This window comes from Mesorhizobium sp. U510, from assembly GCF_059180695.1.
This window is the reverse complement of the sequence record NZ_CP180531.1, coordinates 56,921-282,491: the sequence shown is the minus strand read 5'-3', so window position 1 is coordinate 282,491 and position 225,571 is coordinate 56,921. Positions and strand designations below refer to the sequence as shown.

At 60.5% G+C, this 225,571-nt stretch carries 211 protein-coding genes and 16 pseudogenes (1 of these 227 only partly in view); 130 read left to right on the top strand and 97 right to left on the bottom strand.

Features of this window, described 5'->3' with window-relative positions; translation table 11 throughout:
* On the bottom strand, positions 1-273 hold the 5' portion of the coding sequence (locus tag ACLGL5_RS01405; RefSeq protein ID WP_236952510.1) for a GFA family protein. The gene continues 78 nt to the left of window position 1, outside the view; 273 of the gene's 351 nt are visible here — the first part of the coding sequence; the start codon lies at positions 271-273; its stop codon lies off the left edge, out of view.
* A 257-nt stretch (positions 274-530) separates the two neighbouring features.
* Here ACLGL5_RS01405 and ACLGL5_RS01400 point away from each other — a divergent pair, with 257 nt between their 5' ends.
* A complete protein-coding gene (locus ACLGL5_RS01400; RefSeq protein ID WP_027047924.1) occupies positions 531-1,139 on the top strand; it encodes a cysteine hydrolase family protein in 609 nt (202 codons plus the stop codon).
* 137 nt (positions 1,140-1,276) lie between these two features.
* Entirely contained in the window at positions 1,277-1,591 is a 315-nt protein-coding gene (locus tag ACLGL5_RS01395) for a plasmid stabilization protein (RefSeq protein WP_080644031.1), read from the top strand.
* Between the two features lie 253 nt (positions 1,592-1,844).
* Here ACLGL5_RS01395 and ACLGL5_RS01390 read toward each other — a convergent pair whose 3' ends face one another.
* The gene (locus tag ACLGL5_RS01390) at positions 1,845-2,246 is read right to left on the bottom strand and encodes a response regulator (RefSeq protein WP_032921644.1); all 402 of its coding nucleotides are present in this window, start codon (positions 2,244-2,246) and stop codon (positions 1,845-1,847) included.
* A gap of 849 nt (positions 2,247-3,095) precedes the next feature.
* Here ACLGL5_RS01390 and ACLGL5_RS01385 point away from each other — a divergent pair.
* The 3 genes and pseudogenes from ACLGL5_RS01385 to ACLGL5_RS01375 all read left to right on the top strand — a co-directional run bounded on the left by ACLGL5_RS01385 (position 3,096) and on the right by ACLGL5_RS01375 (position 11,259).
* Complete coding sequence (locus tag ACLGL5_RS01385) at positions 3,096-3,332, top strand: hypothetical protein (RefSeq protein ID WP_019864003.1); 237 nt, start codon at positions 3,096-3,098, stop codon at positions 3,330-3,332.
* Between the two features lie 136 nt (positions 3,333-3,468).
* Positions 3,469-9,181: pseudogene (locus tag ACLGL5_RS01380) on the top strand (HAMP domain-containing protein).
* A gap of 5 nt (positions 9,182-9,186) precedes the next feature.
* On the top strand, positions 9,187-11,259 hold the full coding sequence (locus tag ACLGL5_RS01375) for a response regulator (protein WP_019864005.1): 2,073 nt from the start codon (positions 9,187-9,189) through the stop codon (positions 11,257-11,259).
* A gap of 255 nt (positions 11,260-11,514) precedes the next feature.
* Here ACLGL5_RS01375 and ACLGL5_RS01370 read toward each other — a convergent pair whose 3' ends face one another.
* On the bottom strand, positions 11,515-11,778 hold the full coding sequence (locus tag ACLGL5_RS01370) for a YMGG-like glycine zipper-containing protein (RefSeq protein ID WP_027047926.1): 264 nt from the start codon (positions 11,776-11,778) through the stop codon (positions 11,515-11,517).
* Between the two features lie 738 nt (positions 11,779-12,516).
* Positions 12,517-12,892, bottom strand: a pseudogene (locus ACLGL5_RS01365) (outer membrane lipoprotein carrier protein LolA).
* 22 nt (positions 12,893-12,914) lie between these two features.
* On the opposite strand from ACLGL5_RS01365, the gene ACLGL5_RS01360 reads away from it, so the two are divergent.
* The 3 genes from ACLGL5_RS01360 (at position 12,915) to ACLGL5_RS01350 (ending at position 14,619) form a co-directional block, all read left to right on the top strand.
* On the top strand, positions 12,915-13,175 hold the full coding sequence (locus ACLGL5_RS01360) for a hypothetical protein (RefSeq protein ID WP_223217970.1): 261 nt from the start codon (positions 12,915-12,917) through the stop codon (positions 13,173-13,175).
* 90 nt (positions 13,176-13,265) lie between these two features.
* Complete coding sequence (locus tag ACLGL5_RS01355) at positions 13,266-13,544, top strand: hypothetical protein (protein WP_027047927.1); 279 nt, start codon at positions 13,266-13,268, stop codon at positions 13,542-13,544.
* 859 nt (positions 13,545-14,403) lie between these two features.
* Positions 14,404-14,619: a hypothetical protein gene (locus tag ACLGL5_RS01350; RefSeq protein WP_494372660.1), complete on the top strand. Its 216-nt coding sequence runs from the start codon at positions 14,404-14,406 to the stop codon at positions 14,617-14,619.
* A gap of 787 nt (positions 14,620-15,406) precedes the next feature.
* On the opposite strand, the pseudogene ACLGL5_RS01345 reads toward ACLGL5_RS01350, so the two are convergent.
* Positions 15,407-15,587 (bottom strand): annotated as a pseudogene (locus ACLGL5_RS01345) (ribonuclease); the annotation flags it as partial.
* A 60-nt stretch (positions 15,588-15,647) separates the two neighbouring features.
* Between ACLGL5_RS01345 and ACLGL5_RS01340 the strand changes: the two are divergent.
* The 6 genes and pseudogenes from ACLGL5_RS01340 to ACLGL5_RS01315 form a co-directional block, all read left to right on the top strand.
* Positions 15,648-15,770, top strand: a pseudogene (locus ACLGL5_RS01340) (transposase); the annotation flags it as partial.
* A complete protein-coding gene (locus ACLGL5_RS01335) occupies positions 15,754-16,047 on the top strand; it encodes a YhjD/YihY/BrkB family envelope integrity protein (protein ID WP_019864008.1) in 294 nt (97 codons plus the stop codon). The pseudogene ACLGL5_RS01340 and the gene ACLGL5_RS01335, both read left to right, overlap by 17 nt.
* A 213-nt stretch (positions 16,048-16,260) precedes the next feature.
* Entirely contained in the window at positions 16,261-16,650 is a 390-nt protein-coding gene (locus ACLGL5_RS01330) for a hypothetical protein (protein ID WP_019864010.1), read from the top strand.
* 193 nt (positions 16,651-16,843) lie between these two features.
* Complete coding sequence (locus ACLGL5_RS01325) at positions 16,844-17,398, top strand: hypothetical protein (protein WP_147377504.1); 555 nt, start codon at positions 16,844-16,846, stop codon at positions 17,396-17,398.
* A 303-nt stretch (positions 17,399-17,701) separates the two neighbouring features.
* Positions 17,702-17,902 (top strand): hypothetical protein, encoded by a 201-nt coding sequence (locus ACLGL5_RS01320; RefSeq protein ID WP_494372659.1) that lies wholly within the window; start codon positions 17,702-17,704, stop codon positions 17,900-17,902.
* Entirely contained in the window at positions 17,890-18,075 is a 186-nt protein-coding gene (locus ACLGL5_RS01315) for a hypothetical protein (protein WP_494372658.1), read from the top strand. Before ACLGL5_RS01320 ends, ACLGL5_RS01315 begins: the two co-directional genes overlap by 13 nt.
* 185 nt (positions 18,076-18,260) lie before the next feature.
* Here ACLGL5_RS01315 and ACLGL5_RS01310 read toward each other — a convergent pair whose 3' ends face one another.
* Entirely contained in the window at positions 18,261-19,253 is a 993-nt protein-coding gene (locus ACLGL5_RS01310; RefSeq protein WP_019864014.1) for a glycosyltransferase family 2 protein, read from the bottom strand.
* Positions 19,250-20,551 carry a cytochrome P450 gene (locus tag ACLGL5_RS01305; protein WP_019864015.1) on the bottom strand — a complete coding sequence of 434 codons (1,302 nt, stop codon included), beginning with the start codon at positions 20,549-20,551 and terminating at the stop codon, positions 19,250-19,252. The genes ACLGL5_RS01310 and ACLGL5_RS01305 overlap by 4 nt, the downstream gene beginning before the upstream one ends.
* A 574-nt stretch (positions 20,552-21,125) precedes the next feature.
* Here ACLGL5_RS01305 and ACLGL5_RS01300 point away from each other — a divergent pair.
* The 8 genes and pseudogenes from ACLGL5_RS01300 (at position 21,126) to ACLGL5_RS01265 (ending at position 27,285) form a co-directional block, all read left to right on the top strand.
* Complete coding sequence (locus tag ACLGL5_RS01300) at positions 21,126-21,794, top strand: hypothetical protein (protein WP_494372657.1); 669 nt, start codon at positions 21,126-21,128, stop codon at positions 21,792-21,794.
* Between the two features lie 1,570 nt (positions 21,795-23,364).
* Positions 23,365-24,009 (top strand): annotated as a pseudogene (locus tag ACLGL5_RS01295) (sensor histidine kinase); the annotation flags it as partial.
* 96 nt (positions 24,010-24,105) lie between these two features.
* Entirely contained in the window at positions 24,106-24,627 is a 522-nt protein-coding gene (locus ACLGL5_RS01290) for a hypothetical protein (protein WP_494372656.1), read from the top strand.
* 14 nt (positions 24,628-24,641) lie between these two features.
* Positions 24,642-25,055: a phage holin family protein gene (locus ACLGL5_RS01285; protein ID WP_199201964.1), complete on the top strand. Its 414-nt coding sequence runs from the start codon at positions 24,642-24,644 to the stop codon at positions 25,053-25,055.
* A 64-nt stretch (positions 25,056-25,119) separates the two neighbouring features.
* On the top strand, positions 25,120-25,701 hold the full coding sequence (locus ACLGL5_RS01280; protein WP_494372655.1) for a hypothetical protein: 582 nt from the start codon (positions 25,120-25,122) through the stop codon (positions 25,699-25,701).
* Between the two features lie 420 nt (positions 25,702-26,121).
* A pseudogene (locus ACLGL5_RS01275) lies at positions 26,122-26,652 on the top strand (NADPH-dependent FMN reductase); the annotation flags it as partial.
* Positions 26,653-26,855: 203 nt separating this feature from the next.
* A pseudogene (locus ACLGL5_RS01270) lies at positions 26,856-27,077 on the top strand (nuclear transport factor 2 family protein); the annotation flags it as partial.
* A 76-nt stretch (positions 27,078-27,153) separates the two neighbouring features.
* Entirely contained in the window at positions 27,154-27,285 is a 132-nt protein-coding gene (locus tag ACLGL5_RS01265) for a hypothetical protein (RefSeq protein WP_019864030.1), read from the top strand.
* Positions 27,286-27,792: 507 nt separating this feature from the next.
* Here ACLGL5_RS01265 and ACLGL5_RS01260 read toward each other — a convergent pair.
* Positions 27,793-28,362, bottom strand: coding sequence for a helix-turn-helix domain-containing protein (locus ACLGL5_RS01260; protein WP_494372654.1), 570 nt, complete (start codon positions 28,360-28,362; stop codon positions 27,793-27,795).
* Positions 28,363-28,715: 353 nt separating this feature from the next.
* Here ACLGL5_RS01260 and ACLGL5_RS01255 point away from each other — a divergent pair.
* From ACLGL5_RS01255 to ACLGL5_RS01235, 5 genes and pseudogenes are all read left to right on the top strand, one after another.
* A pseudogene (locus ACLGL5_RS01255) lies at positions 28,716-28,923 on the top strand (aldehyde dehydrogenase family protein); the annotation flags it as partial.
* A gap of 241 nt (positions 28,924-29,164) precedes the next feature.
* A complete protein-coding gene (locus ACLGL5_RS01250; RefSeq protein ID WP_020629218.1) occupies positions 29,165-30,454 on the top strand; it encodes an Nramp family divalent metal transporter in 1,290 nt (429 codons plus the stop codon).
* 6 nt (positions 30,455-30,460) lie between these two features.
* Entirely contained in the window at positions 30,461-31,357 is an 897-nt protein-coding gene (locus ACLGL5_RS01245) for a DUF6328 family protein (RefSeq protein WP_494372653.1), read from the top strand.
* Positions 31,354-32,505, top strand: coding sequence for a DUF2252 family protein (locus tag ACLGL5_RS01240; protein WP_494372652.1), 1,152 nt, complete (start codon positions 31,354-31,356; stop codon positions 32,503-32,505). The genes ACLGL5_RS01245 and ACLGL5_RS01240 overlap by 4 nt, the downstream gene beginning before the upstream one ends.
* Before the next feature lie 292 nt (positions 32,506-32,797).
* Positions 32,798-33,298, top strand: a complete 501-nt coding sequence (locus ACLGL5_RS01235) for a DUF6894 family protein (protein WP_019864037.1) — start codon at positions 32,798-32,800, stop codon at positions 33,296-33,298.
* 110 nt (positions 33,299-33,408) lie between these two features.
* Here ACLGL5_RS01235 and ACLGL5_RS01230 read toward each other — a convergent pair whose 3' ends face one another.
* Together ACLGL5_RS01230 and ACLGL5_RS01225 are read right to left on the bottom strand one after the other, a co-directional pair.
* Positions 33,409-33,606 (bottom strand): hypothetical protein, encoded by a 198-nt coding sequence (locus ACLGL5_RS01230; protein WP_027047930.1) that lies wholly within the window; start codon positions 33,604-33,606, stop codon positions 33,409-33,411.
* A gap of 1,111 nt (positions 33,607-34,717) precedes the next feature.
* A complete protein-coding gene (locus ACLGL5_RS01225) occupies positions 34,718-35,017 on the bottom strand; it encodes a DUF1236 domain-containing protein (RefSeq protein ID WP_064982366.1) in 300 nt (99 codons plus the stop codon).
* A gap of 531 nt (positions 35,018-35,548) precedes the next feature.
* On the opposite strand from ACLGL5_RS01225, the gene ACLGL5_RS01220 reads away from it, so the two are divergent.
* Both ACLGL5_RS01220 and ACLGL5_RS01215 read left to right on the top strand, forming a co-directional pair.
* Positions 35,549-36,646 (top strand): glycosyltransferase family 4 protein, encoded by a 1,098-nt coding sequence (locus tag ACLGL5_RS01220; protein WP_019864041.1) that lies wholly within the window; start codon positions 35,549-35,551, stop codon positions 36,644-36,646.
* Positions 36,647-36,839: 193 nt separating this feature from the next.
* Complete coding sequence (locus ACLGL5_RS01215) at positions 36,840-39,008, top strand: amylo-alpha-1,6-glucosidase (RefSeq protein ID WP_019864043.1); 2,169 nt, start codon at positions 36,840-36,842, stop codon at positions 39,006-39,008.
* A gap of 189 nt (positions 39,009-39,197) precedes the next feature.
* Here ACLGL5_RS01215 and ACLGL5_RS01210 read toward each other — a convergent pair whose 3' ends face one another.
* A complete protein-coding gene (locus ACLGL5_RS01210; protein ID WP_032920954.1) occupies positions 39,198-40,589 on the bottom strand; it encodes a Do family serine endopeptidase in 1,392 nt (463 codons plus the stop codon).
* 378 nt (positions 40,590-40,967) lie between these two features.
* On the opposite strand from ACLGL5_RS01210, the gene ACLGL5_RS01205 reads away from it, so the two are divergent.
* Positions 40,968-41,399: a hypothetical protein gene (locus ACLGL5_RS01205; protein WP_019864045.1), complete on the top strand. Its 432-nt coding sequence runs from the start codon at positions 40,968-40,970 to the stop codon at positions 41,397-41,399.
* Positions 41,400-43,235: 1,836 nt separating this feature from the next.
* Here ACLGL5_RS01205 and ACLGL5_RS01200 read toward each other — a convergent pair.
* Positions 43,236-43,481, bottom strand: coding sequence for a DUF6894 family protein (locus ACLGL5_RS01200; protein WP_019864047.1), 246 nt, complete (start codon positions 43,479-43,481; stop codon positions 43,236-43,238).
* A gap of 121 nt (positions 43,482-43,602) precedes the next feature.
* On the opposite strand from ACLGL5_RS01200, the gene ACLGL5_RS01195 reads away from it, so the two are divergent.
* Positions 43,603-44,322, top strand: coding sequence for a Crp/Fnr family transcriptional regulator (locus tag ACLGL5_RS01195; RefSeq protein ID WP_027047934.1), 720 nt, complete (start codon positions 43,603-43,605; stop codon positions 44,320-44,322).
* Between the two features lie 152 nt (positions 44,323-44,474).
* Entirely contained in the window at positions 44,475-44,837 is a 363-nt protein-coding gene (locus tag ACLGL5_RS01190) for a hypothetical protein (protein WP_223217967.1), read from the top strand.
* Between the two features lie 163 nt (positions 44,838-45,000).
* Here ACLGL5_RS01190 and ACLGL5_RS01185 read toward each other — a convergent pair whose 3' ends face one another.
* The 3 genes from ACLGL5_RS01185 to ACLGL5_RS01175 form a co-directional block, all read right to left on the bottom strand.
* On the bottom strand, positions 45,001-45,231 hold the full coding sequence (locus tag ACLGL5_RS01185; RefSeq protein WP_019864052.1) for a hypothetical protein: 231 nt from the start codon (positions 45,229-45,231) through the stop codon (positions 45,001-45,003).
* Positions 45,232-45,612: 381 nt separating this feature from the next.
* Entirely contained in the window at positions 45,613-47,184 is a 1,572-nt protein-coding gene (locus ACLGL5_RS01180) for an alpha,alpha-trehalose-phosphate synthase (UDP-forming) (protein WP_494372651.1), read from the bottom strand.
* Between the two features lie 149 nt (positions 47,185-47,333).
* A complete protein-coding gene (locus ACLGL5_RS01175) occupies positions 47,334-48,227 on the bottom strand; it encodes a LysR family transcriptional regulator (RefSeq protein ID WP_019864055.1) in 894 nt (297 codons plus the stop codon).
* Positions 48,228-48,329: 102 nt separating this feature from the next.
* Between ACLGL5_RS01175 and ACLGL5_RS01170 the strand changes: the two genes are divergently transcribed.
* The 4 genes from ACLGL5_RS01170 (at position 48,330) to ACLGL5_RS01155 (ending at position 52,175) form a co-directional block, all read left to right on the top strand.
* The gene (locus tag ACLGL5_RS01170) at positions 48,330-49,199 is read left to right on the top strand and encodes an SDR family oxidoreductase (RefSeq protein ID WP_494372734.1); all 870 of its coding nucleotides are present in this window, start codon (positions 48,330-48,332) and stop codon (positions 49,197-49,199) included.
* Between the two features lie 277 nt (positions 49,200-49,476).
* Entirely contained in the window at positions 49,477-49,809 is a 333-nt protein-coding gene (locus ACLGL5_RS01165; RefSeq protein WP_494372650.1) for a low affinity iron permease family protein, read from the top strand.
* Positions 49,810-50,921: 1,112 nt separating this feature from the next.
* The gene (locus tag ACLGL5_RS01160) at positions 50,922-51,521 is read left to right on the top strand and encodes a cupin domain-containing protein (RefSeq protein WP_019864058.1); all 600 of its coding nucleotides are present in this window, start codon (positions 50,922-50,924) and stop codon (positions 51,519-51,521) included.
* 414 nt (positions 51,522-51,935) lie between these two features.
* A complete protein-coding gene (locus tag ACLGL5_RS01155; RefSeq protein ID WP_063827361.1) occupies positions 51,936-52,175 on the top strand; it encodes a hypothetical protein in 240 nt (79 codons plus the stop codon).
* 1,389 nt (positions 52,176-53,564) lie between these two features.
* Here ACLGL5_RS01155 and ACLGL5_RS01150 read toward each other — a convergent pair.
* Positions 53,565-53,753, bottom strand: coding sequence for a DUF3606 domain-containing protein (locus tag ACLGL5_RS01150; protein ID WP_019864062.1), 189 nt, complete (start codon positions 53,751-53,753; stop codon positions 53,565-53,567).
* Between the two features lie 126 nt (positions 53,754-53,879).
* On the opposite strand from ACLGL5_RS01150, the pseudogene ACLGL5_RS01145 reads away from it, so the two are divergent.
* Positions 53,880-54,765 (top strand): annotated as a pseudogene (locus ACLGL5_RS01145) (ATP-dependent DNA ligase).
* A 1,482-nt stretch (positions 54,766-56,247) separates the two neighbouring features.
* Here the strand turns inward: ACLGL5_RS01145 and ACLGL5_RS01140 are convergent.
* Positions 56,248-56,430, bottom strand: a pseudogene (locus tag ACLGL5_RS01140) (SOS response-associated peptidase family protein); the annotation flags it as partial.
* A gap of 606 nt (positions 56,431-57,036) precedes the next feature.
* Here ACLGL5_RS01140 and ACLGL5_RS01135 point away from each other — a divergent pair.
* Complete coding sequence (locus tag ACLGL5_RS01135) at positions 57,037-57,222, top strand: hypothetical protein (RefSeq protein WP_080643911.1); 186 nt, start codon at positions 57,037-57,039, stop codon at positions 57,220-57,222.
* A 417-nt stretch (positions 57,223-57,639) separates the two neighbouring features.
* Here the strand turns inward: ACLGL5_RS01135 and ACLGL5_RS01130 are convergent, their stop codons facing one another.
* The gene (locus tag ACLGL5_RS01130; protein WP_019864067.1) at positions 57,640-57,933 is read right to left on the bottom strand and encodes a hypothetical protein; all 294 of its coding nucleotides are present in this window, start codon (positions 57,931-57,933) and stop codon (positions 57,640-57,642) included.
* A 48-nt stretch (positions 57,934-57,981) separates the two neighbouring features.
* Between ACLGL5_RS01130 and ACLGL5_RS01125 the strand changes: the two genes are divergently transcribed.
* Positions 57,982-58,371: a hypothetical protein gene (locus ACLGL5_RS01125; RefSeq protein WP_019864068.1), complete on the top strand. Its 390-nt coding sequence runs from the start codon at positions 57,982-57,984 to the stop codon at positions 58,369-58,371.
* A 523-nt stretch (positions 58,372-58,894) separates the two neighbouring features.
* On the opposite strand, the gene ACLGL5_RS01120 is transcribed toward ACLGL5_RS01125, so the two are convergent.
* Both ACLGL5_RS01120 and ACLGL5_RS01115 read right to left on the bottom strand, forming a co-directional pair.
* Positions 58,895-59,119: a hypothetical protein gene (locus ACLGL5_RS01120; protein ID WP_019864069.1), complete on the bottom strand. Its 225-nt coding sequence runs from the start codon at positions 59,117-59,119 to the stop codon at positions 58,895-58,897.
* A gap of 239 nt (positions 59,120-59,358) precedes the next feature.
* Positions 59,359-59,559, bottom strand: a complete 201-nt coding sequence (locus tag ACLGL5_RS01115; RefSeq protein ID WP_019864070.1) for a hypothetical protein — start codon at positions 59,557-59,559, stop codon at positions 59,359-59,361.
* A 130-nt stretch (positions 59,560-59,689) separates the two neighbouring features.
* On the opposite strand from ACLGL5_RS01115, the gene ACLGL5_RS01110 reads away from it, so the two are divergent.
* The 7 genes from ACLGL5_RS01110 to ACLGL5_RS01080 all read left to right on the top strand — a co-directional run bounded on the left by ACLGL5_RS01110 (position 59,690) and on the right by ACLGL5_RS01080 (position 71,704).
* The gene (locus ACLGL5_RS01110) at positions 59,690-60,199 is read left to right on the top strand and encodes a pyridoxamine 5'-phosphate oxidase family protein (protein ID WP_019864071.1); all 510 of its coding nucleotides are present in this window, start codon (positions 59,690-59,692) and stop codon (positions 60,197-60,199) included.
* A 764-nt stretch (positions 60,200-60,963) separates the two neighbouring features.
* Positions 60,964-61,926: an ArdC family protein gene (locus ACLGL5_RS01105; protein WP_199202376.1), complete on the top strand. Its 963-nt coding sequence runs from the start codon at positions 60,964-60,966 to the stop codon at positions 61,924-61,926.
* Between the two features lie 308 nt (positions 61,927-62,234).
* On the top strand, positions 62,235-64,358 hold the full coding sequence (locus ACLGL5_RS01100; RefSeq protein ID WP_494372733.1) for a ParB/RepB/Spo0J family partition protein: 2,124 nt from the start codon (positions 62,235-62,237) through the stop codon (positions 64,356-64,358).
* Between the two features lie 159 nt (positions 64,359-64,517).
* Positions 64,518-68,837, top strand: a complete 4,320-nt coding sequence (locus ACLGL5_RS01095; RefSeq protein ID WP_494372649.1) for a strawberry notch-like NTP hydrolase domain-containing protein — start codon at positions 64,518-64,520, stop codon at positions 68,835-68,837.
* On the top strand, positions 68,837-69,895 hold the full coding sequence (locus ACLGL5_RS01090; protein ID WP_019863575.1) for a DUF7146 domain-containing protein: 1,059 nt from the start codon (positions 68,837-68,839) through the stop codon (positions 69,893-69,895). Before ACLGL5_RS01095 ends, ACLGL5_RS01090 begins: the two co-directional genes overlap by 1 nt.
* Before the next feature lie 355 nt (positions 69,896-70,250).
* Entirely contained in the window at positions 70,251-71,180 is a 930-nt protein-coding gene (locus tag ACLGL5_RS01085; RefSeq protein ID WP_019863577.1) for a DUF2493 domain-containing protein, read from the top strand.
* Positions 71,181-71,536: 356 nt separating this feature from the next.
* Complete coding sequence (locus ACLGL5_RS01080; RefSeq protein ID WP_019863578.1) at positions 71,537-71,704, top strand: hypothetical protein; 168 nt, start codon at positions 71,537-71,539, stop codon at positions 71,702-71,704.
* Positions 71,705-71,755: 51 nt separating this feature from the next.
* On the opposite strand, the gene dinB is transcribed toward ACLGL5_RS01080, so the two are convergent.
* A complete protein-coding gene (gene dinB, locus ACLGL5_RS01075; RefSeq protein WP_019863579.1) occupies positions 71,756-72,841 on the bottom strand; it encodes a DNA polymerase IV in 1,086 nt (361 codons plus the stop codon).
* Positions 72,842-72,899: 58 nt separating this feature from the next.
* Positions 72,900-73,325, bottom strand: a complete 426-nt coding sequence (locus tag ACLGL5_RS01070; protein ID WP_027047835.1) for an SOS response-associated peptidase family protein — start codon at positions 73,323-73,325, stop codon at positions 72,900-72,902.
* A 460-nt stretch (positions 73,326-73,785) separates the two neighbouring features.
* Between ACLGL5_RS01070 and ACLGL5_RS01065 the strand changes: the two genes are divergently transcribed.
* Positions 73,786-74,325: a DUF2285 domain-containing protein gene (locus ACLGL5_RS01065; RefSeq protein WP_236952506.1), complete on the top strand. Its 540-nt coding sequence runs from the start codon at positions 73,786-73,788 to the stop codon at positions 74,323-74,325.
* On the opposite strand, the gene ACLGL5_RS01060 is transcribed toward ACLGL5_RS01065, so the two are convergent.
* Positions 74,286-74,867, bottom strand: a complete 582-nt coding sequence (locus ACLGL5_RS01060; RefSeq protein ID WP_019863584.1) for an amino acid synthesis family protein — start codon at positions 74,865-74,867, stop codon at positions 74,286-74,288. The two genes, ACLGL5_RS01065 and ACLGL5_RS01060, sit on opposite strands and share 40 nt — an antisense overlap.
* A 162-nt stretch (positions 74,868-75,029) precedes the next feature.
* Between ACLGL5_RS01060 and ACLGL5_RS01055 the strand changes: the two genes are divergently transcribed.
* The 10 genes from ACLGL5_RS01055 (at position 75,030) to ACLGL5_RS01010 (ending at position 85,646) form a co-directional block, all read left to right on the top strand.
* Positions 75,030-76,826, top strand: a complete 1,797-nt coding sequence (locus ACLGL5_RS01055) for a helix-turn-helix domain-containing protein (protein ID WP_494372648.1) — start codon at positions 75,030-75,032, stop codon at positions 76,824-76,826.
* Positions 76,827-77,000: 174 nt separating this feature from the next.
* Positions 77,001-77,978 carry a flavin reductase family protein gene (locus ACLGL5_RS01050; protein ID WP_019863586.1) on the top strand — a complete coding sequence of 326 codons (978 nt, stop codon included), beginning with the start codon at positions 77,001-77,003 and terminating at the stop codon, positions 77,976-77,978.
* Between the two features lie 22 nt (positions 77,979-78,000).
* Positions 78,001-79,512 (top strand): aldehyde dehydrogenase, encoded by a 1,512-nt coding sequence (locus ACLGL5_RS01045; RefSeq protein WP_064982327.1) that lies wholly within the window; start codon positions 78,001-78,003, stop codon positions 79,510-79,512.
* 27 nt (positions 79,513-79,539) lie between these two features.
* Positions 79,540-80,616: an LLM class flavin-dependent oxidoreductase gene (locus tag ACLGL5_RS01040; protein ID WP_019863588.1), complete on the top strand. Its 1,077-nt coding sequence runs from the start codon at positions 79,540-79,542 to the stop codon at positions 80,614-80,616.
* 2 nt (positions 80,617-80,618) lie between these two features.
* Positions 80,619-81,446: an alpha/beta fold hydrolase gene (locus ACLGL5_RS01035; protein ID WP_019863589.1), complete on the top strand. Its 828-nt coding sequence runs from the start codon at positions 80,619-80,621 to the stop codon at positions 81,444-81,446.
* Positions 81,447-81,686: 240 nt separating this feature from the next.
* Positions 81,687-82,520 carry a transporter substrate-binding domain-containing protein gene (locus ACLGL5_RS01030; RefSeq protein WP_494372647.1) on the top strand — a complete coding sequence of 278 codons (834 nt, stop codon included), beginning with the start codon at positions 81,687-81,689 and terminating at the stop codon, positions 82,518-82,520.
* A gap of 56 nt (positions 82,521-82,576) precedes the next feature.
* Positions 82,577-83,551: an amino acid ABC transporter permease gene (locus ACLGL5_RS01025; RefSeq protein WP_019863592.1), complete on the top strand. Its 975-nt coding sequence runs from the start codon at positions 82,577-82,579 to the stop codon at positions 83,549-83,551.
* Positions 83,548-84,291 (top strand): amino acid ABC transporter ATP-binding protein, encoded by a 744-nt coding sequence (locus tag ACLGL5_RS01020; RefSeq protein WP_019863593.1) that lies wholly within the window; start codon positions 83,548-83,550, stop codon positions 84,289-84,291. Before ACLGL5_RS01025 ends, ACLGL5_RS01020 begins: the two co-directional genes overlap by 4 nt.
* A 101-nt stretch (positions 84,292-84,392) precedes the next feature.
* Positions 84,393-84,797, top strand: a complete 405-nt coding sequence (locus ACLGL5_RS01015) for an MAPEG family protein (protein WP_199201973.1) — start codon at positions 84,393-84,395, stop codon at positions 84,795-84,797.
* Positions 84,798-85,088: 291 nt separating this feature from the next.
* Entirely contained in the window at positions 85,089-85,646 is a 558-nt protein-coding gene (locus ACLGL5_RS01010; protein WP_032921571.1) for a DUF2062 domain-containing protein, read from the top strand.
* 965 nt (positions 85,647-86,611) lie between these two features.
* Here the strand turns inward: ACLGL5_RS01010 and ACLGL5_RS01005 are convergent.
* Positions 86,612-87,412, bottom strand: coding sequence for a class I SAM-dependent methyltransferase (locus ACLGL5_RS01005; protein WP_019863596.1), 801 nt, complete (start codon positions 87,410-87,412; stop codon positions 86,612-86,614).
* A 115-nt stretch (positions 87,413-87,527) separates the two neighbouring features.
* Here ACLGL5_RS01005 and ACLGL5_RS01000 point away from each other — a divergent pair, with 115 nt between their 5' ends.
* From ACLGL5_RS01000 to ACLGL5_RS00980, 5 genes are all read left to right on the top strand, one after another.
* Positions 87,528-89,033, top strand: coding sequence for a sensor histidine kinase (locus tag ACLGL5_RS01000; protein WP_027047840.1), 1,506 nt, complete (start codon positions 87,528-87,530; stop codon positions 89,031-89,033).
* A complete protein-coding gene (locus tag ACLGL5_RS00995) occupies positions 89,030-89,476 on the top strand; it encodes a response regulator (RefSeq protein WP_494372646.1) in 447 nt (148 codons plus the stop codon). The genes ACLGL5_RS01000 and ACLGL5_RS00995 overlap by 4 nt, the downstream gene beginning before the upstream one ends.
* 6 nt (positions 89,477-89,482) lie before the next feature.
* Positions 89,483-90,514 (top strand): histidine kinase dimerization/phosphoacceptor domain -containing protein, encoded by a 1,032-nt coding sequence (locus tag ACLGL5_RS00990; RefSeq protein WP_019863599.1) that lies wholly within the window; start codon positions 89,483-89,485, stop codon positions 90,512-90,514.
* Positions 90,515-90,597: 83 nt separating this feature from the next.
* The gene (locus tag ACLGL5_RS00985) at positions 90,598-91,740 is read left to right on the top strand and encodes a sugar ABC transporter substrate-binding protein (protein ID WP_020629175.1); all 1,143 of its coding nucleotides are present in this window, start codon (positions 90,598-90,600) and stop codon (positions 91,738-91,740) included.
* Positions 91,741-91,882: 142 nt separating this feature from the next.
* Positions 91,883-92,062, top strand: a complete 180-nt coding sequence (locus ACLGL5_RS00980; protein WP_019863601.1) for a hypothetical protein — start codon at positions 91,883-91,885, stop codon at positions 92,060-92,062.
* 72 nt (positions 92,063-92,134) lie between these two features.
* Here the strand turns inward: ACLGL5_RS00980 and ACLGL5_RS00975 are convergent, their stop codons facing one another.
* The 4 genes and pseudogenes from ACLGL5_RS00975 to ACLGL5_RS00960 all read right to left on the bottom strand — a co-directional run.
* The gene (locus ACLGL5_RS00975; RefSeq protein ID WP_019863602.1) at positions 92,135-92,977 is read right to left on the bottom strand and encodes a PRC-barrel domain-containing protein; all 843 of its coding nucleotides are present in this window, start codon (positions 92,975-92,977) and stop codon (positions 92,135-92,137) included.
* 476 nt (positions 92,978-93,453) lie between these two features.
* Entirely contained in the window at positions 93,454-93,699 is a 246-nt protein-coding gene (locus ACLGL5_RS00970; protein ID WP_019863603.1) for a hypothetical protein, read from the bottom strand.
* Positions 93,700-93,889: 190 nt separating this feature from the next.
* Complete coding sequence (locus tag ACLGL5_RS00965; RefSeq protein WP_274609380.1) at positions 93,890-94,255, bottom strand: SOS response-associated peptidase family protein; 366 nt, start codon at positions 94,253-94,255, stop codon at positions 93,890-93,892.
* Between the two features lie 43 nt (positions 94,256-94,298).
* A pseudogene (locus ACLGL5_RS00960) lies at positions 94,299-94,571 on the bottom strand (SOS response-associated peptidase family protein); the annotation flags it as partial.
* Positions 94,572-94,718: 147 nt separating this feature from the next.
* On the opposite strand from ACLGL5_RS00960, the gene ACLGL5_RS00955 reads away from it, so the two are divergent.
* The 3 genes from ACLGL5_RS00955 (at position 94,719) to ACLGL5_RS00945 (ending at position 96,397) form a co-directional block, all read left to right on the top strand.
* Positions 94,719-94,928 (top strand): hypothetical protein, encoded by a 210-nt coding sequence (locus ACLGL5_RS00955; RefSeq protein WP_010915372.1) that lies wholly within the window; start codon positions 94,719-94,721, stop codon positions 94,926-94,928.
* Positions 94,929-95,390 (top strand): hypothetical protein, encoded by a 462-nt coding sequence (locus ACLGL5_RS00950; RefSeq protein WP_010915373.1) that lies wholly within the window; start codon positions 94,929-94,931, stop codon positions 95,388-95,390. It begins immediately after the preceding gene.
* 680 nt (positions 95,391-96,070) lie between these two features.
* Positions 96,071-96,397, top strand: a complete 327-nt coding sequence (locus tag ACLGL5_RS00945; RefSeq protein ID WP_027047842.1) for a DUF736 domain-containing protein — start codon at positions 96,071-96,073, stop codon at positions 96,395-96,397.
* Between the two features lie 43 nt (positions 96,398-96,440).
* Here the strand turns inward: ACLGL5_RS00945 and ACLGL5_RS00940 are convergent, their stop codons facing one another.
* Positions 96,441-96,716 carry a helix-turn-helix transcriptional regulator gene (locus tag ACLGL5_RS00940; RefSeq protein ID WP_280739588.1) on the bottom strand — a complete coding sequence of 92 codons (276 nt, stop codon included), beginning with the start codon at positions 96,714-96,716 and terminating at the stop codon, positions 96,441-96,443.
* Between the two features lie 343 nt (positions 96,717-97,059).
* Between ACLGL5_RS00940 and ACLGL5_RS00935 the strand changes: the two genes are divergently transcribed.
* The 3 genes from ACLGL5_RS00935 to ACLGL5_RS00925 all read left to right on the top strand — a co-directional run bounded on the left by ACLGL5_RS00935 (position 97,060) and on the right by ACLGL5_RS00925 (position 98,385).
* On the top strand, positions 97,060-97,527 hold the full coding sequence (locus tag ACLGL5_RS00935) for a Y4oE-related protein (RefSeq protein ID WP_236952496.1): 468 nt from the start codon (positions 97,060-97,062) through the stop codon (positions 97,525-97,527).
* Between the two features lie 101 nt (positions 97,528-97,628).
* Complete coding sequence (locus ACLGL5_RS00930) at positions 97,629-97,829, top strand: transcriptional regulator domain-containing protein (RefSeq protein WP_120145555.1); 201 nt, start codon at positions 97,629-97,631, stop codon at positions 97,827-97,829.
* A gap of 55 nt (positions 97,830-97,884) precedes the next feature.
* Positions 97,885-98,385: a DUF2285 domain-containing protein gene (locus ACLGL5_RS00925; RefSeq protein WP_019863607.1), complete on the top strand. Its 501-nt coding sequence runs from the start codon at positions 97,885-97,887 to the stop codon at positions 98,383-98,385.
* 227 nt (positions 98,386-98,612) lie between these two features.
* Here ACLGL5_RS00925 and ACLGL5_RS00920 read toward each other — a convergent pair whose 3' ends face one another.
* The 7 genes from ACLGL5_RS00920 to ACLGL5_RS00890 form a co-directional block, all read right to left on the bottom strand.
* Positions 98,613-99,779 carry a Gfo/Idh/MocA family protein gene (locus ACLGL5_RS00920; protein ID WP_199202378.1) on the bottom strand — a complete coding sequence of 389 codons (1,167 nt, stop codon included), beginning with the start codon at positions 99,777-99,779 and terminating at the stop codon, positions 98,613-98,615.
* A 68-nt stretch (positions 99,780-99,847) separates the two neighbouring features.
* Entirely contained in the window at positions 99,848-101,488 is a 1,641-nt protein-coding gene (locus ACLGL5_RS00915) for a GMC family oxidoreductase (protein ID WP_199202379.1), read from the bottom strand.
* Complete coding sequence (locus ACLGL5_RS00910) at positions 101,478-102,137, bottom strand: gluconate 2-dehydrogenase subunit 3 family protein (RefSeq protein ID WP_019863611.1); 660 nt, start codon at positions 102,135-102,137, stop codon at positions 101,478-101,480. The genes ACLGL5_RS00915 and ACLGL5_RS00910 overlap by 11 nt, the downstream gene beginning before the upstream one ends.
* Positions 102,138-102,241: 104 nt before the next feature.
* Complete coding sequence (locus tag ACLGL5_RS00905) at positions 102,242-103,204, bottom strand: ABC transporter permease (RefSeq protein ID WP_019863612.1); 963 nt, start codon at positions 103,202-103,204, stop codon at positions 102,242-102,244.
* Positions 103,201-104,733, bottom strand: coding sequence for a sugar ABC transporter ATP-binding protein (locus ACLGL5_RS00900; protein WP_494372731.1), 1,533 nt, complete (start codon positions 104,731-104,733; stop codon positions 103,201-103,203). The genes ACLGL5_RS00905 and ACLGL5_RS00900 overlap by 4 nt, the downstream gene beginning before the upstream one ends.
* A gap of 162 nt (positions 104,734-104,895) precedes the next feature.
* Complete coding sequence (locus ACLGL5_RS00895) at positions 104,896-106,020, bottom strand: substrate-binding domain-containing protein (RefSeq protein ID WP_019863615.1); 1,125 nt, start codon at positions 106,018-106,020, stop codon at positions 104,896-104,898.
* Positions 106,021-106,099: 79 nt separating this feature from the next.
* Entirely contained in the window at positions 106,100-106,933 is an 834-nt protein-coding gene (locus ACLGL5_RS00890; RefSeq protein ID WP_019863616.1) for a sugar phosphate isomerase/epimerase family protein, read from the bottom strand.
* Between the two features lie 359 nt (positions 106,934-107,292).
* Between ACLGL5_RS00890 and ACLGL5_RS00885 the strand changes: the two genes are divergently transcribed.
* Complete coding sequence (locus ACLGL5_RS00885) at positions 107,293-108,471, top strand: ROK family protein (RefSeq protein WP_019863617.1); 1,179 nt, start codon at positions 107,293-107,295, stop codon at positions 108,469-108,471.
* A 295-nt stretch (positions 108,472-108,766) separates the two neighbouring features.
* Positions 108,767-109,636, top strand: coding sequence for a substrate-binding domain-containing protein (locus ACLGL5_RS00880; protein WP_167626485.1), 870 nt, complete (start codon positions 108,767-108,769; stop codon positions 109,634-109,636).
* Between the two features lie 871 nt (positions 109,637-110,507).
* Here the strand turns inward: ACLGL5_RS00880 and ACLGL5_RS00875 are convergent.
* Positions 110,508-112,028 carry a winged helix-turn-helix domain-containing protein gene (locus tag ACLGL5_RS00875; protein WP_199201982.1) on the bottom strand — a complete coding sequence of 507 codons (1,521 nt, stop codon included), beginning with the start codon at positions 112,026-112,028 and terminating at the stop codon, positions 110,508-110,510.
* 239 nt (positions 112,029-112,267) lie between these two features.
* Positions 112,268-112,459, bottom strand: coding sequence for a hypothetical protein (locus ACLGL5_RS00870; RefSeq protein ID WP_199201983.1), 192 nt, complete (start codon positions 112,457-112,459; stop codon positions 112,268-112,270).
* A 56-nt stretch (positions 112,460-112,515) separates the two neighbouring features.
* Between ACLGL5_RS00870 and ACLGL5_RS00865 the strand changes: the two genes are divergently transcribed.
* The 3 genes from ACLGL5_RS00865 to ACLGL5_RS00855 all read left to right on the top strand — a co-directional run bounded on the left by ACLGL5_RS00865 (position 112,516) and on the right by ACLGL5_RS00855 (position 114,748).
* A complete protein-coding gene (locus ACLGL5_RS00865) occupies positions 112,516-113,433 on the top strand; it encodes a ketopantoate reductase family protein (RefSeq protein ID WP_019863621.1) in 918 nt (305 codons plus the stop codon).
* Positions 113,434-113,824: 391 nt separating this feature from the next.
* Entirely contained in the window at positions 113,825-114,205 is a 381-nt protein-coding gene (locus tag ACLGL5_RS00860; protein ID WP_019863622.1) for a class I SAM-dependent methyltransferase, read from the top strand.
* A gap of 195 nt (positions 114,206-114,400) precedes the next feature.
* A complete protein-coding gene (locus ACLGL5_RS00855) occupies positions 114,401-114,748 on the top strand; it encodes a GNAT family N-acetyltransferase (RefSeq protein ID WP_199202382.1) in 348 nt (115 codons plus the stop codon).
* Between the two features lie 182 nt (positions 114,749-114,930).
* Here ACLGL5_RS00855 and ACLGL5_RS00850 read toward each other — a convergent pair whose 3' ends face one another.
* The 3 genes and pseudogenes from ACLGL5_RS00850 to ACLGL5_RS00840 all read right to left on the bottom strand — a co-directional run bounded on the left by ACLGL5_RS00850 (position 114,931) and on the right by ACLGL5_RS00840 (position 118,258).
* Positions 114,931-116,370, bottom strand: coding sequence for an AMP-binding protein (locus ACLGL5_RS00850; RefSeq protein ID WP_494372730.1), 1,440 nt, complete (start codon positions 116,368-116,370; stop codon positions 114,931-114,933).
* 30 nt (positions 116,371-116,400) lie between these two features.
* Positions 116,401-117,144, bottom strand: a pseudogene (locus tag ACLGL5_RS00845) (SDR family NAD(P)-dependent oxidoreductase).
* Between the two features lie 277 nt (positions 117,145-117,421).
* Entirely contained in the window at positions 117,422-118,258 is an 837-nt protein-coding gene (locus ACLGL5_RS00840; protein WP_199202384.1) for a class I SAM-dependent methyltransferase, read from the bottom strand.
* 228 nt (positions 118,259-118,486) lie between these two features.
* On the opposite strand from ACLGL5_RS00840, the pseudogene ACLGL5_RS00835 reads away from it, so the two are divergent.
* From ACLGL5_RS00835 to ACLGL5_RS00760, 16 genes and pseudogenes are all read left to right on the top strand, one after another.
* Positions 118,487-119,124 (top strand): annotated as a pseudogene (locus ACLGL5_RS00835) (transposase); the annotation flags it as partial.
* A gap of 102 nt (positions 119,125-119,226) precedes the next feature.
* A complete protein-coding gene (locus ACLGL5_RS00830) occupies positions 119,227-119,703 on the top strand; it encodes a hypothetical protein (RefSeq protein WP_155249180.1) in 477 nt (158 codons plus the stop codon).
* Between the two features lie 448 nt (positions 119,704-120,151).
* Complete coding sequence (locus ACLGL5_RS00825; RefSeq protein WP_199201985.1) at positions 120,152-123,994, top strand: GAF domain-containing protein; 3,843 nt, start codon at positions 120,152-120,154, stop codon at positions 123,992-123,994.
* A gap of 16 nt (positions 123,995-124,010) precedes the next feature.
* Positions 124,011-124,406 carry an Hpt domain-containing protein gene (locus tag ACLGL5_RS00820; RefSeq protein WP_019863628.1) on the top strand — a complete coding sequence of 132 codons (396 nt, stop codon included), beginning with the start codon at positions 124,011-124,013 and terminating at the stop codon, positions 124,404-124,406.
* Positions 124,375-125,967, top strand: a complete 1,593-nt coding sequence (locus ACLGL5_RS00815) for a response regulator (protein WP_199201986.1) — start codon at positions 124,375-124,377, stop codon at positions 125,965-125,967. Before ACLGL5_RS00820 ends, ACLGL5_RS00815 begins: the two co-directional genes overlap by 32 nt.
* A gap of 121 nt (positions 125,968-126,088) precedes the next feature.
* On the top strand, positions 126,089-127,114 hold the full coding sequence (locus ACLGL5_RS00810) for a hydroxyacid dehydrogenase (protein ID WP_199201987.1): 1,026 nt from the start codon (positions 126,089-126,091) through the stop codon (positions 127,112-127,114).
* Between the two features lie 982 nt (positions 127,115-128,096).
* Complete coding sequence (locus ACLGL5_RS00805) at positions 128,097-128,423, top strand: DUF736 domain-containing protein (RefSeq protein ID WP_027047842.1); 327 nt, start codon at positions 128,097-128,099, stop codon at positions 128,421-128,423.
* Positions 128,424-128,724: 301 nt separating this feature from the next.
* Positions 128,725-129,006 (top strand): helix-turn-helix transcriptional regulator, encoded by a 282-nt coding sequence (locus tag ACLGL5_RS00800; RefSeq protein WP_019863632.1) that lies wholly within the window; start codon positions 128,725-128,727, stop codon positions 129,004-129,006.
* Between the two features lie 17 nt (positions 129,007-129,023).
* Positions 129,024-130,076, top strand: coding sequence for a replication initiator protein A (locus ACLGL5_RS00795; protein WP_027047849.1), 1,053 nt, complete (start codon positions 129,024-129,026; stop codon positions 130,074-130,076).
* Complete coding sequence (locus tag ACLGL5_RS00790; protein ID WP_027047850.1) at positions 130,073-130,564, top strand: DUF2840 domain-containing protein; 492 nt, start codon at positions 130,073-130,075, stop codon at positions 130,562-130,564. Before ACLGL5_RS00795 ends, ACLGL5_RS00790 begins: the two co-directional genes overlap by 4 nt.
* Entirely contained in the window at positions 130,561-131,106 is a 546-nt protein-coding gene (locus tag ACLGL5_RS00785) for a S26 family signal peptidase (protein ID WP_199201988.1), read from the top strand. Before ACLGL5_RS00790 ends, ACLGL5_RS00785 begins: the two co-directional genes overlap by 4 nt.
* Before the next feature lie 35 nt (positions 131,107-131,141).
* Positions 131,142-131,471 carry a DUF736 domain-containing protein gene (locus ACLGL5_RS00780; protein ID WP_019863635.1) on the top strand — a complete coding sequence of 110 codons (330 nt, stop codon included), beginning with the start codon at positions 131,142-131,144 and terminating at the stop codon, positions 131,469-131,471.
* On the top strand, positions 131,468-132,244 hold the full coding sequence (locus ACLGL5_RS00775) for a lytic transglycosylase domain-containing protein (RefSeq protein WP_027047851.1): 777 nt from the start codon (positions 131,468-131,470) through the stop codon (positions 132,242-132,244). Before ACLGL5_RS00780 ends, ACLGL5_RS00775 begins: the two co-directional genes overlap by 4 nt.
* Before the next feature lie 243 nt (positions 132,245-132,487).
* Complete coding sequence (locus ACLGL5_RS00770; RefSeq protein ID WP_199202388.1) at positions 132,488-134,227, top strand: relaxase/mobilization nuclease domain-containing protein; 1,740 nt, start codon at positions 132,488-132,490, stop codon at positions 134,225-134,227.
* A gap of 22 nt (positions 134,228-134,249) precedes the next feature.
* On the top strand, positions 134,250-136,238 hold the full coding sequence (locus ACLGL5_RS00765) for a conjugal transfer protein TraG (protein ID WP_199202389.1): 1,989 nt from the start codon (positions 134,250-134,252) through the stop codon (positions 136,236-136,238).
* A 5-nt stretch (positions 136,239-136,243) separates the two neighbouring features.
* Positions 136,244-136,687: a CopG family transcriptional regulator gene (locus tag ACLGL5_RS00760; protein ID WP_199201991.1), complete on the top strand. Its 444-nt coding sequence runs from the start codon at positions 136,244-136,246 to the stop codon at positions 136,685-136,687.
* A gap of 186 nt (positions 136,688-136,873) precedes the next feature.
* Here the strand turns inward: ACLGL5_RS00760 and ACLGL5_RS00755 are convergent, their stop codons facing one another.
* Together ACLGL5_RS00755 and ACLGL5_RS00750 are read right to left on the bottom strand one after the other, a co-directional pair.
* Positions 136,874-138,199 (bottom strand): type II toxin-antitoxin system HipA family toxin, encoded by a 1,326-nt coding sequence (locus ACLGL5_RS00755; RefSeq protein ID WP_494372729.1) that lies wholly within the window; start codon positions 138,197-138,199, stop codon positions 136,874-136,876.
* On the bottom strand, positions 138,199-138,453 hold the full coding sequence (locus ACLGL5_RS00750; RefSeq protein WP_019863645.1) for a helix-turn-helix domain-containing protein: 255 nt from the start codon (positions 138,451-138,453) through the stop codon (positions 138,199-138,201). The genes ACLGL5_RS00755 and ACLGL5_RS00750 overlap by 1 nt, the downstream gene beginning before the upstream one ends.
* Positions 138,454-138,638: 185 nt before the next feature.
* Between ACLGL5_RS00750 and ACLGL5_RS00745 the strand changes: the two are divergent.
* Positions 138,639-138,927: pseudogene (locus ACLGL5_RS00745) on the top strand (type IV secretory system conjugative DNA transfer family protein); the annotation flags it as partial.
* Between the two features lie 61 nt (positions 138,928-138,988).
* Here the strand turns inward: ACLGL5_RS00745 and ehuB are convergent.
* The gene (ehuB, locus tag ACLGL5_RS00740; protein WP_064982437.1) at positions 138,989-139,861 is read right to left on the bottom strand and encodes an ectoine/hydroxyectoine ABC transporter substrate-binding protein EhuB; all 873 of its coding nucleotides are present in this window, start codon (positions 139,859-139,861) and stop codon (positions 138,989-138,991) included.
* Between the two features lie 175 nt (positions 139,862-140,036).
* On the opposite strand from ehuB, the gene ACLGL5_RS00735 reads away from it, so the two are divergent.
* From ACLGL5_RS00735 to ACLGL5_RS00725, 3 genes and pseudogenes are all read left to right on the top strand, one after another.
* Positions 140,037-140,588, top strand: a complete 552-nt coding sequence (locus ACLGL5_RS00735) for a putative peptidoglycan-binding domain-containing protein (RefSeq protein ID WP_019863647.1) — start codon at positions 140,037-140,039, stop codon at positions 140,586-140,588.
* The gene (locus ACLGL5_RS00730; protein ID WP_019863648.1) at positions 140,585-140,878 is read left to right on the top strand and encodes a hypothetical protein; all 294 of its coding nucleotides are present in this window, start codon (positions 140,585-140,587) and stop codon (positions 140,876-140,878) included. The genes ACLGL5_RS00735 and ACLGL5_RS00730 overlap by 4 nt, the downstream gene beginning before the upstream one ends.
* A 165-nt stretch (positions 140,879-141,043) precedes the next feature.
* Positions 141,044-141,388: pseudogene (locus ACLGL5_RS00725) on the top strand (DUF1515 family protein); the annotation flags it as partial.
* 85 nt (positions 141,389-141,473) lie between these two features.
* Here the strand turns inward: ACLGL5_RS00725 and ACLGL5_RS00720 are convergent.
* From ACLGL5_RS00720 to ACLGL5_RS00705, 4 genes are all read right to left on the bottom strand, one after another.
* On the bottom strand, positions 141,474-142,298 hold the full coding sequence (locus ACLGL5_RS00720; protein ID WP_019863649.1) for a methyltransferase domain-containing protein: 825 nt from the start codon (positions 142,296-142,298) through the stop codon (positions 141,474-141,476).
* Positions 142,299-142,983: 685 nt separating this feature from the next.
* Complete coding sequence (locus ACLGL5_RS00715) at positions 142,984-143,388, bottom strand: sunset domain-containing protein (protein ID WP_019863650.1); 405 nt, start codon at positions 143,386-143,388, stop codon at positions 142,984-142,986.
* A 24-nt stretch (positions 143,389-143,412) separates the two neighbouring features.
* Entirely contained in the window at positions 143,413-143,814 is a 402-nt protein-coding gene (locus ACLGL5_RS00710; protein WP_020629179.1) for a hypothetical protein, read from the bottom strand.
* Complete coding sequence (locus ACLGL5_RS00705; RefSeq protein ID WP_147377495.1) at positions 143,814-144,314, bottom strand: hypothetical protein; 501 nt, start codon at positions 144,312-144,314, stop codon at positions 143,814-143,816. Before ACLGL5_RS00705 ends, ACLGL5_RS00710 begins: the two co-directional genes overlap by 1 nt.
* A gap of 197 nt (positions 144,315-144,511) precedes the next feature.
* On the opposite strand from ACLGL5_RS00705, the gene ACLGL5_RS00700 reads away from it, so the two are divergent.
* A complete protein-coding gene (locus ACLGL5_RS00700) occupies positions 144,512-144,667 on the top strand; it encodes a DUF1515 family protein (protein WP_223217979.1) in 156 nt (51 codons plus the stop codon).
* Between the two features lie 6 nt (positions 144,668-144,673).
* On the opposite strand, the gene ACLGL5_RS00695 is transcribed toward ACLGL5_RS00700, so the two are convergent.
* From ACLGL5_RS00695 to ACLGL5_RS00680, 4 genes are all read right to left on the bottom strand, one after another.
* Positions 144,674-144,910 (bottom strand): hypothetical protein, encoded by a 237-nt coding sequence (locus tag ACLGL5_RS00695; RefSeq protein ID WP_019863654.1) that lies wholly within the window; start codon positions 144,908-144,910, stop codon positions 144,674-144,676.
* A gap of 198 nt (positions 144,911-145,108) precedes the next feature.
* Complete coding sequence (locus ACLGL5_RS00690) at positions 145,109-145,354, bottom strand: hypothetical protein (RefSeq protein ID WP_019863655.1); 246 nt, start codon at positions 145,352-145,354, stop codon at positions 145,109-145,111.
* 52 nt (positions 145,355-145,406) lie between these two features.
* Positions 145,407-145,706, bottom strand: a complete 300-nt coding sequence (locus tag ACLGL5_RS00685) for a hypothetical protein (protein ID WP_019863656.1) — start codon at positions 145,704-145,706, stop codon at positions 145,407-145,409.
* A 52-nt stretch (positions 145,707-145,758) separates the two neighbouring features.
* Positions 145,759-145,959: a hypothetical protein gene (locus ACLGL5_RS00680; RefSeq protein WP_494372728.1), complete on the bottom strand. Its 201-nt coding sequence runs from the start codon at positions 145,957-145,959 to the stop codon at positions 145,759-145,761.
* 132 nt (positions 145,960-146,091) lie between these two features.
* Here ACLGL5_RS00680 and ACLGL5_RS00675 point away from each other — a divergent pair, with 132 nt between their 5' ends.
* Positions 146,092-146,949 carry an ATP-dependent DNA ligase gene (locus tag ACLGL5_RS00675; protein ID WP_494372727.1) on the top strand — a complete coding sequence of 286 codons (858 nt, stop codon included), beginning with the start codon at positions 146,092-146,094 and terminating at the stop codon, positions 146,947-146,949.
* The gene (locus ACLGL5_RS00670; RefSeq protein ID WP_010915370.1) at positions 146,946-147,146 is read left to right on the top strand and encodes a DUF768 domain-containing protein; all 201 of its coding nucleotides are present in this window, start codon (positions 146,946-146,948) and stop codon (positions 147,144-147,146) included. The genes ACLGL5_RS00675 and ACLGL5_RS00670 overlap by 4 nt, the downstream gene beginning before the upstream one ends.
* Before the next feature lie 151 nt (positions 147,147-147,297).
* On the opposite strand, the gene ACLGL5_RS00665 is transcribed toward ACLGL5_RS00670, so the two are convergent.
* The 3 genes from ACLGL5_RS00665 to ACLGL5_RS00655 all read right to left on the bottom strand — a co-directional run bounded on the left by ACLGL5_RS00665 (position 147,298) and on the right by ACLGL5_RS00655 (position 150,140).
* Entirely contained in the window at positions 147,298-147,684 is a 387-nt protein-coding gene (locus ACLGL5_RS00665; RefSeq protein ID WP_494372726.1) for a hypothetical protein, read from the bottom strand.
* Positions 147,685-149,700: 2,016 nt separating this feature from the next.
* A complete protein-coding gene (locus ACLGL5_RS00660; protein WP_199201996.1) occupies positions 149,701-149,946 on the bottom strand; it encodes a hypothetical protein in 246 nt (81 codons plus the stop codon).
* Positions 149,943-150,140, bottom strand: coding sequence for a hypothetical protein (locus ACLGL5_RS00655; protein ID WP_155249182.1), 198 nt, complete (start codon positions 150,138-150,140; stop codon positions 149,943-149,945). The genes ACLGL5_RS00660 and ACLGL5_RS00655 overlap by 4 nt, the downstream gene beginning before the upstream one ends.
* 107 nt (positions 150,141-150,247) lie before the next feature.
* Between ACLGL5_RS00655 and ACLGL5_RS00650 the strand changes: the two genes are divergently transcribed.
* Positions 150,248-150,493: a hypothetical protein gene (locus ACLGL5_RS00650; RefSeq protein WP_223217978.1), complete on the top strand. Its 246-nt coding sequence runs from the start codon at positions 150,248-150,250 to the stop codon at positions 150,491-150,493.
* Positions 150,486-150,869, top strand: coding sequence for a hypothetical protein (locus ACLGL5_RS00645; protein WP_019863664.1), 384 nt, complete (start codon positions 150,486-150,488; stop codon positions 150,867-150,869). The genes ACLGL5_RS00650 and ACLGL5_RS00645 overlap by 8 nt, the downstream gene beginning before the upstream one ends.
* Positions 150,870-151,227: 358 nt before the next feature.
* On the opposite strand, the gene ACLGL5_RS00640 is transcribed toward ACLGL5_RS00645, so the two are convergent.
* Positions 151,228-152,124, bottom strand: coding sequence for an ankyrin repeat domain-containing protein (locus ACLGL5_RS00640; protein WP_080643894.1), 897 nt, complete (start codon positions 152,122-152,124; stop codon positions 151,228-151,230).
* Between the two features lie 234 nt (positions 152,125-152,358).
* On the opposite strand from ACLGL5_RS00640, the gene ACLGL5_RS00635 reads away from it, so the two are divergent.
* Positions 152,359-152,820 carry a hypothetical protein gene (locus tag ACLGL5_RS00635; protein WP_494372725.1) on the top strand — a complete coding sequence of 154 codons (462 nt, stop codon included), beginning with the start codon at positions 152,359-152,361 and terminating at the stop codon, positions 152,818-152,820.
* A gap of 17 nt (positions 152,821-152,837) precedes the next feature.
* On the opposite strand, the gene ACLGL5_RS00630 is transcribed toward ACLGL5_RS00635, so the two are convergent.
* Positions 152,838-153,602 carry a plasmid partitioning protein RepB C-terminal domain-containing protein gene (locus tag ACLGL5_RS00630; RefSeq protein ID WP_494372724.1) on the bottom strand — a complete coding sequence of 255 codons (765 nt, stop codon included), beginning with the start codon at positions 153,600-153,602 and terminating at the stop codon, positions 152,838-152,840.
* 80 nt (positions 153,603-153,682) lie between these two features.
* Positions 153,683-155,254 carry a recombinase family protein gene (locus ACLGL5_RS00625; RefSeq protein ID WP_494372723.1) on the bottom strand — a complete coding sequence of 524 codons (1,572 nt, stop codon included), beginning with the start codon at positions 155,252-155,254 and terminating at the stop codon, positions 153,683-153,685.
* A 295-nt stretch (positions 155,255-155,549) separates the two neighbouring features.
* Between ACLGL5_RS00625 and ACLGL5_RS00620 the strand changes: the two genes are divergently transcribed.
* Positions 155,550-155,867 (top strand): YMGG-like glycine zipper-containing protein, encoded by a 318-nt coding sequence (locus ACLGL5_RS00620; RefSeq protein ID WP_019863671.1) that lies wholly within the window; start codon positions 155,550-155,552, stop codon positions 155,865-155,867.
* On the opposite strand, the gene ACLGL5_RS00615 is transcribed toward ACLGL5_RS00620, so the two are convergent.
* The 3 genes from ACLGL5_RS00615 to ACLGL5_RS00605 all read right to left on the bottom strand — a co-directional run bounded on the left by ACLGL5_RS00615 (position 155,861) and on the right by ACLGL5_RS00605 (position 159,157).
* Complete coding sequence (locus tag ACLGL5_RS00615; RefSeq protein WP_032921586.1) at positions 155,861-156,490, bottom strand: class I SAM-dependent methyltransferase; 630 nt, start codon at positions 156,488-156,490, stop codon at positions 155,861-155,863. The genes ACLGL5_RS00620 and ACLGL5_RS00615 overlap by 7 nt on opposite strands.
* A 132-nt stretch (positions 156,491-156,622) precedes the next feature.
* A complete protein-coding gene (locus tag ACLGL5_RS00610) occupies positions 156,623-157,330 on the bottom strand; it encodes a thermonuclease family protein (RefSeq protein ID WP_494372722.1) in 708 nt (235 codons plus the stop codon).
* An 831-nt stretch (positions 157,331-158,161) separates the two neighbouring features.
* Complete coding sequence (locus ACLGL5_RS00605) at positions 158,162-159,157, bottom strand: L,D-transpeptidase family protein (RefSeq protein WP_019863674.1); 996 nt, start codon at positions 159,155-159,157, stop codon at positions 158,162-158,164.
* A 298-nt stretch (positions 159,158-159,455) separates the two neighbouring features.
* Here ACLGL5_RS00605 and ACLGL5_RS00600 point away from each other — a divergent pair, with 298 nt between their 5' ends.
* Complete coding sequence (locus ACLGL5_RS00600) at positions 159,456-159,602, top strand: hypothetical protein (protein ID WP_020629183.1); 147 nt, start codon at positions 159,456-159,458, stop codon at positions 159,600-159,602.
* Between the two features lie 181 nt (positions 159,603-159,783).
* The gene (locus tag ACLGL5_RS00595; RefSeq protein WP_494372721.1) at positions 159,784-160,191 is read left to right on the top strand and encodes a DUF427 domain-containing protein; all 408 of its coding nucleotides are present in this window, start codon (positions 159,784-159,786) and stop codon (positions 160,189-160,191) included.
* Positions 160,192-161,065: 874 nt separating this feature from the next.
* On the opposite strand, the gene ACLGL5_RS00590 is transcribed toward ACLGL5_RS00595, so the two are convergent.
* Complete coding sequence (locus tag ACLGL5_RS00590) at positions 161,066-161,269, bottom strand: CsbD family protein (protein ID WP_027047858.1); 204 nt, start codon at positions 161,267-161,269, stop codon at positions 161,066-161,068.
* Between the two features lie 491 nt (positions 161,270-161,760).
* Here ACLGL5_RS00590 and ACLGL5_RS00585 point away from each other — a divergent pair, with 491 nt between their 5' ends.
* From ACLGL5_RS00585 to ACLGL5_RS00570, 4 genes are all read left to right on the top strand, one after another.
* On the top strand, positions 161,761-163,155 hold the full coding sequence (locus tag ACLGL5_RS00585; protein WP_494372720.1) for a calcium-binding protein: 1,395 nt from the start codon (positions 161,761-161,763) through the stop codon (positions 163,153-163,155).
* A 592-nt stretch (positions 163,156-163,747) separates the two neighbouring features.
* Complete coding sequence (locus tag ACLGL5_RS00580; RefSeq protein WP_064982017.1) at positions 163,748-164,137, top strand: hypothetical protein; 390 nt, start codon at positions 163,748-163,750, stop codon at positions 164,135-164,137.
* Positions 164,138-165,177: 1,040 nt separating this feature from the next.
* Entirely contained in the window at positions 165,178-165,921 is a 744-nt protein-coding gene (locus tag ACLGL5_RS00575; RefSeq protein WP_027047859.1) for a DUF4142 domain-containing protein, read from the top strand.
* A gap of 21 nt (positions 165,922-165,942) precedes the next feature.
* On the top strand, positions 165,943-166,542 hold the full coding sequence (locus tag ACLGL5_RS00570) for a hypothetical protein (RefSeq protein WP_494372719.1): 600 nt from the start codon (positions 165,943-165,945) through the stop codon (positions 166,540-166,542).
* Positions 166,543-166,599: 57 nt separating this feature from the next.
* On the opposite strand, the gene xth is transcribed toward ACLGL5_RS00570, so the two are convergent.
* Positions 166,600-167,391: an exodeoxyribonuclease III gene (gene xth / locus ACLGL5_RS00565; protein ID WP_199202392.1), complete on the bottom strand. Its 792-nt coding sequence runs from the start codon at positions 167,389-167,391 to the stop codon at positions 166,600-166,602.
* Between the two features lie 44 nt (positions 167,392-167,435).
* On the opposite strand from xth, the gene ACLGL5_RS00560 reads away from it, so the two are divergent.
* Positions 167,436-167,618 (top strand): hypothetical protein, encoded by a 183-nt coding sequence (locus ACLGL5_RS00560; protein ID WP_019863686.1) that lies wholly within the window; start codon positions 167,436-167,438, stop codon positions 167,616-167,618.
* Between the two features lie 23 nt (positions 167,619-167,641).
* Here the strand turns inward: ACLGL5_RS00560 and ACLGL5_RS00555 are convergent, their stop codons facing one another.
* The 14 genes from ACLGL5_RS00555 to trbB all read right to left on the bottom strand — a co-directional run bounded on the left by ACLGL5_RS00555 (position 167,642) and on the right by trbB (position 179,451).
* Positions 167,642-167,800, bottom strand: a complete 159-nt coding sequence (locus tag ACLGL5_RS00555) for a hypothetical protein (RefSeq protein ID WP_155249183.1) — start codon at positions 167,798-167,800, stop codon at positions 167,642-167,644.
* Between the two features lie 448 nt (positions 167,801-168,248).
* Positions 168,249-168,497, bottom strand: coding sequence for a DUF768 domain-containing protein (locus ACLGL5_RS00550; protein WP_494372718.1), 249 nt, complete (start codon positions 168,495-168,497; stop codon positions 168,249-168,251).
* A gap of 492 nt (positions 168,498-168,989) precedes the next feature.
* On the bottom strand, positions 168,990-169,271 hold the full coding sequence (locus ACLGL5_RS00545) for a hypothetical protein (RefSeq protein ID WP_494372717.1): 282 nt from the start codon (positions 169,269-169,271) through the stop codon (positions 168,990-168,992).
* Positions 169,272-169,828: 557 nt separating this feature from the next.
* Complete coding sequence (locus ACLGL5_RS00540) at positions 169,829-170,053, bottom strand: DUF2274 domain-containing protein (protein WP_494372716.1); 225 nt, start codon at positions 170,051-170,053, stop codon at positions 169,829-169,831.
* Position 170,054: 1 nt separating this feature from the next.
* Positions 170,055-171,212: a TraB/TrbI/VirB10 family type IV secretion system protein gene (locus ACLGL5_RS00535; RefSeq protein WP_019863692.1), complete on the bottom strand. Its 1,158-nt coding sequence runs from the start codon at positions 171,210-171,212 to the stop codon at positions 170,055-170,057.
* A complete protein-coding gene (gene trbG / locus ACLGL5_RS00530; RefSeq protein WP_199202394.1) occupies positions 171,209-172,261 on the bottom strand; it encodes a P-type conjugative transfer protein TrbG in 1,053 nt (350 codons plus the stop codon). The genes ACLGL5_RS00535 and trbG overlap by 4 nt, the downstream gene beginning before the upstream one ends.
* Entirely contained in the window at positions 172,258-172,947 is a 690-nt protein-coding gene (gene trbF, locus ACLGL5_RS00525) for a conjugal transfer protein TrbF (protein ID WP_019863695.1), read from the bottom strand. Before trbF ends, trbG begins: the two co-directional genes overlap by 4 nt.
* A 3-nt stretch (positions 172,948-172,950) precedes the next feature.
* On the bottom strand, positions 172,951-174,321 hold the full coding sequence (gene trbL / locus ACLGL5_RS00520) for a P-type conjugative transfer protein TrbL (RefSeq protein WP_199202395.1): 1,371 nt from the start codon (positions 174,319-174,321) through the stop codon (positions 172,951-172,953).
* A 2-nt stretch (positions 174,322-174,323) separates the two neighbouring features.
* Entirely contained in the window at positions 174,324-174,635 is a 312-nt protein-coding gene (gene trbK-alt, locus ACLGL5_RS00515) for a putative entry exclusion protein TrbK-alt (RefSeq protein WP_236952482.1), read from the bottom strand.
* A 6-nt stretch (positions 174,636-174,641) separates the two neighbouring features.
* On the bottom strand, positions 174,642-175,400 hold the full coding sequence (gene trbJ, locus ACLGL5_RS00510) for a P-type conjugative transfer protein TrbJ (protein WP_019863697.1): 759 nt from the start codon (positions 175,398-175,400) through the stop codon (positions 174,642-174,644).
* Positions 175,397-177,847, bottom strand: coding sequence for a conjugal transfer protein TrbE (gene trbE / locus ACLGL5_RS00505; RefSeq protein WP_019863698.1), 2,451 nt, complete (start codon positions 177,845-177,847; stop codon positions 175,397-175,399). Before trbE ends, trbJ begins: the two co-directional genes overlap by 4 nt.
* A gap of 10 nt (positions 177,848-177,857) precedes the next feature.
* The gene (locus ACLGL5_RS00500; protein ID WP_019863699.1) at positions 177,858-178,139 is read right to left on the bottom strand and encodes a VirB3 family type IV secretion system protein; all 282 of its coding nucleotides are present in this window, start codon (positions 178,137-178,139) and stop codon (positions 177,858-177,860) included.
* Entirely contained in the window at positions 178,139-178,471 is a 333-nt protein-coding gene (locus ACLGL5_RS00495; RefSeq protein WP_019863700.1) for a TrbC/VirB2 family type IV secretion system protein, read from the bottom strand. Before ACLGL5_RS00495 ends, ACLGL5_RS00500 begins: the two co-directional genes overlap by 1 nt.
* Complete coding sequence (trbB, locus tag ACLGL5_RS00490) at positions 178,468-179,451, bottom strand: P-type conjugative transfer ATPase TrbB (protein ID WP_019863701.1); 984 nt, start codon at positions 179,449-179,451, stop codon at positions 178,468-178,470. Before trbB ends, ACLGL5_RS00495 begins: the two co-directional genes overlap by 4 nt.
* Positions 179,452-179,842: 391 nt before the next feature.
* On the opposite strand from trbB, the gene ACLGL5_RS00485 reads away from it, so the two are divergent.
* Genes ACLGL5_RS00485 through ACLGL5_RS00475 form a run of 3 tightly spaced genes read left to right on the top strand, consistent with a single transcriptional unit; the run spans position 179,843 to position 181,927 of the window.
* Positions 179,843-180,502, top strand: coding sequence for an amino acid ABC transporter permease (locus ACLGL5_RS00485; protein ID WP_199202396.1), 660 nt, complete (start codon positions 179,843-179,845; stop codon positions 180,500-180,502).
* Entirely contained in the window at positions 180,492-181,151 is a 660-nt protein-coding gene (locus ACLGL5_RS00480; RefSeq protein WP_199202397.1) for an amino acid ABC transporter permease, read from the top strand. Before ACLGL5_RS00485 ends, ACLGL5_RS00480 begins: the two co-directional genes overlap by 11 nt.
* Entirely contained in the window at positions 181,151-181,927 is a 777-nt protein-coding gene (locus ACLGL5_RS00475) for an amino acid ABC transporter ATP-binding protein (RefSeq protein ID WP_494372715.1), read from the top strand. Before ACLGL5_RS00480 ends, ACLGL5_RS00475 begins: the two co-directional genes overlap by 1 nt.
* 62 nt (positions 181,928-181,989) lie before the next feature.
* Here the strand turns inward: ACLGL5_RS00475 and ACLGL5_RS00470 are convergent, their stop codons facing one another.
* A complete protein-coding gene (locus ACLGL5_RS00470) occupies positions 181,990-182,688 on the bottom strand; it encodes a response regulator transcription factor (protein WP_019863706.1) in 699 nt (232 codons plus the stop codon).
* A 399-nt stretch (positions 182,689-183,087) separates the two neighbouring features.
* Here ACLGL5_RS00470 and ACLGL5_RS00465 point away from each other — a divergent pair, with 399 nt between their 5' ends.
* Positions 183,088-183,300: a hypothetical protein gene (locus ACLGL5_RS00465; protein WP_155249184.1), complete on the top strand. Its 213-nt coding sequence runs from the start codon at positions 183,088-183,090 to the stop codon at positions 183,298-183,300.
* A 290-nt stretch (positions 183,301-183,590) separates the two neighbouring features.
* Here ACLGL5_RS00465 and ACLGL5_RS00460 read toward each other — a convergent pair whose 3' ends face one another.
* Both ACLGL5_RS00460 and ACLGL5_RS00455 read right to left on the bottom strand, forming a co-directional pair.
* Complete coding sequence (locus ACLGL5_RS00460) at positions 183,591-184,682, bottom strand: Zn-dependent alcohol dehydrogenase (RefSeq protein WP_019863708.1); 1,092 nt, start codon at positions 184,680-184,682, stop codon at positions 183,591-183,593.
* Between the two features lie 22 nt (positions 184,683-184,704).
* Positions 184,705-185,655 carry an alpha/beta fold hydrolase gene (locus ACLGL5_RS00455; protein WP_080644024.1) on the bottom strand — a complete coding sequence of 317 codons (951 nt, stop codon included), beginning with the start codon at positions 185,653-185,655 and terminating at the stop codon, positions 184,705-184,707.
* On the opposite strand from ACLGL5_RS00455, the gene ACLGL5_RS00450 reads away from it, so the two are divergent.
* The 6 genes from ACLGL5_RS00450 (at position 185,654) to ACLGL5_RS00425 (ending at position 193,056) form a co-directional block, all read left to right on the top strand.
* On the top strand, positions 185,654-186,907 hold the full coding sequence (locus ACLGL5_RS00450) for a cytochrome P450 (RefSeq protein WP_027047865.1): 1,254 nt from the start codon (positions 185,654-185,656) through the stop codon (positions 186,905-186,907). The genes ACLGL5_RS00455 and ACLGL5_RS00450 overlap by 2 nt on opposite strands.
* The gene (locus tag ACLGL5_RS00445) at positions 186,904-187,941 is read left to right on the top strand and encodes a 2Fe-2S iron-sulfur cluster-binding protein (protein WP_019863711.1); all 1,038 of its coding nucleotides are present in this window, start codon (positions 186,904-186,906) and stop codon (positions 187,939-187,941) included. The genes ACLGL5_RS00450 and ACLGL5_RS00445 overlap by 4 nt, the downstream gene beginning before the upstream one ends.
* Before the next feature lie 96 nt (positions 187,942-188,037).
* Positions 188,038-189,471, top strand: coding sequence for an APC family permease (locus ACLGL5_RS00440; protein WP_019863712.1), 1,434 nt, complete (start codon positions 188,038-188,040; stop codon positions 189,469-189,471).
* A gap of 88 nt (positions 189,472-189,559) precedes the next feature.
* Positions 189,560-190,876: a glutamine synthetase family protein gene (locus ACLGL5_RS00435; RefSeq protein WP_019863713.1), complete on the top strand. Its 1,317-nt coding sequence runs from the start codon at positions 189,560-189,562 to the stop codon at positions 190,874-190,876.
* A gap of 61 nt (positions 190,877-190,937) precedes the next feature.
* A complete protein-coding gene (locus ACLGL5_RS00430) occupies positions 190,938-192,269 on the top strand; it encodes a tetratricopeptide repeat protein (RefSeq protein ID WP_019863714.1) in 1,332 nt (443 codons plus the stop codon).
* A gap of 73 nt (positions 192,270-192,342) precedes the next feature.
* Positions 192,343-193,056, top strand: coding sequence for a gamma-glutamyl-gamma-aminobutyrate hydrolase family protein (locus tag ACLGL5_RS00425; protein ID WP_027047866.1), 714 nt, complete (start codon positions 192,343-192,345; stop codon positions 193,054-193,056).
* Between the two features lie 59 nt (positions 193,057-193,115).
* On the opposite strand, the gene ACLGL5_RS00420 is transcribed toward ACLGL5_RS00425, so the two are convergent.
* The 3 genes from ACLGL5_RS00420 to ACLGL5_RS00410 form a co-directional block, all read right to left on the bottom strand.
* Complete coding sequence (locus ACLGL5_RS00420) at positions 193,116-194,126, bottom strand: YeiH family protein (protein ID WP_019863717.1); 1,011 nt, start codon at positions 194,124-194,126, stop codon at positions 193,116-193,118.
* 96 nt (positions 194,127-194,222) lie between these two features.
* Positions 194,223-195,419: a 3-sulfinopropanoyl-CoA desulfinase gene (gene acdA, locus ACLGL5_RS00415; RefSeq protein WP_019863718.1), complete on the bottom strand. Its 1,197-nt coding sequence runs from the start codon at positions 195,417-195,419 to the stop codon at positions 194,223-194,225.
* Between the two features lie 20 nt (positions 195,420-195,439).
* A complete protein-coding gene (locus ACLGL5_RS00410) occupies positions 195,440-196,651 on the bottom strand; it encodes a CaiB/BaiF CoA transferase family protein (protein WP_019863719.1) in 1,212 nt (403 codons plus the stop codon).
* 98 nt (positions 196,652-196,749) lie between these two features.
* Between ACLGL5_RS00410 and ACLGL5_RS00405 the strand changes: the two genes are divergently transcribed.
* On the top strand, positions 196,750-197,679 hold the full coding sequence (locus ACLGL5_RS00405; RefSeq protein ID WP_494372732.1) for a LysR family transcriptional regulator: 930 nt from the start codon (positions 196,750-196,752) through the stop codon (positions 197,677-197,679).
* A gap of 43 nt (positions 197,680-197,722) precedes the next feature.
* Here ACLGL5_RS00405 and ACLGL5_RS00400 read toward each other — a convergent pair whose 3' ends face one another.
* Together ACLGL5_RS00400 and ACLGL5_RS00395 are read right to left on the bottom strand one after the other, a co-directional pair.
* Positions 197,723-198,412 (bottom strand): GntR family transcriptional regulator, encoded by a 690-nt coding sequence (locus ACLGL5_RS00400; RefSeq protein WP_019863721.1) that lies wholly within the window; start codon positions 198,410-198,412, stop codon positions 197,723-197,725.
* A 164-nt stretch (positions 198,413-198,576) separates the two neighbouring features.
* On the bottom strand, positions 198,577-199,989 hold the full coding sequence (locus tag ACLGL5_RS00395; protein ID WP_494372714.1) for a helix-turn-helix domain-containing protein: 1,413 nt from the start codon (positions 199,987-199,989) through the stop codon (positions 198,577-198,579).
* Positions 199,990-200,180: 191 nt separating this feature from the next.
* On the opposite strand from ACLGL5_RS00395, the gene ACLGL5_RS00390 reads away from it, so the two are divergent.
* From ACLGL5_RS00390 to ACLGL5_RS00350, 9 genes and pseudogenes are all read left to right on the top strand, one after another.
* On the top strand, positions 200,181-201,713 hold the full coding sequence (locus ACLGL5_RS00390) for an acyl-CoA carboxylase subunit beta (protein ID WP_494372713.1): 1,533 nt from the start codon (positions 200,181-200,183) through the stop codon (positions 201,711-201,713).
* A 231-nt stretch (positions 201,714-201,944) separates the two neighbouring features.
* Positions 201,945-203,948 (top strand): acetyl-CoA carboxylase biotin carboxylase subunit, encoded by a 2,004-nt coding sequence (locus ACLGL5_RS00385; RefSeq protein WP_019863724.1) that lies wholly within the window; start codon positions 201,945-201,947, stop codon positions 203,946-203,948.
* Entirely contained in the window at positions 203,945-206,098 is a 2,154-nt protein-coding gene (scpA, locus tag ACLGL5_RS00380) for a methylmalonyl-CoA mutase (protein ID WP_019863725.1), read from the top strand. Before ACLGL5_RS00385 ends, scpA begins: the two co-directional genes overlap by 4 nt.
* 48 nt (positions 206,099-206,146) lie before the next feature.
* A complete protein-coding gene (gene bioB / locus ACLGL5_RS00375) occupies positions 206,147-207,121 on the top strand; it encodes a biotin synthase BioB (RefSeq protein ID WP_051112943.1) in 975 nt (324 codons plus the stop codon).
* The gene (locus ACLGL5_RS00370; protein ID WP_494372712.1) at positions 207,118-208,257 is read left to right on the top strand and encodes an 8-amino-7-oxononanoate synthase; all 1,140 of its coding nucleotides are present in this window, start codon (positions 207,118-207,120) and stop codon (positions 208,255-208,257) included. The genes bioB and ACLGL5_RS00370 overlap by 4 nt, the downstream gene beginning before the upstream one ends.
* 11 nt (positions 208,258-208,268) lie before the next feature.
* Positions 208,269-208,904: a dethiobiotin synthase gene (bioD, locus tag ACLGL5_RS00365; RefSeq protein WP_027047871.1), complete on the top strand. Its 636-nt coding sequence runs from the start codon at positions 208,269-208,271 to the stop codon at positions 208,902-208,904.
* Positions 208,904-210,169 (top strand): adenosylmethionine--8-amino-7-oxononanoate transaminase, encoded by a 1,266-nt coding sequence (locus tag ACLGL5_RS00360; RefSeq protein ID WP_027047872.1) that lies wholly within the window; start codon positions 208,904-208,906, stop codon positions 210,167-210,169. Before bioD ends, ACLGL5_RS00360 begins: the two co-directional genes overlap by 1 nt.
* Complete coding sequence (gene bioZ / locus ACLGL5_RS00355; RefSeq protein WP_019863730.1) at positions 210,166-211,149, top strand: 3-oxopimeloyl-[acyl-carrier-protein] synthase BioZ; 984 nt, start codon at positions 210,166-210,168, stop codon at positions 211,147-211,149. Before ACLGL5_RS00360 ends, bioZ begins: the two co-directional genes overlap by 4 nt.
* Positions 211,150-211,217: 68 nt before the next feature.
* Positions 211,218-211,436 (top strand): annotated as a pseudogene (locus tag ACLGL5_RS00350) (aspartate 1-decarboxylase); the annotation flags it as partial.
* An 11-nt stretch (positions 211,437-211,447) separates the two neighbouring features.
* Here the strand turns inward: ACLGL5_RS00350 and ACLGL5_RS00345 are convergent.
* The 3 genes from ACLGL5_RS00345 to ACLGL5_RS00335 all read right to left on the bottom strand — a co-directional run bounded on the left by ACLGL5_RS00345 (position 211,448) and on the right by ACLGL5_RS00335 (position 212,917).
* On the bottom strand, positions 211,448-211,591 hold the full coding sequence (locus ACLGL5_RS00345; protein WP_494372711.1) for a ketopantoate reductase family protein: 144 nt from the start codon (positions 211,589-211,591) through the stop codon (positions 211,448-211,450).
* A 164-nt stretch (positions 211,592-211,755) separates the two neighbouring features.
* Complete coding sequence (locus ACLGL5_RS00340; protein WP_019863731.1) at positions 211,756-212,484, bottom strand: LuxR family transcriptional regulator; 729 nt, start codon at positions 212,482-212,484, stop codon at positions 211,756-211,758.
* A gap of 166 nt (positions 212,485-212,650) precedes the next feature.
* Complete coding sequence (locus tag ACLGL5_RS00335) at positions 212,651-212,917, bottom strand: helix-turn-helix domain-containing protein (protein ID WP_019863732.1); 267 nt, start codon at positions 212,915-212,917, stop codon at positions 212,651-212,653.
* Between the two features lie 202 nt (positions 212,918-213,119).
* Between ACLGL5_RS00335 and ACLGL5_RS00330 the strand changes: the two genes are divergently transcribed.
* Positions 213,120-214,382 (top strand): threonine synthase, encoded by a 1,263-nt coding sequence (locus ACLGL5_RS00330; protein ID WP_494372710.1) that lies wholly within the window; start codon positions 213,120-213,122, stop codon positions 214,380-214,382.
* On the opposite strand, the gene ACLGL5_RS00325 is transcribed toward ACLGL5_RS00330, so the two are convergent.
* The 3 genes from ACLGL5_RS00325 to ACLGL5_RS00315 all read right to left on the bottom strand — a co-directional run bounded on the left by ACLGL5_RS00325 (position 214,377) and on the right by ACLGL5_RS00315 (position 218,894).
* Entirely contained in the window at positions 214,377-215,450 is a 1,074-nt protein-coding gene (locus ACLGL5_RS00325) for a PLP-dependent cysteine synthase family protein (RefSeq protein WP_494372709.1), read from the bottom strand. The two genes, ACLGL5_RS00330 and ACLGL5_RS00325, sit on opposite strands and share 6 nt — an antisense overlap.
* A complete protein-coding gene (locus ACLGL5_RS00320) occupies positions 215,444-216,388 on the bottom strand; it encodes a GHMP family kinase ATP-binding protein (protein ID WP_494372708.1) in 945 nt (314 codons plus the stop codon). The genes ACLGL5_RS00325 and ACLGL5_RS00320 overlap by 7 nt, the downstream gene beginning before the upstream one ends.
* A gap of 124 nt (positions 216,389-216,512) precedes the next feature.
* Positions 216,513-218,894, bottom strand: a complete 2,382-nt coding sequence (locus ACLGL5_RS00315) for a thiamine pyrophosphate-binding protein (RefSeq protein ID WP_494372707.1) — start codon at positions 218,892-218,894, stop codon at positions 216,513-216,515.
* Positions 218,895-219,020: 126 nt separating this feature from the next.
* On the opposite strand from ACLGL5_RS00315, the gene ACLGL5_RS00310 reads away from it, so the two are divergent.
* Complete coding sequence (locus tag ACLGL5_RS00310) at positions 219,021-219,488, top strand: Lrp/AsnC family transcriptional regulator (protein ID WP_019863741.1); 468 nt, start codon at positions 219,021-219,023, stop codon at positions 219,486-219,488.
* Positions 219,489-220,289: 801 nt separating this feature from the next.
* On the opposite strand, the gene ACLGL5_RS00305 is transcribed toward ACLGL5_RS00310, so the two are convergent.
* Positions 220,290-220,505: a hypothetical protein gene (locus ACLGL5_RS00305; RefSeq protein WP_080643897.1), complete on the bottom strand. Its 216-nt coding sequence runs from the start codon at positions 220,503-220,505 to the stop codon at positions 220,290-220,292.
* A gap of 221 nt (positions 220,506-220,726) precedes the next feature.
* Between ACLGL5_RS00305 and ACLGL5_RS00300 the strand changes: the two genes are divergently transcribed.
* Positions 220,727-220,930: a hypothetical protein gene (locus tag ACLGL5_RS00300; RefSeq protein ID WP_155249186.1), complete on the top strand. Its 204-nt coding sequence runs from the start codon at positions 220,727-220,729 to the stop codon at positions 220,928-220,930.
* 49 nt (positions 220,931-220,979) lie between these two features.
* On the opposite strand, the gene ACLGL5_RS00295 is transcribed toward ACLGL5_RS00300, so the two are convergent.
* The 5 genes from ACLGL5_RS00295 to ACLGL5_RS00275 form a co-directional block, all read right to left on the bottom strand.
* Complete coding sequence (locus ACLGL5_RS00295; protein WP_019863744.1) at positions 220,980-221,243, bottom strand: hypothetical protein; 264 nt, start codon at positions 221,241-221,243, stop codon at positions 220,980-220,982.
* 328 nt (positions 221,244-221,571) lie between these two features.
* Positions 221,572-222,039, bottom strand: coding sequence for a glycoside hydrolase family 108 protein (locus ACLGL5_RS00290; protein WP_244840138.1), 468 nt, complete (start codon positions 222,037-222,039; stop codon positions 221,572-221,574).
* Positions 222,040-222,228: 189 nt separating this feature from the next.
* Positions 222,229-223,305 (bottom strand): acyltransferase family protein, encoded by a 1,077-nt coding sequence (locus ACLGL5_RS00285; RefSeq protein ID WP_019863748.1) that lies wholly within the window; start codon positions 223,303-223,305, stop codon positions 222,229-222,231.
* A 34-nt stretch (positions 223,306-223,339) separates the two neighbouring features.
* A complete protein-coding gene (locus ACLGL5_RS00280; RefSeq protein WP_120145560.1) occupies positions 223,340-224,551 on the bottom strand; it encodes an acyltransferase family protein in 1,212 nt (403 codons plus the stop codon).
* Positions 224,552-224,835: 284 nt separating this feature from the next.
* Positions 224,836-225,279, bottom strand: coding sequence for a hypothetical protein (locus ACLGL5_RS00275; protein WP_199202402.1), 444 nt, complete (start codon positions 225,277-225,279; stop codon positions 224,836-224,838).
* Positions 225,280-225,571 lie beyond the last annotated feature (292 nt).

Here is a 225,571-nt window from a genome sequence, read left to right as displayed (position 1 = left end):
GTTGTATTGCGGCTCGAGTTCCGCCGGATTGTCGAAGGTTCCGACATGCAGCGCGATTTCGTCAATTGCGGCATCATAGGCCAGAGTAAGCGGCGTGCCGCATGCCCGGCAGAAGCCGCGTTGCGCAAGGGGTGATGACCGGCGGTAGGTAGGTTCCTCGCTTTGCCAGGAAACTCCGGCAGAACGCAGCCATGCGAGCACCGCAAAGGCGCTGCCGGTCGCACGCCGGCACATGTCGCAATGGCAGTAATGCACGCGCGGATCGCCAGTCACCCGATAACGGATTTTCCGCAGAGGCACCCGCCTGTACGTTCGATAGCGAAGGTTTGGACGGAATTCTGTGCTGTATCCATCCAATCTGAACGCGCGGCGCGGTAACTGGTTTCCGAGGGAACGCGTAGCCGGGGAGGGACGTTTGTCCGACATTGCGAGGATCAACCATTGAATCTTAAGAAGCGCCGCTGCTCGCCGAAACAAATGTTGTCCTGCTTGACGTTAGTACAGTCGAGCCAAGCGCGCTTGGGATTGTGATGTCAACTCCGGGCTTGAGCTACGGACCGCTTGGCGATCGCTGCGCGCATCTTTGCGTCGATATGCAAAAGCTGTTCGCCGAGCCGTCCGAATGGGCGACGCCCTGGATCACCCGGGTCCTTCCGAGAATTGTCCGCCTTGTCGAAAGGAAAGCCGAGCAAACGATCTTCACCCGCTTTATCCCGGCTGCAAAGGTAGGGCAGGGCGCCGGGACCTGGAAGCGCTACTACGAGCGCTGGGCATCGATGACGATAGAGGCCGTCGGTCCGGAGATGGTGGACTTGCTGCCGCCGCTGCCTGCATTCAGTCCGCCGGCGAAGATAATCGACAAGCATGTCTATTCGCCTTGGCCGGAGGGAAGGTTGCAGACCGAGCTCGCTGAGCGTCGGATTGATACGTTGGTGATCACGGGCGGCGAAACCGATGTCTGCGTCCTCACGACCGTTCTTGGCGCGATCGATATCGGCTATCGCGTCGTTCTGGTCACCGATGCGCTTTGCAGTTCGTCCGACGCCACCCATGACGCGCTGATGACCGTCTATCACCAGCGTTTTGCCCAACAGGTCGAGACCGTCGAGATGGAGACGGTTCTCTCGGCGTGGAATTGACGAGCCCCACCGCTACGCTTCGAGGACGATCAACGCAACGCCGAGTTCGGAACGCTTCCTGCGGCGAAGGTGGCCAGCAATAGTGCCGCTCGAAAGAAAGGTGTGTCACCGCCTTTCCGTCGTTTTTCGGGGCGATGATGCCACGCGGCGACAAATCAAAATACGCGGACAAGCAGGAACGTAAGGCTGATCATATCGCCGAAGGCTATGAGAAGCGCGGCGTTTCCGAGAAGGAGGCGGAGCGACGCGCCTGGGCCACCGTCAAAAAGGATGATGGCGGCGGCAAGAAAGAGGGAGGGTCGGGTCGAGGCAAACATACCGGCCATCCCGCCGCACACAAAGGCGGCGAAAAGGGTGGGGCCGCTTCCGCAGACCGACCCGCCGCCGCGCGTTCTGCCTCCGCAAGGAAGGCCGCGAAAACACGGGCGAGGGATGAACATTCTTCCCACTGACAATCCAGGCTTTCCGGCAGTGTTTCCCAGGAGCGTGCGCAATGGGTGGAGGGGCTAACTCCCGAGGGCATTCAAGCCAACTGTGCCCAAAAAATACTATGTCGGCAGACAGAGCCGTCGATGAGGTCCACGCGAAGAAGCGCGTCCACGGCTCGCCAGCCGAGCATGAACCAAAGAGGCGGGCAAGAGTCGAGGCGCTCTCGCAACGCTAAGGCCGTAACGCCTCAGGAGAATCCGCCGCATTTCCAAGCGCCTAGTTTTGGGACGGGGGCGGGGACGCAGGAACATGTTGATTTAGAAGGGTCGACAAAGCGGTGATGACCTGAACGACGGCGAATGGCTTGGCGATCATTACGCTTCCCGGCACGCCTTCCGCACCCCAATGAATGTCACTGTCGCCGCTAATATAAATTACGGGGAGGGCTGAATTGGCTTGACGCAAATGCCTTGCAACTTCCCATCCGGTTTTACCCGATCCCAGGCGAATGTCCGAGATGAGCGCCTTGAAAGATGTCGGATCGGCGTCGAAAGCTTCAATGGCTAGAGCCGCGCTGTTAGCAGCGACGACAAGAAACCCTGCCTCTTCAAGCGCCGACTGTATGTCGAGCAAAATCAGCGCCTCGTCCTCGACGACTAGAACCGAACTGCCGTTCATTATCATTCCCCTCTAGCGCGGCCGTAAACGGCTACCAGAGGTTTAAGTTCCGAACCAATGAATCACTTTAGCGCGAGCGCCGAGTCCTCGGTCACGGAAAGGGCTGTGCCCATAACATCACAAGAGCGACGCTCCTCATGATTTTGCTCATTTGTGATGTTGGAGCAGCCATATTGTACAGCGACCAAAATTACGATCAAAGCGAAGAACATACGCGTGGCGAGACTCCGACTTCGTTACAGTGGAATATTTGACAATCGGGAGTGCCGATTTGGAACATGGTAAGTCAAGTCCACGAACTCGGATTGGTGGTTGCATCTCTCACACTTCGTCGCCAAATAGCATCGCCTCCAGAACGTCCGTGCGAACCGCTCGCATCTGCTTGCGTAATTTCCAATTACCTTGAAAAGCCGCCGACCGCCCAACCTAGCGATATGGCTAAAACAAGCCCGAGAATGACAGCTGTAAATAACCACATATTATTGTTCCTTGCTCGGTATACGAGCATGAATGACTTTTTGCCTGAAAGGTTGCGCGCCAACTTGTTCGACTGCGCGTCTCATCTTTCCTGAGGTGACATCAAGCGGCCGCAGAAGCCATCAAAGGGAGCGACGATTGGGGCAAAGAACCTAGAGCAGTGGCCGCCGGAATCGGAAAGCCAGATCGGCCGATCCACATTTACTAACCTTTAGACGCGAGTTCTGGCACACGGTTGCTGGCAACGCATTGACTGCGGAGGAAGTGGGCGCGCCCGCAAAACTCGCTGAAATCGGGACTTGGCGGGTTCGGCACGAGCCTCGATACCTTAGAACGAGCGCGATGACCGAGCTTCCCGGCTGAGCCCGCTACATGTCGATCGCCGGCGAGGCGCGCCGTTGCGGCGCCCGAATCCAAAAGAGTTTGAAAAGTGGCGCCATTGATCGCATCAAGCCGAACGGCAGGAAATTGCTCACGAGCCTCGCGGCGCCGACGGATCCGCTGAACGGCGTTATGACAAGAACAGACGTCGTCGCTACTGATAACCAGGTCGCCCACCCGGCGACTGCGATGCGCTTCGCCATCAGGGGAACCCAAATGTTTGTGTAATTTTCGACTTGGGAAAGCTAAATGCCGCCCGGAACCAAATTGAAATCGCGGCGTTTGGGGACTTGCGGGGGAATGTATCGTTCGCACGCGAGGGGCATTTATCCGACATGGATCGACCGGGAGGGGCGCTGTGACTGTGCAGGCATCCAAGACGCAATTGGACCGTCGTAGCATACTGAATTCTCTAAAGGCCTTCCGGCGCGGTGACTTCTCAGTCCGCATCGACAACGTCTACGAAGGCCTCGATTCCGAGATCGCAGAAACCTTCAACGAGATCGTCGATCTGAACGACCAGGTGTCCCGAGAATTCGAGCGTCTGAGCAGGGTCGTCGGCAAGGATGGGCGGATAGGCGAGCGTGGCCGCGTCCGAAACGCTACAGGCAGCTGGGAATCCAGCGTACGGTCGGTCAACGATCTCATAGAAGACATGGTCCAACCGACGGCCGAGGTCGCGCGCGTCATCGGCGCCGTCGCCAAGGGTGATCTGTCGCAGACGATGATGGTCGAGATCGACGGTCGACCGCTGCGCGGCGAATTTCTGCGCATAGGCAAGATCGTCAACACCATGGTTGGTCAGCTTGCTTCCTTTGCCTCCGAGGTAACGCGCGTGGCGCGCGAAGTCGGCACCGAAGGCAAACTCGGCGGCCAGGCGCGCGTGAAAGGAGTCGCCGGGACGTGGAAAGATTTGACCGACAACGTCAATGCCATGGCAACCAACCTGACCGGCCAGGTGCGCAACATCGCGGAGGTGACGACGGCGGTTGCATCCGGGGACCTGTCGAAAAAGATCACCGTCGACGTGAAGGGCGAGATTCTGGAGCTGAAGAACACCATCAACACCATGGTCGACCAGCTCAATTCCTTCGCCTCGGAAGTGACACGCGTGGCGCGCGAGGTCGGCACCGAAGGCAAGCTGGGCGGCCAGGCGCGCGTGGAAGGGGTCGGCGGGACGTGGAAGGATCTGACCGACAATGTGAATTCCATGGCCGAAAATCTGACCGGCCAGGTGCGCAATATCGCCGAGGTGACGACGGCCGTCGCCTTGGGCGACCTTTCCAAGAAGATCACGGTCGATGTGAAAGGCGAAATTCTTGAGCTGAAATCGACCATCAATACCATGGTTGATCAGCTCAATTCCTTCGCCGGCGAGGTAACCCGCGTCGCGCGTGAGGTTGGCACCGAAGGCAAGCTCGGCGGCCAGGCGCAAGTGCGCGGCGTTGCCGGCACGTGGAAGGACCTCACTGACAACGTCAACTCGATGGCTGAAAACCTCACTGGACAGGTGCGCAACATCGCAGAGGTCACGACGGCGGTTGCCTCTGGAGACCTTTCAAAGAAGATCACCGTCGCGGTTCAAGGCGAAATTCTGGAATTGAAAGACACCATCAACACGATGGTCGATCAGCTGAACTCGTTTGCCTCGGAAGTGACGCGCGTGGCGCGCGAGGTCGGAACCGAAGGCAAGCTGGGCGGTCAGGCCGAGGTGAGGGGCGTCGGCGGCACATGGAAGGATCTGACCGACAACGTCAATCTGATGGCTGCCAATCTGACCGGACAGGTGCGCAACATCGCAGAGGTCACGACGGCGGTGGCTCGCGGCGACCTGTCGAAGAAGATCACCGTCGACGTCAAGGGCGAAATCCTGGAGCTCAAGGATACCGTCAACACGATGGTCGATCAGTTGAATTCCTTCGCCTCGGAGGTCACCCGTGTGGCGCGCGAAGTCGGTTCGGAAGGCAAGCTTGGTGGGCAGGCTCATGTCGAAGGCGTCGGCGGCACCTGGAAGGACTTGACCGACAACGTCAACGCAATGGCCGGCAATCTTACCGTGCAATTGCGCGATGTCTCCAAGGTGGCGACGGCGATCGCCACCGGAGACCTGACGCAGAAGATCACGGTTGATGCACTGGGCGAGATCTTGCAGATCAAGGACGTCATCAACACGATGGTGGATCAGCTCAATTCCTTCGCCTCGGAGGTGACGCGCGTGGCACGCGAAGTCGGCTCGGATGGCAAGCTGGGCGGTCAGGCGCAGGTGCGTGGTGTCGCCGGCACCTGGAAGGATTTGACCGACAACGTCAATGCCATGGCCGCCAATCTAACCGGCCAGGTACGCAACATCGCCGAAGTGACCACGGCCGTGGCGCTTGGGGATCTGTCAAAGAAGATCACTGTCGATGTGCGTGGGGAAATCCTGGAGCTCAAGGACACGATCAACACGATGGTCGACCAGCTCAATTCCTTCGCCTCGGAGGTGACGCGGGTAGCGCGCGAGGTCGGCACCGAAGGCAAGCTCGGCGGCCAGGCGCAGGTGCGCGGCGTGGCTGGAACTTGGAAAGACCTGACCGACAATGTGAACTCCATGGCCGAGAACCTGACTGGCCAGGTGCGCAATATCGCGGAAGTAACGACCGCTGTTGCGCGCGGTGACCTGTCGAAAAAAATCACGGTCGACGTGAAGGGTGAAATCCTTGAGCTCAAGTCGACCATCAACACCATGGTGGACCAGCTCAACTCCTTTGCCGGCGAAGTGACCCGCGTGGCGCGTGAGGTTGGCACCGAAGGCAAGCTTGGCGGACAGGCGCGTGTCGAAGGCGTGGCCGGTACCTGGAAGGACCTGACCGACAACGTCAACCTCATGGCGACGAACCTGACCAATCAGGTGCGTGGAATCGCCGACGTCGTGACAGCGGTCGCGCAGGGTAATCTCAAGCGCAAACTGACGGTCGATGCCAAGGGTGAGATCGCTTCGCTCGCTGACACCATCAACGGCATGATCGAGACGCTGGCTACCTTCGCCGACCAGGTGACCAATGTCGCGCGTGAAGTGGGCATCGAGGGCAAGCTTGGCGGTCAGGCGCGCGTGCCAGGTGCTGCCGGCCTGTGGCGCGACCTCACCGACAACGTCAATCAGCTCGCCGCCAACTTGACCACGCAGGTGCGCGCAATTGCCGAGGTTTCGACAGCGGTGACCAAGGGCGATCTGACCCGCTCGATCAGCGTCGAAGCCTCCGGCGAGGTCGCCGCGCTCAAGGACAACATCAACGAAATGATCCGCAATCTGAAGGATCAAACCCTTAAGAATGCGGAGCAGGATTGGTTGAAGACCAATCTCGCGCGATTTTCGCGCATGCTGCAGGGCGAACGCGATCTTGCCACCGTCTCGCGGCTTATCATGTCCGAGCTCGCTCCGCTGGTGAACGCGCAATACGGAGTCTTCTACGTCACCAACCGCGACGAAGAGGAATCCTATCTTGAGCTTGCGGCGTCCTATGGCGCCGAAAGCAGGGCCGCCATCAAACAGCGTCTGGATCTGCGTGAAGGTCTGGTCGGGCAAAGTGCTGCTGACAAGCGGGCCATCATGCTGAACAATGTGCCGCCGGAATTTCTTCGCGTCACGTCAGGTCTCGGCAGTGCCTCGCCAGCCAACGTCATCATTCTTCCCGCCTTGTTCGAGGATGAGGTCAAAGCCGTTATCGAACTCGCCTCGTTCGGCGAATTTCGCGACACGCACCAGTCCTTTCTCAACCAGCTGATGGAGTCCGTCGGCATCGTTCTCAACACCATTGCCGCAACGATGCGCACCGAGGGGCTGCTCAAGCAGTCCCAGCTGCTGACCTCGGAATTGCAGGCGCGTCAGACCGAACTGACCAAGAAGCAGGAAGAGCTGCATGCGACGAACGAAGAGCTGCAGGAAAAGGCGCAGCTTCTCGAGAACGAAAAGAAGCAGGTGGAAAACAAGAATCTCGAAATCGAGATGGCGCGGCGCGCTTTGGAGGAGAAAGCCGAACAACTGGCGCTTACGTCGAAGTACAAGTCCGAGTTCTTGGCCAACATGAGTCACGAGCTGCGCACACCGCTCAACTCACTGCTTATTCTTTCCAACCTTCTTGCGACCAACCAGCAGGGCAATCTCAATGAAAAACAGGTCGAATTCGCGCGGACCATTAACTCTGCCGGAACCGATCTTCTCAGCCTCATCAATGACATCCTCGATCTGTCGAAGATTGAGTTCTGGTACCGTCTCCATAGACATCAACGATATGCCGGTGACCCATCTGCGCCAGCATATGGAACGCACATTCCGGCAGTTGGCCGCCGACAAGGGCCTCGGTTTCACCATCAAGGTCGATCCCGCACTTCCCGAGACGGTCCGCACCGACGAGAAGCGCCTGCAGCAAATTGTCCTCAACCTTCTTTCGAATGCATTCAAGTTCACCTCGCAGGGCGAAGTCAGCCTGAATTTCCGGGTCGAGACGGCCGGCCGCCGCAATGGATCCGGGCAAGCGATGAAGGCCTTGGCGATCGCCGTGACCGACACCGGCATCGGCATTCCGGAAGACAAGCAGAAACTGATCTTTGAAGCCTTCCAGCAGGCCGACGGCACCACCAGCCGCAAATATGGCGGCACCGGGCTTGGCCTGTCGATCAGCCGGGAAATCGCACGCCTGCTTGGCGGTGAGCTACGCGTTGAAAGCACGCCGGGCAAGGGCTCGACCTTTACGCTGGTCATACCGTTCGACGGCCCCCATGCGGCGGCCGCTCAGTCGGCCTTGCCTGCGCCAACCGAGGCAGTTGCCGCGCCGGCATCGCTCGGCACCTCGCCTTCGGCGGAGCTGATCGACGATCGCGATTCCATCACGCCGACGGATCGGGTCGTATTAATCGTCGAAGACGACCCGACCTTTGGCGGGTTGCTGCTTGGTCTCGCGCGTTCGGCCGGCCTCAAAGGTGTCTTGTCGACCGCCGGTTCCGGCACACTGGCCCTGGCCCGCAAACTCGTTCCTGATGCGATTACGCTCGATCTCGGTCTTTCGGATATCGACGGCTGGGTGCTTTTCGATCTGCTACGTCACGATCAGAAGACCAGTCACATCCCAGTTCATGTCATTTCGGGTGCCGAGGATATCGACGCTCTCGCCCGCAAGGGGGCGTCCAGCATCGCAACCAAGCCTGTCTCTTCCGAGGAACTGATGAGGGTGTTTCAGGATATTCATTCCAAGAAGCTGCGCATTCAGAGGCGCGTTCTGGTCGCGGACCCCGACCCGGAGCGCCGGCTATCGCTGGTCGAAGCGATCCGCGACGGGGTGACCTCGGTCACTGCGATCGGCCGTTTTGCGGCAAATGCCGACGATATCGGCACGGCTTCGTACGATGCCGTCGTGCTTGGCTTCGGGCGCTCGGCTAGGGACAATGCACAGGTGCTCGACGAGCTCACCGGCCAGTTTGGCGAAGCGTTGCCTCAGCTGTTGTTCTTTGCCCCTCATCCCGATGCGCTTGAACAGGTGTTGGCCCTGAACCCGGCGCTTGCGAACGCGCCGCGGGCCGAGAATTTTGCCCAACTGGCGCTGCAAATCTCGGCGACCCTGCCCGGAGAAGGACGCGAAGAGGGCGATCCAGGAGCCGAGCAGGCCGGCAAGTCCGATCTTGCCGGAGCGAAAGTGCTTATCATCGACGACGATATCAGGAACATCTACTCGCTCACCAGCGTCCTTGAGACCTACGACATTCAGGTTCTGCATGCCGAGCGCGGCCGCGACGGCATCGCACTGCTGGAGCAGACGCCCGATGTCGACGCCGCTTTGATCGATATCATGATGCCGGAGATGGATGGCTACGAGACGATGCGGCGCATTCGCGGGATGCCGGCGATCGCTCACATCCCGCTTATTTCCGTCACTGCCAAAGCGATGAAGGGCGATCGGCAGAAGTGTTTGGACGCCGGTGCTTCCGATTATATCGCCAAGCCCGTCGATCTCGATCTCCTGCTGGCATTGCTTCGTGTCTGGATAGGCCGTTCCAGGGCACGCACGGACACTCCGGAACAGATGCTCGTGGCAGTGAACTGACGGCCATGCAAAAACCTCAGAGGAATAAGGTCAGAAAGCTTGAGGCCGGGCAATTGGCCGAGAGACCGGCAAGGGCGCGGATCCTTGCCGTTGATGACGATGAACGTAATCTTCTGGCGATCAGCGAAGTCCTTGCTTCGACGGGCGATGTCATCTGCGCGCAATCGGGCGAAGAGGCCTTGCGGTTTCTGCTGAAGGAGGACTTCGCCATCATCCTCCTGGATGTCCTCATGCCGGGAATAGACGGCTATGAGACGGCTGCGCTTATACGCCAGCGCGAGCAATCCAGGCGCACTCCCATCATCTTTCTTACAGCCATCAACAAGGAGCAGGCCCACATGCTGCGCGGCTATGATGTCGGCGCGGTCGACTATGTGTTCAAGCCGTTCGATCCGGTCATGCTGCGTTCGAAAGTCGCTGTATTCGTCGACCTCCACGAAAAGACGGCGGAAATCAAGCGAAAGGCAGCGACCGAGAAGAGACTGCTGGCACAGGCACTCCAGGCGCAGAAGGACAAGCTTGAGGCGGAGCAGACGCTGCGCAACGTAGAGGAACGGCAGGACGCCATTTTGAGTTCGCTGCCGGTTTGTTTCCATGCGAGGGCAGCCGAGCCGCCCTTTGCAGCGCGCTTTGTCACCGATGGAGTGGAACGTCTGACCGGTTTTTCGGCCAAGACATTGACCTCGGATCCGCCCTTTGGCCTCAGCAGGGTTCATCCGGACGATCTCGCCAGGCTGGAGCAAGCGCTGCTGGCGGCAAAGACGACCGGCTCCTACACCTGTGAATTCCGCTGGCTGTGCGCCAATGGCGAGTATCGGATCTTTCTCGACCAAGGTGTGATGTCTAGTGGCTCTGATGGCCGCGCACCGGAAATCTTGGGGACGCTGCTTGACGTCACCGAGCGGCGGGCTCTCGAGGACCAGCTGCTTCAGTCGCAGCGACTTGACGCCATCGGCAAACTGACCGGTGGTTTGGCTCATGATTTCAACAATCTGCTCGCCGCAATCTTGAGTGGGCTGGGACTGCTCGAACGCGGTGCAAGCTTGGATGACCAGTCCCGGCAGGTTCTCGAGCTGATGCGACGCTCGGCCAGACAAGGGGCCGATCTCGTCACTCGAATGCTCGCCTTTTCGCGACGCCAGACGCTGAAACCGCAAGCGGTGCGTCTTGCAGGGTTTGGCGACACCATGAACGGGTTGGTAGCGCCAGTTTTAGGGGGCTTGATTCGCTTCGATTGGCAGATCGACGACACGGTATGGCCGGTACATGTCGATGCCGGGCAGCTTGAACTTGCGCTGATGAACCTTGTTTTCAACGCACGCGATGCCATGCCATCTGGTGGAACGATCGTTGTGCATGCAAAAAATCGTGCCCTCAACGCGACGTCGCAAGATTTGGCGGCCGGCGAATATGTGGTCGTAACGGTCAAGGACACGGGTTCGGGAATCGCTCCCGACATTCTGGAGAAGGTCATAGAGCCATTCTTCACGACAAAGCCGGTTGGAAAGGGAACTGGGCTCGGGCTCAGCACGGTTTATGGCTTCATGAAGCAGTCCGGTGGTTCTCTTCGCATCGACAGCGCCCCTGGACGAGGAACGGCAATGGAACTGTGGCTGCCACGCTCTTTTGATAATTCCTTCAACGATAACGCGGCGAGCAACGAGGAACCCGTAACTTACAGCGGCAAAGAAACCCCGTCTGTCCTTCTGATTGACGACAGCAGCGTGTTGCGGCAACTGACTGCCGAGTCGCTTCGGCGGCGCGGTTTTCCGGTAACCTGCGCGTCCGGCGGCGCTGAGGCGCTGGCTGCCATTGAACGGGCACCGCATGATTTTGACGTAATCGTCACTGACTTTGCCATGCCGCTAATCACCGGGATCGACGTCATTCGATTTGCGCGTAACCTTCGCGGCGACTGGCCCGCCGTGATAGTGACGGGCTATGCCGAAGCGGATACGATTTCGGATCGCCCGTCGGACGTCCCATTGTTAAGCAAGCCGTTCCGAGAGAAGGATCTCATCGAGGGGATCTTTCGGGCAATCGCACAGGCGGCCACGAAAATAACAAAGGCAGGATAGGGCGAGCCACTTGACCGCAGCGAAGCGTCCAGGAAACCATTTCGCTGCGCGCCAAACGGGTCAAGGCTGCGACGCTGTGAATGTCGAATGCACTCCTACCAATCTCTCAGCAGGGGCCTAGCGCCTGACCTTGAATCAGCCAGGGCGTAAGCGCGAAGACTGCATTGCCATTGCGCCTCGGCCTATCTGATCGGCGAAAGAGCCGAACCGCGGCAGCCGCACGTCCCATCGCAGGGTCGCGCTGGCCCGGCGCCCTCAATACCCCTCGGGACACCGCGCAACATAGACGCGCCCCTGGCGATCCCTGTAGCGGCACTGGCCGGCCTCGCTGGCGTGCCCGATCACCGCTCCGGCGATGGCACCCGCAGCTCCGCCGACGACCGCGCCTTGGACTGGGTTGCCAGCCACGGCGGCGCCGATTGCCGCCCCACCCAATCCGCCCACGGCAGCACCCTGTTCCGTGCGGGAACATGCAACAAGCGCACTGAGAAGGCTTAATACGAGCATTGTCCTTTTCATGAGTCGTCCTCCAGCAGCCCGAAAGTGAGCCGGATGTTAAATGCGCGATTCCCGCTTTGGATCCACATCAGCCTAATTTAGATCTGGCTAAACGATGATTTTTGACGAGCCACATGAGTATCTCGGCGGATCCCCGGAGTGCGGGCCTCGAGCGCTGTGCCGCCGCCTTTCGGCACACTTCGGATCTAATCCAAGCCAAGCGGAACATCCAAAGCCTCGACGCATTGCATTAGCAAAGATGGAGCTCGTTCGGTTTTAGGGACCAGCATGCTCCTTCTTTCAAGGCGATCTGGCCAGGCTGGTTCCCGCGCCGTTGCCTGCAGAGACAGCGAATCCTTTCACAGCGAGCAAATGACTCTCGGCGATAAAAAGAGAGCATGTCAGGCGGGGTTTTGGCGTCGCCATGGCCTGTGTGAGTGCGACGATAACCGCTATCGTACCGGGTCCACGCCGCCCTTAGCATTTGTTGATGAAAATGCATGTGGACGAAGCCGGTGGGCACGCGCGTTGGGGCGCTATGAGCATGAACAATTCTATGCTCCGTGAAAGGCATCCTTGGCTCGGAGGGTTCCGCTTGCTCCGGAACGCGCCGGCCTCAGCCTTGCTGCCAGACTTGCCGACAGTCCGCCGTCATTTCGAAGTGGTGTTGAATTCACGGTTTGCTGCATAATCGATGGTGAAAATGCCCGGAGGAGCGCGAACGCCCTCCTTCACATTGGAGATAGTGACCGTCGTGCTTTACCCTCTTTCGTCGGTTAGGCTCCATCTGCGCAAATCGAGCGATTTCCTGTCGAAGACCATCGTGATGTTCGAGTTTCCAAAGACCGACTTGTCGGCCAGCTTTATGGTAACAACCTGGGCGCCATCGTCTTTGACACTTTTCAGGCGACTGCCAGAGAATTCGACCTTGTCGTCCAGCAGGAGCTTGAGCGGCGTCTTCGAGAGAGAATCGAGGTGCGACGTCTTGAGCCTTTCGTTGTAGATTTCCATCTGCAATCAAGCTGATCCCGGATTTGCCTGCATAGTCGAACCGAAGCTTGCCCGGGCATTGGAGAAAAAATCTACCTCCGCTCTTTTCCTCCCTTGGGCCGGACTGAACGAAGTCCCCGGACATGGACTTTATCGCCGAGAAATGATTGGCAATCGTCGCTGCATCTGAGATGCGCGTCCGAAAAGGCAGGCGCAAGGTCAAGATTGATGGCGGTAGCGCTGACAACTACAAACCCGGAAGCCAGCAGTCTTTTGATCTTTTCCGCATTCCAGGTTCGAGCGACTACATGATTTCATTAACGGGCAATCCATCGCCTAAATTTTCTCTCGCCGATTGCGATAATGCCCCTCTCGTGCTCGATGACGGCGACGAAGCTTTTGGCCGATGTCCTACCGTTACGTTGTAATACATTTGTGCCCGGCTCTCGAATTGAGAGGCGGGCATAGGGCTGCCGTCAGTATCCTCCATTCTCGTCCTGCTGGATAACAACGTGGCGATGCCGATGGTGCGATCGATCCATCGGGCTTCGGATTACGACCGTGTCGGAGCGATGGTGCCGGCGACCGTGATCGAAGAAAGCGATATCGCCATGTCGGCGGTGATGGAGGCGATGTCCTTCGCGATAGATGACCACACGATCATTGTTCCAGTGAGTGTCGGTGATGTCGATGGTCTGAACTACGATCGCGTCGGCCGAGGCCACGGATGGTACGAGCAGGCACAGTGCCGAAGCACTAAGAATGGCGGTTTTAAGTTAAGATCCTCAACGATTTAAGATGGCCCTTCGCCTGCTTAACATCGTGTGATCGCTTTGGTTCCGGGCGATTTGAGGAAGGCTGGCGGGTGGTGATCTATGAGCAGGAGCATCCAGGACTCGTCCCGATCAAGAGGTGGACTTCGATCGCGGCAGCAATTGCCGCTAATAAGGTCGCCGGCCACTGAACGGTTGCGGCGTTTGGAAGAAGGGGACTAACGTTACCGAAGGACCCGCCGGGGCATCGAGGGGACTACGGGTCGGGCGATGGCGAAGGGCGTATCGTCGAGATCCATTGGTAGACGCAATTTCGGAGGTAAACGGATGTCCTGTTGCCATCAAAAAGATCTCGGTCGTTTATCGGACCGTTTCCAAGGCGCGCACCAACGCAAGGACCAAAGCAGCAAAACCCGCTAAAGCCGCCCAAGGACGACGTCGTAAAAATACGGCCTCCTATGGAACATTAGGCAGTCGGAAATGTTGATTTCGACGCAATGACCAGATCGGCAGGCAAACAGCGTGGACTGCCTATTATTTTGGAGGCCGACATATGCACAGCATTATCTACATCGTAGGGCTAGTCGTCGTTGTTCTTGCGGTGCTGAGCTTTTTTGGCCTGAGGAGATAGGCCGGCAATATCGTTGGTGCCGCTACTGATCGCGGAATGGGATTGCCTGGTAGCCGACCGAGCTGAGGGAGACCAGGTAGGCTCCTAAGGCCGCGGCCAATGCTGAAAAACGTCAATGCACTACCGCTTATGCGCCGGCAATCCTCGCAGTTCGGTTCGGCAGCTTCGCTGGGGCCAACGACCTACCTTAGGAATGTTCCATCTGGAACTAGCACTGGCGTGGGCGGGTTATCTTTGATCAGGAGTGTCAACATGCGTGACAACAAGAGCCATCGCGAAACCGGGGCGACAAAATATCCGGCAAAGACCGGCGCGGACCCTTCGGATGCGTTCTCTCAGGACGCGGCGGGAAACGAGAAGTCCAAGCATGGCGGTGGGCTGACGCGCCCCGTGAATGAGGTGGAAGACAAGACTCATCAATCAAACGGGCAGCAACCATCCGACCAAGTACCCAATTCAAGGTCATAACCCTCGCCATCTGGCGTGGCTGTCGCGCCGATCACTAATATCGCCCTGGGGAATTTCCCTGGCCAAAGTCACTGGCCTGGATAGGCTCCACGCAGATTGCGACGCCATCTGCTTCCCCGATCCGGAAGTTGAAGACACGCTCCTGCGGCCAAAGCGTCGCGCAGGCATGGAGGCTTCGCTGTTCAAAACCTTTCAACGACCGTCGAAAATCGTCCTCACCTTCTCCGCGAGATCTTCGTTCCAGAATCGAGAATACCGTCGTGAACGATAGCGTTGCGCGTGTAGCCCGTGGTGTAGAGAACCTTGAGTTCTGGATTGTCCGTGCGCAGGATATCAACCATTGCCGCCCCGACTTTCCGGCATGAAGGCATCGTTGTAGAGCCAGAAACATAGGTTGTGCAGAGCCTAGAATGAGATCGACGAGTGTCTTCAGCTCTGTGGGGCCATGAAGAGACCGGCCCGATAGATGTAGCGCCCCAACCAAACGAACCGATACGCTCAGCCATGTCTCCGGCGCTGCGAAACGCGGTGCTCGCCCTGTCCTTGCTGGATGGTCCCAAGATATCCCCCGAAATATCGAACCGGACAAAACGGCGGTTTTGGTTGCACGGCAAGGGGTAGGGCAGCGTGCGCCGCATGAAAGCAGACGCGGTATCGACATCGCTGTTCAACTTTTTCCTTGAACGCACGTTGTGTCCTGAGGCGGTGGCAACTCAGAAAAGTGGCCGTATCTAGCTTCGCGCGCTGGTAGGATCCACGACGCACGGCTGCTCTGTGCGCTTGCCAATCAGTCTGCGGTTTTGCCCAACGTATCCGCTACAACTGCACCACGCTTGCCCATGGGCAGGGGCGGGCCTGTCGTGGAGTCTAGGGCTGTCTGATGCTCCATCTCGGCATTGATCGCGGCACCGACGGATGATGACGGAAATCCACGTCCACATCATCAAACCGACTACGGCGCCGAGGGATCTATTGCGGTATGGCCTTCTGCCGGTTTCGTGGACACCGAGATAAGGTGTTTAACGGAACTGGAGAGTTGGAATCGAAGGAAATTCAGCCGCGAGTTAAAGCTTGAGGCTGTTAGATTGATCAAGGATCGGGGCGTTACGGTGGCCCAGGCTGCCCGCGACCTCGATGTCCACGATCGCCTATGAGGAACGCGAAAAACGCAGCCTCATCACGCTCAACCTGATGTCGATCCTATTCACCGTCGGAGCGTTGCTGATCGGCATCGTGCTGTTGCTCACGGTGGGCGTCGTTCCCGCATTCTTGCGCTATTTCTATCTCGATGCGTGGACGGAGACGCTAGTCGCAGCGGCCCGGTGGCCGGTCCTGGTCTGCGCGATGCTGACCGGAATTTCTCTGCTTTATCGCTTCGGCCCAAGCCGCGAACGCGCCAAATGGCGTTGGCTGAGTTGGGCTCTTTGATTGCGACCGTGGCGTGGATCGCGGCGTCGTGGTTGTTTTCATCCTATTTGCAGAATTCGCCAACTACAATGCCACCTACAACCGACGCAGTCCCCTGATTGCGTATGATCAAAAGGCAACGCATTTTTCCGCTACGGCACCCGGAGAGATTGTCCCTTTCTAGCGCCACAGAGTGAGCACCAGTGATCACCTTCACGCAGCTGGAGTTATCCTATGACTTCAACGCTTGAGCTCCAGGTTAGCGCCAAAAAGTTCACCGACCAGGTGCTCCAGACGCTGCTCGCGATACCGCGCCCGCTACCGGACCCCTACCTTGGCATGCAGCTACAGCGGGTGCGCTACCGCGGCGCGAGCCTCCGCCGCGACGTGATGGCGTCCTACCAACTATTGCATGTCAACGCCGGCCACGACCAAGGTCCCGGCTACAACGCAATCACCGCGCGACAGACGCAGCTGGCTGTCGACGTTACTGTCGATATAACGGCCGAAGCCAACATCGCAGCAAACCCGAACCGCGTCGCTACTCCGGATGTGACCATCGACGGCACGCTCATCTTCGACCTCGAGGTAAAGCAATCTTCGATTGGCGTGCTGGCGCTTTAGACGAGATTCCGCGACCTCCTGGTCGGCATCACGTTCCCGTCGATCGCGGGCGTCGTCGACCCAAAGCAATGTGCGATGGACAAGCTGAAAGCGCTTCTCAACCTGAAGCCTCTCAAGTTGGATCTCTCGGACACGCTCGCCAAGGGCCTGCAATTCTGGAACCAGGGGATCGCCCTCGACGCGACCGGGCCGAGTGGCCGACGACGGCAACGCCTATCGCTGGACCGACTTCTATAACGGCGTGATGACGGTGAGGCTCGGCGGCGCCGACTGGGCCGTTGTCGCACTTCCAAAGGACCTGAGCCTCACGATCCAGACGCAGATCTGGGGGCGGCTCACGCAGGCGCTCGGCCAGTATCGGGTGCGCACCGTCGATGTGCAGTATTCTGGCCACGGCGATCGCGCCTCCTTCACGATCAGGCCCTATCTTAATGTGCGGGAGGACGGCGTCGAGGTGCTTGGCAACGTCGTCTCGGCCTCGTTCGGTATCTCGGTGGGATACGAGGCCGGCGAGGTAATAGTCGAAATCGACGCCTCCGCGGCCGACGACCTTGCCGACGGGATTCGGGCCGTGATCGCCGGCCTCGTCGCAGCGTTCGTCCCGCTCGTCGGTTTGGCTGGCGGCGATAGTGCTCAACGAGCTGCTCGGCGTGCTGCTCGACGAGGTGTCCCACACCATCGCCGAGATCGCCTCCGGGATCGACGGTCTCCCGGAGGGTACGACGGTGGAGGAAATCGAACGCTTTAAGTACCGCGCCCGCATTCCGTTCACAGCACCGAGAGCCCTTCCTGGCGCGATCACGACGTTCTCAGCCGATGCCGAAGCGGTGACCGTCGGCGGCACATGGAGCGTTACGAACCTAAGCCCCGGCGAGTTGAGGGTGACAGCGTCGCGGTTTGCACAAAACGCTCCGTTCGTGTCGTGTGGCGTGCTGGGCTACTCCACCCTCAAGGCATTCGACGACGACCCAGCCCGCTCGATCAGTATGCATGCGAGGCTAAGCTCACGACGACCGGCACAGCGTCCGTATCGGTCGACAAGGTCATTCCCGTGCGCATGCCCCCCACCGACGGCAGCACTGGCTTCACCTTCGTCCCCGGCGATAGCGCGCTGCCCTCGAAGCTCGAGCTCGACGGGCCAAGCTCGCTGCAGCTCGCCGAACCGATTTTGGTCGAAGTCCGCACTAGCATCGGTGTGGTGCGGCCGAAGTTCGACCAGGTCGCCAGCACTGTGATCACGTGCATGAACTGAAGCGGCTGCGATCGCAGATCAACGCGAACCTGGCCCACTGCGACGCCGAGGAGCTACCGATCTGGTGGCTCAAGAAGCACGATCTGATTCCGGGAGGCCCAGACCTCACACCCGAGGAGATTAAGGCCAAGCTTCAGGAGGAGACCGTGACCACCATCCCCGCCTTCAACTAATCCCCTAGTTGCGAGGCGCTGGGTGCCTTCTCGCACCATAATTCCGTTGCGGCCGCGCTCCTTGGGCGCTGAGAGGACGGGCTCCTATGCGACATGGTGTAGACAGCGAGGCCCGGAAATGGCGGAAGCAAAAGGGCGCTTCGAGGCAAAGCAATGGGCGTCGTGTGCGGCCCGCTCGACAAGCGTCATTTGCCCATTGTCAGACTGTAATGCTTGCTTTTGATGCCTAAGAGACCCTGGGTGCGGCCAGCGGCCTCGCCTAGAGCCCTGAGCGCATTGAAGAATGTCGCCCCTCCCGTAAAGGGCGCAAGCAACAACAGCACCAACCCGGACAGAAGTTTGAAAATTGCAGACACAGGCGCACGGAGCCATTTCGATGCCGGCCGTCGATGAGATTTGTCATTCAAAGATACAAGGGCGTGGTCGCGCGCTCGTCTAATCTGGTACCATGGCGACAGCCGTTCGCGCACGATCTGCTCGCGAACGACAGCCTTGGGTGCCCACCCCGTCTTGGCACCAAGTTGCCATGCATCCCGCAAAAACCGCGTATCTTCTCCTCCAGTTAAATTATAGCGCTCATCGAACCTCAAGTTCGCCTTTCGAACGAAAGGCAGGCTCACAAGCCAGTTATTCGTTGAGAGGACAATCTCTGACTCTTTGCCGTTGGCTTTTCTTTCGCCGCATGTTTGCTCCACCTGCTGTACGCGCGATGAGAGACCCTTCCAGACGATTCGGTTCCAGAAGGTCAATGGACGCGGGTCAACAAATGCCCTGACCGGCCCTCCGACAATGTCATATTGGCCGCGTTGTTGTTCCGATAGCAGTTCGAGAATCCAGGTGGGCGTGACGACCTCATCGTCATCAACGAACGCCAAGCCATCGAACTTCGAGTTGATAGCAAACTCGAGAGCGGCGTTGCGCGCGAAAACAATACCCAGCCGCGGTTCGACAAGGTGATGAATCTTGATGCTAGCACGGGTTGCCGCAAAACGCTCAACTGCCTGCCGCAAGACTTCGCCATTGCCATTCTCAACGAGAATGATTGCCAGCTCAAGGTTCGCTCTGATGTCGAGGCGAGCAACCGAGTCAAGAAGTTCTGAAACCATTTTCGGCCGATCTCGCGAGGCAATGCCAATATAGACGCGCGTCATTACCTCAGCACGCGGTTCGCGGATCATCGCCTTGCCGTCAATGATATGTGAGAGTCGGGACCTGGCTCATAGTGGAAGTGACCTCGGCTGACGGTGCCATAATTGAAGAGTTTGACGGAAAAGTTTTCTGCGAGCTCCTCAACGAGCATGCCGCTCAACTGAACCGTCCAACCAGCGCCCAGACACCGGTGATGATCAAGTCCGAGCGGAGCATAAGAAGCGCCTGAGAATTTCTTGTCGACAAATCGGTCGGGCTTGAAGACATCCGGATCGAGAAACTGGCCGGGGTCTCTGTGCGCTTCCCAAATGCAGATCCTGACTCGACTTCGCCTTGGAATAAGGAAGCCTTCGAAGACGATCGGCATGATGGCAGTCCGAAGGATAAACTCGCTTTGCTGCATGCGGAGGGTTTCGGATACTGCTGATTTTGCCATCAACTCGCGTCGCCCAGCATCGGGTTCGGCTGCTATCAAATTCAGGTAACTCTCCTCGCCCGCCAGTTCGAGAAGTATCCAACGCCACAAGCCGTGAAAATCGTAACGAGCAAATTCGGTCATATGTATCAAATTGCCAATGACCGTGTCATCGAGCGTTTGGGACCGCACCATGTATTCGAGTAAGCTCGAAGGCGCAGGTTCCGATCGTTTCAGGTCGTCCGCCAATGCAAGCACTAAACGTTTGATGCGCTCGTATTTGGCGCGCTCGGTGGGCGTGATGACAATATGCATGCCGTTTGGGGCATAGTCATCGTACGCGTCCGTGAGTTCACCAGCGATCTCGGACCCGTCTTTGGCACCCAAGACGAGTTGCAGCATCAACGCCGTCGACGCTTGTTTAAGAATTCGAGCTGCTGCCTGGGAGCGCAGCCGGCCTTCGCCGGTGGTCAGTTCGGCCAGGCGGCTGCGAAGGATAGTCCTAAGTTCTGCGCTGCGACCTTCAAGCGAGACGGCTCGGAAAGCAGCTAGAAACATGCGGCGATAATGGACGTGGGTGCTTCCCTCCATTGCTCGTAGGAAGCCCTCTGGAAAGATCGGCGTCATATCGATCGTGGCGGCGCGCAGCTTGGCTTTGTTTTCCGTCAGAAACCTCAGGCCTAGTTCATGCCCCACGATGCAGGTTGTTAGCTTTCCACCCGACCATGTCTTGAAAATATTGCCGTATTGACGGTGCTGTTCAAGAAGATGAAATTGGTCAGCGGGCGCCCCGCTACTCTTTGAAATAAGTCCGGGAGCCAGTCGGCTTGATGTGAAAATACCGTGCAGCCATGCTTGGCCTATTTTGCTCGCAATTTTCAGGCGATCTAGATGTCTCTTCGTAGCGCCCATTCACCACATTCCCGGATGTCCGCGAGCGTCCCTCAATTGTCGCCGACGTTGACGTTTCAAGCTAGCGCTTCCAAGCTGCGATGCAGCCGTTCATCGGGGGGCGGCAGATAGGTGGTTACCTCTTTGGGAACCGCAAAATCGCGACAAAAAGAATTTCGCAACTCGTGCCGCCAGTTTTGATCGTTTTGAAAAAAACCTACGATGTCGACTGAGTATCAAGCTGCTCGCCCTCTTTTCAACCCTAAACGAACGGGATCGAGTTTAGTTCATGTCGATGAGCGAATAATCCAGAAAAATGCGTCAGGTTGGTGAGCCACTATTCTCGTCGCATCACACGTTAAGATGGACCGCGCAGTTCTGGGTTGGCCCTGCACCGACGCGCCTGAACAGCCCTGCAGGGTTCGCCTTTAACGACAGCCTGCCGCGTGGTAAGGGGTTGCTCATGCAAATCTTAGCGCCGTCTTTTGTGAGGTTGCTTTCCACACCCACCGCCAAAGAACGAAAGCGCATACTTGCATCGATGCCAGGTGGACCGTTCACGTCAAAAACGACACGGCCTAACCGGTTTCTTGACTTGGACACAGCCATCATCTCGGCCACCCGGGGGTTACCGATAGACAAGGAAGTCACCGTTCACGACATGGCTGCATCTGACGGTATTACGTCTTTGGAACTGTTCAACAGGCTAAGCCACGAGCGACCTGTCAGGCTTACGGCAAGCGATTACTACGATGAGATCTGCGCGGCCCGCAAAGGGATATTCTGGGTCTTCTTCGACAAAGACCAAGTTGTGCTCCAGGTAGCACTGGGCGCTGTCGCATTGAGAAGCCAGCGGGCAAATGAGTTTTTGGCTCGGCTGTTGTCTCCAAGCGTAACAAAGCTGACGCCCGTTTCACTTTTCCATCCCGACGTCATGGCAAGGACGAAAATGGACAACTGCTTCGTAGCAACTAGGGATAATTTCTTTTCGCCTTCACCTACGCAGTATAATGTCGTGCGCGTGATGAATGCCCTTGGGGAGAGAAACTTTCCGCGCGTTCAAATCGAACGCGCGCTCCGGGCCGTTGCAAAGACAGTCGTCGATGGCGGTTTGCTGGTTTTGGGACGCAGTGCCGACGAACTCGATGGTGGTGCTCAAGCCACGATATTCCAGCGGCGTGAAAATATGTTCAGAGCTGTTTCCGACATGAGAGGCGGTTACGAATTAAGGGATTTCGTGTTGGAGCTGCAGCCTGATGCTTAAATTGACAAGACTGTGTTTCTTACTTCGTCATTGGGGATTGCTTGCGACCCGCCGACGTGCCTGACACCTCATCCAACCCAAGCAAGTCCCCGAGCAGTTCGATTAAATTACCAAGCTGCAGGCCAATCTCTGGCTGCTCTAGGAAGGTCGACGCGTACGGCGTTTTCTGGCCATTGATTCCCGGATCCGGACCGTCTGCTGCCGTGAAGAGTTTCGGGGGCCGGCAGGCGTACGAAAGTCCCCGAGGAAGGAAGCTGCGGGCCACAGGCGATGGCTATGGGGATTTCGATTTTCGGCAGGCGTCGGCGATGGCGCGACCGCCGCCGGGAAGCGGCGGGTTTGATGCGGCCGGACCGCTTCGCCTTTCAGCCATGCGGTATTAGCCCTGGGATGCTTGTCAGCGCTGAGCTTGATGCAGCGGACCACTTGCGAGGCGAGTATCTGGCTTGCGCCCCCGCGATGCGATTCATTGAGGATACCGTCGTTCGAAAATGCCGGAGCTCGTGAACCAGCTCGCCACAGCGCAGTTGCGACTGAACGACGCCAGGGCCGCCATCGCCAAGTCTTGCGCTCTAAGAGCCCCGAAGCTAGCAGAGGAAGCGCTGCACAAGAGCATCATGAAGCCGCTGATATCGCCTACATGTGATCACTACCGGGCAACGCGTGTTCTGCATGAGACTCTGTTGAAGACGGTGTGAGAAGTGACCGGCAAGGAAGTCGAGTTCATTCACTGGTTTGGAGGCGGTTCGGCCTAAGGTATCACCGGCGACGATCCTCCGTTCATCCGATGGAATGGGAACAGGACCTGGCGCGGTCGCCTGCGGCGTAGGTCAACAGGCTTAATTGCGGGATGGCTTACGTAGGGGTAAGTCAATTACGCGGGGAGGAACCCGAGCCCCCACCGCAATGGCCGGTGCGGTGTCCGTCGTGCCCCAACGCCCCCACCGCACCGGCCATTCCCCAACGTTGGCTACAGCCGATCGGAGACAGGAAGCCCGAGGCGTCGTCGTTGGCCTTCGGCGTACGCCAGGGCGAACGAATCCAATTCGAATGATCGGGTTAGTTCTTCGTCGCCATCGACCACACGGACGAACCACTGCCGGAGGCTTCGATCAGCAGGAATCAACCAGAGAAACATCTCAACGAACCAGCGGTTTATCGTTTTCTCAGGTGGCGCTCAAAAATCGCCAGCTTGTCTTCGTAGCCAATCCTCACCTTCGTCTCGCAGCTTTCGCATTTGAAGCTGCCGACCGTTCTCAGCCAGGATCCCTTTCTCACCGTCGGATATGAACAGACCGGACAGTGAAACTCGATCGCTACATCGCGCAGTTCATCGGACAAGGGCATGGCACTTCGTCTCTTCCACTCGGGCAAAACCGGTGCTCAAAACGAATGGAGGAGCCGATGGGTTTCATCGGAATCAGAATTTTCGTACAAGCACTCGCACCAGCCAAGGAGATCGGCGACAGGTGCGGGCCGAGGAGATCAAGCCGACGCCGAAGAAGCGTTGACGGTGCACGATGGAACATTCGGCGCCGCGTATGGTTTCTGATGCGGCCGAGGCCACCCGCGTCGGGTCGCCTTGGTGGACGTATCCTCTCACGGCGAGGAGGCGCCCTCGGTAGAGGAGCGTGTCCGGGAAAAGGATACATTGCTGCGGGAACTGCAGCACAGGGTAAAAAACAATCTCCAGATGATCACCGCACTCATCCGGCTGGAGACCCGCAATGCGGCGGAGCCCGACCAGAAACGGTTCGAGAGGTTGGCCGGCCGCGTCGACGCTCTTGCGATACTCTACCAGGCGCTGTCGAACGACGAGCAGAAGGATGAGGTCGATCTTGGTATCTATCTCAGCCAGATAGCATCGGCGGTAATGGCTTCGCATGCGGTGGAAGGCATACGCCTGGACATGAAGGTGGATACCTATCGCGTGTCGATTAACGTTGCGATGCCAACGGGGCTGGTTGTGAACGAATTGCTGACCAATGCGCTCAAACACGGCTTCAAGGGACGAGAAGGCGGCACGATAACGCTTCACAGCGTGGTCGATGGCGACGGATGCCGCATCACCATCGCCGATGACGGGGTTGTGCCAAGCCAGCCTCAAGCGCTTCTACCAACCGGTCGTCGCCTGGCGTTCGTGGACGCGTTGCGATGTAAAGCCTACTGCACGGCGCGCGATGCGAAGGGCCCAAAGGGGGCGAGCGCCGGGTGATCGCGTCCAGCCGCAGCGGCAGATCCTTTATTCCTCGGGGGCAGGAACCGCTTGATGATAGCGAAGTTCAATTCCTAGGAACAGGAGTGAAACATCATGGACACGCCAACTACGGACGACTTTACGGGACCGGGTACCAACGAAAACGGCTGGCGGGGCAACGAGGGTGCTGAGCGTGCCGAGACGAGCAAAGAAGCTTTGGGCAAGCTCAAGACAAGTGCGGCGGAGACCGCGTCGCATCTGAAGAATGCCGCCGCCTCCGTGTCGAGCGATGCCAAGGATTATGCCGGGTCTGTTGCCGCTGATGCCGCGGGCGCCTTCAAGGAGGCAGTCGAGTCCAATAAGACGGCCGGCGCCGACGCTATCGCCAATATCGCCCACTCCGTCAAGGACGCGGCGGACGGCATCGAAAAGCAGGCGCCCCAGGTCGCAAGCATGGTGCGCAGTGCTGCCGAAGGTGTCGAGCGCATCTCAACCGATATCAGGGACCGCAACGTCGGCGAGTTGCTCGATTCCGTCACGAAATTCGCGCAGCGTCAGCCAGCCGCGTTTTTCGGCGTCGGTATCCTCGCCGGCGTCGTCCTGACGCGGATCATGCGAAGCGCCGATCGTTCCTGAGAAGGATCATTCGCATGGATGATGGAATGGATCACCGGCCCTTCGGGAGCGTGCTCGGCCAAGCGCTAAGCCAGTTTGGATCGTTGATTCGCCTCGATCTGCGTCTGCTCGAGGCGGAAATGCGAGCCAAGTCCACGGCACTCGTGTCATCGGGCGCGTGTGGAGTGGCCGCTGTCATGTTTTTTGCGCTGGCTGCGTTCGCCATTGTTCAGTGTCTCATCCTTGCAATGATTTTTTTAGGGATTGGCCCCATGCTCGCATGCCTGGTTGTGGCCCTTGTTTTGATCGGGGCAGGTTCGATGTCCCTTTATCTTGCCAAGCGGGCGCTGACCGGGTGGACCATCACGCCCGTCGAGACGGTCAATCAGGTGCGGACCGACCTGGCGGCCTTGAAGCAGGGAATACGCTATGGCTCAACCCAGCAATGAAATCAGGGATATCCTGGTGCAGAGCCGAGCCGAACGGCAAGCTCTGTTCGGCCCGGTGAGCGAAGTGAGCCGCCGGCTGCAGCCCAGACATTTGGCGGACGTTTCCACTCAATACGCCAGACAGAAAGTCGCCGCGGTGGTCGGGGGGATCTCGGATGCCGTCAAGGAGAATGGCGGAATAGCGGCCGCCGTGGCATTGGGAGCAGTCGCCGTTTTTGATGCGGGACGAAGGAGTGCTGACGGCAATGCCGCTACAGGGCGTGTCGACGCATCCCCGGCGACATTGACGAGCGGCCGAGATGCCCATGCAGAGCGAAACGGTTATCAGGCTGGAACGCCTCGCGCCGTTACAAATCTCGATCGCGCCAAGATGATCGCCGGCTCGGCGGCAGGAGTGTTGGTTGGCCATGCCATTGGCCAGGCCTTTCAGCCAACGGCCAAAGAGCGCGCACTGTTCGGCGAGGCTGCCGGCGAAGCTCGGGAGGCCGCGGCTAGATTTGTCCTCGAGCACAAGCGCGGTGCAAAGATTGCAGCTGCCGAGGCCTTCGGCTTCGCGCGATACGGCGCCGCCTTCCTGGCGGTCCTGGCAGCGGCCGGCGACTATTTCGTCCGCAACGAAGAAGTTCGCGCCCCCTCCGAGAGGTAATCATCAGACGGTCAGGCGCACTTGTTGCGTCGCAATCTCGACGCCGAGCCGGACGCTTGGCCATCGGCGTAGGAGCGGGCGTTACGTTCAGCCTCAAATGGGAAAGTCAGCGTATTGCCGAAGGCCGTCACGCGGACGGTCCGTGTGTTCTCGCGAATGATTTGACGACGGCGCCGAACAGACTGGCGCTTCCCCTGAGCTACGCGCCGCCGCCCGGCGCGCAACAGAGCCGGCGCGCCTTCGGCGCTCTACCCGCGATCGCGCTAAATCCACCGCGTCTTGTAGTCGCGAACGCCGTCGCGCACGGCAAGTTCATCGGCTTCGGTCGGTCGGCGGCACCTTCGAATAAAAAATGCCGGAACAATGCCAGCACCGCCCCCGTTTGTCGCTGGTCAGAAAAAGCCAGGGATTGGAGCCATCATGTCGATCAATGTCGCCGTCTTTGTAGGTAGTCTGGGCAAGGCTTCGTTCACCCGCATGGTAGCCAATTCGCTGATCGAACTCGCGCCGCCGGGCCTGGCTTGTCGGCTGGTCGAAATCGGCGGCGTCGCCATGTTCAATGACGATCTGGAAGGCCAGAAGCCAGCGGCATGGGAGCGACTACGGCGCGATGTTGCCGGCGCTGATGCCTTTCTATTCGTGACGCCCGAATACAACCGTTCAGTCCCTGCCTGCCTGAAGAATGCGCTGGATGTCGCCTCCCGCCCGGAAGGCAAGAACGCCTGGGCCGGCAAGCCGGCCGCCATTGTCAGTGTTTCGCCCTACAAGATGGGCGCCTTTGGTGCCAATCATGCGCTGCGCCAAGCACTGGTTTTTCTCGATGTTCCAGCCATGCAGCAGCCGGAAGCCTACATTGGTGATGTCGCCGCCTTGCTCGACAAGACCGGCAAGCTGAACAACGACAAGACCAAGGCCTTCCTCGGCAAATTTATGGCCGACTTCGAGAAGTGGGCTACGGCTGTTGGTAGAGCGGACACCGATGGCGGCTTCGAAGACTTCATGGCGCGGCGCGAAAAGATTGCCGCGGCCTATTCGACCGGAGATGCGAGCATGCTCGATACGATCGTCGCGCGCAAAGGCACGGCAACCTTCTTCCCCCTACCGGTGGTTCAGTTTCCGGCGCCGCAGAAGTCGCCGCGCGCTATGACGGCGACGCAAAGGCGTTCTCGCTCGGAAACGAAACAAAACTGAAAGTTTTGCAGGACCCTCAGGACGTTGCGTTTTGGACCGGTTTTCAGGACTTCGAAGGCATGATTGACGGACATCCCGCCAGCTTGAAGCTGCGCGTCACCGAAATCTTTAAGCGCGATGGCGGCGAATGGAAGCTGATCCACCGGCACGCGGATCCCGCGTTCGCCTCGTCCAAGCCGAAATAGCCGAAGGCTGTCGCTTCGATCAGGTCGGCCTGCAGCTTGGTCAGTTGCTTCTCGGCTCATTCGACAGCATACCGAGTTGTCGGACAAAGAGGCGTTGGAAATAGCGGAAACTACCGACATCTCGCCAAAGCAGGCTAAGGACCTGACCGCCGAACACGGCAAAGAGAAGGCCAAAACCGAAGCCGCGAAGTTCAAAGCCGAAAGCTAAGGATGATGTGCCGTAGGTCTGGAGCCGCTGATGCGGCGATTGCCTGCCTCCTTGCTTCACGCAGGGCCCCATCGACCTCTCGAACGGGCGGATTTGGCCGACGGAAGCTGAAGTCTCGCCCGCGTATGCCGCAAGGAGACACGCCGGGAACACCAACGCCGCGCCATTGCCGCCGCGCTACCTGAGCACTTGCGAAGGCGCGCATTTCCTCAGTCTTTCGACGCGCACGAGAGCACTTACATAATCGGCCTGCCTACCCAAACCCGGCGGTCGCGTCGTCTACGCCTTCGACGACCTTCAGGCCTGGGTGCAGTGCGGTGCAAAGACGTCGCCCGCAATGGTAAAACGGGAGCGGCTGATCGCTTCGTTTGTCTGCTCGGCGAAAAGGGCAAGGTGCTTTTGACCTTCTTCACCGCGCAGTGAGTATCTCCGGCATCGCCAGCTCCAACATTTTCTCGGGAACGCCGCTACGACTGCTACTCCCGTGACTACCTGAAGGATTGCGGCTCAAGCTTTGCCTTCCAGCGGCGCTTTATTCTGGTCTTTATAGGATTTCGCAGCTTCCTCGATCTTGCGCCAATCGTTTCCGTGACGGCGCACAAGTTCTCGCGCTTGGGCCGGCGAAATGTCATGCATCTCGACGATGTGTTTGACCTCGGCATCTTCACCCTTCAACGGTCGACTGCGTCTCTTTTGCAACGATCGCCTCGACAATCCTTCGTCCGCCATTGGTGCCTCGGCCGGGCGGCCTCCAGTTTCAGGTAATGGCAGGCCTGTGGCGGCCGCTGCCAGCAAAGGGCCGCCGACCATGAACGTGACGCCGGCGGACTCGAAGGCTTTGCGGACCGCTACAATTCTTTCCGCGCGCAGGATGCGCCGACCGCTCTCAAAGTCGCGTATCGTGGATTCGCATAGGTTGGACTTCGCAGCCAGGCGCGCCTGGGACCAGTCCAATAGTGCGCGAGCTGCCCGGCAATACGCCGGGGAAAACTCCTGCCGGCTGGCATCCACACCTGGCTCGGTTTCTTTTGACTCCGTCATGCATGATGAACATTCGATAGGGCTAAAACGTTCCATGACGCGATCCAGTGGGTGAGGTGCTATTCAGGTTCAAGGTTCCCACGGTAAATGGCGTTCGCATCGTCCATCATCCGCTCGATTCACTGGCAACATCTTCCTGACGTCAGATTGACCGCGGCGCAACGCCGGGGCCTTGGCCCTCGGCGACGCCTGACGATGCCTTCGCCAAATCCCGAACCGCCGCCGGTGACGATGGCGACCTAGCCAGCAAGTCTCATATCTGTTCCTTCGTCGCCGGCAACGTCCGGCGAAGTCGCGCTTGTTGCACAGTCCGATTATCCGAACGCCCTTTTAGCTTTCCTGGTTTGAGGTCGCCGGTGGCGGGAGCGATGGTCGCGGCGGAATTCGTGTGGACGCCGGCGCGGTCCGGCCAGGAGATGCAGGCGCTGAACCGCGCGACGGGCGAGGTGATGGCCACCGTGCCGCGCGGCGGGGCGGCCGATGTCGACGCGGCGGTGGCCGCCGCACGCGCCGCCTTCGAAGGACCGTGGTCGAAAATTCTCGCCCTATGAGCGGCAATGCGTGCTGTTGCGCATCGCCGATCTGTTCGAGACGCATTAGGAAGAGCTCAGCGTGTTCCTGGGTCTGGCTACCCACAGCGGGTAGAGAATCAGCATGGGTCATGAGTTGGTATGGCAACTCGAGACCGAAGTTGCGGTTCGGTGCAGATGGGTAGACTGGACCTGGCTCACCAAGGACACAGTGCGCCGGCATCTGCAACTTTTGCTAATGCAGCGAGATTTTATTTGGCCTACGGACCTTTGCTCAAGGTAGCTCGTTAAAGGCAAGGCGACAGCCCATGAACAACGTCAAGAACAGCCCGGTCGTCAGGCCGTCAAAACCACGCCTCCTTGGAGTGCTCGGGCCGGGCCTCGTCACCGGCGCGTCCGACGATGATCCGAGCGGAATCGCAACATACTCTCAAGCGGGAGCCCAATTCGGTTTTGGGCTGACTTGGACTATGCTGTTCAGCTACCCGCTTATGGCGGTCGTCCAGGAGATCAGTGCCAGGATCGGTCGCACGACCGGACGCGGCATCGCTGGTAACATGCGCAAATACTATCCGAACTGGCTGCTTCAGTCGGTAGTCCTCCTTCTGCTCGTAGCCAACACCATCAACATCGGCGCCGATCTCGGTGCCATGGGCGACGCGTTGAAGTTGATTGTCGGAGGACCGCCCCTGGCGTATTCGGTGGCCTTCGGTGCCATCTCGGTCATCCTTCAAATTTTCCTGAAATATACGCGGTACGTCTCCGTTCTGAAGTGGCTGACCCTATCCCTTTTCGCCTATTTCGCCACGGTCCTGGTGGTGTCCGTCCCTTGGGCCGACGTCGTGAAGGGGCTAATCCCCAAATTCACTGCCGACGCCAATTTCTGGACATCGGTGGTGGCGATACTCGGCACGACCATCAGCCCATACCTGTTCTTCTGGCAGGCGTCGCAGGAGGTCGAAGACGAGAAAGCCAAGCCAGAGCGCCAGCCACTGAAGGACGCCCCGGAGCAAACGGAAAACGCGGTCGAACGCATCCGCCTCGATACCTATGTCGGCATGGCCTTTTCGAACATCGTGGCGCTTGCCATCATGATTACCGCCGGCGCGACCTTACATGCTCATGGTGTGACGGACATCCAGTCCACGAGTCAGGCGGCGGAGGCCCTTAAACCCGTCGGGGGCAACTTTGCCTTCGCAATCTTCGCCGTTGGCGTCATCGGCACAGGGCTTCTGGCAATACCCGTGCTCGCGGGCTCGGCCGGCTACGCCTTGGGAGAGGCGCGAAAGTGGCCGGTTGGTCTCGACCGCAGGCCGCTCGAAGCCAAGGCCTTTTATGCCACGATCGCTGCCGCGACCGTCGTGGGGGTTGGCCTCAATTTCACGCCTATCAACCCAATCAAAGCCCTGTACTGGAGCGCCGTGGTCAACGGCGTGGTTGCCGTCCCCGTTATGGCCGTGATGATGGCGATGACCGCGAGGCCTGACATTATGGGAAAGGCCACCGTTCCTCTGGGGCTGCGCGTGGTGGGTTGGGTCGCAACAGTCGTGATGGCTGCAGCGGCCGTTGTTATGATTGGACAACTCATCCGAGGTTGAGAAGAGGTGACGCCCGACAAGAGAACCAAGCTGGCATTGGATAAATCGCGGACGCTGATGCTTGGCGCGCAGATTTTGCTCGGCTTCCAGCTTCAGGGACCCTTTCAGACAGCATTCTCGTCCCTGCCGTCCGATGCCAAAGTGATCTACGTCATCGCGTTGGGCCTGATGGTCCTCGTTGTCGGGCTTTTAATTACGCCGAGCGCCTACCATCGCATTGTCGAACACGGCGCGGCTGGACCGCGCGTTGATCGTTTTATTACCCGAGCCGCCGAAACCACACTCGCGCCGTTCGCTTTGGCGATGGCCCTGGACCTTGCTATCGCCGGGGAGGTTACCGGTGGAGTCTCTGTCGCCTTCGGTGCCGGGACTGCGGGGCTCGTTTTGGCGCTGACGTTCTGGTACGGCCCGATGGTTTTCAGAGCGGGGCGACAGGAGGGAGCATCAGCCATGCATCAAACGTCGACCGAGACCAAAATCGAGTATGCGATGACCGAAAGCCGCATTGTGCTGCCCGGGGCACAAGCCATGCTGGGCTTTCAATTGGCAATTGTGGTCACTCAAGGCTTCGCCGCCATGCCGCCGCTTGACAAAGCTTCTCATGGGATTGCCCTGGCGTGCGTTGCGTTGTCGACCGTCCTGCTCATGACGCCGGCGGCCTATCACAGGATCGTCTATGGCGGAGAGGCGGCGCCGGCGTTCTACACCGTGGCGAGCAGGCTGGTCCTCGCCGCAACTGTATTCCTGGCGGTCGGACTGTCCGTGGAGATGTACGTCGTGGTGAGCAAGATTACGGGGATAGCCGCAGTGGGCGTATTTGCCGCCGCCGTCTCAATAATTGTGCTGGTCGGCCTTTGGCATGTCTGGCCGCTGCTGCGCCGATGGCGGGAGACGCAGCCATGAACTTCTCGGATCGGCCAAGGTATCTGGAGCGGTTGCGCCTCCGCAAAATGGCAAAGTCGCAGCATGCATTCGTGCGCGGCAGCGCATGGCTGTTTTATGACTGGCTGAACAAGCATGATGAAGGATTGCCGCAAGGCCCCGCTGCCTGGATCTGCGGCGACTGCCATCTTGGCAACCTGGGAGCGCTCTCGGACCTGGAAGGCGGCGTAGCGATCCAGATCCGGGATTTTGACCAGACCGTCATCGGCAACCCGGCAGATGACCTCGTGCGGCTGGGCCTCTCGCTGGCTTCGGCCATCCGCAGTTCCGACCTCCCGGGCGTGACAACAGCGCACATGCTCGACAACCTCCTCGCCGGCTACATCAAGGCAGCGCCTTCGTCAGGCGCGCGGGGATCCGAGGACCTGCGAAAGCTGCTCAAACGCGCCGCGCATCGCCGCTGGCACAACCTCGCCCTTGAGCGATTTGAAGGACAACAGAAGCAGTTGCCGCGGAACCGTCGGTTTTGGCCCTTGCATCACCCCGAGCGCAGCCAGGTGCGCACCTTCTGCCAAGTTCTGGATATCTCAGGCCTAACTCCTGAGACGGAACAGCACGGCAAGAAAGGCTGGGAATTCATGGACGCGGCGTACTGGATCAAAGGATGCAGTTCGCTCGGGCATCTGCGCTTTGCGGCCCTCATGCGGGGCAAGCATCGCCGCATGGCGCTGCTCGACATCAAGGAAGCGACTGCTGCGGCCGCTCCCTCGGCACGGCGGGCACAGGTGCCGGGCAATCATGCTGAGCGTGTCCGGGCAGGCGCGCGCGCCATGTCTCCAAACCTTGGCGATCGCATGGTGTGCGGTGAGATTGAGGGGAAGCCGGTCTTTGTAAGGGCTATATCGCCACGCGATATGAAACTCGAAATCGACCGGCTGACAAGTCGACAGACGCAGGCGCTTGCCCGCCACCTCGGTTCGATTGTGGGCGAAGCACACGCACGCCAGATGGACGTCGCCGATTGGCGCTGTTGGACCCGCGAACTGTCGCACGCGACTGGCGCGAACACTAAGACACCGTCGTGGTTATGGACGAGCGTCATTGACCTGCTCGCAACGCATGAGCTTGCGTATCTTGATCATTGCCGACGGTTCGCTCTCGCAAACTAAGCGGTTCTCTGGAAACGCGACGACGGGGGAACCTCCAAGTCGATGGTTAGTTCATCCCTGACTCATGACATGGGAGAAAACCGACATGACAACTTCCGACAAGAACCCTCAGGCCCCTCAATCCAAGTCTCCATCACGGCCTGCAACGCCATCGCCGTCCACACAGAAGGTCTCCGGCGCCGGGCCCGCCCTTTCCGAGCATTCCAAGGACGCCAAGGCGCCAAAGAGCGGGCGACAGCCTGGGGCGTATGTCAAGGACTGATCCGAAAGACCGATAGCGGTGGAGTATCCCATGCAGATTCTTGAAACGGTCGTCGAGAACGGACCTTTCCCGACAGTCCGCTTCGTGGGCGAAGGTGGTGAGGCGATTTCCGTCTCCCTGGCCTATGACAGCGCCCTCGATGACGTGCAATTGATTGCAAAGGCAAAGGTGCTGCTATTGCACGCCGCCGCGTTCGATGAAGACAGCGGCGCCGCAGACGCCAGTATGCGAAGTCAGCTGGAATCAGGCCGCGCCGCGTCTTATACCCTCGAGTATCAAGACAAGGGTCAAGTGCGAGAGCTCGCAGGCCTCTCGTTTCCCACGCTGCAAGCGGTCTTGGACGAATGCCGACGTTCTGCGGCCGACCTGTGGCAGGACGCGCTCTCGCGTGGTGAAACGCCTGTCGGTTGGGCGGTGCGGGCTAAGGATGCAAGCGGGGCGGTCGTCGCGACAGTCGATTACGAGGATGTTCGCGCATCAGATGACGCGAACGTGACTGGCGTAGCTGAGCCGACCCCCTCGAACTTATAGCCATATCGTGCCGATGCCCGGCGTGATGGTGTGCGCCAGCCGATCAGGGTGACGGAGGCTATGAGCGTGTGGAACGTCCCAGCTCCCGGCAAGATAGCGGGCGTTAACCGCTACAGCCGATCGAAATCAGTAAGCCCGAGACGTATTCGCTGGCCCTCTGCGTAGGCCAGGGCGAACGGCTCCAATTGGAATGATCGGGTTAGTTCCTCGTCGCCGTCGACCACGCGGACGAACCATTCTCCGCAGACTTCGATCACTTCAACGCAAGGGCTGACCTGATCATTGAGGCTTACGGTCACGCTATCCATCGCAAGCTCCTTAGAAAGCAATGGGGAAAACATCGATTTTTATAAGGCTCGCCCGCGGCCGGTTTCAATATCCAATGTGTATCGGAGCGTAGGCAAGGATGATCGGCGACAAGGCCTGGATAGAGGGATAACCCTTCCACCGAACAAGCCTGGAGTGGTCGAATCTGCGGAAATGTGAATCCCCAACCCATGGGCGGAACATTAGCACCGCGTAGCGGTTCTAATTTGGTTGGAGGCCTTCGAATCCCGGGTGGCTATGATGTCCGTATTGGCGTTTGAATTGGTCCATTTTGCCGGTCTGACGAGCAACGACCTGCTGGGCGGTGTCGTATCCCTGCTGGCGTGCCTCGTACTCTTCAACGTCATGGCAAAGGATAGCCCAAATCAATAGAACTTGCGCTCGGTGGGACGTTGATGCCGCATATTGTGCACCACAATACGGGCTTGACGAAATGCATGCTCGTGGCAGAAGCGTCCGAAGTGATTTTCGAGGCGATCAGTCGTGGCAAGTGGCCCGGCCCGCCTTCGGGCTGACACAGGATGACTAGCCGGGCCGCGCCGGCCCTTTGAGCCAGCCGGGCGAAGCGACGAATCTCACTCTCCTTGAGTCGGCTCTCAATAATAAATCGATGTACGATTTTACGGAGTTGTGATTGTCGGCATGGGTCTGACGGCGTTGCCCGACCCCAGTAGATTACCCTGAAACGACTTGCCTGCGCGGATCACGGTTCGAGCAATGGCGAACTGTGTTTTCCGTCTTGGTGTTCTCTTCTGGTTTTTTCCGATCAGCCGCTTGTCTCAAAGCCAATGCTGCCGCTGCCTCCCCCGTCGCTTCACAGTGCGCACCAACGACCTCTCGAACGGATGGATCTGGCTAAAGGACGACAGCTTAATCTGTTCCACGCGCTGCCGGGTGTTGTCGCTAGGGCCGGGAAATGCGTAGCGGCAAATGAGCCAGCGTTGCTTGCGAGGATGGGGATGAGGCCCGAAATGCGCGTAGGCTCCAGTAGGACAGGTCGGGCCAGAGCGGCAGAGGGTGGCCGCAAAGACTACAAAGCCTGCTGCCACCCCTTCAACTTCCGCCGCCCGATCAACGTCTGCCGTCTGCCGTTTAATCGTACACCTTGACGATCTTGCGCGTACCCGGATCGACCAGGACGGTCCGGTTGTCGATCACGACGTACCGGTATTTGACGTTGGGAACCTCATGCAGCTCAACGGTATCAGGTAAAGCTGTGCCAACATTGAGTTCCACGCCAGGAAGCTTTACGGAAGCCAACGGTTGCTTTTTCACATATTCCCGGATGACCGTGTCCTGTTCAGGCTGGATGACCACATCCTCTGCCGCGGCCGCACCGATTCCGGCTATGAGCAAGAAAGCCGCAGCGGCGGCACCGAAATGCATCCTCATGATTTTCTCCTTCAATGCTAGTTGAAGAGCACCTCGTCGGCGCTCACAAATCTAACCCAGAGGGCGTCGAACCGTTCCAGAGTCGGACTTTGGTCCCAAAATCGGGTCTACACCTGACCTGTTTATCGAGGCTGAGGAACCTGACTGTTATGGGTGGCGCCGCAGCCATCGAGATGACCGTGACCAATCGCGGTTTGGCCTCACATTCGATGGAATCCATTCGGGCCGGCCCACTCCGGACCGCCGGACCGGCGGACCGGCCCCTCCGGATTCGAAGCGAACCAATGCAGGCTTGGCCGCATTTTGGTGAAAATATACTAAGGCGTGCCCGAACACCTGGTGGCTTGCCTGAAGTGGGACTTTGCAGCGATCGCACCCGCGGCCGAGCCCTTGTGTGCGGTTCCCCTGCGTCAGACCGTCAGCCGTTACGTCTTTCGGGAACATATTAGCAATTCGAAAGTTTGCGGGCGAAAGGAGCGGCGCTCGCATGCCGTCGGCCTTGGCAAGTCTTAAGTCGCGGACGCACCTACAATGAAGATCGCCCAGATTGCACCTCTAATGGAGTCCGTCCCACCCAAGTTCTATGGGGGTACCGAGCGCATCGTCTCGTATCTGACCGAGGAGCTGGTTCGACAAGGCCACGAGGTGACGCTGTTCGCCAGCGGCGACTCAAGGACGTCGGCCGAACTTGTGGCGTGTTGCGACGCTGCGTTACGCCTGAGCCCTAAGGGAAGGGACCCCGTGCCGTGTCACGTTTCGATGCTTGAGCAGGTACGCAGATGGGCGGAAGCCTTCGATGTGCTGCATTTCCACGTCGACGTTCTGCACTTTCCGATCATTAGAGAATTTAGCAGGCGAACCGTTACGACCCTTCATGGCCGGCTTGACCTCCCAGACCTCGCACGGCTTTATGCAATGTTCGATGACATTCCACTGGTTTCGATCTCCGATGATCAGCGCCGGCCGATGCCCCCGGTCAATTGGCTCGGAACGGTCTATCACGGCTTGCCGCCTGGTATCCTGCCCTTCCGTGAGAAGGCCTCGAGCTATCTGGCGTTCCTTGGCCGCATCTCACCGGAAAAGGGACCGCTGGCCGCGATAGAAATCGCCGCCCGCGCAAGAATGCCGCTGAAGATCGCGGCCAAGATCGATTCGGTTGACCGCTCGTTTTGGAGAGAAAGCGTCGAACCACAGGTGCTTCGAAATTCAAATGTTGAGTTCATCGGCGAGATTAATGAGAGGCAAAAGGCGGAGTTCTTGGGCAATGCGGCAGCGTTGCTATTCCCGATCGACTGGCCGGAACCGTTCGGCCTCGTGACCATTGAGGCGATGGCCTGCGGAACCCCCGTGGTGGCGTTCAATCGTGGCGCCGTTCCCGAAGTCATTGATGATGGGGTGTCGGGATTTATCGTGAAGAATATCGCAGAGGCCGTGAAGGCCGTTCATCGCGTAGGTGACCTCGATCGAGCTCGGGTGAGGAGGACTTTTGAAAAACGGTTCACCGCCGAGCGCATGTGCGCCGACTATATGGCGATCTATCGCTCGCTCACGGGCGACAAGCAACGTTCCTTCCGACGTAGTAGCTATGCTGGAAACATAGCTGGTCAGGCGACTGAACCGGCGGCGTAAGCGATCGGCTGGATATCAAGTTTGATTGCTCAAAATCCAAAATTCGCCAATCATACCACCTCCAGTCGAACGACGCTTTTGCGTTCGGACCATGCCGCGCCGAGGCGGGCGGTGGTGACGAATTCGATGTCGGCGACGATCGACAAGCATGTGCCCTCAATGGGCAAAGTCTCTTTCGAACGGGAGAGCTGACATGATCGCTGAAACCGAAGATCGCAAGCTTGACCCAGCTGTGGCGCTGCCGGCGATCGATGAATCGGCGCCACGCGAGCCTCACAGGCAATTTGCGCTCAAGCATGAGGACTGCTTCATCGTCTCGGACAGCTACGGCGACATACGTGGCACCGGCGACGGTCTTTTCCGCGACGACACGCGCGTACTGTCGCGCTTCCGTCTGTTCATCGGCGGGCGCATTCCTTCCCTGCTTGGCGCCTCGCTGTCGCAGGACAACATACTGTTCACCGCCAATCTCACGAACTTGGCCACGACGGGTCCAGACGGTCGTGAAACGCTGCCGGGTGTCGTCCACGTCGAACGGACACGGTTCATCTGGCAAAATCGCATGTTCGAGCGGGTCACCTTCACGAATTACTCTGGGCGCGAAGTGCTCCTGCCTGTGAGATTCGACTTCGACGCCGATTTTCGCGACATGTTCGAGGTCCGTGGCACTACGCGCAGCCGCCGAGGTCACGCCCATGACGCGCTGATCGGCGAAGCAAGCGTCACGTTTCGCTACGAAGGGCTCGACAATTTGGCGCGCCAGTCGAATATTTCGTTCTCGACGCGGCCTGACCAGATCCAGTCCAACCACGCCGTGTTCTTCATTGTAGTGGGCAGGCGTGACGCAATGGCGCTGTTTGTAGAGGTTGGTCACGACGAAGAAGCCCCCTCCAGCGACCGCTTTCGAGCCGCTGCGGCCCGAGCACGATTTGCGATGCGCTCGAAGCGGCGGCAGGGCGCCACCGTCTTCAGTTCCGGCCGCGTGTTCAATGACTGGCTTACGCGCACGCGCGCCGACATCGCACTGCTGACCACCGATCTTGAGACCGGCCCGTATCCTTACGCCGGCATTCCATGGTTCTCGACCGCTTTCGGCCGCGACGGCGTCATTTCGGCCCTTCAGATGCTTTGGCTCAACCCGGCACTTGCCCGCGGGGTCCTGGCATTCCTTGCGCGCCATCAGTCCACTGAGACTTCGACATTCGATGATTCCGAGCCCGGCAAGATCATGCATGAAACGCGCAAGGGGGAAATGGCGGTGCTGCGCGAACTGCCGTTCGGCCGCTACTATGGCGGCGTCGATACGACCCCGCTCTATGTCTACCTCGCCTGCTCCTACGCCGATCGCACTGCCGATGAGCTGTTTGTCAATCGCATGTGGGATTCGCTCTGTGCGGCGGTCGGATGGATAGAGGATGTCGGAACGCGCAACGGCGAGGGCTTCGTGACCTATAGCAGGGCGGCGGACACTGGGCTTTTCAACCAAGGCTGGAAGGATAGTGCCGACGCCATATTCCATGCCGACGGCACGATCCCGAGGGGACCCATCGCGCTGGTTGAGGTGCAAGGCTATGCCTTTGCAGCCTACCAGGGCATGGCAGCACTCGCAGCCAGACGCGGCGACCCGGTGAAGGCAGCGCGATGGAGCGCTCTGGCGGAAAGTATCCGCAACGCAGTGGAGAGGCATTTTTGGATGCCAGACCAAAATTTCTACGCCTTGGCCATAGACGGGGAAGGTAAGCAATGCGCGGTGCGCGCTTCTAACGCCGGTCACCTGCTTTATGTCGGGCTAGCGTCGGCGGAGCGGGCGTCGTCAATAGCCGAGCAGCTCTTTTCGGGTCACCTCAACAGCGGCTGGGGCGTCCGCACCTTGGCCGACGACGAGGTGCCATTCAATCCGATGTCCTATCATAACGGCTCGATCTGGCCGCATGACACTGCCATCTGTGCCGCCGGGCTCGCCCGCTACCAAGAGCGTGCCGGCGTCGTGAGACTCATGAGCAGCATGTTCGAGGCCGCGGTTCGTTTTAACATGCGGCTCCCCGAGCTATTCTGCGGGTTCACCCGCGCGATTGGCGATGCACCGGTTGCCTATCCTGTCGCGTGTCTGCCGCAGGCCTGGTCCGCCGGCTCGGCCTTCATGATGCTGCAGGCCTGTTTGGGAATTCGGATCGACGGGTGGAACCGTGCGATCGAGGTCGACCGGCCACGGTTGCCAATAGGCATCGACAATATCGTCATTCGTCACCTGGCGGTTGGGGAGGCGAAAGTCGATCTCACGTTCGAGCGCGTCGGCGACCACATTGTTTGTTATCTCGACGAGCGCCATGAAGGGCTCGTGCCGCTGCTAGTGCGCTCCTAGCTGGGCCGGTCGCCGGAATTCCTTTGTACCCTGACATTCGAACTTAGGTGAAAAAACGTGGAAGAAACACAGGGGCGACGACCGGCTTGTTGTTCTCTCGGTTACCGTGCTGGGCAAACTTCCCGAAAGAATAACTAAAATCATCCGCAACCCGGCGATATTTTCGGTTTTCATTCCTGATAGTAGGCCTCAGGGAGAAGCTATGGCGACGAAAAGCGATTGTCCGCGTCTATTTATGCGCAACAGAATAGGCCTGTTCTTCTGTTTGGATTTAACCCATTCCTCCTGAATATCTGACGGCTGCGCTACATCGCGATTGTTGGCCGAGACGATTACGTCCCCACGGCGAAGGTCATTTTCAGCGCCGAGGCTATTTGGGGCGACGTCTTGAATAAACACGCCTGTCGCGTCCGGCTGAAGGCCGAGTTGCTGGCGCGCCTCTTCTGGAATCGGGCTGAGAGAGAGCCCCAGGTGTTGCTCGGCTGCTCCCGAACTTGGTACGGTACCCGTCCGCAGCCCCTCATCCTTGCGTTTGCCGACTGTCAGGTTGAGTTCGTTTTCTCGGCCTTGTTGGGTTGTTGTTAGCGTCGCATTGGATCCTGGCTTCTGGTTGGCGACTGCGAGAGTGAGATCGTGGACGCTTTGAACGTCCTTGCCGTTGAACCTGGTAATGACGTCGCCGGGACGCACTCCTGCCTTGTCGGCCGGGCTACCGGGCTCTACCGAGGCGACTAGCGCACCCCTGGTGCCTGTAATGCCAAGTGCCTCGGCAAGAGAGGGCGTGACCTCCTGAAGATGCACTCCGATGAAGCCGCGTTCGATGTGACCGGCGCTGATCAACTGATCAACGACACTCTGCGCAGTTCGAGAGGGCACGGCAAAGCCGATCCCAACACTTCCACCGGATGGCGAGACGATCGCCGTATTGACCCCAATCACCTCGCCGCGCGCGTTAAACAGCGGCCCTCCGGAATTCCCCTTGTTTATGGATGCATCTGTCTGCAGGAAATCGTCATAGGGACCGGCCTGAATGTCTCGGGAACGGGCAGAAAGCACTCCGACGGTGACAGACCCGCCGAGTCCGAAGGGACTGCCTATCGCAATGGTCCAGGCGCCCGGTTTAACGGCGTCGGAGTCGCCCCACGCAGCCGTTGCCATATTGGGCCGCGGATCAACCTTCAGTACCGCGATATCCGTGCCCGGATCGCGGCCGACAAGGCGAGCAGGCTTGGTTTCCTTGTCGGAAAACACAACGTGAACTTCGGTGGCGTCGGCCACGACGTGATTGTTGGTGACGATGTAACCTTGTGGACTGATCACGAACCCCGAGCCCAACGCCTCTCGGACCTGCGGTTGGGCAGTGCCCGAGCCGCGACTGTCGAAAGGGTCGAGGAAATCGTTGAGCGACGCCTGATCGTCGATAAGCTGCTTCGTCGTGATGGCGACGACAGCGGGTAGCTTCTGCTGCACGATTGCGCTGAAATCGTTCGGGATCTCCTGAGCTGAGACGGGAGCAAAACCGGGCGGGATCATCAGAGTTCCCAGCACCACCCCAACGCAGAACTGTTTCTTCGCAAGCATGCTGAACCTCCTGTTGGCCACGCCGGCATCTTTGCGGCCATGCCAACGCCGAAACTGAGATTTGCGCGGTTTGTTTCACCGGTTGAAAAAATATGTTCCAAACATGGTCCGTTGAGCGAACGCGCCAAGTTCTATTCGATCTGCCGTTAGGGTCGTGCCGCCTCGATGCCGCCTGGCGCCGCTGGAAGTGCGCCTGACGTGGGCCGGCGCACGGATAATCAAGCACGAGCGTTCGCAGCGCCGGCAGTGACAGCGGCCGCATCAACGAGCGCGCTATGCCAATTTCGTCGCTGATACGCAGCGGGGCCGGGTCTTGTCAGGACGTCGGTGCGCGATAATTTTTGAAGGGTAGGGGACCTCAAGCCACAGGAGCCCACCATGAAACATCAAACCCTGGAACAACTGCACACAGTCGCGAAGATTCAGCCTTTGTCGACGTACCCGTTCATGACTCGCCAACAGCGCATAGAACGTTGGGCAGTACTGCTGGAAAAAGACCCAGATCGGTGCCTGGGCGCTCTTACAGGCACCGAGCACCTGAAGCGGGAGGCCCGTGATTCGGCACGCTGTGAGGGCTCGCCCATCACCGTGGCGTTCGAGGATCCGGTATTGCGGGAGCTGGGCCTGAGGGATGATTCTTATGGAGAAGCCAAGCGGTTCTTCGAACTGACCGACCGGCAATTGCACAGCATCGTATGCAGTTGCCACGTCGGCACGACATTTAAGGCTCAATGGGCGGCCGCACGGGTTCGCAGAACGATTGGCGGCAACAAGCTGCTTGAATGGCTGAGCGAGAAACTGTGGCACTAAAGCTTTTGATATTGAGGTGGCAGCTTGGGTCGGAGATAGGCGTCTTAGCGGCGGCGACCATTGGTAGCTGGAATCAATCGGATATCCGCCCGACGTCAATTTCCGGCGCGTGCTTTTCGCAACGCCTCAGACTGCTGTCCGCCGCGACAGCACCTTCCTATCCGATTTGCCCGCTCCCCCCAGGAGCGGGCTTTTTCTTCTGACAATGGCCCAGCAGTTGAAGCTTGACGCTGACGAAGCCGGTCAGGCCGAAAAATTGGCCACATCGAAGACGCCATTCAATGCGCGCTCGATAGGCTAGCAGGAGAAGACGGCAGACCTCCGGGACGCGAATTCGCTCGCCCCTATCCACCCTGCCTTGGAAACTGCTGAGGCTGACCGCGAAGATTCGCAGGACGCAGAGGGAACGCAGTCACAAGTGGTCCCCTCATAGCGACATGCCAATTTGTCAGGTCACCGAATGCCGGAATGCGAACGACGGCAACCAGAACCTTGTCGGTTAGGACGGCCTAAAACCGCATTCCTAAATTCGGAACGCCTAACGCCCACGCACGCCACGGCGCTTCCTGTCAGGCCGCTGGGCGGACCATTGCGCAGCCTTTGCCACCGCCTGCCGAAGGAGGTGAACTTCCGTCCCCGGCCGGTTCGGGAGCAGGCGACCTTAGGTTCGGCTGACGGAAGTCCCCCTATTTCGCATCGCACCGCCGTTTAGCGCTGTGGACGATATTTTCATGCTCCCGCTTCTCTGTTGAGGACCCCTGTTCATGCGATGTCTTTCAAAAATAGCGATCTTCTCTTCGTAGCCAATCCGCACCGTTGCTCCGCAGCCCTCGCATTTGAACCTCCCAATCGTTATCAGCCATGAGCCTTTTCTGGCAGTGGGATGGCAACAGATCGGACAACGAAACTCGATCGGAATATCGCGCAGTTCTTGAGATAGAGGCATGGGTTTTCTCTTCCGCTCAGCGGCCGGCCCTCAAAACCAACGGAGCGGGCGAAAGTTTCCCGACCTCGGACCTTTGCTCATCTGAATCGGACTTTGGTCTTGGCGGCAAAAGGAGACGTCCGTCAGAGCTCTTTGGCGCATCCGTCCGGGACAGTTGCCCGCCCAGCTCCGGCCGGGCTTGCTGGCGCGGAGATAACTGCGTTTTCAATTTCCAGAATCGGAGCCTGGAGCCGCTTCACAAGATGCCCCCGTAGCCGCATTATCGTGCGCTACGAAAATACAGAGGTCAGCCCCAAGGACCGGTATGCGCACCTTCAAGGTCGAGGTCATATCCGGGACGGTTGTCGTTTCATCCTCGACAGTGGAGGCGGCACTGCCGTTTAAAGCCGCCGAACGGCATGCTCAGAAGCCAGTTACGCTTCGTCGCCAGGAAAATGAGTGGATCAGGGTGACAGAGCTCAACGGCGAACACAGGATGTTTGCATACACCGTCCGGCGCTCGGCCCAGCCGTCGTCTTCATGAGTTAACAGATCCGCTCCCTGGGGCACGGGTTGGCTTTTCCAAGGACCTTCCTGGAACCAGAATCGCGTCCCTTTTCCTTGGAGCGCTGGATGAAGCCGTGAGCCTTGGTCGGCCGCGCCGTCGCCGGAGGTGGCGCGGACGTGATGGCAGACATAAAGCATGAAGGGCTGTACTGGATGGCTAGGAAATCAAGCTTGATCTGAAAAAGCGCGAACGCTTTGGCACGCGGCTCAGGTCCGGTTGTTCTTTGGCTCTGTGGCGCCGTTGACCTAACGTCGCTCCGAAACCTGGCGGGCTATTGGTCCCCGCCGAAGCGAGATCGAGACCGACCTGTTTTACCGAGGCAGCTACTTGTCGATTAACGCGCCTACGGCTGCTTGGCGGTCCAGCCAGAGGTCAAAATGAGGGATGCTTCAAACACCTTTGCTCCATTCTCGCTCCGCACTTTGACGGTCAGTTTGAAAAGATCGCGATCGGGCATCTCGTCGCGCGCGACATCCTGAAGGACACGCAAGGCCTCGTCCTTGGCACTTTCCTTAGAGGCAAACAACTGGCCCTCCTCGTCCAGTACCTGCCCCTCGCTGTTGTAGATGTCAAAGAAATACCGGTCCATTCAACGCTCGCTTGGGCTGAGCACCTAGATCAATACCCCTTCTTCGGTCTGGTTCCTCGTTATGCTGGCATTTTACGCGAAATGCAGGCAGATTCACAAAATCGGGCCCTGGGGATTGACCATGCTTGAACCGCTGTACCTGCAGCTTGCCCAGCACGATGTTCTTTCTGATGCCGAAAGGTCGATGCTGGCGCAGGTCGTATCGGGCGGAAAGGAATTTTCGGTCGGACAGGACCTGGTGTCTGAGGGCTCCCGGCCAATCTACAGCACGTTGCTCGTTGAGGGGCTAGCAGCGCGCTACAAAGTTCTGGAGAGCGGTGGCCGGCAATTCACGTCCCTGCAGGTGCCCGGAGACTTTGTGGACCTCCACGCGTTCCTGCTCAAAACCATGGACCATGGGATTGTGGCCTTATCATTGTGCCGCGTCATGTTCGCGGACCACACCAAGCTGCGCGTCATCACGGAGAAGGCGCCGCACCTGGGTCGGTTGCTGTGGCTTGACACCCTCGTTGACGCGGCCATCCACCGGGAGTGGATTGTCGCGATGGGACGCCGATCGAAAGTCTCCCACTTGGCACATCTGATCTGCGAATTGTTTATACGTCTGCAGGTCGTCGGGCACACGAATGGAACGAGTTTCAATCTACCCTTGTCACAGGCCGAATTGGCGGACGTGTTGGGACTGTCCGTGGTCCACATGAATCGAGTCATTGGCAGCTTGAGAAAGTCGGCGGCCGTCAACTGGGCCAACCACACGGTCACCATCGTGGACTGGCGACTGCTCGCCCAAATGGCTGAGTTTGACCCAACTTACCTGAGTATGACGAACGAGCCAAGATAGTCAGGGTCACCGCTTAGCCAACGAGGGCGAGCCGGCCGGATCGGGTCGCGCCGCAAGCTTGTTGGTATGCTTCGTTCGTGGCGACGTTCCGTGCCTGTCCGCTGGTTGGCAGGTCGCTTCGGACTCGACAGGAACGCCCAGCGCGCCGTGTGATGGCTCAGGACTTTCATCCTTTTATGTCGACCAACGCAGGCGCAAACGTGCCGTGGTGTAACGTCAAAATCGTGCCAAAATCGTTGGCGATCAAAATGCAATGCGCCCTTTTTTGGGCTGACATTGAATGGAGGTTAGCAATGATCCGCAAAGCCGCTATTGCCAGTGCACTTGTCGCCATTTTCACCATGCCTGCTGTTGCAGCCACGGAGTACTGGGTTGCTAAGGATGCGGCGACCAAGAAGTGCGAGGTTGTGAGCAAAAAGCCGGACGGCACAAAACTGACCGATGCCGGCAATAAGACATATACAAGCAAGGCCAATGCCGAAAAGGCGCTGAAGGAACTGGCTGCTTGCAAATGAACTGCCAGGTCGGTGGAGGCCGCCCTGGTCTATGAACGGGCGGCCTGCACTGCCCGCCGATCGCACCGCGGCTCAAGCGGGCGAGGCCTACCAAATCTGCGAGACAATCAAGAAGACCTTGAACGGCGCGACCGAACCCCTGATCATTCGTCGGCGTCCGGATTCAGCTGGGCCTGATATCGCCTTCATCATCGGGCTCGATCAGGTCGATCAAGCCTGCTACCCGTGTTCCTGGCAATGGGCGTCCCTGGCTCATCAACGCCTCATCCCCGAAGGTCCACGCCCATGCCTCTCTCAACTCCTCGAGCGAGGCACCGGACGCGATGATTTCGGCAATCGTTGCTTCGTCGACGGGTCCGAGGACCGAGACAACGTCCTGGCGTGTCATGGTCATACTTACCTCCACCTTAAATCCCAGCCGCACGCCACGGCCAGCCGAGCTCCCTCAGCTGTCTGCCGACTGAGGTCGGACCAGGCGGAGCACGGGGCGTGGGGTCCGTTCCTGGCCAACCTCAACAATCGGCAGCGCGACAAGGTCCGGCGGATTGGTCAACCGGTGCTGCAAGAAAATCGGATGCAACCCCTCTCCGCGTGGCGCTGCAAGTTCATGAAATTGCAACAGCGATAGCTTCATGGCGCTATTCCCGTATATCTTCACCTGCAGCGGCAACGTCGCAGAATGGCACTCGTTTCATGCCGCTGACGAAAATCTCGCCAGAGAGTCTGGAACCGGTGCGCGATGAGGATGTCCGGTCGGTTCCCCGCCAGGCCAGGGCTAGATCCTGTTCGCCAGCGCCTCGAGAAATGACTTCCGCCATTGTGCCGCGTCATTGCGCCGGATGCGTTCGATCAGAGCACCGTGTCTTGCAATTCTTTCCTCAAGCGGCATGGCCAGCGCTTTTGCTATCGCGTCAGCAACCTCGTCGACCGCATACGGGTTCACGATCAAGGATTGCGCGAGTTCTTCAGCCGCGCCGGCAAAACGCGACAACACGAGGACCCCGGGATCGGCTGGATCCTGGGCGGCAATGTATTCTTTTGCGACGAGGTTCATTCCATCACGCAGGGGCGTGACAAGCCCGACCTGACTGGCGCGCAACAGACCGGCCAGGCGCGAGCGCGGAACGGTGCGGTGGATGTAGCGGATCGGCGTCCAGGTCAAATCCGCGTATTTTCCGTTCACGGAGCCAGCCGTTGCCTCGAGTTGCGCGCGTATTTCGGCATACGCTGCGACCTCTTCTCGCGTGGGCGACGCTATCTGCAGATAGGTTACCGCCCGCTCGTGTTCGGGGTGCTTTTCGAGAAGGCGCGCAAAAGCCTGCATGCGGCCGGGCAGTCCTTTGGAGTAATCCAGCCGGTCGACGCCGATGATCTGCTTGAGACCAAGAATCTGGCGGCGCATGGAATCGATCTGAACATCCTCTGCCGCCTCATTTGCCATGCGTGCGAAGGCGTCGACATCGATGCCTATCGGAAAGCTTCTCGACAGGACGGTCCGGCCGCTGCTTTGGGCTACGCCGCCGGCGTCGAAGGTGGTCGAACCTGTCGCCCGAGCGGAGCGTCGAAAATTCGTTACGTCGGTCGCGGTCTGGAAACCCAGCACGTCGTATTGCAGCAAATCAGCGATAAGTTCTCCATGGTCAGGCGTGGCGACAAACAGGTCCGGCGGCGGGAACGGTATATGGAGGAAAAAACCGATCCGATTTCCCAATCCGAGCCGCCGCAACGCCGCAGCCAGGGGGATAAGGTGGTAGTCATGAACCCAGATCAGGTCATCATTGCCTGACAGCAAGCGCGCGAGTGCCTGGGCAAAGCGCGCATTGATCTGCCTGTACGCGTGCAGAAACTCGCTGCGGTGCTGTACGAGGTCGAGCCTATAGTGGAAGAGCGGCCAAAGCGTACTGTTGGCATAGCCGTTGTAGTAGAGCGAATACTCCTGCTGCGGCAGCGTCAGTGCGGCCGTCTCGATCTTGCCGACGCGTTCGAGGTGGATGAGCGGTTCGTCGCTCGCGGCTGAACCATGGTGCTCTTCGCTTGCTCCTAGCCACAGCCCTCCACGCTCGGCCAAGGCGTCGAGGATGCCCGCCGTAAGCCCGCCGGCTTGCGCCAGATCGCGTACGTTGCCGAGCCAATTCGAGACGACAACCAGACGTCGCGATCTGGCATCATTGCTGGTGTGTCGATCGCCCAACGCGGCCTCACGCTCTGCGAAATCGCAAACCGTCTGCGAAGCCTCGTCATGGGTTTCGTTCGGTGGCTGCAACACGAGAAAATCCTGAGCCTGAAGATCGCCTGAGAACGGTCCGCCGATGCGATTGTTCCATGCAATTCGTTCCGTCCCTTCCATGGATGCGCCGCACCAGTACCCGGCTCGATTCTGCGGGTCACTGTCCCTGACGCACCACCTCGGCCTGCCCTTCGCCAAGGCGAGGAGCGCTCACCGGCTTTCAGGGTTTTATTGGCTAAAATCGTCGGGCGGCGCGAAAAGACCCTAAGTTATCCCCTGCCAATATACGCGGCCAGTTCGTCCGGCGTGCCATTCGGGAAGGCCTGTTTCAAAAAGCCCAAGAACGCCGACACGCGCGCGCTGAGCAGCCGCCGCGATGGGTAGAGCGTCCATAGTGAGATTTCGGAGCCATCAATATCCCCCCAACTCACCAGCGTGCCGTCAGCGAGGTCGTGGGCAACCAAAGAAATGGGGAGCCGTCCTGCACCGACGCCGGCTCGCACGGCATCCCGAACCATGATGAGCGTTGACAAAACGAGAACCGGCTCGATTGTAATTGTTGACCGGCCACCTTGTGTCTTTACGTGCCATGTTTGCAGTTCGCCCGCCCCGCGCGCAACGCCAGGAGCGGCACGCTCACGGGTCGTGCGAGGAAGGTCGGGGCTCGCCACAACAACCAGACGGTCGCGGAGAAACGCCCGTCCGACCAGGCTTTCGTCGGGATCTGGATTGACCCGGATTACCAGATCGTAGCCTTCCTCGATCATGTCGACAGGCCGATCCTCAGTCGTGACTTCAAGCGTCACCTCCGGGTATTTGAGGGCAAACCCCGCGCCGATCTTCCCCATTGCGGTCTGCGAAAAATGTAAAGGTGCGCTGATCCGCAACCTGCCTTTGGGACTTTGACCGCCCGAGGCAATCGACGAAGCCGTCTCGTCCAGTTCGGTGAGCAACGCCCCCGTCCGCTCGAAGAGCGCCCGTCCTTCTTCGGTCAGCTTCAGGTTACGCGCACCCCGCTCAAACAGGCGTAGATCAAGGCTGCTTTCCAATTCTCCAACACGCCGGGACAGCGTTGCCTTGGGCCGTCCGGTGGCTCTTGCCGCTTTGCCGAAGCCTCCATGGCGGGCAACGAGATTGAAATCGGCGAGGGCAAGAAGATCCATGAGTGTTCCACGAGTGGGACAGTGCGTCTAAAATTTCCGTCTATTACGCTCTCAGTGAGCCACACATATTGGAGGTGTCAAGCAACCAACAGGAGAAATTTCATGACCATTCTCGTTACCGGCGCCACAGGCAATATTGGCCGCCAAGTCGTCGAACACCTCGTCAAGCGCAGCGCTGATGTCCGTGCTCTCGTGCGCGATCGATCGAAAGCCAGCTTCCCGGAAGGCGTATCCGTCGCGCAAGGCGACTTTCTCGATGTCAATTCGCTGCGCAAGGCCATGTCAGGCATTTCCACCCTGTTTCTCTTGAACGCCGTGGTGCCGGACGAATTCACCCAAGCGTTGATTGCGCTCAACGTCGCCCGATCGTCCGGCATCGAGCGCATCGTCTATCTGTCGGTGATCCACGCTGACGTCTATGTGAACGTGCCGCATTTCGCGGGCAAGTTCGGCGTCGAGCGAATGATCGAGCAGATGGACTTCAAGGCCACGATCCTGCGCCCCGCCTACTTCATCCAGAACGATCTGATGATCGAAGACGCCATCACTGGCTACGGCACCTACCCAATGCCGATCGGCGCCAAGGGTCTCGCCATGATTGATGTCCGTGATATAGCCGAGATCGCTGCCCTTGAGCTGCTGCGCCGCGAACAGTCCGTAGAGCCGCTTGCGCTCGACCGGATCAACCTCGTCGGTCCGCAGACACTGACTGGGACGGATATCGCCGCCATCTGGTCCGACGTGCTCGCCCGCCCGATCAATTATGGTGGCGACAATGCAGAAGGCTTTGAGCAAAATCTCAAGCAGTTCCTGCCCGCCTGGATGGCCTACGACATGCGCCTGATGGGCGAGCGCTTCTTCTCCGAAGGGATGCTGCCTGAGGCCGGCGACGTCGAGCGCGTGACTGCGCTTCTGGGCCGTCCACTTCGCCCATATCGCGACTTCGCGTCGGCCATCGCAGCAGCCGCCTGATAGCAGCAAGGGAGTCGAAAGGATCATCCCACGGATCTTTTCAACGGACTATGCGGCGACAAATAACCGAACCTCGCGTCGACGCGTTGCCGGATCGATCCAGCAACCCGCGCACGGTCAAACGCTCGTTGCGTTTGACCGCCCTGATTCGGCCAGACCAAGCCCTGGCAGGCAGTACGGACCCACTTCTATCTCAACGCATGGGGAAGTTCGCCGAGGACGACGACGGAACAAACTTTCCCCAAACTGGTTGAAAAAACAAGATTGGAATCGGGAAATGAATGCCTCCAGCATCATCACGCAAGCCGGTACACTGACCGCGAGGCCATGGGCATTTCTGATCCTGGTGGTCTACGCCGTGCTGTGGATTATTTTCGAACGCAGCAGCTTTGATTGGCACCGCGCCGCGACATTGGCCACTTGGGCGATGACCCTTTTCATACAAAGAGCAGAACATCGGGATACCCAGGCCATACAGTCAAAATTGGACGAACTGTTGCGCGCCAATAGCGCGGCCAGAGACGAACTGACACAGATCGACAAGAAGGAACCAGAGGAAATTGAGCGCCAGCGGGAGGCTGAGCGGCCCCAAGCGAAGATTGGCATGTAAAGGCGCCTTTGTAGTCACGATCACCGGGGGGGTAATAGCCGTCGACGGCCGGCACGGCCCCATTACGGCGTCATGGGCGACGCCTATTTTGGGTGGCAGCCGCTCGATGCCCTGGCGAGAAACCGCGCTATCCAAATCACGGGGCCGCGTTTGTCATGCCGAAATCTGGCGACCTCCGCCAACGAACTGGATCGCCCGCAAATGCCTCCTAAGTATGGCGGGAAATCTTCAGCCATCCGCGCTACCGATGGGCTGCCCTTCCAGCCTTTGTTGGCCCGCACCACTGGCAAGGCGATGCGGGCCCGGCCAAGGCTTCACGCCCATGGCCAGCAGCGCGAGGGGACGCTGCCGCCGTATGTAACTGGTTGTGAAAAATCGGGTTCCGTCACGCTCTTCAAAAAGGTCCGCCACCGATCGGCAGCGGGCAGGGTCTGGAGTGGCTAGGGATCAACCCAGCACGACGTCAACGAGCGACGGTGCGTTTCGTTGCCTCTATACTGGGCGGGGCAGGGGGGGGTGAACCTCGATGCAACCATCGCCGTGACGCTCTTCTACATCCAAGGCAAAGGTTTTCAGCGAGGCTTGTCGTCCAGCGCGTAAAGCACGGCCACCGCGGAGTTGCCGCCGCAGTCCGAAGACCGGCAGCTGAGATTGGACTGACGGTGAATTTAGCCCAATTGGCCCGAATGACCGACGCGGGGAGGGAAATGCCGGTGAAGCCTGCCAGTCCCACGTCGGCCACCACGGCTTCTTGAGGGGTTGCCGCCTGCCAAATCTACAACACCCCGAACGGCAGGCAACTCGTTGGTTAAAAACGTACACTGCGCGGAAGTCCGGTAGAGAGATTTGGCGGACCGAAGGCCAGCGACGAGATTATTGGTCAGGTCATCGGGCGTTAAGCGCTGCGGGACGTCTGAGCTGGACATGCCGGCCGCAAAAAAAGGTCTTCAACGTCATCATTCTTTGTCATTCTTTGTCGGGAAATCCACCAGATTCAGCCCTTCCATTGGATGGCAACCGGAGCTCGGCCTGCCAAAGCGGGAGGAACCGCCGGACCTGTAGGCATGTTAAAACCGAAACGTGTTTGCATCTATCCGGCGGAGACCGCATCGATGAGCATTCTACAAACCACCAGAAAAGCGATCGAGACCATCACCGGTTTCGCAACTCCGGGCGAGGAAGAAGTCGCCGCCTTCGTGAGGCAGCGAAAACCGAATGAGTTCCGGTTTGATGACGACGGGCTGGTGCCCAATCATCCATCATGGCCGCTTGTTTTTTATCGCGGTGCGGTGAAGCTGCCGGAGAGGCTTGATCCGGCGGCCGTCATGGAGGTGATTTTCAAAAGAAACGGTTGGGGCGATAGCTGGCGAAATGGCATCTATGACTACGTCCACTACCATTCGCGAATACACGAGGTCCTAGGGGTGGCGCGCGGGACGGCCAAGGTCCGGTTTGGCGGCAAGAAGGGGCGGACGTTGAAGGTGAAGGCCGGCGACGTGGCGATTCTCCCAGCCGGGACCGGGCACCAATGTCTGTCTTCATCCGATGATTTTTTGGTTGTAGGCGCATATCCTCGGTTCGGCACTTACGACGAATGCACCACCAAGGACGAACACGATGATGCGGTCGCGACCATCCCAACCGTTGTTCGTCCTCGTAACGACCCCTTATATGGAAGCAAGGGTTCCCTGATGACGAGTTGGAAGCGCTAAGGTCTCGGACCAGGAGGACACTGTCTTGAATGGCAGTGGGCGACCGCAGCCGGCAAGCACGTCTGCGCAAGCTGGCTTCTCGCGCGATGATGTTGGCGTTCACCCAGATTCGCGGGGGGCGCCATTGAATTCCTTCGTCGGACAATTTCCTCGTACTGGCTGGTGATGTGCTGAAAAAATCTTCGCGGCTGATATACACGGCCGATCACCCGAAATTGCGGGGTGGGCATCGGCGTCGACTCATTGGAAATATTGGCGTCCAGCATCCCATTCCGCATTGACGAATATCGGGCCGCGGCCGTGAGAGCTGATGCGCTTTCCAAAACTGATATCCTTTGGAGGAGGGGCCTGGATGGTCTTCTTCGTTCTGGACGGATGCCAACTTGTAGAGAGGTTACTGCCATGATTTGCTGCATGAAAGTGTTTCAAGCTTCATTCCGGGGAGTAGCTATTACGGCTGCGAAGTATTACGTTTTCAAAGAGGGGGACCGCTGGAAGATCCGTTACGACGGGAAGGAATACCCATACGATTCCAACAGCGATGCCGTATTGGCCGCCGTCAAGGCTGCGAAAGCCGCCGCCTCATGCGGCTACGACGCCGAAGTCGTGACCCAGGGCGTCGACCTGAAATGGCGAACGGAGTGGGCAAGCTAGCATTGGAGAACGGTCAGATTGCGGGTGGTTGACAGAGCTGCAACAAAGAGCGCTCGCCCCGCCATGCATCGCCTATCAATCGCGACCGCCATCTGACAAGCACGTTGCTGCCCACGGGCTTGTGTATGAGCAACCTCTGGTCATCCGATTGACCTGTTCCAGGCTCTCAGGCGCCGCTGCTAGGAAATCCCAAACCCCGAAAAACAAAGGCCAAGGATCCACCTGGCTAAACCGGCGCTGCTCTTTCATCGGTCGTGGACAAAGTCGACACTTTCGACCTGCCACGGCCAATCGTTTGCTGCGCGAAGCAGGAGCTTGCAATGATTCAATCCGACGCGTCAGTCAAACGCTGAGCCCCAGGTCGGGGATCAGTCGCGATACACAAGCGATTCGAACCGAACTCCCGTCCGTCGCGGCCGCGAGCGAGGCTGCGAAGAATGCCGCGTCAGTGGCCGTGAAGCCGAAATCCACGCGTAGGGGGCGACCGGGCACCAGCACGAACGGGTCGAAACAGTTCTTTAACCATCCCATCAGGGTAAACACTTTGTGGAGAACATATCAGGTTGCAGAAGGTTGTGGGCGGGTCTGCAACAAGGAGGACAAGCCCCGCCATGCATCGTCTGCCTATCGCGACCGCCCTTCTGATCTCCTTCGCGACAGCCTTCGGACTATGCGTTTGGGCATCCTCTGCCGTCGGCGTTGACCTTTTTCCGGCTCAAGCGTCACCGTTGCAAATACGCGGGTTTGATAGCCAGCAAGGCGGAACTGGTTGTCTACGGGCGCGTTCCTGTGCGGGCCTCAAAACAGAGAGCGACTATGGATGACGACCTGCGCCGGAAGCTCAAGGAACTGAGCACGAGCATGCAAAGCCGGGCGGACGAACTCGCGTTGCCCGGCGGGAACACTGATATTTCCGCACTGATGTCCGGTATCGCCGTCACGTTGGAGGCTTCTCGTTATAGCTGCGGGGCGCGACCATGTGCCGGTGGGTCGCTCGCTGCTTCGATAGTGCGTCGCCCAGCTAGCCTATCCGTTCGAATGATGCCAGCCCAGTGGGCTGGGCGCGTTTTGGCCCTAGCCGCCGGCAAGCATTATACCTCAACAAACCGCCGCCTATGCCCGGCTGCCGACCTAGTAGCCCAAATCTTCAACCGCCGGGCCACCAGCTTCGTTGCTATATACAGAGGCACCGCGGAACTGGTCGATCCGCCTCTTGGCCTTTGATGGCGCGGCGCCTTTTCAGGTCGCAGGAATCGAACGTGTGCGCACCAAAGCTTTGCAGGCATCGCATCCGAGGCTTCCGATCGCGCGAACCCAGCAACCCGACCCACCATACGACGGACGTGGAACTTCGTCGGCATGATGTTCCACCTGGGACGAGGTATCTTCTTACCGACCCTTGAGGGCCTCGGCTTCCCGTTCCAGCGTGTCGCGGTCGTTGCCGTGCTTTGCGATCAACTGCCGAACCTGCGGGATAGACAGGCCGAATTTGCTCGCGAAATAGCCGACCTCGTATTCCTCGTCGCCGCTCACGCGGCTTCGATCGTGATAGCCAAGCTTGTTCTTGTCGTCAGGCATGATGGTTCTCCCAAGCTGCGATTCGACCGCAACGCGCGTCAGGTCAATTTGTTTCGCTGGGCATTTCCAGGCGCGGAACTATTTTAGCTGTAGCTAATTGAATCTCGGCTGGTAAAAGTTCCATAGATGCGTTTGAAGTTCGTCTCGCCCTTGATGCCCACCCTTGTCGAGCAGCCTCCGCAAGGCGATGGTTGGATTCACGGAGTCAAGTTCGACGGCTACCGTTCGCAGCTCATCATCGACGAAGACGGGGCACGCATCTACACCCGCAACGGCCATAACTGCATCTCGCGACCTGGTGCAGGAGGCGAAGAGCCTCGGCGCGGAAAATGCCATGGTCGACGGCGAGATCATCGTTCCGAACGACGCTGGCCTTTCCGACTTCGGCGAACTGCGAAAGGCGATCATGCGTCGCCAGCATGACCTCTATTTCGTCGCCTTCGACCTGCTGCTCCTCAATGGCCATGATTTGCGCGACATGGCGCTCGAGGAGCGTCGGGAGATCCTTGCCGGCATGATCTAGCCCGGCGGTCGGATCCAGTTCAGCGAGCCACTGCCGGGCGAGGCCACGGCAATCTTTCATCTCCTCGACAAGGCTGGCCTCGAGGGAATGGTATCGAAGCGCCGTGACAGCAAATACCGCAGCGGCCCTTCGACGAATTGGCTAAAGGCGAAATGCTACTCCATAGACGAATACGAAGTGCTTGGCGTCGAGCGTGAAGCCGGCAAGCCTGCCTTCGCCCTGATGGCCGATCGGGCGACCGGCCGCTATATCGGTTCGGCTTTCATCACCTCGGGCCAGGGTATCCGCGAGCGGCTGTGGAAGCGGGTCCAGGAGCATGCCGGGCCGGCGCCCAAGGGCATGAAGCGGCCGGCGACGCAATGGGTCAAGCCCGGCATCATTGGCCGCGTGAAGCACTTGCGCGGCGAAGAGGATTTGCGGCACGCTTCCCTGCAGGACTTCCGGGAAGAGGATCAATCCGCAGACGGTCGGTGTCCGGAGCGGCGGTGAGCGAATCCGTCTTGATCCCTTCCCGCGACAAGCTATCTCTATTTCCATGATGCTGGCGCCCCTTGTGCTTGTGCTTGAAGACGAAGAGTTGATCAGTTGGGACCTGGAGGTCTTGCTGGCGGAAGCCGGATATCTCGTCGCAACAGCGAGGTCATGCGCCCAAGCCGCCGGTTTCCTCGATACTCGTCGGCCGATGTCGCAATTCTAGACATTCTCCTTAGCGACGGCCAATGCGTCGATGTGGCTAAGAAACTTCGTGCAGACGGCGTACCCTTCATTGTGCATTCGGCTCTGGCACCGACAGAGGTCGACGACGCTTTCCGATCAGGCACGTTCCTAGTGAAGCCGGCGGGTATCCTCGATATCGTTGGCGCGGTCACGAAATTGGCCGCCGGAGACCAACGAGGAACAATTTAAGCAAGTGATGATTTCATAGGTCAGTTAGCCAAGGGAGGGCTATCTTGACCCAACGACGGATCGACAAAGAGCGCATCGAGCGGGCCGATCGAGAGCGAGGCTGTTAGTCGAAGCGGAGACGAATGCGCGAAATGCAAAGACGGCGCGATTGCGGGCGCTACGTCTTTCGGCCCAGCCCGCGGAGAGTCCAGCTCCCGTCAAAAGGCGCCGGGCGCCCGCCAAAAAGCCGTCGCGGAAAATTATCGAAGTCGACTGAGGCCAACTGGCTTCGGATCACGCGAAGCTGCTGCGGGAAGGACGGAAGTACATGGCCGTTGCCAAGAAGGATCAAGAGCGCACCAGCTACGCCTGGATGTACGGCGTTCAGGCCGCAAAGACGGCAAGGAGCGAGCAGTGCCCTATTTCTGGCAGGAGTCTGCCCACGCGTGGCTAGAGGGATTTACATGGCCACAGCGAGCGGCCAGGCCAAGCCGGTCAACTCGGATTTGCCGAGCTTGTTGGGTATGAGCACGCGAGGATCAACTCCCTGGATCAATGGCTGGCCGACAACGTTCCTAACGGCGAAGGCCGATGTCATCTCCGTCGACGAGTTCACGCACAAGCCAAGGCGCTTGGCATCAAGCGCGGCGAAGTCGATGAAGAATCGATAGCCTCCATCGAACGATCGTCGACGCGATTGCATTACGATCCCGGCCTGCTTGAATAACCGTTGCAATCAAGATCGAGGCGAGGAATACAATCCTCCCGTTACGGCGAACCGCATAAGCGTCCTGGCGCTCTCTTTCTGGGTCATGTTGTCGGCCGCGATCAGCCGCTTTCGGCGCGCGACCAGCCGGCTTCCAGCATACAGTCGACGATGACTTGGAAGCCGGGCTCCACGCCTCCTGGCAGTCGATGACGCGGTCGGGATATTCGTCCTCTTCTCATGGTCGACCAATCATCTCGCCGCCGCCAAATGCCTGTCGCCGTGTTCAATGCTCGAAAAAGAGCCAACGTGATTTTCGATCCGTCTACTTTGCCGCGGCGCCGCCGTCATGCCTTCGGCAAGCTTGATCGGTTCGTCGCTCACAGCGGATCGATCGGCCCGACCAAGGCAGGGTGGTCATTCGGCTGCTTGTGTGATGACGGTCGAATTGAAGTATTCCCCCGGCGTCGCCGCCAGGCTTCATAACAGGCCCGGTCGAGGATGACCGGTTGTCGATCGTGCAGGTTCTTCATCGGCTCGCCGGCGGACGCGGTGAGGATGGTGCAGCCGGCGACGTCAAGATTGGAGTTCTACGCCCAGAGTCCGGCAAACGGAAAAAGGGCGCGTGCGCAGGCAAATAGATTTGCCAAGGATCCTTCTTGCCGTCGGCCGGCGAAATCGCCCATTCTTAGAAGTCATCGGGATCAGGCAGCACTTCGACTTGAAGGCGTCCCGAAAGGCCGGCGCCGTGTCGATCCTTCAATCCTGCCGTTGAACATAGCCGCCTTGGGCATTTCCTTCGCCCAAGAACGGAACCAGCCACCATCAACCTTGCGCTGCTCGTGATTGCCATCGTCCCCAACCTTGAAGAAAGGGCCTTCATCAGTAGATTCGATTTTGTAGCGCGGCGCATCATTGGGTCCGATCTCTGCAGGCGCCGTCAGCCGGTAGGACCGATGGACTTTTGACCATGTCAGCCTGTTGCGGGCGAGATGGACGCCGGATCCGAGGATCTGGCAATCAGTGAGTCAGCACCGAAACAGTCCTTCAGGGCTCAACGCTCGGCGCGGCAGCGCTCAATAACAAATGATGTAAGAAGCGGAAAATTTCGTCGGGAACAATTTAAAAAGTCAGCCTTTTTTGGCCCGTCTGGTCGAAGGAGGTTGCGGATGAAACGTCGGAAGGTTGATCGCGAAAGGATAGAGAGAGCAGATCGAGAAAGCAGGCTCGTACTTGATGCAGAGCGGCAAGCCAGGGAGGCAAAGACCGCCCGGTTAAGGGAACAGCGGCTCAAAAAAGCGACTGAGATTTTGCTGGCTGAACTCAACCGGCCGGGTGAGGTCGAGCCTCCATGAAGGCCGCACGCTATCGGGTTAGTTCTCCTGCCTCATCGACCATGCGGACGACCCTCTCTCCGCAGGCTTCTATCACTTTAACCGCCACATGACCGGGTGCTGTCGAAACTCAACGTTCGACAGCGCATCGAAGCGCCGCTCATGAGGCGCGACCGTGAAAGGAAACTGGTGTTTGTTGGCGCTTGAAGACCGGCACCAGGCCACGGAGAGGCCGACCATTCATCGGCGCGCGGCGACACTGGCGAGATCGGCATAAATTGCGGTGCGGTGTCCGTCATGCTTTTCGATCAGGGCCAACGTTTCCGCTCGCGTCATTTGGCCAAGCTTCATCAGAAATTCAAACTCGTGCTTTGGTATCGACGCCGCCAGGCGTTCGAGCTTCGTCTTTCTGCTTTCACGTCTAACAAGCATTGAACGTCAACGACCAGTGGGTCGAGGCTGGATAAGGCCTACGTCAAAATTAACTGGCAAGTCTAAGTATTTCTTCTGGAACGCGGCTGTTTTCAGCGGATCCACCGGCAAGATAATCACCATTCGCGCCATCGGTTGAGACCCGAATTGTTTTCCGGAAATTAAGAACGTTATTGCCAGAAGACCTATTAGAAGAATAGTGGCGAAGGCATTAGCGATAATCTCTCCAATTTGCACACCGCTCTCCGGCACTGATGACTCGACCGTTTGCCCCCCGGCGGAACTTTCAGACAGCGGCATGGTTCCTGGTCGCAGACTTCAGTCGCACACTGATTGGACCAAGGTCCCATGAGGGAACGTCAAGTGCCGCAAGATGCTTATTTGTCCATGGGCACAAGCGGAGCCGAACTCTTCGCCAAATCGGTCGCACGGGACCATCCATCCGATGATCGCGTGGCGGCAATCCATAGCGCAAGTAGAATTCTAGAGGCCGAGAAGGCGGAGGCGGCCGCGAAGTCAGAGCGGGCGGAGGCCACAACGCAAGATGGAATCCCAAAGGTTGTCGACGACCAACACGGCTTATTCGACAATGAAATTCCCAATCCTCTAACCCGCGTCATCGTTGCTGCCTATCGCAGCGACTTTTTCCCCCTCCTTCTGCTCCTGACAGGCTACATGCTGTTTGCGTTCGGAGCGGCTCTCATCCTGCTGCTATGGTTGATCGCGCACCCTGCATAGAACAAATCGCTTGTTCCTCAAGGGATTTTCCGGCGCATCATGCCCGAGCGATTGCTAGCTGAGCTTCCATCCTTGCAGTCTCTGTCCCGGTCATTGTCGGCGGCGATCAGCCGTTTCAGGGAACGCAGAGTTTCGCCGCGACTAGAGGGAGCGGGAAGATATGCTGGTGAAGGCGGAATGCAGTTGTGGAAACATCCGCTCCTGGCGCTGGCGGATCTGGAGCCCGATCCGCTGAAGCCAAGGTTCTCAGGCCACGACATTTCACGGCTCCAAAATACTTCATCGCTGTCACGGATAGGGGACGGTGAAAAACTAAGGAATTCGTGGTGAAGCTCACTATTGGCGATTGCTTGTTCCCATTGTCGAGCCTCACCTCAGCTCACTCCAAGCGCGCGCCTCAAGCCCCACAGGCGGACATGGAAACCGATACCCTGCGCGCTGTGTAGCAACCCTTGTCGCGGTTTGTGGGCACCGGCGCTGGTTGGCGAAGTCCAACAATTGAGGCGGGCCGGCCCGCAGTGGGTCACTTGCAATCTGGAAGCTTCTTCAAGGCATCCTTCGCTTCCGCCTCGGTCTTATACGTGGCCTTGCTAAGGGCTATGACCAAGGTTCCGTCTGGCTTCTTTGTGACGACCTCGCACTGCTTCGAAACGGCATCCTTAGCGACCCAATATTGAGCGGTGTCTCCAAATGCCGAACCTGAAAACTCAATGACCAGCGCTACCATAATTGCGATTTGGCGTACCATTTCTATGCTCCTTTACCGCATTAGAACGTTCGGATTTGAGCTTCTGTTCCCCTGCACTTGCCGCACGCCACGGGGACGCCGACCGCGCCCTGGGCTTGCACCACGCCCGACCCCTGGCGACGTGCAGACGCCGGAAAAGACGCCGCGAGATGAATGGTTGCGGCCGTTGCTGTGTCGATCGCCAGACGGCAGAGATTTTTGCGAAGACAGGTGGTCCTCCACCGATCTATCGCGCCGTCTTAACGATCCAGCTCAAACCAGGCTGCCGTGCTGTCATCAGGATGCGTTACTCTGATCCATTCGCCCATGTCAGGCTCATCGCCGGGCGGGATGGTCACTGGTCCCCATATCTTCGCAGCCTCAACAACGTTCTCAGCCAGTATTGCGACGCGTTTCACCGCTTTGCCGTCACGTACCAACTCGACGGTGAACCTCTGCATCGATCAGGCCTCCCGGCGCGATCCTATTCCTAATCAGTCCGAGGGAAAACTGACCGCCCTGAAAGCGAGCATGGAACGTCGCGGCGCTACGCAAGTTCTAAGGCCGCACATTCACCTTGGAGGACATGCTATGGTCACGCGTCGAGAGCAACAGGCAGAACTGACACCCGCCGAGGCGGTGGACCGCATCTGGAAACTCGCCGAGGAAATCGACATCTGTATGTTTGTCACCTGGGACGGCCAATACAATCGTGCCCGTCCGCTCTCCGCACGCGTCTCCCGAGAAGAAAACGCCATCTATTTCCTCGTCAATGATCACAGCGCGAAGAACAAGCAACTTTCGACCTATCCAAAAGTGACATTGGCCTGGAGTGACAGCAGGCACTACAAGTACGCCACCATCTCCGGTTCCGCTGCGGTGACCAATGACAGGAAGAAGATTGCCGACCTCTGGGAGAAAACCGACGCGGCTTGGTGGGACAACGCTGACGACCCCGAGATTCGACTGATTACAGTCAAACCCGACGAAGGCGAGTTGTGGGACAGCCCCGGATTGGTCGTTGCTACGGCAAAAATGATGTTCGCGGCCGTCACGGGCTCGAAGCCAGACGTCGGCGACAACGCCAAAGTCGACCTGTGATTGTTCTGCCGGTTGTCAGCTCTTGCTGGAGCCCCGGAACACAAACGCCGCGACGGCAATTTGGCGGCTTATTCAGGAGGTCCCGCCAGTTGAGTACTTCTCCAACATCTTAGCGGCGATCAAATGCGCGATTGGAAGTGTCCATTTCTAAAATCAGCAGCGCGGCAAGATCCGCCCCTGCGGACGGTCATTATTGGGGGACGCGCGCAGCCCCTCCACCTTTCCCGGGGGCCAGTCATGGCGCCATTCCTCCATCGCTAAAGCAGCCGATTGAAGCTGAGTTCTTCAGGGAAGGACATCCCGAAAGCCGGAAACTCATGCAGGGCGATCATTTACCGGGCGGAGGGCTCCGATGCATGAGTCGAGCACGCACGGGGCCATGCCAGGTACATATTGGCGGTGAGGGTGAGCTGGGCCTGGATCGACCATGCGTCATGCGGGGCGGATCGCTTCCTGCTCTGCATAGTCTCATATGGCGCCCTTCGCCGGGGGCGGTCGGTCCCGCATCCCGCCTCACGGCGGCGCTATGCTGATGCTCCTTCGGCCGCCCTGTCGAACCGGTCTCAGGGCCACGAACGTGCTCCAGCACCGAACTGACTTATTGCCGCTTACGGACATTTCGGTGCTTCCGCCTTGTACGCCCTTTTTCACGTTGGTCGGGAGAGCAGGGCTCTCCCGACGGAGAGTCCGAGGAGGGGCCGGGTTTTCCGCGACGGGTTGTAAGCGGGAGGAGAGGCCTTCGGCGCCCGTCGCGGAGAACCACGATGTCTGTCCGGACCAATCGAACCCATGCCGTCGCCGACCGGTCGAACCTCTACGACGAGATCACCGGCAAGGTAATTGCCGAGCTGGAAGCGGGTCGTTTTCCTTGGGTTCAGCCCTGGGGGACGTCCGCGGCAAAAGCCGCGCTTTCCCTGCCGCAGAATGCCAGCACGTATCGCGCGTACAGCGGGATCAACGTGCTCATCCTCTGGGGCGCCGTCGTCGAACGCGGTTTCTCAACACAGAGTTGGATAACCTATCGACAGGCTTTCGCGCTCGGCGGGAACGTCCGCAGAGGCGAGCACGGGACAACGGTCGTCTATGCCGATCGTTTTGTCCCGGATCACGAGAAGAAGCGCGCTCGCGAGACGGGCGAGGATGCTCTAGCCGTACCGTTCCTCAAGCGCTTCACCGTTTTCAACATCGAGCAATGTGAAGGGTTACCTGACGAAGTCGCAGCTTCGGCCCCGCTGTCGGTGGCAAGCCCGATCGAACCGCGGGTCGAGGCGCTGATCAAGGCCACCGGTATCGACTTCCGTATTGGCGGCGACAGGGCGTTCTATGTGCCTGCCCACGATTATATCCAGGTGCCTCCGCCCCAAGCTTACTTCGAGCCGATCAACTGGCATCGGACAGCCTTGCATGAGCTCGGTCATGCAACCGGTCACAGCTCACGCCTGGATCGCAGATTCTCCGCCTCTACCGCCTCCAGAAAATATGCTTTCGAGGAACTCGTGGCAGAGATCAACGCGGCCTTCTGCTGCGCGGCCTTGGGCATCGTGCCTACTGTTCGGCATGCGGATTATATCGGCTCATGGCTAGAGGTTCTGAAAGAGGACAATCGTGCCATCGTTCGTGCCGCCAGCCAGGCCAGCAAGGCGGCGGAGTGGCTTCTTGGCCACCTGCCGGATGAGGTCGGAGCATCCATTGAGTTGGGCGCAGGCAACGATAGAAGGGCTGCATAGCCATCGTTGACCGGACCAGCGCAAGCGCGGTCCGTCAATCACCGGGTTCACAGGGTTCCGCGTCGGGATTGCACGCAGCGGCCCCGCCGACCGTCCCGGGTATCAAGCGCCAGCCGCGCTTGATCGATCCCTCTCATTGTCGGCTCATGCAGAAACTGCGTTCACGGCTGTGCGCGCTGTGCAGGCTCGGCAGGCGATCAACGGCGTGCCGGATCGTGCTGGCAGGAGAGGGAGAGTGTTGGAGGGATTTCGTGACGGGTTCAAGGTCGAGAGAGAGGCTCTCGGCGCCCGTCGCGGAGAAAACCCCGATGGCCAACGCCGTTCAGAAGATAAGCCTGTCGCCTTCGCGCGACATTCCTTTCAACAAGCTGGTGCTTGCCCAGACCAATGTCAGACGTATCAAGGCCGGCGTCTCGATAGAGGAACTCGTGGCCTCGATCGCCCGCCGCGGTCTCATCCAAAGCATTCATGTTCGTCCCGTGCTCGATGCCGGCGGCAAGGAGACCGGAATGTTCGAAGTTCCCGCCGGGGGGCGCCGTTATCGCGCGCTTGAGATGCTTGTGAACCAGAAGCGCCTCGCGAAGACCGCGTCCATTCCCTGTGTCGTCGGCAATTCGTCCGGGCCGATCGCGGCCGAGGAGATCTCCCTTGCCGAGAACATTGAACACGCCCCGCTTCACCCTCTCGACCAATATCGCGCGTTCAAGGACATGCGCGACAAGGGCATGTCGGAGGAGGAGATCGCAGCCGCGTTCTTCATCTCGACAAGCGTGGTAAAACAGCGCCTCAAGCTCGCTGAAGTGTCGCCGGCGCTTCTTGAGATATACGCCGACGATGGCATGACGATCGCCCAACTTGAAGCATTCGCCGTCAGCAACGACCACGCCAGACAGGACCAGGTCTGGGAGGCGATCAAGAACAGCTGGTCGAAGGAGCCATACCAGATCCGTCGCATGCTGACCGAGAACACCGTGCGTGCCTCCGACAAGCGGGCCCTGTTCGTCGGTCTGGAGCGCTATGAGGCGGCGGGCGGCGAAGTGCTGCGCGATCTTTTCCAGTCGGACGATGGCGGGTGGTTGCAGGACGTCCCGCTGCTTGAACGGCTTGTCACGGAGAAGCTGCAGATGATGGCCGACGAAATCGCCAGCGAAGGCTGGAAGTGGATTGAAGTCGCGGTGAGCTTCCCCTACGGCGCGACAAGCGGCTTGCGCGAGCTCGAGGGCACGCCGATCGACCTCACAGGCGATGAGCAGGCCACGCTCGATGCGCTGCGTGACGAGTTTGACAAGCTTCAGGCGCAGTACGAGGAGGCCGACAAGCTGCCGGATGAGGTCGACCAGCGGTTTGGCGAGATCGAAACCGCGATCAAATCGCTCGAGGCGCGGCCCGTCCGCTTCGATCCGGTCGAGATCGCGCGCGCAGGTGTCTTCGTCAGCGTCGATACGGATGGAATGCTTCTCGTCGAGCGCGGCTTTGTGAAGCCGGAGGATGAGGCGCCCGTGACACCCGAGGGCGACAACGATCCCGGCATCGACGAATCCGGCAATTCGGCCACAGGCTCTAATCAGCGGGCCATCATCACCATCGGTGGCCGGCCGGTCGACCCGGATGATGAGGAGGAGGATGGCATCAAGCCATTGCCGGATCGGCTCATCATGGAACTGACCGCGGATCGCACGCTGGCTCTGCGAGACAAGCTCGCGAACGACCCGGCAACCGCTTTTCTGGCCGTGCTTCACAAATTCGTCCGTGACACCTTCTCTCGCTACAGCGCTCAAGGCGTGGCGATGGAAGTCTTTGTCCGCGGCACGGTCTTTCCGGTCCAGTCCGAAGGGCTTCGGGATACGATTTATGCGCGCTCGATCAAGGCCCGCCACGATGCCTGGGAAAAGCGTCTTCCAGCTGACGTCGCCGACCTTTGGAACGCGCTCTCTGCACTGACGGGCACCCAGCAAACTGAGCTGTTCGCGCATTGCGCATCCTTCGGCGTCAACGCGCTCTACGAAAGGGCTGATCGCTACGGTAATGGCGCCATCTCGACGCACGGCGTCCAGCGGCGGCTTGCCGACGCCGATCACCTTGCTCGGGCAGTTGGGCTCGACATGATTGACGCCGGATGGCGCCCCACCGTCGGCAACTATCTCGGCCGCATCACCAAAGCGCGTATTCTGGAAGCCGTTCGCGAGGGTGCTGGCGAGCGCGCATCCCAGCTCATCGATCACCTCAAGAAGGGCGACATGGCCAAGGAAGCCGAACGCCTGCTCGCCGATAGTGGCTGGCTGCCCGAGCCTCTGCGGCTTGTCGACGGCGATGTCGAAGCAGTCGACAACAACACTGGCGACGAAGATGAAGCTCTGCCTGAATTCCTGGCAGGTGACAATGACGTTGCTTTGGTCGACGGGGAAGAAAAACAGCTCGACGCCGCCGAATAGGCCCTTTCCCTTCCGCACCTTTCGCCCGGCTCTCGCAAGAGTGCCGGGCGTTTTTGCGTGCTGTGGTGAGAGTGAGTGTCCGGCCGGGACGGCTTGAGCCCGTGCGGTCAGAGAGAGCGCCGATGGGCTTTCCCGGTCTCGCTCTCCGGAGGATCTCCGATGAACTTCCTGGCTCCGACATTAACCGGCACTCCGGTCCCTTCCGCCGCTAACCCTGCCGATCCAGCCGCAGCAGTCTACGCGGCAGCCCTGCGTCTACTTCCCCACCTCGAATGCGGCCGCCGCGTCGATGCCGTCGTCCTGCGAGCTGCGATGGAAGCCTCATTCGGGGCGTCCGACACGAGCGGTGCCTGGGACTGGAAGACGGCCTATGACGCCTGCGAGGCCGCGACCGTCCTGTTCCTTCGCAAATACGGAAAATCGCTTCTGCGCAAGGCCGGCTCTGTGGCGTCCGCGTTACCGCTTTTCAGCCGGATTGCAGACCTTCTGCCCACGCATACCCGCCGCTCTGAGGAAACTCAGGCGCTGCAGCAATTCTCGACGCCTATCCCGCTGGGCCTCGCAGCCGTCTGCGCAGCCGCAATATCGGCGTCTGACCGGGTGCTTGAGCCTTCCGCGGGCACCGGGCTGCTTGCCATCCTCGCCGAGATCGCGGGTGGCTCGCTTGTCCTGAACGAGCTTGCAGAGATGCGTGCGGGTCTTCTGTCCAATCTCTTCCCAACCCTTTCGGTCACGCGGTTCGACGCGGCCCAGATCGACGATCATCTCGATCCCGCCAGCTTGCCCACGGTCGTGCTGATGAATCCGCCGTTCTCGGTCCTCGCCAATGTGCACGGGCGCGTCGCAGATGCGGCCTATCGCCATGTCGCCTCGGCACTCGGCCGGCTTGCCGACGGGGGTCGGCTGGTCACCATCACCGGCGCGGGTTTCGGGCTGGAGATGTCGGCATGGCGCGATGCATTCCTGCGCCTCCAGGAGCAGGGTCATGTCGTTTTTTCCGCCACGATCAGCGGCGCCGTCTATGCCAAGCATGGTACGACGATCGACACCCGGTTGACGGTCATCGACAAGACGAGGGTTGGTGATCCGTCCTTCATGCCGGCTTCGCCCGGCTTTGCGCCGGATGTCGCGACCTTGCTCAGCTGGATCGAGAAGCACGTCCCGGCACGGCTGCCGATCGCCGAAGCGGCCAGGGTTGTTCCCGCCATTCCCGCGCCTCGGTCGGTCCGCGGTTATCTCGCCCGTCCTGTCGCAGGCCCGATTCACCGGCAGCTGTCCGAGCCAGTCGGCGTTGAACTGTCCTACGAGACGGTCGATTGGGCACCCGGCGAGGGAGCACGGCTGACCGACGCGATCTACGAGGAATATGGATTGCAGACCATCCGTATTCCTGGTTCGCAGGCGCACCCGACCAGGCTGGTCCAGTCCGCGGCGATGGCATCGGTCGCGCCGCCAAAGCCCACTTATCGTCCAACCCTGCCCGGCGATATCCTGACGTCTCTCTCGGACGCCCAGCTTGAAACGGTGATCCTGGCCGGCGAGGCTCATCATGGGTTTCTCGCCGGATCGTGGTCGGTCGACCACACGCTCGATGTTGTCAAAGCAGCGGCCGAGAACGCGCCAACAGCCGTGCGCTTCCGGCGAGGCCTCTTCATCGGCGACGGGACCGGCGTCGGTAAGGGCCGGCAGTCTGCGAGCATTGTGCTCGACAACTGGCTGCAAGGCCGGCGCAAGGCCGTGTGGATCTCGAAATCAGACAAGCTGCTTGAGGACGCGCAGCGCGACTGGGCGGCGCTCGGCATGGAGCGTCTGCTGGTCACGCCGCTGTCGCGCTTCGCGCAAGGGCGCACCATCACGCTTCCAGAAGGCATCCTGTTTACAACCTATGCCACGCTGCGCTCCGACGACCGTGGCGAGAAGGTTTCGCGCGTCAGGCAGATCGTCGAATGGTTGGGCTCGGATTTCGACGGAGTGCTCATATTCGACGAGGCGCACGCCATGCAGAATGCCGGCGGCGGCAAGGGAGAACGTGGCGATGTCGCACCCTCACAGCAGGGTCGCGCCGGCTTGCGCCTGCAACATGCGTTGCCTGGCGCCCGTGTCGTCTATGTCTCCGCCACCGGCGCGACCACCGTCGCCAATCTGGCCTACGCCCAAAGGCTTGGCCTCTGGGGTAGCGAGGACTTCCCGTTCTCGACCCGAGCGGAGTTCGTCGAGGCGATAGAGGCGGGTGGCGTGGCGGCAATGGAGGTGCTCGCCCGGGACCTTCGTGCGCTGGGCCTCTACACGGCACGCTCGCTCTCCTTCGACGGCGTCGAGTACGAACTGGTCGAGCATGAACTGACGCCTGAGCAGCGGCGCATCTACGATGCCTATGCGGGCGCCTTCGCCGTCATTCACAACCATCTCGACGCGGCCATGCGGGCCGCGAACATCACCGGCGACGGCGGCACGTTGAACCGCCAGGCCAAGTCCGCCGCGCGTTCGGCCTTCGAGAGCGCCAAGCAGCGCTTCTTCGGTCACCTGCTGACGTCGATGAAGACGCCGACGCTGATCCGCTCGATCGAGCAGGATCTCCAGTCCGGGCATTCGACCGTGATTCAGATCGTCTCCACCGGCGAGGCGCTGATGGAACGCAGGCTGGCGGAGGTGCCGACGCAGGAATGGAACGATGTCCGTGTCGACATTACGCCGCGCGAATATGTGCTCGATTACCTCAAGCATGCCTTTCCGGTTCAACTCTACGAACCCTTCACGGATTCGGAAGGCAACCTGTCGTCGAGGCCGGTGTTTCGCGACGGCCAGCCCGTTGAAAGCCGCGAGGCGCTCGCGCGCCGCACGGCCCTGATTGAGAAGCTGGCGAGCTTGCCACCGGTCCCTGGCGCGCTCGACCAGATCGTCCAGCGCTTCGGCACCGAGATGGTCGCGGAGGTGACGGGCCGGTCGCGACGCATCGTCAGGAAGGGCGAACGCCTAATGGTCGAGGGCCGCGTGGCCTCGGCCAATCTCGCCGAGACGCAGGCCTTCATGGATGACGTCAAGCGCATCCTGGTGTTCAGCGATGCCGGCGGGACGGGCCGAAGCTACCATGCGGAGCTTTCGGCGCGGAACACGCGCCTGCGCATCCACTATCTTCTCGAGCCTGGCTGGAAAGCCGATACCGCCATCCAGGGCCTTGGCCGAACGCATCGGACCAACCAGGCGCAACCGCCGCTTTTTCGACCGATCGCCACCAACGTGAAGGCCGAGAAACGCTTCCTCTCCACGATTGCCCGGCGTCTCGATACGCTGGGCGCGATCACGCGAGGCCAGCGCCAGACCGGCGGGCAGGGCTTGTTTCGCCCGGAGGACAATCTGGAATCGCATTATGCGCGCGATGCACTGCGCCAGCTCTATCTGCTGATCGTCCGCGGCAAGGTGGAGGGCTGCTCACTCACGCTGTTCGAGCAGACCACGGGGCTGACGCTGACGGACGAGAACGGCATCAAGGACGAGTTGCCGCCGATCACAACTTTCCTCAACCGGCTGCTGGCGCTTACCATCGAACTACAGGACATCCTGTTCGCGGCCTTCGAGCAGTTGCTCACAGCCAAGGTGGAAGGCGCCATCGCGGCTGGGGTTTATGATGTTGGGCTCGAAACGCTGCGGGCGGAGAGCTTCGTCGTCACGGATCGGCGGGCGATCTACACCCATCCGGGCACCGGCGCCCAAACGCAGCTCCTCACCATCGATCAGCGCCAGCGCAATCGACCCGTGCCCGTCGAGGAAGCTGTCGCCCATCTCGTCGACCAGCGCGCCATCCTGTTGGTCAACGAACGCTCAGGGCGTGCTGCCGTCCAAGTCCCCGCGCCATCGTTCATGCTAGATGATGGCGAAATCGAGCGGCGGGTCAGGTTGATCCGGCCGATGGAACAACACCGTGCGTCGCTGCGTATGATGGAGGACAGTCATTGGCAGCAGGCTGATCGCGCGACCTTCGCTGCCGCCTGGAGTGCCGAGGTCGCGAGCGTCCCGACTTTCTCGGACTCGACCATCCACATCGTCGCGGGGTTGCTGCTGCCGATCTGGAAGCGACTTCCAAACGAATCGAGCCGGGTCTACCGGCTCCAGACCGACGAGGGGGAGCGCATCATCAGACGCAGGGTTTCGGCCGCATGGGCCGCCGATGCGCTCGCAACAGGCGTCAGCACGCTGACGGCACAAGATGCCTTCAACGCCCTTGCGGATGGGCGGACGATGCTCGACCTCGATGAGGGACTTCATCTGCGCCGCGTCCGCGTCATGGGCGCCAATCGCATCGAGCTGTCGGGCTTCACCGATACTATGCGCGAGCGGCTCACGGCCTACGGACTTTTCCATGAGATCATATCCTGGAAACTGCGCATGTTCGTGCCTGCGGACGCGAGTGGACCTGCGGTGCTTGCCAAGGTGATCGAGCGTCATCCGATACAGCGCATCAGCGAGAGGGAGGCCAGCTGATGCCGCCTCGCGATGCATCCGAACTCGCAAGCCGTCTCGCCCAGCGGGCGGAGGCGGTTTGCCGCCGCTACCTTTCCAATGGTCGCCGCCAGGGCCGCTACTGGCTGGTTGGCGACGCCCGCAATGCACCGGGGCGCTCGATGTTCGTCCGTCTCAAGGGATCGGATTCCGGCAAGGGTGCTGCCGGGAAATGGACCGACGCCGCCACCGGCGAGCACGGCGACCTTCTGGACGTCATTCGGGAATCGCTTGGCCTTGTCGATTTCAAGGAAGTTTTCGACGAGGCGCGGAGCTTTCTGTCCATGCCCCTAACGACGAACGAACCAAAGGACCGGCGGGAGCAAGCCGGTCCCGCTGCGGGCGGCTCTACCGAAGCGGCGCGGCGGCTGGTCTCCATGTCGCAGCCGATACCAGGAACGCTTGTGGAGAGGTATCTGCGCGGACGCGCGATTACAATCTTGCATGAGACCGGGAGCCTTCGGTTTCATCCGCGCTGCTATTACCGTCCAGAGAGCGGCCCGACCGAAACATGGCCGGCAATGATCGCGACGGTCACCGACCTCAAAGGCAAGCTCACCGGCGCCCACCGCACCTGGCTCGATCCGGGCGGATTCAGCGAGGCTCATCTCGGCCGCGCTCCGATCGACACGCCAAGACGGGCCATGGGCGAACTGCTCGGTCACGCCGTCCGCTTCGGCTGCTGCCGCGATGTCATGGCGGCCGGCGAAGGCATCGAAACCATGCTGTCGCAACGCATTGTCCTGCCCGCTATGCCGGCACTCGCGGCGCTGTCGGCGGCGCACCTGTCCGCAATCCTGTTCCCTGACACATTGCGTCGGCTCTACATTGCCCGCGACGATGATCCGGCAGGCGACGCAGCAGTGGCAACCCTCATCGAACGCACCAGCGCGGCCGGTATCGAGGCGATGGTTCTGACGCCGAAACTTGGCGACTTCAACGAGGATCTGCGTCTGCTCGGCGCCGATGCGCTGAGGGGGATCCTGCGGGTTCAGATCGCGCCACAGGATGTCGAACGCTTCATGACGCTGGCGGCCTGACCGGAAAGGGGAGAAGGGGCCGTGCCAGCGATGCGTGGCTCGCGTGCGCGGGTGGATCTTCGCTCGGCGAGGGCCGGCCCACGGCCTTCAAGAGGGCGATCGGGCGCCGGCCGGTCCGGACAGGCAATGGCTGCGCCCGGCTATTTTCCGGCGGCCCTTGCCACCCCACGCGGCGGGCCGCGCGGGGCCCCGTCTTCGGGCCTTTCCATCGCGAGGCAAAATAGCCGGGCTTCGCCATCCTCCACTCCCGTTCCGGCCCTGCGCTGACGCTGCGGGTGCAAGTCCGGATCGTCCATCGCCTTCGTCGCCATGAAGGCCGCGATGGGCGCGGCCGGTCCGACGAAGGCAAGCCGCCATGAGCACCGAGCACGATACCGAATATCAGTCACAGACCGCATCATCACCCATGGACCACGTCCTTCAGGAGCTTCAGCTCTACGGCTACCGTCCCTTCGACGACGAACCCGATCCGCGCCCGCTTCCCGAAGGCCGGGTCGTGGCAGCCAGCATCGCCGACATCTTCGACGCTCTCGTGGTGGCGATGGCCGACACACGCCTTGAGCCCGACCTCGAGGAGCTGCTGTGGGGCACGGTCAATCTGTTCCATCGCGCGACCAAGCGGATCGAACGCGAGCTCGATGAAAACGAAGTTGGCCAGCAACGGCTGCAGCGCGAACAGGATGGATCCGAGGTCAACTCGGTCGAACTCGAGCGCCTCATCGCCCAAGGTCAGACCCTGCTCGAACGCCGCAGCGGCTTCGAATTGATGCGCGACCAGGCCGCCGAGCACTACGAGCGTCACACCCACTCGATCTGGCGCCCGCGTTCGGGCTCTGTCGTCAACCACCGCAACCTGACCGCGGCACTGATCGACAGCCGGGACTTCGTTGCCGCGAGGAAGCACGCAGACGGCCAGGTGCTGTTGCCACCTGGACCGAAAGTCGCCTTCACCGGAGGACTCGATTTCAACGATCATCGGCTGATCTGGGCCAAGCTCGACCAGGTCCATGGCAAATATCCGGACATGGTCCTGCTCCACGGCGGATCACCAAAAGGTGCCGAGCTGATCGCGGCCAAATGGGCTCACAGCCGCAAGGTGCCGCAGATTGCCTTCAGGCCGGACTGGACCAGGCATGCCAAGGCCGCGCCCTTCAAGCGCAACGACGCCATGCTCGACACCTTGCCGATTGGCGTCATTCATTTCCCCGGCTCTGGCATTCAGGACAACCTCGCCGACAAGGCCCGCAGGCTCGGCATTCCGGTGATGAAGTTTGGTGCAACGTGAAGGGGCCACCAGTCGACCCGCCTCAAGTCATTCGCTCTGATTCCCGTCACTCTTGGCGCGTTGATCGGACGACCGCTCCTGCCGATGTGGCGTCGATGAAGGCGAGGCGGTGGACCACGAGGTTCACATCGCACCTGGTCTTGGAATGGAGGACAGGGAACCGATCGCCGCGTTTGTCGGCGCAATTCCTTGGTCCGGTCCAAGGGCCTGATGCCATCAACCCATGAAGGGTCGGACTACGCAAAGCGTGCCGCCGTTTCGGCCTTGCCTTCACGGTGATCGCGGCCCTCGGCCGGACACATCGGGCGCCTGTCACGCGGGGATCGCTCCCCGCTTCCAGAACAGGAGCCGGAAAAATGTCCCTCGTAGAAGCCAACGCCTTCGCCTTCAGCCTCGCCACCAGCCTGATGGTCAGCATCGTCATCTTCCGCGCCGGCGACGGAACACTCACGGTCGTGCGGGCCGACGAATATGAAGGAGAGGTCTCCCAGATCGTCCGCGAGATCGATCCGCACGAGCGATGATCCGGACAAGTTGCGGCCGGTGATTCTCTGCGTCCGGCCTGAGAGGCAGCGCTACACCTCGAACCGAAGTTGTCGTTGATCCGACGGCGACACATCGCCTAGCGACGACAGTGTTATGCCCAACAGGCGGATGCCTTTCCGCACGGGGAATACCGACCTCAGGAGATCGGCCGCGAGCTCCTCGAAATCACGAAGCTCGATCGGCATCGCCACCGTGCGGCTGCGCGTGATCTGCTGGAAGTCGGCGAATTTGACCTTCAGCGTGACGGTTCGGCCGCGGATGCCTTTGCCTTCGCAGTATCCCCAGACTTTGGCGATCAACGGCTTAAGTTCGGCGAGCGATGCATCGAGCTCGACGATATCGGCTGCGAAAGTGTCCTCCGCGCCGATTGATTTGCGCGGCCGATCCGGTTCGACGGCGCGTTTGTCGATGCCGCGCGCGATCTGATAGTACCAGAGCCCTGACTTTCCGAAATGCTGCTGCAGGAAGGGGAGCGACCTCTCCTTGAGATCGGCGCCGGTCTCGATACCGAGCGCTTCCATCTTCGCGGCTGTCGCGGGGCCGACACCGTGAAATTTCTTGACGGGCAAGGTCTCTACGAAGGCGGGACCGTGACGTGGCGTGATGACGAACTGGCCATTAGGCTTGTTCTGGTCGGAGGCCATCTTGGCGAGGAATTTATTGTAGGAGATGCCGGCGGAAGCAGTCAGCCCGGTTACCTCCAGGATCTTTGCCCGGATCAGCTCTGCGATCGTTGAGGCCGCAGGAATATTGAACCGGTTCTCCGTGACGTCGAGGTAGGCTTCGTCGAGCGAAAGCGGCTCGATGAGATCGGTGTGTTCGGCGAACACGTCGCGGATCTGGGCCGAAACCGCCCGGTATACCTCGAAGCGGGGCGGTACAAAGATCAGTTCGGGGCATTTGCGCTTTGCCGTGACCGAAGGCATGGCGGAGCGAACGCCGAACGCGCGGGCCTCATAGCTTGCGGCCGCGACCACGCCGCGGGCCGCGGCCCCACCGACGGCAAGCGGCTTGCCGCGCAGTTCCGGATTGTCGCGCTGTTCGACCGAAGCGTAAAACGCATCCATGTCGACATGGATGATCTTGCGCGGGCCAGCGCCGCGTTCAGGGGCCATTTGCCTGCAATGTCATTTCGCCAGGGTGTAAGGTTCGTGCTTCCGGATCCTACAATCTTCAGATCGCAAATTCAGCCTGTCTGCGACCCTGGCGGAGACGCGAAATCGCAAAGCTTGCACCTGGAAGGGGACGAAGGACCTCGTGTTCGGGCTGCGTCATGTCGAGCCAAGCCGCGCGTTCGTCCCGGCGCAGCACTACCATCTGGCGCTCATGGTAGGGCGCAATATCGTCGTTGGCCTGGATCGTCAGGATTGCGTAGGCTTCCGACCAATCGCGGGTCGCTGGCCGCCAGATGCCGGCGAAATAGAACCAATCACCGTTTGCGAGGCGAAAGCTGTAGTTCTTTCCCTGGCTGCGATGCCGGAATTCGGACGCCGGCACCAGGCAGCGATGGCTCGGGAACGATCGGTCCTCTGCGCGTACGACCGTGAAAGGTCGCCCGCCGGGTTCCCTGGGTTGGAGACCCCATGGCAATTCAAGCATCTCAACATCGCCGCCATAGCGTCTTATGATGATGCGGCGTTCGTCGAGCGGTGCGTCAGTTGATCGAAGCCATAAGGCTGGCCCAGCGCGGAAACCGGCTTAGCCGAGAGGGCGTGATATCGGCGCTCCGGCAAAGCCAATATCGCGGTATTGCATACCCAGACGTCGTCAAATGGGATGCCAGGCAGGACAATGGCGCCGCGATGACGGCCTTGCACGTGGTCGAGAAAGGCCGGTTCAAGCAGATCAGAATGATTGCTCGAGCGTCAGAGACGTCGGCCCTTTGATTGATCAACGCGGACGCGACGCCTCTGGTTTGAGGATTTCACGAGATGCCCAAGGCATTCTCCAGTTGCTGCTACGTCATCTTTGACCGGTCAGCGATCTTTCGACGTTGCGCCCGTGCGTAGAGCTCGTCACGCAACTGGCGTTTCTCGGCGACGCGCAGCCAGGCGAACCGATGGCTGCTGCGATCCCACGCGACGAAATGGCGCTTGACCGGCTCCAGGCAATCGAACGGTTCATCCGCTCGATCCACACGCCCAACCTTCCCGATGCCAGGTTGACCGCTGTCCAGCGTCGGCGCCTTGGTCACATGCTGCGATGCTTGGACGGTCGCGAGGAACAGGCATCCCATTTAGAAGTCGCAACCGCCTTGTTCGGCCGTCGGCTGGTCAACGCCGCCGACTGGCACGACCCGGCGTTTTACCAGACGCAGCCTCGTGCGCGACGGGCTGAAGATGGTCGAGCGCGGCTCTCGCCAATTGCTGCACGCGCGAAGGCGCCATCACTGACAAGTCCCGCCGGCCGCGCTGCCCAATTTCTTACTCCGTTTTCAAGCCGACGGTTACTGTCAATCATGAAGCGAATGGCTGTTTGCGCCTCATGTCCGCCGTTTAACAGCCGCGCCAATCGAGAACTTGGCATCATCAACGACCGAGCAGGAATGCCGCGCAACCATCACATCGCTGCTTCCTGCTCCATCTCCTTCATGTCCTGAAAACGATCCGCGATCCGCGGATGGAGGCGGCCGCCATCCGCCGCGCCTATGGCTACGACGATTTCGTCGGCGGCCGGTCCATCGGCGATCTGGAAGTTGGCTGTGATGAAATGCGAGCGGCGGCCGTTCTCGCTCTTGTGCATCATCGGCAATGACAGAAGCGCGCCCGGCGCGTTGCGCGTGTTGCAGAATTCGAGATAGGTCGTGCCGCCGACGGCATCGCGAAACACATTGCCGAAGCGCAGCGTGTGGATCATGGCGGAAGCGTGTTCGATCTCGCCAGCGACCCCAACGGCGGCGGCCTTGCCGTAGCTCTCGATGCGCTCGGCAGGCATGAGTTCGAGCACGCGTTGCGTGAGCTCATGTCCCAAACGGGGTGCGATAGCGACAATCTCCGGCCGCAGGTTCTCGACGAAACCGCGCCCCGCCCATGGATTGCGCAGGACAGCGGCGACGACGATCGATCTTACCGGCCTGGCGCCGGCCTTGCCGCCTTCGATGTGCACTTCTTCGATGAAGGTGCAGACTTTTCGCAATTCCATAATTTTGGGCCCTGTTGGTGGAAGCTCAGCCTAATCGGATCTAGCGGACGGGTATTCCTCCGGTTCGTAGGAAAAATCGACGTGCACCCCGCTTGGAAGCGGTGTAGCGTTCATATATCCGCGACGGCTTAAATTGGCCCTTCGCGAGGCGGAAGACCGGGCGTGGACCACGAGTCTCAAATTCTCTCTTTGCGGGACGCCGCCAGCCTCATCAACTCGGGTGGCGATCTCCAGTCCGTGTTGCGAGACCTCGTGCTGGCAGCCTGCCGCCATGCCAAATGGACGCTGGGCTCGATCATGAGCATCGATGCGCCGCATGGCCACGCCTATGTCATCGTGCGCCATGACCCCACGCTCATTCAACGCAGTTTGCCTGACCGCTGGGAATTGGCGACCAGTCCGTCGATTGTCGCGCTCAACCGGAACGAGCCGGTCTATATCAGGGATGCGCGTGTGTCCGAGGAGTTTCCTGGCTATCGCCGGGAGGCGTTCGAGCGCGACTATCGCAGCGTGCTCGTCATGCCGATGAACTGCGTCGACGACGACGGCCGGCCAATGGTGCTGACCGTGGTCTCGCGCGAAATCACCGAAGTGAGTGCCGAGGATATCGCGTTCATTGGCATGATCGTGCATTTGGGCGAGATAGCGGTGGAGAAGCAGCATCGCCTGCGCCAGGAAAAGCAAGCAGGCGAGCGTCTGCAGCGCGCCTTGTTGGCGCACACCTCGCTTCTGCAGCAGGCTCTGTCGGAAGGATCGGTGGTCTCACTCGCCGACAAGGTCGGCGAGCTGTTACCCAATGCGGTCGTGGTCATTGATTTCCACGCCAACCTGGTCGTGGCTGGCCGCTCGCCGAGCGAAGCGCATTTTGATGCCGCGGCCTGGCGCCAGGCCGTTGGCGGCGCGCTCAACCGGCAGATCGTCAAGGTCGCGCGCGGCGCGTCGGAAGCGCGCCAGGAGGAGACTTTGTTCGTTGATGACGGCAAGCATCGCCTCAAGCTTTCGGTGCGCGTAGAGCCGCTCACAATCGATGACGAAGTGGTTGGCGCGCTCATGATTTTTCCGACGCCGCAGCAATCGGGCCAACTCGACCAGATGCTGCTCGACAGCGCCAAATTCGCGCTCAGCGTGCAGATGATGCGCAGCTTCGTCCGCTTCCGCTTCGAGACCAGATCGATGACCGAGCTTTTCCTGGAAGTCGTAGAACGACGCTGGCGTGACGAGGCGGATATCGTCAACCGGGCACGGCGGCTGGGGCTTGACCTGACCGTACCGCAAAGGCTGATTGTGGTCGACTACGCCGACGCGGCCAAGCACGGCGGCGGTGGTCTGGCCGACCCCCATCATACCCTTGTCCGGCTGTTGGACCAGGCAGGCGTGGCGGGCACCGTCATCGCCGTAGAAGGCGATCTTGTCTGTCTCGTGGTGGGCGATAACCGGGAGAGCATTCGCCTGACGAAATTGCCCAACACAATCGCTGCGGAGTTTGGCCGCCATTTCGGACGTGAGCCGGCGGTGCTGGTTTCCGAAATCTGCGCCTTGCTGGCCGATTATCCCACCGCCTGGGAGCGTTGCCGCCGCATGATCCGCATCGGGCGATCTTTCGGACGCACCGGCGTTTTCGCCGGCCAGGATTTTGGCCCGCTGCCGATGCTGGTCGCTGCCGCCGATGTGCCTGATGTGCGCAACTTCGTTGACAAGAGCGTCGGCGCCTTGATTGCGCATGATCGCGAGCACCACACCCCCTATCTGGACACGTTGTTTGCCTATCTGCGCGAAGGTTGCCGCAGCCAGGCTTGCGCCGATGCGATGGGGCTGCATGTCACCACCTTGCGCTATCGCCTGTCGCGCATGGAAGAGCTGTTCGGGATCAAGCTCGACACGCCCGAACAACGCTTCGCGGCCGAACTGGCGATCCGCCTCAGCGGCATCATCGACAGCCGGTTGCCTGAAAACCGCTAGAGCCATTTCATCGCGTCATTGCCGTCGCTGGGGCGGTCCCGCCAGGCGCGGACCTGCCGTGCTTCTGCTTGCTCGGGATGGCAGCAGCCGGTTGCCAACTCCTTCCTATAGATCTGAGGAAGAACCGCTGCCGGCCCCTGCCTAGCCTCCGTCCCAGAAATGTGGAGGAAGGCAATGGCGGACGCTGTAGCACAAAGGACGATCGACCCGATCGCCTTGCGTCGTGCCTTCGGAACTTTCGTCACGGGGGTCACAGTCATCACGACGCGCGACAGCGACGGCAAGCCGCGCGGCATGACCGCCAACTCCTTCACCTCCGTCTCGCTCGACCCGCCGTTGCTTCTGGTCTGTGTCGGCAAGTCGGCGGCAAGCTTTCCGGCATTCAATGAAACGAGCGCTTTCGCGGTTAATTTCCTGCATGAGGGGCAGGTCGATGTTTCATCGGTCTTCGCCTCCAAGGCGGCGAACAAATTCCAGTCGGTCAATCATGACAGCGCCCACACCGGCGCGCCGGTCCTCACCGACAGCCTGACATGGTTCGACTGCACCGTTCACAACCGCATCGAGGCCGGCGACCACATCATCCTGATCGGTCAGGTCCAGGCCTTTGGGACGAGCCCGTCGGCGCCGCTCGGATTTTGCCGCGGCCGCTACGCCAGCGTGAAGGATCCGCTGCCGGCCGGCTGGCTCGCCTCGCAGGATATGATCATCGGCTATCTCGTCGAAGCGGGGGACCGCATCCTCCTGTGCGCCGACGGCAAGGGCAGCTGGGTGCTGCCGACGGCGCGGCGCCGCAAGGCCGACAGCCAGCTTGTGCTGGACGGCGGCGAGGCGCTGAGCCTCGTTCCTGAAAATACCTTCCTCTATTCGGTGTTCGACGTCGCCGACAGCGACCCCGGCTATCTGATCTACCGCGCCGAACTGAGCCGCGAGAGTGCCGAAGCCGCGCTTGCCGACGGCCATGCCTTCTTTTCCGTCGACGCGCTGCCCTATGAGCGGATCGCCACGCATGAATTACGCGCCATGCTGCGCCGCTATGCGCGCGAGCGGCAGGACAAGCGCTTCGGCATCTACATCGACACCGGTGACGGCGGTCGCGTCGCCATGATCGACGGCCAGTCGCAATCGTGGACGCAGGCGGCGTCCGAATAATGAATCTCCCAGGACAGACAGCATGAAAACGACGATTGCATCGCTCGAAGGCTCGCGCCAGAACCTGTTCATCAACGGCGCGTTCGTGGCGCCGAACGGCGGGCAGTATATCGACAGCTTCGACCCGACCACCGGCAAGCCCTGGTACCAGTTTGCCGAGGCCGGCGCCGAGGATGTCGGCGCGGCTGTCGAGGCCGCGCGCGCCGCTTTCGCCGCTCCAGCCTGGCGGCGCATGACCCAGACCGATCGCGGCAAGCTCGTGCGTCGGCTGGCGGAACTGGTGATGGAGCACGCCGATGAGCTGGCGCTGATCGAGACACGCGACAATGGCAAGCTGCTCAAGGAAATGCGGGCGCAGATGCGCGCCATGCCCGACAGCTACACCTATTTCGCCGGCATGGCCGACAAGCTGCTTGGCGACACCATTCCAGTCAACAAGCTCGACATGCTGAACTTCAACCTGCGCGAGCCGATCGGCGTCGTCGGCATGATCACGCCGTGGAACTCGCCGCTGATGCTGCTCGCCGGCACGCTGGCGCCATGCCTGGCGCTCGGCAACACGGTGGTCGTCAAGCCGTCCGAGCATGCCAGTGCTTCCACACTCGCTCTGGCCGAGCTGATCATGGAAGCCGGCTTCCCGGCCGGCGTCGTCAATGTCGTCACCGGCACGGGTGCTGTGGCCGGCGACCCGCTGACCCGGCATCCGGGCATCGCCAAATTGGTCTTCACCGGGTCGACCGTGACCGGCCGGCGGATTGCCACCAACGCGGCGCAGAATCTCGTTCCCTGCTCGATGGAACTCGGCGGCAAGTCGCCGCATGTCGTCTTCGGTGATGTCGACATCGACCATGCCGTCAACGGCGTCGTATCCGGTGTCTTTGCGGCGGCGGGACAGACCTGCGTCGCCGGTTCGCGCTGTTTCGTCGAGGCCAGCGTCTACGATCGCTTCGTCGAGGCGCTGGTCGAGCGCACGAGGCGCGTGCGGGTCGGGCTGCCGACGCTGGAAGAAACCGACATCGGTCCGCTGGCGCTGTCGGCGCAGCTTGCCAAGGTGGAAGGATATGTCGCCTCGGGTGTGCGCCAGGGCGCCAGCATCGCGGCCGGCGGCAGGCGGCCGCAAGCGGCCGAGCTTGCCGGCGGCTGGTATTTCGAGCCGACCGTGATGACCGATACCGACAACAGCATGGACTTCATGCAGGAAGAGCTGTTCGGTCCGGTCGTCGGCGTCATGCCGTTCTCGTCGGAAGACGAGATGATCCGGCTCGCCAACGACACGCGCTATGGGCTCGCCTCCGGCATCTGGACGCGCGACATCAACCGCGCGCTGCGCTTTGCCAGGAATGTCGAGGCAGGCACGGTCTGGATCAACACCTATCGCGCTTCCTCCTTCATGTCCGCCAATGGCGGTTTCAAGGAGAGCGGCTACGGCCGGCGCGGCGGCTTCGACGCCATGGAGGAGTTCTCGCGCCTGAAGAACGTCGTCATCGACTACTCCGGCGCCATGCAGGACCCCTTCATTATCCGCCTTCGCTGACCAACCCGACACACTGGGGAGACCGACATGAAATTCGCCGTTTCGCTGACCATGGAGCGCTTCTCGCCCGACATCCCGATGTCGAAGGTGAAGAGCAATCTGCTCGAACTGGCACGCATGGCCGACGAGGGCGGCTTCGAGACGTTGTGGACGGCCGAACACCACACGATCGAATGCACGATCTCGCCAAATCCATTGATGACGCTGACTTGGCTTGCCCAGCATACCGAGCAAATAAGGCTCGGCACCTCGACACTGGTCGCGCCCTATTGGAGCCCGATCCGGTTGGCCGGCGAGGCAGCGCTTTGCGATCACCTGACCGGCGGACGTCTGGAGTTCGGCATCGCGCGGGGCTCGTACCAATACGAGTTCGACCGCATGGCCGGCGGCATGCCCCAGCAGGAGGGCGTCGCCTATCTGAAGGAGCTGGTTCCGGCGGTTAAGAAGCTCTGGGCGGAAGACTATGCCCATGACGGCCATTACTGGAAGTTCCCTTTGGCAGCCGGCGTGCCGAAGCCGCTGCAGAGGCCGCATCCGCCGATCTGGGTGGCCGCGCGAGACCCGGGCACTTTCGACTGGGCAGTGAGCATCGGCGCGTCGATCCTGTCGACGCCCTTGTCGGCGCCGGCGGCCGAGATCGCTGCGCTTGGCGAGAAGTTCCGCAAGGCCGTCGCCGATCATCCCGAGGTCCCGCGCCCGCGCCTGATGATGCAGCGGCGCACCTGCGTCTACGAACGGGCGCAGGACTGGGAGATCGCCGTCGGTCATGCCATCGACTATGGCCGCGCCTTCGAGAACTTATTCCAGAACATCGGCACCGTGCAGAACGGCTTTCCCGAAGCCGTCCCCTACGAGAGCGTCAAGGGCAAGGACAACTACGATCCGGAAAACATCCGCCGCAACCTGATGTTCGGCACGCCGGACGAAGTGATCGAGAAGCTGCTCGACTATGAAGCGGCGGGCGTCGACCAGTACTGCCTCGGCCTTACCTTCAACCTGCCGTTCGAGCTGCAGAAGAAGACGATCAAGCTGTGGGTCGACGAGGTGATGCCGGTCTTCGCCGCGCGCGAGCGTGACAAGGCGCGCCAGGCGGCGAGGGCGTGACCATGGCGTGCTCCGGCCATCTCGATGTCGAAGGCGTGCTGATCAACTGGCGCCTCGAGGGCAAGGGCGACGTGCCGCTGGTCTGCATTCATGGCGTCGGCTCCTATCTCGAAGCCTGGAGTGGCGTGGCCGGGCGGCTGAAGGATCGTTTCGCGGTCCTCACCTTCGACCTGCGTGGCCATGGCCGCTCCAGCCGGGTCAAAGGCCGCTACGAGATCGACGATTTCGTCAAGGAGACGCTGGCGCTGGCCGATCATATCGGGCTTGCCACCTTCCATCTGGCAGGGTTTTCGCTGGGCGGTTTGATCGCACAGCGTCTTGCGCTGACGCATGCCGAGCGCCTGCAAAAACTGGTGCTGCTGTCGACGGTTGCCGGCCGCACGCCCGAGGAACGCAACGCGGTGCGCGGTCGGCTGGCGGCGCTGATGGCCAGCGATGCCCCGGCGCATCACGCCGCGTCGCTGTCGCGTTGGCTGACCGAGGAGTTTCAGGACAACAACCCGGAGATTGTCGCGGAGCTGCGCCGGCGTGACGCCGAGAATGACCGCGATTGCTACGCCGCCGCCTACAGAGTTCTCGCCGAAACCGATTTCGGCGGCATCCTCGACCGCATCACTTGCCCGACACTGATCGTGACCGGCGAGGACGACCAGGGTTCCAGCCCGCGCATGGCACGTCTGATGCACGAACAGGTGCAGGGCTCCGAACTCGCCATCCTGCCTGGGCTCCGCCATTCCATCCTGATCGAGGCGCCGGCTCTCGTCGCGGACACGATGGCCGACTTCCTGCTGGGCGCTGGTCGCGCGAGAGGGGCGGTCGCGCATGGATAGCGGTCTTCGCGGAGCAGGTGAGGGCATCTCGCCGGCAACAGGCCAAAGCTTTCCCCGTGAGCGAGGGAATGACGGCTGCAAACATCCTCCACGGCAGCGGAAGACCGGACCGGCTCGGGCATCGCTAAATCCGCGAGCCGTCCGGAGGATGCCGACCTCGTCGGCAAGGGATTGCGAGATCATGACCGGCTGAACGGCCATGAGGGCAAGTGAATGAACAACAACAAGGGGAATACGCATATGACAATCTGGACCAGACGACAGCTGACGATAGCCGCGGTGGCGCTTGCGCTTGGCGCATATCCTGCCCATGCAGGCGCGGTGCTAGACCGTGTGATGGCAGCCGGCACGCTCAAAGTGGCAACCGACGCCAACTGGGCGCCGCAGTCCTTCGTGAATGCCAGCAACGAGCTAGACGGTTTCGACGTCGACGTCGCCAAGGCAATCGGCAAGCACCTCGGCGTCAAGGTCGAGTTCGTCACGCCCGGCTGGGACATCATCACCGCCGGCAATTGGGCGGGGCGCTGGGACATGCATGCCGGCTCGATGACGCCGACCAAGAAGCGCGCCGAGATCTTCGATTTTCCGGCGGTCTACTACTACACACCGGCGGCCGTTGCCGTGCACAAGGACAGCAAGGCGAAGACTTTGGCCGACCTCGACGGCAAGGTGGTCGGCGCCACCAGCACCTCCACCTTCGAGGCCTATGCCAAGAAGGATCTGACGCTCGACGCCGCCGGCGCGCCGCCCTTCGAGTACAAGCTCAATCCGAAGGAGGTCCACTCCTACGAGAATTCGACGACCGCCTTCGACGACCTTCGCCTCGGCGACGGCGTGCGCCTGGACGCGGTGGTCTCTTCGTTGCCGTCGATCCTCGACGCCGAGAAGGCCGGCTACCCGATCAAGCAGGTCGGCGATCCGGTGTTCTACGAGCCGCTGGCAATCGCCATCGAGCGCGGCGACCCGGAACTGTCGGCCAAGATCGCCGACGCCGTGAAGGCGATGAAAGCTGACGGCACGCTGAGCAAGCTTTCCGAAAAATGGTACGGCCAGGATTATTCCAAGACCAACTAGCTCCCTTCAAAGGCGGCCTTCCCCTGGGCAGGCCGCCGAACAGCCGGTGCTCAAATATGCTCTATCCCGATACCGTCGAAGCCGAAATCCTCGTCCATAAACCCTGGTTCGTGGCGACGATGTTCGGCGCCGTCCTGCTTCTCTTCATGGCTTTCAACATGTCGAGCACCAGCTTCGCCGAACTCATGCGTCCGGTGATCGGAGAGCCGTCGACGAGCGGCCTCTACGGGCGCTTTGCTATCGGCTTCGCCATAGCGGTGATCTTCACGCTCAACGTCGTGCTGATTGGTTTCGCGCCGCTCAAGGTCCAGATCGGCATCGTCTGGCTCGAACTGCTGCTGCTGTTCATTGCCTTCTTCGAGACGTTCCACCTCAGCCTGCCCTTCATCAGGGAGAAGCTGCCGTTTCTGATAAGTCAGGGCGTTGTCACCACGCTCTATGTCTCGGCGATTTCCATCGTCATCGCTTCAGTCATTGCGGTGGCCGGCGCGGTCGCCAAGCTTTCCAGCAATGGCTTCGCCTACGCCATCGCCAGTTTCTACACCTCCTTCTTCCGCGGCCTTCCGCTACTCATGCAGGTCTACCTGATCTATCTCGGCCTGCCGCAACTCGGCTTCGTCATCAATGCGGTGCCCGCCGGCATCCTTGCGCTTTCGCTCTGCTACGGCGCCTACATGACCGAGATCTTCCGCTCCGGCATCCAGAGCATCGATCGCGGCCAATGGGAGGCGTCGCGCTCCATGGGCTTCGGCTTCGCATTGACCATGCGCCGCATCATCCTGCCGCAGGCGCTGCCGGTCATCATTCCGCCGACGGGCAACCAATTCATCTCAATGCTGAAGGACTCTTCGCTGGTCTCTGTCATCGGCGTGTGGGAACTGATGTTCCTGGCGCGCACCCTCGGCCAGAAGACCTTCCAGCACATGGAGATGCTGATTTCCGCAGCCATGATCTACTGGATGCTGTCGATCTGCCTCGAACTGATCCAGGCGCGGATCGAGCGACATTACCACAGGAGCAAGGTCCGATGAGCGCTCCCGCCATCATCGAAGCGCGCAACGTGTCGAAGTGGTACGGCACCTTTCACGTCCTGAAGGAAATCAACCTGACGGTTCATAAGGGCGAGCGGATCGTTATCTGCGGCCCTTCGGGTTCCGGCAAATCGACGCTCATCCGCTGTTTCAATCGCCTGGAGGCGCATCAGGAGGGCGAGATCACCGTCAACGGCGTCGCTCTGCATGGGAAGATGGGCAATGTCGCCGACGTGCGCTCCAACGTCGGCATGGTGTTCCAGCACTTCAACCTGTTTCCGCACATGACGGTGCTGATGAACTGCATGGCCGGCCCGATGTGGGTGAAGGGCGTGCCGGAAAGGGAGGCGCGCAAGACCGCGCTTAAGTTCCTCGAGCGGGTCCGCATTCCCGAGCAGGCCAACAAGTTCCCCATCCAGTTGTCCGGAGGCCAGCAGCAGCGTGTGGCGATTGCCCGCAGCCTGTGCATGGAGCCGGCTGTCATGCTGTTCGACGAACCTACATCCGCGCTCGACCCGGAAATGGTTTCGGAGGTGCTGGAGACGATGACCGGGTTAGCCCGCGACGGCATGACCATGGTGTGCGTGACGCACGAAATGGGGTTCGCACGGGCGGTAGCCGACCGCGTTATCTTCATGGACGCCGGTCAGATCGTCGAGGAGGGCACGCCCGACGCGTTTTTCAGCCGCCCGCGTCACGACCGAACCAAGCTGTTCCTCAGCCAGATTTTGAAGCATTAGCCTCCAGCAAAGGCTGCTTTTCCGGTCGAGTTCCTGGAAACTTAGCGGTAGACTAGGTGATTGGTTACGACGACCGAGACTGCTAGCGACGGGGACGGCATATGTCGGCGACTGCGTTTGCATTGACTGTATTCATCTCGTGGGCACTGGGACTGCTGATCGTGATGGAAGTGATCCGTACATATCTGGTGATCTCTGGGAAGGTCGCAGCAAACGGCTTTACGCCAGATAACGCGGCTCTTTCTCCCTTTATGCAAAGGTTGGCCCGCGCCCACGCCAACTGCATAGAAGGGCTTCCAATCTTCGGAGGTCTGCTCGGAGTCGCGATCCTTATTTCAAAGACCGATGTGACGGATCCGCTGGCTTCTACACTATTAGCCGCGCGAATAGTTCAGTCGATAATTCACCTCGTCTCCACGAGCCAGGTCGCGGTCAGTCTCAGGTTCACTGCGTTCACAGTGCAAATGGTAATTGGTGCGTACTGGTCCTGGGCGATGTTGAGGTGAAAAGTGCCAGAAGCCCGGCGGCCCGTGGCGCATTGCGCGGGAGCCGAAAAGAGGGGCGCCCGACGTAGGGGCGGATTGGCAAAATGCCGATAACCAGACGCTCTACCCATTCAACGCGGTACAAAACTATGCCGCGCGTTCTCAGCCTGGGTTTTTCCAACTGTTGCCCGACTATCCGCTGCGCTTTCGGACACCCGGTTGATCAGCAAATTCGGAACAAAGCAGCACAGGCTACGTTTTCAGAGACGAGGTCCATCCGTTCAACCGACCGCGTTTCAAGTGGGCAAGAGAGTGCTCTTTAGACGCCGAAATCCTGATGGTCTATTCGAGCGATTGCGCATTTATATGTGGCCGCGCCGCTCCTTCTCGCGATCGTTTCAGTATGTTTCAAAGCGTATCCTCCGTCTGAACGCCACTCCAACGGCCGTCGCGGCGGGGGTGGCGGCTGGGGTTTTCGCGTCTTTCTTTCCACTAGGGTCCCATTTCGCCATTGCCGCCATCGTGTGCTGGCTGATTTCAGGAAACATGGTGGCGGCAGGGCTAGGAACATTTGTCTTTGGCAATCCGCTGACCCTCCCGTTTGTTGTGGGAGCGACTTGGGAGACCGGCAAGATCATGTTGCACGGCCACATGCAAAGTCACGAACGGCCAGCCCATCTGAGTGAGATGTTGCAGACCCTTTCAATTTCGCAACTGTGGGCACCGGTCTTAAAGCCCATGCTGTGCGGTGCGGTGCCACTCGGGCTGATTTTTGGCCTGTTGTTCTATGGCATCACCCGCTATGGCATGACAGTTTTCCGCGAACAAAGGCGCAAGCGACTGGCCGAAAAGGGGAGCCTGCTCCAGTAGCAGGAAGACATCGTGTTATCGCCCCCTCTGTCAACTCGACATCGCCGTTCTGGAGGGTGAGTTACGGAAGGGCAGCCGTAGAAATGCGTCCGCTCGTCGGCAATATCGCCGCTATAAGCGCGTCCCTACAACTGGCGGCCCGGATATCTGGAGCCTCCGTCATGGGTTCCTCGCCGCACTTTTATTGATGAACGCCCCGTCTGCCGAATGGCAGCTATCCGCCGTGCTCGCCCCGATAGCGGACTGGCCGTTTCCCCCCCATTCGGACAAAGCAGCAAAGAAAAACCCGCCGACCGAAGCCGACGGGCTTTTTTCCTCGTACTACGCGGCTTCCCGGGATGGCCCCCGCCAGAAATCCAGAAAACTCAGCGCTGCGGCCATCCGTAGCTTAAAAGCTCAATCGGCGCTGTAACCCGGTAGCAACAGGCGGCCTGATTTCGCAACGTGAGGCGTGTTGGCGCCTCCTTTGTGTCGCCTTGAGTGTGTTGGTTCTAAATTGGACGCCAGAATCTTTTGATCCCGGTCAAGGCGATGATTTCGCATACACTATTTCATCCCAAGCTCAGCACCATTTTCTTGGGTGACTTAGTGGTGAAGAAATCCCGGACCCCCTTATCAGTAAAACGGATAATCCATTCTCGCTTCTTTTGCCAGAAAGAGGCCAACCTGCAGTGGACCGTATGGGACCGCGTCGCCGACACACCTGCCAGCCTCGGCGGACGTGAACTGGTCGGATGCACGTCCTATCGCGCAAGTGCGGCCGCTTCCCTGTGACGCAGATTTATTCGCATGGGCTGGAGGCCGGTGCGCACCCGCAGCGGCCCGAGCCAGAAACTCCAAAGGGCTCGGAAGTACGCGCCTCGCGGGATGCCGACCAGGAAATTTCGCGCCAGTCTTCCTAGCGCCTTCCTCGGCCAAAGGCTGTCACCCCTTCCGGCCAGAATGAGACCGGCTCCTTGGGGCTCTCAGGGCGCGATCCCTCGGCAAGCCCAGGCGACATTTGCAAAGGAACGCGGGCCGTCCGGCTGGCCGGCCTGATATGCTTCGCGCACCGCCGCCTCGGCTCTCGCGCGATCCGGCGCATCGAGGGACGACAAGAACTTGCCGAACGGGCCCTCGCCTGCGGCCATCGGCGACCAATAGTCGTCAAAATTGCTGTAATCCATCCGGATCATCAGCTGCGTCTCGCTAACCTGCAGAAGCCCTTGCTCAATGAAGGTCGCCCTCATCTCTCCCGGCATCATCATGGGTTGGAAGCAATAGCGCGCACGAAACTGGCGGCCGGCTTCGCCGAGCGCCGCCACCGTATCGGCCATCATGCGCATGCCCGGCATGCCTCCCAGATGATCCCAGACAGAAGCGGCCACGACGCCACCAGGCCGAACGACGCGGCGCATTTCGGCCACAGCCTTGCCGGCGTCGGTAACAAAATGCAGCACCAGAAGCGCCAGCGCGCGATCGAAGGCTCCATCGTCAAAGGCGAGCGCGCAGGCGTCGCCCTGCTCAACCTTTATCCGCGGATCTGTTCTGCGCCTGATCGTTTCAGCCACGAAAACCGGCGAATAGTCGATGGCGGTGATCTCCTTGAGCTCAGCCGCCTTCAGCAGGGCAAATGTCAGACTGCCAGTGCCGCAGCCGACGTCGAGGATCTTCTCGCCAGCCGAGATGCCCGCGAAATCTATGAACAGCGGCGCAAGCTTCTGGCTCCATCGGCCCATGAGCTTCTCATAGCCGCTGGCATCATGGACTGTGAAAGTCGAAGTCACTTGTTCCCTCCCTTAATGCAACGCGGACACATGCTTGTTTGGCCGGCGCGTCGGTTGTGGGAAAGTATAACGCTCGCTAGAGATAACGCCACCAATGCGCACCAGTGAGACGAATTTGTCTGAAAATCCAACCGACAAGGTCATGCTGCGCGGCTCCAGCGCTCTGCTGGCGATGGGCCTGCTGGTTCTGATGGGCATCGTTGCCGCCACATACCTGCTCGCCGAGAAGTCGCGCATCAGTTTTGACGATGTAACTGCCGCGCGTGACACCCGCACCGCTGCCGTCGATGTCCGCAATTCTCTCCTCTCGGCGGAATCCAGTCAGCGGGGTTTCCTCTACAACGGCAACGAGATCTATCTCTCGCCTTACGATACGGCAAAGTCGTCGGCTCTTCGCCGGTTCGAAAAGTTGCAGCTCCTCGTTGCCGGGGAACCCGAGGCGGCAGCATCGATCGACCAGCTCAAGGCAATCATCGGCGAAAAGCTTGCCGAAATGGACAGGACCGTCGCCCTGAAGCGACAGCGCAAGGACGATGCCGTGGCGGCGATCGTCGCTTCCAACCGTGGCAAGGCGCTGATGGATCAGGCCAACGTCTACTTCAACGGCATCATCCTTGCGGCCGACGACCGGCTGACCGCGCGCGTGGCGGAACAGAGGTCCTACTTCGCCTGGCTGCGCATGATAACCATAGCCGGCGGCATTGCGATCGTTATCGTGGTCGGCTTCGCCTGGGCCTCGCTTTTGCGCCACACGCGCGAACTCAGCGCCGCACGGTGGAACCTCGAGGCTCTCAACAGCGGGCTGGAAACCAGGGTGCGCGAACGTACCGCCGACCTCGTGCGGGCCAATGAAGAGGTTCAGCGCTTCGCCTATATCGTCACCCATGACCTGCGCGCGCCCCTCGTCAACATCATGGGTTTCACCAGCGAGCTGGAAGCAGGTGTCGCCACCCTGCAGACGCTCATCGAAAAGTCCGGCATCGGCGCCAACGCGTCCGACCCCCTGGTTGCCAACGCACGAATGGCGGCGGAGGAGGACCTGCCGGAAGCCATCGGTTTTATCCGCTCGTCAACGCGCAAGATGGATGGGCTCATCAACGCCATCCTCCAGCTTTCGCGCGAAGGACGCAGGCCGTTGCGGCCCGAAGCCATACAACTTGCGGCTTTGATCGAAAGCACGGTTTCCAGCTTCCAGCATCAGGTCAAGGAAGCGGACGGGAAGATCGACGTCGACCTCGCAGGCGTGGAGATCGAGGCCGATCGCCTGTCGCTCGAACAGGTTTTTGCCAACCTTTTCGACAATGCAACCAAATATCGCTCGCCCGCGCGGCCGCTTCGCATCAGGGTCGGAGCAAGGACTATCGCCGGCGATCGCATCGCCATCGATTTCGAGGACAATGGCCGCGGCGTCGCCGAGCAGGACGTGGAACGCATTTTCGAGTTGTTCCGGCGATCGGGTCTACAGGACCAGCCTGGCGACGGTATCGGACTTGCGCATGTACGAGCCATCTTGCGCAGGCTAGGCGGCGACATCACGGTCAAATCAACGCTCGACGTTGGGACAACTTTCAGGATAGAGCTGCCGATGATCGCGGCATCAAACGAAAGAGCGTTTGCATGAGCCAAGCCGGCAAACCAGTAACGATCGTTATGATCGAGGACGATGAGGGCCATGCGCGCCTCATCGAGAAGAACATTCGCCGCGCCGGGGTCAACAACGATGTCGTTGCTTTCACCAACGGTTCCAGCGCGCTCGCCTACCTGCTGGGGCCGGACGGCTCTGGCGACGCGAGCGTCGGGCGTCATCTTCTTGTGCTTCTCGATCTCAATCTGCCTGACATGACCGGCCTCGATATTCTGCAACAAATCAAGGTCAATCAACATCTCAAGCGGATTCCTGTCGTGGTGCTGACAACGACCGATGACAGTCGCGAGATCCAGCGCTGCTACGATCTCGGCGCCAACGTCTACATCACCAAGCCCGTGAACTACGAAGGCTTCGCCAACGCCATCAGGCAGCTCGGCCTCCTGTTCACCGTCATTCAGGTCCCGGAAACGGCCTGAAAAACGATGCCTAAGACCAGGGTCCTTTACATCGATGACGACGACGCGCTCGCGCGCCTCGTGCAGAAAAAGCTCGGCCGCCTCGGTTTCGTCGTCGAGCATGCTTCCAGTCCGGAACAGGCTCTGACCAGACTTGAGGAAGGCGGCTTCGACGTCTTGGCGCTCGACCACTATCTGGGTGCCGGGACCGGGCTTGAATTCCTGGCAAGGCTTGCAACGCGCGGCGCCGGCCCTCCCGCCGTCTATGTGACCGGCTCTTCCGAAATGAGTGTCGCGGTGGCCGCCCTGAAGGCCGGGGCCAGCGACTTCGTGCCGAAGACGATCGGTGACGACTTCATAGCGCTTCTGGCCTCCGCCCTCGATCAGGCTGTCGCCAAGGCACGCCTCGTTGCCGAGAAGGAAGCCGCTGAGGCGCAGGTGCGTGCGGCGCGCGACCGCGCCGAACTCCTGCTGGCCGAGGTCAACCACCGGGTCGCCAACAGCCTTGCAATGGTCTCAGCGCTGGTCAACCTGCAGGCCAATGTGTTGACGGACAAGGGCGCCAAAGATGCGCTTGCCGAAACCCAGGCGCGCATCTTCGCCATAGCCTCGGTGCACAAGCGCCTCTACACCTCCGGCTCGGTCGGCATCGTCGAACTCGACGGCTATCTCGGCGGCCTCCTGGAAAACCTTGGCGGCTCGATGCGAGGCCAGGGGCACGGCGCCAACCTGATCAGCGATCTGGCGCCGCTGACACTCGGCATCGACGCCACGATCAATCTCGGGGTGATCGTGACCGAGTTGGTCACCAATGCCTTCAAATACGCCTATCCCGACAAATCCGGCGATGTGCGGGTACTCCTGCGCGAGGACAGCCCAGGGCGCGCTTTGCTGACCGTCGAGGACGATGGCGTCGGCAACGCCGGCAAAGTCATCAAGGGAACCGGGCTGGGAACGCGCATCATCAAGGCAATGGCTAGAAGCATCGACGCCGACGTTGTCTATCACGCACGCGACCCGGGGACAGCGGTGGTGCTGAGCTTTGCCCTGCCGCAGTGACGGGCTATGCGCGCTGGCAGGCTTTGCCTCCGCCATGGGTCATGCAAGGATGCGCCCGGCGTTTTCTTCAGGTGGAGAGTTCGATGTTTTGGCAGACCGGTAGATTCGCCATGCAGCAGTTGCTGCCGATCGCTGCTCTGCTGCTCGCAACCAATGTCGCCTCGATGGCCGAGGGGTCACCCGGCATTACCGTTCCGACGGTTCTACAGCCATTCGTTCCAACGGCGCCGAGCTGCTCGAAGCCAACCGACCTCAAGCCGATCCTGGCATTCGCCAAGGACAACAAGCGTGAGTTCATCGAGGGTGTCGATCATGGCCTGGCTCAGGCGGCCGAAGACAACCATCTGGAATATCGTGTCGCCCTCGCCGCCAATGACAGCGCCAAGATGATCTCGGACGTCGAGGCGCTGCGCGCCGAGCGGGTGGGCGGGATCGTTGTGTCTCCCGTAGACCCGGCGGCGCTGGCCCCCAGCCTGCAAAAGGCCATGTGGTCTGGAACCTATGTCAGCACGGTCGTCGCACCGCCGGCAACGTCGCTGCTCAACGCGCCGCAATATCTCACCGGGAAGGAACTGGGAGACGCGGCGGTCGCGTATATCAAGGACAAGTTCCACGGCCGAGCCGACGTGGTGCTGCTGACCCAGGACAGCCTGCAATTTCTCACGCCGCGGTTTGTCGCCATCCGCGATGCGCTCGACACGCTGCCAGACGTGCGCATCGTAGCCGATATCTCCCCCAATCCCGTCAGCAAGGAAGGAGGATTGGCCACGATGCGGATGGTCATCCAGGCGCATCCGCATGTGGACGTGGTGCTGGGCGCCGATGGTGTCGTCCTTGGCGCCCTGCAGGCGCTGCGGGAGGCTGGCAAGGACAGGCCGGATCAGTTCATCGGAGGGATCGACGGCGAGCCCGAGGCAATAGCCGAAATCACAAAGGGAGGTCCCTACAAGATGACGGTCAGCCTGAATTCGCCTGTCTTCGGATATGCGATGGGCCAGCATGCGGCCGACTGGCTCGAGGGAAAGCCGATCCCGCAAGCGATGGATATCCTGCCGCACGTCATCACGGCGCAAAACCTTGGCGACTATCAAAAGGATCTTGCCAATCCAGGCGCGGTCTATGCCGATCCGGCGCGAAGAGATGGCTATCTACGGATGTATGGCAACATCTGCTACGACAGCCGCGATCAATATCTCAATTTCCCCTGGTCGTCTGAATCTCGATAGTAGACGCACCATCCGGAGGCTGGGCAACAGGCCATTTGACCGGACCAACGCCATTACGACACCGACGTGTCGAATTGTTTGCATTCAAACGACTTTTGCGACGCTATCTCCGTGCCCTCACTTGGTGATCGTGGGAGGACACATGGGATCGCCCGAGCACGCAGTCGAAATCATTCGCGACAAGAAATGGACCGTCCGCGTGACAGCCTACGGCAACACGCTGACCTTCCCTTTCGAGGCCGAAAGTTACGCGCGCTCCTACGCGGACGGCCAGGCGTTCCGGCTTGGTGTCGAGGTAGCTGAACGCAAGAAGTGCGCGTGAAGGCTCGTGCGTTCGCCTAACACGTGATCGCGGTCTCGACCGCCAGGGAACGAGCTGGCTTGGCTCGATCTTTCACTTGGAGTCGGTATTGGCTTGTGGGACCGACGGGGTTCCAGAGCGAACCGGGTCCGGGATCAACTTCTGGAAGATCGCATCGTTCTTCGCTCGCCACGCTTCATCCGCAAGCCACAGATATTTCTGGTCGGGCATCAACGGCACGGCTTTGACATCGGCGCTGGAGATGCGGAGGTAGAAGCTTGTCCGCTCCTCGTTCACTTGAAGATAACGTAGCGGGACGACGATGCTGTCTTTCCCGGCGATAAAGAACCCACCGGAGGCAACGACTGCGTAGTCCCATCGGTCCTTCGTGCCAATCACGACATTTCGAACTTCGCCAACGATCTTGTCATCCGAGCTGCGGACCTCGGAGCCGACGATCTCGTCGACGCGAAGGCCAGGTCCAAGGTCGTCGAGATTGATGAGCGGGCGGGCGTCTGGGGCGTCACGATTGCCCTGGATACCCCCACCTTCATGCTGCTTAGGTTCGCCTGCTGCCAATTGCTCATCGGCAAGATCCTCATCATTACCCGCGAGCTTGGCCATTGACGGCGCGGCGATCAGTTGGCGGATATTGGCGAGCACGCGCTCGCAATCGTCGTGCAAACCGTATGTCCATAGAACGAACGCCGCATCCCTCAAGGTGCGCAGGTCATGGACCAGGTATCGGTTTTCTGGCTTGCGCAACTCAGGGCTCTTGAGCACGGCCTCCTCGAGTTTCGCATCGGAGATATTGCATACAGCGAACGCCGGGCTGACACCAAGCGCGCAAAACAATGCCAACGGCGCTGCAACCTTAACGAATTTCATATTGTTTCCCACAGGCGGCTTCTTGCTTTGACTTCGTGTGTCGAGCACGCCAATCGGGTGGAAATGTACCGCGGAACATTTGTACCAGCACAGCTCAACAGCCCGTGTGGATATTGGTTCCAGCGGTGGGGGTCGTATTTTTCCGAGTCGGCCTGAACACAACAAGCTCGCGTGGTGGTTTCGATCGCATTTGCCTAGCAGGCGATTGCGGTCTCGACCTCCAATACGGGCAACGACCCGTAGAACAGAACACCCGGGCGTCCTCATATTCGCCACTGGCCGGATCGCCGCAGCGGCTGAAGGCGATCACCCCAGCGGCGGTCTTAGAGCATGGACGACTCTGAAACCGGATGAACAGAAAGCGGTGTTGCAAGATTGCGGCGATACCACGCTCAACAAGTCGCACGCAGATTTCTGCGCCATGGCAAAGAAGATGGGCGGCTGAACCTAGGCCGGACGTCGAAGGCGGGCCCCAGGTCCGGCTTCGAGTAACTGCGGCTGGTGCTGTGCCTACAATCCCTCAGCTATAAAGGCTTCCCGGCGCGCATCATGGCCCGAGCGATGGCAAGCTGCGTTTCCGTCCTGGCGTTCTCCTTCTGGGTCATGTTGTCCGCCGCGATCAGCCGCCTAAGTGATCGCAGAGTTTCACCGCGCGACCAGCCGGCTTCCAGCATGCAATCGACGATGGCTTGAAACCCGGGCTCCATCGCCTCCTGGCAGTCGATGACACGGTCCGGATAATCGTTCGCTTCTCTTGGTCGACTGATCATCTCACCCCCGCCAAATAGCTGTCGCCGTGTTCGCGATGTTCGAAACAGACCAATGTGATGGTTGTCGGCTTTGCAAATCCGAACGGCGCGCGCTTCCCGCATCGTTCAAACTCACAGATGTGATTTTCGATCCGTCCACCTTGCCGCGGCGCCGCCGTCATTCCTTCGGCAAGCTTGATGGGTTCGTCGCTCATAGCGGATTGATCGGTCCGACTAGGGCAGGGTGGTCATTCGGTTGCTTGTTGACGACGGTCGAATTGACGTCGCGTCCGACAGGGTTGAACTGCAACTTGTCATCGATGTCGTGGCTGAGGATGTCTTTCAGGTATTCCTTCGGCGTCGCCGGGTCGAGCCAGGCGTCGTAATAGGCCTGGTCGAGAATGACCGGCTGACGGTCGTGCAGGTTTTTCATCAGCTCGCCGGCCGGCTCGGTGATGATGGTGCAACTCGTGATGTCGAGATTTGAGTTGTGGGCCCAAAGCCCGGCAAACGAAAAAGGAGCGTGGCCGGGAAGGTAGATGTGCCAAGCCGTCGGCCGGCGAGATCGTCCACTCAAAGAAGCCGTCAGCTGGGATCAAGCATCGTTTCGACTTGAAGGCGTCCCTGAACGCCGGCGCCGTATCGATGCCTTCAATCCTGGCGTTGAACATGGCCGCCTTGGGCATTTCCTTTGCCCAGAACGGTACGAGCCACCATCGCCCCTCCCGCAGGCGGTGGTTCCCGTTCTCGCCGGCGGTGACGAAAGGAACATCCTGCGTCGGCGCGAAGTTGTAGCGAGGCTCATCATTTCGCCCGATTTCCGCCGGCGCCGTCAGGCGGTAGAGACGGTGGATCTCCGACCATGTCAGATATCGGGTATAGCGGCCGCACATGACATATCCTCGATCGACAGGCTTCCCGATCCTTCGGTGCAGCTATCCTGCCGACAGTGAACGAAATGAGAACAAAATAGTCAAGCGCCTCTTGACCGGACAGGAATATGTTCCTTATTCCTGACCTATCTGAGCAGGAAAAGGGCCATGGGAAAGCGCCAAAATGCGCCGATCGGCGAAGCTATGTCCGAATTGGAGTTGGCGGCGCAGCAAGCCATTGCTGCAGCCGGGGGCGACGCCGTGGTCGCCTTGCTGACCGCTCTGGCTAGGAACGCCGAACTTGAACGGGAACTCGCTTTGTCACGCGCGGCGGTCTCGAATGGCTTTTCTCGCGGCTGGCACAAGGCGCGCCCCTAGATGGTGGACACTGCCGAAGACAATTTCCGGATCGAGGTTTGGGATCGGGAGGAGAAGACGCATCTCGAAACCATCTGTCGAACGCCGGACGCGGTGGTGAGCCAAGCGGCCTGGCACGCCGCCATCCGGCGCCGGCCGGGCATGCTGCTGATCCACTACAACAGCCGCCACGTTATGGAGAAGATCGTTACCCCGGGCGAGGTGAAGGTTCCGCCGCAGACGATCATCGACGGCAGTATTCACGCCGGACTGGACGTCGCGCTGGGCGACTTGCGCAGCTGGCACACGCTGCGTGCGTGGTGCACGACTTGCTCGCATCATGCCGAGGTGAAGCCCGAGGGTCTGATCCGGCGCTACGGCAAGGAAGCTCTGTTCAGCTCGGTGGAGCGCGCTCTTTTCTGCACGAGTTGCAAAAAGGGAGGACCGGTTCGGATGGAGATACACAGCATGCCGCGAAACTGAGAGTGGTCGTCGGCGCTGTTGATCAGTGTCTCGAATTTCGAGATGACGCGCGGGCTCCAGGCTCGCGCCTGCTCCACCTTCGTCATCTTGCTTTCGAGAAGACGATCGTTGACTAGCGTCACGCCAGATCCTCAACCTTTCCTCGCGACAGCCTACTAAAAACGAGCGCGGTGCGAATGGATTGAATTCCTTTGTTGGCACGACCCCCCTCCACGGCAACTTTCTGGGTGGTTCGTCTCGGAACCGCACCGTCTTCTTGCGGCCCAAACGAGACATACTCGGTACGCCGCCTTGTGCGGTTGGATGGAGCAAGCTTTCATCCAAGTCACGTCAAACCGTTATCGGTGGACATCTCGGCCTGCAGTTCGCTTCATCATTCTTGATAGCCAGGTGCCGCCATTGCCTCCCTTCTTCATTTCATAGAGCGCACCAACGACCTCACGAACGGGCTGATCTGCCCGAAGGACGGCTGAAGCCTCGACCGCCTATGCCGCAATGGCGCGGCGCGCGTTTCTTCCCCTGGGCGAAGCCCATTCCTCGCGGAACCAAGAAACGCGCGCCTGCGCCATCCTCCGCTTTGCTGCGGTCGCAAGCGATGCGGCGGCGGTCGCCTCCGGCCTCTCGATCGCCATCGAGGTCGCATGGTGCGGGCTCGGAAACGAAGAGACGGAGACTGAAAAATGGCTACCATCGGCACTTTCAAGAAGACCAATGCGAACGAGTTCACCGGCGAGATCGTCACCCTCAGCGTCCAGGCCAAGGGCGTGCGCATCGTCCCCGACACAAGGGCCAGCGGCGAGAACGCTCCAAGCCACCGCGTGGTGGTCGGCAAGGCCGAAATCGGCGCCGCCTGGTCCAAGCGCTCCAACGAGGGCCGCGACTATCTCGGGCTCAAGCTCGACGATCCGAGCTTCACCGCTCCGATCTACGCCAACCTCTTCGCCGACGAGGAAGGCGAGGGCCACAGCCTCATATGGTCCCGCCCCAGCCGCCGCAACGGCGAATGAATGAAGATCCTCTCGCCTGGCAATCGCGCCGGGCGAGAGTTCTCTAGGTCTGATCAGACCGTCGCGCAAATCGTAAGCCCGCGCCGCCGCCATTTTCCGCAAGGAATTCGATTCCCGCTGTCTCAAACGCACGGCGGATCGCAGCTAGATTGTTTCGGTGCGGAATACGAATACTCCTCTCGAAGTCTACTATCGTAGTTCTGGAAACAGCCGCTGCCTCGGCTAGGTCCCCCTGACTCCATCCGAGCATGGCTCGTGCAGCACGACACTGCTGAACAGAGATCGCATCACTCTCAATATCGTTCTTTTTGGTTGACATAGGTCAAAAAAGCCGCTTTTAGTATGCCACCCTACGGAAGTCATTGATGAGGTCTGGCGAAATAGCCTCGCTCGGCCCCACTACGCGACGACGTTGATAGCTCAGAATCTTCATTGATTCTGACGATAGCTACCAATTGTCCTTTCGTCACGGGTGAGAACGGGAGGCGCCGGTGAGTGGAGGTAAGGCAGCTTCACAATCCCCATCAATTGGCGAAAACCAGCCGTCGGCCGATCCAGCACTTCTCCTATCCCTTGCCTGGATTGACGCTCACGTTGCGATGCTGGCCTCGTGCGTTCGGCAGCAGCAGGCTGAGGAGGGGGTCCTGGAGTGCGGTGCGCTCATGCCTGTCGGCGAAGTGATTGGGCGCGGAGAGAGGGTTGGCGCCGACCGCGACTGGCCTGATTTTCTGAAGGAAGAGCAGGATGGCGCTGAAAAGGCCGACGCGTTGCTGGCTGAGATTGTGGCGACGCCTGCACAATCCTTGGCGGGCGTGGTCGCCAAGCTTGCGGTCATCCTTCGGGAGGCGACTGACAACACCGACCTTTGCGAATTTCCGCTGTCGCATATCCGCTCTGCTTTGGCCGATCTAAGGCGCCTCACGCACGAAGCGACAGGCGACGAGCCTGCCGGCTGGCCCGCAGGCGACCAGTCGATCGGCGCGCTGTTCGAGCAGCCTGCGTCATCGTTCGCCGCATGGCGCGCCTTCAGTGCCTGGAGCCAGGGCGATGACGACGCCTATCGCGCCTGGACGAACACATTCAAGACACTGCAAGGCGCAAGCCAGCAAGCATCGCGAAGTGTCACCTGACTGCTCGGCGCCGAGATATCTCATCGTCCATTCGTCAATGACGGAATCCAAGGATTTCGCTCAAAGCCACGTCCCCCTATCAAATCCTTGAGAAGGGAAGGATGCGGATGAAGACGGATACATCGCAGTGGCGTGACCCACAGGCATATGCGTTCGTCCAAGGTGCCGCCGCCGATGCGATTGCCTGGGAGTTCCTGCGACGCAATCCCCAGTATCAGCAGGACTTCGCGGCCTCCCGCTCGGCCAAGGCGATGCGCGCATTGCGCCAGCGCTGGGGTTTGCAGTTTCGCCGCCAGGCCTGACCAGTCCGCAGTCGAGCAGACCGTCTATTGGGCGCCTCAGATCGATCCTGGGGTCGTGAACCTTGTCCAGATGCCGCCGGATCTGCGAGCGCAGGAAGGCAGTGCTTCCGACGTCCCGCTGGCCGCGGGCCGGCATGACGAGGTCGGTCTTCACACGCGCTCTTCGCCGGGCGGCACGCAACTGGCGCTTCTCGACGACGCGAAGCCAGGCGAACCGCTTGCCGCCATCATCCCGCTCGACGACATGGCGCACGACCGGCTCCAGGCGATCGAGCGGTTCATCCGCTCGATCCATAGGCAGCACGTTCCCGACGCTCGATTGACTGCGGCCCAGCGCCGACGCCTTGGCCTCATGCTGCGATGCCTGGATGGCCGCGAACAGCAGGCATCCCATTTTGAAGTCGCGACCGCCTTGTTCGGTCGGCGGCTGGTTAGCGCCGCCGACTGGCAGGACTCGCCTTTTCGCTACCAGACGCATCGCCTCGTGCGCGACGGACTGAAGATGGTCGAGCGCGACTACCGCCAATTGTTGCGCGCGCGGCGGCGTCAACTCTGACGAGTGCCGCCGGTCTCGTTGTCCACTGACTTGCGCTGTCTCCAAGCCGACGCCTACTCTCAATCCTGAAAAGAATGGCGGCTTTGCGCCCATTTTCGGTCATTGTCAGGCCCATCTTCCCGATCCCGAAAGCGGACATAGTGACCTGGGCCCGACGATTAGAAGCTAGGTGAGTTCAATCGCTTCTAGCAGCACTGCGCTGGTGGACCTTGAAGCGCAGGTAATCATCACAATCTTGTCCAGACGCCTCCTGCAATCGACGAACGAATGGCGGCGTCGATGAAAGCCAGGCCCTTGACGCCGTCGTCGACGGTTGGGAACAGCGTTTCAGGAGCTAGCGACCTATCTTGGCGCATGGCGACGATCGCCTCGGCGACTTCACGATACAGGGTGGCGAAAGCTTCTAGGTAACCTTCCGGGTGGCCAGCCGGAACGCGCGAGGCACGTCTGTTTGATTCATCTGCGCCTGCGCCGTTGCGGGTAATGATTTGCCGGTTCTGGTCGAGCGATGACCAGACCAGCTGGTTCGCGTCGCGCTGCGTCCATTCCAACGATCCCTTCGCGCCATAGACGCGAAGACTGACCTCATTCTCGTTGCCGATCGCGACCTGGCTGCACCAGAGACTGCCACGCGCGCCGTTTTCATAGCGGAGCATGATCTGGGCATTATCGTCGAGCCGCCGTCCTGCCACGAATGTGGTAAGCTCGGCACATAGTGCGTCAGGTTCGAGCCCGGTGACGAAACCGGCAAGATTGAAAGCATGGGTGCCAACGTCGCCAATTGAGCCGCCCGCGCCCGAACGTGCTGGATCCGATCGCCACTCGGCCTGCTTGTTGCCGCCGTCCTCGAGTTTCGTCGCCAGCCAGTCCTGCGCGTATTCGACCTGGACGATGCGGATGTCGCCCAGGTCGCCGTTGCGGACCATGGCGCGGGCCTGCCGGAGCATCGGATAACCGGTATAGGTATGGGTCAGTGCCACGACCAGCCCAGAAACCCGCGCCGCCTCGCGCAGCGACAGCGCCTCGGCCAGCGTCGTCGTCAGCGGCTTGTCACAAATGACGTGGATACCCGCATCAAGAAAGGCGCGGATAGCCGGCGCGTGCATGTGATTGGGGGTCACGATCGAGACCGCTTCGATGCCGTCGGCGCGGGAGGCCTCGCTGCGCGCCATGCCAGTGAAATCGGTATAACTGCGGGTCGGGTCGAGACCGAGTAGCTCAGCGGATCGTGCCGCGCGCCCCGCGTCCGAGGAAAAGGCTCCCGCGACCAGGTCGTAGCGGTCGTCGAGCCGGGCGGCAATGCGGTGCACCGCACCGATGAAGGCTCCTTCGCCGCCGCCAACCATGCCGAGACGGATGCGGCCACGCCTTCTAGCGAAACGGTTGCCGCTCATGTGCTCTCCATTGCCGCGGTCGATCGGGGACGTGGCGGGGGCGGACCTTGGAGGCCTCCCGCCGGCCATCACGCTGCCGCCCCCCGTTCGGCAATGATCTTGTCGGCGACACGCCAGGCATTGGCCATGATGGTCAGCGTCGGGTTGGCGCCTGTGCCGGTCGGGAACGGCGATCCGTCCACGGCGTAGAGGTTCTCGACTTCGTGCGCCCGGCACCATCTGTTGAGCACCGAGGTCGCTCCGTCGTCGCCCATACGTGCCGTGCCATGCTGGTGCGAGCAATTGCCGGTGACGCGGTCGGCATAGACCTTGCGGATGATGAAGGCGCCGCTGGCCTCCAGAATGTCGGCGCCGCGATCGATCAGGTAGCGTCCCTGGTCGACATCGTTCCGATGCGGCTTCAGTGTCACGCGCGCGACCGGCAGTCCCCAGGCGTCGACCACCGTTTCGTCGAGGTCTATGCGATTTTCGTGTTGGGGCATGTCGTGCAGCACCATGGCAATCGCCAGCGAATGGCTGAAGTGGTCGCGGTCGTTCTTCTTGGCTTCGGCGCCCCATGATGGCGTGCCCGGCATGCGCCAGTTGATCGGCAGCGGGATGCCGACGCCCGCCACCGCGATGTGGCCGCCTGAGACGAAGCCGCGCGATGCGTCGTGCTCGTAATGTTGGAAGGTCGAGGCGCTGACATAGCCGCCGCCGGCCCAGGCATAGACCGGATCCTCATAGGTGCCGACCGCAGCCGAGTATTCGTGAAAGGTAACGTTGCGCCCGACCATGTCGCTGCCATTGGCTACGCCTGTCGGGAAGCGTCCGGACTTCGACAGCAGCATCAGGCGTGCGGTTTCCATCGCGCCGCAGGCAAGGATGAACAGATCGGCCTCCTGCTCTATCGTGTCGCCGTCGGCGTCCTGGTAGATCGCTGCCTTGATGTCGCCTTGGCTGTTCAGAGTGAGTTCGCGAACCACGCAGTCCGGTCGCAGCTCGAAATTGCCGGTTGCAACCGCGTCCGGGATAAAGACGTTGAGCGCCGACGAGCGCGTTCCGGTCGGGTCTCCGTGCTGCTGTGCGAAAGCGCTGACCACCGTCGCCTTGCGACCGTTGAAAGGGCGCGACAAGGCGGCCTGCGGCGTCGGGAAGGCGTTCCAGCCAAGCGCGTTGCAGCCCTTGATGAACTTCTGCGCATAGCGCGACATCGGCATTGGCGGACACGGATAGCCGCCCGAGCGGTGCGACTCGAATTTGTTGGCGCCGGGCTGGCCGGACACGCCAAATGCCCATTCAACCTTGAGATAGTAAGGCTCGAGCTCGTCATAGGTGATCGGCCAGTCGGCAAGGCTGGTGCCCGGCAGGTCGCCGGCCACGGTGCGCAGGCGGAAATCGTTCTCGGTGAAGCGCGGCAACCAACCCTGCCAGTGGACGGTGCCGCCGCCAACCATCTGCGGCACCGGGCAGAACATTTCGGAACGCGCGTCGTCGGCGGCGGTCTCGCGCCATGTGCGCGGATTGAGGATCGGGTCCGGCCACAGATTGTATCGATTGATGTTGGCGAGCTCGTCTCCGCCAAAGCTTTCTTTCTTCCGCCACGGCCCCTTTTCGAGGGCCACGACCTTGACGCCAGCCTCGCAAAGGACCTTTGCGGCGGCGGCGCCGGATGCGCCGGCGCCAATGATGACGACGTCCGTTCTCGCGGGCTTGGTCTTATAGGCCATCGTGAAACTCCCTGACCTTGTCGGCTTCGCCCTCGGCGAAATACTGCAGCGTGGTGTAGCGGCCGATATGGACATCCTTCAGCGAGGCGGGGCCGGGAAAACCGATCACCTCCCAGCCGATCCGGTTCCTGTTACCGCCGTAGATGGGGTCGGCATAAAAACCCTGGCGCGTGTGGGTGACCATCAGCGGCAGGAAATCGAGATCGACCTCCGTTGAGGTCTGCTGCAGTGCGGGTTGGGGCGAAACCGGGCCAGCGAGCGCGTCGTTGACGGCGAGCGTCGTCGGCGCACCCGTGCCGGCCTGCTCCAGTTCGTGGAGGATATCGTCCTGCTGCTGTGGCGCCAGCGCGACGAAGTCGGCCGAAAACCTCTCGTGGGCGCGGGCGTCGAGGTCGAGCAGTCCGGCGACATAGCGTTCGCGCATGATTTCGATGCGCTGCATCCAGGCCTTGGCCGATGCGCCTTCGAGAACTTCGAAGCCTGAGCCGTCGGGTTTGGCGAAGATGTAGCCGATGCCGGAAAGATAGCGGTCGACGAAGTCCACGCAGCCTGCTTCGCGTGCGCCCGGCGTGTCGTCGGTTGGGATGATGCGGGCCATCGCGGCCTCCACCGTGGCGCGCTGATGCGGATTGAAGAAGGTGTCAGACATGGCATGTCCCTTGCTGCAATTATCGTTTCGGTTCGACGCGTCGGGCCAGCGCGCCACAAGCCTGATGCCTGGCAAAGCCCCGCCTGTGTTCTCCTGCGCTACGCCTAACGCTTGCGCGTTTGGCTGATGGCGACTGCGATAATGATGATGGCGCCGCGGGCGATCAGCTGCTGGCTGAATTCCAGTCCCATCAGCACGAGGCCGTTGTTGATCAGGCCGATCATCAGCGCGCCCATGATAGAGCCGACCACTGTGCCGGCCCCGCCGAACAGGCTGGTGCCGCCAAGCACGGCCGCGGCGATCACCGAAAGCTCGTCGCCTTCGCCGAACTGGAAGCGGCCGGAATGGAGACGGCCCGCATAGAGCATACCGGCAAATGCGGCCGCCACGGACGACAGCATCAGCACGCGGAATTTGATAGAGGCGGTATTGACCCCGGAGTAGCGTGCCGATGTCTCGTTGCCGCCGGTTGCCAGCACGCGCCGTCCGAACGTGGTGCGGCGAAGCACGATGTGGCCGGCGATGCCGATGATTGCCACCCAGACCAACAGGCTTGGTATCGGGCCGAGGTTACCGGCGCCGAAGACCGCCGCGTAGGGCTTGCTCAGGATGGGGATCGCCGCCGTGCCGCTGATCCACATGGCGACGCCGCGTGCGATGCCCATCATGGCCAGCGTGGTGAGGAACGAGGGAATTCCGATGCCGGTGGTCAGCCAGCCATTGACGGCGCCGACGACGACGCCGGTGCCCAGGCCGTAAAGGATGCCGCCGGGGATGCCGAACTGGTCGATGCCCATTGCAGTGGCGACGGAAGCGAGGCCCGCGACTGCCCCGACCGACAGGTCGATCTCGCCGGTGCTGAGCACAAAGGTCATCGTCACCGAGACCACGGCGATGATCGCGGTCTGACGGATAATGTTCAACAGGTTGTTGGGGTCGAGAAAGCCCCTGTCGCCCAGCGTCGCGGCAAAGACGAGGAAGATAACCACGAAGCCGATATAGATGATGTATTCACGCCAGTTGGCCAGTGCCGAGAATTTGCTGGCTGATGCGGCCGTGTCGGTCATTGGATAATTCCTCCGCGGGCTTCCTGCATGAATTTGTTTAGTTTCTGTTCGGCGTGCTGAAGACTGTCGATCGAGTCCGCCTTGGCGGCGTCGTCGAGGTCGTGACGAGCGATGTCGCGCACGATGCGGCCTTCCGACATCACCAGGATTCGATCGCAAGCGGCGAGCAGTTCCTGCAACTCCGACGACAGCACCAGGATTGCCTTGCCGGATTTGGCGAGGTTGCGGATCAGCGTCACGATCTCCGATTTCGAACCGATGTCGATGCCGGCGGTTGGTTCGTCGAGGATCAGCACCTCCGGTTCGGTCGCCAGCCATTTGGCGATGACGACCTTCTGCGCATTGCCGCCCGACAGCGTCCTGATGGTCGCTTTGCGCGAGTCGGTTTTGATGCGCAGGCGCTGGATCGAGCTTTCCGCCAGTGCCGCCGACTTGGTGCGATCGACCCATGTCTTCGTCGAAAGGCGATCAAGGTTGGGTAGGTCGATGTTGCTTTCTACCGAATGGAAGGCGACGAACCCCTGACGGGCGCGGTCTTCCGGCACCAGCGCAATGCCGGCGTCGATGGCATCTCGCGGCTTGGCGATCGAAACCGCCTTGCCTTTGATCCGGATCTCGCCACTAGTCATCGGCTGGACCCCGGCCAGCACGCGCGCCAGCGACGAGCGGCCACTGCCCAGCAGGCCAGCGACGCCGACCACTTCACCGCGGCGAAGCGTCAGATCGATACCGATCGGCTTGCTGGAGCCCGAAAGGCCGCGTGTTTCGAGCAGCACTTCGCCGATCATCGCCGTCTCGCGCACCACGTCGGAGAAGCCGCGAGAGCGTCGGCCGATGATATGGGCGATCATCGATTCCAGCGTGAACTCTGACATCGGCGCGGTGATGATGTGCTTGCCGTCGCGCAAGATGGTAGCGCGGTCGGCTATGCGGAAGATCTCGTCCATACGATGCGAGACATAAACGATGGCGACGCCCTGGCCGCGAAGCTGGCGCACATATTCGAACAGCCGCTCGACTTCGTTCTGCGACAGCGCAGTGGTTGGCTCGTCCAACACCAACACCTTGCACGGTTGCGAGGTCGCCTTGACGATCTCGGCAAGCTGTCGGTGTCCAGCCGGAATGTCGGAGACCTTGGCGTTGGGGTCGATCTCGACGCCCATGCGCGCGAAAAGCTTTCGCGATTCGGCCGCCGCGGTTCTGTCGTCGATGAGCCCGGAGTTGGTCCTGATCTCACGGTTGAGGAAGATGTTCTGCGCCACCGTCAGCGTCGGAATCAGGCTCATTTCCTGGAACGCCATAGCGACACCGGCATTGCGCGCTGCCTCGGCGGTGAAGGTGGCTAGCGGTACGCCGCCGATCTCGACCGTGCCGGAGGTTGGCGGTTGCACGCCGCGCAGAATCTTCAGGATTGTCGACTTGCCGGCGCCGTTCTCACCGAGCAGTGCGTGCACTTCGCCCGGGCTAACGTCGAGATGAACGTCGTCGAGCGCCCGGACACCGCCGAAACGCATGCTGACATTTCGCATTCGGACGGCTTCGGCTGCGTTGGCAGTGTTCATGACAACACCTAGGGCAAAACAAAGGTTGCGTCGGGTGGGACGAATGGTTCGGCCTGCCGGACAGAAACGCTGCGCTTCTGCTCGAACTCGGCCGAACCCATCTCCACCGGGAGGACCTGTCTGCGAAGTCTACTGCATGCTTTGCTTGATCTTGTCGGTGACTGGCTTGTGGTAGACCTGCTGCCAGGCATCGGCGAGATTGGCCTTGGTTACCGGCAGTGCCGGCAGCGCGACATAGGCCGGCGCCTGCTTGCCAAGCAAACCGTAGCCGGCCAGCATTGCCTCGGTCACGCCCTGGTCGTAGGGCCGCTGCGCTGACAGGCCCTTAACCGGACCGCCGCTCGCCATGTTGATGGCGACGTTTTCGCCGAGGTCGCAATTGACGATTACCAGGTCGTCCCGGCCATTGGTGAGGGCGGCGGAGATGACGCCTTCTGCGGGCACATCCCACACTGCCCAGATGCCCTTGATGCTGGGATGGGCGACGAGCAGGGCGCCTGCCGCCTTCTCGGCATCGCCTGAGAAGTCGGGACCGCCGATGCCTTGCTCGGCGACGACGTGGATGTCCGGATAGTTCTCGGCCAGCGTCTTCTTGACGGCGTCGTAGCGCTGCTTGGTGACGAAGAAATCGGCTGCATGGAAGATCAGTCCGACGTCGCCCTTGCCGCCAAGAGCCTGTGCCAGCAGGTGCGCGGTGGCGACGCCGTTGCCGTAGTTGTCAGCCGAGACGGAGCTGACGTAGTCCTTGCCGGCCACGAAGCCTTTCGGCACGTTGTCCATGAAGACGAGCTTGGCGCCGGCGTCGGCGGCCGCCTTGTAGGCCGCTGCGGTCGCGACCGGGTCGGTCGGAATCGACACGATGATATTGGGCTTCTGGGCCATGACGGTCTCGAGGTCGGACACCTGCTTGTCGGGCTTGAAGCCCGCGTCGGTAACGGCGACGACTTCGATACCCATGGTAGCGAACTGCGCCTTGAGGCCTTCGATTTGCGCCTGCGACCAGTCGTTGCCGGCATAGTGCATGACAATGGCGGCCTTTGCGTGCATGTCCTTAATCTTGGCGAGTTCCTCATCAGTGAGCTTGACGCTCGATGCGGCTTCCGGCTTCTCGCCGTTAGGTCCGAGGCTCATCACATGCTGGCCGATCTCGGTCAGCGCCTGGGCAGGATCGATGGCATAGGCGGCGTTCGAGGCGAGGCCCAGGCCGATCGTCAGACAGATTGCCGTCGACCGAAGCAAAGTTTTCATGCGCATGGTGTTTTCTCCCTGATATTGTTTGGTTTTCGTTATTGCAGTTACAGACGCCTCCCGGCGGCAACGCCGGTCGGCAAATTCAGACTTTCGCCAGTTCCGCTTGCACAAAGGCGTGGCTTTCCCGCGCTCCGGCGGCAGGATCGGCCCAGGCGTCGAGTTCGTTGCAGATCCAACCCGTGTAACTGATGTCCTTCAGGGCCCGGATCACGGCGCCATTGTCGCAATCGCCCCGGCCGACCGGCACGAAGGCGAACGGGTCGCGCTGCCAGCCCTTGAGGTGGACGTAGGAAATGCGTGACGCGTGCTCGCGCACCATCGCTGCCACGTCGCCTCCGGCAGCGGCCAGATGCGCGGTATCCGGACAGAACCCGATCGCGGTCTTGCCGAAGATCGTCCGAACCTCGTCCGGGTTCTCGACGATGGTGGAAAGGTGGGGGTGGTAGTGAGCTTTCAGGCTGCGCTGCGCGGCGATTGCCATCACCTTGTCGAGCGCAGAAGCCAAGGCATCGTAGTCGCTTTGGCGCGTCCCGTCGTGGCGCCGCGCGCCGCCGCCAACAACCAAATGCTCGGCGCCGAGCGCCCGCGCTGCGTCCGCTGCCTTGGTGACGCGCGCCAGTTCTTCGTCAAGGATGTCCGCGAAGATGAAGTTGCCGCCAGTATAGACCGAGACCAGCGACAGGCCCGTGTCGGCGAGGATCTTGCGCATAGCGGCGTAATCGTCGCCTTCGCTTTCCACGACATTGCCGTCGAAGAACTCAATACCATCATAGCCCGCTGCCGCGATATCGCGCGCGGCCTCGGCCATGTCCCCGAACGTCCGGTAGGCCAAACGGTTGATGGAGGTCACACCAACGGCGTCGCCCCCAAGCGGACCCCAGCAATTGGCGTGATAGGCCAGCTTCCAAGCAGTCATGGCGTCTCCTCCCGACACGGCTCAAATGCTTTTGTATTTGCAAACGCACCTTTAGTTGATAAAAAACAAAAGTCAAACTACTTTCTGTGTTAGGGACAAAATTGGGCATTGCGTCTTCTGAAAGTGCTCGTCCATGGTGGACCAGAAAGGAGCAATCGGCTGTGGCTAGGACTGGCTTGGGAGGCACCGCAGTTGCGGATCCAGATCGATCCGGGGAGACAGGTTCTCCGGCGGCGGCCGATCGCGTAAAAGCCCTCGAAGCCGAACGCCAGAGTCTTGTTTCGCTTCTCAACATTCTGCGCTCAAGTGAGACTTGCACGCGCCTCGACCTCGAACGAGAGGCCAGGCTAGGACGCGCCGTGGTCACGGACCGGCTGTCGACGCTTGCTGCTTTCGGCCTTGTTGACGAAGGCGGTGTCGGGCGCTCCATAGGCGGGCGCGCGCCGCGACTGGTGCGGTTCCGATCGGAGGCCGCGCGCATTCTGGTTGCCAACATCGACGGCGACACCATCGGCCTTGGTCTCGCCGATCTGGACGGGCGGCTGATCCTTGAGCACTACGAGGATTTTGACGCCGCTTCCCCAGCGCAGGCACTGTTCAATCGGCTCGAGGCGCTGTTCAACTGGTCGCTCGGCAAGGATGGTGCTCCGCTGTGGGCGATTGGTCTGGGGGCGCCGGGCGCGGTTGAGCAGAAGGACTCGAAAAGCCTGGCCGTCCCCAAGCTTAGCGCGATGCCTGCTTGGGACGAGGCGAAGCTTCTGGAACGTTTGATACATCGTTTCCAAGCGCCAGTCTGGGTGCGGGGCGCCGTGCAGATGGAAACGATGGGTGAACTAAGCGCCCTTTCAGTACAAGCAAGCCGCGACATGCTTTATGTCGACCTTGGCTCGGATATCACCGCCGGAATCGTCGTCGACGGGCGCCTGCATCGTGGCGCGCAAGGCATAGCGGGACAGATAGGGCATATTTACGCCGGCGAGCCGCACAAGCGCATTTGCGGTTGCGGCAATGTTGGCTGCCTGCAAACCGTCGCCGGCTGCGATGCCATCGCTGAAGCTGGCCTACGCGCGGCGAAAGAGGGACGAAGCCGTCTTCTCGGTGAAACGCTCGCCGCGACCGGGAAGGTGACGGTGGCAGACATTGGCACGGCGGCCCGCCTTGGCGATCCGTTCTCGGCCGACCTGCTGGCGCAGTCCGGACGGCTGATCGGGACCGTTCTGGCGACGTTGGCCAATATGCTCAACCCGTCGATGATCGTTCTCGGCGGCGAACTGTCCCAAACGGGGGACATCTGCCTGGCGGCGATCCGGGAGGGTATCTACGGGCACGCGCAGCCGCTCATCAGCCGCGATATCAGTATTGTCCATTCGCGCATGGGGCGGTCAGCTGGACTTGTCGGTGCCGCAACCGTCGCCGTGACTGAACTGTTCGCACCAGCGTTCCTCAGCGAATGGATCGTATCTGGCACGCCGCTTGCCCACGCCGGGGTTACCGGTTTGCTGGCCGTTGCCGAGAAGACTGCTATGACTGGCGGTTGAGCGTGCAGTCCGCCCGCTGTCGCGCAGTCACCGCGGTCAGCCGTGATGCTTGCAAACCCGAACCCCTGCGGTAGGTTCGATCCAATAAAGCTGCCCCGCAGAGGTGGCGGGCGGGAGGAGCAACGGGATGCAGAGAGCTGATGCAGCAATTCCGTCTGGATGTGCGTTGCCGGTTTCGTCCGTCGCGCGTCCACTGGTTGCAGGTTTGGGGCCACACGGCGAACGGCCGGCATCTCCCGAATTGCTGCTCCCATCTGCCGACATGCTGGAGCGCGCCAGGGAAAGAGCCTTCCGCGTGGCGATCGTGCTGCACACGACCGCTTCGGATTGGGCGCAGCGTCAGATAGCGGGCATCAAGGCCGGCTTGGAGCTGGCCGGCGCCGTCGTCGTTGACATCGTCGATTGCGGCTACGACGCGGCCACCCAGATCGCAGCGATCGAGCGGCTGGTGCAATCGAAGCCTGATGCCGTGATCAGCATCCCCGTCGGAAGCACGGCCGTGGCCGCAGCTTTCCGCAAACTGGCGGTCGCCGGGATCAAGCTCATCCTACTCGACAACGCGCCTTCCGGCCTGCTTCAGGAGACCGACTATGTAAGCGTCATATCGTCGGACAATTTCGGCCTTGGCCAGATCGCCGCCAGTCTAATTTCGCCGCACATCCGGCAGAACGGCACAGTCTGCGTGGTTGCCTACAATGTCGACTTCTTTGCGACGGCGCAGCGTGAGATCGCATTCGGCAAGTGGATGCAGCACGAGCGCCCGGACATCACACTGACGCAGCTGAAATTTGAAGTGCCAGCAAATGCCGGCAGCGCGGTTGGTCTCTACCTCGATGCCAATCCTGACCTGGATGGACTGTTTGTCGTCTGGGACGAGCCAGCAGTTGCATCGCTGCCGGCTTTTTCTGGCCGCTCCCGGATCCCGGTCATGACCACGGTGGATCTCGGTAGCGCGATCGCTGAGGCCCTTCTTGAAGGAACGATCGTCAAGGGAGTTGCCGCGCAGCGGCCTTTCGAACAGGGCGAGATCGCGGCGATGGCCGCGATTGTCGGGCTGACCGGCAATGCTGTGCCGCCGTGGATTGTGCTGCCGGGGGTAGCCGTGACCTCTGGCAATGTCGCGGAAGTCTACAAGCACGTCGGCGGCGCGCCCAACTTCTATTGAGATGACATTACGAGAGGTTGCACGAAGGCGCGACAAACGGTTGAATCTTTTTTGACGTTTGGCAATACGTCAGGAGCAAATCCGACCTTGGGGTGTTGAAAAAATTCCCTGGCACTGGATCCATAGCTTCCATCTAAACAACGGGCGGGCCGCATCAGTGCGGGCTACTCTGAGCGAAGCTAGCCTTCATATGCCGCGATGGCATTGACATGACCATTGTCCGCGCCACGAAATGGCTATGCGCGATTGTGGTAGCTGCGCTTCTGTTGGCGGTGCTTGGCATCCGCAGTGCCGCTGTCGTCATTGCAAGGGAAGTGTGCATCAGGTCTTAAGATGTTTCCGTTGCAGCGCATGGTTCCAAAATTCTTTGTGATACTTTTGCGGTCATCGAGCCGGATGAGATCGTATCTTCGAAGGTCGCGGTCTGGAACGGCGGCTTCCAAGCGACCTAGCCGAAAGCCGACCGTCTGCAGTCGGCCCCAAAATGATACGCTGGAAACTTCGAGGGTAGGGACAATTCGTGGCGCAAACGAGTTATAAGCTCCGAGCAGGTATCGCTGTTCGCGAAACGGGCGATTGCCGGACATTGTGATGTCGAATGTTGGCCAGCTGCACAGGTCTGCCCTAAAAGCCTTTGAACGCCAGCTTTGCGCCCCATGTCGGCTGTTAGAACCCAGTCACTTCCGACCACTGAAAGCAGACAATAGCGGCAACCACGCTGGAGGCCCTAGTTGCGCCTCATGTGAGCCGAAGAGGCAACTAGGATGCGTCGTCTTAGCCGGTCGACCTAGGGTCATTTGGTTTCTGCGTCTGAATCGCGAGCGCCAAGTTAGCTTCGTGCAGAGATGCATGACGCGTTGGACTGCCGACCCTAGCCTTGGTCGTCGTAGGCTGCGAGCGCTTTGGCGACACCCCCAACGAGATGTTCAAGATCACTTGCATGTTCGTACGCAGTCCCGGTTTGCGCAAATTGCATCGGCGAAAAGTCAGGCGCTATACGCTTGACCTCTGCCATAGTGCGCTGAGCTTCCTTCAGTTCGCCGAGTTGCGCGTAGCACCCCGCCAACCTTGTCAGTCGCCAGGGGGATTTTGAGGGGACCTTGGACATGCTGACAAGCGCGGCCTTGTAGTCTCCAGCTGAGTATAGCGCGATGGCGCGATCATAGTGGTACCAATCAGGATGAATCGGGTTGATCCGTATCGCACTGTCAATCGCCGCGAGTGCTTCAAGAGGCCTGCCTCTCATAGAGAGCAGGAATCCCATTTGCGCAATCGTATCGGCGTCATAGGGATTGAGGTCGAGCGCGCGCTGAAGATGATGCTCAGCTGCTTCGAACTGGCGCGCGTAGATCAAAGCCTGGGCGAGCACGCGATGGCAGCGCGGCTCTTCCGGCGCCAAGGTCACCGCACACTCCGCGCGATCGATCAGCGAACCAAGCAATGTCGGGGGCGCCTCGGCATAGCCAGCGATAATGAGATCGGCGAGCACGGTGTAGGAATGCGCCAGGGCGTAGCTCGGGTCCTTTTCGACCGCAGCCTGGAAAAGACTGCGCGCAGCCTTGTTGTCATCATCGCCATACCCGCGCAGCCTGGCCAGTCCACGCAAGAGAAGCTCGTATGCGGCCAGGCTGTCGGGAGGCCTTGGGGTCGCCTGCTTAACGCCTGCATCGTCGAGCCGAGCGACCAGCCGGTTCACCACGCGGCGGGCGATTTCTTCCTGCATGTCGAAGATCTGACCGCCAGACGCGGAAAAAGTATCGCTCCAGAGGACGCCACCCGTCAAAGCAGCAATGAGACTGACGGTGACCCGCATGCCGTCCGCGCGAGTCGTCGCCCTGCCGCGAACCAGATAGGTTGCGCCAAGACTGTCGCCAATGGCACGCCAATCGGAAGCGGCGTCGGAGACAAATGCAAATCCGGAATTGCGCGCCAGAACAACGATCGTTCCAAAGCGAGCCAACGCGTTGACAATGTCCTCGGCGAAACCGTCGATCAAAGGGGTGTCTTCCGGCGCGCCTTCATTGCTGAAACGCAGCACCGCGACGCTCGGCTGTCCGGAGCGCTCTTGCTTTGGCGTCTCGAGTAGCGAGAGGACGTAGCCACGTTTGGCGACCGTACGGATGATGGTTTGGCTTTCGTCCTGCAGTGCCTTTCGCAACTCCCTGACCGCTTGCGTCAGCGAGTCCTCGGTCACGAAGACATCAGGCCAAACCGCTGACATCAGTTCCGATTTGGTCGCGACGCGTCCAACATTCCTGCAGAGATAGGTCAACAGATCGAACGCCTTGGAGCGCAGAGCAACAGGTTTCCCGTCGCGGAGAAGCTGCCCGCGCGCAAGATCAAGCTCGCAACTGCCAAGTGCCAGTACGCGCCCTGCGTTTTCCCCAGACATCGAATGCCGATCTGACCAACTCGACCAAACGCTGCCTTATTGGTGTCTTGATCGGCTTCGACGTCAAGGGATCAGGAGAATTTGATCCACCTTCACCTTGGTTGGACGTCATGCGCCTCTCCATGGTCATGATCTCCAGCATCTCGAACATTGTTCCAGGCATGGGCGCACAAGGCGACGCAGCCATGACGGTGGATGCATATTCCAGGAGTTCCTGCCGGGCGGCTTGGCGCGTATCCTCATTCGTTGACATAATTGACCTCATCCGGTTCGTTCCCTTCTGAGAACAATGAAGCCAAAGAACCGGCGCGTACCGGAAGATTTCTGAAATTCTGCTGAATCTTTCTTATCGTTGGGTCTGCCGTGTCAACCCTGTCGGCTGGCCTTGTATTGAAGGGAATGCTAATATTGGTCAGGCTGGCGAATGCCATTCCAGCTTCTCCAGCTTCGCGCGGCCAATGGCGGCAGCTGGTGTCGAGGGGGACGCATGCGGATCGCAATGATAGGGGCGGGCGGCATAGGCGGCTATCTCGGCGCAAGGCTCGTCGAGGCGGGGGCCGACGTCAGCTTCATCGCTCGCGGTGCCCACTTGCAGGCAATGCGCCAGGACGGCCTGCGAATTCAAAGCGATCTCGGCAACGTCTTTCTCCCCAGTGTGTCCGCGAGCGACGCGCCGGCCGACATCGGTCCCGTCGATCTCGCGATTTTTGCGGTCAAGCTCTACGACAGTGAGAAGGCCGCCGCAGCGCTCGGACCGCTCATTAGCAGGAATACGCGTATCGTGACGTTGCAAAATGGCATCGACAGCGTCGAGACGCTCGGTCGTCATGTTCCTCGCGACCAGGTGATTGGCGGAGCCACCTACTTGTCCGCATTCATCAAACAGCCCGGCGAAGTCGTCCACGCTGGCGGGCTGCGTCACATCCTGGTCGGCGGGCACCGCGAGCCTCTCATCAAGGATCTTCAGGCGCTCTGCGATCGTGCTGTCGGGCTCGAGCTGAAGCCGGTTGCCGACATCGACAATGTGCTGTGGGAGAAGTTCGTGACACTTGCTGCGTTCTCTGGAGGAACGTCGCTCATGCGCTCCGGGATCGGTCCGATCCTCGACGACCCCGAGGCACGTATCTTCGTAGAGCAGCTGCGCGACGAGGGGATGGCGGTCGCGGCGGCGGCTGGCCATCCGATGGCCGATGGGTTCGAAGGGCGCGTCATAACCAGATGGACCGCATTCCCCCCGCACGTAAAATCGTCGATGGCCAACGACCTCGAAAGAGGAAAGCCGATCGAGGTCGCCTGGCTTTCCGGACGCATGCACGAGTTGGGCATCAAGTTCGGTATTGCGACCCCTGGCCACACGGCGGTCTTCCGCGCCTTGCATCTCTACGCAGAGGGTGCCGCCCCCTAGCGGTGTCCCATCAATGTTCCTTGGGAGGATAACATGGCAAGTTCGTCGAGCGAGAGCATGCCGGTGACGACAGCTGACGAGGCAACCGGCACCCAGGACATTTTCAATAAGGAGCTGGAGACTTATCGCAGGGTCGTGGCCACCAACCTCATGTTTCACCGCGAGGTCTATGGGCTCCTGCGCGATCTGCTCGTCGAGCATGCCCCAGGGTCGTTTCGATTCCTCGACGTGGCATGCGGCGATGCCACTGCCTCCGCAGCGATGCTGAAGACAACCGCGGTCGGCGGCTATGTCGGCATCGACCGGTCGGAAGCGTCACTGAGGCTGGCCGATCGCGCTCGACGGGCTCCCGTGCCCGGTCGAGCTGCGCCGCGGCGATTTCGCGGAAGCGATGGCGAACTGGTCGGAACCCGTCGACGTGATCTGGATAGGCATGTCGCTGCACCACCTGGCGACCGAAGGCAAGGCGAGGCTGATGCGGCACGCCCGCAGGGCCTTGGGCGGCCCGGGCCTATTCGTCATCTGGGAGCCGACCCTGTTCGAGGGAGAGGATCGCGCCGCCTGGCTCGCCCGCTTCTCCTTGCAGCGCGATAGATGGTCAACCCTTTCCGACGAGGAGTGCGCTGCCATGAAACGGCATATGCTTGTGGCCGACTTCCCCGAAACCGCCGACACATGGCTCGGCATGGGGCGTGATGCCGGGTTTCGCCGCGCGGAGGAGATTTTCATGATGCCCAACAGAATGGGCCGAGTGTTTCGCTACTGGAACTAGCCAGCGCGTCCGGGCGACAATGTCATCAAATCCGAACCCGGGCGAGATCCCGACGGGCGACGCTCCGGTTCCCGCCGCCATCGTGTTGGTTGGTCGCCGGGGCCGCCTGCGCCCGCTCGACGCCGAAAGAGACGCATCCCGTCTCTACCCGCTCTCGCACGACGAGCATATGCATGCCACTGGGTCGATATGAAAGTGGGGCCGTTCGCCACCGAACAGGCTTTCACCGAGCATGTCGTCGCCCTGGTGGCGGATCCCAAGCGAGCCTTCCTCACGGTAGACGGTCCCGATGGCAAGGCGCTTGGGTGGCTCTGCCTGATGGAAGCAAAACCCGCCCATCGTGTGGTTGAGCTCGGCTATGTGCTCTACACGCCGCCGCTGCAACGCACGGGGCTCGCCGCCCACCGACTGGCGGCCGAACCCAGGGCAAGGCCAAGGGCGGATGAAACGCGGCGGCCATCCGTCCTTTGCGGGGGTAGTGCGGTGGAAAAGGTGCCGCGCCTGAACAGGCGGAGTTTGCGAGTGGCCGACGCCGGCTGCTAAATATATGCGCGCATGCTAATATCACTGAATCTAAACGAAAGAGACACAAGGCCAGTCGGTCTTGACAATGTCACGGGCCCTGCCTCCGCGATGGCCACGCGGCGCGGCAATGTCCTAAAGGCACACACCTGAGCAATCGCCTGCGGCCGACAATTTTTGCCCACCGGTCCCATAGCTTTGAGTCAAAGGCGACTGAAACAGGCGAGCACGCTCGGTGAGCGAGGCGCGAATAAAGGCGCGCAAGACTGTCCGCGCCGTTCGTCTTCGATGCCAATCACGCCCGCGTCGGCGACATCGGCATGGGACATTAGCACCTTCTCGATCTCGGCAGGCCAGACTTTGAATCCGGAAACGTTGATCATCCGTTTGCGGCGATCGGTGATGTAGAAGAAGCCGTCGGCATCCACATGGCCTATGTCGCCTGTCATAAAGAGCTTCTTCCCATTGCGATGCATATAGGTGGCCTCCGTTTCCGCCGGTCGGCCGAAATATCCGCTGAACAGTTGCGGTGAGACGATGACGAGCTCTCCATCGACGCCAGTCTCGCAAGGCTCTCCTGTGTCAAGTGAGACGATACTCGCTTCAACACCCTCGAGCGGGAGGCCGATCGATCCCGGCTTCGGCGCAGCGCGCGGATTCATGTGCGTCGCCGCCATGGTTTCAGTCATGCCGAACCCCTCGACGTAGTGCAGCCCGGTGACAGCATGGACCCGCTCGTGCAAGGAAACTGACATGGGAGCGCCACCGCCACCCAGGAATTTCAGACTCGATAGATCGTACCTTGCGATGCTTGTCGCTTCGACAAAATCTTTCATCATGGTCGCGACGTTACGCCAGCACGTGACCTTGTGACGCTCGATCAACTTTGCGGCGATCTCAGCATTCCAATGCCCTGCAAGGACAAGGGCCGCGCCCGCTGCGATCGGCACGTTCATGGAGCTTTGCATGCCGGTGACGTGATAAAGTGGAAGGCTTACCAGGGCGACGTCATCCGACGTGATAGCGCTGGCTTTGCGCGTGCTTGCGATAGCGCGCTGGACCCCGACATGGAGGTGTGCGCACCCTTTCGGATCGCCTGTCGTGCCCGATGTATAGACGATAAGCGCAAGGTCATCGCCTTGCCCCCCTCGCTTTGCAACCATCTCTCCGCATTCTGTGGCCTGCTCGAAGGATTTCCACCGCTGTCCAGCGAGGCCGACATCCAATCGTTTTTTCTCTGGGGCACCAACGATCAAGCCGCCGCGCAGGCATTCAACCGGCCCCGCCAGCAAGACTGAAGCCTGCTCGCCGTATGTAACCGCGAGCCCGGGCTTCGCATCAGCCAGGATTTGCTGGACTTCGCGCGCGGCCTTTCTGGGATTTATGGGAACGACGACGCCTCCGGCCCGCAGCACCGCATAATAGGAAACGATGAATTCCAGGTCGTTTTCGAGGATAAGCAGCACTGCCTCGCCGCGCGCTATCGACAACTTGGATTGCAGGAACGCGGCCACCGCAGTTGCCAGTTGATCGAGCTCTTTATAGGTAAGTACACGATCTTCGATGTAGACCGCGGGCTTGGTGGGATACCGTTCGGCTGAAGCGCTGAGGTTGGCGTCAAGGGGGTGGACTGCAAAACTCATGAGGTTCGGCCCGTGCTCGTGGCGGGGGATTCAGGAGATCAGTTCGCCTCCGTCTGCGACGATGACCTGCCCAGTCACATAGGCGCTCGCATCGGACGCCAGAAACAGAGCCACCCCGGCAATATCCTCCGGCGTCCCTATTCGACGAAGTGGCGTGCGATTTTCGATCTTCTCCAGCCATTCCGGATCTTCCCACAATTCCCGCGCGAACTCCGTCTTGATGAGGCCGGGCGCTATGGAATTAACTCGAATACCGCTCGGACCCCACTCAACCGCCAAATTGCGGGTCAGCTGGATCAGCGCAGCCTTGGAAACCCCATAGGCACTCGCCCTTAGAGCCGCGCAGGGCGGCAATGCTCGAAATCATGATCACCGATCCGCCGCCAGCGTTCACAATATAGGGAAGCGCCGCCTTGCAGAGCCAAAGATTGCCCTGCAGGTTGGTGGCAAAGATCTTTTCAAAAGCGGCGTCTTCAATGTCGGTTAGAGACCCATAGAAGGGATTGGCAGCTGCGTTGCCGACGACGATGTCAAGACGACCGTACTGGCTAACGGCTTTATTGACGAGTTGTTCGACCTGATCCCTTTTGCTCATGTTACAAGGTTGAGAAATCGCTTCAATCCTAGATGCCTAAGACCGTCCTCACAATTCTCTTTCCTGCGGCTCGAGACGACAATTTTGGCTCCAGCCTGCCCAAGAGCTTGTGCTATCGCCAAACCGATGCCCCTTGTCGATCCGGTGACGATCGCAACCTTATCTGGAATCTCGAACATCTGCCTTCCCGGTAGGCGATGGATCAAGATGCACCCGTGGGGCATTCACGTCAAACGCAAGCGGTCATAGCGACGGCAAGGTGTAGGCCGCATCCTGGCCGACGAGGAGAGAACGGCCGATCGCCACATGTGCATTCAGTGCAGAGAGAGGAATACACCCCATGGCAGGGGGTTACGTCGCGCTGTTGGATTGCAATATCGGTGGAACAGTGTCCTCTGAAGGCGGCTTAGAGCGTCCGCCATAAGAACGACAGGCCCACTCCGTGAGTTCACACCCCTAGTTGCGGAACCGGTAGACGCGCGCCAGTCTGTTGGGCACAATCATCAACTCGTCCGCAGTTCGGAAACCGGCTTCGTGGCCCATGCGAATCCAAGTAGCGGCCGTCTCGGAATAATCAGATGCACGGCAGTGGCTCTCAAAGGCGGCGAACTCCTCGTCAGTGACCCCAGACCACTCCGGTCGCACCTGATGAAAACGCTCAAGCCATCCTTCGCGATCTTCCCCCTCCAGGCGCGTCGGCTCCCAGATCATGAAAAGACCGCCTGGTGGTAAAAGGTCGCGGATTTTGCGCATAAGGGTGACCTTGTCGTGCGCAAGGAGATGGTGCAGAGACTGACCAATCCACACGACGTCGAGCGGCCCTTTCCAGGAATCGATGGCCGCAACGAAATCCTCGCACCGCAGTTCAACCGGACAGGTCAGAGGTGCAAGCGCTTGCTTCGCGACGTCGAGAGACTCCTGAGAAATGTCCACGCCGATGTAGCGTGCGATGGGAGTGCCGGTCAGCGCCGATGCTGAACCAGGAGCTGTGCCGCACGCAAGATCGGCAAAGACGAATTCGTCGATGACCTCATCGAGCAGCGTATGCCGCAGGGTTTCATAGACCTCCCTATGGGCCATGTAGTTAGCCACGACAACTTTTTGGTATGTGGCAAGGCCTTTCGCGAATAGTTCCTGGTCGGACTTCATGGTCCCTCCGACGAATAATGTCGCATCGAACGCGTAAGAAATTGGCTCTAACCTGATATTGGACTGGGCTGGGAAAATGTCATCCTTTTCACCGAAGCCGTCAATATTCTTAGTGGCGCGAATCCCGCTAACGTCAATATCCATGGAGCTTCCCGGCGTCCTATTGCCGGGGATGGTCTGGACCAACTTCAACAGGGGCTCATGGACCTAACCAAGGGCATGATAGTGGTCGCAAAGGTAGTCGGGCAGCGGGCGATGATGCTCTTGTGCAACTCCTCTGCTGCCGCAGGGAGCGGTCGACTACAACCTGCGATAGCTGTTTGGAAGGTTGGTAATGGCCATGGGCGATGTCCGTTTAAGCGGTTCCCCGCGTCGTTTGGCATCCGTCTGGGCAAGGTCGGACGCGGCGCCTTCGCTCTGGCGGTGCGGCCGGCCGTGGCGGACGATCCGCTCTCGAGCGAGCGGATGGACGCGATGCTGTCGGCGCGCGCGGCACTGTGGAAACAGTATTGCCGGCTACACGATCTCGTCGTCAAAACGGTGGCGCGCAGCGAACCGTGCCGGCGCTTCATGGCCATCCCCGGCGTCGGCCCGCTGACGGCGCTTTCGTTCATGACGGCGATCGATGATCCCCCACGCTTCCGCCGCTCACGCGACGTCGCGGCCTATTTTGGCCTCACCTCGCGGCGCAGTCAGGCACCTCGATCGACGTTCAGGGCCGCATCTCCAAGGTAGGCGACGCGGACGTGTGGCGCGCACTCTACGAAGCGGTGTCGGGTTTGATGACGCGCTTCAAGGACAAGGACAGGGTCAAGAGCTGGGGCCGGGAGGTCGCCAAACGCTCCTGCCACCGCAAAGCCTGTGTCGCGGTGGCACGCAAGCTGGCGGTGATCATGCACGCCATGTGGAGCGATGGAACGTTCTACGTCGGCGATGCGGCCGCGGGCCAGACTGACGCCGCTGCGCGCGCCCATGGCAATGCCCGCAAGCTTCTGAGGGCCTATCGATGAGCAGAAGACCGACAGTTGAAACGCATGACTCCCGCACGCTGACAGACGCCATCCGAACAAGGGGGATCCGCTCCGGCGGATGAGGACCGATGCAGACCAGGAATGACGGAACGCACGTTATCTTGCCTGAGGCCGCGCCGATCGACAGACTGGCCGGACCGCGCTCGATTGCCTGTGACGATGCTCCGTCAGTCCGATGGAAAAGTGCGCCACGACGGTTCGAGCGCTGCACCACTGCAGCGGAAACACGCCGTCGCAGAGCGCGGAAGATTGCACGGCGCATCGCCCGAAAGCGGGATCTTAGCGAAGAGAATAGAGTCGTATATTATCATCAGGGAGGAGGAACGACGATGGCCAAAAAGTATCCCGAAACACATGCGCGCCATGTTCGGTGACCGGCACCCGCGCACGGACACTGTCACTCTGGTTGGCCAGCCGACCGTGCAGCAGGTGCAAGACAATCTGACCGAAGTGATGCAGGCTCTGCTTTCGCCGCTCTACGAGCGCTTTGATTTCTTCGAGGCACCGTTCGAATTGTTCGACACGGAACTCAACAAGCTGCGCCGCGGGCGCTTTTAGACTCCGCGCCAAAGCCAAAACCCCCGGCCCGGCAATTGACGGACTGAAAGCGAAGACCTCGGCAAAGTCCGACTTGGACTAAAATCTGACCTTACGAATGCATAGCCTTCGCGGCAGCGATAGTTCGCATGCGGAACAGCAGCTTCTCGCACCACCCAGCCGATACCGGACTGTCCGCTTGCGGCCCAAGGCTGCCGGTCTGATTCGCGCCTCATCTCGGTCATATCGGCACCTTGGCCGCTCGCGAAAGCAGACATTTCTCGTGACGACCGTGACTCGGTGATTTGCGGCAGAAGCGGACATCACAGGCTTGTGGCTGCGCAAAGAACGCTGGCGAGGTACTGACAATGAGCGCTTGGCATGTAACAGTGTTTGCTAATGTAGGATGCATTTGGGGAAGGATGCCGCTCGCACTCTTGGCGGAATTTTTTTGGGGGAGAAAGCCGACATGCAGAGCTCAGTCGAAATCGACCTTGCTGGTCGACTCGAATCGGCGAACCGGTACATTGCCGAGCTAGAAGTCGCCAAAGCATCTGCGGCAACCCAACTCAGCCAACTTTCTGCCGACAACAAGCGCCTGCTCGACCTCACCGAGGACCGCGCAAAGGAACTCGCGATCCTCAACAGCGTCGGAGAAGCTATGGCCAAGACGTTGAATGTCAAGACTGTCACACGCATCGTCGGTGACAAGGTTCGGGAGATATTCGGGGAGGACATCACGGAGATACTGCTGCACGATGAGGCCTCTGATCTAATCACCGTCCCGTATTCATTCTATCGTGAGTACCAGGACGTGGAGCCGTTCACTTTGGGCGCAGGACTTACCTCGAAGGTCATTCTCTCTGGAACGCCGCTGGTTATCGATACTTTTGAACAGTCCCTCAAGTTTGATGTGATCGCACTTACTGAAGCGGAGCGATCAGAATCGTACATAGGCGTGCCGATCATCGCTGGAGGCAGAACTCTAGGCGTTGTCAGCGTGCAGAGTTACCAAAAGAACGCCTTTAGCGAAGATCACGTTCGTCTCTTGCAAGCTCTCTCTTCAAGCATGGGAGTTGCCATCTCGAATGCCCGCCTTTTCGACGAAACCCAGCGGCTGTTGAAAGTATCCGAGGACCGCGCAAAAGAACTCGCGATCCTCAACAGTGTCGGCGAAGCAATGGCCAAGACGTTGAATGTCAAGACCGTCACGCGCATCGTCGGTGACAAGGTGCGCGAGATATTTGGGACAGACGTCACCGAAATCCTGCTGCGTGATGAGAAGTCTGACCTGATCACCGTACCCTATGCGTTTTATAGGGACTATCAGGACCCCGAGCCATTTGCGATGGGCGAAGGTCTGACCTCCAAGGTCATACTGTCACGCAAGCCATTGGTTTTGGGCACGACTGAGCAACACGTTGCTCTGGGCGCACTTATACCTACAGAAGATGACAGGACGGAATCCTACTTGGGTGTGCCGATCATCGCGGGTGACAGGATTTTGGGTGTCGTCAGCGTTCAGAGCTACGAGAAGAATGTCTTCAATGAAGATCATGTGCGTCTGTTGCAGGGGCTGTCATCCAGCATGGGCGTCGCCATCTCCAACGCACATCTGTTCGATGAGACGCAGCGCCTGCTGAAAGTGACAGAGGACCGCGCAAAAGAACTGGCGATTCTCAACAGCGTTGGCGAAGCGATGACGAAGTCGCTTAACCTGGACACTGTTATTCGCTTGGTCGGCGACAAGGTGCGGGAGGCTTTCGGCACCGAAGTCAGTGAAATTTTGTTACAAGATAGCGAATCCGGCTTGATACATGTCCCTTATGCATACTTTAGGACCTATAGAGCTATCGATCCATTCCCAATGGGCATAGGAGTAGCTTCGAAAATCATCACAACAGGTGAGCCCTTTGTTTTTGGCACTCTTGAGGGAGGGAAAGAGCTTGGCGCCTACTTTCCACACGAAGAGGATAGGACTGCCTCCTACATAGGCGTGCCGATCAAGTCTGGTGAGGGAACACTGGGTGTTCTCAGTGTGCAGAGCTATCAGAAGCATGCCTTCGACGAGAACCACGTACGACTGCTGCAGACGGTGGCCTCCAGCATGGGGGTCGCCATCGCCAACGCCCGCCTGTTTAACGAAACACAGCGTCTGCTCAGGGTGACCGAAGCCCGCGCTGCCGAGCTTGGCGCCATCAGCACGGTCAGTCAGGCGCTCATTGCGGAATCGGAACTCGAAAGCACGATCCAGTTGATCGGCAACCAGATGCAGGAAATCTTCGATGCCGATATCGTGTACGTCGCTCTGCTCGACCCGCAAACCAAGCTGATCCATTTCCCCTACCAGTTTGGCGAGGCCTTCACCACGCTCACCCTCGGCGTAGGGCTGACAAGCAAAATCATCGAGACCGGACAGCCACTGCTCATCAATCAGGATGTGGCGGAACGTGGAGCTCAGATCGGGGCTACCCCCGTCGGCAAGGATGCCTTGTCCTATCTTGGCGTTCCGATCAAGACGGCGCAAGGCACGCTGGGCGTTATCAGTGTGCAGAGCACTACACGGGAGGGCATATTCACGGACGACTCGCTCCGCTTGCTCTCTACGATTGCCGCTAATGCCGGTGCCGCTCTGCACAACGCTCAGCTATTCACCGAGCTCAAACAGCTGTCCCTGGCGCTGCAGCAGGCAAAGGAGGCGGCCGAGGCCGCAAATGAGGCGAAGAGTTCGTTTCTGGCGACCATGAGCCACGAAATCCGCACACCAATGAACGGCGTGATCGGAATGAGCAACTTGTTGCTTAGTACAAAACTTGACGCTGAACAACGCGAGATTAGCGAGACGATCAGCAACAGCGGCGAAGCCCTGCTAACGATTATCAACGACATACTCGATTTCTCTAAGGTTGAGGCTGGCAAGCTGGAGCTCGATCCAAGTCCCTTCGAACTGCGGGAATGCCTTGAGAGCGCAATTGACCTGGTAGCCTCCAAGACCGCGGAGAAGGGGATCGACCTTGCGTACCTGGTGGAGTCCGGTACTCCCGACGGGATTGTCGCAGACTGCACAAGACTGCGGCAGATTTTGCTTAATTTCCTCAACAATGCTGTGAAATTCACGGAACGGGGTGAAATTGTACTATCGGTGGCGAGAGTTCCGCAGGCAGTTGAAGACGCGAAGACACCCTACAGCGATAGCGAAGAGGGCTTATCCACACTGCAATTCGCAGTACGCGATACCGGTATCGGAATTCCCGAGAGCCGACTGGATCGCTTGTTCAAGTCTTTCAGCCAGGTCGATGCCTCGACGACGCGGCGCTACGGCGGAACCGGGCTAGGGTTGGCGATCAGCAAAAGACTGGCAGAACTGATGGGCGGGAAGGTATGGGTGGAAAGTGTTGAAGGGTCAGGGACGACATTCTTCTTCACGATCCGTGCTGCCGTAGTGCCCGCCCCCAAGCAGGCGCAAATGTCTGTGGCCAAAGTTGAACTCGCAGGCAAGCGGTTGCTGATCGTTGACGACAACGCGACCAACCGGCGCATATTGTCTCTGCAGGCCCATTCTTGGGCCATGGTTCCACACACAACCGAATCGCCCCTTGACGCATTGCGCAGGATTTCGAGTGGCGAAAATTTTGACGCCGTCGTGCTCGACATGAGCATGCCAGAGATGGACGGCATAGAACTGGCCAAACGATTACGTGGGCTTGGTCAAAGGGGTGATCTTCCACTGATATTGTTGAGTTCCCTCGTACCTCTTGATGAGAAGAGCAAGGCGGCTATCGAGAGCATCAAATTTGCGGCGATGCTTCCTAAGCCGATCAAGCCCTCGCCGCTCCTCAATGCTTTCATGTCAGTCTTTGCCGAGGCTCCAACGCGTTCAGCCAAGCCTGATCAAGCCAAAAGTCCATCCCTCGACAACGAAATGGCGGCAAAATTGCCGCTTCGGATCCTGCTGGTTGATGACAACGTCACCAATCGGAAGATTGGCTCCAAGGTGCTTGAACGGCTTGGCTACAAGGTAGACTTGGCGGTGGATGGAGAGACGGCGATTTCGTCATTTGCCGAGGGACAACACGATGTCATCCTAATGGATATCGAGATGCCGGACATGGACGGGCTCGAAGCCACAAGGTTGATCCGCGCATCGGGCGCCCGGAATTCGCTGCAGCCTTTCATCGTTGCACTTACCGCCAATGCAATGGCCGGCGACCGCGAGCGTTACCTGGCAGCTGGGATGGATGATTACCTAAGCAAGCCGCTGCGCGTGGAGGAGTTGGTCGCCTCTCTTAAACGCGCCCACCAACATAACTGACAACAAAGGTCTGGTCATGGCTGTTGCGCAGGACGCTCTAGACAAGCTGCTTGATCTCATAGGTGGGGATCAAGACTCTCTTGCAGAACTCATTGAGAGTTTTCTGGAGGAATCCCCGTTGCTGGTCGAGCAGATGCGCCGGGCTGCGGAGTCGGGCGACCGTTCAGGCCTTGGCCGCACAGCCCATACGCTGAAATCAAGCGCGCGGGACTTCGGCGCCAACCAACTTTCCGCGCTTTGCGCGGCAATGGAACAATCCTGCCGCGACAGTATGCCCGGCGGGGCCGCGACGGAAGTGGAACTCATTGCGGGCGAGTGTGACAGGGCCAGCCGAGATCTAAGCTCGCGCCTTGCCGATCTGAAACAAGGGGGACAACCGAATGAGCATAGAATCGGAGACACAACGACTTGACGCTCGCGCATCTAAGGGTGCGCGCGTGCTCATAGTGGATGACTCAGGCACTGTGCGCCTGAAACTCAGCAAAGCTATCCAAACGCTTGGCCATGAAACAACAGCTGTCGCAAGTGGCAAGCTGGCGCTCGAACAGGTTAGCCAGAACTCATTTGATTTGGTGCTCCTTGATATAGTCATGCCCGAAATGGATGGGTTCGAGGTGCTCAAGGCGCTCAAGTCCTCGCGAGCCACTCGCGATTTGCCAGTGATCGTCATTTCGGCGCTCGATGAAGAAATGGGTAGCGTGATAAGCGCCATCGAGCTTGGCGCAGAAGATTTTCTGCCAAAGGACTTTGAGCCCGCTCTATTGAAGGCTCGTGTTGACACCTGCATCGAGAAAAAAAGACTCCGCGACGTTGAGACGGAATATCTGAGGCAGGTGACCAAGCTGACCAGGGCGGCCGCCACCTTAGAAACCGGGCGGTTCAATCCTTCGAAGCTTGGCATCCGCGATGTGGCAAGCCGCTCAGATGGTCTCGGAAAGCTTGCTACCGTGTTCGCGACAATGGCCCAGAAGGTCTACGAGCGAGAGCGAAAGATGCGGCAGAATATTCGCACGTTTCGTGGGGCTCTACTGCTGCTTGCATGTGGTGGGCTATGGGGCGTCGTCGTGCCACTTTCCAAGATGGCTTCGCTCGTTGAGGCTCATCCGGTAGGATTGGCAATCCTCATTGACGTCATAGGAGCTGTGTTCTGCGTCGGGATCAGTTTGAAGCGACGGACAATGCCGAGCCTCAAGGATCTCACCTGGGCGGATCGGCGGTTCATCCTTCGTTTTGCGTTCATTAGCTCGGTGATCAATCAGGTCCTGGTTTATTGGGTGGCAAGCAAGCTTCCAGCTTCCATCGTCTCTATCGTCATCGTGCTTGAGGGATTTGCCGTCTTCTTGTTCGCAGCTTTGATGCGGACCGAAGCTCCGAATTTGAAGCGCTTTGTAGGGCTTGGATTGGGTCTCGTCGGCATCTTCATCATCCTCCTCTACGGAGAGCCGGGAGAAATGGCCACCAGTTGGGTGTGGCTTGTCATTGCCCTTGTAATTCCCGTCACCTACGCGGCCGAGGATATCTATCTCTCTGAGTCAAAGCCCGCCAGCATCGATAACGTCGCCCTGTTCGGCATGTCGCTCGTCGTCTCGGTTTTGATGCTGATCCCACTTGCCGCTTTTTATCAGGACTTCGTGCCATTTGATCTATTGACCGGTCGCCTTGGCGTCATCGTCTTGCTGATGGCTGCCGCTGGCAATTTGGCGATGCTGCTTTTCATTCAGTTGATCGCCAGCACCGGTGCTGTCTTCGCAAGCCAGAACGCCTATGCGGGAACAGCAGCCGGCATTGGCTGGAGTATGCTGTTACTTGGAGAGGCGATACCAGTTGTGACCTGGGCTTCGCTTGCCCTAGTAATCGTAGGTCTCCTGATGGTCGAGCCAAAGCAGGAGGCTGAGGAAGAACCCCCGCCCCTTGACGACTCGCTGGAGGAATTTGTCCCGCGTCTTGATCTTCTGCCGTCACCCACGGAATGAGAGCTGTCAACCACTGATGCGCCCGACATCAAGGTGACAAGGGCGACTCTTCCGAAGGAGATTTAACGCAAATTCGTTCCACCAGAGACAATTCGAATGTTTTAGGGAGATCGCCACCCTCATGAGCGCTCAAGGCTTGCCCAGCGTTCTCGCGTTTGAACGCTACGACCCGACTGACGCCTCGCTAGACTGGCTGCGCGAGCGTGGGGTCAACGTCATTTTCGGCAATGCGCTCTGGGAAATGCCGTTCAAGCGCTTCACCGAGGATGAGCTGATTGCCAAGGCAAATGGCTGTGTCGCCTTGATGGGGGCAAGCGGCACCCGCATCACCAGGCGCGTGATACAGGCGCTTCCGGATCTGCGCTACATCTCAAAATATGGCATTGGCGTCGACAGCATCGACATCGACGCCGCCACCGAGCACGGCATTCTGGTTTCGAGTACGCCGAACGATTTTCAGATCTTCACGGTCAGCGAGCACGCGGTCGCCCTGATGCTGGCGGTTGCCAAACAACTTGGCACGTGGACGCCCGAATTCATGCGGCGTGGCGGGTGGCGCGGCCTGACACATGGCGCGACGCTGCGCGGCGCCGCCGTCGGCATCCTCGGCCTAGGCCGCATCGGCCGTGGCGTGGCGCAACGGCTGTCGGGCTGGGAGGCTCGCATCCTTGCCTATGATCCCTTCCTGAAGGAAGCGCCTCCAGGCATCGAACTCGTCGACTTCTCCACCCTGGTGGAGCAATCCGACTTCCTGACGCTGCACGCAACGCCGAGCCCGGATAACCATCACATCCTAAACGCCGCCGCGTTCGCGGAGATGAAACCGTCAGCTATCGTCGTGAACACCGGGCGCGGATCGCTGATCGACTACACGGCCCTGCGAGCAGCGCTGGCCAATGGCCAAATCGCGGGTGCGGCTCTCGACGTGTTCGACCAGGAGCCGCCGAAGACCGACGATCCGCTGTTTTCGCTACCCAACGTCTTGTGCACGCCGCATGTCGCCGCCTGGACGACTGAAGGAACTCAGGCCATCGGCTGGCATGCGGCCAAGAACCTGTGGGCGATGATGAGCGGCGAAGGACACGCCGATATCGTCAACCCGCAAGCCAAGCAGCGCAGGAGTGCGGCCTTGCTCGGCGACGTGTGATTCCACGAGGCTTCATGAATGCTCAACACCCCTCCTGGCTCAGGTTCGGACTGGTGGGCGAGGGGACCTCAGGGAAGAAACTGTAAACAGGCCGAAGAGCTTAAAGGCGTCGCTGCGGCTAGCGCAGGAGGTTGTCAAGGTAAGACACCCCCATCCGCCGCCATCACCGCATCTGCCTCGACATTCACGGGAGGCACGATGATCAAGGATGCGGGAAAGTCGAGAACTGCACTCGGCACAGAGCCGCCGGGCCTGGCTTTAGAACCATCCAATAGCTGGTAGCGCTGATTGACGTGGTGGCGTGAATGGCAAGGTCCACCCTCGCGTTGAAGTGATCGAAGCCTCCGGCGAATGGTTCATCCGTCTGGTCGAAGACGACCGAGAGTTAACCCGATCATTTGAGATGTAGCCTCGAGACGGAAACCTTCGCCCTAAGCTATGAGGGGACCGGTCGTTTCGCTTCATCGATTGTCGGATCTGCTATGACGCGCTTGGTGGTGGGCGGGAGGACTGCTTATTTGCGATTTCGTCCCATCAGCAGACAGTCCGCTAACGGGCCCAAATGAGACATTCGCGGTACTTCACCGAGTGCTGATGGCAGCGGATGTCTCAAGGATTCATTCAGGTCATGCCAAGCTGTTGTCGGCTGACATCTCGGCCACCAATTCGATTCATCTTTCGTGAAAGCCAGTGGTGCCCTTGCCTCCACGTCGGCCATTTCGCGGAGCGCACCAACGACCTCTCGAACGGGCTGATCTGACCGAAGGACGGCTGAAGCCTCGACCGCCTATGCCGCAATGGCGCGGCGCGCGTTTCTTCCCCTGGGCGAAGCCCATTCCTCGCGGAACCAAGAAACGCGCGCCTGCGCCATCCTCCGCTTTGCTGCGGTCGCAAGCGATGCGGCGGCGGTCGCCTCCGGCCTCTCGATCGCCATCGAGGTCGCATGGTGCGGGCTCGGAAACGAAGAGACGGAGACTGAAAAATGGCTACCATCGGCACTTTCAAGAAGACCAATGCGAACGAGTTCACCGGCGAGATCGTCACCCTCAGCGTCCAGGCCAAGGGCGTGCGCATCGTCCCCGACACAAGGGCCAGCGGCGAGAACGCTCCAAGCCACCGCGTGGTGGTCGGCAAGGCCGAAATCGGCGCCGCCTGGTCCAAGCGCTCCAACGAGGGCCGCGACTATCTCGGGCTCAAGCTCGACGATCCGAGCTTCACCGCTCCGATCTACGCCAACCTCTTCGCCGACGAGGAAGGCGAGGGCCACAGCCTCATATGGTCCCGCCCCAGCCGCCGCAACGGCGAATAAATCGCCAGACGCCTCGCCCGGTACCGGGCGAGGCGTTTCCTCTCGGTAACCGCGGAAGCTTTTCGCTCCCCCGGCCGCCATGACGGGCTTCCTGTCATCGGATGCATTGCTTGACGCGCGATGGCGCGAAGATGGTTGAGCGCCGCTGTCCCCAATTGCTGTGCGCGCCGCCGCCCCTCCTGAAGGCCTCTTGGCGGTGCGAAATAGCGCCCCGCAATTGCGCACCTGATCACGGCGCCCTTGCTCCTCCATCCTGGCCATCGATCGCCGTTCAATCGCGACGGCCGCAAGGAGACACCCCATGAATGCCGACGCCGCGCCATTGCCGCCGCGCTACCTGCGCACTTCGGAAGCAGCGCGTTTCCTCAGTCTTTCTGCGCGTACGCTGGAGAAACATCGCACCTACGGCACCGGGCCTGCCTATCGCAAACTCGGCGGCCGCGTCGTCTACGCCGTCGACGACTTGCAGGCCTGGGTGCAGCGTGGCGCGATGACATCGACATCCGATCCGCATGGCTCTGTGCTGCCCGCCAAGCCTCAAGCCGCACGCCTGATCGCCTATGCCGGACGCGAGCGGCGCTGAGCCCGCTGATCTCTCCTATGTCTGGACGCACACGCCAACCGTCGGAACGCGGACAGCTTGATCTGTTCCACGCGCTGCCCGGTGTCGTCGCGCCACGCGATGCGCAGGATCTTATGGCCTATCCCTTCTTCTCGCTTTCCAAATCCAGGCGCATCGCGCCGATCGACTTTCGCGCCGGCGATATCGCGATCCGCGTCGAAGCGATGCCCGACCACGGCATGGCGACGATCTGGGATGCCGATATCCTGATCTGGGCCGCGAGCCAGATCGTCAACGCGCGGGACGCCGGATTGCGCACGTCGCGCCTGATGGCTGCGACACCATACGAAATGCTCACCTTCGTCGGCCGCGGCGTCTCGAAGCGAGACTATTTGCGCCTCAAGGCGGCGCTCGACCGCCTGCAGTCGACAAGCGTCGTCACCTCCATTCGCCAGCCCGCCGAAGGCCGGCGCCATCGCTTCTCATGGATCAATGAATGGCAGGAGCGCTTCGATCGAAACGGCCGCCCGCTCGGCGTCGAATTGATCCTGCCCGATTGGTTCTATCGCGCCGTTATCGACGATGCGCTCATCCTGACGATTGACCGTGCCTATTTCGGACTGACGGGCGGCCTGGATCGGTGGCTCTATCGGCTGGTGCGCAAGCATGGCGGACGCCAGCGCGCCGGTTGGCGTTTCGACATCCGGCACCTGCATCAGAAGTCCGGCAGCCTCTCGCCGCTCAAGCGCTTTGCCTTCGAGCTGCGTGACATCGTGCGCCGCCAACCCTTGCCGGGATATCTGCTCTTCACGGAGGTCGAAGCCAGCGGCCGTGTGCTGTTGGCTTTCGAACCGGCGCCCGCGTCGGTGGACAGGATCGTGCCATCGGGAACCCGAACTATCGTGCCAACGGGAACCGCATCCTCGTGCTTTCGGGAACCGCGATCGGCCTTAAGGAACGGGCCCGCAACGGAAAATCACGCCCTTAACTTAGAGTCTAACTCTCAATCTAACAGTCTTGCGAGCAAGCTGCGGACTGACGGTGGGCAGAAGAGGCGATGCGTTGGCCGGCGCGAGGGAGACGACACATGACGTCGTCTCCCCAATCTACGTCGCGCGGCAACCTCACGACGGTCGAGCTGATCTGGATCGAGAAGCGGGTCGAGCATCGCATCCGCTTCGGACGTCCATCCCATGAGACGATCATCGACAAGCAGCGGCGCGTCGTCGGATTTGCGCCGGGCAGTGTTTTTGCGTTCGTGCGCTGGGCGGCGAATGACTTTGGTACTGTCGTTTCGCGCATCGACATCGTGCGCGCCGTCTTGCCCGCTGAACCTTATCAGACGCTGCCCTACATCCGGCCAGGCGGCGAGATCCTCCTCAAGGTCGCCGGCTGGGACAAGGTTGAGCGGGTTCTCCAACGGATCGATACGATCGAGGCGATCGGCCTCGATCCGGTCGAGGCCGCACCAGACTATTGGCGTCAGACCCACAACCGTCTGGTCGCCGGCGCAACGCCGCGTGCCTATTCGCTCGACCAGCACCGGGCCTTTCTGTTGCGCAAGCGAGCGACGTCATGAGCCGCGTCGCTTGCATGGTCGCAGCGCTTGCGGCCGTCGTCGCGGCGGTCGCTCCGGCTGTCATGAAAATGCCGCCGCTGCTGCTGTGGAATGCATCGGCCAGCGCGCCGCTTGGGCTCTATGCGATCAGGAAAATGGCCGTTCCGACGGCTGGCGCGCTCGCTGTCCTCGCACCGCCAGACAAGGTCGCCAGGTTCGCCGCCAGGCGTGGCTACCTTCCGCTCGGCGTGCCGATGCTGAAGCACATCGAGGGACTTCCTGGGAGCCAAGTCTGCCGCGCAGGCCGCGTCATCATGGTGAACGGACTTGCGGTGGGTGCAGCGCAGGAGCGCGACCGCAAGGGGCGCGCGCTGCCTGAATGGCAGGGTTGCCGCGTCATCGCCGCCGCCGAGATCTTCGTCATGAACCGAGCAGTCGAAGACAGTCTCGACGGCCGCTATTTCGGGCCGTTTCCGACGAGCTCGATCGTCGGAGCCGCGCTGCCGCTTTGGACCGACGAGAGGGGCGATGGCCACTACACCTGGCTCGCTCCGGCGAACTGAATTCAGTCCAGCCAACAACAGATAGGAGATAATCCATGGCCGAGATCGGCGTCTTCCAAAAAACAGAATCGGGTTATTCCGGACGCATTCGAACGCTGCTCGTGGATGCCGAGCTGGTGCTTGTGCCCACAAAAACATCTGACGACAAAGCGCCGGATTTTCGCATCCACATCGGCGACGGCAGCGGCCCCGAGGTCGGCGCGGCCTGGAAGGAAACCGGACAGACGGCTGGCGCCTATCTGTCGTTCCGGTTGGAAGATCCGCTGTTTGGCCGGCGCTTTCGCGCCGGTCTGTTCCAATCCGACGACGGCTCCTGGTCGCTGCGCTGGATCCGGCCGAAGCCGCGGCCGGAGCGTGCTCGATGAGTGGGCCATCGGCGCCGAAACGTGCGGACGGAAGCCGACCCGTCAGTCGGTTGCCTGGTCGGCGTGAAGCACTCTGGCTTATCGCTGGCATGCTGATGGTCTGTCACGCAATGACGGGGGCGCTGGCACAGTCCGCGCCGGCCCCGCGCAAATCCGCGGAGGATCCTTATGAAGCACCTATCGCCGAGGCGTCGCATCGCTTCCGTGTTCCCGAGCGCTGGATTCGGGCAATCATGCACCTCGAAAGCGCCCGCGACCCGCGCGCTGTTTCGCGAAAGGGGGCCGTGGGCTTGATGCAGATCATGCCCGATACCTTTGCCGAGCTGCGCCTTCGCCACCAGCTCGGCCGCGATCCCTATGATCCACATGACAACATCCTTGCAGGCGCCGCTTATCTTCGCGAGCTCTATGATCGATACGGTTCACCGGGCTTCCTCGCCGCCTACAATGCCGGGCCAGGGCGTTACGAAGCCTCCTTGAAGGGGCGTCCGCTGCCGGCCGAGACCCGGGCCTATGTTGCGACGCTCCGCCCTTTCTGGGGCGGCGGTGATGCAGCCGGCGCGTTCACCGCCGGTCATGCCAAGATTATCAGCTGGAAGGCCGCGCCGCTGTTTCCGGCCCGGTCCGGGTCGATGGCCGCTTCCGGTCTTTCGTCCGGCGACAACGCTTCCGTCGAGATCTCGTCGCCGCCGTTGGCGCGCAGACTTTTCGCGGCCGGTTCGCAGCCGCGCCAGCTGTTCACGGGTTCCGACGTCCGGACATCGCAGCGATGACGAAGTCTCCGTCAGATCGCTCCCTGGTCTCTCGTTTGACGTCGCAGCCAATGAGGCGAGCAGAGCACAGGGCAACAACCGAGGGATGGCAGGATAAAAGGGCGCACGTTGCGCGGCGGTCGGGTGGTTGTTCTTGCTTGATTTTCTGGCGTGTTCCGCACATTGCCGGCCACTGGCGCAATGTGCATGAAGAAGCCAACATATTGTATTTGTTTTTCTTTTTCCACATTGCGGTGCCGCGCCATGGCTGATAAGCGCGAGTTTCGCATTCGACCCGGGCGCATCCGCTCCACGCGCGCCCAGCAGGCCCGGCCCTTCATCGCGCAGGTTTTGGCCGCGGCGAAAAAGGCCGGCGGCGGTATTTCGCGCTCGGGCCGGATTGTACAAGCAAGCCGCTCCCGCTTTGGTCACGGTCAGCGCGCCAGCATCCAGGCCAACCGCCTCATCACCTCGCGGTCGCGCGGCGCCGTCGTCAAGGCGCGCGTCGTCCGTCATTCCGCGCGCGCCGCTCCACTTGGCACCCACCTCAACTATCTGCGCCGCGAGGGTGTCAGCCGGGACGGGGAGAAGGGGCAGTTGTTCGGTCCGGAGACGGAGAATGCCGACGCCGCTTCCTTCGCCGCGCGCGCCAAGGACGATCGTCACCATTTCCGCTTCATCGTGTCGCCGGACGACGCTCTCGAGATGGCGGACCTCAACGCCTTCACCCGCGATCTGGTGGGGCAGATGGAGAAGGACCTCGACACGCGGCTCGACTGGGTGGCGGTCGATCACTGGAACACCGAGCATCCCCACATTCACCTGATCGTGCGTGGCGTCCGCGACGATGGCCAGGATCTGGTCATCGCGCGTGACTACATCAAGGAAGGCATGCGCGACCGGGCTCGCGATCTGGTCACCCAGGAACTGGGTCCGCGCACCGATCTCGATATCCGCCACAGGCTCGAAAGCCAGATCCAGTCCGAGCGGTGGACGCAACTCGATCGGCAGTTGCTTCGCGACAGCCGTGACAGCGGGATCATCGATCTCGCGCCATCTCGCCAAAGGCAACCGGACGAGTATAACGCGCTGAAGATCGGCCGCCTGCGCAAGCTCGAGACCCTTGGTCTTGCCCAACAGGCCGGGCCTGGCCAATGGGCAATTGACGAACGGGCCGAAGCAGCACTGCGCGAGCTAGGCGAACGCGGCGACATCATCAAGCGCATCCATCGCGCGATGAGTGCGGCTGGCATCGAGCATGGCTCAGCCAATTATGTCCTGGCCGCGGAAAGCCTGGAGACGCCGGTTATCGGCCGGCTGGTCGATCGTGGGCTCGATGACGAACTGATCGGCACGGCCTATGCTGTTGTCGACGGCATCGACGGACGCACCCATCACATCAAGCTTTCCGATCTGGAGGCGGCTGGCGACAGCGCACCGGGATCGATTGTCGAGCTGCGCAAATTCGATGATGCGCGCGGTCAAGGCCGGGCCGCACTCGCCGTGCGCTCCGATCTTGGCGTGGATCAGCAGATCACGGCATCGGGTGCGACCTGGCTCGACCGTCAGGCAATCGCGCGCGAACCGGCCGCCCTGGCCGAGTCCGGCTTCGGCGCCGAGGTTCGCGACGCCCTCGACCGGCGCGCCGAACATCTTGTCAAACAGGGGCTCGCGGAGCGGCAAGGCAGACGCATCATCTTCACCCGAAGCTTGCTCGATACACTGCGGCGGGTGGAACTGGGGACGCTTGGCGACAGGCTCGCGGCCGACACTGGTAAGCCCTTCAAGCGCGCCGCCAGCGGAGACTTCGTTGCCGGCGCCTATCGCCAGCGCTTGTCACTCGCCTCCGGCCGTTTCGCCATGATCGACGACGGGCTCGGCTTCCAGTTCGTCCCCTGGACGCCCTCACTCGAAAAGCATCTCGGCCGGCACGTCTCCGGTGTCGTGCGCGGCGATGGCGGCATCGACTGGAGTTTTGGCCGCAAGAAGGGGCTCGGCCTCTGAAACCAGATGAAAGGAGCACGCCATGTCCGCCACGAAAATCCTGTGGGGTCAGATACTCACGGTCTTCCTGATCGTCCTCTTGACGACCTGGGTGGCAACGCAATGGACCGCCTGGCAACTCGGTTTCCAGGCCGGGCTTGGTCCACCCTGGTTCGAGATCGCTGGGCTGCCCATTTACTATCCGCCCGCTCTGTTCTGGTGGTGGTATTTCTACGACGCCTACGCCCCGTCTATCTTCGTGAAAGGCGGCTTGATCGCCGTGTCTGGTGGCTTCCTCTCGATCATTGTTGCCATCGGCATGTCGGTGTGGCGGGCGCGTGAAGCCAAGACTGTTCAGACCTACGGGTCGGCGCGCTGGGCTGATAAGCGGGAGGTCGAGGCAGCGGGCCTGATCGACAACGATGGTGTCGTGCTCGGGCGTTATGATCGCCATTATCTGCGCCACGATGGGCCTGAGCATGTGTTGTGCTTCGCCCCGACCCGGTCCGGCAAGGGTGTCGGCCTGGTGGTGCCTTCGCTTTTGACCTGGCCGGGCTCGGCGATCGTCCACGACATCAAGGGCGAGAACTGGCAGCTCACCGCAGGCTTTCGCGCTCTGCACGGTCGCGTGCTGCTTTTCGATCCGACCAATTCGCGATCGTCAGCCTACAATCCGCTTCTGGAAGTCCGCCGCGGCGAATGGGAGGTCCGCGACGTCCAGAACATCGCCGACATTCTTGTCGATCCGGAAGGGAGCCTGGAAAAGCGCAACCATTGGGAGAAGACCAGTCACGCGCTGCTGGTCGGCGCGATCCTCCACGTTCTCTACGCCGAGCAGGACAAGACGCTCGCCGGCGTCGCCGCCTTTCTTTCCGATCCGAAGCGCCCGATAGAATCGACGCTTGCCGCGATGATGAAGACCGCGCATCTCGGTGACGCCGGCCCGCATCCGGTCATCGCCAGTGCGGCGCGCGAGCTGCTCAACAAATCCGACAATGAACGCTCAGGCGTGCTGTCCACCGCGATGTCCTTCCTCGGTCTCTACCGCGATCCGGTTGTCGCCGGCGTGACACGGCGCTGCGACTGGCGAATTCGCGACATCGTCGGGGGGAGGCAACCAGCAACGCTCTATCTCGTCGTGCCGCCTTCGGACATCAACCGGACCAAACCGCTTATCCGCCTCATCCTCAATCAGATCGGTCGCCGCCTCACTGAGGACCTGCCTACCAAGACAACCCGCCACCGGTTGCTTCTGATGTTGGACGAGTTCCCGGCACTGGGCCGCCTCGATTTCTTCGAGAGCGCGTTGGCCTTCATGGCGGGCTATGGCCTGAAAAGCTTTCTCATCACGCAGTCGCTCAACCAGATCGAGAAGGCCTACGGTCCCAACAACTCGGTCCTCGACAATTGTCATGTCCGCGTCAGCTTCGCCACGAACGACGAGAGAACTGCCAAGCGGGTCTCGGACGCACTCGGCACGGCAACCGAAATGCGGGCGATGAAGAACTATGCCGGTCACCGGCTCTCGCCCTGGCTCGGGCATCTCATGGTGTCGAGACAAGAGACGGCGCGGCAGTTGCTCACTCCTGGCGAGATCATGCAGCTTCCGCCGACCGACGAGATCGTCATGGTGGCGGGGTTGCCGCCAATCAGAGCCAAGAAGGCCCGATATTACGAGGACACCAGTTTTAAGGAGCGCGTGTTGCCGCCACCCGAACTGGCGCGGTCCGGAGAAGCCGAGCCTGACGACTGGAGCCAGTTGCCGGTCCTGGCTCACTCTGAGGCGACGCAAGCTTCCGGCATGCTTCAGCAGGACGATGGTGATCCAACGGGGTCGGAGCGCCGCCTGCAGGCCGAACTCAATCGGGCGCAGGCGGTCGAGAAAGCGGCGCCGATCGAAAACGAATTCGATATGGAACCGGACGACGATGCCGACGACCATGATGCGGTCCGCAACCGGCGCCTGGCGCGCCTCATGCAGGGTGTTGCACGGCAGGTTTCCCTGGACCCCGATGACGGCATGGAGCTGTAGGCGCCATGACGGCTCGCAAAAGGAAAGTGCAGATTTCCGTTTATCTCGACCAGGCCATCATGACGATGCTTGGCGATTATGCGGCGCGGCGCGGTCAACCCCAATCCATGATTGCGGAAGCAGCACTCGCTTCCTTCCTGTCGCCGGATGCGGATGCACGCCGCGAGGCCGCTATCGCCAAGCGCCTCGATCAGGTCGATCGGCGCCTGGCCAGGCAGGAGCGCGATATCGGCATTGCGGTCGAGACACTGGCGGTCTTTGTCCGCTTCTGGCTGGCGACAACGCCGGCGTTGCCCGAGCCCGCCGCCCAGGCCGCGCGCGCCAAGGCGGCCGAACGCTACGAAGCCTTCGTGACGGCCCTGGGCAGACGCCTGGCGAAGGGGCCGAAACTGCGACAGGAGATTTCCGAAGATATCAATCCGACGGACAATAGCGAAAACCCACCCTGACGGATTGCAGGTCAATCATTGGCTGGCTTGGAGCCTGATGGCCATGTTCATCATGATGATGGGTATACTCGACGCCCCTGGCGATCACGCGACGACAAAGTTGGCGTACCAATGACGACCGATGATGATCAGCCGCGGCAACAGGATGAGCGAGCAAGTCCCGGCAGCCGGTTCGTCGCAACTTGATCAATCGATGGCATCAGCCTTGTTATCGGTGAGAAGAGCCGCCCGCTTGCCGATAGCCGACTTGACTGAGTCGACAAGCTGCTCAGGAAAGCCACGGGGCAAGGAGATGATCACCTCGTCGGCCTGCTTCTCCACGTTTTCAGCAATGTCATCGAAAATTCTGCGCATGACAGGGGTGCCCACGCCGGCAATGTCAGCGGTCTTCAGGAAGTGGCGTGGCATGATTTCAGGTACCGAATAGTGATTGTTCCTGCCGACCGACATTGCCAGTTTGAATTTCTTGCGAGGGATCTGTCCGGTATCAAGGCTGGGCTGCGCGGTCAGCACGTCGTAAAGGGGCGTCATGCGGAATTGTCCCCCAGGGCTCAGAAAAATACTGAAATTCTTGGCGTGGCCATCGGTCGCGCCAATCAGCCAGAACAAGATGCAGGTGCGCAAGAAGGTGGCGATGTCTTCATCAGGCGTATCGCTGCCCTTCAAGAGCTCGATAATCTCCCGCATCCCGGGGCCGCCGTCGGACTGGTACTTGCGCGTCGGCGGCACCGACAGCGCTTGACAGATATCTTCCTGCGGCAGGCGCAGGAGGCGGCCGTCGCGGGCCCACAGCCGGTCGAAGCGTTCCACGATCAGCGTGCGGCGCTTGCCGAAGTCAGCGATCTGCGCCTGGGCGGCGGGAACGCCAAACACTTGCAGCAGCCTAAGGCACAGATACTCGTTCTCGACGCTGTTGGAGAGATCGATGCCGTTCGGCAGCCGGCCGATCTGCGGCTTCAGGATATGGGTGGTCGCTGCCGTGCCGATCGGTTTGAACCAGCCTCCGTCCTTGCGCAGCAGTGCGGTCTTTTCCTGCGCGCCGGCAATCGAAATGCGAAAGTCCTCATCCTCGCCGAGGCCTAGCGGAGCGGCGGCAAGGTTCTCGATGATTCCGGCGACGTCCTCGTTGCTGACCGGCTTGCCTTCGACACTGCCGGGAGGGCCTGGATCCATGCCATCGGGCAGGAATTGCAACGCACCGACGCAGTCATGGCCGAGCGCAGCCAGCATGCTGTAGGGGTCGGTGCCGTCGGCGCCTACCCGTTCGGCAACACGCCTGCGTATGGCGTCATTGTCGGGAAGCAGGTTGTCGAAGACGTTGGTCACCGGCGTGCCGATATAGCGGTCTTCCCGCAAAGGAAGCGAGAGTGAGATCGGGAAGGTGCCGCGCCAGTCCAGCCATTCGCGGGCGTATTGGAAGTCGATGGCGCCCGTCGATTCCCTGCGCAGGATGCCGACCAGGCGCCCGTTCAGGAAGACATTCAGGGGGATGTGAACCCGGCGACGTGCCATCAGAACAGATCCTCGATATCAGCAGAGCTGCCTTTGCTGCGCGCGCGCACGACGAGTTCAAGGTCGAGGGCGGAGAGGGCGGCCATCAAGGTGCGGAGTTGCATCGCGGGCTCGCCGGCCTCGAGGCGGGAGACCGTACCCTGGCGCAAGTGGATCTGGTTGCCGAGCGAGCCCTGTGTGAGCCCGGCGTTCTTGCGGGCGCGGCGCAGAATGGCCCCGAGTTGTTTTTCGTTCCGAGCGATCTGGTCTATCATGATGGGTCTCCACGCCCGCAATATGCGCGATCGCGTATTGATCGTCAATATACGGAGTTGCGTATAAAATTGGAGTATACGCGGTCGCGTATATGGTGAAGATATACGCGATCGCGTATGATGACAACTTGTCAGCTGGCAACACGAGCGTCTGCCCGAGCGGCTACGCCTCGACTTACTTTCCCGAGCTCGGGTGTGGGGAATGGGAGGTCCGCGACGTACAAACATCGCCGACATCCTGGTCGATCCCGAAGGGTAGCTCGAAAGGCGCAACCATTGGGAAAACACGAGCCACGCGCTGCTGGTCGGTGCGATCCTGCGCGTGCTCAATGCCGGACCGGACAAGACCCTGGCGGCGTCGCGGCATTCCTGTCCGATCCGAAGCGCCCGATCGAATTGACCAAGGCGGCCATGATGACGACGCCGCATCTGGGAGAGGGCGGTCCGCACCCGGTCATCGCCAGCGCGGGCCGCCCGCGCTAGCGCAGCGCCGCCCGCGCTGTTGATGCCAGCTGGGTTCTGTTGCTGATGGCGTTCAGTTGGCGGCTCCGCACAATTGCGACGTTGTCAATCCTGGCGGCACGTTCTCCGTCGGGCCAAATCCGTACTTCGCCATAATGGTGGCGATCATGCCATTCGACATGACCTTCGCCAGACCCTGATTGTAGAGGTCGCGCAGATCGCCATCGTCCTTCCTGAACGCGATCGCGATGTAGCTGATCGACTTCTCGTCCGTCGTAAACGGGCTGGCGCGCTCCAGATCGGGGCTCTTATTGCCGGCAAGCAGCCCGATCACCGTCGGGGAGGAGAACAGAGCCGCGTCGATGCGGCCGGCGCGCAGTGCCGCGATGTTGGTCTCGATGTCGGGGAACTGCAGGATGCGGTCTTCCGGCACGCCCTCGGTGATGGCGTTCTTGATGACATTGCTGCCGCGGCCGCCACCCATGATCGCGTCGGATTTCTTGGCAAGATCGGCATAGCTATGGATCGCCTTGGGGTTGCCGGCGAGCACGATCGCCGCGTCGTCCGACCTCAGGTCGGGAGCGCCGAAGGCCACCTGCTGGCATCGCTCCGGCGTTATCGACAGTCCGGATGCAACGGCATCGAAACGCCCGGCCATCAGGCCCGGGATCAAGGCGCCGAACTCGGTGACCTCGAAGTCGACCTGCTTGACGCCGAGATCGGCAAAGGCAGCCCTGAGAAGATCCGGATGCCAGCCGAGCAGTTCGCCGGTTCCCTCCTTCTTGTAGCCCCATGGCGAGCGGTTGTGGACGCCGATGACGATGCGCCCTTCCTTCAAGACGCGTTCTTTCGTGGTCTCTGCCGTTGCCGGCAGCACAGATCCAACAAGCGCGGCATAGGCGATGCAGGCCAGGCCAATCGCAGCCGATCGGGCTCGAAATTTCATCGGGGGTCCTCCCATGAGTTTGAGTTGCGCGAAGGCGTCCCGCCTCAGCCGCTCAACGCTACGGTTGGATGTACATCCTCGTCAATATATATGTACAAATTATGTACAGATAGGTGTAACATTACGAAAAGTAGTTCTTGACGGCGCGGTGAATTCCGGTCCCGGTCGCTCGATCATGTGGCTTCAGCAGGCGTTGCGGCCTGCCTATACCGGCCGCATTGACGGCGTCCTCGGCATGGGCACGCTTGCGGCGCTGAAGGCGGACAAGAACAACGACGCGCTGATCGACCGCATTTGTAGCGCCCGCATGGCCTTCCTGAAGCACCTCAGCACGTTCGGAACCTTCGGCCGGGGCTGGACGGCTCGCGTTGCTGAAGTCCGAGCAATCGGCCAGGCATGGGCAACCGGTCAGGTGCCACAGGCGGCTAACTTCGTCGACGGCGGCCAAGCGAAAGCCTTTGTCGATGATGCCAACGCCGCACCGTCGACCGCGCCGGCGGACTTGGCAACTGGCGCCGGCACCGGTGGCCTCGGTCTGTCTGGTTACCTCTATGATCTGCAGAACCAGCTGTCGCCGCTGTCCTACACCAGCGAGTGGATCGGCAAGGTGGTCGTGGTCGTGGCACTCGCAAGCGCGGTGCTGGCGATCGGCGGGCTCGGCTATCGCTGGTACGCCAATCGCAAGGCCAAGCGTCTCGCCGCGGCGCTTGGAACGGCGCCGGCGTGACCTGGCTCATCCCCTTTGTCGCCGGCGTCGTCGGCGTGCCCCGGCCAGTCGCTGTCATCATCGCGTGGACGGCGATTGCGGTTGCCATCTCGGGCGCCGTGTTCGCCGGCTACGAGTTCATCAAGGACAAAGGCGCTGATGAGGTTCGCGCCAAAATCGAGAAGGGAAATCAGGATGCGATACGCAAGGGCATCGACGCTCGCATGTCTCTTGATGAGTGCATTGACGCTGGCGGCGTGTACGACTTCGGACGTCAGCGGTGTACCGCCGCTACGCTCGGCCCTCGGTAGCAGCCTTCCCGGTGCACAAGGCAAGACGGTTGCCGATCAGAACAAGATCGACCGCACCGTAGCGCCAGGTTGCGCGGTGAAGCTCTACACCCGCGCAGAATGCGATCTGCACACCAAGGCCAGCGCCGCGCGCCGCGCCGAACTTAAATCATAGCAGGGCAGGGAATGATGCCGACGTCGGGAACGAAGAGCCTTGAGATGATGATCGGCGGGCTGCTGCAAGCCACGCAGGATATGCATCGGGACATCACCGAAATCCGGCGCGACATTAAGGACAGCGATGCGCGAGCCGCGCTGAGCTACAAGCAATCGGAACAGCGCGCCGCCTCCAGTCGTGCGAAAATGTATCAGAAGACCGACGAACTGGTTGAGCGTGTGACCGCTACCGAAAGTGCTGTCAGTAAACTCAACGCCGACATGACCAGCGTCAAGGACGTCACCGCTGAAGTGACACGCTGGAAGCTCATGGGGCTTGGCGCGCTCGGCGTCACGGGCATGGCAGCGGCGGCGCTGGCATCCTTGATCACGGCGTATTGGTCAAATATCTGGCGTGTGCTGCGGGGCTTCACCAGGCCTCTCGCTATGGCGGACCATTTTAGCCCGATTTTTGTCCCCAGCATTGGACGAGGAGTTTGTCGATCACCGTCGTGGCAGGATCGTTCAGATGGTGGACCAACGCCTCTTTGTGTTCATTCAATTCGGTCTCCGCCAACAATCCTTTGTCGAGTATCTTCTCTCGAACTGACTCAATGAGTGCAATAAGGTGGGTGCGGCGGTAATCTCCCACTGGAGGCGTTTCGACTGTTACCCTTGACCGGATATTTTGGACGTTGGCTGCACGCAGCAACCCAGGAAGTCGTCTACCAATAAAGCCATCGCCGCCGCCCGCGTGAAAGGCTGCATGAAACGCGTTTAGCAAGACATCCCAAGACGCGTGAGCTGGCTGACAAAGCCATGAGACATTGTCCACATCTTCGACGGCTATCGTTCCGCCTGGGCGAAGCAGCGACAGCATCTCAGATAACAACTGCTCACGGGCCGATACATTGATCATCACCAGGCGCTCGTGGGCGAAGTCGAATGCGGACTTCTCCAACCCAGTATTGAGAGCATCGGCGTGGACAATCGTTACGTTGCTCAGCCCGCGCCTTGCGATCTCGCCGCGCGCCATTTCCACGAAGCGCTGCTCGCGTTCGAGACCAACGACCGATCCGTGGGGACCAACGCGTTGTGACAACAAATCGAGAATTCCGATAGGGCCGCAGCCAATGTCGACGGCTGTCCAGCCAGGCTGAATTGTGATCTGATCCAGGAGCCAATTGGCCGAGGCCTCATATTGTTTGGCTTGGGCAAGCAATCGATCCCGCTCAGTCTGTGTGCCGCCTAACGGATAACTTTGAGATTGGCCATCAACAGCCATTTAGCGCCCCTCAATTCCAAATAGACGTTTCAGCGAAGCGTTGTTAATGCAAGTAGCCTTGGCTGACCCCACAAAGTTATGATCGAAACAACCCGTCCGACGACAGTTTTTCTCAGCGCTGGTTGATCCCTTACCCGTTGCTCTACCTGACGGAGGGCAGGTCTTTTTTGCATATAAGCGGAACCTGATATTCGTCGGCTGGTTCTTGGCGTGCAGCAATCCCCTCCGCTGCGGCCAGGGGAATTCGCTCTTGGCCGGGCCCGCTTCTTCCCCCATTGAGGCGGGCCCACCTTACAACTCCGTGTTAAGTTGCCCGCTGCCGAAAGGTGGCGGGCTTTTTCGTATTGGGGTGGAACATCGGTCTTTATTGGTTGTTTGACTAGAGGCGGGAGCCTCTTCAGCGGCGGCCGCTGACCAAAGACCCAAATCTTGGTCGGCCCGCGCATCTCCAAGATGTCGCGGGCCACTACCCTGAGTGTGAGGCATCATGACCAACATCAGAGCGCGAGCAGCAACTGGGAGGCCTGTGCTTGGCATGCTGCTGGGCGGGTTGTTGCTAGCAGTGATCGGCTGGGGCATCGGTCGACCAGATGACCAGGAAGCCATGGCTCGCAGTTCTGCCGGCGCCGCTGTTGTGCACCAACTGTCTGGAACCAACTAGCGCCCCAGCGCGATACTCAGCATTCTACCGACGCGCCTTGCGCCAGCCGGCACCGCGCGCCTCTGCCTCGCTGCAAAACCACCGCTCGCCATATTGGGGGCTGATCCGCGTTTCCCAGTAATGTTCTTGGCCGGGCACGTGGTAAATGCGCTGCCCGGTATTGATCGAGATATTTCCTTTGATGTTGCAGCCGCCGGCGAGCAGAGATGACGGATCGGGAACGTCTATGCTGCCAAGCCATTCGGCCGGAATGAGCTTCGCGACAGTCTCGAGGCTGCTCGGGCTTGCCGTGAGAACAGCCGCAAGAGGAACCATCACCAGTGCGAACAGGTATTGGGGTCGCCAAAACCCGCGTCTGCGCCGTTTCCTGGCGTTCTTGCGCCAACTGTCAGTCTGATCGGCACCTTCATGACGCTGGACTTTGCCCACGTACGTCTGTCTCTCTCGGCCCCGTTAGTAGCCCGTCTCGTGTCCCGTACGACCGCCTGGCTTGGCCTCGGCAGCTCGGCCGCCGCAAAGCTTGCCCGCGCTGTCCGTTTGTGTTTGAAGGTCGCAAGGATGTTGTTCGCCTGAACCGACATTCACCACGATGCCGGCTTGCGGTGCAGGCCCCAACATCGTCCCCCGATATCGTTGAACGACGCCGGCGATCCGCTGCCCATCGCTCTCAATGTGCGTGTTTTGGCTGTTCGGATTGAACGGGTCGACCGTCTGGGCGAGTCTGTTGGCGCGGTTGGCGTCGCCGGCGGCGAGCGTCACGGAGTCGTAGTGGTTAAGGTAGTCCGCGCCGCACCCGGCGACCGTGAGCATGGCGCCTAGATAAAGCACCACTTCCAGACGGGCCACTCGAACCATCAGACCGGCGCCGGGTTGACGCCAGCGGCTCTAAGCCGCGCGCCGAGCTTCGCCCGGGTGCCACATGCGGCCTTATCGCCAGCGACGCATTTGTTGTTCGCGTCCGACCAGTCAAGCAGCGCCGTGTTGATCCAACTGCCCGGTGCGCGCTGAATCCCGTAGGGTGTCGGCGGCGTACCAGCTGCCACGGCTGACGCAGCCGCGGCGCCTTGTCCGTGCGGCGCGCGCTTCCATCCACTTAGGATGAGGCAGTTCTTCATATATTGATCTTCGGCGGCCAGGTTACCAAGTGCATTGCCAATTCCGGCCCCAGCAACGAAGCCGGGCGATCCGATAGCAATATAGCCTTGGTCTACCGACCCTTTTTGCATTTCGCACTGAGCATGGGCGACGTCGAAACTAGGCCCATAACCTATTTGCATGTAGTCGGCTTGATTGCTTGTTTGGCATCCGCACAGCGGCGCAATGGCAACTAGTGCCATCAACATATTTCTGTTCATATCCCCAGCCCTCCCAAGGCTTAAGATCAGCATCTCCTAAAGTTATTATTTGCGCAAGGGATGACCGTTGTTCTGGTAAATTTCAGCGGAATTGACCAGAAATCTATGTGCTTTGCAAAATCAAAGGACATACGGGGTTATTCGCGGCGCGTTTGAAGGCCGTCGCGTCCTCCGCCGATATGACGAGCATCGAGTAAGTGGCCGCTGAGGTGACACGGTGGAAGCTGATGGGGCTTGGCGCCCTCGGTGTCACCTGTATGGCGGCGGCGACTCTGGCGTCGCTCGCTACGGCCTATTGGGGCGATATCTGGCGCTTGCTGCGCGGCGGGGGAATAGTAATCCTTCGGTTCTAGTCTGCGCTATATTCCGAGGGTTAATGCAACAAACAGAGCCGGCGCGAAGGCAAGGCCGATTGCCATGATAACGACGACGACGATGCCAAGTCTCTCCGTTCGTCTGACACGGTCCTCAATGTTGTCGTCCTCCGTTGAAAGGATGAGGTCGAGCGCTGACGAGATATCGGGAGCAGGGGTATTGTTATCATTGGCTGCTTGATTTGCGACGTCGTGGACTGGCGGGCTCTCGACAACGGTCACCGTCTGCCTCGCTTCTAAGAATTCTCAAGACGTCACCTCTAAGTCTGATCCGGCCCCCTCCACGAGCGAGGTGCTCGGGGTGCGGTCGTAACGTGATTGCAATGCTTCGGTTGCGGGGGCAGGACTTCAGTCGGGGGGCTCGCCGGACCTTAGCCTCACAGCGGTACGCAAATGCGTGCGTGCCACTGCTCGTCGCCTTCATGGTTCTGGTTTTTGGTTGCCGCCGGTTTGGGGCTTATGGCCGATCTGTTTTCCGGCCCCCACCAGGGCGCTATCTTCGGACGCCCGGGAACATAATGATTGTCGCGCCGTCTTCGGGATCCAGCGGTTTATGCCCAGGTTCTTCATGGTAGAGGACCTGGCGTAGATCGCGCTGATCGACCAACTGTCCGCAGTAGGGACAGGAATAGAAATGGTCTTCTTCTCGTGCTGGCCCGGCGCCATGTCGCTTGCCGTGAATAGGCGGGCCAAGGTCTGAAAGCTTGGTCATAGCGCGTCAACCCGGTTCATCGATCAGCGCTTTTTTCCGCTTGGGCGGGACGTAGCTCTGGATCAGACGCAGCTTGTCCAGATCGACCGTAACCATCGTCCCCAACGTGACCGTGACCTTGTCACCGTCAATCCGCGTAACGTGGCCGGTTAGCTCGATCTGCTGACCCTTCACCAGCTTGGTGGCCGGATCGATTATCGAATGGGGGAAATTGTAGCTCGGGATCGAGACGCTGACGCGGTCTTCCGTGACGCGCTTCAGCACCGTCGCCATTATCGCTACTTCGTCGCCGACCTTTATTGCCATGCACTGATTCTGGCGCGGCACACGACGGCGTCAAGGATTAGCGGAAGCTAAATTAATATCGTTCTACCGCGAACTTGAAAACTTCCCTCCGGCCCTGATCCACCACGCGGAACCAATGAGCCTGCACGGTTCGGATCACGAACGGCCCTGCCGTGACCTTGTTCATGGCCTCCAATGCACTGGTTCCGTGGGCGACGTGTAGGGCCAGCAACTCATCGCCCTGCATTTCGTCGATATGGTACTTGGTGGTCATGGACTTCACCGCCGTGTTCTAACCCCAACTTCATCGACCAGTAGAGGTTCCTCACGGCTCGATTGCCCGCCAAAGTTCCGGAACTATTTTAGCAAAAGCTTATTTAGCTGCCGGCTTGTGTGAGTTCCGTGCATGCGTTTGAAGTTCGTCTCGCCCTTGATGCCGGCCCTTGTCGAGCAGCCTCCAGAAGGCGACGGCTGGATTCACGAGGTGAAGTTCGACGGCTACCGCTCGCAACTGATCATCGATGAGGACGGCACCAGGATCTACACGCGTAACGGTCACGACTGGACGGCCAAATATCGCGACCTGGTGAAAGAGGCGGCGAACATCGGCGCCGACAATGCGATCGTTGACGGTGAGATCATCGTTTTGAACGAGGCCGGCCTTTCCGACTTCGGCGAGCTGCGAAAGGCGAGCACCAGGCGGCAACACGACCTGTATTTCGTGGCCTTCGACCTTCTGCACCTCAACGGCCACGACCTTCGCGAAATGGCGCTGGAGGAGCGCCGCGAGATCCTGGCCAGCATGATCGAGCCCGGCGGGCGTATTCAGTTCAGCGAGCCATTGCCGGGCGAAGCGAAGGCCATCTTCCATCTGCTCGACCAGGCTGGGCTTGAGGGCATGGTTTCGAAGCGCAAGGATAGCAAATACCGCAGCGGTCCGTCGACGAGCTGGTTGAAGGCGAAATGCTACTCGGTCGACGAATACGAGCTGATTGGCGTGGAGCGCGAGGCTGGCAAGCCCGCCTTCGCCCTGATGGCCGAGCGTGGCACTGGGCGGTATGTCGGGAGCGCCTTCATCACCCTGAATCGCGAGATGCGCGAACGCCTTTGGGAACGCGTTCAGCAGCATGCAGGAGCGCCGCCGAAGGGGATGAAGCGGCCGGCGACGCAATGGGTCAAGCCAGGGCTGATCGGCAGTGTGAAGCATCTGCGGGGCGAGGAAGACCTCCGCCACGCTTCGTTGCAGGATTTCCGTGAGGAATGAGCACGCGAGGCAGCGATTTTGTCTACCATTGGATATCGGACCACTTATCCGACGATCCGATCAGTGACCACGTACTGCTGATCATTGAAATGGCTGTGGATGCGAAACGCGCGGCTGAAGCCCAAGGCATTCCCGGTCACGAGATCGACGAGGAAATTAGCACTATCTACGAATTCATCGTGCATGCGCTGCGCTGACCGCCCTCGCCGGAGCCTAAGCGGCAGGGCGAACCTATCGCCACATGAGCAGCGCGGAATCAACTTCCTGCATCAGTGGATAGCCGACAACGTGCCCGAGCCCAAATAGGATCGGTGCGGCCACCTACGGTTGGTTGGCGTCAGCTCGAGTTTAACTCGTGCCCTTAGGAACGAAGAAACACGTCCATCTGAATCTATAGTAGGCTTGGAACTTTGTATGGGGAATGATCACTCGATAGAACGTCATTAAACGCTCACAGAGATGGTAGTGGTCATCAAGGGAGGCTTGGGCGCGTTCCCTGGGGATAAACCACTCCGGCTCTTGTGGCTCATTGAGATAGCCAGGGCGGGGCAGGCGGACGTAATAGCCGTCTTTGGTCTCCCTCACGGCGCGAGAGTCTATCGGATGGCAATCTTTGTTGCCGCAGCAATCATACTGCAACACCGGGTCTTTTTTGCCGGTATACCAATCGTGGGCATCTGCGTCGCCGGCCAAGAGAAGCCATGCCAGCGCGATCCATCCCCGTGGCTGTTTCATGATACCCCTCGCTTTTGAGGGCAGGATATATTAGCTATATCTAATTGTCAGCCTTGAGCTCGGACACCGTCACCGAAGGTTACCCGACACGGTTCACTACGTAGGCAGGCCGCCCAGCACAGCAGGCGATGGGCGTCCCTGGTACGCGAGGCGCGGCTGTCGAAGGAGCTATAGGCCGTATCGATCAATATTATTATTGACTAAAGTAATGGAACGTTCAATGGACAAGACAGGAACCAAAACAGTCGCGCCCGACCTTAGTCTGCCAGGCGCAGGACTTTAGTCCTGCCATTTTATATTTAAGCACCGAAGTTAATGGGCTCGACATAGGGCCGCACCGCGTGGGATCAATAGCAGAATGAATTCGAGCAGCTATGGTGTGACCGGTGAAGGATCGCACTAGGCTTCCTCATCCTCTTCCCCCCAAAGTCGCCAGTGGGTAGGCTCTACATCCACGAAATGGCCGGTTATCGCGTCTCTCCAGCCGTCAACGGCGCGTCTGCAAGGGAACACGAGCGCGTGCACACCGTCTTCGTCCAGAACGGCCAGTTCCAGGCTATGAAAGAAGGGGGCATTGAGTATGGTCTGCCACATTGCAAAACGATGTGCTCTGTCGCCTCCGTCGGCTTTGATTTTACGCAAATCCTTAAACGCCCAACAGCGGCCGACGCGGACAATGTTACATTATCGCTGCGGGAACATTAGCTGTCTCTAATAGTTGATGCGAGCGGCAGGGTGGTGCCCTCCATCTCCTGCCGAAGATCGGTATCCGATCGGCCCGCGCTCTCTCCGCCAGAGGAGTGCGGGCTTTCGACGCTAAGCGGGCAGCGATGGTCGACAAGCCTGCAACGACATATGCGGTCGGGGAAGACTAATGAACTCGGGCAATATGCGTGAACCTGTCGTGACGCTTTGATGAACCCTTGAGCCCGCCGCCGGGGTTCGACGGCGGGCAGGCAAACGGCTGTAAATCCCTGCGAGGATCTCGGCCGCCCACCTATATTACAACTTGCTGATGTATGCGGTTGCGTCAAGAGCCTTTCCCTCATGGCTTGTGAGGACAGGGGACTTCAGTCTTAGTTGAGCGCGCACTAATATGCCTATAACTTAGGCATTGCGGGCCTATAACCCCGAGACCATACCCACCCGCAATGGCCCGACGTGCGCTTAGGTCCGCCGACCTTCATGGCGCGCGTCGGGCTGTTTCTATTGGAGCCAAAAATAGTAGAATAAGACAGGTACGGTTCGGCCTCCTGGGTAGGGGGCGAGATTTCCAAACCTTCAAATCCCTGACTTCTGCATCAGGTTGGCAACGCGCATGCCAAGCCTAGCGGTGATTTCGCCATTGTTGGCGGCGAAATCCCAACAGAAGAAGGCCCCCACGCAAAAAAGCAGAATGGAGAATCGCATTAGCGCAGTCTAATATATATGAATTGAACAAGCGTTAAGGCAGATGCGCCGTCTTGAGGCCCTGGGAAAAGATGACTGAAAAGCCGGCCACAGCACCAGCAAGCGATGCTTCAGGATGGCGTCAAGGATGAGGCCCAACCAGAAGAAGCGCTAAAGGGCTCGGCGCATTCGGCGACATATCCTGTGATAGATGGGCGAGCTTTGAAGGTCTCGGGCTGCGTGCGTGAACAGCAACACGACAAAGAGAACCACAACTGCTGACGCGAACCCGGTAACGAGAGCCATCCGCAAAAACGTCGCTGAGGACGGGATGTTCCCTTGAAAATGGCCGGCGCCCGTTGGGCAGGGGTTGGGGTAAAGGGCGCCGCGCGGCCACCACCTTTCAAGGTCGTTCTCCGCGCAATCGTAAAGCAATTTAGTCGCCCTGTTATGTCCCTCATGCCGGGGCGGCTGGCTCGCTGAGATTTCGTTGGGGTTATTCTCGGCGAGCCTACATCTCGCATTTTTCGATGATGCCTGCTTCACCGTCGGGAAGCTTGTGGCCCGGCTCCTTCCTAAAGCCTCACCCCAGCACCACCGCCATTCATCGGAATCCCGATTAGGACCCTAAAATGACCTGCCGGCGCGCATCATGGCCCGAGCGATTGCGAGCTGTGTTTCCGTCCTCGCGTTCTCTTTCTGAGTCATATTGTCCGCTGCGATCAGCCGCTTCAGTGACTGCAGAGTTTCGCCGCGCGACCATCCGGCCTCCAGCATGCAATCAACGATGGCCTGGAAGCCGGGCTCCATCGCCTCCTGGCAGTCGATGACTCGGTCTGGATAATCGTTCGCTTCTCTTGGTCGACTGATCATCTCACCCCCGCCAAATAGCTGTCGCCGTGTTCGCGATGTTCGAAACAGACCAATGTGATGATTGTCGGCTTTGCAAATCCGAACGGCGCGCGCTTGCCGCAAACGTCAAACTCGCAGACATGATTTTCGCTCCGAACACGTGCGAGCGGCGGTACGGGCAGGCCGTCAGTTTGTCGGGTGGGTTCCTCGCTCATGGCTAAAAGATTCCACAGGCCGTCTTGACGTTCAAGGAAAATATTCCTTTTCTGTTCTCATGGCGCATGAACCGATCGACACGCTGGGGAAGGCGACCCGGCATAACATGCTTGTGAAAGCGGAATGCAGCTGCGGCAACGTCCGCTACTGCCGATCTGCCGATCTGATGATGGTCTATGGCGGCGGTGTCGATCCGCTGAAGCTGAAGTTCGACTGCAACCGCTGCAAGCCGGATATAAGGATCACTCTGCTCGAGGTGCACCCAGAGCACCTGCCAAAGCGCCTCATGATCCACAAGCCGATGAAGGTCGACGGCAAGATCACCTGGTACACGGAACGGTTTCGTGGATAGCGAACGCCTCACGGTCCGATCCGCCTACCAGCGCGGCTGGCAGGTCGTCGAGAACAACCGCGCGATCGAAACCTTCGACAGCAAGGCCGAGGCCTTCAATTTTGTCCATGCCAGGGATGCCCGCGTCCAACTCACATGGGGGCGGACCGCCATCAGTGGAAAGGTGCTGCACTACGATTTTGGGGCGACTTATGGGGATACCTCAGTTGGCCGCATCATGAAGGAGATACATGGGCCGTCGGCGGGCACCTGGTCCTGGACGTGTTACGACGGCGGCGCTCGAGGGCGCAGCGATACCAAGGATGAGGCAGCGGCCGCTGTCGAGGTCGCCTACACGCGCCGCGTAGTCGGGGCGGATTTGGCTCGAAAGAGCTAGCTTCCCAAAGCTGAACGCTTCACGGGCCGAGGATAATTTCCACGCCTTCAATCGGCACATACCAACCGCAGGCTTTAAACAATGATTTTTCTTGCGACCCGGTAAACTTCTCTGGCCTCGGATCAGATCCCCAGACTTCGCAATGGTAAGGATTGCCCTCAACGGGATTGTATCCGATACGAAGCGAAACCCCTGCCGGCCGGAGCGTTTTGGCATGGACTATTCGCGTTGCTGCGCGGCGTGCGGGGAAAGCACGGGCGCGGTCATCGCTGTCGATTCGCCGAGCCACGCCTGAAACTTGCCGCCTTGGCAGATTTGGCCCGCTGCCGCTGGTGGCGGGCCTATTTGGTAATCGCTTCTAGGGAAGCGGCGACGGTGTTTCACTCAAGGTCCGCAGGTACGCGATAAGGTCTGCTCGCTGCTTCTCGTCCTGCAGACCCGGGAAAAGCATATCTGTTCCAGGCAAGGTGAGCGCGGGATTTGAGATAAACAAATTGAGCTCCTCGAAAGTCCAATCGCCGCCGGCGTCCTTGAGACTTGCCGAATACTCAACATCGCCTTGCGAAGCCTTCCGCCGCCCGACGATGCCCCACAGATTAGGCTTGGGATTCTTGATCCCGGGCGCTACAAGATGACAAGTCCCGCACGTCTTGCCGAAAAGTTCTTTGCCCGATTCAGCGTTTGCCGATGCAAGTCGTGGCGCAATAGGCGCGATGGCCGGTCGTCCGGCGCCATGGCTGCGTAAGTAGGCCACGACGTCGTCGTGACCGGCGAGCTTGGCCAGATGTATAGGTGGACTTCCGTTCGACGTCAGTGCGTTGACTTCTGCACCAGCGTCCACGAGGTGGACGACGCACGGAAGGCAGCCATTTTCTGCAGCCACGTGAAGCGGCGTCTGCGATTTCGCCAACTGATTTGGATCGGCTCCATTATCGAGCAACAGCTTCACGATGTCAGCGTGCCCACCCTTATTGGCGGCGTAGAGAGGCGTTCGTTGCCAACTGACGGGCAGGTTCACGTCCGCCCCGCGATCGATCAGAAGTTTCGCTATTTCGACATTTCCGCCTTCGCAAGCGATATAGAGCGCAGTAACACCATCAACTTCGTTGACAGCGGCGCCTTTGTCCAAGGCAGACGTTACCCCAACTAGGTCGCCACTTTTGACTAGATCTCCGAGGCTGCCTGCTTGGGCAGGTATGATGAAAAGCGAAAGGATCCACGAAGCTCCTTTCAGCCACACGCGTCGCTTGGTCATCGTCTCCTCCCTGATGCGTTTTTCGACTTCCGACAGGTCGCGGGCTGCCTGCGTGCGGTTTCCTTCGCGGAAAAGCGCCGAAGGTTGGTTATTGCCGCACAGACAGTGGCCTGGACAAACAGTGGCCTGCACAAAGACGAATTTTAGCAGATCCTTATATAGCGGCCAAGGAGCAGGTCGCAGTTGCTACGGCCCGGTGCCTCGGCTATCGGGGCGCACTCAGAGCGCCCCTAGATGGTGGACACTGCCGAAGACAATTTCCGGATCGAGGTTTGGGATCGGGAGGAGAAGACGCATCTCGAAACCATCTGTCGAACGCCGGACGCGGTGGTGAGCCAAGCGGCCTGGCACGCCGCCATCCGGCGCCGGCCAGGCATGCTGCTGATCCACTACAACAGCCGCCACGTTATGGAGAAGATCATTACCCCCGGCGAGGTGAAGGTTCCGCCGCAGACGATCATCGACGGCAGTATTCACGCCGGACTAGACGTCGCGCTGGGCGAGTTGCGCAGCTGGCACACGCTGTGTGCGTGGTGCACGACTTGCTCGCACCATGCCGAAGTGAAGCCCGAAGGTCTGATCCGGCGCTACGGCAAGGAAGCTCTGTTCAGCTCGGTGGAGCGCGCTCTTTTCTGCACGAGTTGCAAAAAGGGAGGACCGGTTCGGATGGAGATACACAGCATGCCGCGAAACTAAGGGTGATGACCGACCGCTCACGACCCGGCCTGCGGCGGGTGTTTCTTGTATCGAGCCTCGCGGAAGTCGAGCAAGTTCTGAAACACCTCCAGTTGCCTCGCGAAATTGCGCGCTAGATATCGAACCAGCTTGGGGTTGTTCAGCAGTCGGTCGAAATAGCTCGTAGCGGCGATCAGGTTTAGCATTTCTGAGCCGTGGGTGCTGGCAGCGCTCAGATAGTCATGGCTGACCTCGGCAATGTCGGCTTCCATGGCGGCCATTTGCGCAGGGGAAATACCCTCGTATCTTTTTCTGCGAGCCAAGGGATTGGTGAGTTGTGATCGTGGGGTGAGCTCGATCAAGAGCCTCGCTACTCGAAATTCCAAGCGGTTCATCGCGAGCATCAGCCGGACAATTTCAACCTGCCGGCCCGGCACGACCTCTCGTAACAAGCCGAAAATCTTCAAGGGGGCGCCGAAATCGTTCAGCATGTCGAGAGCTTCGAGGCAGATGCCTTCGACAAGCGGCTCGTCGACGCGCGGCAAGGAAATCTGCCGGTCTTCGCCGATACCTGCTTTCACCCCGGCCTCGGGCGAATTTTGCATCAAGATCGAAGGAGGCGTTGCGAAGCCATTCGATTGAAGCAATCCTTGAAATGCAGCGATGCGCAGGACATGACGAAAGGCATCGACGACGCTTTCCATCTGGTGTTTCACCGCGTCGGCTTCCCTGATGAATTCCTGCATATTGTCGACTTGGCGCCTGTAGGTCTTCAACAAACCGGAGACACGCAGCGGGTTCATCGGCGCCCGCGAATCTACCGTCAGCCGAATGGCATGCCGATTGTTTGTGACGAAGTCGCGAAGCCCGGCTTTCGTAGTTCTCATATATTTGCCGGCATTGGTTCTCGTCTCGCCATCTCAACCACAGGATCAAGCGAAGCGAAGAGGAAGGCATCAAGGCGCACGCCATTGTCGGCCTTGAGCATGTGAAGGGCAGACTGCGCTTCATGAGCGGGTGCGATCAGGAAGTCACGAACGGTCTGATTATCGGACTCCATCCTGATCAAAATCGTTACCTCTGGCCCGATGAGACCCCGCTTCCAGAACGGCCAGCGTGGAAAACCGGTGACGTTCATCCGATATTGCGCAGTCCAAATCGCCACGGAGAATTCATCATTGACACGCATAATCTTTGTTTGGGGATCGTACCGCGCTGAGCCACCGACCCCGTCGATGTCCGACATCAAGTTCTCGATTGTTTGCTGCCGAATCTGAATGAGCCGCCTTCTGATGTCGAGTTTCCGATAGTTCGCCGACCCGTCGTATCCGATCAACTGGTAGGCGGCGTTCATGCTTCCAAAGCGATGCGCGTAAATGCTGGCTGAATGACAGCCTGGAGCGGCATCAATGATTGGGCTCGACAGCCTTCCCCGTTCTTTCAAAAGCTTGGTCAGATCGGCCAGCAACTCTTCATCGGGTCTGAGGTAAGTGCGCGCCCGCCTGATAGCTTGCGCACGATCGAACAGCGCCCGGGGTACGAGCGGTTCGATGACGTTGTCGGCGCGAACAACTGCGCTTGGCGGATTTCTCAGCCGGTTTTGCAGAAGCCTGTGGGATATTCGGTTCCATACAATGTTGCCGACATATTTCTCGCTGGCCAGTATCGTGCCTACGCACGCTCCGGTCCAAGGCCGGCCAAACTCGGTGACCAGGCCGCGCGCGTTTAGAGCAGACGCAATTTCGACTGCCGTTTTTCCTTTCTTCACGAACTGGTTGAATATCCATCGGACGGTTGACACCTCATTTTCAGGCCCGGGGACGAGAACGACGCGGTCGCTGGCCAGGCCTTTTCGCTCATCACGGTGGAGGATTGCCTTGGGATTTCCAGAGCCGTCGACGAGAAGGCGCCTCAACCCATAGCCTGCAGGGCCGCCTCCGCTGAAACCCAGTTTGACTATTCGGCTTTGACCGGCAAAGACCCTATTCGACAGCATTCGGCTGTACTCCGCAGCCATGCTGCGCTTGATGGCCTTCAGAACATCGGACCCAATGCTCCCATCGTTGACGAATAGCTCAGCGCAGAATTCGATCCGCACTCCCGCTCTTTGGCATCGGTATTCATAAGAGGCGCTTTCATCAGTATTCTGAAAGCGTCCCCATCGGCTGACGTCATAGACCACGACAGTTTCGAAATCGGCCCGCCGGCTTTCGATATCTTCGATCAGCCGCTTCAAGCCCGGGCGCCCCAAGATGCTGAGCCCGCTTCGGCCTGGATCTTCATACGTGGCAACGATGTCGTAACCCATGACCTCTGCATAGTTACGGATCGCGTCCCTTTGATTGTCGATGGAGTAGATCTGCCTCTCCGTCGACATGCGCAGGTATTGAGCAGCGCGAGCCCTTCGCCTTTCAAATTCGGGGGGTGTGGTTGCTCTGTCCATCGCGCGGGCCATGGTACTCAGACCTGATAATAGGGGCCTGTACAGCCTGCGATTTGGTTAGGAAAACATGTCGAGTTTGCTTCGAATGCGAGCCGTCGGCCGCATCCAGATATATATATATCCGTGCGCAACTATATCGGCCGTTGAGATCAGCGGGTATGCCAGTCTCCTTTGCGCTTTGGAAACCATGGCTTTCAACTCATGGGAAACCCTGACTCACTTCGTGAGAGTGTGCGCCCCCGTTCCGCCGCAATGCGGCCTCACGGGACGATCGATAGGGATTTCAGACGTTTAAGGGAGACTTCACATGACCTTTCACAAAGCCATAGCCGCATTGCTGCTGACCGCCGCACTTGCCGGCTGCCAGTCGCAGACCGAAGGCCAGCAGCGGGCTACCACCGGCGCGCTCATCGGCGGCGCCGGTGGCGCACTCGTCGGCCAGGCGATCGGTGGCAACACCAAGAGCACGGTCATCGGCGCGGCGAGCGGCGCGCTGCTTGGCGCCGTCGTCGGTTCCGCCACTACGCCGCAGCGCCGCGGCGAAGAAATGTGCCGATACCAGGACCGCTACGGCCGCATCTACACCGCGCCCTGCGACGACCGCTACTACAACGGCAATTATTGAGAGGCCGCTGGCTCCTTCTTTGCGAAGGCCCAGACCATTAGCGGGTATTCCTCATCGTTGTTGAGGTCTCGCCACAAGCCGTAGGCGCGTACCGGGCCACCGATGTGAGCCCGGGCGCACGCCTTGTTGCCCCAGCCATGGACCTTCACGTTGGCTTCGGGGAAGCCGCCCTCGACCATCAGCTGCTTGAGGCCGGCGGGCGTCCACCTGTTGTAATCGTGCGGCCGGGCATGGACCCGGAACAGGAATGGTGTCGCCACCATCGCCCAGCCGCCGGGCCGGGTCATGGCATGGATGTTCTGGGCCGCCGCTAGCGGCCGCCGCACGTGTTCCAGCACCTGGTCGGCGATGACGATCGAATATTGTTCCTCCGTGCGGTCCTTGCAGATGTCGAAGGCCGGGAAATCGACCGAGCGATAGTTGGGGCACATCGCCCGCCAATAGCGGTTCCAGCCCGGCGAGATCTCGATGACGTCAGAGGCCTTGCGGTTGCCGGCTTCCAGAAAGACGGTGAACGCCTCGATCTGGCGGATACGCAGCCAGTTTCGGGAATCATAGCCAAGCAGGCGTTTGGCCATCTGTTTGCCGCGGTTTTTCAGGGTGCCGGCAAGGCTTGTCGTCATCAGATCGACCTCCTCCAAAGCCCGCCGTGAAAACAGCCTAGCCTAGGCAAATGGGCAAAAGATGACAGGACAGCCTATCTCTCTACGCGCGCCAGGGGATGATCGACCGCACGCACAACCGGGCGCGATAGCCTATTGAACAGTCATCTGTTTGCGCCATTCCCATGGGCGGTCGAACGCTCCAGCCCACAGGCCGCGCTTGGCGATCCTCGCGTCAGTCTCAGCCTTGGCATAGAAGCCAGCGCTGTATCTCGGCCAGTCGACCGCATAGCCCTTCCTGACAATCCATTCCCCGATATCGACGCCTCCTGCCGTGCAGACGGCCACCATGCGTCTGAACCGGTCGCGGTCGACCTCGATGCACGATATGGGGCGATGCGCCTCGAGGAAGTCGGCCAGGGCGAGAGACGCCCTTTGCCCGCAACGATATTTCTTGCCGGAGGCGTCAAGGCAGAGCTGCGCACTCTCAGGTGCGTCGATGCCGTTGAGGCGAATTCGCTGCCCGTGAATTTCGATTGTGTCTCCGTCAATGACGGAGGGAGCGCCCAGTTTATGTCTTGCGTCGAGGGGACGGTGAATATCACCCCGGCTAATACCCCGCTTATCGCCGAGGCTACACGAACCGGTTTCCAACAGATTTCCGATGCCATCAACCAGCCGAAGAGCCTCAGAGCTCTGGTGAAGCTGGATGAGCCAGGGCTCTACATTTGGATTGGATATCCGATTTGGAGCGGCGGCCTGACCAGCGTCGGTGTGGGCTTCGACCAAGGCGTCACCGTCGGAAGTATCAATCAGCAGTCCGCGATCAGCCTGACTGGCAGCGAGTTCGTGCAGGACCACGAGGTTTGCGTCGCGCGGAACGTCCCCGTCGGGCTGCACATGGTGACACTATCATCGAGTGCAGGGGCGGCCGCACTTGGCCTCAGCTACGTCCGGACGCGCCGATCGTCGGTCAAGAAGTCGTTCGGCAGAACTACGGTGACTGGCTTTGACCGGCACAAGGATCTTTCGGCGCCGATGGCCGAGCATCGAAAAGGCTGCCCGACATGCCGAGCCCGAAGAAAGGAAGCGACGCCGAGAAGCCGCAAGGGACACTGAAGCTCGCAAGGCCTCGAAAAAGTGGATTGCCGACGTCGGCGTCATCGCTATCCACTGCCAGCCGAGATTTGCCGCCGCTTGGTCGGCTGGTTGCGACAGCGCCAATACGGTATCGTCTTTTCATCCAAGTGACGGGTGAACTTGTTGAGCCATTGGACTTGATGGCTTCCTATCCAAACGCAATGCGTCGAGAAGGCAACTGCATTTGGGGTAGGTGGCGTTCGGCTACGCTCGCCGAGTTGGTTAGGACATGGCCCACACCCCATCGCCAGGAGCGGACGAACTTTTGCGCGGCAGGTGGCAGCCGGCGCTTGCCGAACTGAGGTCGCCCGTCGAAATGCCGGGAGCCTTGAGCGGAAAAATCCATGTCGCAAGCTTTAAGACGACTGGCTGACTTGCAGTCTGAACGAGACGGATCATATCGGGTGTTCGGTAACTGTCCGTGTTCACATATGGCGAGGCAGGAACACAGGTTCTGGAGCAGAGATTACGAACAGCGGTGGGCAAAAATATGAACTTTTTCGTATGCTCATGAGCCGGCCAGCCGTTGGCCGAGCATCCTTGTGCTACGAGCTACTCGCCGCCTGCGCTCGCCGTCTCGTCCTTGAAGCTGACTTTCGTGCCTTTCTGCACCATGGACGCGAGGTCCTCGGCATCCCAGTTGGTCAACCTGATGCAGCCATGCGAGAAGGTCGCGCCGATCTTGCCCGGTTCGGGCGTGCCGTGAATACCGTAGCTCTCGATGGACAGATCGATCCAGACCGATCCCACGGGATTGTTCGGTCCGGCCGCAATCGTGAACGGCCGTTTGGCTTTGACCCCCTTGAAAGCGAAGTTCGGATCGTAGTGATAGGTGGGGTTGCGCGCGACGCGTTTGACCTCCGCCTCGCCACTCGGCGCCGGCTTCTCGGCGCTGCCGATGGAAGCGGGAAAGACCGCGAGCCATTTACCGGAAGGATCAAGAACGCGCACCAGGCGTGCGCCCTTGTCGACCTCGATGCCGGCAATCCTGGCTGGAGATTCCCCCCGATCAATATCCGGAACCAGCAACTTAGTGCCGGCCTTCATGAACCCGATCCCCGGATTGAGCCTCCTGAGCAATTGCTCGCTTATGTGGAAGCGCTCGGCCAGTTTCTCCGTCACGTTGTGATAGCCGAGCGTCCGCAGGCGGGCCATCTTCTCCATGCGCGCCGGAATGCGCTTGGTAAAGGGTCCGCTCACATCCTTGCGTGTCAGTTCGTAGCTCACCACGACTGGGTTGGTGGAGGTTGCCGTCAGCCTGTCCCAGGTCTCCGGCGTAAGCTTGCCGTCGGAGGACAATCCGTTCGCAGTCTGAAAGGCCCTAATGGCCTTTGCGGCGTTGTCTGAGAAGCGGCCCTCGATCATGCCTGGCGAGAAACGGGCGCGATCCAAAAGTATCTGCGCCTTCAGGATAACCGGGCTGAAGCCTTTCGATCTTTCGGGTGAGAATTGCGCTTGATTGACAGTGGCGGAGTCGAGCTTGGCCGCCGCTGTCCCGTCGCAAGTGAGGGCAAGCGCCGCAGCCGCGACGAGAAGGAGCCTGACCATCGATGCCTCCACCAGAACCTGTTTCTATGACGCATCAACGCCGATATGGTTCCGGCCCATGAGGCTCCTCCAACGGCTTAACGGGCCTCGGATACGCTGGGGCTCTGGCCAGGCGCTTCGCTGTCAACCAGAAGATGGTCATGATGGAAGAGGCGAGCATCGCTCGCCGACCTGCCTGCCGGCCCGAAAGAACCGGCATCGGCGATGCTCGCGATTCTGGAGGCCGCGGTCAATTGTCGCTTTCCGCCGCAAAATGACGCTGTCGCACGACGCTGCCTCTAGGCCACCTCGAGGAAGAATGAACCGGACCATCAGAGGCGCCATCCTCAAGACCATCAGAGGCGCCATCCTCAAGCGCTCTTACGACGACGAGAGCCAAGCATCGTCGCGCCACGTCGTCGCCGCTTTACAACTTCGCCTGCATGAGCCGCACCTCGAGGTCTGACCTGCGAGTCCGATGGGGCAATCGACAACGGGATGGTTTCGAACTCGACCTGATCCAGCAAAGTGCCGGTACTGAACATCTAGGAACAGAGGTAGTGTAAGGTTTTGCGCCAATTGCGCCGTTGGCAGGAACTGGCACGGCTGCACGACGTTTCCAGGACACGCAGTCAAGGAGTGCTAGAATGCAAACCTCACCAGCGAGTCCCGAGTATCCTCCGACCGCGCCTGCCATCCTTCCCTTTCATGGTACGGTGACGGTCAGATTCTCTGACGCCATTGTTGCGTCAAGCGAGTGCGCAAAAATGCTCTACGAAGACGGGCGAGATCCAGTCTTTTACATCCCGTTCGAGGACATCTATTTCGAGCTTTTCGAGAAAACCAACGCCACCTCGGAGTTTGCATGGGGCACGGCCGGCTATTGGCGCGTGCATGCAGCCGGTGCATCGGCTGACAATTTCATGTGGGCCTACGAGACTCCCGAAACGGCCGCCCTGGCCATCGCCCGGCACGGCGCATTCGACCCGCACAAGGCCCGCATCGACGCCGATCCGGCCGAGGACAAGCAGCATACCCCGCACCTCCCCGAATAGTCATGTAATGGGGAAGCTGATAATGCCGGACATGTTTTGGCATGTGGACGCAGCAAAGGAACTAATCAATGCGCCCAAAATCATCGCGCGATATTCCGGGACAAAAGCCTCGCAACGACAGGGATCGGACCAGCCGGAAGGCCGCTGCTAAAACCCCGGATAAGACCAACGACTGGGATCGAGATGCAGTCCACGGTGAGGGCGAGTCGATCGGAATAGAGATTGAGCAAGTAGAGATTGAGCAAGGGATCGAGTCGAAATAGGCGTTTATTCAGGATTGTCGAAGGGCCGAATTGAGCCACTCGTACAGGAATCCCTGCGCGTCCTCGAGATCAGCAATTTCCCGTACCAGATTATCGGCGCTCTCACGAAAACAGGGCAGTCGAAAATCCGATTGTTTTTAGGATCCTGCAAGTTAACGAACAACTGAGTTTTTGATGCAGGCCAGCCATATGGTCAGCGGCCGAGCGCGATATGAGGATTTTGTGCGTCAAGACGGTCGAAACGGGCGTGGGAGAAATCAACGGAACGGTTGGCTTCCACCTCCACATATCCTCCGGCGTTCGTGACCGCTGTACTGAATGATGACGGCACGCTTTCCTAACTGCCCGCGCGGCACCGCTTTGCGCGACGGGTCCGCATTTGGAACACAGTCATGCTGGAAAATTGGGGCCGCACTTGTCCCCTTCTTGCTTCTCCGTGAGAACTTGCAGGCGGCGGGCTTTTGCCTATCGCTCTGCTAGGACCGCCGCCGGCACGGATTCAAATAGGATTTGTATTAATCTGGTGCGCCCCGCAGGACCGGCTTGGGCTTGCTGCAGGTCTCGACGCATAGCAGATAAGCCGCCGCCACAGAGGGCGGCGGGCAGTTATCCTACCAGTCTTGCCTGGTGTACCAGGCGTCGATATCCCTACGCGCGCGGTCGCGTTCGATGCCGTAGCGCTCCTGGATCTTACCTTCGAGTTGATCGCGTTTGCCAGCTATGCGATCAAGGTCATCATCCGTGAGTTTTCCCCACTGTTCTTTGACCTTGCCTTTGACCTGCTTCCAGTTTCCCTCAACGCGGTTCCAGTCCATCACGACCTCCTTCATTCGAAAAAGGATCGAACGTCGTTTTGCCGCGGAAGTTCCAGGCAATCGGGGGTGCCGAGCCCGATCCACGAAAGTCCCGCGTGTTGCCGAATGAATCATGGGCAGCGTGTATTCGTCTATCGACGAAGCCGTCAACCTTCCTCCCCATATGTTGACCAGCCCGGGATGCGGAAAGCGCACCTAAATTGCCCAGGTGTGTCGCATCGTTAATAGCCGCTACAGCAATAAGTTGCATAACAAACATTATGGAACTTGAAAATACTCAATACAATCAATATGGTAAGTCCTCATTAGGCCGACCTTGGCGGTGGCCGGGACACTGGTCTGCTATCTAACCCTTCGCACACCTAAAACCTATTTTGTGGCCTTCTACGATCAAGGAATCTGTCAAAGAGTGCCTGTATTTGATTGTACGCTAATATGCGTTTTCAGCTAGGCAAGCGTGGGGGGCTATCGAATCCGACGAAGGAAATTGGATGGCCACTCTCCATTATGCATCAGGCGGATCAGCGACGGACGTCGCGACCGCCGGGTTCAATCTTGTCGACGTTTCATCCGTGGACGAACTCAACGCCTTGCCGGCTGGCACGAAAGGTCTGGTCTGGCTCGATGAAGCCAATGGCGCAACCTCGTCTTTCATTGACAAAGTCACGCCCTTCATCGGCAATCCGAAGGCGTTCGGCTTCTTCCTCGTCGACGAGCCCGATCCCACGGGCAAATGGGGAACCTATGCCACAGCCGACAATCTGAAGGCGGAATCCGACTGGATCCACACCCACCTGCCCGGCGCCAAGACCTTCATCACCATGATGAACATGGGGTCTTCGGCTGATCCCGATTTTTCAAACACTTTCAATCCCGCCAACACGCATATCGACTATTACGGCGTGGATCCCTACCCGGTGCGCACCGGCACAAGCACTGTTGACTACAACATGATCGACAGGACCGTGGCCGCGGCGGTTGCCTCGGGCGTTCCGCTCAGCCAGATCGTTCCGGTTTATCAGACGTTCGGCGGCGGCAACTACACCACCGATACGGGCGGCCAATATGTCCTTCCCAGCGTCGCCCAGGAGCAGACCATGCTGGACCACTGGGCCAAGGCGGCGCCATCGCCCGCCTTCGACTATGCCTATGCCTGGGGTTCTCAACAGGGCGACACCGCGCTTGGCGACTCGCCGGCGCTCCAGGCCTTGTTCCAGCAACATAATCTCAGCAGCGCCGCAAGCGCCCCGGCAACCCCTCCCCCGAGCATTTCTGGGACTCCTAGTACTCCTAGTACTCCTAGTACTCCTAGTACTCCTAGTACTCCTAGTACTCCTAGTACTCCTAGTACTCCTAGTACTCCTAGTACTCCTAGTACTCCTAGCACTCCCAATATCTCCGGTACCCAAGGGAGCCCTGGCACCGCTAGTACACCGAGTACTCCAGTTGTCGCCAATCCTAGCGATGGTAGACATCATAATTCTGATGGTGCCGATTTGATCCACGGAACCGGTGCCGTCCATCATGTCCCCAATGCCAACCACTGGGTGACAGAGTCGGCCGGTGTCGGCAGGGGCATAGGACTTGCCTCACTGGCCGATACCGGCAGGGATGCCTTCGCATTCGATGCAGGCGCTCTTGCGGCCCGCGGTGCCGACCGCCCTACGGACTTCAGCGTCTCCCAACAAAAGTTTCATCTCGACCACGCTTTGGGGCTTCACACGGGCGCTCCACCAAATAGCGCTCTCGTCGCCGGCATGGGCTCGCATGATGGTAGCGACCATATCATCTACAACAGTTCGACCGGAGCGCTCTCTTTCGACAACCATGGCACCGGAGGTGCTCATCACATAGAATTCGCCCATTTTCCCGCTGCCTTAATCTGAAAAGGCCTTTAGAACGGCCGCCATTGACCGAAGCCCCGCAAATCACTCAGACCAAGTCTGTGGCCCTCGAAGTGCGTCTCAGAAGATGATTGGTGCCTGGGAATGATCAAGCGCGTGACCGACGATCGCATCAGCGTTTAATTCCCAGCTACAATTTCCCTCATTCAATTATCGAACGGCCAAGTTGTTGAAGGGCCAACAGAGCCGCGTTTGGCGGACTAGAATGAAGGCGCTGATCGATGAGCCGGATTGACAAACCATGACTAGGCCTTCCGACGTTGGCCGGCCGTTCCCCTTCATCGTGCTCATCGATTGGCGCTGCCGTTCACGAAAATTCATCATTAGCAACTAGGTGGAATGTTGGGCCGGAACCTTCCGCCCGCGTCCCGCTGTCCGGGGGAACCTCACCCGCTTCCGACAGCGCTGGAAGTTGATTTGTAGCTGTCCGGCAAAGCCTCAGTTCAAAAACGAAGGTGGACCATCCGCACCATGGGTTTGAGCGATCCCTCGCCAGAATAATTAACCGTGGATGCTGTGTGGATATCCCCGCCGCGCCCATTGCGAATCGAGGTGATGCGGGCACCTTGGCCGAATGGTCGCAGGATATGTTGAAATGGTGCTATTCGAGCAGTCGCTTTGCGACGGCGACGGTATGCATCGGCCATTCGCCGATCGCGTCGCTGACGCTGCGGCGAAAACATCCGGAACGGTCTTGTTCGACGTTCGTATCGATGGTGACACCCAAGTCCAACGAATGGCCGCTATCGGATATGACGACGCTGGCACCGCAATAATTTTGATGGAGAAGACCGGAGACTTGAGGTGCGCGTCGGTAAACGGCGAGACCGCCGTGTTGGTAGCGGAGCTGGCCGCTTGGGAATCATCTCCTCTTAGCGAGCATGCGCGCGTTGATTTCCGAGGGACGGCAGCGATGCTGTTGGCAAAGCTTCGCAGTTCCGGTCACTTCGGCCGATCCATTTGATCCTCTGCAGCACACGGGGCACGTTTGGTGCGGCGCCCTCCGTCCAGCCCGGTTAAGTGCGAGGGATGCTCTGAGCGTCGTGCAGCAAACTTTCGAGCCTGACAATCGTATCTCGAACCAAATCGTGAGCGCGGCTGCTCTCTCCGAGACACATTGCCGCCTCGCATTCACCTAACACAGCGACAGCGTTCTGAATCTCTCGCTTGAGATCATCGGTCTTTTTGCTCATTATCAATTATAGTCCGTTCGAGCCGTCGCCGCAAATCGTTGCCCTGAAGGCGTCAGGTTATCAATCGCGGGCCGCAGGTCTCGCCACAGGCGATAGAATTGCGACCAGGATGTTCGTCTTCGGCTGCTCGTACCTCCAGGGAGAGGCCGCACTTTCACCGGATCTGGAAGCTGCTATATTGGTCTTTTGGTCATTGCCTGCGCGCCATACGGTCCTCCTCGGGAACAGTTTCACCGAACAAGCTGGTCAGCAACCAGCGTGAAGCGATAGGTTCTGCCCCAACCTGCGAGTTCGCCGGATTTCTTTAAGCGGGCTCACGGCGATTTTGTGGGCTGCTGCCCTCCCAGCGCGCCTGGCGATCATCGGCGCTACGCGAAGGTTAAGCTTGGTTTTTAGGGTGACCGGTCGTTGCGGGCGTGCAGGGGCCATGGCAAAGGACGCCGCCCTCGATCTGATGGCAAAGCCAAGCTTTCGCCTCGCTGAAACGGGACCGAATAATTGATCCTGGTTGGTGCCAATTCCGACGCACGAACCATGGCAGGTTCATCCGGCGAGGCGCCAGATCGATAAAGCACTACGCTCACTGCAATCTCACTGCGACTTCCCAAGACAGCGCCTACACGTCGCTCATGTCGTCGCCTGACAGAACGGCGGGTTGTGGCACTCGTCAGGCATCCTTCCGCCTGGCCTTTCGCGTCCGCTCCCGATCCTGCGCGCCAGCTTCACATCGACTCGATCTGTCTGCCATTGGAACCAAGCAATCGCCAGGAGGTTTGGCTCTCATCGTCGTCTCCAACAAAGGAGTAGCTGCATGAGAAATACCTTTCGCCTAACGTCTCTGTCGCTTGCCACCTCACTGGGGTTTGCATTGCCGTCATTCGCCGCCGAGACTGCGCAAGACTTCGTAACCAAGGCCGCGATTGGCGGAATGTTTGAGGTCCAGTCGAGCAAGGTCGTCCAAGACAAGCTTCAGGACCAGGCGCTGAAGGACTTCGCCCAGAAGATGATCTCCGATCATGGGGCTGCCAACGCCAAGCTCGAAAGCATCGCCGGCGAACAGAAATTGCAGGTGCCTGCCGATCTCGATGCTTCTCACAATAGCGACCTCGACAAGCTGAAATCAGCTTCAGCACCAGTCGATAAGCCATATGCGGTCATGCAGAAGGCTGCTCATGCCGATGCTGTCAGTCTGTTCGAGGCGTACGCCAAGGATGGCGACAACGCCGCCCTGAAATCCTTCGCTTCTGAGACATTGCCTACACTCAAGATGCACCGGGACATGATCCAGAAGGCTGAAACCAAGGCGCCTGCCAACGAAAGCACAACGCCCGCAGTCTCAACCAGCGGCGTCAATAATCCCGCAGCTCCGGTACCCGGCGCCAACAGCTTCACCGAAGACCAGGCAAAAAGCGCGATCCAGAAGGCCGGTTATACCGACGTCTCTGCACTCAAGAAGGACGACAAGGGCATCTGGCGCGGGACGGCGAGCAAGGACGGCAAGTCGACTCCAGTCGCTCTCGACTATCAGGGCAACGTCGTTGCCGACACTCAGTGATCAAAAGAAAGGATAAATGCGATGCAAACCGTAACGGGATTGTTCGACGACTATGATGACGCCAACGATGCCGTAGGCGAACTTGTGGCAACTGGCGTGCCTCGCGATGAGATCAGCCTCGTGGCCAACAACGCGACCGGGTGGTACAAAGCCGACGACGCCGAGGCGGGTGAGGATGCGGCCACCGGAGCTGGCCTTGGCGCCGTCGTGGGCGGCGCCGGCGGCCTGGCGACTGGCCTCGGGTTGATGGCCATCCCTGGCCTTGGACCTGTCGTTGCGGCTGGATGGCTGGCGGCCACGGCTGTCGGCGCGGTCGGTGGTGCCCTGGTTGGTGGGGCCGCAGGCGGCATTATCGGGGCTATGACCAAAGCCGGTGTCCCGGAAAACGATGCCCATGTCTATGCGGAGGGTGTCCGTCGCGGTGGAACGATGGTCACAGCCAGGGTCGAGGACAGTCTTGTTCCGAACGCCGAACAGATCCTCAAGCAATACAACTCGGTCGACATCGCTGACAGGCGCTCTGCGTATGAAGCCGCCGGCTGGACCGGTTTCGATCCCGCGGCCGACGTCTATCCTGACGACGACCTCCGGCGGGGGACCCGGGCGCGACCTCTGATGTAAACCGCAGGGCGGCGAAGCCGCCCTGTTCTTCTCTTAGATGCTATAGAGCCAATGCGCCTAAAGCGGCTCGCGACCGCTGAGGTCAACCCAGGCGGGAGCATGGTCGCTTGGTTTCTCCCATCCGCGCACTTCAACATCGACGCCAGCTGAGTGTATCCGACCGGAAAGTGAGGGGCTCACCAGGAGGTGATCCATGCGCAGGCCAGAACTGCGATCGTAACCTCCCCGGCAGGTGAAATTCCAGTAAGTGTAGATGCCTTTTTCCGGATGTATTGTGCGCACGGCGTCCACCCATCCGCCGGCCAACATGTCAGCATAGGCCTTGCGGGTCTCGGGAAAATACACCGCATCGCCAACCCAGCGGTGCGGCACGACCGCGTCTATTTCGGTTGGGACGACATTGTAATCGCCACACAGAACCGTCGGCACGTTTTCCTCAAGCAGTAGCTGTCCGTAGGCAATGAGACGGTCGAACCATCTAAGCTTATATTCGAATTTTGGCCCCGGCGCTGGATTGCCGTTTGGCAGATAAAGGCAACCGACGACGAGGCCATCGACCTCCGCCTCAAGATAGCGGCTATGGGTGTCGTCCGGGTCGCCCGGCAACCCGCGTCGTCGTTCAAGCGGCACTTGCCCCCGGCCCAGGATGGCAACACCATTGTATGATTTTTGACCGTGCCAGATCGCGCCGTAACCGACGGCCTCGATCGCTTTTTCAGGGAACTTCTCGTCCGAGGTTTTTAACTCCTGCAGGCAAACAATGTCGGCACCGGTTTCCGACAGCCATTTCAGCAGCACAGGCAGCCGACCGTTTACACCATTCACGTTGAATGTTGCCACCCGGGTCATTTTCGATCGCATGGGGCCACCTACTGTGTTGACTTCGGAGCCGGATGACGTCGCCGCATGATATCGATAAGGCTGCTGTGAAGATCATCCCAATTTTCGACTATGTCTTTGTCGGTGATGCCTTGCGCCTCTGCTTCGACCGCGAGCCGTTTGGCGAGTTCCGTTATGTCCGCATTACCCACGCGCCGGCCGTCCAGCAGATCGTATCTCTCCATCCACAGGTGTAAAAAGTGAACGGCGCGCTGACATTTCACGTTCGCGCTCCCACATCGAAATTTCCCATGGCGTTGACAACAATGCGGCAGAGGCTGTCGGAGTCGGCGTCTATTTCAATCCGCTTGAGGCCGTCGGCCCTGACCTCGGCGGCAGGTTTATGGATGGGCTCGTCTCTGAATAGATGCATCCGCATTGGCGGTCTCCGGAGTGCCGTCTGCAAATTCACCAGGGCAGAAAATTGACGCCGCGCGTGTTCGTTTATTCATAAGCTCAAGCGCGACTTTCCGTTCCTATAGCGTTTTCGATATTCGTCGTGGTCAGAGCAGGGACGTTGCGAAGGTTGCTCCCGCTCGACTGGCGAAATTCCATCCTTATCGGCAGGAGTGCCGCCTGCGGGAGAGAGTGGCCCGGGCCGAATTCCCTGTCGACGGCATCACTGAGCTGTCGTTTCACCATAATGGATCCGAAGATGGATTCTCCCCTTCCTGCGGGCTAATCACGGCCTGAAGAAAGGCTAGAGGCGACGGGAAACGCGCGCCCGGACCGTTCCTCACCCCGAAGCGGGCAGCTTCATTCCGAGCGGTGAATTCAGACAGCGGGAGGTCTGATGGTCGCGTTCGCGGGCTATTGTTCAAGCCTTCTCACGTTGGTGTTCGCCGGGATATCTCCCGAGACATCTGCCCCTGCCGATGTTGGACGATCGCGTCGAGTACTGCTTCGTACGTGCTCCCGTTGTCTAGCTTGAGCTCCTCGCTACGGATGCCGATCGCTTTGGCGTCGGAGAGAAGCTTCTTCGTTGCTTCAGCAAGCGTGACCACATTGGCACCAACAATTCCCGACATATTGTTCATCAGCCATTGGCGAAGGAATTTTGCGCCGCGTTCACTCATCGTTTTGCTCCACGCAATTCCCTTTCCATCTCCTGCAGAGAGGCGGCCCGTGATGCAGTTCTCTTATGGGTGTTGGCCTTTTCATCGCCCCAGAAAGCCACTGTTCGCGCAACCTTCCCGTCCTGGATTCCTGAGCCTTTTGTCGGCATGAATGATCCGGTGGGCATCTCTGGCCGCGCGTTTTATTCGACGTTTGTCAATCTTTCTCCGCATGAAAACCTCCCTTGTGGTTGTTTCACAAAATGTGATCCGCCGCAGGATGGTTCCAGCGCGCAAGCCCAGACATTGGCTTGGTAAAAAACGTACAAATGACGCTGAACGAGCCCACTTGCGAACGGTAAAGCGAACGGTTCCGAGACAGGAAATGATCGCTGTCCTAGCCTGCTTCCGGCTTTGCGGACAAATTGCGAAAACAGCACATGAGAGTGACGGGGATGCAGTCTCGGCATCACGCAAACAGGTTCGTTCAAATCTTAAAACCCGTCGAAGGTTTTAGAGGCGCGTAATATTGGTCGCCCTCACGACAATATCGTTCTGGCGGAATTCCTCGGCGAGCTTCCCCTTCACTGTTTGCCAATACGTGGCTTCCAGAGTCTCGGCCATGACCTCGAACAACACGACGTCATCGTGGTGGCTGCCGCCTCCGCCTTCGTGCCACAAGCCATTGGCCGGCGAACGCATGTAAGCGGTCGCCCCGCCAAATTTCTCGGCCAGGCGTTCTTGAACGTCACGGTAAAGCGTCGTTGGGAAAGGTGTCCCGAAATTGTCGCTCAAGGGGAGCAGTATTTCCACCAGAACCATATTCAAGTCCTTTGCGCGTCTCTCTGAGAATGACATTCCGCGCGGGAAGTTCCGTTGACGCGGGCTCCGCTATCCTGTTCGACGCTGGCCTCCGGCCTCCCATCTGCCGCCGCGGCCTCCTCGTTGGGCGCTTGAAGGCCCGCGGGGTATGGCTTCGTCCTTGCCAGGGCGCTCGCGACCTGGATCGCGCCGCGCGCTGTCTATCTTGGAGATGGACACCTCCAATCGCGCATTTCATGGCCGCTACGAGGTTGGTGAGTGCGCGACCGGCGTTGACGGTGGTTCTTGCCCGATACGTTTATTTCGTCGCGGGTATTGTGTCCCTTGGCTCCAGTACGGGGCTGCGATAGGCTGAGCAATCACAGATCGACTTTGGCGCCTGTCGCCCACGTCTGCGAACTGGCAGCAGCGTTGGCGATCGAGCTGTTCTCGAAGACCGCGTCCGACATTTCAAACGGTCTTAAGCATATTGATGACTATACGCGACCGCGTCTTTTTGGCATTGCTCGTTTTGCCATGCGGCGTGGCGCTCAACCTTTCCGCTCCTGCTTGGCTCTGGCAAAGCCCCGATCCGTCGCGATGAATTGCTCAAGCATGGGCACAATCAGGCGAAGAGGATCCGTGGAAGGCTGCCCCGCGTCGCGGCCAAGGATCTCAGCATATCTGGACAGATCGCGGTGCAGCGGCGCAGGCAGTTCCACCGTGACCTTAACCGGCTTGTCATCTGCAATCGGACCGAGTTTCAGCTTGGCCATTTCAGTCTCCATAGGGTTCGAGCACGAGATCGCGCGTAACGACGACACGCACATCAAAGCCCGGTCGTATCGTCAATGTCGGTGCGATGTTGAGTTGGCGCTGGACGATCTGCTGGCCCACCTGGCTGAGACTGTCGGAGGCGCCGCCGCGCAAGGCGCGCACGGTGTCACTTTCCTGGCCGGACGAGCCGGCCTCCGCACCGACACTGAGGATGGTGGTGAGTGCGGCCGCCTTGAACAGGTCGGCCCAATGGTAGTCGACGCCGTCCTCAAGGCCGGCATAGCCTTGGGTGTCAGTGCCAGGCTGGCGTTCAAGAACAATGGAGCGGCCGTTGGGAAAGACCAGCCTGCTCCAGACGAGCAGCACGCGACGCTGGCCGAAGCCGACCCCATTGTCGTACTGGCCAATGACACGCGTGCCTTGCGGGATCAACAGCGAGCGACCCGTGGGACTGTCATAGACATTCTCGGTGACCTGCGCGGTGATCTGACCGGGCAGATCGGAACGGATGCCGGTGATGAGTGCTGCCGGAATGACGGCCCCTGCCTGGAGCACATAGGGCGACGCCGCCGGCGTGACGCGATCCGGCGCCACGGTGCGCCGATCAGCGGCCGCATTCAGAAAGCCGAGCTGGCGGTCCTGCGTGGTCGACTGGCCGATCTGACCGGCAAGGTCGGGGCCGCCAAGGTTAGGCGGGGAAGTTCCTCCGGGCGGGGTTTCGGCCATCGCCGCGGTTGACTGCCCTGTCTGGAAGAAGACACGCGAGGTTCGGGCCGCCTCCTCTTCGGTCCGCCGGCGCTGTTCCGCCTCATCGACCATGGGTGTGGCGATCGTTGGCGGCACGACGGGCTGTCCCTTGTTCTGGGCATCAAGCATCGGCCGGCCAAGATCGCCAGGCAGCGGCGGCCCAAGAACGGGACCGGTATAGTCGCGCGGCAGGCTGGCCAGTCCGTCGGCGGGCTGTCTGTTCGACGTCGAGTAGAGCTCGTCGCCATGCCTGCGCGTTTCACCCGTCTGAAGCGCGTAGATCAGCGCGCCGCCGACGCCAAGCGATGCACCTAGGCCGATGCCGGCGAGCACCTTGCGGGACAGGCGCGTGACACGCGGCGGATCGGCGCGAAGCCGCATGGGGGCAGCCGGGATTTCGTTCTCCTTCATGATTGCTCCCCTCCCCTTTGACGAAATGCGTTCTTTGCATTCGGCGCCGCGTTGGTGCCTGAGATCCACAGACCTCTCCTCGCATCGGTGCGGACGATCCTGACCGTCTGTTGCCGCTTGCCGCTGCCAAGCCGCAATTCCGCCGCGCCAAAGAGACGGTCGACGATCAGGGTGTTCTGGTAGACGCGGCTGTTGGCGATCTCGGCCTCGCCGTCCGGGCCGATGACGAAGATGGGCGGCATCTCGCCTTGCACGATCCCGCCTGGAAACTCGACATAGACCCGCCTCCCGTCGTCATAGACGCCGACAGGCCTCCAGGGGGGCGCGTCGCCGGTGAGACCATAGCGGTATTTGCGTTCGGCAATGGCGGGAATCACCGGTGTCGCCGGGATTACCCGCGCTTGTCCCGCCGGCGGAGGGGGATAGGCCCATGACACGGCTGGCATATACGGCTTCTCGCCCGATCGGAGCTCGATCATGTAGCTGCGCCGGTCGGTGGTGATGACGAGATTGGTGTTGATGTCCGAGCGCAAAGGCTTGACCAGCACATGGACGCGCCTGGCGACGCCCGCTCCGCTTTCGGTGTCACCGATGATCCAGCGGGCTGTATCGCCCGCCGCGATCGGACCTTCGCCGGTCAGGCTTTCGCCAGGCTCAAGCGCGATGTCTGTTATCTGTCCTGGAGCGGCATAGACCTGGTAGAGTGCCCCTTCGCTCCAGGGATAAATCTGAATGGCGTTGTAATAGCCCTCACGACGCGGCTGGACCCGCGCCGCCGCGTTGGCGTTCTCGACGCGCGCCACCGGCGTGCTGCCGGCGACACCGCCGCGGGTCGCGACCCACCCTGGTGGAACGTGCAGCGGCTTTGGTCTTTCATCGAGCGCGGCTGCCGGAGCGGCGGGCAAAGGCGGCACGTCGTCATCATAGGAGATCTGAGGTGGCTTCTGCGGCGTGGCGCAACCGGCAAGTATGGAGCCCGATAGCAACACCACGGCAAACGCCGATCTTGTCAAACCCGGAGTGGCGATGACACACAATGGCAGGTTCATTGGGTCATCTCCCGGGACCAGTTGATGGCGTTGACGTAGATGCCGAGCGGATTGGCCCGAAGACGTTCGGCGTCGTTTGGCATCTGTGTCACGATCGTCAGGATCGCGGTCCAGCGCTCGGTGCCGGAAAGCTGGCCGTTTTCGTAATGGTGCTCGATCCAAGCGACACGAAAGGAGCCCGGTGAAGCCCTGATGACCGAAGAAATATCCACGGCGACCTGTTGCTTGCCGACCCTGGAGAAAGGGTCGTTGGCGCGAGCGTAATCGTTGAGCGCTGCGGCGCCCTGGTCGGTGGTCCAATCATAGGCGCGCAGCCAGTCCTGGCGCAGGATGATCGGATCGGCGGGGATGGAGCGCACCTGTTCGACAAAGCGGGCGAGATGCCACGCTATCTGAGGATCAGTCGGCTTATAATCCGCGATCGCGGGCGCGGTCGCTTGAACCTGGCCCATCTTGTCGACCTGCACGACCCAGGGCACGACAGTACCGCGGCCCAATTGCCAGACCAGTGACGTGGAAAGGCCTGCCGACAAGATGAGTGACCCGAACGCCATGGCGCGCCAGTTGCGTGCCTGCATGCGGGCAGAGCCGATGCGCTCGTCCCAGATCTGCTGCGCCTTTTGATAGGGGGTTTCCGGTCGAGGGGTCTTGCCGTAGTGGACGGCGGGCCGCCTGAAGATGTTCATGGATCATTCGCCTTCAGAAAGAGAAATCGACGCGCCGCCGCCATGGCTGTCGCCGGCGCGCACCGCGTGGGCCGCGGTCTGGGCGCCGTGGGCGAGGCGCTGAGAGCGCTGCAAGCGTCTGGCCCATTCCGGCTGTCCTTGAGTGCCGGATGGCTTTTCCGTGCTGGACGGAGGTGCATTGGCTGACAACCCGGCGCCTCCGATCGTTCCCATGGTCGACGACCCGCCGGTGATTTCAGCTACCGAACTGGCGCCAGAGGCGAAGCTTAACTTCAGCGACTGACCGGTGTTTGCGGCGGCGCGCTTGAGGGGGGAGATGGCTGCCGAAGCGCCAGCGCTTGCAACGCCGCCCAAGCCGGAGGCGATCCCTGCCGCGCCAGCCTGGCCGGCGGAGCCAAGCGTATAAGCGACTGAACCGCCGCCAGCGAGTGACGTGGCGCCACGAGCGGCTGACACAGCGCCCGAGAATGCGGTCGTCCCGCCTCGCGCTGCCAGGCCGGCGGCGCCATAGCCCGCAACCGACATGCCCCCCGCCGCAAGGCCGGTGCCAACGGCCGCACCGGCGCCAAACTGCGGTCCACCCGCGACGAGGCCGTTGGCAATACCGGGACCGAAGATGCCGAGGCCAAGCAGCGACAGCGCCGCCAGCACGATCGCCATGGCCTGGTCGATGGTGGGGCTCTCGCCGCCAAAGCCTTGGGTGAATTCGCCGAAGAGCGTCGACCCGATCCCGATCACCACGGCAAGCACCAGAACCTTGATGCCGGACGAGATGACGTTGCCTAGCACGCGTTCGGCCATGAAGGCCGTCTTGCCGAAGAGGCCGAAGGGGATCAGCACGAAGCCGGCCAACGTCGCCAGCTTGAACTCGATCAGCGTCACAAAGAGCTGCACCGCCAGGATGAAGAAGGCGAGCAGGACGAGCGCCCAGGCAAAGAGCAGGCAAACAATCTGGATGAAGTTTTCAAAGAAGGAGACGTAGCCCATCAAACCGGAGATCGCCTCAAGCAATGGTCGTCCCGCATCGAGACCGGTTTGCGCCACCTTGCCGGGGTGCAGCAGGTCCTGTGCCGAGAAACCGGTTCCACTCGCCTTCAGACCAAGACCGGAGAAACTCTCGAATACGATTTGAGCGAGACCATTCCAGTTGGATATCAGATAGGCGAAGACACCGACGAAGAGCGTCTTCTTGACAAGCCGCGCAAGAATGTCGTCATCGGCGCCCCAGCTCCAGAAGAGCGCGGCAAGCGTGACGTCGATGACGATCAGCGTGGTGGCGACGAAGGCGACCTCGCCACCGAGAAGGCCGAAACCGCTGTCGATGTAGCGGGTGAAGGTGGCCAGGAATTGGTCAATGACACCGGTATTGCCCATGTCTATTGACCCCAGCGCATAGCGTCTGGCTCGCCTGTCGAACGCCCCGATGTCTCTTTGAGACCGAGGAAGCGATCGCGCTGTTCGGCCCATAGCCGCGCGCATCCATCGTCACGCAGGGCAGCCTCGCCGAGGGCCTGGCAGCGGCGCAGACCATTGCGAAGCGGGTTTGGCATCAAGCCTGCGGTTGTGTTCGCGCCCTCGCCCGCCGGCCTGTCCTCCTTCCGGCTCATACCGAGTGCGGCCGCCGTGACGGCGGCCGCGACAAAGATGACAGCCACCGTGCGAGCGAGCGTTTTGCCGTCCATGGTCATCGACCCTCAGCGGTTGAACATCTGGACCGAACCTGCCTCGTAGCCGGAGCCGGGCGCCAGGAAGCGGCGGCGTTGCTCGCGGCCCTGATCGACGGCGGCAGCGCGTTCGGCCTCGGTCAGAGCCTGGGCGCGGCCGTTGGCGGCGACCACAGCGGTCAGGTCCGCGAGCTGCTGGCCCTGCAGCGCAAGAAGCTGATTGCCAGCTTGCGTCGCCTGCAGCGCTCCGGTCGCCGACTGGCTGGCGCCGACCAGCGCCGACATCTGCGCGCGGCCGGTCTCGATGTTTCCGACGACGCCCGCCTGGACGCGCATGGCGTCCTGAAGGCCGCCCACCGTGTTTTGCCAGCGCGAGCGCGCGTCCGTGACGAGCTCCTGGTCGGATGCAGAGAGCGAGACGCTGCCGTATTGCTGCTGAAAGGCCTTGTCGACCTGCTGGACGTCGAAGGCGATGTTTTGTGCTTGCCCGAGAAGCTGTTGCGTGCGTTGCACCGACTGTTGCAGTTGCTGCAGCGAGGACAAAGGCAGGCTCGCCAGGTTGCGCGCCTGGTTGATCAGCATCTGGGCCTGGTTCTGCAGCGAGGTGATCTGGTTTGTGATCTGCTGCAGGGAACGCGCCGCCGTCAGAACATTCTGGGAATAGTTCGATGGATCAAACACGATGAGGGCATAGGCTGGCGCCGTCATCATCGGCGAGATGGCGACCGGCGCGGCGAGCATCGCCGCGACCATGAGAAGGGCGCGTGGGCGGCTTTGACGAACAGTCATGGTTGCGGATCCTTTTCAGGTTCGAGAAGGGTTAGGTTGGGAATGAGGTCGGCGGCCCAGCCGACGTCACGGGCACGCAGCCAGGCCGCCAGGAAGCCGTGGCGGCCATGCTCGGCGATGATGCTGCCAATCAGGGCCTGATCGCCCTTCGAGGACGCGGCGCAAAGTGCCAGCCCGACCTCGGACAGGCCGAGCTCGAAGAGACGGTTGCCCCGACGGGACTGGCAGTAGTAATCGCGCTTGGGTGTCGCTCGTGCCAGGATTTCGATCTGGCGGTCGTTCAGGCCGAAGCGCCGATAGATGGCGGTGATCTGCGGCTCAACCGCGCGCTCATTGGGCAACAACAGCCGGGTTGGACAGCTTTCGATGATCGCCGGCGCGATGGTCGAATTGTCGATATCGGCAAGCGACTGCGTGGCGAAGACGACGCTGGCGTTCTTCTTGCGCAGCGTCTTCAGCCACTCGCGCAACTGCCCGGCAAACCCCTCGTCATCGAGGGCGAGCCAGCCTTCGTCGATGATGAGCAGCGTTGGACGCCCGTCGAGCCGATCGCCGATGCGGTGGAACAGGTAGGACAGGACAGCCGGCGCGGCTTGCGTGCCCACCAGTCCTTCGATCTCGAAGGCCTGCACGGATGCCTGGCCGAGGTGTTCGGCCTCGGCGTCGAGCAATCGGCCCTGAGCGCCTCCGACACAGTATGGGCGCAATGCCTGCTTCAGGTCATTGGCCTGCAAGAGCACACTGAGCCCGGTGATGGTGCGCTCCTCGACGGGAGCCGAGGCAAGCGACGTCAGCGCCGCCCAGATATGCTCCTTTGCGTCCGGGGTGATTGGGACGCCCTCGCGCATCAGGATCGCAACGATCCAGTCAGCCGCCCAGGCGCGCTCGTATGTGTCATGAACCCGGGCGAGCGGCTGAAGCGAAACGGAGGCATCCATGCCTTCGGTGAGGTGCCCGCCGAGATCGTGCCAGTCGCCACCCATGGCAAGCACAGCGGCGCGGATAGAGCCGCCGAAATCGAAGGCGAATATCTGAGCGTTGCGGTAGCGGCAGAACTGCAGCGCCATCAGCGCGAGCAGCACCGACTTGCCGGCACCAGTGGGGCCGACGACCAGCGTATGGCCGACATCACCGACATGAAGGACCAACCGGAACGGGGTCGAGCCTTCGGTCTTGCCGTAGAGCAAGGGAGGACTGACCAGATGCTCGTCCCGTTCCGGCCCCGCCCACACGGCGGACAGCGGCATCATGTGGGCGAGATTGAGCGTTGAGATGGGCGGCTGACGGACATTGGCGTAGGCGTGCCCGGGCAAGGAACCAAGCCAGGCGTCGACGGCATTGACGGTCTCGGCAATCGCCGTGAAGTCGCGGCCCTGGATGACCTTCTCGACAAGCCGTAATTTCTCGTCTGCGACGCGCGGGTCGGGATCCCAGATGGCGACGGTCGCGGTGACATAGGCCATACCCGCCATGTCGGCGCCGAGCTCCTGCAGCGCCGTGTCGGCGTCGGCCGCCTTATTGGCGGCGTCGGTGTCGAGGAGGGCTGAGGCTTCGTTGGTCATCGCCTCCTTCAGGATCGAGGCGATGCTCTTGCGCTTGGCAAACCATTGCCGCCGGATCCTGGTCAGCAGGCGGACAGCGTCGACCTTGTCGAGCAGGATCGCGCGGGTCGACCATCGGTAGGGGAAGGCCAGCCGATTGAGGTCATCAAGCAGGCCGGGTGTCGTGGCGGTCGGGAAGCCGACAATCGAGAGCACGCGAAGATGCTGGTCGCCAAGGCGCGGCTCGAGCCCGCCTGCGAGCGGCTCGTCGGCCAGCAGCGCATCGAGGTAGATCGGCGTCTCGGGGACGCGCACCTTATGGCGTTTGGTCGAGATCGTCGAATGCAGGTAGGTCAGCGTTTCGCCGTCATCGAGCCAGTGGCATTCGGGCATGAATCCGTCGAGCAGGGAGAGCACGCGCTCTGTCCGGTCGACAAAGGCGCGCACGATCTCGCCCGGATCCGCGTCCGACTGGTCGCGACCCTCATAAAGCCACCCCTCGGCGCGCGTGGCCTCTTCGGGCGGCGGCAGGACCATGAATGTGAGAAAGTAGCTCGATACGAAATGAACCCCCGCCTCGTCGAAATCGGCTTTGCGCTCGGCATCGAACAGGCTGGAGGCCGCATTGGGAAACTGGCTCTCGGGATAGGCGGCGGCTTCGTGCCGCTGCGCTTCGACGAAGATGCTCCAGCCCGAGCCGAGGCGACGAAAGGCATTGTTGATGCGCGATGCCACAGCAACAAGTTCCGCCGCGACGGCGGAGTCGAGATCAGGCCCGCGAAACCTTGCGGTGCGCTGAAAACTTCCATCCTTGTTGAGCACGACGCCCGGCGCCACGAGTGCTGCCCACGGCAGATAATCGGCAAGGCGAGCAGCGGTCCGGCGGTATTCGGCAAGGCTCATCATAGCGGCGCCCTCAAACCGACAGATGTCCGGGAAGCCGCAGGTGTCGGCGTCCAACCTCGAAAAACAGCGGATCGCGCCTGGCGGCCCATACCGCCGTGAAATGTCCGATTGCCCAGATGAGGAGACCGACCAGCCACAGCCGCAGCCCAAGACCGACAGCGCCCGCCAGGGTGCCATTCAGGATCGCGATTGCGCGCGGCGCGCCGCCAAGCAGGATCTGTTCGGTCAGCGCCCGGTGGACGGGCACCGTCCACCCCGGCACCGCGTCGAGTTGTTCAAAAGCGGTTGTCATCAGATCAACGCTCCGCCGCCGAATGAGAAGAACGACAGGAAGAAACTCGACGCCGCAAAGGCGATCGAAAGGCCAAAAACGATCTGGATGAGCCGCCTGAAGCCGCCCGAACTGTCGCCGAAGGCCAGCGTCAGGCCGGTGACGATGATGATGATGACGGCCATGATCTTGGAGACCGGTCCCTCGACCGACTGCAGGATCTTTTCGAGCGGCTGTTCCCACGGCATCGAGGAGCCTGACGCATGGGCGCTCGACGCGACCAGGAGATTGACGGCAAGGGCGGCGGCCCCCGCCGCCAAGTGGCGGTGGCAGCGTGCAAGTAGGCGGATCATGAGGTTTCTCCTGGGTTGATCGGTGTGGCTTCAGCAATGCGATAATCGCCGTCAGGGCCGAGGCCCTCGACCCGGACGAGTTCGCTGAGCCGTCGCGCGGTGCCACGTCCCGACAGGACGGCGACGAGGTCGATCGTGTCGGCGATCAACGCGCGCGGAACAGTGACGACGGCTTCCTGGATAAGCTGCTCAAGGCGGCGCAGGGCGCCGATGCCGGAGCCCGCATGAAGGGTGCCGATGCCGCCCGGGTGCCCGGTTCCCCATGCCTTCAACAGGTCGAGGGCCTCGGAGCCACGCACCTCGCCGATGGGAATGCGATCGGGCCGCAGGCGCAGCGAAGAGCGAACCAGGTCGGCGAGCGTGGCCACGCCATCCTTGGTGCGCATTGCGACAAGGTTGGGCGCGGCGCACTGCAGTTCGCGAGTGTCCTCGATGATGACGACCCGATCCATCCCTTTCGCCACTTCGGCCAGCAGGGCGTTGGTGAGGGTGGTCTTGCCAGTCGATGTGCCGCCGGCGACAAGGATGTTCGCGCGACCGGCAACCGCGGCGCGCAATATCGCGGCCTGACCGGCGGACATTATGCCCGCCGCGACGTAGTCATCGAGCGCGAACACGGCCACCGCAGGCTTGCGGATTGCGAAGGCGGGTGCTGCGACGACGGGCGGCAACAAGCCCTCGAAACGCTCGCCGGTTTGCGGCAACTCGGCCGAGACACGCGGGGAACGGGAATGGACCTCGGCGCCGACATGATGGGCGACCAGGCGCACAATCCGCTCGCCAGCGGCAGGCGCCAGCATCTCCCCCGTATCGGCCAAACCTTCCGAAAGCCGGTCCACCCAGATGCGGCCATCCGGGTTCAGCATGATTTCAACGATCGCGGGATCGTCGAGAAACCTGGCGATGGCTGGCCCGAGCGCGGTGCGCAGCATGCGCGAGCTGCGCGCGCGTCCTTCGGTATCGTTGTGCGATATAGCCATCCTGTCCCCGTTTGAGCCGGGAACGCGTCGAACAACGCCCGGTCGGGGACGATCAAAAGAGCTCTGGAGCGGTCCGATTCAACGGGTATCAGCCGTCATCGTAGCGTAGCGTGCAATTACCGGCCAACGGCGGCGCCGACGGCAGCGGCGCCATAATATGAACTTTCGCAATAATATGTCTATGTTTATTGACACCCGACTCCTGCGAGGTTTATGAGAGAGCCATCGATGGCCTGCCCTAACAGGCGATCATCCTTTTCACGGCGCGGAGGATTGCCATGAGGTCCGGTCCGGAGGGCGCGATTTTGCAGCGCAACGCCGCCTTTCTCAGGCACGCCGAAACCATACCGACATCGTCGCCACCCGCCTCGACGAAGAGCGGTGGCACCCCGTGAGCATGCTCGACATCTGGCTGGGCATTCTGCAAGGGCTGGGTATCACCGCAGAGGTCACGGCCTATGGCCTGGTCTTTGCGGTCCCCTTCGCGCTCGTCTTCGGCGTCGCGCAGTTTCTGACCACCGGCATGACCCGCTTTCTGGTTACCGCCGTGATCGAATTCTGGCGCAGCTCAGCGGTCGTCGTCCTGCTCTTTTTCTTTTACTACGTGCTGCCGGTGATGGGGGTCACCCTATCGGCGCTGACCGTCAGTGCACTGGTGCTCGGTCTCAACACCGGCGGCTATGCCAGCCAGGCGGTTCGCGCCGGGCTGCAGTCCCTGCCCCCCGGCCAACGCGAGGCGGGCATGGCGCTCGGCCTCTCGCGCCCGGCGATCCTGCTCCTGATCGAGCTGCCGCAGGCGCTGGTCGCCATGAGCCCGACCTTCGTCAACAACCTCATCCAGCTCGTCAAGGCGACGTCCCTCGTCTCGCTGGTCACGCTGACGGACATGACCTTCCGCGCCAAGGAAATCGCGCAGACCGACTACGACCCCGTCGCGATCTATTCGGCGCTGCTGCTGGCCTTCTTCGTCGTCTGTTATCCGATCGCACTTGCCGGCCGCTGGCTTGAGGCGCGGGTCAATCCTGAAAGAGGAACGCTGCGTGGGATTTAACCTCGATTTCGCACTATCGACCGTCCCGACGATCATCGGGGCGATCGGAACGACCCTGCTCGCAACGGTCTTGAGTTGCCTCGGCGCATCAGTGCTTGGCTTCACTTTCGAAATGATCCGCCGCGGGGGCGGTGCAACTGGCCTCGCCGTCCGCTTCCTGATCGACTTCATCCGCTCGACGCCGGTTCTGGCCTGGCTCTATTTCCTGTATTTCGTCATGCCCTTCTATGGGATCCGGCTTGGCGCCATGACGGTTGGTATACTGGGGCTGAGCCTGTACTATAGCGGCTATCTAGCGGAGGTGTTCAAAGCGGGCATCGACGCGATCCCGAAAGGCCAGCAGGAAGCGGCCAGAGCTTTGTCGCTTACCCGCCGCGACACGGTCGTTTTCGTCATCGCGCCGCAGATGTTGCGCAATGTCGCTGCACCGTTGGGCAACTATGTTGTTTCGATCCTCAAGGCGACGCCCTATCTCGCGATCCTGGCCGTGCCGGAAATGCTCGGACGGGCCTTCGATATCGCTTCCGAGACCTATCGATACGCAGAGCCGCTGACCGTCGCCGGCATCCTGTTCCTCGCCCTGGCGCTGATCGTTGCCTATGGCGTGAAGCGCGTCGAGCAGCGCCTGCTTGCAGTTGGACGCCGCTGATGCTCACTCAGGCCCCAGCTCCAATCCCGGCCGTTCAAACCATACCTCATGTGCGGATCGAAGGTCTCAACAAGTGGTTCGGCGCCCTGCACGTCTTGAAAGACGTCGATTTGTCGGTACGGCCAGGCTCACGCATCGTCGTTTGCGGACCGTCCGGCTCCGGCAAGTCAACGCTGATCCGCTGCATCAACGGTCTGGAGCCTTTCCAGAAGGGAACGATCCAGCTCGACGGGATAGCACTGGGAAGAAATGCCCGGGACACTGCGACGGCGCGCCGGCTGACAGGCATGGTGTTCCAGAGTTTCAACCTGTTTCCGCACCTCACGGTGCTTGCCAACTGCACGCTGGCGCTGCGCCGGGTTCTCTTGAAACCGGCACGGGAGGCCGAAGAGATCGCCATGCAGCATCTGACCGCGGTCCGCATCCCCGAAAAAGCGCAGGCCTTTCCGGCCCAGCTCTCGGGAGGCCAGCAACAACGGGTGGCGATCGCACGCGCGCTTTGCCTCAATCCCCGCATCATGCTGTTCGACGAACCCACTTCGGCGCTCGATCCGGAAATGATCAAGGAAGTCCTCGACGTCATGATCGCGCTCGCAGGAAGCGGCGTGACCATGGTCTGCGTGACCCATGAGATGGGTTTCGCACGCGAAGTCGCCGATGAGATCGTTTTCATGGACGAAGGCCGCATTGTCGAGCATGCCTCGTCCAGAGACTTTTTCTCTCGAGCCGCTCACCCACGCGCCCGGCTGTTCCTGGATACCATCCTGAGCCATTGAGCAGCTGCGTGTGGACTGGCAATCGTGCGCGCGAGTGTCAACTGCTGGAATGGCCGAGCGGGTCACCAATCCGGTGCGAAGGCGTAGCCAGCCGAGCGGACCGTCCGGATCACATCGCTCCCCACAGAGCCCCTAAGCCTTTTGCGCAGCCTGGCGATATGGACGTCGACGCCCCGCACGTCGGTTGCGGCGGCATGTTCAGGCCATGCGGTCGCGACCAGTTCCTCGCGGCTGAAGACCTTGCCAGGCTGCGCCAAAAGGCTGCGCAAAAGCTTGAACTCGATCGGTGGCATCACGATTTCTTTTTGCCTGAAGAATGTCCGGTGGGTCTGCCGCTCCAGCCGGAAATCGCCCTGAACCAACTCACCCGAATCCGTTTCGCGCGACAGCTTCGCAAGGCCCGCCTTGCCGTGCAGCCATGTCAGCAACTGTTCGGGGGCGAACGGCCGCGAAAATATTTCGTCGACGCCAGCCTTGATCAAATCTAGATGCAGCTTGCCGGAGCGCGGGGCAACCAGGCCCGCGACCGGCGTCGCTTTGGTCGCGGGGGCAGACTTCAGCCAGGCGCACTGTTTGACCACCGCACGGTCGCCTGGATGGCAGTCCATGACGACGGCAAGCGGGGCTGCGGCCTCGATGGCACGTGCGATTTCCCGGTCTCCCGTGATCAGTCGAATCTCGAAGCCAGCTACCGACAGTATGTGCCCGAAAACCAGGAAAAAATCCGGGTCCTTCGAGGAGATCAGGACCAGCGGCTTCATGAGTCCATCAACCGGGTTCGACACATCATAGGGCTGACTACCGCGCGAATGGGCGCGATGACAATATCCTTGGGTTTCTTTTAATCCTTTCGACCTTTCTGAGTCGTGCCTCAGCCCAAGTTTCGGTGCTTATGGATAAAGCGGGAATGCATCGAGTGTGGACGGCAGCCTTGCGCCCAAAGTCAGCCGTTGGGGTTGCCATCCCCAAAGCCTAAGTCGCCGCCGACAGCGAACTTAGATGTCAAAGTTGCGCCAGCAGCGCACTTGCTACGGGAAGCCGCCCTGAGCGTGATTCGCCAGCTACGCGACAGTTATGCGATCCATGAAGTAGATGTAGCCTGCGTCGCGCTCAATCCCGCATGCCCGGCTTGACTAGTAGTTGACTTTCTCGAAGTGCACTTGACGACCGCCGACCACAATCCGGACGAAGTAGTCGTGGTGTCCTCTGTCGGCGGGTTTGAAGCCGTTGTGGAAAGTCGCACGCCAAGGCCCCTGAAACTTGCGAACGGCTTCGAGGTACCCCAGTGCCTTTCTTCTTCCGTGAAAAACTCAACCGAAAAGGCCGAGCGGGTGGCCGCGTATCCGAGAGGTCGTGATAACGACGAAGCGTGAACGCGCGCAACACCAGAATGATCGCGCTAGTTTTGTCGTTACGCAGGAGAACTTATGTCCGATGTTAAAGTCACCAATCTCCATAAACGAGAACCTTGGGTCTGACATCTACGTCTATGTTGACATCGGATTGAAGGAACCGGTGGTTGCCCGGAAATTCGGAAAATCCGAGCATTGTTCCGGTGACGACAAAAGCTTTTCACATAAGGGCGAGCGGTTTCATTTGTTCGACCAAGCCGGTAGGCTTATGTCAAAACAGTAATCGCAGTCACTCTAGATACCGCAAAGAGCTAGCCGCGGAAGTCGATGACCGAACGGATGCCATGGCCGCGCTTCATCGCCTCGAATCCGTCATTTATGCTGGCAAGCGGGATACGCGCGGTGATCATATCATCAAGGTTGAGCCGGCCGTCGAGGTAAAGACGCACGAGGCGGGGCACGTCGGTGCGGAACTGGTTGGAGCCCATGTCGCAGCCCATCACCCGACGTTCGGCGATGAAAGGGGCGAAGGGCAATTCGATCCGCGCGCCGTCGCTCATCAGGCCGACCATTACAGTGGTGCCGCCCTTGCGGGTCATCAGGAAAGATTGCTCGACCAGCTTTGGCGCGCCAACCGCCTCGTAGGCGACGTGAACGCCCTTGCCTCCGGTCAGCGCCCGCACATCGGCCACCACGTCGCGGCCCGTGGGGTTGATGTTGGCGGTGGCACCGAAACGGCGGGCAATTTCCAGCCGTGCGTCGTTGACGTCGATGGCAATGACATCGATGGCGCCGGCGATCCGCGCGCTTTGCAGGATCGACAGCCCCACCGCGCCGCAGCCGACCACCGCAACCGACTGGCCGGGCTGCACCTTGGCGGTGTGCACAACCGCGCCGAAGCCCGTTGTCACACCGCAACCGATCAGCGCGGCGCGATCGAGCGGCATCGCCTTGTCGATCTTCACGATGGCATTCTCATGGACGAGGATCCGTTCAGCAAAGGCGGAGAGATTCATGAACTGCGCGACCGACTGGCCGTTGGCGGACAGCCGCGTCGGCTCCTCCGCCGGTCGTACCAACTGATCGCCGCCCTCGCAGATCGAAGGGCGGCCCGAGAGACAGAATTCGCAAGCTCCGCAGAAGGCCGAGAGGCAGCCAACGACGTGGTCGCCAACAGCGAAGGCGGAGACTCCGGGGCCCACCGCCAGCACTATGCCGGCAGTCTCGTGGCCAAGGATCGCCGGTATCGGCACCGGCAGATGGCCTTGCATGAAATGCAGGTCGGTGTGGCAGAGCCCTGTCGCCGCCACCTCCACCAGCACTTCGCGGAAGCCGGGATTGGCGTGGCTGACGGTCTCGATCTCGAGCGGCGCGCCGGGCGCGCGTAGGACAGCTGCTTTCATAGGAAATTCTCCTGACGTGTGCTCAGCCGCGACGGCTCAAGAAAGCGAAAAGCGCGGCGTTGACGGCGCCAGCGTTTTCGACGTTCGACAGATGCCCCGCACCGGGAATCACCTGCATGTCAGCGCCATCGATGCGCGCTGCGATTTCGGCGGAATAGGAAGGCGGCGTTTCGCTGTCGTTCTCGCCAACCAGCACCAAGGTCGGCGCGGCGATGCGGGGCAGATCCGCCATGCCATCATGCCCGCCGATCAGCCGGGTGCACAAGGCGAGCCCCTCGGTCCGGGCGCGCTTCATGGCATCAACGCCTTCGGCGCGGATCGCCTCTGGGGTCTCGGGCGCCATGATGGCGCGGACCATGGCATTGGCGAAATCATGCACCGTGATACCGCCGTCGAGTTCGGCGAGGATCGGATCGATGAATTCCTCGGGCCGCATCGACGAGCCAAAAGCGAATTTGGGTGAGCTGTCCATGATCGACAGGCTTGCCGCCATACTTGGGTGACGCGCGCCGAACGATTGCAGGATCATGCCGCCGACCGACAGCCCGACCAGATGCGCGCGCTCGACCTGTACCTTCTCCCGCAGGAAACGGGCGAGAAGGTCGGCCACCTCAGCCATCGGCGTCATCGCGCCTATCGCCGGCGAGTCTCCATAGCCTGGCATATCCCAGGCGATACATCGGTGCGTGGCGCTGAAAGCCGCGATCTGCGGCTGCCACGACTGTGCCGATCCGGCCATGCTGTGCAGAAACACCAGTGGGTGGCCGGCACCCGATTCCCTGTGGGACGGCAAGGCGCCTCCCTGCATCAATGTGAACATGAAGCCTTCTCCCAAAGGGCGTGTGTGCGAGCTATCGGTGCTCTGCCACGCGCCAACAAGACTATTGAATACTGAATTCAGTCCTGCTAAGCAAATGAAAATGCAGCCCTCGGGGAGGAAGCCGGACGGCTGCAGCGAACGGGGAGGGTTCATGTTTCAACGGCAGATGCTCGGCTGGGATCTTTCCGATCCGAAGCAATTCGACAAGGGAATCCCCCAGGCAGCGTTCGCCCAATTGCGCGCCATGGACGGGCTGGCGTGGAACCCGATCGACGGCTCGCGGAGCGATGGCTTCTGGTCGGTCGGCCGCTTCGATGATGTCATCGCCGTATCGCGCGACACCGAGCTATTCAGCTCGGCCATGGGGCATATCCAGATTTATTCGATCGACGACGATGCGCTGGAGGCGCGGGCCTCGATGATCGACATGGATCCGCCGTTCCATTCCCGCCTGCGGCGGCTTGTGAACCCTGGGTTCATTCCGCGCGCCATCCAGCGCTACATCCCGACCGTGCGCAAACGCGCGGCCGATCTCCTGGACGCCATGCAGGCGCAAGGCGGTGGCGATTGGGTGGCCGGCGTGTCGAAGCCGATCCCGATCGGCATCATTTGCGACATGCTCGGCGTGCCCGAGGCCGACCGCAATTTGATGATCGAACTCACCGACCATCTGGTGGCGGGCACGTCGGCCGAGCCGCTCGATCCGCATGCCTACGGCAACACCACGCCGCTCAGGCTTCTGCCTTTCAACAGCCCCGCCGCCCATGCGCTGACTGAATACGCCCGCAAGCTGGGCGAGGAGCGCCGCGCCGCACCGCAGGACGATCTGGTCTCGCAGCTCGTCTCCACCGAGATCGACGGCGAGCGGCTGACGGACAGCGAGTACACCAACTTCTTTCGCCTGCTGATCTTTGCCGGCAACGAGACGACACGCACGGCAATGTCACACCTGGCACTGTTGATGGCCGAGCATCCCGAGCAGTTCGAGATGCTGCGTCAGAACCGCGACCTTGTGTCGAACGCAGTCGAGGAGATCGTGCGATTTTCCTCACCCATCCTTTATTTCCGCCGTACCGCCACGCGCGATACCGAACTGGCGGGCACCGCGATCAAGCGCGGCGAGAAGGTGGTGATGTGGTACGCCTCGGCCAATTTCGACGAGGCGCGCTTTCCCGACGCGCAGCGCTTTGACGTGACCCGACCGAAGCTGCCGGCTCATGCCGGATTTGGCGGCGGTGGCGTGCACACTTGCCTGGGGGCGGGACTGGCACGGCTGGAGCTGATCGAGCTTTTGAACGAGATCCTCGACCGGAACCTCAAGATCGGGCTGACAGGCAAGCCGGAATATGTGCTGACCAATTTCGTCAACGGGGTCGAGCATCTGCCCGTACGGTTCTCGGCATGACCGGCAAGTTTCATGCTTACACCGTGCTGTCGCGCCAGGTCGAAGCCGCCGGTATCGTGTCATTCTGGCTACGGCCGGAAAGCGCAATGACGGTGCGCGGCGGCGAGCATCTGATCGTCGAGGCGCCTGTCGCGGACGGCGCCGACGCGCTGCGGCGCGAATACTCGGTTTCCGGCCTGGCCGATGGCGAGTTGCGGCTGACGGTCAAGCGCGAGGACGCGCCGAAGGGGCTGCCCAATCTGCCACCCGGGCGCGTCTCCGGCTGGCTGCATGAGGCGGTGAAGCCGGGCGACAGGCTGCGTGCCTCCGCGCCGCGCGGCGAGTTTCGGTTGCGCGAAGGATCCGACAAGCCGGTGCTGCTGTTCAGCTGCGGGGTCGGGATCACGCCGATGATGCTGCTGGCCGAGGAATTGGCGGTCACGGGACGACGTGTCGCCTTTGTGCACGTCTGCCGCGACAGTGCGCATCACGTCTTTGGTCCGGAGGTCCGCGATCTGGCGGTACGAGCGACAAACATAAGCGTCCACATCTGCTACAAGCATGGCACTCCTGATTGCCAGGGCTGCGACAGTATCGGCGACCTCGATCGCGACAGGCTGGCCGCGCTCATGCCCGGCGCCGGCTGCGAGGTTTATCTCTGTGGCCCCGGCCGGTTCATGCAGCGCGCCTACGATATGGCGCTCGAGCTTGGCGTCGCGGCCGACGACATCCGCTACGAGCTGTTCGGATCTTCCGCCGATTTCACCCCGCGCCACGCCGCGAGCCATGCGGAACACGACGGCCCGCTTGTCACTTTCACCAAATCGGGCGTATCCGCACGGTGGTCCAGCGCTACGCCGTCGCTTCTGGATTTTGCGGAGGAGCAAGGCCTCTTCCCCGACTATTCCTGTCGTTCGGGCAGCTGCGAAAGCTGCAAGACGCGGGTGGTGAGCGGCGCCTTCGACTATCCAGTCGAGCCGTTCGAACGACCCGGCGAGGGATATGTGCTGCTCTGCTGCGCACGGCCGACCTCGGACCTGGAACTGGAGGTCTGATGCGCACTGGAGGAAGAGCCGGCACATGAAGACGGCTTCGTCGTGTCTGGAGGGACGCGGCGGAGGGGACCAACAACCATAAGGGAGGAAAAATCCATGTCTGTTCTAGAAGCCGGCAACGGTCAGCTGCGCAAGGATGCCATGGGCATCTGGCATATCGTCTTTTTCGTCGTCGCCGCCGCCGCGCCACTGGCGGTGGTGGTCGGTGTTTCGCCCTATGCCTTCGCTACCGGCAATGGCACCGGGGTGCCGCTGACCTTCATCCTGGTTGGGGCAATGTATCTTCTGTTCAGCGTCGGTTTCACCACGATGAGCGCCCATATCGGCGGGGCGGTATCCTTTTATCCGTATATCGCCAAGGGTCTTGGCAAGCCGATGGGCGTCGGTGGGGCGCTGATCTCCATTGCTTCCTATATTGCGGTGCAACTGATGGCGATGACGCTGTTTGGTATCTTCTCGAACGCGATCGTGGCCCAGTACACCGGGGCTGACATTCCCTGGTGGATCTACTGCATCATGCTCAATGTGGTGGTCTATCTTTGCGGCATGCGCAATATAGAGTTCTCAGGCCGCGTCCTGGGGGTGTTCATGATGGCCGAGGTGCTGGTGCTGTCCTTGCTTGGCGTTGCCATCCTCGCCAGCGGCGGCGGACCCGAGGGGATAACGCTTACACCCTTCGGCTTCAGCTCGCTCGGCTCCGGCAATCTGAGCCTTGCGCTGGTGTTCATCGTCTCTGCCTTCATCGGGTTCGAGGCGACCGCTATCTTCGGCGAGGAAGCGCGCGACCCGCGCAAGACGATTCCTGCCGCCACCTATCTGGCTGTAGCGATTATCGCAGTGTTTTATGCGTTCTCGACATGGGTGATCTCGCTTGACTACGGCCCGTCGCACATTGTCGCGGCGGCCGCAGCCAATTTCACCGGACTTTACCAGGTCTCGATGGAAAAGCACCTTGGCGGCTTTGCCGGCGTGGTGCTGCAGGTCCTGATGATCACCAGTCTGTTTGCCTGCGTGCTGTCGTTCCACAACACCATCAACCGCTATTTCTTCGTCATCGCGCGGGAAGGACTTCTGTATCGCAAGATGGCTGCAACCCACGCCGAACATCAATCGCCGCAAGCGGCCGGCATCGTGCAGATGCTGATGGTGGCGGCGATCGTGCTGTTCTTTGCCACGGCCGGTCTGGACCCGACGGTGATCGTTGGTCTGTGCTCAGCCTTCACGGCAATCGGCATCTTGATGATCCAGTGCGTGGTCTCGGTCTCGGTCATCGCGTTCTTCAGCGCCGATTATCGCGGCGTCAGCGCCTGGCGGCGGCTGATCGCCCCTGCCCTTTCGACAATTGCGCTGGCGTTCTGCCTCTATCTGATGGCCAGCAATCTCTCGCTGGTCAGCGGTTCGGAATCGATCTTCGTCAAGGCCTATCCGATCATTATCGCCGGCATTGGCCTAGTCGGAATCGTCTTTGCCCGCTGGCTGAAAACGGCTCGGCCCGAGACATACGCAAACCTCGGCCGCGTGTTCAACTGAGAAGTACAAGAACCATGCCGCCGGGTTGCCCGGCGGCCGCATCAACCAACAGAAGGAGCGGTGACCGGCAGGTCGCCAAGGAAGCCGAATGAGCAACGACGCCAGCACCAAAAGCAAGCCCATCTTCGACCTGCCTCCCGGCACCCATACCGTGTCATTCGGCTTCGGTGACATGAATGGCATCATGCGCGGCAAGCGCATTCCGGCTGCGCATTGGCCCGCAGCCTGCGAGAACGGCATCGCCATCATCGGTGCGATGTTCGCGATGGATATGACCTGCGACATCTGGGAAACATCGTTCTGCGGCTTCGACAATGGTTATCCCGACATGCACATGTTTCCGCTCGCCGCTCCGGTCGCCTGTCCCTGGGAGGAAGGCGTGGCGATCTGCCTGGCCTATACCGAAGGCATGGATCACAAGCCGGTTCCGGTCGATCCGCGCAATGCTCTCAAGCGCCAGGTCGCGCGTGCCAAGGCCATGGGCTTCGACGTATTGGTGGGAACCGAGCTTGAGTTCTATCTGGTCGATCCGGAAACCAAACTGCCGAAAACCAGGGACATTCAGGTCTACGGTATCAACCGCTCGGCCGAGATGGAGCATGTGCTAGGCCCGATCCGCAATCACCTGACCGCCATCGGCATTCCGATCGAGCAATCGAATCCCGAATACGCGCCCGGGCAGGTCGAAGTGAACATCCGCTATGACGAAGCGCTGATCGGCGCTGACCGGGTGATCCTGTTTCGCAACATGATCAAGGATATTGCACGGCGCGAGGGCTACCTGGCGACATTCATGGCCAAGCCTTTCATCGACCAGTCGGGTTCGGGCTTTCACACGCATTATTCGCTGTGGAAGGATGGCAAGAACGCCTTCGCCAAGGACGGCACGATCAACAAGCTGGGACTATCGTTCCTCGCGGGCATGCAGAGGCGGATGGCCGAGATGTCGCTGGCCGTGTCGACGACGCCCAATGCCTACCGGCGCCGGGTACCGGGCGTGTTCTGCCCGATCAACGCCGCCTGGGGTTATGACAACCGCACCGTGGCGCTGCGCATCATAGACGGCAAGGACAGCGCCGTGCGGATTGAAAAGCGTGACGGCGCGGCCGATTGCAACCCGTACTATCTGCTGGCCTGCGAACTCGCGGCCGGGCTCGACGGCATCGACGAGGGACTGTCGCCGAACGGCGAGCCCACCACCGGAGACGCTTCCAAGCGCACCGATGCCGAGCCTCTGCCCAACACCATCGACAAGGCGATCGAACTGGCCAAGACATCGGCTTTCATGCGCGAGGTGATGGGCGACGGCCTGGCGATCCTGATCCAGCAGGCCGAGCGCGAGCGGGATTTCGTCTTCCGGCAAGTCACGCCGGTCGAGCGCGACCGCTACCTCGGCAACCTCTGACTATGGCGTGCGCGGGCCTCAAGGCCCGCGCATCCGGGAAACAAGACCGAGGAGTTTAACAATGGGTCTGATTGACGGTTTCGGCGCGCCGGTGTCGCATGGCAACAGGGCATCAGTCGATGCCTTCCATGCAGCGGCGGTGCGGATGCTCGGCTACGCGCCCGACCCTGGCGCGATGATCGGCGCGGTGCTGGCCGAGGACCCGGACTTCATCATGGGGCGCTGCTTTCTGGCGGGGATATTCCTGACCGCCTCGGACAAGCGCTGTCAGGGCGATCTTGCGCGCGAGTTCGCGGTGCTCGAACGCCTCGCGCCGCACGCCAACGAGCGCGAGCTTGGCCATATCAAGGCGATCAGGCTGTGGCTTTCAGGCGATTTCCATGCGGCGTCCCAGGCCTATGCCGATATTCTACTCGACTATCCGCGCGACCTCTGCGCGCTGCAGTTCGGTCACCAGACGGATTTCCTGCTCGGCACCGCCAGTTCCACCCGTGATCGCCCGACGCGGGTCATGCACCATTGGAACGAGGGCGATCCGGAATATTCCTACATCCTGGGAATGCTGGCCTTCGGGCTGGAAGAGTCGGGCCACTACCCGCAAGCCGAGGAGACGGCGCTGCGCTGCGTCGAATTGAACCCGCGCGATACGTGGGGCGTGCACGGGCTGGCGCATTGCTACGAGATGCAAGGCAAGACCGAGCTCGGCATCAGCTATATGGAACGCTCCGAGGAGAACTGGGCCGGCGAAAACTACCTCTCCACCCACAATCGCTGGCATCTCAATCTCTATCACCTGGAAAACTGCGACTTCGACAAGGCGCTGGTGAGCCACGACCGCTATATGACGGTGACGAAGGCATCGCCATTGATGGACATGCATGACAGCGCGGCGATGCTGTGGCGGCTGGCCATGGACGGGGTGGATTGCGGCGACCGCTGGACGCCGGTGGCCGAGCGCTACACCGAGGTGATCGACCAGGCCTATCTTGCCTTCACCGACATGCACGCGATGATGGCCTTCGCCGCGACCGGGCGTGACGCCGAAGCCAAGGCTCTGATCGCTGCCCTGGAAGCCAATGCGGATGGCCCGTCCACCAGCTCCATCGTGATCCGCGCGGCAGGCCTGCCAATCGTGAAAGGGTTTCAGTCCTTCGGGCGGGGAGACTACGAGACGGCCAAGGCACAGATTTCCAAGGCGCGGCACTCGGCGCATCTGTTCGGCGGCTCCATCGCGCAGCGCGATGTCATCAACCTGACGCTGATGGAGGCCGCCATACGCTCCGGCGATCGGGCCATGGTCGAGGGGTTGATTGCCGAACGCAGCCTGATGAAGCCCGAAAGCCCGCTGACAGACTTCTTCCGCAAGCGTGGTTCGGAAGCCGCTACGCACTGACCAGCCGACAGGCCGGCGAAACCGGCCGCGTCGGTCGTTGGCATCGCCCACACTCCACAAGGAGGATTTCACCATGCGTCCGTGCATCGGCGTCATGTCCTGTTCATGCGATTTCCGGGGTGAGCCGGGCGTGTATCTGCCCAGCCGTTATGTGAGCGGAATCTCGGAGCAACTCGACGCCGACATTCTTCTGGTTCCGCCCATCCCCACAGCGGCTCGGGCATCGTCTATCCTGGCGAAGCTCGATGGCATCATCCTTACCGGCAGTCCGTCGAACATCGAGCCGGCACGGTATGGCGCGAGCGAGGGCGCCGGCCCGTTCGACCCTTCACGCGATCACGTTGCCCTTGATCTCATCCTGGAGGCCAAGTCCCGCCGGCTTCCCGTGCTTGGGATTTGCCGAGGCCTGCAGGAAATCAATGTCGCCCTGGGCGGCACGCTGCAGGACGGGCTTGGCGCCGAGGACCGAATGTTGCGCCATCACGCCCCGGCCGGCACCGATGGCCCGGGCCAGTTTTCCTGGAGCCATCCGCTGGATGTCGCGCCGGACGGCCTGCTTCACCGGGAGCTCGGAACCGGCATGGTGGAGATCAATTCCATTCACTACCAAGGCATTGCGACGCTTGGAGAAGGCCTTCGCATCGAGGCCTTGGCACCCGATGATGTTGTGGAAGCGGTTGCGGCTGACGACTACCCGATCTTCGCCGTGCAATGGCATCCCGAGATGAGCGTCGAAAGCCGTGTGTCGCAGGCTGTCTTTTCGATCTTCGGCCGAATGCTCGGCTAGGCCAGGGCTTTCGGAATCGGCCACAGGGGCAGCAGCTTGTGAATGGACCGGACTTGTTGTCAGGCGAGGGTGGAAAGGACGATTGCGGCGAAGGCTGCGATCCACACGGTTTCCGCCACAATGATCGCCATCGCCCGGGGGCCGACCTCGAAGAAATCCTTCAGCGACGTTTTCATGCCGAGCCCGGCTATGGCTATCACCAACGCCCATCGCGACGCATCGGCCAGGGCTGCTGAAGCCTGCGCTGGAATCAGGCCGACACTGTTGATGATCACCAGCAATACGAAGCCGATCAGGAAAAGCGGAAATCTGGCCCGCGTACCCGGTCCCGAACGGGTCATGAGAAGGGTGATGGTGGCGACCACGGACACCAGCATGGCGACCCGCAACAGCTTGACGATGGTTGCCGTGTCGCCGGCTTCCCGCGAGATCGAGTAGCCGGCGCCGACCACCTGGGCGACATCGTGCACAGTCGCCCCGATGAAGATGCCGGACAGCCTGTCATCGAAGCCGAAAAATGAAGCCAGGACAGGATAGGCGATCATGGCGACCGTACTTAGCGCGGTCACGGCGACAACGGTGAAAATCGTGTCGCGCTCGGATATGCCGCGCTCTCCCTTGGGCAGGACGGATGTCAGCGCCAGCGCCGCCGATGCGCCGCAAATGCCGACCGCACCGCCGGTGAGAATGCCGAATGCGGCCGGGCGGCCAAAAAACCGGCCGAGGCCGAGGCCCAGCAGGATGGTTGTCGCCAGGCCCCCAATCGCCAGAAAAATCGGGAGGGGTCCGAGCGCCAGCATGTCCGAAAGCGTGATGCGCGCTCCGAGCAGCGCCACACCGATCCGCAGAACCGGCCGGGAAGCCAAGGCCACACCGGGAATGCACTTTCCAGCCGGGCCAATGAAATTGAACGCCATTCCTAACAACAAGGCGAACAGTATGACGGGCGCGCTATAGTGAGTGCTCAGAAAGGTCGCCGCCATCGCGACTGTCAGGCAAAGCACCATCCCGGGCATGATTTCGCGCGCGCCCTCGGGCGTCAGAAAACGCGGCCAGACCAAGGTCGTCATTGCCGTCCGGCTCCGCCGAACTAGGCTCCAGAATCGAGGGTGGGCACTTGCCTTCCTTGTTCTGTGGGGGTTTGTTCAGGCCAGCCGGATCGGCTTTCACGCCTTTTCCGCAAGGTCGCGATAACCGTCGCGCGACTGCGGCAGCTTCATCTCGAGAACTGCCGAGGCAACTTGATTGCGCAGCATCTGAGCGGTGCCGCCGCCAATAGTGAACATGCGCGCATCGCGGGCCATGCGTTCCATGGGCAAATTGCGCGAATAGCCCATCGCGCCATGAATCTGCAGCGCCTCGTTGGTGACCTTGATCGCCGTTTCGGAAGCGAGGATCTTGGCCTGCGCGGCTTCCTGCATGCTGGGAAAGCCGGTGCCCGCGTTGATCGCCGCCTTGTAGATGAGAGCCTGCGACGCCGCGAGGCCGATCGACATATCCGCAAGCATCCATTGCAGGCCCTGGAATTCCGCGATCGGCCGGCCGAACTGTTCGCGCGTCTTAGAGTAGTCGCGGGCAATCTCGAAAGCTCCCTGGGCGATGCCATGCGCCACCGTGGCGGCTCCGACGCGCTGGGCATTGTACGCACTCATCAAGGCCGCGAAGCCACGGCGGAAACCGTGAGGCGGGCGGACGACCATGTTTTCGTGTATCTCCAGATCCTCGAAGTGCAGGTGAGTCTCGGGAATGCCGCGCAGGCCCATGGCCGGTTCACGTTTGCCAACTCTCAACCCCTGGGCTTCGCCGCGAATGGCGATGAAGCCGCCAATGCCTTGCTCCTGGCCGTCCTCGATGACGCGGGCGAAGATCAGGTGCACCTTGGAGACGCCGCCGCCGGTGATCCAATGCTTTTCACCGTTGAGAATGTAGCGGTCGCCCCTCTTTACGGCCGTTGTGGTCATCTCTGTCGCAGCACTGCCGGCGCCCGGTTCGGTGATGCAGATTGCCGGCTTGTCTCCGGCAAGGACGTAAGGCGCGACCAGCTTTTTCTGCTCATGCGAACCATAGACCATGATCGCGCCGATACCACCCATATTGGCCTCGACCACGATACGACCCGTTGCCCCGCATGTCCGCGCCATCTGCTCGATGACGAGGACGGCATCCAGGTAGGTCAGGCCACGTCCGCCATAGTCCTTCGGGATCGTCATGCCCATGAAGCCGGCCTCGGTCAGCTTCTTGGTCGTATCCCACGGGTACTCCTCGGTACGATCGACTTCCGCCGCTCGGGCACGCACGTGTCCTTCGGCGAGATCGCGCGCCTCGTCCTGAAGCAGCTTCTGGTCGGCGGTCAGCTGAAACATCGAATGTCTCCTGGTCTGGGTTAGCGTGAGGCGGGGGGTTCGCCGGCGGCGGGTTGTTTGAGAAGTTCGTCAAGCACGGACTTGGTATCGGCGCCGCAAACCGGCGGCGGTCGGCGATACGTCACCGGCGTTTTTGACAGCTTGATCGGATTGCCGATCAGATCGACGGTGCCATTGCCGGCAAGCGGGTGGGGCATGGAAATCTTCATGTCGCGCGCCGCGACCTGATCGCTGTCGAAGACGTCCTTCAATGTGTTGATAGGACCGCCGGGAATGCCGTTTTCTTCCAGGCCGTCAATCAGGCTGTCCCGGCTCCAAAGCAGCAGTTTCCGCGCGATCATCGGGATCAGTGTCGCGCGGTTTTCCAGCCGGGCGGCATTGGTCGCGAACCGCTCGTCGCGGCAAAGTTCGGGGGCTTCGATGAGCTTGCAGAAGCGCTGGTATTGACTGTCATTGCCGACCGCCACGATGACGTGGCCATCGCTTGTCTCAAAAACCTGGTAGGGCACGATATTGGGATGCTGATTGCCCCGGCGCACCGGCAGCTTGCCCGACAACAGATAGTTGGTGCCTTCGTTGATCAGCCAGGAGATCTGGGAATCGACAAGGGCGATGTCGATGCTTTGCCCTTCTCCCGTCTTTTCGCTGTGGCGCAGCGCCGCCAGGATGGCGGTGGCCGCATACATGCCGGTCATGACATCGGCGATGCCGACAGCGACTTTCGTCGGCTCTCCCGCGGCCGGCCCGGTCAGGCTCATGATGCCGCCATAGCCTTGCGCAAGCAGGTCGTAGCCCGGCTTCTCGGCATTCGGCCCCGTCTGGCCGAAGCCGGTGATCGAGCAATAGACCAGGCGCGGGAATTCCCGGGCGAGGTCATCGTAGGACAGGCCGTATTTCTTCAGGCCGCCGACCTTAAAATTCTCGACCAGCACATCGCAATGCGCCAGCAACGCGCGGACCGTCCTTGCTCCTTGCGGCGTGGCGATGTCGAGCGCCACCGAGCGCTTGTTGCGGTTGGCGCAGACGTAGTAGGCGCTTTCCCCGGTCGGATTGCCATCTTTATCCTCGAGAAAAGGTGGCCCCCAGGCGCGGGTGTCGTCCCCAGCGCCGGGCCTTTCGATCTTGATCACGTCGGCGCCGAGATCGCCCAGAAGCTGGGTACAGCTCGGTCCGGCGAGAATGCGGCTCAGGTCGAGAATGCGAACGCCCGCCAGAGGTCCTTGGATATGCACGCAGCGCCTCCCTGCCAGTTGGTTCACCGGCCATCCTGGGCGCGGTCTCCTTGTTGCGAGCAGGCATATGACGAATGGAAAATTGACAAAAGCGAGATATTGTATATTTTAAAGTTTGGAAAACTCACACTAAAAAACTCGTCGTAAATCTGCGCTTTCTTCAGACTATCGTGGCGATCGCCGAACAGCCCAGCTTCATCGCTGCGGCCAATGCCCTGGGCCTCAGCCACTCGGCTATCAGTCTGCAGGTCAAGGCGCTCGAGGAGGAATTGCAGATCCAGATCGTCGACCGCGGCACGCGCCCGCCGACGCTGACCGATGCAGGCCTTGGCCTGGTCGAGCACGCACGACGGATGCTGAAAATCGCCGATGACATCCGCGCTCTTGCCAGCGACGACACCTTTGTCGGCACCGTGACGATCGGCGTCGTGCCGTCGGCCCTGGTGAACCTGATCCCGCCGGCGCTCGCCCGACTTCGCCTCGCCCACCCAAAACTTCTTGTCCGCATCCGCAGCGGGCTTTCCGGCGACCTTGCGCAGGCCGTTCGCAACCGCGACATCGATCTGGCTGTTGTCTCGGAGCCGCGTGTCCTGCCGGAGGGGCTGGCGTCCTATCCGATCTGCCTTGAACCGCTCAATGTCATCGTCCCGCTTTCGATTGCCGAAGCATCGGATGAAGACATCCTGCGGGCGCATCCGTTCATCTGGTTCAACCGGCGAACTTGGGCCGGACAGCAGATCGAACAGCATCTGCTCGACCGCAAGATCCATGTGCAGCCGGTGATGGAGATCGATTCGATCGAAGCGGTGGAATCGCTAGTCGCGCACGGGCTCGGCATTTCGATCACGCCGACCAGGGCCTGTGTGAGCGACGGCAACCGGCTACGGCGCATTCGGTTCGGAACGCCGCAGAAGCATCGCTGCCTGACCATGGTGATGCTCGAGAGAAGCCCGCGTCAGCGGTTGGCGGGAACCTTGTTGGGCGAGCTTCAACAGCTCACCGCCGGAGCGTTGCCGCCGCGACCCTGAACCTGCCAGACACACAGTGATGCCGGCGCCTCGACCGACCTGGTTACGTCCTGTTGTTGAGGCTTCGCGCCACCGACATGGCTTGCAGCTGGAGTTCCAGGCCGTCGTCAATATGCGACCGCATCGCTTGCGCTGCGGCGTCGGCATCGCCCTTCCTGACCGCATCCAGGAGTTTTGCATGTTCCCGCAATGATGCTTTGAGATAGGACTCACTCATCGTCGTGGTGAAAATGTGAAAGGACACGCTCCTGTTCCACATCGAGTCGAACATCTCGAGCAGATACCTGTTGCCGGTCTGTTCGACAAATGACCGGTGGATGGCCTTGTTTGCGTCGTAGTATTCGCCGGCGGTGGTGATCTTGCGGCTTTCCTGTGCTTCTATGACCGAGCGGATGCGATCGAGCCTTGCGGCGTCCAGCTCGAGCGCCAGAACGCGGGCGCTATGGCCCTCAATTGCTTGCCTTGCGGCATAGATCTCGCGCGCCTCATCGTCGGCGACCTGACGGACCATGAAGCCGCCGCTGCCAACAGTTATCAATATGCCTTCCTGCTCGAGGCGCAGCAGTGCCTCGCGCACCGGGGTGCGGCTGATCTGGAAGTCCGCGGCCAGCTTCTCCTGAACAATGCGCTCGCTTGGCGGGATCGCCCCTTCGGTTATCGCGCTCAGTATCTGTGCGTAGACTTCGTCCGCAAGGCGTCTCTTGGGGACTATGATTTGTTGAAACCTCGACATCGCATCCTCATCGTCTGCATGGAATGCACCCTGTGCCCCAGGAGATGGCCGTCAGCGCGCTACCCTCTTTGGCACCCTATGTATTCTGTATCCATATCGGTGTGGCTGATCCACAATAATAATGCTGCCTCTCGGTGGTCAGGATGGGAACCGCTCACCTGGAATCAACTGATCGAATACGGCAGAACGCCGCGCTGGTTATGATTTACCGTCAGCTTGCGCTTTAGCGGCGGTACCGCGCGCTGCTGACAATTCGTCCGCTCGCAGATGCGGCAGGAAATGCCGATCGGATCGAAGGCCGCACGATTGCCGAGGTCGAGATTGTTGGCATAGACGAAGCTGTCGGCATGGGTGATCTCGCAGCCAAGCGCGATCGCGTAACGTCGCTGCAGCGCGTTGAAGCCGCCGCCGCCCTTGGCGAGTTCGGTCGCCACGCAAAGATAGCGCACGCCATCCGGCGTTTCGGCAAGCTGGCGGATGATGCGGCCGGGCGTCTCGAAGGCCTGGTGCACATTCCACAACGGACAGGCGGCGCCAAAGCGAGCGAATTGCAGCTTTGCCGCGCTGTGGCGCTTGGTGATGTTGCCGGCGCGGTCGATACGGGCAAAGAAGATCGGGACACCCTTGAGACCCGGACGCTGCAAGGTGCTCAATCGATGGGCTACCTGCTCCAGGCTGGCGCCGAAGCGCGCGGCCAGAAGGTCGAGATCATGGCGCAATTCCTTCGCCGCCGTCAGGAACGACTGATAGGGCAAGGTCAGTGCGCCGGCAAAGTAGTTCATCAGGCCGATCTTGCAGATTTCCAGGGCTTCGACTGTCCGGAAGCCGGCATGGCCGGCAATTGCCGTGATCTGCGCGTCCATCTCCAGCTCGGCGATCTGGAAGGCGATCTGGAAATTGCGGGTTGAAGCCGGCGAATAGGGATTGAGGAACAGCACCCGCGACTTTGGATCGAAACGGCGAAGAATGTCCTCGCCAAATTCGGCCCGGACGATGCGGACCTTGTGCCGCTCTTCCATATAGCCGGGCAGGATGCCGCTGGTTTCGCGCTCCGAGATACCAAGCTGCATCGCCAGTTTTTCGGCAGCGAGGTCGAGTTCGTGGATGTAGTTGTCCACGAAGTGGAAGAAGTCGCGTACTTCCTCGTAGGGCGTCGGCTCGGCAAAGGATGCGGAGCGTCCAAGCGTGTCGTCGAAGCTCGCCAGTTGCTCGCTGTTTCGACGGTAGGCCTGATGGCAAGCGATAAGCGCACGGGCGAGGCCCGGCGCGTTCTGGGTGATCAGTTTCAATTCCTGGAGGTTGGGTTTGTAGTTGTCGAAGACCGGGTCGGCCAGCGCTTCCGTCATCGCCGAAAGCAGCCGGTCGTCGTCGCCCAGCGAAATGGCGCCGATATCGATCTGGAAGGTCTCGGCCAGAGCCAGCAGCACGGCGGCCGAAACCGGCCGCTGGTTGTTCTCGATCTGGTTGAGATAGCTGGTCGAGATGCCAATGCGCTCGGCAAAGACGGATTGCGTGACCTTGTGGGACTCGCGGATGTTGCGGATCTTACGGCCGACATAGAGTTTTCGAGTTGCCATGTTTGCAAATTCGCAATTTACAATTTTCAAAAGCTTACATTACACAACCACACCTGTTCAAGCGTTCCGCCGGGATCGATGGGAATTTATGAACGCTGCCTGATGTGACCGGCGCGCCGTGCGCAAGGTCTGGTCCGGGGGTGGAACGATGATCCTTCATACAGCAGCGCCCTGCACCAAGGAGGCCGCTGATGCGCGCCGTTCTCGAACAGCTTGAAGCACGCCGTGGCGAGGCCCGCCTCGGTGGCGGGCAGAAGCGCATCGACGCCCAGCACGCCAAGGGCAAGCTGACGGCACGCGAGCGTCTCGACGTTCTCCTCGACGAGGGGTCGTTCGAGGAATACGACATGTATGTCACCCACCGCGCCACTGACTTCGGCATGGCGGGCCAGAAGGTCGCCGGCGATGGCGTCGTCACCGGCTGGGGCACGATCAACGGCCGGCTGGTCTATGTTTTCTCGCAGGATTTTACCGTTCTCGGCGGCTCGCTGTCGGAAACCCATGCCCAGAAGATCTGCAAGATCATGGATATGGCGGTGCGCAACGGCGCGCCAGTGATCGGCCTGAACGATTCAGGCGGCGCGCGCATCCAGGAGGGTGTGGCTTCGCTTGCAGGCTATGCCGACGTGTTCAAGCGCAATGTCGATGCCTCGGGCGTGGTGCCGCAGATTTCGGTGATCATGGGGCCGTGCGCCGGTGGTGCGGTCTATTCGCCGGCCATGACCGACTTCATCTTCATGGTGCGGGATTCCTCCTACATGTTCGTGACAGGCCCCGATGTGGTGAAGACCGTCACCAACGAGATCGTCACCGCCGAAGAACTTGGTGGCGCGCGCACGCACACAACGAAATCGTCGGTTGCGGATGGCGCCTACGACAACGATGTCGAGACGCTGGAGCAGGTCAGGTCGCTGTTCGACTTCCTGCCGCTCAACAATCGCGAAAAGCCGCCGATGCGTCCATTCCACGATGATCCTTCGCGGCTCGAGATGCGACTGGACACGTTGATCCCCGACAGCGCGGCAAAACCCTACGACATGCGCGAACTGATCCTGGCGATCGCCGACGAGGCGGATTTCTTCGAGATACAGGAAGCCTTCGCCCGAAACATCATCACCGGCTTCCTGCGCATCGAGGGCCAGACGGTCGGTGTCGTCGCCAACCAGCCGATGGTGCTGGCAGGCTGCCTCGATATCAACTCTTCGCGCAAGGCAGCACGTTTCGTGCGCTTCTGCGATGCTTTCTCGATCCCGATCCTGACCCTGGTCGACGTACCCGGTTTCCTGCCCGGCACCGCGCAAGAATATGGCGGCGTCATCAAGCATGGGGCGAAACTGTTGTTTGCCTATAGCCAGGCGACGGTGCCGATGGTGACGTTGATCACACGCAAGGCCTATGGTGGCGCCTATGACGTCATGGCCTCGAAGCACATCGGCGCCGACGTCAACTATGCCTGGCCGACAGCCGAGATCGCGGTAATGGGTGCCAAGGGCGCGACCGAGATCCTTTATCGCTCGGAGCTTGGCGACAAGGACAAAATTGCGCAGCGCACCCGCGACTACGAGGAACGCTTCGCCAATCCGTTCGTGGCGGCAGAACGCGGCTTCATCGACGAGGTGATCATGCCGCATTCCTCGCGCCGGCGCATTGCCCGCGCCTTTGCCGCCTTGCGCGGCAAGAGCGTCGATGCACGCTGGAAGAAGCACGACACGATGCCGCTCTAGAGGTGAGAGCAATGTGCATTCACGTATCCTGCGGCGGACGCACCTACGCGACGCCGCGGCAACTTTCTGAACTCATCGGCGGACCTCAGGGCCTGGTTTGGTTGGAGCACGCCGGTGAAATGGACTGGTGCCTTTGCACCATCGACATTTCCAAAACCCTGGACCTGGCCGGGTTAACGTGGACGCAGTCTCGCGCCCACAAGACATTTGTCGTGGAGCAATAGATCACCCATGTTCAAGAAGATTCTCATCGCCAATCGCGGCGAGATCGCATGCCGCGTCTTCAAGACAGCGAAGAGACTTGGCATTGCGACAGTTGCTGTCTATTCCGACGCGGACCGTGATGCGTTGCACGTCAAGATGGCTGACGAGGCCGTGCATGTTGGCCCGCCACCGTCTAGCCAGTCTTATATCGTAATCGGAAAAATCCTCGATGCCGTGAAAGCCAGTGGCGCTGACGCGGTCCATCCAGGCTACGGCTTCCTGTCGGAAAACGCCAATTTCGCCGAAGCGCTGAAAGCCATCGGCGTCGCGTTCATCGGACCGCCACCGTTCGCCATCGAAGCGATGGGCGACAAGATCACCTCGAAGAAGATCGCGGCGGCGGCCGGCGTTTCGACCGTACCTGGTCACATGGGACTGATCGCAGATGCCGACGAAGCCGCCAGCATCGCCGGCCAGATCGGCTACCCGGTGATGATCAAGGCTTCGGCCGGCGGCGGTGGCAAGGGGATGCGGATCGCCTGGAACGACGCGGAGGCGCGCGAAGGGTTCCAGTCGTCAAGAAATGAAGCAAAGTCCTCCTTCGGTGACGACCGCATTTTCATCGAGAAATTCGTTACCCAACCGCGCCACATCGAGATCCAGGTGCTTGGCGATCAGCATGGCAACCTGATCTACCTCGGGGAACGCGAATGCTCAATTCAGCGGCGCAACCAAAAGGTCATTGAAGAGGCACCCTCCCCCTTCCTCGACGCCTTGACGCGCAAGGCCATGGGCGAACAGGCAGTGGCATTGGCCAAGGCCGTTGGCTATTTCTCGGCCGGCACGGTCGAGTTCATCGTCGACGGCGCGAAGAAATTCTATTTCCTCGAGATGAACACTCGCCTCCAGGTCGAGCATCCGGTGACCGAACTGATCACCGGCATCGACCTTGTGGAGGAAATGATCCGTGTGGCCGCCGGTGAAAAGCTGCGTTGGACCCAGGACGACGTGAAACTCGATGGCTGGGCCCTTGAAAGCCGGCTCTATGCCGAGGATCCCTTCCGCAACTTCCTGCCGTCGACAGGCCGGCTGACACGCTATCGCCCACCAGCCGAAGGCAAGCGAAACGACGGCACCGTTGTGCGCAACGACACCGGCGTCTTCGAAGGCGGTGAGATTTCCATGTATTACGATCCGATGATTGCCAAGTTGTGCGCATGGGCGCCCGACCGGCTGGCCGCGATCGAGGCCATGGCACGAGCGCTCGACGACTTCGAAGTCGAAGGCATCGGCCACAACCTTCCATTTCTCTCCGCGGTCATGGCTCATCCGCGTTTTCGTGACGGCCGGATTACAACGGCTTTCATCGCCGAGGAATATCCCGAAGGCTTTTTGGGGATCAAACCATCCGCGGACGACGCCAGGAAGCTGGCGGCGATCGCCGCTTTCATGAATCTGAAGGCACAGAAGCGCAGTGTGCTGACTTCCGGCGCGTTGGACAATCACCGTCGGGTGGTGGGTCGCGACTGGGTGGCGACTCTTGCTGGCCAAAACTTTGCAATCACGGTTGGGGAAGAAAACGACAGGATCGTCGTCAGCTTCCCAAAGGGTGCACCGATCTCCGTAGCCAGCGACTGGCTACCCGGTCGCTCTCATGCGAAATTCACCGTGGGCGAAGATGCGATGGGCGTGAAGACGGCACCCGCGGCGACGGGCGTTCGCCTGCGCTGGCGGGGCATGGATGTCGTCGCCTATGTGCGCTCGCGCCGCATTGCGGAACTGGCGCTGCTGATGCCGGAAAAACAGTTGCCGGACACCTCCAAGATGCTGCTTTGCCCAATGCCGGGGGTGGTCACCTCAATCTCGGTCAAGGCGGGAGACCAGGTCGAGGCAGGGCAAGCGCTTGCCACTGTCGAGGCCATGAAAATGGAAAACGTCCTGCGCGCCGAGCGCAAGGCGACTGTCCTGCGCATTGCCACTGAGGCCGGCGCCAGCCTGGCGGTTGACGAACTCATCATGGAATTCGAATGAACAAGATGGTGGTCGACAACGTGGACAGTGACAAGTGGCGGGCGCTTGCAGAGCGCGAGTTGAACGCATCGCCCGATTCACTAGTCTGGCAAACGCCTGAAGGTATCCCAGTCAAGCCGCTCTATACGGTCGCCGATCTCGAAGGCATCGAGCATCTCGGTTCGTCTCCGGGACTGAAGCCGTTCCTGCGCGGGCCACGGGCCACCATGTATGCCGGCCGTCCCTGGACGATCCGCCAGTATGCCGGCTTTTCGACAGCCGAAGAATCCAACGCTTTCTACCGCAAGGCGCTCGGCGCCGGCCAAAAGGGGCTATCTGTGGCTTTCGATCTAGCCACCCATCGCGGCTACGATTCAGACCACCCCCGCGTCGAGGGCGATGTCGGCAAGGCCGGCGTGGCGATCGACTCGGTCGAGGACATGAAAATCCTGTTCGACGGCATCCCGCTAGAGGAGATGTCGGTGTCGATGACCATGAACGGCGCGGTGATCCCGATCCTGGCGAACTTCATCGTCGCGGCAGAAGAACAGGGTGTCGCGCGCGAAAAGCTGTCCGGGACCATCCAGAACGACATCCTCAAGGAGTTCATGGTCCGCAACACCTACATCTATCCGCCCGAACCCTCGATGCGGATCATCGCCGACATCATCGAGTATACGGCAAGGGAGATGCCAAGGTTCAACTCGATCTCGATCTCCGGCTACCATATGCAGGAGGCCGGAGCGACGCTGGTCCAGGAACTTGCCTTCACGCTGGCCGACGGGCGCGAATATGTCCGCGCGGCGATCGCCAAGGGTCTGAATGTCGACGATTTCGCCGGGCGGCTTTCGTTCTTCTTCGCAATCGGCATGAATTTCTTCATGGAGGCGTCGAAGCTGCGGGCAGCGAGGCTGCTCTGGTCGCGCATCATGGAAGAGTTCGAACCGAAGAAGCAATCGTCATTCATGCTGCGCACCCATTGCCAGACATCGGGCGTTTCGCTGCAGGAGCAGGATCCCTACAACAACATCGTGCGCACAGCCTATGAAGCGCTGGCTGCGGCGCTCGGCGGTACACAATCGCTTCACACGAACTCGTTCGACGAGGCAATTGCCTTGCCTACGGAGTTTTCGGCGCGCATCGCTCGGAACACACAGCTCATCCTGCAGCACGAGACCGGGGTGACCAAGGTCATCGATCCGCTCGCCGGCTCGTACTATGTTGAAAGCCTAACCAATGAGCTCGCCGAAAAAGCCTGGGCACTGATCGAAGAGGTCGAGGCGATGGGCGGCATGACCAAAGCCGTTGCCTCCGGCCTGCCCAAGCGCATGATCGAGGAAGCGGCGACACGCCGTCAGGCGGCCGTCGACAAGGGCGAAGAGGTCATCGTCGGCGTCAACAAGTTCCGTCTCGATATCGAAGACCGGATCGACATCCTCGATATCGACAACGCCGCCGTACGCCAGTCGCAGATTGCCCGCATCGAGAAGACCAGGCGCCAGCGCGACCCGCGCCGTGCCAGCGAGGCGCTGGCTGTGCTTGGCGCGGTCGCGGCCAGCGGCGAAGGCAACATTCTCGAGGCAGCGGTCGAAGCGGCAAGGGCCCGCGCAACCGTTGGGGAGATTTCCAACGCAATGCACAAGGTGTTTGGCGATCATACAGCGGTCCCCGAAGTGGTCAGGTCAGTCTATGGTGCGGCCTATAGACATGAACCGGAATTCCAGACGCTGGTTTCGCGTCTCGGGGATTTCACGGCGGTGCGTGGCGGAAAGCCGAGGGTCATGGTCGCCAAGCTCGGCCAGGATGGACATGATCGCGGTGCCAAGATCATCGCTTCCGCCTTTGGCGATATCGGTTTCGAGGTCATTGCCGGACCATTGTTTCAGACACCCGACGAGGCTGCCGATCTGGCTATCGCCGCAGAGGTCCATGTCGTCGGCGTGTCTTCGCTCGCGGCTGGCCACAAAACGTTGTTGCCGCAATTGATTGACGCGCTGATTGCCAAGGGAGCTGCCGACATTATCGTCGTCTGCGGCGGCGTGGTGCCGCGTCAGGACTATGAATTCCTGCTTGACCACGGCGTCGCCGCCGTTTTCGGTCCAGGCACCAATGTGCTGGATGCAGCGCGCGCTGTGTTGGATCTCATGGAAGGCAAGCGTCGAAACATTTAGCCGCACAGAACAGGGATGGAAATGCAGTCAGCAATTTCGGATTTGCCGATGCCCAAGGCGCAATCCAACGAGAGCCGCCGGAGATGGACCCTGGAAGAGGCTCGGGCACTTCACGACGCGCCCTTCAACGACCTGCTGTTTCAGGCGCAAACCGTCCACCGCCAGAATTTCGATCCCAACAAGGTCCAGCTCAGCCGACTTCTCAGCATCAAGACGGGCGGATGTCCGGAGGATTGCGGTTATTGCAGCCAGTCGGCGCATCACGAAACCGGTCTGAAGGCGTCGAAACTGATGGAGGTCAGGCGCGTCATCGCCGAAGCGACCAAGGCGCGTGACGCCGGTGCCACGCGCTATTGCATGGGTGCCGCCTGGCGAAACCCCAAGGCGCGCGACATGGATGCGGTCGTCGCTATGGTTGAGGGCGTAAAAGCGCTCGGCATGGAGACCTGCATGACGCTCGGCATGCTCGACCTCGATCAGGCCGCTCGCCTGAAACAGGCTGGCCTCGACTACTACAACCACAACATCGACACGTCGGAGCGCTACTATAGCGAGATCATCAGCACACGCAGCTTTGCCGACCGGCTGGATACGCTCGCCAATGTCCGCGACAGCGGCATCAAGGTCTGCTGCGGTGGCATTGTCGGCATGGGCGAAGAGCCGGCGGACCGGATCGACATGCTGGTCACGCTGGTCAATCTGCCAGAACATCCGCAAAGCGTTCCGATCAACATGCTGATCCCGATCGCCGGCACCCCGCTTGCCGACGCCAGACCGATCCAGCCGATCGAATTCGTGCGCGTGATCGCGCTGGCGCGCATTATGATGCCTAAATCGCATGTCCGACTTTCTGCAGGACGCACCGCCATGACCGACGAGATGCAGGCGCTGTGCTTCTTTGCCGGTGTCAACTCGATCTTCGTCGGCGACACGCTGCTGACGGCGGACAATCCGGGCGAGGACGAGGATACCCTTTTGTTCCGCCGTCTCGGCATCGAACCGATGGAACTCGGGGCGCAATGAACGGGACACCGCTTGCCCGCTATGACGCGACCTTGCAGGGGCTGGCGCGCAAGGACCGGCTGCGCACGCTGTCGCCCCGCGCCGGGCTCGACTTCTCGTCGAACGACTATCTCGGGCTCGCCGCCTCTAAAAGGCTTGGCGATGCGGTTGCGGCGGCGATTGCGCGGGGCATGCCGGTAGGCGCGACCGGATCGCGGCTGTTGCGCGGCAACGCGTTGGAACACGAGGCGCTGGAGACGGACGCGGCGGCATTTTTCGGGAGCGAGCGCGCGCTATTCTTCGGCAGCGGCTACATCGCCAACTTCGCTTTGCTGACCGCGCTGCCGCAGAAGGGCGACCTGCTGGTCCTCGACGAGTTGGCCCATGCCAGCATGCATGAGGGGGCCCGCGCTGGCCGCGCCGAGTTCAAGCTCACCGCACATAACGACGTCGATGCTATCGAGGATGCGATCATCCGCTGGCGCGCCGAGGGCGGCATGGGGCGCGTCTGGATCGGTGTCGAAAGCCTCTACAGCATGGATGGCGACCGTGCGCCCATGGAGAGCCTGATTGCGCTTGCCGATCGCCACGAGGCATTCATTGTCGTTGACGAGGCCCATGCCACCGGCGTCTGGGGGCCGGACGGCCGGGGGCTGGCTGCCGCTTTCGAGCGCCGCGACAACATCATTGCGCTCCATACCTGCGGCAAGGCGCTCGGAGCGTCCGGTGCACTCGTCACCGGGCCGGGACTCCTTTGCGACTATCTCGTCAACCGCTGCCGGCCATTCATCTACTCCACCGCGCCATCGCCGCTGATGGCCATGGCAGCGCGCGAGGCGATTGCCATACTGTCCGAAGAACCGATCCGTCGTAACCGGCTGCATGAACGCGTTGCCTTCGTAAGCCTTCTATTGGCCCAGCGGTGTGGGGTGGTGTCGAGCGGGTCGCAGATCCAGCCCTTTGTCATCGGCGACAACAGGCGCACCATGACTGTGGCGGCGGCACTGCAGGCGCGCGGCTTCGACATCCGCGGCATTCGTCCGCCGACCGTGCCCGAGGGCACGTCGCGCCTGCGTATCTCGCTGACGCTCAACGTCGGCGAAGCCGACATTTCCGCCATGGTCGAAGCGCTGGTCGAAGTGTTGGCCCAAACATGACCGGAGGCGGCATGACCCAACGCATCGTCATCACCGGAACCGACACCGGAATTGGCAAGACCGTGTTTGCGGCTGGGCTCGCCGGCCTGCTCGACGGTTTCTACTGGAAGCCGGTGCAATCGGGCCTCGACGGCGAGACCGACAGCGAGGTTGTGGAGCGGCTCGCCGGCCTGCCGATGGGGCGCGTCCTGCCGGAAGTTTATCGCCTGACGATGCCGCTGTCGCCGCATCGCTCAGCCGAAATCGACGGCGTCGCGATCGAGGCGGCAAAGCTGTCGCTTCCGGACTTGCCTGGTCCGCTCATAATCGAAGGCGCCGGCGGGCTGATGGTGCCGCTCAATCGACAGACAAGGTTCATTGATATTTTCCGGGAGTGGAAACTCCCAGTCATCCTGTGCGCCCGCACCGCGCTCGGCACCATCAATCACACCCTGCTGTCAATCGAGGCCTTGCGGGCGCGCTCGATCCCGGTGATCGGCGTTGCCTTCATCGGCGAGGAAATGGCCGACAGCCAAAGGACGATAGCGGAATTCGGCAATGTGCCGCAACTCGGCAGGCTGCCGCACCTCGATCCGCTGACGCCCAAGGCACTGAGGCAAGCGATGATTGCCAATTTCGATCCCGCACTGATTGGAGGGGATCGATGATGTCGCAATCCCGCGTATGGCACCCCTTCACCCAGCACGCGCTCGAACCTGCGATCCCGGAAATCGTCCTGACTGAAGGCGCCTATCTCCACAAGGCGGACGGCGCGCGTATCCTGGACGCCATCTCGTCCTGGTGGGTCGTCACGCATGGCCACCGCCATCCCCGCATCATGAAGGGCATCGAGACGACGGCGTCCGCCCTCGACCAGATCATCTTCGCGGGCTTCACGCACGAGCCGGCGGAACGCCTGGCCAGGGCGCTTGTCGGCCTGGCTCCGTCGGGCCTCGACTGGGTGTTCTATTCCGACAGCGGTTCGACCTCGGTCGAAGTCGCGCTGAAGATGGCGCTCGGCTATTTTCGCAACATCGGCGCGCCGCGCTCGCGCATCTCCGTCATGGAGCACAGTTATCATGGCGATACCGTCGGCACGATGAGCATCGGTGCCCGCGGCGTGTTCAACGCCGCCTACGAACCCTTGCTGTTCGAGGTCGACACCATCCCCTTTCCGGCCGCCGGACACGAGCAGGAGACGCTGGATCGGTTCGAGGCGGTTTCTCGCGACCGGCGCGCCGCCGCCCTGATCGTCGAGCCGCTCGTGCTGGGCGCGGGAGGCATGCTGATGTATCCGGCCTGGGTGCTGACCGAATTGAAGAAGATCGCCGAGGCCTCCGGCACGCTGCTGATCGCGGATGAGGTGATGACCGGCTGGGGACGCACCGGCACCATGTTCGCCTCCGAGCAGGCGTCCATCTCTCCTGACATACTGTGCACCTCGAAGGGCTTGACCGGCGGCGCCATCCCGCTGGCCGCCACGCTCGCCACGGATGCCATCTTCCAGGCTCATTATTCGACGGACCGCAAGAAGACGTTCTTCCACTCGAGCTCCTACACCGCCAATCCGATTGCGTGCGCGGCAGCACTCGCCAATGTCGAGATCTGGTGCGACGAGCCAGTGGCCGAGCGGATCACGGCCTTGAGCGTGATGCAGGCCGCGGGGCTTCGACGGTTTCGGGACAATCCGTATTTTACCGACAGCCGAGCGACGGGAACGATCGCAGCGCTCGACCTGCGAACCGATTCCGCGGGTTATCTCGCCGAGATCGGGCCGAAGCTGCGCGCGTTCTTCATTGACCGAGGGATGCTTGTGCGCCCGCTCGGCAATGTCCTCTATCTTCTCCCGCCCTATTGCATCACCAGCGACGAGTTGGGCGGAGTCTATGACGCCATCGAGGAGGCCGGCGCTCGTTTCGGTTCGAGGCCATGAGCAAGTCGTCGCGCGTTCTGGGGTTTGGCCATCACGTGCCTGGCCGCAAGGTGGCGAATGCCCAGATCGAGAGCAATCTCGGCCTCGAACCTGGCTGGATCGAAAGGCGCACAGGAATCCGTTCGCGCTTCTGGGCAGCGGATGAAGACACGCTGTCTGGTCTTGCCACGCAGGCTGGCGACATGGCGCTGGCGAATGCCGGCATCGACCGTAGCGACGTCGGTCTGCTGTTGCTTGCCACCTCGACGCCCGACCATCTTCTGCCGCCCAGTGCACCCTTGGTCGCGCACAAGCTCGGCCTTGGCCGCTCAGGCGCAGTCGATCTGACCGGTGCCTGCGCCGGCTTCATCTATGCGCTGATGTTCGCCGATGGCTTCACGCGCCTGCATGGCAAAGCAAGCCTTGTCATCGCCGCCAACATCCTCAGCCGCCGCATCAATCCAGCCGAGCGCGCGAGCTCGGTCCTTTTCGCCGATGCCGCCGGCGCCCTCGTGATCGGTCCGTGCGAGGACCCAGATCGGGGCATTCTCGGCGCCTCGGTGGATTCCGATGGCTCGCGCTACGAGCTGATCCAGATACCCGCTGGAGGAAGCACCATCCCGTTCCACGGCGACCTCGACCTCGGGCAAACCCGCATGACGATGACCGACGGACGCGAAGTGTTCGCCAAGGCCGTGGACATGATGACTGCCTGCTCGCAGGAGGCGCTCGCCGCGGCCCAGTTGCAGCCGCAGGGCATCAATCGGTTCGTACCGCACCAGGCCAATGCCCGCATTTTTGATGCGGTCGGGCGAAACCTCGGCATAGCAGATCAAGCAATCGTCAAGACGATCGCCGACCATGGCAATTCTTCCGCTGCGACGATCCCGCTGTCGCTATCGCTGGCCAATCAAGAGGAGCCGTTTCGGCTGGGCGAGAAAATCCTGCTGGCGGCCGCAGGGGCGGGTCTCAGCGGCGGTGCACTCGTCATGGGAATTTAGCGGGGGCGACCCGGCCGCCCAGAGGACGGCCGGATCAGTCATCCATGATGGAAAGGATATCGCGATGAATGCGAAAAATAGTTCCCAAGCTTGCACGGCATCCACTTCACCGAAGCGAACCTCAATTACCATGGTTCGAAACGCTGAACCCTGACCACTGCGAAGCAACAGGAATCCCGCCGATATATGGAACTAGAATTCCGGGTGCGCGGATTTCGACCTATGTCATTCTCGGCGGGCGCGACCCACGGCGCCGCCGGACCTTTCAGTACGGCGAGCAGGTCATTTGTTGGCCAGGTCATTTGTTGGCCAGATTCATTTGATGAGTCTCTGCCTCCATCAACTTGACCATGATATGTAGAGCCCGGTTCACTGGTGTTGGAATACCGAGAGCTTTACCTTGGTGAGCGATATACCCATTGAGGTGGTCAATCTCACTCACCTTGCCCCGAGCCAAATCTTGCGCGGTTGAAGATTCTGGTTCGGCATCATGCCGGCCAAAGCAACCACGTTTTCCATCGTATCGCCCAGAGTGGAAATGCCGGATCCAGGCGGAGCGTCGTAGGAAAATCGACTTGCCGTACGTATGACGGTATTCAGGTATTGCTAAATCTGGATTTCCTGCCGTCGCAGCGCCTTGACAATGGCATGCGCCACGTTGATTGCATCGAGCTTGCCTCGAATGTTGCGCTGATGGCTTTCGACCGTGTTCCTGGTGACGCCGAGGATACAAGCGATGTCATCGGTGGATTTGCCTTGCGCGCTCCACTCCAGGAGTTCGCGCTCGCGCGCCGTCAAGGGCGTGGGTTCATCGCCATCGCCGGGTGTTCCCAGCGCTGAGAGGCGGCGAAAGGTATGCACGCAAAGTGTTTCGATAAGGGGCATGGCGCTTGGCGGAACCTCCATCCGGTCACTCGCCATCGTGACGACGCCCGGCCCGGCCAGTGGGACATGAATGGGGACGCAGATACCTTCTTTCATCCCGAACTCGGCCGCCTCGTCGATGACCAGCTTCGCGCGTGCAACCAGCCTTGCGGCCGGCAGCTCGCCCCATCGGAAGGGCTGTGGCGAGTGCCGGCACTGGGCGACACAAGGATCGTGCAAAAAATACTCCTCGGTGACATAGCGACGATGCCATTCAGGAGACCAGCCATCAGCAAGAATCTCACGCTGCCAGTCCGTATCGTGCGGCACAGGCAGTCCGGTGATCAGAAAATTGCGCAATCCGTAGCGCTCCATGGCTGAGCGGAAAGCTTGAAGGATGGCATCGGCCGACCGCGCGGTGTCGATCTTCGAGATCGCCGCAAAGAGGTCAGAAACGATTTTGTTCTCCATTGGCAGACCTCGACTACAGTCAAGCCCTACCCGCACAACAACCTATGCGTGTCTTGATACCATCTTCAATAGGAGGCGGATCGAATGTACACTGAAGGAGTCAATCGCATGTCAAAACGAAGAGATAAGTGGAGACCGGATCAGTACTGCATTGATGACGTTGGCTTCAATCGGTCGACTTGGAAGCGGCCGGTTTCGTCACCCGGCTAGCTCGCCTATTTTCCGGGCTTGCTGAAACCAACTCTTGCGGTTCGACATTCAATGCCTTGGCCAAAATTTCGACTGTATCCAGCGTGGCGTTGCGCCGGCCGGCCTCGACGCTGCTGATATAGGCACGCGTGCGACCCGAAACGAAAGACAACTGCTCCTGAGAGAGTTTTCTCTCTCTCCGGAGCCGCTGCACGTTCAGGCCGAAAACGCCGCGAAGTTTCATCAAACAACGGATGCTACGACGCGCACTATGGTGCGACACACTATAGTGCACATTCCGCATTGACATCGCTGCTGTTGGCTGTTTGAAACAACCAGCGATTTCATCGTTTCCTGGATAAGGAATAGCCATGGCGAGCCGGCCGTTTCGCGACCTCGCACACGATATGTCCGCGCATCTCCCAGGCGAGCAAAACCGACCCGTTATGGACACAGGTCGCGTCCTGGAGTTCGTCTGCATCCGATGCAGCACTTCCTATCCCGCCGACGTCACCATCGACTCCAAGGGATGCGCGCGCTGCCAGGACACCGCGCCGGCAAATCTTGCGCCCGTCTATGCAGCTCCGCAGCCCGACCCTTTAGCCGGCGCCACCAGCTCGCGCTCGCTGTGGCGTTTTGCGAATATGCTGCCTTGCACAGAGGCGGAGGCGGTGAGCCTCGGCGAGGGTCTGACGCCTTTGCTTGCCGCACCGCGCATCGGCGCGTTTCTCGGCGTGCCGGACCTTGCAATCAAGGACGAAGGCCGAAACCCGACCTGGTCGCACAAGGATCGCTTTTCGACGATCGCGGTCAGCGTGGCGCGCGCACGTGGCGCGAAGATCGTGGCGACCGCCTCATCGGGAAACGCTGGCGCTTCGCTGGCGGCCTACGCTGCCCGCGCCGGGCTGAAATGCGTCGTCACCACGTTTGCGGGATCGGCCGGCGCGATGCTGGCGCAGATCCGGAAATATGGCGCGACGGTCCTGCCCTTGGTCAGCAAAATGGACCGATGGTCGCTGCTTGAACAGGCGGCTGCCCGCTACGACTGGTTCATCGCCTCGCCCTATCACGGTCCGGTCGTCGGCAGCCATCCACTCGGCATCGAGGGCTACAAGACGATTGCTTACGAGATCGTCGAGCAATCGGATGGCACGGCGCCAGACTGGTGCGTCCTGCCGGTCTGCTATGGCGATGCCTTGTCCGGCGTGTGGGCTGGCTTTTGCGAGCTGTTCGCGCAAGGGTCGATCGCGCGCCTGCCTCGTCTCGTCGCGGCGGAGGTGCATGGGTCGCTGGCGGACGCTCTGGCCAGCGGCGCCGATGCGTTGAGTGAACGCAAGATGCTGTTCGACAGCCTGGCCGTATCGATCGGCACGCCGCGCAGCACCTTTCAGGCGCTGAAGGCCCTGCGCGAATCCGGCGGGCACGCCGTCCCTGTGAACAATCACGGCCTGATCGCGATGCAGGAACGCCTTGCGCGGGACGAAGGGATCTTTGCCGAACTGGCGTCTGTCACGCCGCTGATGGCGATATCGACATTGAAGGACCAAGGTGTCATCGCAGCCACAGACCATGTCGTGGCCGTCGTTACAGCCAGCGGTCTCAAGGACCTCGATCGGTCCGCCGGATCGAACGAACACGATCAGATCTTCCAGACGACGGACGATGCCTGGCGCTGGCTCGACAAAAACGGGCTGGATCTCGCTTCATAGATTTTCCGCCGCGCCAACAGCCGGTGGCACGTCGCTTGCCTCGCGCGTTTTGAGCACATCGTCGAGACTGCGACGCAGCCAGAGAAAGCGTGTCCATTGCGTCTCCGCGGCCGGTGCAATGGTGGTCAGCGTCCTTGGCTCGGACGGTTCCTTGCAGGGCCAGCCAGACAGAGCGCTGAGCCATTCATCATTGTAGACAGTCTCGGCATGGCGATGGCCTTCGTCAGGCATGATGACCGCCACTTGCGCATCCGGAAGGGTCGTTGCAACCCAATGCGCCACCAACGCGGCGGCGCCGCTGGTCGGCCCCATGAAGAGGCCGTGCTCGCGCAGCAAGCGGTGCGCGGTCCTATACGCCGGATAGGCGCCAACCCAATGGATCTCGTCGACAAGCTCATGCCTGACATTTTTCGGCAGAACGCTGTTGCCCAGGCCCCGCAGCATGCGTTTGCCGACGGGCTGTCCGAACAGGATGCTGCGATGGGTATCGACGGCAAACACCGTCAGATGCGGAAAGACCGTTCGCAAAAAGGACGCGGTGCCGCATAGCGAGCCGCCCGTACCGACGCAGCCGACCAGGCAGTCAACCTTGCCCATTGCCCGGATGAAAAGTTCGGCCAGCCGCGCATAGGCAAGCCAATTACCCGGACTGTCGTATTGGCGGGTCCAGAAGCCGTCCGGCTCGTTGGCCAGGATTTCCTGGAGGCGCTCCAGCCGGCCAGGCTGGTTGCCGTCGCCGCGCGGATCGTCAAGGGCGATGACCGTGGCGCCGATGCGCTCCAGGCGGGCTTTGTATTTGGCATCGATCAACGTTGAAGCGGTGACGAGTGTAAGGCGATAGTCACGCGCCGCCGCCAGCAGCGCGACCGCCATGCCGAACGTGCCCGATGTCGTCTCGACAATGTGGGAGCCTGCCTTCAGTTCGCCATTCGACGCTGCCCGATCCAGAATGAAGCGGGCCGGCATCAGCTTCATGAGCGGAAAAGCCGCGGCCACTAGATTTGGCGCAAGGTGCGCAAGGCGCGGGGTCTCAAGATCCCTGAAATAGTCCACGTCGCGGGTCACCATGACCAGCCCTCCGCATTGACCAGATGGACTTCGACATCCTTGAAGCCGGCACGTCTTATCTGCTGCGCAACCAGGGCCGCCCGTCGCTTCAGATTCGATGCGAAAAGATCGAAGATCAGGCCGAACAACGAACCGCTATGGGCGACCTGCACCCCGCACGCCCCGGATCGCCTGGCAATCTCGGCGATCTCGTTGAAGCCCTGTTTTGGCAAGTGCCGTTGACTGATCACCGCACTTGCCGAGGCGGCGCGTCCGAGAAGATAGGGATCTTGAAGGCGAACCGCCCGCGCCACCAGCGCCCGCAGCACGCCGAATTCCTGGATCTCGGCACTGTCGTAGCGTGCGGGCGGCAGCTGCAATGTATCGACCGGAACCCCGCCATTTGCCTTAAAGCCGACCAGAAGCAGCGGCGGCAGCGAGCCTCCGAAATTCTCGATCACCGTGCCTTCGCGTTGCGCGAAAAGCACCGCGTGATCGTCGAAGGCGATCGCGTCGCTGGCGCGCTCGGCAGCCACGGCCAGACGCCCGATGCTTGACGGCCGCAACTGGACGTCAACGGCCGCGGCGACAGCGCGAATGGAAGCGACAACGTCAGCCGTCGATGAGCCGTAGCCGTGCCCCACGGGGATTGCGCTTTGAAGCGTCAGCTCGCCGCCGCCGGTGACGTTCAGGAAATCGAGCGTGAGCCGCGCGGCGGCCGACGCCTTGACCTTGTGATCGGGGTGGACAACGACCGCATCGTCGTCGCTCCTGGCAAAGCGCGCCTCCGATCTCAAGCTCGCAATCGGCAGCGTGACGAGCCCGCGATGAAGGCGCCCGCCAAAATCCTTGAATACGCCCTGGATGAGTTCGCCGTGATGCGCAATCGCCACCGCCGTCCCCACCGGCGACCGCAGCGCTTCACGACCCATGAGATCGCCGGCCTCAGCCATTTTCATCTTTCCCCAGGCTTTCTCGCCACGCGGGAAGATGGCGCCGACGACTGACGGCCGCTCTCAAGGAATTCCGGTATTGACGGCTTCCTGTTGTATCAGCAGGGGACGAGGCGATGCTGGCCGATCGTCAGGCGGCGGAGCCGAGGTGCCTCAGCGGCCGGCCGGCCGAAACCGATTGCGCCGCAGCCATGATGCCTTGCGCATCGATCCCGTAATACCGGTAGAGGTCCGCGATCGTACCGGTCTGGCCAAAATGCTCGACGCCGAGCGCGCGCGTGCGATGGCCATGGACCGAACCCAGCCAGGCGAGCGTCGCGGGATGCCCGTCCAGCACCGTCACGATGGCGCATGAGGCGGGCAGACCAGCCAGCAGGCGCTCGACATGGCTGGTGGCGCGGGGATGGCCATACTGGCGCGCCCGCGCCGCGGCAGACCAGCCGGCGTTCAGCCGATCGGCAGAGGTGACGGCAAGAAGCCCGACATCGCGCCGGTCACCGGCCATCAGCCCCAATGCCTGCACCGCCTCCGGCGCGACAGCTCCAGAATAGGCGATCACCACAGCGGCATTCGGCCCGGGTTTGCGCAACCAGTAAGCGCCATCGACGATGTCGCGCGCCAAGGGATTCCCGGTCTGGCGTGTCGGCTGCTCGATCACCCGCGTCGAGAGCCTGAAGTAGACCGAACCTCCCGTTTGATCGCGCAGCCAGGTCTGGTCATCGGGCTCGGCCTCTCCGGAGCGCTGGATGTAGTCGAATGCCCAACGCAGGATGACTGCCAGTTCGTCGACATAGGCCGGCTCGAATGTCGCCAGGCCGTCCTGCGCCATGCCGATCAGCGGCGTGGTGATCGACTGATGCGCTCCGCCCTCGGGGGCCAGCGTCACGCCAGAAGGCGTCGCCGCCAGGATGAAGCGCGCATCCTGATAGCAAGCATAGTTGAGCGCATCGAGGCCACGCTCGATAAAGGGGTCGTAGAGCGTTCCGACGGGAAGCAGGCGCTCGCCGTGAAGCGAGTGCGACAGACCCAGCGCCGAGAGCATGGTGAAGAGGTTCATCTCCGAGATGCCCAGTTCGAAATGCTGTCCTGACGGCGAAAACGTCCAGTTGAAGGTAGAGGGAATGCGTTCTTCCCGGAAGAGGTCTGCCTGGCCGCCGCGCGCGAACAGGCCCCGCCTGTTCACCCAGGCGCCGAGATTGGTCGAGACCGTGACGTCCGGAGACGTGGTCACGACACGCTTGGCAAAATCGCTGTCTGACTTGGCGATCTCGTGCATCAAGAGGCCGAAGCCCTGTTGTGTCGACATGGAGGCCTGTGCGCCCCAGGGTATCTGCACCGGCACGGGCACGGCTGGAGCTTTATGGCGACGGGTAGCTGCCTGCGCGAAAGGCGACGACGCCAGATAGGACCGCATCGCCGCCTCATCGTATGCAAGGCCCTCGAACAAATCCCATTCATGCCCTTCGCGCACACCCATGCCTTGCCGCAGCGCGTCGACCTGCGCTGGCGTCATCAATCCCGCGTGATTGTCTTTGTGGCCGGCGAGCGGCAGGCCGAAGCCCTTGATCGTATAGGCGATGAAACAGGTCGGACGATCATGACCGCGCGCTTGCTCGAAGGCATCGATGATGCTTGCCAGATCGTGGCCGCCAAGGTTTGCCATCAAGGCGGCAAGGTCTTCGTCGCTGCGCTTCTCGATCAGGCGGGTCACCGGTCCTTGGTCCCCCAGGTCATCCAGAAGGCGCCGGCGCCACGCGGCGCCGCCCTGGAAGGTCAGCACCGAATAGAGCTGATTGGGGCATGCATCGATCCAGGACCGCAGCTTTTCGCCGCCCTCTTCCTCGAAGGCCGCTTGTTGCAATGTCCCATGTTTCAGGATCACCACATCCCAGCCGAAGTTGCGAAAGATGGACTCGAAGCGCTGCCAAAGGCCTTCGCGCACCACCGCATCAAGGCTCTGCCTGTTGTAGTCGACGACCCACCAGGTGTTGCGCAGGCCGTGCTTCCAGCCTTCAAGAAGGGCCTCGAAGATATTGCCTTCATCCATTTCGGCGTCGCCGAGAAGGGCGACCATCCGGCCTTCCGGCTGGTCCGCGTTCCAGCCTTTTGCCCGGACATAATCCTGGACCAGCGAGGAGAACAGGGTCTGCGCCACGCCCAGTCCAACCGACCCGGTCGAGAAATCGACATCGTCGATATCCTTGGTCCGAGACGGGTAGGACTGCGCGCCGCGATAGCCGCGAAAATTCTGCAGCTGCTCGAGCGTCTGCCTGCCGAACAGATACTGGATGGCATGGAAGACGGGGCTCGCATGCGGCTTGACGGCAACGCGGTCTTCAGGCCTGAGGATCTGAAAGTAGAGCGCCGTCATCAAGGTCGACGCGGACGCCGACGACGCCTGATGACCGCCGACCTTGAGGCCGTCCTGCGACCCGCGAACATGATTGGCATGATGGATCATCCAGACAGCCAGCCACAGAACCTTGCGTTCAAGCTCGGAAAGGATCGTCATCGTCGGCTCCCGTGAAATCGCGGCTCAAAGATAGCGGCCAAGGTCTGTCAAAAGTGGCTATTCTTGCGCAAGCTTATCGATGATATTGGCTGATCCAGCCAAAAATGACGCCCACATGAGGGAAACGTGCCAAATCCGACGCTCGATGCAATCGACCTGAAAATCATCGCCGCGCTGCAGAAGAACGCAAAGGCGACGACGAACGACCTGGCTGAAGCCGTCGGCCTTTCGCCTTCACCATGCGCCCGGCGCGTGAGGCTCCTGGAGAGCGCCGGCGTCATCAAAGGTTACACCGTGGTCCTCGACCAGAAGAAGCTCGGCCTGCCGATCAGCGCTTTCGCGTCGATCAAGCTTGAACGGCAACGCGAGGACGATCTCGACCGCTTCTCCCAGGCGGTGCTGCGCTGGCCAGAGGTTGTCGACTGCTATCTGATGACCGGCCAGCGCGATTACCTGATGCGCATCGTGGTGCGCGACCTCGAGGCCTATGAGCGGTTCATCAAGGACAAGCTGACGCGGCTGGACAACATCGCCTCGATAGAAAGCAGCTTCGCCCTGGGGCAGGTCAAGCGGTCGGAGGTCCTGCCTGCCTAACCGACCGGTAGTCTCCAGCGGGCGGAACGCCTTCTGCTTGTCTTGGTGGTCAGCACAGTGCGCCAGTTCGGCTTCTCGAAGACGCTGACGACACGTTGTTGCAGGCTTGTCGGTCATCGCTAAGCCATGCGCGTTCGTATGTTGCGCTGATATTAGCATGAGCGCATGTATTCCAGCCAGCCAGCCGGCGCCGCCCGTCCTCAACGTCCCGCCGGGCAGGCCCAGCGGCCATCGCTGCCAGTCCCCCTCGCAATAAAGGTGCTGGGCCGCTAATGCTCATGGAAATTTACAATCTTGTATTGGTAAGTTCTGATATGCTGGAGCCTGTCGTCGAGGGCTTCGAACAACGCTTGCTGGAAAATGTGGACAGGATACCACTGTCAGCGAGAGGCATCACAATGCGCCTCGATAACCCACGCAACTAATTTACTGTCGGCACAGGCTCGGAAAAGTCGAATCGGTAAATTGTATGGAACCGTACCATGTTCGGGCGATCATTTCCCTGAATGTAGACGAAGCCCGCACTCTCTGGCGGAGAGAGCGCGGGCCGATCGGAGTCCGATCTTCGACAAGGGGGCGCGGGCACCCGCCCTGCCGCGTGAGTCAATCTTTAGGAATGACTAATGTTCCGCAGGGATCCTGGCCGCCGCGACGGGGGTGCTGATCGGTTTCATCTGCCCTCAATACAAGAAAGGTCTCATTGTCCGCCGCCCAAAGCTAAAGCAAGAATATTCGACACTCGATGCGGCGGGGTTCAATCGACTGATGGCAGCAGCGGGCGGGATCCAAAGCTGTTTTGCCTCAGTTGACTTCGATAATTTTCGTCGACCACTTTTTAGCGGGCGGCCGGCGCGTTTTCACCGGAGCTGGCCTCTCCGTGGGTTGTGCCGAGGAAAGACGGAGCGCCCGCAATCGCGCCGTCTTTGCATTTCGTGCCAGCGTTTCCGCCTCAATCAACAACTTCGCCTCTCGATCGGCGCGCTCGATGCGCTCTTTGTCGATCCGTCGTTGGGTCAAGATAGCCTCCCTGGCTAACTAACCTATAAAATTATCGCTTGCTAAAATTGTTCCTTCGCTGGTTTCCAGCGGACAGTTTGTGAGCGCCTCAGCGATATTGTAGCCCGCAAAATCGTTTGGCCCCTCCGCGCAGCTTCATTTGGCACCAGCTTTAAAGGTTTTGAAACCTGACAAGTAGGATGTTTTTTGTTCGTGTTGCCGCCCAATTCGGAGCTACCGCCATGACGCAGCCGATGGAAGAGTACATACGATTTCAAACTGCGAATGAGGCCTTGCGGCAGGCGCGAGCGCTAGGAGCTACCGGTGACCTAGCCGCCGCCTTCGAAATGCTTTGCACCGCATTAGAGCGCATTATCAAGGACGCTGACGAGGACATTGAGGACCTCGTCCAAGTTTATTATGACCTGGACAGCAGGGTAGGCTAGACCACTTACGCAGGCTCGGTGTCGAATTTTGCGCCGAAGCCGGCCGGGCTTACTCATCGCGGACGGTGTCGCTCACCGCCGCTTCGTTGTCATCTGTCTCCTGGACATCTTGCACGGACGCATGGCGCAGTTTGTTTTCGCCTCGGAGGTAGCGGACACGCGCCCTGAAACCAGGCTTGAGCCATTCCACTTTCGGGCCTGTGACCGCTTCCGGGATACCCTCGGGCCGTCTTATCCTTGCGGACCCGTCCCATAGACGTTTGGCCTTGCGATTGGCGTACCAGCGATAGCCGAGCCCGCCGATCGCCAGCACCGCGCTTTCGAGTGACCACCTTGCCGATCCACTCGCTGGTGTAGGACAGCGGCGACAGCTGGTTCTGCCAGATCATAGAGGTAACCAGACAGACCGAGGCCACCGGTGCCGGCGCCAGTTGCCAAGTCCGCCGGAGCGGTTGACGGTGCGGCGTTGGCATCATCGACAAAGGCTTTAGCTTGGCCGCCGTCTATGAAGTTAGCCGCCTGTGGCACCTGGCCGGTTGCCCATGCCTGGCCGATTGCTCGGACTTCAGCAACGCGAGCAGAGGAAGGCCATGCGGGCGTTGCAGATGGGTCGATCAGCGCGTCGTTGTTCTTGTCCGCCTTCAGCGCCGCACGCCGCCCATGCCGAGGACGCCGTCAATGCGGCCGGTATATGCAGGTCGCAACGCCTGCTGAAGCCACATGATCGAGCGACCGGGACCGGAATTCAGCGCGCCGTCAAGAACCACGTAGTCGACGCCGGCCGGCAACGTGTCGCCCTGCACCGCGTCCCAATACTGACGAACATAGATTTCATTCAATTCGGCGGTGGTGAGGCTTTTTACTGAGCGAGTGGCAAGGCCTTTGCCCTTCCGAAAGCCGTCATAGACGCGCTGCGTTCCCTTCATCGTCGGGCCACCGGGATCATTGGGATGGTTCGAATAGCCGCCCTCATGCGCAAGTACGCGGGCAAGCGATTCCTTTTCACGGGAAACAGCCATGAGTTTTCCTTTCGGGTGATGATGGTATGGTCGCCGGCCCCAGAGGAGGCCGATGCGATGGTGAGGAAGGATGACAAGCTGTCGGATCAAATCCCGATGGATCTCAGCGGGCCGCCGACAATGATGGGCCAACGGGGGACCTAAGCTATCTCAGCATGCCATGGGCAAAAGCCAGCTATGACGGCGGACTGCTGGCGCTCGTTGATGGTGTCTGGATTGTGCTGAAGAGCGGCGACGGCAACGATGCCGCTGTAGTTCGGGAAGCACTGCGGAAGGTGGCTAGGCCGCGACCTCGGCAGAACGCCCAATCATGGCTTTAGACTGCACGCCAGCCAGTCGGGCCAACCATCCGGACTTGTTGATGGGTCGCTCGATTGCGTAGTAGCTGGCAAGGCCGATGAGAACGGCAATCGAACAGGAAGTCAGCGCCAAAACCTCCACCGGCACTTTGCCAATAATCCCCAGGTCCGCGTAGCAGGCGGCCAGCACCGCGAACAGGGGATAGTGCCAGAGGTACAGAGAGTAGGAGGAATCCCCGACACCAACCCACGGCCTCGAGAATACCCATCCGGCCCTGATCTCCATGGCTACCAGGCCGTAAACGATGAAGGCGCTGGGCAGGCCAAAACACAGGACACGCCATATGTGACCAAGAGCCCACCAGCCGCCTTGAGAATGGAAATAGACCGCGCCAATAATCATGCCGCCGACCCCTACGGCCAGCGATGACGCTGCGTGCCCGGAGATCTTCCGCTGCACCAACAAGGCGACGACTATGCCAAAGACGAACTCCAAGAAAAGATATGCCATTGGCTTAACGATGCCGGCGACACACCCAAAGAAAACAGCCACTGCTACCGGACCTAGCATGAGCAGGATGCGCCGTGGAAACAGCAGGATTCCAAGCGCGCAGATTGCGTAAAAGGTCACCTCATACTGCAGCGTCCATGCCGCCCCAATTCTGTTGTTGGGCTGGTCAATCAGAAGAAGCAATCCCCACAGGGGTCTCTCTGATATCTGCGGTGGGGCCACGACCAACGTGGTTGTCAGAAGCAGAACCGAAGCGACGAAAAACGCGACCCAATAGCCGGGATAGATTCGAAGCACTCGCTTGACGGCGAATTCTCGAAAGGAGCGCCACCGGCCCACGATCTCGGCCTTTTTGCCCAGTCTGTCGGCGGACAAATAGACTACGAACCCTGAAATCACAAAGAACAGATCAACGCCGCTGGGTCCCATGGTGCCCACATAAGGCAGCGTCCACTGAGCCTGCATCGGCAATGCTGGGTAGATATGGGCGAACATCACCATCAATGCCGCGACGGCGCGAAGACCCTGGATGTTTTTATAGAGCATTGGCTCCAACTACCATCGCGCGCGCCTTTCCCTCTCAGGCCGCTTCCTGAACGACTATGCGGGTTTGTTCTTTTCTCCCCGCCACCCGCGAGGCGAAGCCCTTGCCCCATTCATTCAGCCAGTTTTCCCAGCCGTAGAAGGTCAAGGCAGCAATAGGGATCACGCAAGCCAGCGTCAGTCCCAGCGCCAGTGCATAGGTTTCAACTGGGCCTAGTCCCAACGCGTGAAGGTGCTGGTACACCGTAGATCTGTAGGCTAGCACAACGATTACCGGGCTGTGCACGAGATAGATGGAATAGCTGATATTGCCGAGCCACACGGTTGCCGTGTTGACCAGCAGCCTGAGCGGGAGAAGGTAGAGCCCCACCAAGAGGCACCCAAACATCGGCCCTTGCCAATAGATGGCCGGGCCGAATGGGACCAAGCCATGGATAATCACATAGAACTGAAGCGGCACCGAAGCCAGCAGGAGAGCGCCGATCACTCGTTTATGTTTCCATTCGCCAGCAGCCCGGACCATATAAAACGCGATGATCCCGAACATGAACATCGGCGCCAACCCAAAGATGGACTGATTTATGTACGAGGCGGAGTCGGCCACCAAGTTCCCGATGACAGATCGAAAAGCCGCGGCGACTAAGAAGGCAACAACGAGCGCCCGAATGGCCAACGTCACACTTTTGGTTCTGGCATATATGAAGGGAAACATCACGTAGAACGCCATTTCCACGCCAATCGTCCAGCCCGCCAGGACCATCGCCGTTTGATATCCGCTGCCTGGAATGAAGTTGAAGACGAAAAATATGTTCGCGGCTAGCGCACTCCATCTGAAAGGAAAGATGCGCATCAGGCGTGTCACGATGATCAAGAGGTAGAATAGCGGAGCTATCCGAAAAAAACGCCGCAGCATGAACCCTAGATAGGGCCTTTCTTCTTTGTCATGCTTCGGCATTGTAAGGCAAAGCGAAAACGCGCTCACGAGGAAGAACAGATTAACGCCCATAACGCCGTTTCCGACGAACCCCTCTGCCCACCATGGAAGCGCCAAATGCGGATTAGGCATATGGGCTACATGGACCATCACGACCCATAGAGCAGCCATCCCGCGCAGGGCGCTGAGATAGGGAAAGCGATCCGGCCGTTTGATCTGCGTCGTCAATTTGGACACCCGGCGAGCCCCCGCCAGATGCATTGCTCCTACAGGGATTGGAATTTTGACGCAACGGTTGAGATCGTCGGCCAGCATGTGATATTGCCCATCAGCATGATGACCAAGTTGAACAAAACAGAGATGCTCGCCGTCTGTCTGGCCGCGCTGGTACTTCTAACCTAGATCATCAACTACCCCAATCGAGACAGTGCCCAGGGACGGCGAGTGGCATTATTCCTATGCCAGAAAGCCCGTCTTTATTCAGGATGGAACCACGGCAACGGGCACTGTTATGACCCGGTGGGGTGGAAGTTCTTGGGAACACCGGTCACCGCACAGAGATGAGGCAATGGCGCTGGATACCGCTCCTGTCCTCGGGCCTAGTGCTCAATAGACCGCAAGTCAGAAATGATTGGGCTACTGCCGCTGACGTTAGACCGCAGCCCCATGAACCCGCCGAGATAGGGCGTTGTGAGCGCCACCGTGCCGAGCAGCGGCCCATTATAGACCTTGAGGCTGCTGGAGCCCGGGTCAATGACAAGCCGATATTGCTTGGAGACCCCACTGAAATCCGCCGCATTGACGGCGGTGGCCGTGTAGGTGTTTTCCCCGGTCAACTGATAGACCGTGACAAATCCGGTCGAGGCCGCACAGCCGACGCCGACGCCCATGCGAGCTTTCATGCCTGTCGCGCCGGTCGGCGGGGCGGTGTTGACTCCGTGCAGAACGAATTGTGTATCCTTCGCGAAGGTGGCGGCGAAGGTGATGTCTATGCCTTCCGTCGCGATTAGGCGAGAAATGGGAAGCTCGTCCCACAATTCCACAGCATCGGCGCCATTGGCGAAGATCGTGACACTTTGGCCGCCAAGAAGCTCCTCAAACGAAACGGAACGGCACCCGCTAGGCCTCGCAGCTCGTCGTCCCAACTTGCCCACGGGATTGCCCGCAATTCCTCAAGGACGGTCTTCGAACAAGGCGTGCGAACAGGCAGGTCATCGGAAACCTCCGGATATGAGCTCGAGATCGGATCGAAAGGCCGAAACCAGTCCCGTCAGCCTTAGAATGTAATGCAGGTGGCGATCATACCAAGCATTGCTTTCGGCCTCCCTCGACAGG

What these genes read in the sequence shown, in the direction of transcription:
- ACLGL5_RS00325 (WP_494372709.1), bottom strand. Translation starts at nt 215,450, where the DNA reads ATGGTGACCCGCGACGTGGACTATTTCAGGGATCTTGAGACCCCGCGC.
- ACLGL5_RS00970 (WP_019863603.1), bottom strand. Translation starts at nt 93,699, where the DNA reads ATGATCAGTCGACCAAGAGAAGCGAACGATTATCCGGACCGTGTCATC.
- ACLGL5_RS00770 (WP_199202388.1), top strand. Translation starts at nt 132,488, where the DNA reads ATGGCTGATAAGCGCGAGTTTCGCATTCGACCCGGGCGCATCCGCTCC.
- ACLGL5_RS00690 (WP_019863655.1), bottom strand. Translation starts at nt 145,354, where the DNA reads ATGGCGCCGGGCCAGCACGAGAAGAAGACCATTTCTATTCCTGTCCCT.
- ACLGL5_RS00435 (WP_019863713.1), top strand. Translation starts at nt 189,560, where the DNA reads ATGAGCAACGACGCCAGCACCAAAAGCAAGCCCATCTTCGACCTGCCT.
- ACLGL5_RS01085 (WP_019863577.1), top strand. Translation starts at nt 70,251, where the DNA reads ATGAGCACCGAGCACGATACCGAATATCAGTCACAGACCGCATCATCA.
- trbK-alt (WP_236952482.1), bottom strand. Translation starts at nt 174,635, where the DNA reads ATGACCATGGACGGCAAAACGCTCGCTCGCACGGTGGCTGTCATCTTT.
- ACLGL5_RS01150 (WP_019864062.1), bottom strand. Translation starts at nt 53,753, where the DNA reads ATGCCTGACGACAAGAACAAGCTTGGCTATCACGATCGAAGCCGCGTG.
- ACLGL5_RS00425 (WP_027047866.1), top strand. Translation starts at nt 192,343, where the DNA reads ATGCGTCCGTGCATCGGCGTCATGTCCTGTTCATGCGATTTCCGGGGT.
- ACLGL5_RS01050 (WP_019863586.1), top strand. Translation starts at nt 77,001, where the DNA reads ATGGCGGACGCTGTAGCACAAAGGACGATCGACCCGATCGCCTTGCGT.
- ACLGL5_RS00850 (WP_494372730.1), bottom strand. Translation starts at nt 116,370, where the DNA reads ATGAGTTTTGCAGTCCACCCCCTTGACGCCAACCTCAGCGCTTCAGCC.
- ACLGL5_RS00580 (WP_064982017.1), top strand. Translation starts at nt 163,748, where the DNA reads ATGGTCGCAGGATATGTTGAAATGGTGCTATTCGAGCAGTCGCTTTGC.
- ACLGL5_RS01250 (WP_020629218.1), top strand. Translation starts at nt 29,165, where the DNA reads ATGAACAACGTCAAGAACAGCCCGGTCGTCAGGCCGTCAAAACCACGC.
- ACLGL5_RS00395 (WP_494372714.1), bottom strand. Translation starts at nt 199,989, where the DNA reads ATGGCAACTCGAAAACTCTATGTCGGCCGTAAGATCCGCAACATCCGC.
- ACLGL5_RS00555 (WP_155249183.1), bottom strand. Translation starts at nt 167,800, where the DNA reads ATGCGGATGCATCTATTCAGAGACGAGCCCATCCATAAACCTGCCGCC.
- ACLGL5_RS00810 (WP_199201987.1), top strand. Translation starts at nt 126,089, where the DNA reads ATGAGCGCTCAAGGCTTGCCCAGCGTTCTCGCGTTTGAACGCTACGAC.
- ACLGL5_RS01240 (WP_494372652.1), top strand. Translation starts at nt 31,354, where the DNA reads ATGAACTTCTCGGATCGGCCAAGGTATCTGGAGCGGTTGCGCCTCCGC.
- ACLGL5_RS01030 (WP_494372647.1), top strand. Translation starts at nt 81,687, where the DNA reads ATGACAATCTGGACCAGACGACAGCTGACGATAGCCGCGGTGGCGCTT.
- ACLGL5_RS00950 (WP_010915373.1), top strand. Translation starts at nt 94,929, where the DNA reads ATGGTGGACACTGCCGAAGACAATTTCCGGATCGAGGTTTGGGATCGG.
- ACLGL5_RS00755 (WP_494372729.1), bottom strand. Translation starts at nt 138,199, where the DNA reads ATGGCACGTCGCCGGGTTCACATCCCCCTGAATGTCTTCCTGAACGGG.
- ACLGL5_RS00765 (WP_199202389.1), top strand. Translation starts at nt 134,250, where the DNA reads ATGTCCGCCACGAAAATCCTGTGGGGTCAGATACTCACGGTCTTCCTG.
- ACLGL5_RS00455 (WP_080644024.1), bottom strand. Translation starts at nt 185,655, where the DNA reads ATGAACCCTCCCCGTTCGCTGCAGCCGTCCGGCTTCCTCCCCGAGGGC.
- ACLGL5_RS00710 (WP_020629179.1), bottom strand. Translation starts at nt 143,814, where the DNA reads ATGGTTCGAGTGGCCCGTCTGGAAGTGGTGCTTTATCTAGGCGCCATG.
- ACLGL5_RS00680 (WP_494372728.1), bottom strand. Translation starts at nt 145,959, where the DNA reads ATGACCACCAAGTACCATATCGACGAAATGCAGGGCGATGAGTTGCTG.
- ACLGL5_RS00430 (WP_019863714.1), top strand. Translation starts at nt 190,938, where the DNA reads ATGGGTCTGATTGACGGTTTCGGCGCGCCGGTGTCGCATGGCAACAGG.
- ACLGL5_RS01205 (WP_019864045.1), top strand. Translation starts at nt 40,968, where the DNA reads ATGAAACATCAAACCCTGGAACAACTGCACACAGTCGCGAAGATTCAG.
- ACLGL5_RS01310 (WP_019864014.1), bottom strand. Translation starts at nt 19,253, where the DNA reads ATGATCCGCGAACCGCGTGCTGAGGTAATGACGCGCGTCTATATTGGC.
- ACLGL5_RS01040 (WP_019863588.1), top strand. Translation starts at nt 79,540, where the DNA reads ATGAAATTCGCCGTTTCGCTGACCATGGAGCGCTTCTCGCCCGACATC.
- ACLGL5_RS00320 (WP_494372708.1), bottom strand. Translation starts at nt 216,388, where the DNA reads ATGAAAATGGCTGAGGCCGGCGATCTCATGGGTCGTGAAGCGCTGCGG.
- ACLGL5_RS00675 (WP_494372727.1), top strand. Translation starts at nt 146,092, where the DNA reads ATGCGTTTGAAGTTCGTCTCGCCCTTGATGCCGGCCCTTGTCGAGCAG.
- ACLGL5_RS00550 (WP_494372718.1), bottom strand. Translation starts at nt 168,497, where the DNA reads ATGAGTGAACGCGGCGCAAAATTCCTTCGCCAATGGCTGATGAACAAT.
- ACLGL5_RS01135 (WP_080643911.1), top strand. Translation starts at nt 57,037, where the DNA reads ATGAAACGTCGGAAGGTTGATCGCGAAAGGATAGAGAGAGCAGATCGA.
- xth (WP_199202392.1), bottom strand. Translation starts at nt 167,391, where the DNA reads ATGACCCGGGTGGCAACATTCAACGTGAATGGTGTAAACGGTCGGCTG.
- ACLGL5_RS00775 (WP_027047851.1), top strand. Translation starts at nt 131,468, where the DNA reads ATGAGTGGGCCATCGGCGCCGAAACGTGCGGACGGAAGCCGACCCGTC.
- ACLGL5_RS00535 (WP_019863692.1), bottom strand. Translation starts at nt 171,212, where the DNA reads ATGAAGGAGAACGAAATCCCGGCTGCCCCCATGCGGCTTCGCGCCGAT.
- ACLGL5_RS00300 (WP_155249186.1), top strand. Translation starts at nt 220,727, where the DNA reads ATGACGCAGCCGATGGAAGAGTACATACGATTTCAAACTGCGAATGAG.
- trbB (WP_019863701.1), bottom strand. Translation starts at nt 179,451, where the DNA reads ATGGCTATATCGCACAACGATACCGAAGGACGCGCGCGCAGCTCGCGC.
- ACLGL5_RS01350 (WP_494372660.1), top strand. Translation starts at nt 14,404, where the DNA reads ATGCGTGACAACAAGAGCCATCGCGAAACCGGGGCGACAAAATATCCG.
- ACLGL5_RS01390 (WP_032921644.1), bottom strand. Translation starts at nt 2,246, where the DNA reads ATGAACGGCAGTTCGGTTCTAGTCGTCGAGGACGAGGCGCTGATTTTG.
- ACLGL5_RS00660 (WP_199201996.1), bottom strand. Translation starts at nt 149,946, where the DNA reads ATGATCAGTCGACCAAGAGAAGCGAACGATTATCCAGACCGAGTCATC.
- ACLGL5_RS00940 (WP_280739588.1), bottom strand. Translation starts at nt 96,716, where the DNA reads ATGTCAACCAAAAAGAACGATATTGAGAGTGATGCGATCTCTGTTCAG.
- ACLGL5_RS01385 (WP_019864003.1), top strand. Translation starts at nt 3,096, where the DNA reads ATGTCGATCGCCGGCGAGGCGCGCCGTTGCGGCGCCCGAATCCAAAAG.
- ACLGL5_RS01210 (WP_032920954.1), bottom strand. Translation starts at nt 40,589, where the DNA reads ATGCTTGCGAAGAAACAGTTCTGCGTTGGGGTGGTGCTGGGAACTCTG.
- ACLGL5_RS00400 (WP_019863721.1), bottom strand. Translation starts at nt 198,412, where the DNA reads ATGTCGAGGTTTCAACAAATCATAGTCCCCAAGAGACGCCTTGCGGAC.
- ACLGL5_RS00445 (WP_019863711.1), top strand. Translation starts at nt 186,904, where the DNA reads ATGACCGGCAAGTTTCATGCTTACACCGTGCTGTCGCGCCAGGTCGAA.
- ACLGL5_RS00620 (WP_019863671.1), top strand. Translation starts at nt 155,550, where the DNA reads ATGACCTTTCACAAAGCCATAGCCGCATTGCTGCTGACCGCCGCACTT.
- ACLGL5_RS00330 (WP_494372710.1), top strand. Translation starts at nt 213,120, where the DNA reads ATGGACACAGGTCGCGTCCTGGAGTTCGTCTGCATCCGATGCAGCACT.
- ACLGL5_RS01370 (WP_027047926.1), bottom strand. Translation starts at nt 11,778, where the DNA reads ATGAAAAGGACAATGCTCGTATTAAGCCTTCTCAGTGCGCTTGTTGCA.
- ACLGL5_RS00930 (WP_120145555.1), top strand. Translation starts at nt 97,629, where the DNA reads ATGCGGATGAAGACGGATACATCGCAGTGGCGTGACCCACAGGCATAT.
- ACLGL5_RS01155 (WP_063827361.1), top strand. Translation starts at nt 51,936, where the DNA reads ATGAAAGTGTTTCAAGCTTCATTCCGGGGAGTAGCTATTACGGCTGCG.
- ACLGL5_RS00640 (WP_080643894.1), bottom strand. Translation starts at nt 152,124, where the DNA reads ATGACCAAGCGACGCGTGTGGCTGAAAGGAGCTTCGTGGATCCTTTCG.
- ACLGL5_RS00805 (WP_027047842.1), top strand. Translation starts at nt 128,097, where the DNA reads ATGGCTACCATCGGCACTTTCAAGAAGACCAATGCGAACGAGTTCACC.
- ACLGL5_RS00785 (WP_199201988.1), top strand. Translation starts at nt 130,561, where the DNA reads ATGAGCCGCGTCGCTTGCATGGTCGCAGCGCTTGCGGCCGTCGTCGCG.
- ACLGL5_RS00955 (WP_010915372.1), top strand. Translation starts at nt 94,719, where the DNA reads ATGGGAAAGCGCCAAAATGCGCCGATCGGCGAAGCTATGTCCGAATTG.
- ACLGL5_RS01110 (WP_019864071.1), top strand. Translation starts at nt 59,690, where the DNA reads ATGGTCACGCGTCGAGAGCAACAGGCAGAACTGACACCCGCCGAGGCG.
- ACLGL5_RS00590 (WP_027047858.1), bottom strand. Translation starts at nt 161,269, where the DNA reads ATGGACTGGAACCGCGTTGAGGGAAACTGGAAGCAGGTCAAAGGCAAG.
- ehuB (WP_064982437.1), bottom strand. Translation starts at nt 139,861, where the DNA reads ATGAAATTTCGAGCCCGATCGGCTGCGATTGGCCTGGCCTGCATCGCC.
- ACLGL5_RS00840 (WP_199202384.1), bottom strand. Translation starts at nt 118,258, where the DNA reads ATGGATATTGACGTTAGCGGGATTCGCGCCACTAAGAATATTGACGGC.
- ACLGL5_RS01175 (WP_019864055.1), bottom strand. Translation starts at nt 48,227, where the DNA reads ATGGATCTTCTTGCCCTCGCCGATTTCAATCTCGTTGCCCGCCATGGA.
- bioD (WP_027047871.1), top strand. Translation starts at nt 208,269, where the DNA reads ATGACCCAACGCATCGTCATCACCGGAACCGACACCGGAATTGGCAAG.
- ACLGL5_RS00820 (WP_019863628.1), top strand. Translation starts at nt 124,011, where the DNA reads ATGGCTGTTGCGCAGGACGCTCTAGACAAGCTGCTTGATCTCATAGGT.
- ACLGL5_RS00605 (WP_019863674.1), bottom strand. Translation starts at nt 159,157, where the DNA reads ATGGTCAGGCTCCTTCTCGTCGCGGCTGCGGCGCTTGCCCTCACTTGC.
- ACLGL5_RS00655 (WP_155249182.1), bottom strand. Translation starts at nt 150,140, where the DNA reads ATGAGCGAGGAACCCACCCGACAAACTGACGGCCTGCCCGTACCGCCG.
- ACLGL5_RS01185 (WP_019864052.1), bottom strand. Translation starts at nt 45,231, where the DNA reads ATGACCATGACACGCCAGGACGTTGTCTCGGTCCTCGGACCCGTCGAC.
- ACLGL5_RS00860 (WP_019863622.1), top strand. Translation starts at nt 113,825, where the DNA reads ATGGCGAACTGGTCGGAACCCGTCGACGTGATCTGGATAGGCATGTCG.
- scpA (WP_019863725.1), top strand. Translation starts at nt 203,945, where the DNA reads ATGAACAAGATGGTGGTCGACAACGTGGACAGTGACAAGTGGCGGGCG.
- ACLGL5_RS00420 (WP_019863717.1), bottom strand. Translation starts at nt 194,126, where the DNA reads ATGACGACCTTGGTCTGGCCGCGTTTTCTGACGCCCGAGGGCGCGCGC.
- ACLGL5_RS00865 (WP_019863621.1), top strand. Translation starts at nt 112,516, where the DNA reads ATGCGGATCGCAATGATAGGGGCGGGCGGCATAGGCGGCTATCTCGGC.
- ACLGL5_RS00945 (WP_027047842.1), top strand. Translation starts at nt 96,071, where the DNA reads ATGGCTACCATCGGCACTTTCAAGAAGACCAATGCGAACGAGTTCACC.
- ACLGL5_RS00630 (WP_494372724.1), bottom strand. Translation starts at nt 153,602, where the DNA reads ATGAACCCGCTGCGTGTCTCCGGTTTGTTGAAGACCTACAGGCGCCAA.
- ACLGL5_RS01285 (WP_199201964.1), top strand. Translation starts at nt 24,642, where the DNA reads ATGGATGATGGAATGGATCACCGGCCCTTCGGGAGCGTGCTCGGCCAA.
- ACLGL5_RS00540 (WP_494372716.1), bottom strand. Translation starts at nt 170,053, where the DNA reads ATGGCCAAGCTGAAACTCGGTCCGATTGCAGATGACAAGCCGGTTAAG.
- ACLGL5_RS01230 (WP_027047930.1), bottom strand. Translation starts at nt 33,606, where the DNA reads ATGGATAGCGTGACCGTAAGCCTCAATGATCAGGTCAGCCCTTGCGTT.
- ACLGL5_RS00315 (WP_494372707.1), bottom strand. Translation starts at nt 218,894, where the DNA reads ATGACGATCCTTTCCGAGCTTGAACGCAAGGTTCTGTGGCTGGCTGTC.
- acdA (WP_019863718.1), bottom strand. Translation starts at nt 195,419, where the DNA reads ATGTTTCAGCTGACCGCCGACCAGAAGCTGCTTCAGGACGAGGCGCGC.
- ACLGL5_RS01170 (WP_494372734.1), top strand. Translation starts at nt 48,330, where the DNA reads ATGACCATTCTCGTTACCGGCGCCACAGGCAATATTGGCCGCCAAGTC.
- ACLGL5_RS01225 (WP_064982366.1), bottom strand. Translation starts at nt 35,017, where the DNA reads ATGAGGATGCATTTCGGTGCCGCCGCTGCGGCTTTCTTGCTCATAGCC.
- ACLGL5_RS00875 (WP_199201982.1), bottom strand. Translation starts at nt 112,028, where the DNA reads ATGTCTGGGGAAAACGCAGGGCGCGTACTGGCACTTGGCAGTTGCGAG.
- trbG (WP_199202394.1), bottom strand. Translation starts at nt 172,261, where the DNA reads ATGAACCTGCCATTGTGTGTCATCGCCACTCCGGGTTTGACAAGATCG.
- ACLGL5_RS01375 (WP_019864005.1), top strand. Translation starts at nt 9,187, where the DNA reads ATGCAAAAACCTCAGAGGAATAAGGTCAGAAAGCTTGAGGCCGGGCAA.
- ACLGL5_RS00360 (WP_027047872.1), top strand. Translation starts at nt 208,904, where the DNA reads ATGTCGCAATCCCGCGTATGGCACCCCTTCACCCAGCACGCGCTCGAA.
- ACLGL5_RS01120 (WP_019864069.1), bottom strand. Translation starts at nt 59,119, where the DNA reads ATGGTACGCCAAATCGCAATTATGGTAGCGCTGGTCATTGAGTTTTCA.
- bioZ (WP_019863730.1), top strand. Translation starts at nt 210,166, where the DNA reads ATGAGCAAGTCGTCGCGCGTTCTGGGGTTTGGCCATCACGTGCCTGGC.
- ACLGL5_RS00985 (WP_020629175.1), top strand. Translation starts at nt 90,598, where the DNA reads ATGTTTTGGCAGACCGGTAGATTCGCCATGCAGCAGTTGCTGCCGATC.
- ACLGL5_RS00995 (WP_494372646.1), top strand. Translation starts at nt 89,030, where the DNA reads ATGAGCCAAGCCGGCAAACCAGTAACGATCGTTATGATCGAGGACGAT.
- ACLGL5_RS00735 (WP_019863647.1), top strand. Translation starts at nt 140,037, where the DNA reads ATGTGGCTTCAGCAGGCGTTGCGGCCTGCCTATACCGGCCGCATTGAC.
- ACLGL5_RS01165 (WP_494372650.1), top strand. Translation starts at nt 49,477, where the DNA reads ATGAATGCCTCCAGCATCATCACGCAAGCCGGTACACTGACCGCGAGG.
- ACLGL5_RS00760 (WP_199201991.1), top strand. Translation starts at nt 136,244, where the DNA reads ATGACGGCTCGCAAAAGGAAAGTGCAGATTTCCGTTTATCTCGACCAG.
- ACLGL5_RS01060 (WP_019863584.1), bottom strand. Translation starts at nt 74,867, where the DNA reads ATGGAATTGCGAAAAGTCTGCACCTTCATCGAAGAAGTGCACATCGAA.
- ACLGL5_RS00750 (WP_019863645.1), bottom strand. Translation starts at nt 138,453, where the DNA reads ATGATAGACCAGATCGCTCGGAACGAAAAACAACTCGGGGCCATTCTG.
- ACLGL5_RS00560 (WP_019863686.1), top strand. Translation starts at nt 167,436, where the DNA reads ATGACGTCGCCGCATGATATCGATAAGGCTGCTGTGAAGATCATCCCA.
- ACLGL5_RS01290 (WP_494372656.1), top strand. Translation starts at nt 24,106, where the DNA reads ATGGACACGCCAACTACGGACGACTTTACGGGACCGGGTACCAACGAA.
- ACLGL5_RS00280 (WP_120145560.1), bottom strand. Translation starts at nt 224,551, where the DNA reads ATGCTGGCCGACGATCTCAACCGTTGCGTCAAAATTCCAATCCCTGTA.
- ACLGL5_RS00800 (WP_019863632.1), top strand. Translation starts at nt 128,725, where the DNA reads ATGAATGCCGACGCCGCGCCATTGCCGCCGCGCTACCTGCGCACTTCG.
- ACLGL5_RS00900 (WP_494372731.1), bottom strand. Translation starts at nt 104,733, where the DNA reads ATGCGAAATGTCAGCATGCGTTTCGGCGGTGTCCGGGCGCTCGACGAC.
- ACLGL5_RS00670 (WP_010915370.1), top strand. Translation starts at nt 146,946, where the DNA reads ATGAGCACGCGAGGCAGCGATTTTGTCTACCATTGGATATCGGACCAC.
- ACLGL5_RS00830 (WP_155249180.1), top strand. Translation starts at nt 119,227, where the DNA reads ATGACGGAACGCACGTTATCTTGCCTGAGGCCGCGCCGATCGACAGAC.
- ACLGL5_RS01395 (WP_080644031.1), top strand. Translation starts at nt 1,277, where the DNA reads ATGCCACGCGGCGACAAATCAAAATACGCGGACAAGCAGGAACGTAAG.
- ACLGL5_RS00335 (WP_019863732.1), bottom strand. Translation starts at nt 212,917, where the DNA reads ATGAAACTTCGCGGCGTTTTCGGCCTGAACGTGCAGCGGCTCCGGAGA.
- ACLGL5_RS00390 (WP_494372713.1), top strand. Translation starts at nt 200,181, where the DNA reads ATGCGCGCCGTTCTCGAACAGCTTGAAGCACGCCGTGGCGAGGCCCGC.
- ACLGL5_RS00980 (WP_019863601.1), top strand. Translation starts at nt 91,883, where the DNA reads ATGGGATCGCCCGAGCACGCAGTCGAAATCATTCGCGACAAGAAATGG.
- ACLGL5_RS00575 (WP_027047859.1), top strand. Translation starts at nt 165,178, where the DNA reads ATGAGAAATACCTTTCGCCTAACGTCTCTGTCGCTTGCCACCTCACTG.
- ACLGL5_RS01045 (WP_064982327.1), top strand. Translation starts at nt 78,001, where the DNA reads ATGAAAACGACGATTGCATCGCTCGAAGGCTCGCGCCAGAACCTGTTC.
- ACLGL5_RS01400 (WP_027047924.1), top strand. Translation starts at nt 531, where the DNA reads ATGTCAACTCCGGGCTTGAGCTACGGACCGCTTGGCGATCGCTGCGCG.
- dinB (WP_019863579.1), bottom strand. Translation starts at nt 72,841, where the DNA reads ATGGCCCCTGAACGCGGCGCTGGCCCGCGCAAGATCATCCATGTCGAC.
- ACLGL5_RS01070 (WP_027047835.1), bottom strand. Translation starts at nt 73,325, where the DNA reads ATGCTTGAATTGCCATGGGGTCTCCAACCCAGGGAACCCGGCGGGCGA.
- ACLGL5_RS00495 (WP_019863700.1), bottom strand. Translation starts at nt 178,471, where the DNA reads ATGATCCGCCTACTTGCACGCTGCCACCGCCACTTGGCGGCGGGGGCC.
- ACLGL5_RS00795 (WP_027047849.1), top strand. Translation starts at nt 129,024, where the DNA reads ATGTCTGGACGCACACGCCAACCGTCGGAACGCGGACAGCTTGATCTG.
- ACLGL5_RS01065 (WP_236952506.1), top strand. Translation starts at nt 73,786, where the DNA reads ATGGCTGCTGCGATCCCACGCGACGAAATGGCGCTTGACCGGCTCCAG.
- ACLGL5_RS00890 (WP_019863616.1), bottom strand. Translation starts at nt 106,933, where the DNA reads ATGACTGCTTGGAAGCTGGCCTATCACGCCAATTGCTGGGGTCCGCTT.
- ACLGL5_RS01305 (WP_019864015.1), bottom strand. Translation starts at nt 20,551, where the DNA reads ATGGGCGCTACGAAGAGACATCTAGATCGCCTGAAAATTGCGAGCAAA.
- ACLGL5_RS00905 (WP_019863612.1), bottom strand. Translation starts at nt 103,204, where the DNA reads ATGACCGACACGGCCGCATCAGCCAGCAAATTCTCGGCACTGGCCAAC.
- ACLGL5_RS00790 (WP_027047850.1), top strand. Translation starts at nt 130,073, where the DNA reads ATGACGTCGTCTCCCCAATCTACGTCGCGCGGCAACCTCACGACGGTC.
- trbJ (WP_019863697.1), bottom strand. Translation starts at nt 175,400, where the DNA reads ATGACTGTTCGTCAAAGCCGCCCACGCGCCCTTCTCATGGTCGCGGCG.
- ACLGL5_RS00895 (WP_019863615.1), bottom strand. Translation starts at nt 106,020, where the DNA reads ATGCGCATGAAAACTTTGCTTCGGTCGACGGCAATCTGTCTGACGATC.
- ACLGL5_RS01160 (WP_019864058.1), top strand. Translation starts at nt 50,922, where the DNA reads ATGAGCATTCTACAAACCACCAGAAAAGCGATCGAGACCATCACCGGT.
- ACLGL5_RS00370 (WP_494372712.1), top strand. Translation starts at nt 207,118, where the DNA reads ATGAACGGGACACCGCTTGCCCGCTATGACGCGACCTTGCAGGGGCTG.
- ACLGL5_RS01235 (WP_019864037.1), top strand. Translation starts at nt 32,798, where the DNA reads ATGCAGATTCTTGAAACGGTCGTCGAGAACGGACCTTTCCCGACAGTC.
- ACLGL5_RS00470 (WP_019863706.1), bottom strand. Translation starts at nt 182,688, where the DNA reads ATGAAGCCGCTGGTCCTGATCTCCTCGAAGGACCCGGATTTTTTCCTG.
- ACLGL5_RS00285 (WP_019863748.1), bottom strand. Translation starts at nt 223,305, where the DNA reads ATGCTCTATAAAAACATCCAGGGTCTTCGCGCCGTCGCGGCATTGATG.
- ACLGL5_RS00475 (WP_494372715.1), top strand. Translation starts at nt 181,151, where the DNA reads ATGCTCACTCAGGCCCCAGCTCCAATCCCGGCCGTTCAAACCATACCT.
- ACLGL5_RS00450 (WP_027047865.1), top strand. Translation starts at nt 185,654, where the DNA reads ATGTTTCAACGGCAGATGCTCGGCTGGGATCTTTCCGATCCGAAGCAA.
- ACLGL5_RS00990 (WP_019863599.1), top strand. Translation starts at nt 89,483, where the DNA reads ATGCCTAAGACCAGGGTCCTTTACATCGATGACGACGACGCGCTCGCG.
- ACLGL5_RS00650 (WP_223217978.1), top strand. Translation starts at nt 150,248, where the DNA reads ATGCTTGTGAAAGCGGAATGCAGCTGCGGCAACGTCCGCTACTGCCGA.
- ACLGL5_RS01190 (WP_223217967.1), top strand. Translation starts at nt 44,475, where the DNA reads ATGGCTCAGGACTTTCATCCTTTTATGTCGACCAACGCAGGCGCAAAC.
- ACLGL5_RS01330 (WP_019864010.1), top strand. Translation starts at nt 16,261, where the DNA reads ATGACTTCAACGCTTGAGCTCCAGGTTAGCGCCAAAAAGTTCACCGAC.
- ACLGL5_RS00585 (WP_494372720.1), top strand. Translation starts at nt 161,761, where the DNA reads ATGGCCACTCTCCATTATGCATCAGGCGGATCAGCGACGGACGTCGCG.
- ACLGL5_RS01260 (WP_494372654.1), bottom strand. Translation starts at nt 28,362, where the DNA reads ATGGAACGTTTTAGCCCTATCGAATGTTCATCATGCATGACGGAGTCA.
- ACLGL5_RS00460 (WP_019863708.1), bottom strand. Translation starts at nt 184,682, where the DNA reads ATGAAAGCAGCTGTCCTACGCGCGCCCGGCGCGCCGCTCGAGATCGAG.
- ACLGL5_RS00570 (WP_494372719.1), top strand. Translation starts at nt 165,943, where the DNA reads ATGCAAACCGTAACGGGATTGTTCGACGACTATGATGACGCCAACGAT.
- bioB (WP_051112943.1), top strand. Translation starts at nt 206,147, where the DNA reads ATGCCCAAGGCGCAATCCAACGAGAGCCGCCGGAGATGGACCCTGGAA.
- ACLGL5_RS00440 (WP_019863712.1), top strand. Translation starts at nt 188,038, where the DNA reads ATGTCTGTTCTAGAAGCCGGCAACGGTCAGCTGCGCAAGGATGCCATG.
- ACLGL5_RS00625 (WP_494372723.1), bottom strand. Translation starts at nt 155,254, where the DNA reads ATGGCCCGCGCGATGGACAGAGCAACCACACCCCCCGAATTTGAAAGG.
- ACLGL5_RS01015 (WP_199201973.1), top strand. Translation starts at nt 84,393, where the DNA reads ATGTCGGCGACTGCGTTTGCATTGACTGTATTCATCTCGTGGGCACTG.
- ACLGL5_RS00705 (WP_147377495.1), bottom strand. Translation starts at nt 144,314, where the DNA reads ATGAACAGAAATATGTTGATGGCACTAGTTGCCATTGCGCCGCTGTGC.
- trbE (WP_019863698.1), bottom strand. Translation starts at nt 177,847, where the DNA reads ATGATGAGCCTTGCCGAATACCGCCGGACCGCTGCTCGCCTTGCCGAT.
- ACLGL5_RS00500 (WP_019863699.1), bottom strand. Translation starts at nt 178,139, where the DNA reads ATGACAACCGCTTTTGAACAACTCGACGCGGTGCCGGGGTGGACGGTG.
- trbF (WP_019863695.1), bottom strand. Translation starts at nt 172,947, where the DNA reads ATGAACATCTTCAGGCGGCCCGCCGTCCACTACGGCAAGACCCCTCGA.
- ACLGL5_RS00665 (WP_494372726.1), bottom strand. Translation starts at nt 147,684, where the DNA reads ATGAAACAGCCACGGGGATGGATCGCGCTGGCATGGCTTCTCTTGGCC.
- ACLGL5_RS01220 (WP_019864041.1), top strand. Translation starts at nt 35,549, where the DNA reads ATGAAGATCGCCCAGATTGCACCTCTAATGGAGTCCGTCCCACCCAAG.
- ACLGL5_RS00910 (WP_019863611.1), bottom strand. Translation starts at nt 102,137, where the DNA reads ATGTCTGACACCTTCTTCAATCCGCATCAGCGCGCCACGGTGGAGGCC.
- ACLGL5_RS00615 (WP_032921586.1), bottom strand. Translation starts at nt 156,490, where the DNA reads ATGACGACAAGCCTTGCCGGCACCCTGAAAAACCGCGGCAAACAGATG.
- ACLGL5_RS00600 (WP_020629183.1), top strand. Translation starts at nt 159,456, where the DNA reads ATGAACCGGACCATCAGAGGCGCCATCCTCAAGACCATCAGAGGCGCC.
- ACLGL5_RS00825 (WP_199201985.1), top strand. Translation starts at nt 120,152, where the DNA reads ATGCAGAGCTCAGTCGAAATCGACCTTGCTGGTCGACTCGAATCGGCG.
- ACLGL5_RS00815 (WP_199201986.1), top strand. Translation starts at nt 124,375, where the DNA reads ATGAGCATAGAATCGGAGACACAACGACTTGACGCTCGCGCATCTAAG.
- ACLGL5_RS00685 (WP_019863656.1), bottom strand. Translation starts at nt 145,706, where the DNA reads ATGGCAATAAAGGTCGGCGACGAAGTAGCGATAATGGCGACGGTGCTG.
- ACLGL5_RS01105 (WP_199202376.1), top strand. Translation starts at nt 60,964, where the DNA reads ATGTCTGTCCGGACCAATCGAACCCATGCCGTCGCCGACCGGTCGAAC.
- ACLGL5_RS01200 (WP_019864047.1), bottom strand. Translation starts at nt 43,481, where the DNA reads ATGGACCGGTATTTCTTTGACATCTACAACAGCGAGGGGCAGGTACTG.
- ACLGL5_RS01035 (WP_019863589.1), top strand. Translation starts at nt 80,619, where the DNA reads ATGGCGTGCTCCGGCCATCTCGATGTCGAAGGCGTGCTGATCAACTGG.
- ACLGL5_RS01125 (WP_019864068.1), top strand. Translation starts at nt 57,982, where the DNA reads ATGAGGGAACGTCAAGTGCCGCAAGATGCTTATTTGTCCATGGGCACA.
- ACLGL5_RS01095 (WP_494372649.1), top strand. Translation starts at nt 64,518, where the DNA reads ATGAACTTCCTGGCTCCGACATTAACCGGCACTCCGGTCCCTTCCGCC.
- ACLGL5_RS00340 (WP_019863731.1), bottom strand. Translation starts at nt 212,484, where the DNA reads ATGGAGAACAAAATCGTTTCTGACCTCTTTGCGGCGATCTCGAAGATC.
- ACLGL5_RS01090 (WP_019863575.1), top strand. Translation starts at nt 68,837, where the DNA reads ATGCCGCCTCGCGATGCATCCGAACTCGCAAGCCGTCTCGCCCAGCGG.
- ACLGL5_RS01215 (WP_019864043.1), top strand. Translation starts at nt 36,840, where the DNA reads ATGATCGCTGAAACCGAAGATCGCAAGCTTGACCCAGCTGTGGCGCTG.
- ACLGL5_RS01025 (WP_019863592.1), top strand. Translation starts at nt 82,577, where the DNA reads ATGCTCTATCCCGATACCGTCGAAGCCGAAATCCTCGTCCATAAACCC.
- trbL (WP_199202395.1), bottom strand. Translation starts at nt 174,321, where the DNA reads ATGGGCAATACCGGTGTCATTGACCAATTCCTGGCCACCTTCACCCGC.
- ACLGL5_RS00595 (WP_494372721.1), top strand. Translation starts at nt 159,784, where the DNA reads ATGCAAACCTCACCAGCGAGTCCCGAGTATCCTCCGACCGCGCCTGCC.
- ACLGL5_RS00915 (WP_199202379.1), bottom strand. Translation starts at nt 101,488, where the DNA reads ATGGCCTATAAGACCAAGCCCGCGAGAACGGACGTCGTCATCATTGGC.
- ACLGL5_RS00920 (WP_199202378.1), bottom strand. Translation starts at nt 99,779, where the DNA reads ATGAGCGGCAACCGTTTCGCTAGAAGGCGTGGCCGCATCCGTCTCGGC.
- ACLGL5_RS01180 (WP_494372651.1), bottom strand. Translation starts at nt 47,184, where the DNA reads ATGGAAGGGACGGAACGAATTGCATGGAACAATCGCATCGGCGGACCG.
- ACLGL5_RS01115 (WP_019864070.1), bottom strand. Translation starts at nt 59,559, where the DNA reads ATGCAGAGGTTCACCGTCGAGTTGGTACGTGACGGCAAAGCGGTGAAA.
- ACLGL5_RS00935 (WP_236952496.1), top strand. Translation starts at nt 97,060, where the DNA reads ATGCCTGTCGGCGAAGTGATTGGGCGCGGAGAGAGGGTTGGCGCCGAC.
- ACLGL5_RS01020 (WP_019863593.1), top strand. Translation starts at nt 83,548, where the DNA reads ATGAGCGCTCCCGCCATCATCGAAGCGCGCAACGTGTCGAAGTGGTAC.
- ACLGL5_RS01100 (WP_494372733.1), top strand. Translation starts at nt 62,235, where the DNA reads ATGGCCAACGCCGTTCAGAAGATAAGCCTGTCGCCTTCGCGCGACATT.
- ACLGL5_RS01195 (WP_027047934.1), top strand. Translation starts at nt 43,603, where the DNA reads ATGCTTGAACCGCTGTACCTGCAGCTTGCCCAGCACGATGTTCTTTCT.
- ACLGL5_RS00870 (WP_199201983.1), bottom strand. Translation starts at nt 112,459, where the DNA reads ATGGCATTCGCCAGCCTGACCAATATTAGCATTCCCTTCAATACAAGG.
- ACLGL5_RS00780 (WP_019863635.1), top strand. Translation starts at nt 131,142, where the DNA reads ATGGCCGAGATCGGCGTCTTCCAAAAAACAGAATCGGGTTATTCCGGA.
- ACLGL5_RS01080 (WP_019863578.1), top strand. Translation starts at nt 71,537, where the DNA reads ATGTCCCTCGTAGAAGCCAACGCCTTCGCCTTCAGCCTCGCCACCAGC.
- ACLGL5_RS00720 (WP_019863649.1), bottom strand. Translation starts at nt 142,298, where the DNA reads ATGGCTGTTGATGGCCAATCTCAAAGTTATCCGTTAGGCGGCACACAG.
- ACLGL5_RS01355 (WP_027047927.1), top strand. Translation starts at nt 13,266, where the DNA reads ATGCCGATGGTGCGATCGATCCATCGGGCTTCGGATTACGACCGTGTC.
- ACLGL5_RS00385 (WP_019863724.1), top strand. Translation starts at nt 201,945, where the DNA reads ATGTTCAAGAAGATTCTCATCGCCAATCGCGGCGAGATCGCATGCCGC.
- ACLGL5_RS01335 (WP_019864008.1), top strand. Translation starts at nt 15,754, where the DNA reads ATGTCCACGATCGCCTATGAGGAACGCGAAAAACGCAGCCTCATCACG.
- ACLGL5_RS00635 (WP_494372725.1), top strand. Translation starts at nt 152,359, where the DNA reads ATGGTGGACACTGCCGAAGACAATTTCCGGATCGAGGTTTGGGATCGG.
- ACLGL5_RS01130 (WP_019864067.1), bottom strand. Translation starts at nt 57,933, where the DNA reads ATGCCGCTGTCTGAAAGTTCCGCCGGGGGGCAAACGGTCGAGTCATCA.